Annotated in this window: 208 protein-coding genes, 4 tRNA genes and 1 other RNA gene (2 of these 213 only partly in view); 97 read left to right on the plus strand and 116 right to left on the minus strand. The window is 64.2% G+C overall.

The genetic code is table 11. From position 1 onward, the window contains the following. The 10 genes from J3454_RS12920 to J3454_RS12965 all read right to left on the minus strand — a co-directional run. Window positions 1-1726: the 5' portion of a potassium transporter Kup gene (locus tag J3454_RS12920; RefSeq protein WP_349514183.1), read on the minus strand. Its footprint begins 197 nt before the window's first position; only the first 1726 of its 1923 coding nucleotides appear in the window; its start codon is at window positions 1724-1726; the stop codon falls past the left edge of the window. A gap of 128 nt (window positions 1727-1854) precedes the next feature. After that, window positions 1855-2502 (minus strand): tetratricopeptide repeat protein, encoded by a 648-nt coding sequence (locus J3454_RS12925; RefSeq protein ID WP_349514184.1) that lies wholly within the window; start codon window positions 2500-2502, stop codon window positions 1855-1857. Next, a complete protein-coding gene (locus J3454_RS12930; protein WP_349514185.1) occupies window positions 2499-2915 on the minus strand; it encodes a cytochrome c-type biogenesis protein in 417 nt (138 codons plus the stop codon). The genes J3454_RS12925 and J3454_RS12930 overlap by 4 nt, the downstream gene beginning before the upstream one ends. An 8-nt stretch (window positions 2916-2923) precedes the next feature. Further along, entirely contained in the window at window positions 2924-3454 is a 531-nt protein-coding gene (locus tag J3454_RS12935) for a DsbE family thiol:disulfide interchange protein (RefSeq protein ID WP_349514186.1), read from the minus strand. 6 nt (window positions 3455-3460) lie between these two features. Beyond that, window positions 3461-5446, minus strand: coding sequence for a heme lyase CcmF/NrfE family subunit (locus J3454_RS12940; RefSeq protein WP_349514187.1), 1986 nt, complete (start codon window positions 5444-5446; stop codon window positions 3461-3463). 25 nt (window positions 5447-5471) lie between these two features. Then, window positions 5472-5936, minus strand: coding sequence for a cytochrome c maturation protein CcmE (ccmE, locus tag J3454_RS12945; protein WP_349514188.1), 465 nt, complete (start codon window positions 5934-5936; stop codon window positions 5472-5474). Between the two features lie 13 nt (window positions 5937-5949). Beyond that, a complete protein-coding gene (locus J3454_RS12950; RefSeq protein WP_349514189.1) occupies window positions 5950-6090 on the minus strand; it encodes a hypothetical protein in 141 nt (46 codons plus the stop codon). Next, the gene (gene ccmC / locus J3454_RS12955) at window positions 6090-6848 is read right to left on the minus strand and encodes a heme ABC transporter permease CcmC (protein WP_349514190.1); all 759 of its coding nucleotides are present in this window, start codon (window positions 6846-6848) and stop codon (window positions 6090-6092) included. Before ccmC ends, J3454_RS12950 begins: the two co-directional genes overlap by 1 nt. A gap of 102 nt (window positions 6849-6950) precedes the next feature. After that, window positions 6951-8018, minus strand: a complete 1068-nt coding sequence (locus J3454_RS12960) for a Leu/Phe/Val dehydrogenase (RefSeq protein ID WP_349514191.1) — start codon at window positions 8016-8018, stop codon at window positions 6951-6953. A gap of 48 nt (window positions 8019-8066) precedes the next feature. Next, window positions 8067-8143, minus strand: a tRNA-His gene (locus J3454_RS12965). Between the two features lie 230 nt (window positions 8144-8373). Here J3454_RS12965 and J3454_RS12970 point away from each other — a divergent pair. Together J3454_RS12970 and J3454_RS12975 are read left to right on the plus strand one after the other, a co-directional pair. Next, complete coding sequence (locus J3454_RS12970; protein ID WP_349514192.1) at window positions 8374-9009, plus strand: prolyl hydroxylase family protein; 636 nt, start codon at window positions 8374-8376, stop codon at window positions 9007-9009. Further along, the gene (locus J3454_RS12975; protein WP_349514193.1) at window positions 9009-9326 is read left to right on the plus strand and encodes a TraR/DksA family transcriptional regulator; all 318 of its coding nucleotides are present in this window, start codon (window positions 9009-9011) and stop codon (window positions 9324-9326) included. The genes J3454_RS12970 and J3454_RS12975 overlap by 1 nt, the downstream gene beginning before the upstream one ends. A gap of 87 nt (window positions 9327-9413) precedes the next feature. Here the strand turns inward: J3454_RS12975 and rpmE are convergent, their stop codons facing one another. From rpmE to pyrH, 10 genes are all read right to left on the minus strand, one after another. Next, complete coding sequence (rpmE, locus tag J3454_RS12980; RefSeq protein ID WP_296720093.1) at window positions 9414-9638, minus strand: 50S ribosomal protein L31; 225 nt, start codon at window positions 9636-9638, stop codon at window positions 9414-9416. A gap of 113 nt (window positions 9639-9751) precedes the next feature. Continuing rightward, the gene (gene fabZ / locus J3454_RS12985) at window positions 9752-10228 is read right to left on the minus strand and encodes a 3-hydroxyacyl-ACP dehydratase FabZ (RefSeq protein ID WP_349514194.1); all 477 of its coding nucleotides are present in this window, start codon (window positions 10226-10228) and stop codon (window positions 9752-9754) included. Between the two features lie 35 nt (window positions 10229-10263). Beyond that, window positions 10264-10944 carry an OmpH/Skp family outer membrane protein gene (locus tag J3454_RS12990; RefSeq protein ID WP_349514195.1) on the minus strand — a complete coding sequence of 227 codons (681 nt, stop codon included), beginning with the start codon at window positions 10942-10944 and terminating at the stop codon, window positions 10264-10266. After that, window positions 10944-13745: an outer membrane protein assembly factor BamA gene (gene bamA, locus J3454_RS12995; protein WP_502878598.1), complete on the minus strand. Its 2802-nt coding sequence runs from the start codon at window positions 13743-13745 to the stop codon at window positions 10944-10946. Before bamA ends, J3454_RS12990 begins: the two co-directional genes overlap by 1 nt. A 201-nt stretch (window positions 13746-13946) precedes the next feature. After that, window positions 13947-15044, minus strand: a complete 1098-nt coding sequence (rseP, locus tag J3454_RS13000) for an RIP metalloprotease RseP (protein ID WP_349514590.1) — start codon at window positions 15042-15044, stop codon at window positions 13947-13949. Between the two features lie 16 nt (window positions 15045-15060). Continuing rightward, window positions 15061-16224, minus strand: a complete 1164-nt coding sequence (gene dxr, locus J3454_RS13005; protein WP_349514196.1) for a 1-deoxy-D-xylulose-5-phosphate reductoisomerase — start codon at window positions 16222-16224, stop codon at window positions 15061-15063. 7 nt (window positions 16225-16231) lie between these two features. Further along, entirely contained in the window at window positions 16232-16999 is a 768-nt protein-coding gene (locus J3454_RS13010; RefSeq protein WP_349514197.1) for a phosphatidate cytidylyltransferase, read from the minus strand. Then, on the minus strand, window positions 16986-17627 hold the full coding sequence (gene uppS, locus J3454_RS13015) for a polyprenyl diphosphate synthase (protein ID WP_349514591.1): 642 nt from the start codon (window positions 17625-17627) through the stop codon (window positions 16986-16988). The genes J3454_RS13010 and uppS overlap by 14 nt, the downstream gene beginning before the upstream one ends. Before the next feature lie 66 nt (window positions 17628-17693). Continuing rightward, window positions 17694-18251 (minus strand): ribosome recycling factor, encoded by a 558-nt coding sequence (gene frr, locus J3454_RS13020; RefSeq protein WP_296720112.1) that lies wholly within the window; start codon window positions 18249-18251, stop codon window positions 17694-17696. 40 nt (window positions 18252-18291) lie between these two features. Beyond that, complete coding sequence (gene pyrH, locus J3454_RS13025; RefSeq protein WP_349514198.1) at window positions 18292-19011, minus strand: UMP kinase; 720 nt, start codon at window positions 19009-19011, stop codon at window positions 18292-18294. A gap of 108 nt (window positions 19012-19119) precedes the next feature. Here pyrH and J3454_RS13030 point away from each other — a divergent pair, with 108 nt between their 5' ends. After that, window positions 19120-19950, plus strand: a complete 831-nt coding sequence (locus J3454_RS13030) for a metallophosphoesterase (protein WP_349514199.1) — start codon at window positions 19120-19122, stop codon at window positions 19948-19950. 37 nt (window positions 19951-19987) lie between these two features. Here the strand turns inward: J3454_RS13030 and tsf are convergent, their stop codons facing one another. Together tsf and rpsB are read right to left on the minus strand one after the other, a co-directional pair. Further along, window positions 19988-20914, minus strand: a complete 927-nt coding sequence (tsf, locus tag J3454_RS13035) for a translation elongation factor Ts (RefSeq protein ID WP_349514200.1) — start codon at window positions 20912-20914, stop codon at window positions 19988-19990. 142 nt (window positions 20915-21056) lie between these two features. Further along, on the minus strand, window positions 21057-21854 hold the full coding sequence (rpsB, locus tag J3454_RS13040; protein ID WP_349514201.1) for a 30S ribosomal protein S2: 798 nt from the start codon (window positions 21852-21854) through the stop codon (window positions 21057-21059). Between the two features lie 294 nt (window positions 21855-22148). On the opposite strand from rpsB, the gene J3454_RS13045 reads away from it, so the two are divergent. Next, window positions 22149-22412: a hypothetical protein gene (locus J3454_RS13045; RefSeq protein ID WP_349514202.1), complete on the plus strand. Its 264-nt coding sequence runs from the start codon at window positions 22149-22151 to the stop codon at window positions 22410-22412. Here J3454_RS13045 and pssA read toward each other — a convergent pair. The 4 genes from pssA to J3454_RS13065 form a co-directional block, all read right to left on the minus strand. Beyond that, window positions 22348-23220, minus strand: a complete 873-nt coding sequence (gene pssA / locus J3454_RS13050; protein WP_349514203.1) for a CDP-diacylglycerol--serine O-phosphatidyltransferase — start codon at window positions 23218-23220, stop codon at window positions 22348-22350. The two genes, J3454_RS13045 and pssA, sit on opposite strands and share 65 nt — an antisense overlap. Before the next feature lie 46 nt (window positions 23221-23266). Next, window positions 23267-24019, minus strand: coding sequence for a phosphatidylserine decarboxylase (locus J3454_RS13055; protein WP_349514204.1), 753 nt, complete (start codon window positions 24017-24019; stop codon window positions 23267-23269). Window positions 24020-24066: 47 nt separating this feature from the next. Next, window positions 24067-25221, minus strand: a complete 1155-nt coding sequence (locus J3454_RS13060; RefSeq protein ID WP_349514205.1) for a beta-ketoacyl-ACP synthase III — start codon at window positions 25219-25221, stop codon at window positions 24067-24069. Window positions 25222-25304: 83 nt separating this feature from the next. After that, the gene (locus J3454_RS13065) at window positions 25305-26201 is read right to left on the minus strand and encodes a LysR family transcriptional regulator (RefSeq protein WP_349514206.1); all 897 of its coding nucleotides are present in this window, start codon (window positions 26199-26201) and stop codon (window positions 25305-25307) included. 105 nt (window positions 26202-26306) lie between these two features. Here J3454_RS13065 and J3454_RS13070 point away from each other — a divergent pair, with 105 nt between their 5' ends. Both J3454_RS13070 and J3454_RS13075 read left to right on the plus strand, forming a co-directional pair. After that, window positions 26307-27878 (plus strand): proton-conducting transporter transmembrane domain-containing protein, encoded by a 1572-nt coding sequence (locus tag J3454_RS13070; protein WP_349514207.1) that lies wholly within the window; start codon window positions 26307-26309, stop codon window positions 27876-27878. A gap of 39 nt (window positions 27879-27917) precedes the next feature. After that, window positions 27918-30293 (plus strand): YbcC family protein, encoded by a 2376-nt coding sequence (locus tag J3454_RS13075; RefSeq protein WP_349514208.1) that lies wholly within the window; start codon window positions 27918-27920, stop codon window positions 30291-30293. Window positions 30294-30432: 139 nt separating this feature from the next. On the opposite strand, the gene J3454_RS13080 is transcribed toward J3454_RS13075, so the two are convergent. Continuing rightward, window positions 30433-30518: transfer RNA gene (locus J3454_RS13080), tRNA-Tyr, on the minus strand. A gap of 168 nt (window positions 30519-30686) precedes the next feature. On the opposite strand from J3454_RS13080, the gene rlmB reads away from it, so the two are divergent. Together rlmB and J3454_RS13090 are read left to right on the plus strand one after the other, a co-directional pair. Next, a complete protein-coding gene (rlmB, locus tag J3454_RS13085) occupies window positions 30687-31478 on the plus strand; it encodes a 23S rRNA (guanosine(2251)-2'-O)-methyltransferase RlmB (RefSeq protein WP_349514209.1) in 792 nt (263 codons plus the stop codon). 44 nt (window positions 31479-31522) lie between these two features. Continuing rightward, a complete protein-coding gene (locus tag J3454_RS13090; RefSeq protein WP_349514210.1) occupies window positions 31523-32425 on the plus strand; it encodes a hypothetical protein in 903 nt (300 codons plus the stop codon). A 98-nt stretch (window positions 32426-32523) separates the two neighbouring features. On the opposite strand, the gene J3454_RS13095 is transcribed toward J3454_RS13090, so the two are convergent. Continuing rightward, a complete protein-coding gene (locus J3454_RS13095; RefSeq protein WP_349514211.1) occupies window positions 32524-32796 on the minus strand; it encodes an HU family DNA-binding protein in 273 nt (90 codons plus the stop codon). 240 nt (window positions 32797-33036) lie between these two features. Then, window positions 33037-35445: an endopeptidase La gene (gene lon, locus J3454_RS13100; protein WP_349514212.1), complete on the minus strand. Its 2409-nt coding sequence runs from the start codon at window positions 35443-35445 to the stop codon at window positions 33037-33039. A gap of 161 nt (window positions 35446-35606) precedes the next feature. Here lon and J3454_RS13105 point away from each other — a divergent pair, with 161 nt between their 5' ends. Continuing rightward, window positions 35607-36038 (plus strand): hypothetical protein, encoded by a 432-nt coding sequence (locus J3454_RS13105; protein ID WP_349514213.1) that lies wholly within the window; start codon window positions 35607-35609, stop codon window positions 36036-36038. A 113-nt stretch (window positions 36039-36151) separates the two neighbouring features. On the opposite strand, the gene J3454_RS13110 is transcribed toward J3454_RS13105, so the two are convergent. The 6 genes from J3454_RS13110 to J3454_RS13135 form a co-directional block, all read right to left on the minus strand. Further along, window positions 36152-36493: a YbaB/EbfC family nucleoid-associated protein gene (locus tag J3454_RS13110; RefSeq protein ID WP_349514214.1), complete on the minus strand. Its 342-nt coding sequence runs from the start codon at window positions 36491-36493 to the stop codon at window positions 36152-36154. Window positions 36494-36512: 19 nt separating this feature from the next. Then, the gene (locus J3454_RS13115) at window positions 36513-38342 is read right to left on the minus strand and encodes a DNA polymerase III subunit gamma/tau (RefSeq protein ID WP_349514215.1); all 1830 of its coding nucleotides are present in this window, start codon (window positions 38340-38342) and stop codon (window positions 36513-36515) included. 60 nt (window positions 38343-38402) lie between these two features. Continuing rightward, window positions 38403-38497, minus strand: an RNA gene (gene ffs / locus J3454_RS13120) — signal recognition particle sRNA small type. Between the two features lie 35 nt (window positions 38498-38532). After that, window positions 38533-38811: an ETC complex I subunit gene (locus tag J3454_RS13125; RefSeq protein WP_349514216.1), complete on the minus strand. Its 279-nt coding sequence runs from the start codon at window positions 38809-38811 to the stop codon at window positions 38533-38535. A 158-nt stretch (window positions 38812-38969) separates the two neighbouring features. Beyond that, entirely contained in the window at window positions 38970-41399 is a 2430-nt protein-coding gene (gene hrpB, locus J3454_RS13130) for an ATP-dependent helicase HrpB (protein ID WP_349514217.1), read from the minus strand. A 19-nt stretch (window positions 41400-41418) separates the two neighbouring features. Continuing rightward, the gene (locus J3454_RS13135; protein WP_349514218.1) at window positions 41419-42429 is read right to left on the minus strand and encodes a polyprenyl synthetase family protein; all 1011 of its coding nucleotides are present in this window, start codon (window positions 42427-42429) and stop codon (window positions 41419-41421) included. Window positions 42430-42496: 67 nt separating this feature from the next. Between J3454_RS13135 and J3454_RS13140 the strand changes: the two genes are divergently transcribed. Then, window positions 42497-42829 (plus strand): chorismate mutase, encoded by a 333-nt coding sequence (locus J3454_RS13140; RefSeq protein ID WP_349514219.1) that lies wholly within the window; start codon window positions 42497-42499, stop codon window positions 42827-42829. A gap of 7 nt (window positions 42830-42836) precedes the next feature. Next, window positions 42837-44195, plus strand: coding sequence for an ankyrin repeat domain-containing protein (locus tag J3454_RS13145; RefSeq protein WP_349514220.1), 1359 nt, complete (start codon window positions 42837-42839; stop codon window positions 44193-44195). Window positions 44196-44382: 187 nt separating this feature from the next. On the opposite strand, the gene J3454_RS13150 is transcribed toward J3454_RS13145, so the two are convergent. The 7 genes from J3454_RS13150 to J3454_RS13180 form a co-directional block, all read right to left on the minus strand. After that, a complete protein-coding gene (locus tag J3454_RS13150) occupies window positions 44383-44940 on the minus strand; it encodes a hypothetical protein (RefSeq protein ID WP_349514221.1) in 558 nt (185 codons plus the stop codon). Between the two features lie 123 nt (window positions 44941-45063). Continuing rightward, on the minus strand, window positions 45064-46083 hold the full coding sequence (locus J3454_RS13155) for a hypothetical protein (protein ID WP_349514222.1): 1020 nt from the start codon (window positions 46081-46083) through the stop codon (window positions 45064-45066). After that, the gene (locus J3454_RS13160; protein WP_349514223.1) at window positions 46080-46685 is read right to left on the minus strand and encodes a sigma-70 family RNA polymerase sigma factor; all 606 of its coding nucleotides are present in this window, start codon (window positions 46683-46685) and stop codon (window positions 46080-46082) included. Before J3454_RS13160 ends, J3454_RS13155 begins: the two co-directional genes overlap by 4 nt. Before the next feature lie 92 nt (window positions 46686-46777). Next, window positions 46778-48289 carry a sensor histidine kinase gene (locus J3454_RS13165; RefSeq protein WP_502878599.1) on the minus strand — a complete coding sequence of 504 codons (1512 nt, stop codon included), beginning with the start codon at window positions 48287-48289 and terminating at the stop codon, window positions 46778-46780. Then, a complete protein-coding gene (locus J3454_RS13170; protein ID WP_296720189.1) occupies window positions 48240-48917 on the minus strand; it encodes a response regulator transcription factor in 678 nt (225 codons plus the stop codon). The genes J3454_RS13165 and J3454_RS13170 overlap by 50 nt, the downstream gene beginning before the upstream one ends. A gap of 120 nt (window positions 48918-49037) precedes the next feature. Next, the gene (locus J3454_RS13175; protein ID WP_349514224.1) at window positions 49038-49352 is read right to left on the minus strand and encodes a PepSY domain-containing protein; all 315 of its coding nucleotides are present in this window, start codon (window positions 49350-49352) and stop codon (window positions 49038-49040) included. A 50-nt stretch (window positions 49353-49402) separates the two neighbouring features. Then, on the minus strand, window positions 49403-50149 hold the full coding sequence (locus J3454_RS13180) for an SIMPL domain-containing protein (protein WP_349514225.1): 747 nt from the start codon (window positions 50147-50149) through the stop codon (window positions 49403-49405). A gap of 99 nt (window positions 50150-50248) precedes the next feature. On the opposite strand from J3454_RS13180, the gene J3454_RS13185 reads away from it, so the two are divergent. Together J3454_RS13185 and J3454_RS13190 are read left to right on the plus strand one after the other, a co-directional pair. After that, window positions 50249-52072: an ABC-F family ATP-binding cassette domain-containing protein gene (locus J3454_RS13185; RefSeq protein ID WP_349514226.1), complete on the plus strand. Its 1824-nt coding sequence runs from the start codon at window positions 50249-50251 to the stop codon at window positions 52070-52072. After that, complete coding sequence (locus J3454_RS13190; RefSeq protein ID WP_349514227.1) at window positions 52069-52683, plus strand: uracil-DNA glycosylase family protein; 615 nt, start codon at window positions 52069-52071, stop codon at window positions 52681-52683. The genes J3454_RS13185 and J3454_RS13190 overlap by 4 nt, the downstream gene beginning before the upstream one ends. A 37-nt stretch (window positions 52684-52720) precedes the next feature. Here J3454_RS13190 and J3454_RS13195 read toward each other — a convergent pair whose 3' ends face one another. Then, window positions 52721-53227, minus strand: coding sequence for a DUF6456 domain-containing protein (locus J3454_RS13195; RefSeq protein WP_349514228.1), 507 nt, complete (start codon window positions 53225-53227; stop codon window positions 52721-52723). 94 nt (window positions 53228-53321) lie between these two features. Between J3454_RS13195 and J3454_RS13200 the strand changes: the two genes are divergently transcribed. Both J3454_RS13200 and J3454_RS13205 read left to right on the plus strand, forming a co-directional pair. Next, window positions 53322-53900, plus strand: a complete 579-nt coding sequence (locus J3454_RS13200) for a helix-turn-helix domain-containing protein (RefSeq protein WP_349514229.1) — start codon at window positions 53322-53324, stop codon at window positions 53898-53900. Window positions 53901-53926: 26 nt separating this feature from the next. Beyond that, entirely contained in the window at window positions 53927-55111 is a 1185-nt protein-coding gene (locus tag J3454_RS13205; RefSeq protein WP_349514230.1) for a glycosyltransferase, read from the plus strand. 10 nt (window positions 55112-55121) lie between these two features. Here J3454_RS13205 and secF read toward each other — a convergent pair whose 3' ends face one another. From secF to yajC, 3 genes are read right to left on the minus strand one after another with little or no spacing between them, the layout of a single operon-like run. Continuing rightward, on the minus strand, window positions 55122-56099 hold the full coding sequence (gene secF, locus J3454_RS13210) for a protein translocase subunit SecF (protein WP_349514231.1): 978 nt from the start codon (window positions 56097-56099) through the stop codon (window positions 55122-55124). A gap of 15 nt (window positions 56100-56114) precedes the next feature. Continuing rightward, on the minus strand, window positions 56115-57713 hold the full coding sequence (gene secD / locus J3454_RS13215) for a protein translocase subunit SecD (RefSeq protein WP_349514232.1): 1599 nt from the start codon (window positions 57711-57713) through the stop codon (window positions 56115-56117). A gap of 55 nt (window positions 57714-57768) precedes the next feature. Next, window positions 57769-58092 (minus strand): preprotein translocase subunit YajC, encoded by a 324-nt coding sequence (gene yajC / locus J3454_RS13220; protein WP_296720217.1) that lies wholly within the window; start codon window positions 58090-58092, stop codon window positions 57769-57771. Window positions 58093-58339: 247 nt separating this feature from the next. Here yajC and J3454_RS13225 point away from each other — a divergent pair. After that, window positions 58340-58416: transfer RNA gene (locus tag J3454_RS13225), tRNA-Pro, on the plus strand. A 123-nt stretch (window positions 58417-58539) separates the two neighbouring features. Next, entirely contained in the window at window positions 58540-58920 is a 381-nt protein-coding gene (locus J3454_RS13230; protein ID WP_349514233.1) for a VOC family protein, read from the plus strand. Here the strand turns inward: J3454_RS13230 and J3454_RS13235 are convergent. The 3 genes from J3454_RS13235 to J3454_RS13245 all read right to left on the minus strand — a co-directional run bounded on the left by J3454_RS13235 (window position 58917) and on the right by J3454_RS13245 (window position 60717). After that, entirely contained in the window at window positions 58917-59414 is a 498-nt protein-coding gene (locus J3454_RS13235; protein WP_349514234.1) for a sterol desaturase family protein, read from the minus strand. The genes J3454_RS13230 and J3454_RS13235 overlap by 4 nt on opposite strands. Continuing rightward, window positions 59411-60196: a fatty acid desaturase gene (locus tag J3454_RS13240; protein ID WP_349514235.1), complete on the minus strand. Its 786-nt coding sequence runs from the start codon at window positions 60194-60196 to the stop codon at window positions 59411-59413. Before J3454_RS13240 ends, J3454_RS13235 begins: the two co-directional genes overlap by 4 nt. Before the next feature lie 104 nt (window positions 60197-60300). Next, window positions 60301-60717, minus strand: coding sequence for an acyl-CoA thioesterase (locus tag J3454_RS13245; RefSeq protein WP_349514236.1), 417 nt, complete (start codon window positions 60715-60717; stop codon window positions 60301-60303). 127 nt (window positions 60718-60844) lie between these two features. On the opposite strand from J3454_RS13245, the gene leuC reads away from it, so the two are divergent. From leuC to J3454_RS13285, 8 genes are all read left to right on the plus strand, one after another. Continuing rightward, window positions 60845-62275, plus strand: a complete 1431-nt coding sequence (gene leuC / locus J3454_RS13250; protein WP_349514237.1) for a 3-isopropylmalate dehydratase large subunit — start codon at window positions 60845-60847, stop codon at window positions 62273-62275. A gap of 44 nt (window positions 62276-62319) precedes the next feature. Next, window positions 62320-62514: an isopropylmalate isomerase gene (locus tag J3454_RS13255; protein ID WP_349514238.1), complete on the plus strand. Its 195-nt coding sequence runs from the start codon at window positions 62320-62322 to the stop codon at window positions 62512-62514. Between the two features lie 11 nt (window positions 62515-62525). Beyond that, window positions 62526-63125, plus strand: coding sequence for a 3-isopropylmalate dehydratase small subunit (leuD, locus tag J3454_RS13260; RefSeq protein ID WP_296720246.1), 600 nt, complete (start codon window positions 62526-62528; stop codon window positions 63123-63125). 24 nt (window positions 63126-63149) lie between these two features. Beyond that, entirely contained in the window at window positions 63150-64148 is a 999-nt protein-coding gene (locus J3454_RS13265) for an NADPH:quinone oxidoreductase family protein (protein ID WP_349514239.1), read from the plus strand. 82 nt (window positions 64149-64230) lie between these two features. Next, window positions 64231-64554, plus strand: coding sequence for a DUF1476 domain-containing protein (locus J3454_RS13270; RefSeq protein ID WP_349514240.1), 324 nt, complete (start codon window positions 64231-64233; stop codon window positions 64552-64554). Between the two features lie 28 nt (window positions 64555-64582). Then, entirely contained in the window at window positions 64583-64816 is a 234-nt protein-coding gene (locus J3454_RS13275) for a BolA/IbaG family iron-sulfur metabolism protein (RefSeq protein ID WP_296720253.1), read from the plus strand. A gap of 40 nt (window positions 64817-64856) precedes the next feature. After that, window positions 64857-65186, plus strand: coding sequence for a Grx4 family monothiol glutaredoxin (grxD, locus tag J3454_RS13280; RefSeq protein ID WP_349514241.1), 330 nt, complete (start codon window positions 64857-64859; stop codon window positions 65184-65186). 515 nt (window positions 65187-65701) lie between these two features. Continuing rightward, on the plus strand, window positions 65702-66484 hold the full coding sequence (locus tag J3454_RS13285) for an NUDIX hydrolase (RefSeq protein WP_349514242.1): 783 nt from the start codon (window positions 65702-65704) through the stop codon (window positions 66482-66484). 75 nt (window positions 66485-66559) lie between these two features. Here the strand turns inward: J3454_RS13285 and J3454_RS13290 are convergent, their stop codons facing one another. From J3454_RS13290 to J3454_RS13305, 4 genes are read right to left on the minus strand one after another with little or no spacing between them, the layout of a single operon-like run. Next, window positions 66560-69082 (minus strand): TonB-dependent receptor, encoded by a 2523-nt coding sequence (locus J3454_RS13290; protein ID WP_349514243.1) that lies wholly within the window; start codon window positions 69080-69082, stop codon window positions 66560-66562. A 39-nt stretch (window positions 69083-69121) separates the two neighbouring features. Beyond that, on the minus strand, window positions 69122-69532 hold the full coding sequence (locus tag J3454_RS13295) for a nuclear transport factor 2 family protein (protein ID WP_349514244.1): 411 nt from the start codon (window positions 69530-69532) through the stop codon (window positions 69122-69124). Continuing rightward, window positions 69532-69978 carry a nuclear transport factor 2 family protein gene (locus J3454_RS13300; protein WP_349514245.1) on the minus strand — a complete coding sequence of 149 codons (447 nt, stop codon included), beginning with the start codon at window positions 69976-69978 and terminating at the stop codon, window positions 69532-69534. Before J3454_RS13300 ends, J3454_RS13295 begins: the two co-directional genes overlap by 1 nt. Beyond that, a complete protein-coding gene (locus J3454_RS13305; protein WP_349514246.1) occupies window positions 69978-70721 on the minus strand; it encodes an aspartate/glutamate racemase family protein in 744 nt (247 codons plus the stop codon). Before J3454_RS13305 ends, J3454_RS13300 begins: the two co-directional genes overlap by 1 nt. Before the next feature lie 195 nt (window positions 70722-70916). Between J3454_RS13305 and J3454_RS13310 the strand changes: the two genes are divergently transcribed. The 9 genes from J3454_RS13310 (at window position 70917) to J3454_RS13350 (ending at window position 81740) form a co-directional block, all read left to right on the plus strand. Next, entirely contained in the window at window positions 70917-71588 is a 672-nt protein-coding gene (locus J3454_RS13310) for a GntR family transcriptional regulator (protein ID WP_349514247.1), read from the plus strand. A 116-nt stretch (window positions 71589-71704) separates the two neighbouring features. Further along, complete coding sequence (locus tag J3454_RS13315; RefSeq protein ID WP_349514248.1) at window positions 71705-72613, plus strand: hydroxymethylglutaryl-CoA lyase; 909 nt, start codon at window positions 71705-71707, stop codon at window positions 72611-72613. Window positions 72614-72646: 33 nt separating this feature from the next. Continuing rightward, a complete protein-coding gene (locus J3454_RS13320; RefSeq protein ID WP_349514249.1) occupies window positions 72647-74704 on the plus strand; it encodes a hydantoinase/oxoprolinase family protein in 2058 nt (685 codons plus the stop codon). A gap of 4 nt (window positions 74705-74708) precedes the next feature. After that, complete coding sequence (locus J3454_RS13325) at window positions 74709-76595, plus strand: hydantoinase B/oxoprolinase family protein (RefSeq protein WP_349514250.1); 1887 nt, start codon at window positions 74709-74711, stop codon at window positions 76593-76595. Beyond that, entirely contained in the window at window positions 76592-77800 is a 1209-nt protein-coding gene (locus J3454_RS13330; protein ID WP_349514251.1) for a CaiB/BaiF CoA transferase family protein, read from the plus strand. The genes J3454_RS13325 and J3454_RS13330 overlap by 4 nt, the downstream gene beginning before the upstream one ends. After that, entirely contained in the window at window positions 77800-78429 is a 630-nt protein-coding gene (locus tag J3454_RS13335; protein ID WP_349514252.1) for an isochorismatase family protein, read from the plus strand. The genes J3454_RS13330 and J3454_RS13335 overlap by 1 nt, the downstream gene beginning before the upstream one ends. Before the next feature lie 112 nt (window positions 78430-78541). Next, window positions 78542-80083 carry a hypothetical protein gene (locus J3454_RS13340; protein WP_349514253.1) on the plus strand — a complete coding sequence of 514 codons (1542 nt, stop codon included), beginning with the start codon at window positions 78542-78544 and terminating at the stop codon, window positions 80081-80083. After that, window positions 80080-81279, plus strand: a complete 1200-nt coding sequence (locus J3454_RS13345; RefSeq protein ID WP_349514254.1) for a glycosyltransferase family 2 protein — start codon at window positions 80080-80082, stop codon at window positions 81277-81279. The genes J3454_RS13340 and J3454_RS13345 overlap by 4 nt, the downstream gene beginning before the upstream one ends. A gap of 38 nt (window positions 81280-81317) precedes the next feature. Then, window positions 81318-81740, plus strand: a complete 423-nt coding sequence (locus J3454_RS13350; RefSeq protein WP_349514255.1) for a GtrA family protein — start codon at window positions 81318-81320, stop codon at window positions 81738-81740. A 37-nt stretch (window positions 81741-81777) separates the two neighbouring features. On the opposite strand, the gene J3454_RS13355 is transcribed toward J3454_RS13350, so the two are convergent. The 4 genes from J3454_RS13355 to J3454_RS13370 all read right to left on the minus strand — a co-directional run bounded on the left by J3454_RS13355 (window position 81778) and on the right by J3454_RS13370 (window position 90233). Continuing rightward, complete coding sequence (locus tag J3454_RS13355) at window positions 81778-84258, minus strand: zinc-dependent metalloprotease (protein WP_349514256.1); 2481 nt, start codon at window positions 84256-84258, stop codon at window positions 81778-81780. Window positions 84259-84305: 47 nt separating this feature from the next. After that, entirely contained in the window at window positions 84306-86297 is a 1992-nt protein-coding gene (locus J3454_RS13360; RefSeq protein ID WP_349514257.1) for a S9 family peptidase, read from the minus strand. A gap of 108 nt (window positions 86298-86405) precedes the next feature. Beyond that, window positions 86406-88724 (minus strand): putative bifunctional diguanylate cyclase/phosphodiesterase, encoded by a 2319-nt coding sequence (locus tag J3454_RS13365; protein ID WP_349514258.1) that lies wholly within the window; start codon window positions 88722-88724, stop codon window positions 86406-86408. A 15-nt stretch (window positions 88725-88739) separates the two neighbouring features. Beyond that, the gene (locus J3454_RS13370; protein WP_349514259.1) at window positions 88740-90233 is read right to left on the minus strand and encodes a FecR domain-containing protein; all 1494 of its coding nucleotides are present in this window, start codon (window positions 90231-90233) and stop codon (window positions 88740-88742) included. A 126-nt stretch (window positions 90234-90359) separates the two neighbouring features. Here J3454_RS13370 and J3454_RS13375 point away from each other — a divergent pair, with 126 nt between their 5' ends. From J3454_RS13375 to J3454_RS13385, 3 genes are all read left to right on the plus strand, one after another. Then, window positions 90360-92006, plus strand: a complete 1647-nt coding sequence (locus J3454_RS13375; RefSeq protein ID WP_349514260.1) for a ShlB/FhaC/HecB family hemolysin secretion/activation protein — start codon at window positions 90360-90362, stop codon at window positions 92004-92006. Between the two features lie 92 nt (window positions 92007-92098). Next, a complete protein-coding gene (locus J3454_RS13380; RefSeq protein ID WP_349514261.1) occupies window positions 92099-94468 on the plus strand; it encodes a thiamine pyrophosphate-binding protein in 2370 nt (789 codons plus the stop codon). Window positions 94469-94692: 224 nt separating this feature from the next. Next, window positions 94693-95478, plus strand: a complete 786-nt coding sequence (locus tag J3454_RS13385) for a family 16 glycosylhydrolase (RefSeq protein WP_349514262.1) — start codon at window positions 94693-94695, stop codon at window positions 95476-95478. A 9-nt stretch (window positions 95479-95487) separates the two neighbouring features. Here J3454_RS13385 and J3454_RS13390 read toward each other — a convergent pair whose 3' ends face one another. Then, on the minus strand, window positions 95488-96030 hold the full coding sequence (locus J3454_RS13390; RefSeq protein WP_349514263.1) for a hypothetical protein: 543 nt from the start codon (window positions 96028-96030) through the stop codon (window positions 95488-95490). Window positions 96031-96113: 83 nt separating this feature from the next. Between J3454_RS13390 and J3454_RS13395 the strand changes: the two genes are divergently transcribed. Next, window positions 96114-97163: a winged helix-turn-helix domain-containing protein gene (locus tag J3454_RS13395; RefSeq protein WP_349514264.1), complete on the plus strand. Its 1050-nt coding sequence runs from the start codon at window positions 96114-96116 to the stop codon at window positions 97161-97163. 112 nt (window positions 97164-97275) lie between these two features. After that, window positions 97276-97770 carry a hypothetical protein gene (locus J3454_RS13400; protein ID WP_349514265.1) on the plus strand — a complete coding sequence of 165 codons (495 nt, stop codon included), beginning with the start codon at window positions 97276-97278 and terminating at the stop codon, window positions 97768-97770. Between the two features lie 69 nt (window positions 97771-97839). On the opposite strand, the gene J3454_RS13405 is transcribed toward J3454_RS13400, so the two are convergent. Beyond that, the gene (locus tag J3454_RS13405; RefSeq protein ID WP_349514266.1) at window positions 97840-98151 is read right to left on the minus strand and encodes a hypothetical protein; all 312 of its coding nucleotides are present in this window, start codon (window positions 98149-98151) and stop codon (window positions 97840-97842) included. Window positions 98152-98454: 303 nt separating this feature from the next. On the opposite strand from J3454_RS13405, the gene J3454_RS13410 reads away from it, so the two are divergent. The 3 genes from J3454_RS13410 (at window position 98455) to J3454_RS13420 (ending at window position 103846) form a co-directional block, all read left to right on the plus strand. Beyond that, entirely contained in the window at window positions 98455-100683 is a 2229-nt protein-coding gene (locus J3454_RS13410) for a TonB-dependent receptor (protein ID WP_349514267.1), read from the plus strand. Window positions 100684-101297: 614 nt separating this feature from the next. Beyond that, window positions 101298-102173, plus strand: a complete 876-nt coding sequence (locus J3454_RS13415) for an outer membrane protein (RefSeq protein WP_349514268.1) — start codon at window positions 101298-101300, stop codon at window positions 102171-102173. A 110-nt stretch (window positions 102174-102283) separates the two neighbouring features. After that, entirely contained in the window at window positions 102284-103846 is a 1563-nt protein-coding gene (locus J3454_RS13420; RefSeq protein WP_349514269.1) for a L,D-transpeptidase family protein, read from the plus strand. 53 nt (window positions 103847-103899) lie between these two features. Here the strand turns inward: J3454_RS13420 and J3454_RS13425 are convergent, their stop codons facing one another. Further along, a complete protein-coding gene (locus J3454_RS13425; RefSeq protein ID WP_349514593.1) occupies window positions 103900-104610 on the minus strand; it encodes an eCIS core domain-containing protein in 711 nt (236 codons plus the stop codon). A 110-nt stretch (window positions 104611-104720) separates the two neighbouring features. On the opposite strand from J3454_RS13425, the gene J3454_RS13430 reads away from it, so the two are divergent. The 5 genes from J3454_RS13430 to J3454_RS13450 all read left to right on the plus strand — a co-directional run bounded on the left by J3454_RS13430 (window position 104721) and on the right by J3454_RS13450 (window position 108894). Continuing rightward, window positions 104721-105149 carry an EF-hand domain-containing protein gene (locus J3454_RS13430; protein ID WP_349514270.1) on the plus strand — a complete coding sequence of 143 codons (429 nt, stop codon included), beginning with the start codon at window positions 104721-104723 and terminating at the stop codon, window positions 105147-105149. 184 nt (window positions 105150-105333) lie between these two features. Next, window positions 105334-106440 carry an AI-2E family transporter gene (locus J3454_RS13435; RefSeq protein WP_349514271.1) on the plus strand — a complete coding sequence of 369 codons (1107 nt, stop codon included), beginning with the start codon at window positions 105334-105336 and terminating at the stop codon, window positions 106438-106440. Between the two features lie 350 nt (window positions 106441-106790). Continuing rightward, window positions 106791-107768, plus strand: a complete 978-nt coding sequence (locus J3454_RS13440; protein ID WP_349514272.1) for a glycosyltransferase family 2 protein — start codon at window positions 106791-106793, stop codon at window positions 107766-107768. 1 nt (window position 107769) lies between these two features. Next, the gene (locus J3454_RS13445) at window positions 107770-108504 is read left to right on the plus strand and encodes a class I SAM-dependent methyltransferase (RefSeq protein WP_349514273.1); all 735 of its coding nucleotides are present in this window, start codon (window positions 107770-107772) and stop codon (window positions 108502-108504) included. Further along, the gene (locus tag J3454_RS13450; RefSeq protein ID WP_349514274.1) at window positions 108505-108894 is read left to right on the plus strand and encodes a GtrA family protein; all 390 of its coding nucleotides are present in this window, start codon (window positions 108505-108507) and stop codon (window positions 108892-108894) included. Window positions 108895-109014: 120 nt separating this feature from the next. Here J3454_RS13450 and J3454_RS13455 read toward each other — a convergent pair whose 3' ends face one another. The 3 genes from J3454_RS13455 to J3454_RS13465 form a co-directional block, all read right to left on the minus strand. Further along, window positions 109015-110196 (minus strand): glycosyltransferase family 87 protein, encoded by a 1182-nt coding sequence (locus J3454_RS13455; protein WP_349514275.1) that lies wholly within the window; start codon window positions 110194-110196, stop codon window positions 109015-109017. 74 nt (window positions 110197-110270) lie between these two features. Next, window positions 110271-111395, minus strand: coding sequence for a glycosyltransferase family 87 protein (locus J3454_RS13460; RefSeq protein ID WP_349514276.1), 1125 nt, complete (start codon window positions 111393-111395; stop codon window positions 110271-110273). A 243-nt stretch (window positions 111396-111638) separates the two neighbouring features. Beyond that, a tRNA-Arg gene (locus J3454_RS13465) sits at window positions 111639-111715 on the minus strand. Between the two features lie 61 nt (window positions 111716-111776). On the opposite strand from J3454_RS13465, the gene J3454_RS13470 reads away from it, so the two are divergent. Then, window positions 111777-112556 (plus strand): queuosine precursor transporter, encoded by a 780-nt coding sequence (locus tag J3454_RS13470; RefSeq protein WP_349514277.1) that lies wholly within the window; start codon window positions 111777-111779, stop codon window positions 112554-112556. On the opposite strand, the gene J3454_RS13475 is transcribed toward J3454_RS13470, so the two are convergent. The 11 genes from J3454_RS13475 to J3454_RS13525 form a co-directional block, all read right to left on the minus strand. Further along, the gene (locus J3454_RS13475) at window positions 112553-114097 is read right to left on the minus strand and encodes a Ppx/GppA phosphatase family protein (protein WP_349514278.1); all 1545 of its coding nucleotides are present in this window, start codon (window positions 114095-114097) and stop codon (window positions 112553-112555) included. The two genes, J3454_RS13470 and J3454_RS13475, sit on opposite strands and share 4 nt — an antisense overlap. Continuing rightward, window positions 114094-116313, minus strand: a complete 2220-nt coding sequence (locus J3454_RS13480; protein WP_349514279.1) for an RNA degradosome polyphosphate kinase — start codon at window positions 116311-116313, stop codon at window positions 114094-114096. Before J3454_RS13480 ends, J3454_RS13475 begins: the two co-directional genes overlap by 4 nt. A gap of 147 nt (window positions 116314-116460) precedes the next feature. After that, entirely contained in the window at window positions 116461-117489 is a 1029-nt protein-coding gene (gene virB11, locus J3454_RS13485) for a P-type DNA transfer ATPase VirB11 (RefSeq protein WP_349514280.1), read from the minus strand. Between the two features lie 8 nt (window positions 117490-117497). After that, window positions 117498-118628 carry a TrbI/VirB10 family protein gene (locus tag J3454_RS13490; protein WP_349514281.1) on the minus strand — a complete coding sequence of 377 codons (1131 nt, stop codon included), beginning with the start codon at window positions 118626-118628 and terminating at the stop codon, window positions 117498-117500. Between the two features lie 40 nt (window positions 118629-118668). Then, entirely contained in the window at window positions 118669-119496 is an 828-nt protein-coding gene (locus J3454_RS13495; RefSeq protein ID WP_349514282.1) for a TrbG/VirB9 family P-type conjugative transfer protein, read from the minus strand. Then, window positions 119493-120689: a TrbL/VirB6 family protein gene (locus J3454_RS13500; RefSeq protein WP_349514283.1), complete on the minus strand. Its 1197-nt coding sequence runs from the start codon at window positions 120687-120689 to the stop codon at window positions 119493-119495. The genes J3454_RS13495 and J3454_RS13500 overlap by 4 nt, the downstream gene beginning before the upstream one ends. After that, complete coding sequence (locus J3454_RS13505; protein ID WP_349514284.1) at window positions 120686-123130, minus strand: VirB4 family type IV secretion/conjugal transfer ATPase; 2445 nt, start codon at window positions 123128-123130, stop codon at window positions 120686-120688. The genes J3454_RS13500 and J3454_RS13505 overlap by 4 nt, the downstream gene beginning before the upstream one ends. Before the next feature lie 12 nt (window positions 123131-123142). After that, complete coding sequence (locus J3454_RS13510; RefSeq protein ID WP_349514285.1) at window positions 123143-123427, minus strand: VirB3 family type IV secretion system protein; 285 nt, start codon at window positions 123425-123427, stop codon at window positions 123143-123145. Then, complete coding sequence (locus J3454_RS13515) at window positions 123424-123723, minus strand: TrbC/VirB2 family type IV secretion system protein (protein WP_502878611.1); 300 nt, start codon at window positions 123721-123723, stop codon at window positions 123424-123426. The genes J3454_RS13510 and J3454_RS13515 overlap by 4 nt, the downstream gene beginning before the upstream one ends. 41 nt (window positions 123724-123764) lie before the next feature. Then, complete coding sequence (locus J3454_RS13520; protein ID WP_349514286.1) at window positions 123765-124397, minus strand: lytic transglycosylase domain-containing protein; 633 nt, start codon at window positions 124395-124397, stop codon at window positions 123765-123767. 180 nt (window positions 124398-124577) lie between these two features. Next, a complete protein-coding gene (locus tag J3454_RS13525) occupies window positions 124578-124991 on the minus strand; it encodes a tetratricopeptide repeat protein (RefSeq protein ID WP_349514287.1) in 414 nt (137 codons plus the stop codon). 320 nt (window positions 124992-125311) lie between these two features. Here J3454_RS13525 and J3454_RS13530 point away from each other — a divergent pair, with 320 nt between their 5' ends. Together J3454_RS13530 and J3454_RS13535 are read left to right on the plus strand one after the other, a co-directional pair. Next, window positions 125312-126880 (plus strand): beta-helix domain-containing protein, encoded by a 1569-nt coding sequence (locus J3454_RS13530; RefSeq protein ID WP_349514288.1) that lies wholly within the window; start codon window positions 125312-125314, stop codon window positions 126878-126880. Window positions 126881-126983: 103 nt separating this feature from the next. Next, the gene (locus tag J3454_RS13535) at window positions 126984-129719 is read left to right on the plus strand and encodes a TonB-dependent receptor domain-containing protein (RefSeq protein ID WP_349514289.1); all 2736 of its coding nucleotides are present in this window, start codon (window positions 126984-126986) and stop codon (window positions 129717-129719) included. Between the two features lie 155 nt (window positions 129720-129874). On the opposite strand, the gene J3454_RS13540 is transcribed toward J3454_RS13535, so the two are convergent. From J3454_RS13540 to J3454_RS13570, 7 genes are all read right to left on the minus strand, one after another. Next, window positions 129875-130549: a response regulator transcription factor gene (locus J3454_RS13540; RefSeq protein WP_349514290.1), complete on the minus strand. Its 675-nt coding sequence runs from the start codon at window positions 130547-130549 to the stop codon at window positions 129875-129877. 86 nt (window positions 130550-130635) lie between these two features. Next, window positions 130636-131388, minus strand: coding sequence for an SDR family NAD(P)-dependent oxidoreductase (locus J3454_RS13545; protein WP_349514291.1), 753 nt, complete (start codon window positions 131386-131388; stop codon window positions 130636-130638). A gap of 2 nt (window positions 131389-131390) precedes the next feature. Continuing rightward, window positions 131391-132533 (minus strand): acyl-CoA dehydrogenase family protein, encoded by a 1143-nt coding sequence (locus J3454_RS13550; protein ID WP_349514292.1) that lies wholly within the window; start codon window positions 132531-132533, stop codon window positions 131391-131393. A gap of 90 nt (window positions 132534-132623) precedes the next feature. Continuing rightward, on the minus strand, window positions 132624-133355 hold the full coding sequence (locus J3454_RS13555) for a class I SAM-dependent methyltransferase (protein ID WP_349514293.1): 732 nt from the start codon (window positions 133353-133355) through the stop codon (window positions 132624-132626). 20 nt (window positions 133356-133375) lie between these two features. Further along, window positions 133376-134191, minus strand: coding sequence for a ferredoxin--NADP reductase (locus tag J3454_RS13560; RefSeq protein WP_349514294.1), 816 nt, complete (start codon window positions 134189-134191; stop codon window positions 133376-133378). Window positions 134192-134336: 145 nt separating this feature from the next. Beyond that, a complete protein-coding gene (locus J3454_RS13565) occupies window positions 134337-135380 on the minus strand; it encodes a Fe(3+) ABC transporter substrate-binding protein (protein WP_349514295.1) in 1044 nt (347 codons plus the stop codon). A gap of 63 nt (window positions 135381-135443) precedes the next feature. Further along, window positions 135444-136454, minus strand: a complete 1011-nt coding sequence (locus J3454_RS13570) for an ABC transporter ATP-binding protein (protein ID WP_349514296.1) — start codon at window positions 136452-136454, stop codon at window positions 135444-135446. 35 nt (window positions 136455-136489) lie between these two features. On the opposite strand from J3454_RS13570, the gene J3454_RS13575 reads away from it, so the two are divergent. From J3454_RS13575 to J3454_RS13595, 5 genes are all read left to right on the plus strand, one after another. After that, complete coding sequence (locus tag J3454_RS13575; protein ID WP_349514297.1) at window positions 136490-138157, plus strand: ABC transporter permease; 1668 nt, start codon at window positions 136490-136492, stop codon at window positions 138155-138157. Window positions 138158-138247: 90 nt separating this feature from the next. Next, complete coding sequence (bchI, locus tag J3454_RS13580; protein WP_349514298.1) at window positions 138248-139249, plus strand: magnesium chelatase ATPase subunit I; 1002 nt, start codon at window positions 138248-138250, stop codon at window positions 139247-139249. Continuing rightward, window positions 139246-140979: a magnesium chelatase subunit D gene (locus J3454_RS13585; RefSeq protein ID WP_349514299.1), complete on the plus strand. Its 1734-nt coding sequence runs from the start codon at window positions 139246-139248 to the stop codon at window positions 140977-140979. Before bchI ends, J3454_RS13585 begins: the two co-directional genes overlap by 4 nt. Continuing rightward, window positions 140976-141863 (plus strand): alpha/beta fold hydrolase BchO, encoded by an 888-nt coding sequence (bchO, locus tag J3454_RS13590; protein WP_349514300.1) that lies wholly within the window; start codon window positions 140976-140978, stop codon window positions 141861-141863. The genes J3454_RS13585 and bchO overlap by 4 nt, the downstream gene beginning before the upstream one ends. A gap of 10 nt (window positions 141864-141873) precedes the next feature. Beyond that, a complete protein-coding gene (locus J3454_RS13595; protein ID WP_349514301.1) occupies window positions 141874-142041 on the plus strand; it encodes a hypothetical protein in 168 nt (55 codons plus the stop codon). Between the two features lie 397 nt (window positions 142042-142438). Here the strand turns inward: J3454_RS13595 and J3454_RS13600 are convergent, their stop codons facing one another. After that, a complete protein-coding gene (locus tag J3454_RS13600) occupies window positions 142439-144244 on the minus strand; it encodes a PAS domain S-box protein (protein WP_349514302.1) in 1806 nt (601 codons plus the stop codon). Window positions 144245-144922: 678 nt separating this feature from the next. On the opposite strand from J3454_RS13600, the gene J3454_RS13605 reads away from it, so the two are divergent. After that, complete coding sequence (locus J3454_RS13605; RefSeq protein WP_349514303.1) at window positions 144923-145594, plus strand: hypothetical protein; 672 nt, start codon at window positions 144923-144925, stop codon at window positions 145592-145594. 526 nt (window positions 145595-146120) lie between these two features. On the opposite strand, the gene J3454_RS13610 is transcribed toward J3454_RS13605, so the two are convergent. Both J3454_RS13610 and crtD read right to left on the minus strand, forming a co-directional pair. Beyond that, window positions 146121-147026 carry a carotenoid 1,2-hydratase family protein gene (locus J3454_RS13610; RefSeq protein WP_502878612.1) on the minus strand — a complete coding sequence of 302 codons (906 nt, stop codon included), beginning with the start codon at window positions 147024-147026 and terminating at the stop codon, window positions 146121-146123. Next, entirely contained in the window at window positions 146960-148522 is a 1563-nt protein-coding gene (crtD, locus tag J3454_RS13615; protein WP_349514305.1) for a 1-hydroxycarotenoid 3,4-desaturase CrtD, read from the minus strand. The genes J3454_RS13610 and crtD overlap by 67 nt, the downstream gene beginning before the upstream one ends. Before the next feature lie 112 nt (window positions 148523-148634). On the opposite strand from crtD, the gene J3454_RS13620 reads away from it, so the two are divergent. The 9 genes from J3454_RS13620 (at window position 148635) to pufM (ending at window position 157342) form a co-directional block, all read left to right on the plus strand. Continuing rightward, window positions 148635-149753, plus strand: coding sequence for a methyltransferase (locus J3454_RS13620; protein WP_349514306.1), 1119 nt, complete (start codon window positions 148635-148637; stop codon window positions 149751-149753). 124 nt (window positions 149754-149877) lie between these two features. Further along, window positions 149878-150825, plus strand: a complete 948-nt coding sequence (gene bchC, locus J3454_RS13625) for a chlorophyll synthesis pathway protein BchC (RefSeq protein ID WP_349514307.1) — start codon at window positions 149878-149880, stop codon at window positions 150823-150825. Between the two features lie 41 nt (window positions 150826-150866). Next, window positions 150867-151829, plus strand: a complete 963-nt coding sequence (locus J3454_RS13630) for a chlorophyllide a reductase iron protein subunit X (protein ID WP_349514308.1) — start codon at window positions 150867-150869, stop codon at window positions 151827-151829. A gap of 5 nt (window positions 151830-151834) precedes the next feature. Continuing rightward, on the plus strand, window positions 151835-153391 hold the full coding sequence (gene bchY / locus J3454_RS13635; protein ID WP_349514309.1) for a chlorophyllide a reductase subunit Y: 1557 nt from the start codon (window positions 151835-151837) through the stop codon (window positions 153389-153391). Beyond that, window positions 153388-154833 (plus strand): chlorophyllide a reductase subunit Z, encoded by a 1446-nt coding sequence (gene bchZ / locus J3454_RS13640; RefSeq protein WP_349514310.1) that lies wholly within the window; start codon window positions 153388-153390, stop codon window positions 154831-154833. The genes bchY and bchZ overlap by 4 nt, the downstream gene beginning before the upstream one ends. Before the next feature lie 168 nt (window positions 154834-155001). Then, entirely contained in the window at window positions 155002-155175 is a 174-nt protein-coding gene (gene pufB, locus J3454_RS13645) for a light-harvesting antenna LH1, beta subunit (protein ID WP_296717298.1), read from the plus strand. Window positions 155176-155238: 63 nt separating this feature from the next. Then, a complete protein-coding gene (gene pufA, locus J3454_RS13650) occupies window positions 155239-155433 on the plus strand; it encodes a light-harvesting antenna LH1, alpha subunit (RefSeq protein ID WP_349514311.1) in 195 nt (64 codons plus the stop codon). Between the two features lie 98 nt (window positions 155434-155531). After that, complete coding sequence (pufL, locus tag J3454_RS13655) at window positions 155532-156356, plus strand: photosynthetic reaction center subunit L (protein ID WP_349514312.1); 825 nt, start codon at window positions 155532-155534, stop codon at window positions 156354-156356. Window positions 156357-156370: 14 nt separating this feature from the next. Next, window positions 156371-157342 (plus strand): photosynthetic reaction center subunit M, encoded by a 972-nt coding sequence (gene pufM, locus J3454_RS13660; RefSeq protein WP_349514313.1) that lies wholly within the window; start codon window positions 156371-156373, stop codon window positions 157340-157342. A gap of 214 nt (window positions 157343-157556) precedes the next feature. On the opposite strand, the gene J3454_RS13665 is transcribed toward pufM, so the two are convergent. The 7 genes from J3454_RS13665 to J3454_RS13695 form a co-directional block, all read right to left on the minus strand. After that, complete coding sequence (locus J3454_RS13665; protein ID WP_349514314.1) at window positions 157557-157820, minus strand: hypothetical protein; 264 nt, start codon at window positions 157818-157820, stop codon at window positions 157557-157559. 7 nt (window positions 157821-157827) lie between these two features. After that, the gene (locus tag J3454_RS13670) at window positions 157828-158310 is read right to left on the minus strand and encodes a TspO/MBR family protein (RefSeq protein WP_349514315.1); all 483 of its coding nucleotides are present in this window, start codon (window positions 158308-158310) and stop codon (window positions 157828-157830) included. Between the two features lie 55 nt (window positions 158311-158365). After that, window positions 158366-159562, minus strand: coding sequence for a geranylgeranyl diphosphate reductase (locus tag J3454_RS13675; RefSeq protein ID WP_349514316.1), 1197 nt, complete (start codon window positions 159560-159562; stop codon window positions 158366-158368). Continuing rightward, window positions 159559-160920 carry a BCD family MFS transporter gene (locus tag J3454_RS13680; RefSeq protein ID WP_349514317.1) on the minus strand — a complete coding sequence of 454 codons (1362 nt, stop codon included), beginning with the start codon at window positions 160918-160920 and terminating at the stop codon, window positions 159559-159561. The genes J3454_RS13675 and J3454_RS13680 overlap by 4 nt, the downstream gene beginning before the upstream one ends. Then, window positions 160920-161846: a chlorophyll synthase ChlG gene (chlG, locus tag J3454_RS13685; RefSeq protein WP_349514318.1), complete on the minus strand. Its 927-nt coding sequence runs from the start codon at window positions 161844-161846 to the stop codon at window positions 160920-160922. The genes J3454_RS13680 and chlG overlap by 1 nt, the downstream gene beginning before the upstream one ends. Before the next feature lie 324 nt (window positions 161847-162170). Next, window positions 162171-163592, minus strand: a complete 1422-nt coding sequence (gene ppsR / locus J3454_RS13690; RefSeq protein ID WP_349514319.1) for a transcriptional regulator PpsR — start codon at window positions 163590-163592, stop codon at window positions 162171-162173. Between the two features lie 13 nt (window positions 163593-163605). Continuing rightward, window positions 163606-164520 carry a cobalamin B12-binding domain-containing protein gene (locus tag J3454_RS13695; protein WP_349514320.1) on the minus strand — a complete coding sequence of 305 codons (915 nt, stop codon included), beginning with the start codon at window positions 164518-164520 and terminating at the stop codon, window positions 163606-163608. 244 nt (window positions 164521-164764) lie between these two features. On the opposite strand from J3454_RS13695, the gene bchF reads away from it, so the two are divergent. The 14 genes from bchF to hemA all read left to right on the plus strand — a co-directional run bounded on the left by bchF (window position 164765) and on the right by hemA (window position 180481). Next, window positions 164765-165337 (plus strand): 2-vinyl bacteriochlorophyllide hydratase, encoded by a 573-nt coding sequence (gene bchF, locus J3454_RS13700; RefSeq protein ID WP_349514321.1) that lies wholly within the window; start codon window positions 164765-164767, stop codon window positions 165335-165337. Beyond that, on the plus strand, window positions 165334-166659 hold the full coding sequence (locus tag J3454_RS13705) for a ferredoxin:protochlorophyllide reductase (ATP-dependent) subunit N (RefSeq protein ID WP_349514322.1): 1326 nt from the start codon (window positions 165334-165336) through the stop codon (window positions 166657-166659). Before bchF ends, J3454_RS13705 begins: the two co-directional genes overlap by 4 nt. A 3-nt stretch (window positions 166660-166662) precedes the next feature. Continuing rightward, window positions 166663-168246, plus strand: a complete 1584-nt coding sequence (gene bchB / locus J3454_RS13710) for a ferredoxin:protochlorophyllide reductase (ATP-dependent) subunit B (protein ID WP_349514323.1) — start codon at window positions 166663-166665, stop codon at window positions 168244-168246. Further along, window positions 168236-171877 (plus strand): magnesium chelatase subunit H, encoded by a 3642-nt coding sequence (locus tag J3454_RS13715; RefSeq protein ID WP_349514324.1) that lies wholly within the window; start codon window positions 168236-168238, stop codon window positions 171875-171877. The genes bchB and J3454_RS13715 overlap by 11 nt, the downstream gene beginning before the upstream one ends. A 19-nt stretch (window positions 171878-171896) precedes the next feature. Further along, complete coding sequence (bchL, locus tag J3454_RS13720) at window positions 171897-172793, plus strand: ferredoxin:protochlorophyllide reductase (ATP-dependent) iron-sulfur ATP-binding protein (protein ID WP_349514325.1); 897 nt, start codon at window positions 171897-171899, stop codon at window positions 172791-172793. Next, window positions 172793-173497 (plus strand): magnesium protoporphyrin IX methyltransferase, encoded by a 705-nt coding sequence (bchM, locus tag J3454_RS13725; protein ID WP_349514326.1) that lies wholly within the window; start codon window positions 172793-172795, stop codon window positions 173495-173497. Before bchL ends, bchM begins: the two co-directional genes overlap by 1 nt. Then, window positions 173494-174933 (plus strand): BCD family MFS transporter, encoded by a 1440-nt coding sequence (locus J3454_RS13730; protein WP_349514327.1) that lies wholly within the window; start codon window positions 173494-173496, stop codon window positions 174931-174933. Before bchM ends, J3454_RS13730 begins: the two co-directional genes overlap by 4 nt. A gap of 73 nt (window positions 174934-175006) precedes the next feature. Continuing rightward, window positions 175007-175813, plus strand: coding sequence for a photosynthetic reaction center subunit H (gene puhA, locus J3454_RS13735; RefSeq protein ID WP_349514328.1), 807 nt, complete (start codon window positions 175007-175009; stop codon window positions 175811-175813). Further along, a complete protein-coding gene (gene puhB, locus J3454_RS13740) occupies window positions 175804-176565 on the plus strand; it encodes a photosynthetic complex putative assembly protein PuhB (protein ID WP_349514329.1) in 762 nt (253 codons plus the stop codon). The genes puhA and puhB overlap by 10 nt, the downstream gene beginning before the upstream one ends. Beyond that, window positions 176562-177047 (plus strand): photosynthetic complex assembly protein PuhC, encoded by a 486-nt coding sequence (puhC, locus tag J3454_RS13745; RefSeq protein ID WP_349514330.1) that lies wholly within the window; start codon window positions 176562-176564, stop codon window positions 177045-177047. Before puhB ends, puhC begins: the two co-directional genes overlap by 4 nt. Beyond that, window positions 177047-177355: an O2-dependent cyclase accessory protein gene (locus tag J3454_RS13750; RefSeq protein ID WP_349514331.1), complete on the plus strand. Its 309-nt coding sequence runs from the start codon at window positions 177047-177049 to the stop codon at window positions 177353-177355. The genes puhC and J3454_RS13750 overlap by 1 nt, the downstream gene beginning before the upstream one ends. Further along, window positions 177352-178425, plus strand: a complete 1074-nt coding sequence (gene acsF, locus J3454_RS13755; RefSeq protein WP_349514332.1) for a magnesium-protoporphyrin IX monomethyl ester (oxidative) cyclase — start codon at window positions 177352-177354, stop codon at window positions 178423-178425. The genes J3454_RS13750 and acsF overlap by 4 nt, the downstream gene beginning before the upstream one ends. Next, window positions 178419-179237, plus strand: a complete 819-nt coding sequence (puhE, locus tag J3454_RS13760) for a putative photosynthetic complex assembly protein PuhE (protein ID WP_349514333.1) — start codon at window positions 178419-178421, stop codon at window positions 179235-179237. The genes acsF and puhE overlap by 7 nt, the downstream gene beginning before the upstream one ends. Before the next feature lie 23 nt (window positions 179238-179260). Further along, window positions 179261-180481: a 5-aminolevulinate synthase gene (gene hemA, locus J3454_RS13765; RefSeq protein ID WP_349514595.1), complete on the plus strand. Its 1221-nt coding sequence runs from the start codon at window positions 179261-179263 to the stop codon at window positions 180479-180481. An 83-nt stretch (window positions 180482-180564) separates the two neighbouring features. On the opposite strand, the gene J3454_RS13770 is transcribed toward hemA, so the two are convergent. From J3454_RS13770 to J3454_RS13780, 3 genes are read right to left on the minus strand one after another with little or no spacing between them, the layout of a single operon-like run. Beyond that, complete coding sequence (locus J3454_RS13770) at window positions 180565-182652, minus strand: glycoside hydrolase family 97 protein (protein ID WP_349514334.1); 2088 nt, start codon at window positions 182650-182652, stop codon at window positions 180565-180567. Window positions 182653-182684: 32 nt separating this feature from the next. Next, window positions 182685-184046, minus strand: a complete 1362-nt coding sequence (locus J3454_RS13775; protein WP_349514335.1) for an alpha-amylase family glycosyl hydrolase — start codon at window positions 184044-184046, stop codon at window positions 182685-182687. Next, window positions 184046-185635 (minus strand): MFS transporter, encoded by a 1590-nt coding sequence (locus J3454_RS13780; protein WP_349514336.1) that lies wholly within the window; start codon window positions 185633-185635, stop codon window positions 184046-184048. The genes J3454_RS13775 and J3454_RS13780 overlap by 1 nt, the downstream gene beginning before the upstream one ends. 306 nt (window positions 185636-185941) lie before the next feature. Here J3454_RS13780 and J3454_RS13785 point away from each other — a divergent pair, with 306 nt between their 5' ends. From J3454_RS13785 to J3454_RS13800, 4 genes are read left to right on the plus strand one after another with little or no spacing between them, the layout of a single operon-like run. Continuing rightward, entirely contained in the window at window positions 185942-187789 is a 1848-nt protein-coding gene (locus J3454_RS13785) for an alpha-amylase family glycosyl hydrolase (protein WP_349514337.1), read from the plus strand. Then, a complete protein-coding gene (locus J3454_RS13790) occupies window positions 187764-189467 on the plus strand; it encodes an alpha-glucosidase (protein WP_502878600.1) in 1704 nt (567 codons plus the stop codon). The genes J3454_RS13785 and J3454_RS13790 overlap by 26 nt, the downstream gene beginning before the upstream one ends. Next, window positions 189464-190492, plus strand: coding sequence for a LacI family DNA-binding transcriptional regulator (locus tag J3454_RS13795; protein ID WP_349514339.1), 1029 nt, complete (start codon window positions 189464-189466; stop codon window positions 190490-190492). Before J3454_RS13790 ends, J3454_RS13795 begins: the two co-directional genes overlap by 4 nt. 3 nt (window positions 190493-190495) lie before the next feature. Beyond that, complete coding sequence (locus tag J3454_RS13800) at window positions 190496-192022, plus strand: tryptophan halogenase family protein (protein ID WP_349514340.1); 1527 nt, start codon at window positions 190496-190498, stop codon at window positions 192020-192022. Window positions 192023-192306: 284 nt separating this feature from the next. Here the strand turns inward: J3454_RS13800 and J3454_RS13805 are convergent, their stop codons facing one another. Next, window positions 192307-195087 (minus strand): TonB-dependent receptor, encoded by a 2781-nt coding sequence (locus tag J3454_RS13805; RefSeq protein WP_349514341.1) that lies wholly within the window; start codon window positions 195085-195087, stop codon window positions 192307-192309. Window positions 195088-195448: 361 nt separating this feature from the next. On the opposite strand from J3454_RS13805, the gene J3454_RS13810 reads away from it, so the two are divergent. Both J3454_RS13810 and J3454_RS13815 read left to right on the plus strand, forming a co-directional pair. Next, window positions 195449-196183, plus strand: coding sequence for a DUF6445 family protein (locus J3454_RS13810; protein WP_349514342.1), 735 nt, complete (start codon window positions 195449-195451; stop codon window positions 196181-196183). 39 nt (window positions 196184-196222) lie between these two features. After that, window positions 196223-197755 (plus strand): tryptophan halogenase family protein, encoded by a 1533-nt coding sequence (locus tag J3454_RS13815; protein ID WP_349514343.1) that lies wholly within the window; start codon window positions 196223-196225, stop codon window positions 197753-197755. Window positions 197756-197852: 97 nt separating this feature from the next. Here J3454_RS13815 and J3454_RS13820 read toward each other — a convergent pair whose 3' ends face one another. After that, complete coding sequence (locus tag J3454_RS13820; RefSeq protein WP_349514344.1) at window positions 197853-198353, minus strand: c-type cytochrome; 501 nt, start codon at window positions 198351-198353, stop codon at window positions 197853-197855. Between the two features lie 204 nt (window positions 198354-198557). On the opposite strand from J3454_RS13820, the gene J3454_RS13825 reads away from it, so the two are divergent. Beyond that, window positions 198558-199361, plus strand: coding sequence for a DUF1499 domain-containing protein (locus tag J3454_RS13825; protein WP_349514345.1), 804 nt, complete (start codon window positions 198558-198560; stop codon window positions 199359-199361). Window positions 199362-199365: 4 nt separating this feature from the next. Here the strand turns inward: J3454_RS13825 and J3454_RS13830 are convergent, their stop codons facing one another. From J3454_RS13830 to J3454_RS13850, 5 genes are read right to left on the minus strand one after another with little or no spacing between them, the layout of a single operon-like run. Further along, window positions 199366-199971, minus strand: a complete 606-nt coding sequence (locus J3454_RS13830; RefSeq protein ID WP_349514346.1) for a CDP-alcohol phosphatidyltransferase family protein — start codon at window positions 199969-199971, stop codon at window positions 199366-199368. A gap of 4 nt (window positions 199972-199975) precedes the next feature. Next, on the minus strand, window positions 199976-201253 hold the full coding sequence (locus J3454_RS13835; protein ID WP_349514347.1) for a NupC/NupG family nucleoside CNT transporter: 1278 nt from the start codon (window positions 201251-201253) through the stop codon (window positions 199976-199978). 21 nt (window positions 201254-201274) lie between these two features. Next, complete coding sequence (locus J3454_RS13840) at window positions 201275-201709, minus strand: hypothetical protein (RefSeq protein ID WP_349514348.1); 435 nt, start codon at window positions 201707-201709, stop codon at window positions 201275-201277. 15 nt (window positions 201710-201724) lie between these two features. Beyond that, the gene (locus tag J3454_RS13845) at window positions 201725-203863 is read right to left on the minus strand and encodes a dihydrolipoyl dehydrogenase family protein (protein ID WP_349514349.1); all 2139 of its coding nucleotides are present in this window, start codon (window positions 203861-203863) and stop codon (window positions 201725-201727) included. Between the two features lie 41 nt (window positions 203864-203904). After that, window positions 203905-205044 (minus strand): FAD-dependent oxidoreductase, encoded by a 1140-nt coding sequence (locus J3454_RS13850; protein WP_349514350.1) that lies wholly within the window; start codon window positions 205042-205044, stop codon window positions 203905-203907. A 315-nt stretch (window positions 205045-205359) separates the two neighbouring features. Between J3454_RS13850 and J3454_RS13855 the strand changes: the two genes are divergently transcribed. Genes J3454_RS13855 through J3454_RS13865 form a run of 3 tightly spaced genes read left to right on the plus strand, consistent with a single transcriptional unit; the run spans window position 205360 to window position 209659 of the window. Further along, on the plus strand, window positions 205360-207135 hold the full coding sequence (locus J3454_RS13855; RefSeq protein WP_349514351.1) for an ABC transporter transmembrane domain-containing protein: 1776 nt from the start codon (window positions 205360-205362) through the stop codon (window positions 207133-207135). After that, on the plus strand, window positions 207132-208163 hold the full coding sequence (locus tag J3454_RS13860) for an HlyD family secretion protein (protein ID WP_349514352.1): 1032 nt from the start codon (window positions 207132-207134) through the stop codon (window positions 208161-208163). The genes J3454_RS13855 and J3454_RS13860 overlap by 4 nt, the downstream gene beginning before the upstream one ends. Window positions 208164-208165: 2 nt before the next feature. Beyond that, window positions 208166-209659 carry a TolC family protein gene (locus tag J3454_RS13865; RefSeq protein WP_349514353.1) on the plus strand — a complete coding sequence of 498 codons (1494 nt, stop codon included), beginning with the start codon at window positions 208166-208168 and terminating at the stop codon, window positions 209657-209659. Here the strand turns inward: J3454_RS13865 and J3454_RS13870 are convergent. From J3454_RS13870 to rpsU, 11 genes are all read right to left on the minus strand, one after another. Further along, the gene (locus J3454_RS13870; RefSeq protein ID WP_349514354.1) at window positions 209628-210641 is read right to left on the minus strand and encodes a hypothetical protein; all 1014 of its coding nucleotides are present in this window, start codon (window positions 210639-210641) and stop codon (window positions 209628-209630) included. The two genes, J3454_RS13865 and J3454_RS13870, sit on opposite strands and share 32 nt — an antisense overlap. Continuing rightward, a complete protein-coding gene (locus tag J3454_RS13875; RefSeq protein WP_349514355.1) occupies window positions 210638-211228 on the minus strand; it encodes a hypothetical protein in 591 nt (196 codons plus the stop codon). Before J3454_RS13875 ends, J3454_RS13870 begins: the two co-directional genes overlap by 4 nt. Window positions 211229-211331: 103 nt before the next feature. Further along, on the minus strand, window positions 211332-211787 hold the full coding sequence (locus J3454_RS13880) for a tRNA (cytidine(34)-2'-O)-methyltransferase (protein ID WP_349514356.1): 456 nt from the start codon (window positions 211785-211787) through the stop codon (window positions 211332-211334). 8 nt (window positions 211788-211795) lie between these two features. Continuing rightward, window positions 211796-212206, minus strand: a complete 411-nt coding sequence (locus tag J3454_RS13885; protein ID WP_349514357.1) for a GFA family protein — start codon at window positions 212204-212206, stop codon at window positions 211796-211798. Continuing rightward, complete coding sequence (gene gatB, locus J3454_RS13890; protein WP_349514358.1) at window positions 212206-213702, minus strand: Asp-tRNA(Asn)/Glu-tRNA(Gln) amidotransferase subunit GatB; 1497 nt, start codon at window positions 213700-213702, stop codon at window positions 212206-212208. Before gatB ends, J3454_RS13885 begins: the two co-directional genes overlap by 1 nt. Further along, a complete protein-coding gene (locus J3454_RS13895) occupies window positions 213695-214078 on the minus strand; it encodes a hypothetical protein (RefSeq protein ID WP_349514359.1) in 384 nt (127 codons plus the stop codon). Before J3454_RS13895 ends, gatB begins: the two co-directional genes overlap by 8 nt. Continuing rightward, window positions 214075-214251: a glutamyl-tRNA amidotransferase gene (locus tag J3454_RS13900; RefSeq protein WP_349514360.1), complete on the minus strand. Its 177-nt coding sequence runs from the start codon at window positions 214249-214251 to the stop codon at window positions 214075-214077. The genes J3454_RS13895 and J3454_RS13900 overlap by 4 nt, the downstream gene beginning before the upstream one ends. After that, entirely contained in the window at window positions 214248-215729 is a 1482-nt protein-coding gene (gatA, locus tag J3454_RS13905; RefSeq protein ID WP_349514361.1) for an Asp-tRNA(Asn)/Glu-tRNA(Gln) amidotransferase subunit GatA, read from the minus strand. The genes J3454_RS13900 and gatA overlap by 4 nt, the downstream gene beginning before the upstream one ends. A gap of 1 nt (window position 215730) precedes the next feature. Beyond that, window positions 215731-216033: an Asp-tRNA(Asn)/Glu-tRNA(Gln) amidotransferase subunit GatC gene (gene gatC / locus J3454_RS13910; protein WP_349514362.1), complete on the minus strand. Its 303-nt coding sequence runs from the start codon at window positions 216031-216033 to the stop codon at window positions 215731-215733. A 12-nt stretch (window positions 216034-216045) separates the two neighbouring features. Further along, a complete protein-coding gene (locus tag J3454_RS13915; protein WP_349514363.1) occupies window positions 216046-216624 on the minus strand; it encodes an FKBP-type peptidyl-prolyl cis-trans isomerase in 579 nt (192 codons plus the stop codon). Window positions 216625-216763: 139 nt separating this feature from the next. Then, on the minus strand, window positions 216764-216970 hold the full coding sequence (gene rpsU, locus J3454_RS13920; RefSeq protein ID WP_017664771.1) for a 30S ribosomal protein S21: 207 nt from the start codon (window positions 216968-216970) through the stop codon (window positions 216764-216766). Window positions 216971-217211: 241 nt separating this feature from the next. Here rpsU and crcB point away from each other — a divergent pair, with 241 nt between their 5' ends. The 6 genes from crcB to J3454_RS13950 are packed head-to-tail and all read left to right on the plus strand — an operon-like array spanning window position 217212 to window position 221160. Further along, the gene (crcB, locus tag J3454_RS13925) at window positions 217212-217646 is read left to right on the plus strand and encodes a fluoride efflux transporter CrcB (protein WP_349514364.1); all 435 of its coding nucleotides are present in this window, start codon (window positions 217212-217214) and stop codon (window positions 217644-217646) included. Beyond that, the gene (locus J3454_RS13930) at window positions 217643-218926 is read left to right on the plus strand and encodes an RluA family pseudouridine synthase (RefSeq protein ID WP_349514365.1); all 1284 of its coding nucleotides are present in this window, start codon (window positions 217643-217645) and stop codon (window positions 218924-218926) included. Before crcB ends, J3454_RS13930 begins: the two co-directional genes overlap by 4 nt. Then, window positions 218926-219528, plus strand: coding sequence for an FMN-binding negative transcriptional regulator (locus tag J3454_RS13935; RefSeq protein ID WP_349514366.1), 603 nt, complete (start codon window positions 218926-218928; stop codon window positions 219526-219528). Before J3454_RS13930 ends, J3454_RS13935 begins: the two co-directional genes overlap by 1 nt. Then, entirely contained in the window at window positions 219525-220193 is a 669-nt protein-coding gene (locus J3454_RS13940) for an HAD-IA family hydrolase (protein WP_349514367.1), read from the plus strand. Before J3454_RS13935 ends, J3454_RS13940 begins: the two co-directional genes overlap by 4 nt. Further along, complete coding sequence (locus J3454_RS13945) at window positions 220190-220447, plus strand: hypothetical protein (protein ID WP_349514368.1); 258 nt, start codon at window positions 220190-220192, stop codon at window positions 220445-220447. Before J3454_RS13940 ends, J3454_RS13945 begins: the two co-directional genes overlap by 4 nt. Next, entirely contained in the window at window positions 220447-221160 is a 714-nt protein-coding gene (locus J3454_RS13950) for an ATP12 family chaperone protein (protein WP_502878613.1), read from the plus strand. Before J3454_RS13945 ends, J3454_RS13950 begins: the two co-directional genes overlap by 1 nt. Before the next feature lies 1 nt (window position 221161). Here J3454_RS13950 and J3454_RS13955 read toward each other — a convergent pair whose 3' ends face one another. Genes J3454_RS13955 through J3454_RS13970 form a run of 4 tightly spaced genes read right to left on the minus strand, consistent with a single transcriptional unit; the run spans window position 221162 to window position 224712 of the window. Then, window positions 221162-221761, minus strand: coding sequence for an ABC-type transport auxiliary lipoprotein family protein (locus J3454_RS13955; RefSeq protein ID WP_349514370.1), 600 nt, complete (start codon window positions 221759-221761; stop codon window positions 221162-221164). A gap of 14 nt (window positions 221762-221775) precedes the next feature. Beyond that, window positions 221776-222723, minus strand: a complete 948-nt coding sequence (locus J3454_RS13960) for an MlaD family protein (RefSeq protein ID WP_349514371.1) — start codon at window positions 222721-222723, stop codon at window positions 221776-221778. 42 nt (window positions 222724-222765) lie between these two features. After that, window positions 222766-223584: an ABC transporter ATP-binding protein gene (locus J3454_RS13965; RefSeq protein ID WP_349514372.1), complete on the minus strand. Its 819-nt coding sequence runs from the start codon at window positions 223582-223584 to the stop codon at window positions 222766-222768. Window positions 223585-223587: 3 nt separating this feature from the next. Further along, window positions 223588-224712 carry an ABC transporter permease gene (locus J3454_RS13970; protein ID WP_349514596.1) on the minus strand — a complete coding sequence of 375 codons (1125 nt, stop codon included), beginning with the start codon at window positions 224710-224712 and terminating at the stop codon, window positions 223588-223590. 95 nt (window positions 224713-224807) lie between these two features. On the opposite strand from J3454_RS13970, the gene J3454_RS13975 reads away from it, so the two are divergent. Continuing rightward, a complete protein-coding gene (locus J3454_RS13975) occupies window positions 224808-227702 on the plus strand; it encodes a valine--tRNA ligase (protein WP_349514373.1) in 2895 nt (964 codons plus the stop codon). 218 nt (window positions 227703-227920) lie between these two features. Then, window positions 227921-228396: the beginning of a PAS domain-containing protein gene (locus J3454_RS13980; RefSeq protein ID WP_349514374.1), read on the plus strand. The gene runs 1819 nt beyond the window's last position; only the first 476 of its 2295 coding nucleotides appear in the window; its start codon is at window positions 227921-227923; its stop codon lies beyond the right edge, outside the window.

Here is a 228396-nt window from a genome sequence, read left to right on the forward strand (position 1 = left end):
AGCGCTCCAGCTTTTTCAGGCCGAGCGGCACGTCGGTTTCCTCCATGAAACCATAATGCAGCACCGCACGGTAAAAGCCATCCCCCAGATCGGTCATCTCGCAGCGCGCTTCGGGGTCGACATACGGCACATCGGCGATGCTGATGGTGAGGATCACCACACGTTCGTGCAGCACCTTGTTGTGCTTGATGTTATGCAGCAGCGCGGATGGCACGCCAGCGGTGCTCGATGCCATGAAGATCGCGGTCCCTGGCACCCGTAGGGCGGAATTCTTGGCCGACTTGGCAAAGATCTCCAGCGGCAGCGCGCTTTCGCTCATGCGTTCGCGCATCAGCTTGCGCCCGCGCGCCCAAGTCGTCAGCAATGTGAACGCGACGAGGCCCACCACCAGCGGGAACCAGCCGCCATCAGGCACCTTGATGAGGTTGGCAGCGAAGTAGGCGCCGTCGACGATCAGGAACAGCACCACCACCGGCGCAGCATACCACCAGCGCCATTTCCACACGCCCACCAGCAGCACCGCCATCAGCAACGTATCGATCGTCACCGCGCCGGTCACGGCGATGCCATAGGCAGCGGCGAGGTTGGACGAATTCTGGAACGTCAGCACCAGCACGATCACCGCTATCATCAACGCCCAGTTGATGACCGGAATATAGATCTGTCCCCCTTCGGTCTCGGACGTGTGGCGGATGTTGAGACGCGGGATGTAACCCATCTGCACCGCTTGATGGGTGATCGAGAACGCGCCGGAAATCACCGCTTGGCTGGCGATGAAGGTCGCCACCGTCGCCAGCAACACCAGCGGCAAGCGCCATTCGTCCGACGCAAGGAAGAAGAACGGGTTCTGGATCGCCTGTGCTGCCTGTTCAGCCGGAAGGCCGATAATCATTGCGCCCTGCCCGAAATAGTTGAGCAGCAGGCACGGCATGACAAAGCCGAACCACGACAGCCGCATCGGCCCACGCCCGAAATGGCCCATGTCGGAATACAGCGCCTCCGACCCGGTCACCGCCAGCACCACGCTGCCCAAGGCAAGAAACGCCAGCCATCCATCGAGGACGAAAAAGTTGACTGCATACCACGGGTTGAGCGCCCACAGGACTTCCGGGGTCTGGATGATCTGCCACGTGCCGAGCGCGGCGAGGACGCAGAAATAGACGATCATCACCGGGGCAAACAGCGCGCCGACCTTGGCCGTGCCGCGCTTCTGAATCACGAACAGAAAGACGAGCAGAACCAGCGCGATGGGAATGACGAACCGTTCGAAGCGGTCATCGACAACCGTCAGCCCCTCGACCGCCGACAGCACCGAAATGGCCGGTGTGATCATACTGTCGCCATAGAATAGGCTGGTGGCAAATACGCCCAGCAGCACCGCGATCCAGGCGTGTTTCGACGTCGATATGCTGCGCGAAATCAGTGCGACAAGCGCCAGCGAACCGCCCTGCCCCTTGTTATCGGCGCGCATCAGGATGGTAACGTACTGGATCGAGACGACCAGCGTCATCGACCAGAAGATCAGGCTGACAACGCCGAGAACATGGGCATTGTCGAGCGCGAGCGGGTTTGCGCCTGCGAAGGTTTCACGGAAGGCGTAGAGCGGGCTCGTGCCGATGTCGCCGAAAACGATCCCAATTGCACCCACCGCCAATGCGGCTTTCGATGCGCTGTGGCTGTGCCCCGCCGACGGCGGCTGATGGGCGGGCGCTGCTGTCTCGTTCATATCAAGCGGATTTCCCGTATATCCCGGTACTGCCCATCAGGCCGAAACAACTCCGGCGGGGTAAGGCGGCGCGCCTAGCACTGTGTCTTCGCGCCTGCAACACGGCGCTGGGTGTGGCCATCAAACGGTCACTGACCCTGAAGCATGGGCGCACGCGCAATGAGATCATCAAGCCGGGCGACTTCCGCTTCCAACCCTTCGCGCCACGGGGCATCGGCGGGCGATCGTTCGACCAGACCCGCCCATACTGCGCGAGCACCGCGAATTTCCCCGCTTTGCAGGTAAGCGGAGCCCAAGAAGTAGTCTGCGCCCGGATGCCCGGGATCGATCATCCGCGCTCGGCCAAAGGCCTGAACCGCTGCCGGGGTCACGAAACCATCGGCATGGCCCACCAAAGCAAGGCCGAGCGCAAGCCATCCTTCAAGATGATCGGGGTTGGCCTCCAGCCCCTGCCGCAGCAGGCCTGCCGCATCGCCGAATCGCCCGCGCCGGGCGAAAGCATCCGAAGTGAGCAGGTAATCGGGCGGCGGCTGGGTGCGGTCGAACAAAGCGGCTCGCCCCTCAACCATCGCTTCCCCTTGATTGGAGGCCCGCTCAATTTGCGGCTTGGGCGCTGCAGGCTGACCGGGAGACCCCTGCCAAGCATAGCCGGCCAGACCGAACACCAGAACCGCGCCGAACAGCGCCAGCCCGTCGCGCGGCAGGCGCAGAATCAGCGCCGCGAACGCGAATGCCGCCATCGCCAGCGCGCCGACTGCAAGCCATCCGCCGATCATGCCGCATCCTCCGCAGCACCGCTGCGCTTACCCAACCGGCGCAGCAGCACCCCCGCCACCAGCAGGATCACCAGCACGGGGATCGCGAACAGCGGCCAGGTCGTGGCGCTGATCGTGGGGTTGTAGCTGACGTAGTCGCCATAGCGCGCCACCAGCCACGCCCGGATTTCCTGAGGACTTTCGCCCGCCAGAATGCGGCTGCGCACCTGATGGCGCATGTCGCCCGCCATTGGGGCATCGCTATCGGCAATCGACTGCGACTGGCACTTGAGACAGCGCAGCGTGAGCATCAGCTCACTCGCCTGAGCCTCGAGCGCCGGATCGTCGAGCTGGTTATAGGCAAAAGGGGCTGGCGGCATGGTGTCCTGTGCCGCCAGCGGGATCGCCAGCAGCGCCAGCACAGCTGCGATCATCGCTCGGTTCATTGCGCCTTCTCCAGCTCGGCCAGCAGAACAGCCACGTCGTCTTCGCGGATATCCCCGATATGCTGGTACCGGATCACGCCTGCAGCATCGATCACGAAGGTTTCGGGCACGCCGGACGATCCGATCGCCAGCTGCACTTCGGAAATCGCGTCGCTGCCGATGCGGGTATAGGGGTTGCCGTGCCGGGCGAGGAAATTGGCGACATCTTCTGGCCGGTCGCGGATTGCGATGCCGACGATTTCGACGCCCTGTTCCTGCAGCGCTTCAAGCTGCGGGGCTTCGGCGATGCAGGGCAGGCACCAGCTTGCCCAGATATTGAGAAGCCGCGGGCCGCCCCCGACGAAGTCACCCTTCGATGCGCCCGGCAGGTCCGAGAACGCGGGCTGGAGCGCGAAATCGGGCAGCGGTTCGCCGATCATCGTGCTTTCGACGAACTGGTCCTTCTCCTGCGTCAGCATATAGCCGGCCAGCCCCGCGAAGAAGGCGAACAGGGCGAGCGGCACCCACAGCCAGATTCGGTTCCGCATGGCCGATTACTCTGCCGGAACCGGCGCAGCAGCGTCGAGCGCCTCGATGTCGGCGCGGCGCGCGTCGCCCATGTCTGCGGCCTTGCGTCGCTTCACATCCACCCGCACCCGGCCCACAATTGCCAGCACGCCGCCGAATGCGATCAGCAACCCGCCATACCAGATGAAGGTGACGAACGGCTTCCACCATACGCGGATCTGCCAACGCCCGTCTTCGGCCTGATTGCCGATCACGGCGTAAAGCTGCCCGTCCCAGCGGGTCAGCAGCGCGCTTTCGCTGGTGGCCTGTGCGGGCGACCAGAAATTGCGCGCCTGCGGGCTAAGGATCACAGGTTCGGCCCCATCGCGGCTCACGGCAATGCGTGCTTCGATGGCGGTCCAGTTCGGCCCCGCGACCGGCGTCACGCTTTCGAGTTTGACGGCGAAATCGCCGACCTGCTCGGTGCCTCCGGGCGCGATGGCAGCGAGCCGTTCCTGCGTGAAGGCGCCTTCGCACGCCATGCCGAACAGCGACACCGCCACGCCGAAATGCGCCAGCACCATGCCATAGGTGGCCACTGGCACGCGGCTCAGCTTGCGCCCGCGCAAGGGCAGGAGCGCGCCGACCCCCAGAGCCAACGCAAGGCCGAGACCCAGCACCGGCAGGAAGGGATAATCGCCGAGGATCGTCACCAGTGAAATCACTGCGATCAGCACGGCGGCGACCAGCGCAACTTCGAACTGAATTCGCGCTGGCTTGTCTTCCTTCCAGCGCAGCAGCGGGCCAACCGCCATGACGAGGAACATCGGCACCGCAAAAATCGCGGAGGCCGGGTTGAAATAGGGCGGGCCGACCGAAACACGCACGTCGAACGCCTCAGTCAGCAGCGGATAGAGCGTTCCGAGCAAGACGATTGCGAGGATCGCCGAAAGCATCACATTGTTGAACACCAACGCGCCTTCGCGGCTGGTGGCGGAAAACCGCTTGCCTTCGGACACAGCGCCCGCGCGCAGGGCGAAGATGGTGAAGGCCCCGCCGATGTACAGCAACAGCAACGCAAGGATGAAGCTGCCGCGTTCCGGATCGACCGCGAAGGCATGAACGCTGGTCAGCACGCCCGAACGCACCAGGAACGTGCCGAGCATCGACATCGAAAATGCCAGCACGCCGAGCATGATCGTCCACGTCCGCAGCGCGTCGCGCGCGGCCAGCACGCTGACCGAATGCATCAGCGCGGTCGCAGCCAGCCACGGCATGAAGGAGGCGTTCTCGACCGGGTCCCAAAACCACCAGCCGCCCCAGCCAAGCTCGTAATAGGCCCAATAGGAACCGGCGGTAATGCCGAAGGTCAGCAGCACCCACGCGCCCAGCACCCACGGGCGCAGCACCCGCGCAAAAGATGGATTAACCTGATTGGTCAGCAGCGCGCCCATCGCAAGACTGAAGGCGACCGAAAGGCCTACATAACCCGCATAAAGCGTCGGCGGATGGATCGCGAGTCCAATGTCCTGCAGCAGCGGGTTCAGCCCGACACCTTCAACCGCCGGCACCGGCAGGCGTTCGAACGGGTTGGAGGACAACAGCAGGAAGGCATAGAAGCCCAGCCCCACAAACCCCTGCACCGCGAGCGTTGCGCCCATGGTGCGTTCGGGCAAGCGGCGCTCGAACGCGGCGAGCAGACCGCCGGACAGCGCCAGCACCCCCACCCACAGCAACATCGAGCCTTCGTGATTGCCCCATGTGCCGGTCAGCTTGTAAGTCATCGGCTTCATCGAATGCGAATTGGTTGCGACCAGCTTGATCGAAAGATCGGTTATAGCGAACGCCCACAGCAACATCATGAACGCCAGCACGGCAAGACCGGCCTGGATCACGGCGGCAGGCCGCGCATAAATCGCCAGCGGATTGGGCACACCTTCCGCGCCCTTCAACGCAAACGCGCCGGAGACCATCTGCAATGCCGCCAGCGCGGCAGCGAGCCACAGGGCGGCGAGTCCGATTTCGGCGATCATTGCTTGGCCCCTTGCGCGGATTGAATCACGGCTTCAAACCCATGGTGGTATCGGCGGCAACCTTTGCCGCCTGCGCACTGCCCATGCCTTCAAGTTCGCGGGGTACGTAGTTCTCGTCATGCTTGGCGAGCAGGTTGGTGGCCAGAAACACACCGTCCTTACCAAGGCTGCCTTCGGCGACCACGCCAGAACCTTCGACGAACAGATCGGGAAGGATCCCGGTGTAGCGCACCGGCACCGCATCATCGCTGTTGCCGGTGACCATGAAGTTGACCGTGATTCCGTCGGCTTCGGTAACGATCGAGCCGGGGCGCACCATTCCGCCCAGCCGCACCGCCTGTCCCACGTCAGGAGGCGTTGCGGCCATCTGCTCGGGAAGGTAGAAATAATTCGCCTGATTGCGTAAGGCCCATGTCGCCAGCAGGCCCGCCGCAACAATCGCCAGCACGGCGATCACCACGAGCACGAGACGTTGATGCTTGGCCTTCATTGCATTTCCTCGTTCAGCGCCGCCGCGTGGCATCGCGCCGCGCTTCGGCCCGGCGCATCGCGCGCCACGCCCAGATAGTGAGAGCCGCGAGCGCGGCAATCCCCACCCCAAAGGCGAGAGCCACGAAATCCCACTGGGCAAGTCCCTCACGCATCAGGCGCGCTCCATGTCCGCAGTGACTGCCACCGGCGCATCATCGTCCAGCGCCCGGCGTCGCAACCGCGCCTCGACCTGACTTTCGGCGATCAGCGCACGCATCCGCATCAGCACAATCGCACCGAACAACAGCGCAAGGCCCAGAAACGCAATCAGTAGCGGCCAGAGATAGACCGCATCAATCGCGCTTTTGCCCATCGTGATGCTGGGCGGCTGGTGCAGCGAGTTCCACCACACCACCGAACGGTTGATAATCGGCACGTTGATCGCCCCGACCAACCCGAAGATCGCCGCAATTTTCGACGATCCGCCCTCGCGGCTGGCGGCCTGCGTCAGCGCGATGTATCCCGCATAAAGGAACAGCAGCACCAGCATGCTGGTGAGCCTACCGTCCCATTCCCACCATGTCCCCCAGGTCGGGCGGCCCCAGATCGAGCCTGTGGCAAGGCAAATCGCGCAGAACACCATCCCCGGCACTGCAATCGCTCGCGCAGCGAGCGCAGCCAGTGGGTGCTTCCAGATCAGCAACATGGCGCTGGAAATCGCGATTCCGGCCCAGCCGCCCATCCCCAGCCAGGCGGCAGGAACATGAATGAACAGGATGCGCACCGTCTCGCCCATCAGCCGGTCGGGCGGAACCACGAACAGTCCCCACGCCGTCGCGCCGAGCGACAGCACCAGCCCGCTCCACAGGCACAGCGGCATGAGCCACTTCGCAAGGGCGAGGAATCGGGTGGGGTTGGCGTAAATGTGCATAAGCTTTTGCGTCCCGCGGGCTTGTAGCCTTACACCCGGCGGGGACAAGACTGCAATTCATGCAAGGGCCAAATCGTTCCCCCCCGCCGCGTTCCGCAAGTCTTATCCGCGTCCGATCAGTTCCTGCGCCATACGGTCGGCAACCACATCGGACGAATCCCCGCTGGCGTCGCTTTCTCGCCAGATCGCGTTGAGCCGGCCCGGAATCTGCGCAAGACGCTTCCTGACCTCATTGATATCGGCGGCTACGCCGTCGCGGCGGGCGAGGTACTCGGTGGCAACCGAGATGATTCCGCCCGCGTTGATCACATAGTCGGGTGCATAAAGAATGCCGCGGCCCGCCAGCAGCGCACCGTGTTCTGCCTTGGCGAGCTGATTGTTCGCTCCCCCTGCGACAATCGCGCAATCGAGCCGGGCGATACCGTCCTCGTCAAGGATCGCACCGAGAGCGTTGGGGCTGAACACATCACATCCAACCGACATGATCGCATCGGACGCAACCACATTCGCGCCCAGTTCGCCCGCCAGATCGGCCGCGCGTGTCGCGTGGATGTCCGCCAGAGTCAGCTTCGCGCCGTCCTTCGCCAGCAGCCGGGCAACTCCGCCACCGACGCTGCCGGTGCCCTGCACCGCCACATGCACACCCGCGAGGCTATCGCGACCCAGCTTGTGCTGCACCGCCGCCTTTATGCCGTGATAGATGCCCATCGCCGTGAAGGGGCCGGGATCGCCGCCCGCGCTGCCTTCACCCGCCACGGGCAGGCCCGAGACATATTTGGTACGCTGCGAGACAGCGACCATGTCAGCCTCGGTGATGCCAACATCCTCGGCAGTAATGTAACGGCCGCCCAATGCATCGACCGCATCGCCGAACGCGGCGAGTATCGCAGGCGTCTTGGCGGCATCGGCGCCGGCAAGGATTACCGCCTTGCCGCCGCCCATCGGCAGGCCAGCCATGGCGTTCTTGTAGCTCATCCCGCGCGACAGCCGCAGCGCATCGCGCATCGCTCCTGCAGGATCGGCATAATGCCAGAACCGCGTGCCGCCCGCCGCCGGGCCGAGATGAGTGGAATGGATCGCGATGATCGCCGTCAGGCCGCTCGCCCGGTGATGCACCAGCTGCACGCATTCGTGCGCGTCGAAATCGGGCTCGGCCCAGAAAGCGGTCATCAATCGTCCCCGTTTCCGGCGCGGGGAGACATGGCTGGGGAAGGATGATGGGGCGACCGAGGGGGCTCGAACCCCCGACCTCCGGTACCACAAACCGGCGCTCTAACCAACTGAGCTACGATCGCCACACGCCCCTGCCCGAAACAACCCATCCGGTCGCTGCCAAGCCCGCGCAAGGCGCGCGGTTTACGCATGGCACGCGCCCGGTCAAGTGCATCATGGGCGGGCCAGCGCCTCTTGCACAAAGGCCTGTGGATGGGAAGCGAAAACTGCTTTGTGGCGCGTCACGCGCAAGATTGTTACGCGCGCCGTGAAATGATTGCGAAGGCGGCGGGGAAAACTAATCTGCCGCTCCATGACTTTGACCAGCGAATCCATCGCCGCCCGACTCAGCACCCACGCCGGGCTGCAACGAATGCCCACGCCGAAGGCAGAATTGTTCCAGCAGCGCGGGTTCTGTGCGCCTGATCTTGCCGCCAAACTGGTCGCGATGATCGAACAGGATCGCCGCCCCTCGACCATCGCCGACGACAATGGCGATGCCTATTTCCGCACCAGCGAGACCTGCGACCTTGATGCCGACCTTGCGCCAGTCGCCCAAATTGAAGCGCTGCTGACGGCGCTGTGCGGCATCGATCCGGATTTCGGCGAACCGCTGCAGGGCCAGCGCTATGCGCAAGGTCAGGAGTTCAAGCCGCACACCGATTACTTCACGCCTGGCGGACGTGATTACCAGACGTTCTGCGCACTGTCGGGCAATCGCACATGGACTTTCATGATCTATCTCAATGAAGTCGCCGCGGGCGGTGCTACGCGCTTCAAGATGCTCGACAAGACCTTCCATCCCGAGGTGGGCAAGTTGCTGTGCTGGAACAATCGCCTGGCTGACGGCGGCGTCAATCCGGCCACGCTCCACCACGGGATGAAGGTGCGCAAGGGCGTCAAATACGTGATTACCAAGTGGTATCGCGAAAAACCATGGAGGGGCTGATGAACGATTATTCCGATATCGCGCAGGATTTGAAGGCGCGGCTCGCCGACATTGTCGAACGCACGCGGGGGATCGAGGACGACCTGCGCCACCCGCTCGACGATGACCTTGAGGAACAGGCGATCGACCTGGCCGACGACGAATCGCTTGAAGGCGTCGACACCGTGCTGCTCGCCGAAGCGCGGCAAATTCGCCTTGCTCTCGCCCGGATCGAGGCCGGCACCTACGGCTCCTGCGCCAACTGCGGCGAGCAAATTGCGCCAGAACGGCTCAAGGCCCGCCCGATCGCCACCCGCTGTATCAAGTGCGCGGCGTGAAGACTGGCTGACGGGAAACGAAAAAGGCGACCCCGTCAGGCCGCCCTCCTCGTTGCAGCCTTGCGGCTGCGCAGCTTGTGAGGTCGCTTACTTCTTGAGCGAGAGACCGCCGAAACGCTTGTTGAAAGCGGCCACGCGGCCACCTTCGGACACCTGCTGACGGCCGCCGGTCCAGGCGGGGTGGCTCAGCGGATCGATGTCGAGCGCGAGCACGTCGCCTTCCTTGCCCCAAGTCGACCGGGTCTGGAATTCGGTACCATCGGTCATCTTGACCGTGATCAGGTGGTATTCGGGGTGACCTTCGGCCTTCATGACGTATTCCTTTGCAGCGTGGCGCCGGTTCCGACCGGCACAGCTATGAATGGGAAGCGGGCGCCTTAGTGGGGAACGCGGACCAATGCAACCTTAGATAACGAGGTCCGCCTTCAGGCAGGAGGATCGGTCATCATCGCGGTGAACTCGACCTCACAAGTGGTCTTGCCCTCGACGCTGGCGACACCTTTGAACTTGTAGACCCGGCTACGCTTTTGCGTGAACTCCACGTGCAGGTCGAGCAGACAGCCTGGGGTCACCGGAGCGCGGAACTTGGCATTCTCGATACCCATAAAGATCACCAGCTTGCCCGTCCCGGCCAGCTCCATCGTCTCGATCCCGAGGATGCCAGCGGCCTGCGCCAGCGCCTCGATCTGGAGCACGCCGGGCATGATCGGAGCACCGGGGAAGTGGCCCTGAAAGAACTGCTCGTTCATGGTCACGGCCTTGACCGCGTGAATGCGCTCACCCAGCGTGATCGAACGCACGCGGTCGACCAGCAACAGCGGATAGCGATGCGGCAGGGCCTGCAGGATCTTGCCGATATTGTAATCGACCACATCCGGGGCCGTGCCACTCACTTCGCTCATCGTCTGGTCCTCGTCCGCGTCCGCTTTTACCGATTTCAGCGGCCTGCCGGCGCCTGCTGATTGCCCTGCTGCTGCTGCTGGCGCTGCTGGATCATCTGCGCCGTCATCAGACGCTGCTGGATGTCCTGATACAGCTGCACCGCTTCGCGGCTCGGCTGCCAGTTCGCCGGCGGCACAATGCCGACATTCGGAACCTTGGCATTCAGCGAATTGGTCACTTGCTGGGTAACATCGGCCTCAGGCGCGGCAAACAGCAGCGAGCTGGGGTCGACCACAAGATTGATCTGCTGCTGGGTGGTCACCTCTTGCAAGGCAGCACCATACTGCGCGATGATCTGCTCGACAGCATAGACCCGCGCGGCGTCGATCTGGTTGCTGAGCTGCTGGATTTCAGCCTCGAGCGTCTGCAGCTTAGTGAAATCGGGCGTATTCTGCTTTGCCGCGAGTTCGGCATCATCGACCTGCTTGTCAGCATTGGTATCGAAGGTCAGGAGCAGGGTCTGACGTTCCTGTGCCTTGGTGCGGCGCAGTTCGTTCTGCTGGGCATAGGTGGTGTTGACCTGCTCGTATGCGGTCTGGAACGCGGTGGTGCCGATCACTGTGCGCGAAATATCGACGGTGGCAATGCGGCCTTCGACCTGAGCCTGCGCCGGAAGCGCCGCCAGAGCGCACAGCGCGACACTGGCCGGGGCGAGAAGTCTGGAGAAGATAGTCATCAGAATTGGGTTCCTACGTTGAATGTGAAAGTTCGCTCGTCATCACCCTCAACCTTGCGGATGATCTGGGCGAAATCGATGCGGAAGGGGCCGAATGGCGAGTTCCAGTTGACCCCGATCCCGGCGGTGATGCGCGGGCTCGGCGAATTTCCTAGGAAGAATTCGCGCCGGTTGGTGTTCGGGAAGATCTGAGCCAGATTGGGGTCACCGTTGACATCGAACTCGGCCGTAGTCTGCACGGTCGTCGGCCGCCCCGTTTCGGGGTTCAGGATAGGCTGACCGTCAGGGCCGATCCCGGTGATGTAGAGCGGATTGCCGTTGGCATCGACAACAGGAATGCCTGCCGTATTGTCGAACAATAGCGGCGTTTCGACCCCCCAAAGCGCGCCGATATCGGCCCATATCGAGGGCCTGAGACCGAGTTCACGCGCCCCAGTGCCGAGCGGAATTTCCAGCTCTGCCCGGCCGAGGTAATAATTGCGCCCGCCGATCGCATCGTCGCGGGTCTGCTGCCGCGCCAAGTTGTAAGTCGGGTTGCCGTTCTCGTCGAGAATTGGGCGGTTGTTTTCGTCAAGCAGCGAAAAACGGGTCAGCACGCGCGGGCCGACGCCGCGAATGGCAAAGCCGCGGAATTGCGGTTCACCGAGGAAGAAGCGATCGGTCAGCAGGATGTCGTCGACTCCGGCACCGGGGCGTTCCTGCAGCGGGATGATCGTGCCGCCCTCGGCCAGGATCGAGAAGATGAAACCGCTATTGCCGACGTTCCAGAACTGCTGCCCGCGCCCGCGGAAGCGCACATAGCGGACATCGCCGCCGAGCCCCGCGAATTCGGCCGACAACGACACTGTCTTGCCGCGAGTCGGACGGATGCGCGAGTTCAACGAATTGTAGTTCAGGCTGAGCCCGAGGATCGAACTCAACCGCGTGCCTAACGCATCGCACAGGAAACGCCCCGCGCGCTGCGGGTCGCATTCGCGCACCCCGTCGCCGTCGATGTCCGAGAAGAACTGGTTCTCGTCGAGCGTCACGTCCTCGTAGTTGAGCGTATAGCTGCCGATCAGCGACATATACTCGGTCAGCGGCACGCCGGCACGCATCGAGAAGCCGGTTGTGGATTGCCGGAAGGTGGTGTTGCGATCGCGATTGGTGAAGTTGAAGCTGTTGAAGTCGCGGCGATAGATATCGACCCCGGCCGAAATGTTGCGATCGAACAGATAGGGTTCGGAAAAGCTCACCTGCGCTGAGCGCGAGAACTGCGAATAGTTGACGCTGAGCCCGACGGTCTGCCCACGCCCGCGGAAGTTGCGCTGACGGATGGAGCCGGCCAGAATGAACTGCTCGATCGAGGAGAACCCGGCCGAGAACTGCAATTCGCCGGTCGGGCGCTCCTCGACATTGGCTTCAAGGACGATCCTGTCGGGCGCGCTGCCTTCGACTTGCGTGACTTCAAAGTTTTCCTGGAAATAGCCCAGCGAATTGATGCGCGCGGTGGTGCGCAGCACGCCGAGCGAATTGAACGCATCGCCCTCAGCGAGACGAAACTCGCGGCGTATCACCTTGTCTTGCGTCAGCGTGTTGCCGTTGATGTCTACCCGCTCGACATAAACGCGCGGCGCCTCGCGCAGGATGAACGTGATGTTCATCGTGAGATCTTCGGGATTGCTCTTGAAGCGCGGCTGCACGTCAGCAAAAGCATAGCCGAAACGGCCCGCCAGTTCAGTCAATTGCTCGACCGTGTCTTCCACCGTCTTGGCATTGTACCAGTCGCCCGTCTGCATCGGCAGGTTGGCGCTCATGGCATCGCTATCGAAGTCGCGTAGCTGACTGTCGACCTTGACTTCGCCGAACTTGTAGCGCTCGCCCTCTTCCACCACGTAGGTGATGATGAAGTCCTGCTGGTCCGGGGTCAGTTCGGCAACGGCGGAAACCACGCGGAAATCGGCGAAGCCTTCGGTCAGGTAGAACTGGCGCAGCTTCTGCTGGTCGAAGGCGAGGCGATCGGGATCGTAGCTGGTGTTCGAACTGAAGAAACTGGTAAGCCGCGCCTGCTTGGTCACCATCTCGCCGCGCAGCTGCCCGTCGGAGAACTCCTCGTTGCCGAGAATGTTGATCTGACGAACCTTGGACTTCGGCCCTTCGCTGATCTCGAACACGATATCGACGCGGTTCTGCGGCAGTTGCACCATCTTGGGCTCTACTCGCGCAGCAAAGCGGCCCTGCCGCTTGTACAGCTCGATGATGCGGGCAACGTCCGCGCGGACCTTGGACCGGGTGAAGATCTGACGCGGCGACAGCTTGATTTCGGGCAGGATCTTGTCGTTCTTGAGCCGTTCGTTGCCTTCCAGCACGATGCGGTTGATCACCGGGTTCTCGGTCACGTTGATAACGACATTGCCGTTCTCGTTGCGGATCGAGAAATTCGCAAACAGTTCGGTCGCGCCGAGGTCCTTCAGCGCCTCGTCAGCGGCGGCCGAGGTATATTCCTGCCCTACCCTCAAGCGAATGTAGCTGAGAATGGTGGTCGGCTCGAGCCGTTCGGCACCGACCACGCTGATGGTGCGGATCGTGTTGCTCTGCGGCGCAACAGCAGGCGCGGACGCAGCTGGCTGCGCGGCTTCCTGGGCCGGCACCTGCGGCTGCGCCTGTGCAAAGGCTGCCCCCGGTATGCCGGCCAGAATCGAGCCGCAACACAGCATCACCGCCAACCGCCCGGTTCGGGACGGATCGGCAGAGAACTGGGTGCGGCGCTGGCCACTCTGGCTTGTGACGGGCCCGCAGCCCATCGCGCTCATTCGGTTCATGCAGCTAAAGTCCCGTTCAACCCGTGTGTCACTCGCCCCCGCGACTTCGGGCGCTTCTGTTGGATGCCGCACGCAGCAACCCAGCCCTCACCGGCCAAGCCTCTGCCCGATGTGCCCCGTGCAATCAAGCCGCGAGGCTGTGCATTGCGCACAGCGCCGCCGGCTTTCCACGGCAAACCGACCACCTGCATTCCTGCCGCGTCAGCTGCCGAACAGCGGGAGCGAGAAAAGGTCATTCACCGTCACCACCACCATCAGCGTCAGCACCAGCGCGATTCCGGTGCGGTAGGCCCATTCGGTCGCCCGCGGCCCCACCGGCTTCCGGCGGATAGCCTCGGCCGCGTAGAACATCAGGTGCCCGCCATCGAGCGCGGGGATTGGCAAGAAGTTGATGAATGCCAAATTAAGCGAGATCAGCGCGGCAAAATTGATGAAGGCCACCACCCCAAGGCTCATCTGTTCGCCCGAATATTTCGCGATCTTGAGCGGGCCGCCCAACTCCTTGAACGAACGGTCGCCGACCACGATCTGCTTGATGCCGGTGACCATCATGCCCATCATGTCCCAGCTCTGCTTCGCCGCCAGCGGCACCGCTTCGACCACGCTAACCTGTTCGAACACATAGCGGCCACCTGCCGCAGCCACACCGATCTGGCCGATAGCACTTTCATTGCCGAAGCTGTCGGTTTGCACCACGCGCGCGGTCGTGAGCGGATAATCGATACGCTCGCCGGCCCGTTCGACGGTAATCACCATGTCCTTGCCGGGGTGGAGGCCCACTGCAGTTCGCAGCTGGTCGAATTCCGCGATCGGCTCACCGTCGACGGCGATGATGGTGTCGCCGGCGCGAATCCCCGCGTCGCGGGCAACGCTCGCTTCGGCAAAGCCGCCGATCTGGCGCGAATCCTCGACCCCGTCGATGACCGGCTTGCCGAGTACAGCGTAAAACGCCGCGAAAATGGCAATCGCCACCAACAGGTTCGTTACCGGCCCTGCCGCCACGATCAACGCGCGTTTCCATAGCGCCGCGTGCTGGAAACTGCCTTCCTCGCGCGGGGCGTTAGCCTCGGGAACGCTGGCGGGGTTCATGTCGCCCTTGAACTGCACGTAGCCGCCAAGCGGCAGCGCTGAGAGCTTCCAGCGTGTGCCACGCTTGTCAGTGAAACCGGCGATTTCCTTGCCGAAGCCGACCGAGAATGCCTCGGCCTTCACGCCGAAGAAGCGCCCGACGAGCAGGTGGCCGAGTTCGTGCAGGGTGATGAGCGGGCCGAGCAACAGCAGAAAGCCAGCCACGTACATCCAGAACGGAGGGGATTCAAACAAGAGCGGAAGTCTCCACGATTTCGGCAGCGCGGGCACGCGCTTCCCGGTCCAGCGCCAGAACGTCTTCGAGCGTCTGCGGCGCAGCGGCGCTCATCCGATGGAGCGCCTCTTCCACCACTGCGGCAATGCGTGTGAACCTGATCTGACCGGAAAGGAACGCCGCGACCGCGACTTCGTTGGCAGCGTTGAGGATCGCAGGAGCGCCGCCGCCTGCGGCAATCGCCTCGCGCGCCAGCCGGGTCGCCGGGAACAGCGCCTCATTGGTCGGCTCGAACGTCAATTGGCCGATCGCCGCCAAATCGAGCGGCGCGAGAGGGGTTGCCATGCGCTGCGGCCAGGCAAGGCACGAGGCAATCGGCACGCGCATGTCAGATGGGCCGAGCTGCGCCAGCGTCGACCGGTCGCGGAATTCGACCATCGAATGGATCACGCTTTGCGGGTGGACGACAATCGCGAGCCGATCCAGCCCCACCGGGAACAGGTGATAGGCTTCGATATATTCGAGCCCCTTGTTCATCATCGTCGCCGAATCGACGCTGATCTTCGCGCCCATCGACCAGTTGGGATGGGCGACCGCCTCGGCCGGGGTGGCCGCCGCCAACCGCTCGGCGCTCCACGTGCGCAGCGGCCCGCCGCTCGCGGTCAGAGTGATGCGGGAGACATCCTCGATCCGGTTGCCGGCAAGGCACTGGAAGATGGCGTTATGTTCGCTGTCGGTCGGCAGCAGGGTCGCGCCGTGCTTCGACACCGCCTGCATCAGCACCTCGCCCGCCGAGACCAGCGCTTCCTTGTTGGCGAGCGCAATGGTGCCGCCGCGCTCGACCGCGGCCATCACCGGACCAAGCCCGGCGCAGCCGACGATGGCCGCCACGGTCATGTCCACCGGACGCGCTGCCGCCTCGCACAGCGCCTCGCGTCCGCCCGCCGCTTCGATGCCGCTGTTGCCCAAGGCTGCGCGCAATTCGGGCAGGCAGTTCGCATCGCCGACCACCGCCAGCTTCGCACCGAATTCGATCGCCAGCGCAGCGAGTTCGGCGGCGCTGCAATGCGCAGTCAAGGCTTCGACCTGCCATTGATCGGGGTTGCGGCGCACAAGATCGAGCGTGGATGCGCCGATCGATCCGGTGGCGCCGAGCAGTGTAAGCGAGCGGGTCATACTGTCACTATCCCAGCAAAGTGGGCACGACTGCAAACACAAACAGCACAAAGAACACCGCGAGGAACCCGTCGAGCCGGTCGAACAGCCCGCCATGTCCCGGAATCAGCGCACTCGAATCCTTCATCCCCGCCCGCCGCTTCATCCAGCTTTCAAAAAAATCTCCCGCCTGCGCGAGAACGGCAATCAGCCCGCCCGCTGCCAGCGCGAGCGCGACGCTGACGAGGTCGTAGCCGGGTGAGGCCGCTGCCGGGCCGAAATTGGCGAGTTCGTTGCCCAGCGCCACCAGTCCCGCCGCCAGCGCCCCGCCGCCCAACCCCGCCCAGGTTTTCGACGGACTGATGCGCGGTGCAATCTTGGGGCCGCCAATCGCACGCCCGGCGAAATAGGCTCCGGCATCGACCGCGATGATCGGCAGGATATAGCCGATCAGCACTTCGACCGGGGCGTATCCCACGCTCTGTCCATCGACCGGCAGGAAACCCGCACCATTGCGCAGCGCCATCATCGCGAGCGCCGCCCCGCCGATGTAGACTACGCCGCCGAAAAACCACAGTACCTCGGTAAGGTTGGATGCTCCGAACCGGCTCACCAACCGATTCCATTCCCACAGGATACCGCACGCCAGCAACGCGACAAATCCGGTCCAGAACCACCCCCCCAGCCACAGCGCCCCGCCTGCGATCACCAGCATGACAATCGCCGAGGCGAGCCGCACCGGCAAATCGGAAACGCCGGCGCGCGGATCACGCACGCGCACCTTACCGCCCGCCATAACGCCGCTCCCTTCGCGCGAAATCATCGAGCGCCTGCGTGAGGTGCGCGGGCTCGAAATCGGGCCACAACGTGTCCACGAACAACATTTCCGCGTAGGCCGATTGCCACAGCAGAAAGTTCGAGAGGCGTATTTCGCCGCTGGTGCGGATCAGCAAATCGAGCGGCGGCAGATCAGCCGTGTCGAGCTGCGCGGCAAGGCTCTCGATCGTCACTTCGCCCGCCGCGGCGGCCTTTGCTGCCGCGCGTGCGATTTCGTGTTGCCCGCCATAATTGAGCGCCACCGCCAGCGTCTGCTGCCCGTTGGCGGTCTGCGCCAGCGCATCTTCCAGCATCGCGACGATATCGGGCGCGAGCGACTGCCAGTCACCGATGATCTTGAGCTTCACGTTGTTGGCGACGAATTCGGGCAGGTCAGATTTGATGAACTTGCGCATCAAGTTCATCAGATCGTCGACCTCGTCTTCCGACCGCTTCCAGTTCTCGGACGAAAAGGCATAAAGCGTCAGGCATTCGAGCCCGGTCGGCTCCAGCGAACGCACCAGCCGCCGCACCGCCTCCACCCCACGCTGATGGCCGACCGCACGCGGCAACCCGCGCTTCTTGGCCCAGCGGCCATTGCCATCCATGATGATGGCGACATGTCTGGCGCGTAATTGGTCCAAGCCTGTTCCTACCGATCCGATCTGTCAGCCTTACTGGGTCAGGATTTCCTGTTCCTTCTTCGCCGCTGCCTCGTCGGTTTCGGCCACGTATTTGTCGGTCAGCTTCTGGACCTCGTCCTCGGACCGCTTGCGGTCGTCCTCGGAGATTTCCTTCTTCTTCTCGTCGGTCTTCAGGCTTTCCATCGCGTCGCGGCGCACGTTGCGGATCGCGATCTTGGCCTTTTCGGCATATTGCCCGGCAAGCTTGGCCAGTTCCTTGCGGCGTTCCTGCGTCAGATCGGGGATCGGCAGCCGCAATGTCTGGCCATCGATGATCGGGTTGAGGCCCAGATTGGCGTGGGCAATGCCTTTTTCCACCGGGGTCATGTTCGACTTGTCCCACACCTGCACGCTCAGCATGCGCGGTTCGGGAGCGGAAACGGTCGCCACCTGGTTGAGCGGCATCATCGCGCCATAAACCTCGACCACCACCGGATCGAGCAGCGTGGTGTTGGCGCGGCCGGTGCGCAGGCCTTGCAGATCGCTCTTGAGCGCATCGACCGCGCCCTTCATCCGGCGCTCGATATCGGCCTTGTCATATTGCGGCATGCTTCGGGCTTCCTTCTTCTTGTCTCAGCTGTCTTGCAAGTCAGTTGTCTTGAACAATGGTCTGCACGCCCTCGCCCGCCAGCACGCGTGCGAGGTTGCCTTTCTCGCGGATCGAGAAGACCACAATCGGGATCTGGTTATCGCGGCACAGCGCCACGGCAGAGGCGTCCATCACCCTCAGATTATCCGCCAGCACCCTGTCATAGGTGACGGCATCGAACCTGATGGCATTGGGATTATACTTCGGGTCGCTATCATAAACCCCATCGACGCTGGTGCCTTTCAGCAGCGCATCGCATTTCATTTCCGCCGCGCGCAGTGCTGCGCCGCTGTCGGTGGTAAAGTAAGGGGCGCCCACGCCGGCGGCGAAGATCACCACGCGGCCCTTTTCCAGATGGCGTTCGGCGCGGCGGCGGATCACCGGTTCGCACACCTTGTCCATTTCAATCGCGGATTGCACACGGGTCTGCACGCCGATCTGTTCGAGCGCGTTCTGCATCGCGAGCGCGTTCATTACCGTCGCCAACATGCCCATGTAATCGGCCTGCGCGCGGTCCATCCCCTGCGCTGCGCCCGCCATCCCGCGAAAAATGTTGCCGCCGCCGATCACCAGACAGATTTCGAGCCCGGTATCCTTGGCAGCCTTCACTTCCTTGGCGAGTTCGGCGACGAAGGCCGGGTCGATCCCGAACTGCTGTCCGCCCATCAGCACTTCGCCCGAAAGTTTGAGCAGCACGCGCTTGATTGTGGGGAGAGACATGTCAGGTTGGCTTTCTAGCGGATCTGGGCTGACGGAAACTGGCTTGCGGGGCCTTTATCGGGGTGGCGCGGTGCTGCCAAGAGGATAGCGGTGAGAATGGGGATGACAATGTTCCGCCGCGCCGGCCTGCTCGCGCTCGTGATGGCCATCGCCGTGGGGGCCAAGGCGTGGAACGACACGATGCGCGCGCCGGTGGTGGAGCGGCTGGTTGTGGAAAGCGATGCGCTACGCTCGGGCGCGCCGCCGTTCACGATTGCGCTGCTCGCCGATATCCACGTGGCCGGTCCGGATATGCCGCCATCGCGGCTCGCCGAAATCGCGGCGCAGGTCAACGCGCTCCAGCCCGATCTGATTGCCATCGCCGGAGACCTCGTCAGCGAAAAGCGAACAGCGACGCAGGTTTATACTGCTGCCGAAGTGGTCGCACCGCTCGGCCTATTGTCAGCGCCGCAGGGCGTTGTGGTGGTGCCCGGCAATCATGACCACTGGTTCGGTTGGGAGACACTGGCGGCAGAACTGGCGCGCTATCCGCAGATCAGAGTGCTGCGCAATCAGGCGGCGCAGCGCGGGCCGGTGGTGATCGGGGGGGTGGATGATGACTTCACTGGCAAGGCCGATCTGTCCGCCACGGTAACGGCGATGGCAGGGCAATCAGGCGTGCGCATCATGCTCACCCATAGTCCCGATATCTTCCCGCAGGTGCCGGTCGATGTCGAGCTGGTGCTGGCGGGGCACACTCATTGCGGGCAGATCGCCTGGCCATGGGGCGGCGCGCCTGCAACGATGTCGGAGTACGGAAATCTGTATGCCTGCGGGGTGACGCGTCAGCACGGCAAGACGCTGGTGACCAGCGCCGGGCTCGGCACCAGCCTGCTACCGGTGCGGATGTTCACGCACCCCGAAATCTGGCTGATAGAAATACGGCCGCCGCAGCGCTGAGCTGGGGCGGCCGTTTTCGTATTCAACTGCAGGAAAATCAGCCGGCGACTGCCGCTGCGACCTCCGCTGCGAAATCGGTTTCTTCCTTCTCGATGCCTTCGCCGAGCTGGAAGCGGGCATAGTCCTTGAGCACGATTGCCGTGCCCGCAGCCTTGCCGGCCTGCGCGACGAGATCGGCGATCACGGTCTTGTTGTCCATCACGAAGATCTGGCTGAGCAGCGCGTTTTCCTTGGCGAACTTCTTGACCGCGCCATCGACCATCTTGGCCTGCACGTCTTCGGGCTTGCCGGTTTCGGCGGCCTTTTCGGCAGCGATCTTGCGCTCGCGCTCGATCACTTCGGCATCGAGACCGTCGGCGTCGAGCGCCATCGGGAAGGCGGCAGCGGCGTGCATCGCAAGCTGCTTGCCCAGCGGTTCGAGCACATCTGCGACCGCTTCGCTTTCCAGACCGATCAGCACGCCGATCTTGCCGAGACCTTCGGCAGCGGCGGTGTGCATGTAGGACACGACCATGCCCTTATCGACCGCAACCGTCTTGATCCGGCGGATCTGCTGGTTTTCGCCGATGGTGGCGACATTGTCGGTCAGCTTGTCGGCAACAGTGCCGCCGCCGGGATAGGCTGCAGCCTTCAGCGCTTCGACATCGTCATTGCCGAGGTCGAGGGCGACTGCCGTGACATTGCGCACGAATTCCTGGAACTTGTCGTTCTTGGCGACGAAGTCGGTCTCAGAATTGACTTCGACCGCGACACCCTTGGTGCCCGATACGGCCACGCCGACCAGACCTTCGGCCGCGGTGCGGCTGGACTTCTTCTGAGCGGTCGCAAGGCCCTTGGCACGCAGCGCGTCAACCGCGGCTTCAATGTCGCCGCCCGCTTCGGTCAGCGCCTTCTTGGCGTCCATCATGCCAGCGCCGGTGCGCTCGCGCAGTTTCTTCACATCGGCGACGGAGAAATCGGCCATGGGAAATTCCTTTCATTCTGTTTCAAGGGCGCCCGGCCCTGCCGCTACCGTTACAGGAGGGCAATGCCGGGCGCGCTATAGAGGGATTGTGACGGGTGGTTGACGCGCGCGCCATAAAAGACGCGCGCTGCCACCCGCTGGATCAGGCGTCCGCAGCTTCGCTTGCGCTGGCTTCCGCAGCCGTTTCTTCGACAGCCGTAGCTTCGACCGGGGGCTCGTCCATCGCGCCGAAATCGCTCGACACGTCGGACTGGAACTTGCCTTTGCCCGCCAGCGCGGCATCGCCGATCGCCTGACAGTAGAGCCGCACCGCACGCGCCGCATCGTCATTGCCCGGAACCGGGAAGGCGATGTGCGACGGATCGACATTGGTATCGAGGATCCCGATCACCGGAATGCCGAGCACGGCGGCTTCCTTGATCGCGAGATCTTCCTTGTTGGCGTCGATCACGAACATCACGTCCGGAATGCCGCCCATGTCGCGGATGCCGCCCAGCGACATTTCCAGCTTTTCACGCTCACGGGTGAGCTGAAGGACTTCCTTCTTGGTGAGGCCGCTGGTGTCGCCCGAAAGCATTTCCTCAAGGCTCTTCAAGCGGCGGATCGAACCCGAAATCGTCTTCCAGTTGGTGAGCATCCCGCCCAGCCACCGGTGGTTGACGAAATGCTGGCCCGAAGCGCGCGCAGCTTCGGCGATCGGCTCCTGCGCCTGACGCTTCGTACCGACGAACAGCACCTTGCCGCCCGAACGCACAGTGGATTCGACGAAATCGAGCGCACGCGCGAACAGCGGCACGGTCTGCGACAGGTCGATGATGTGAACACCGTTGCGCGCACCGAAGATATACGGCTTCATGCGCGGGTTCCAGCGGTGGGTCTGGTGGCCGAAGTGCGCGCCGGCCTCGATCAATTGCTGCATCGTGACGACAGGTGCCGCCATAGGTAATTCCTTTCCGGTTGTTCCTCTGGAAGGCTGGAACCGCGTGTGCGGAGTGTCCCGCAAACGGCACCGGTATGTGCGCCTTCCATGTGAATTTGCTCCGGGGCAGGCCGCATGCCATTCCCGAAGCGAGCGCGCCCTTAGCCCCGTGGGACCACAAAATCCAGCCCCGATTCCGCTTGGCGCACAAAATTTCCGTCGTCCGCGCCGCGAATGCCGCTTGACAGGATGGAACAGGTAGGGAACAAGAGGCGTAGAACAAAGAACGAACGATTGATCGAGAAGGAACCGGCCATGCTTGCTCTTGCCATCAACCTGCTGTTTGCGATTGCCGCCGTGGCTGCGATGCTCAGCTTGGCGGACAGCGCCATGAAGGCGCGCCGGGCCTATGCCATGCTGATGCGCGAACGTGCGCTGATGGGCGCAGGCTTCATGATGCAGGTCGATCCGCGCGAAGTGCGGCTGCGGGCTGCAGCGCGCCATTCGGGCACGGCTATGATGCCACGTCGTTCCTCGATGCTGCGGTCGCAACCAGCTCTTGCGCGCGGCGCCGCTTGATCCGGCCGTATCTGACGAGGCCGTAAGGCATCAGCGCGAGGTAGACGATGCAGATCGTCGCCAGCGTCCACCACGGTTCCAGCAGCAAGGCGGCAAAGGCGACGGCGATGAACGCGATCAGCCACAGCCGGATCGCCTTGCGCGGGCGCAGCGAACCCCAACTCAGCGTTGCCATGTTGGAAATCATGAGCACTGCAATGATGGTCAGCCACAGCGCCATCACCACCGGATTGCGGAAGAACTCCAGCCCGGTCTCGTTCCACAGGTAGAACGGAGTGAACGCCAGCGCCGCCCCTACAGGGGCGGGTACGCCGGTTAGGAAACCGGCGGATTTGTGCGGCTGATCGTCGACATCGATCCGCGCGTTGAAGCGCGCCAGCCGCAGCGCGCAGCAAATTGCGAAGGCCAACGCAGCCAGCCAGCCGAAGCTTGGCCACGCATGCAACGACCACATGTACAGGATCAGCGCTGGCGCCACTCCGAACGAAAGCGAATCCGCAAGACTGTCCAGCTCTGCCCCGAACCGCGACTGGGCGTTGAGCAATCGCGCGACCCTGCCGTCGATCCCGTCGAGCACGCCCGCCAGCACCACCAGAATGACCGCAAACGACCATTCGCCTTCGGTCGCAAACCGGATCCCCGTCAGCCCCGAACACAGCGCCGCCGCAGTGACTGCATTGGGCAACATCGCCCGCAGCGAAAGCCCGCCGCCATCGCGCACTTCGGCCACGTCCTCGTCCTCGGCCGCCTTGGGGCCGAGTCGCGCTGGAAGGAACGATCCGCGCCGCAATTTCGGTGGGCGGCTCATGGTCGCGCCTGCCCGCGCTTCGCTTCGATGGTACGCGTCACCGCAATCACTGTGCAATTCCTTCAATCAATCCGCTATGGCCGACCTCCGCCAGCACAGTCTCACCCGCGATCACCGTCTGGCCAATCATCACCCGCGGATCGGTGCCGGCAGGAAGATAGACATCGACCCGGCTACCGAACCGGATAAGCCCCACGCGCTGCCCCTTGGCGACCATGTCGCCCGGCTTGACGAAAGGCACGATCCGCCGCGCTACCAATCCTGCGATTTGCGTGAAGCCGAGCTTCAGCCCGTCTCCGCGCTCGATCAGGATATGCTGACGCTCGTTTTCGTCGCTCGCCTTGTCGAGTTCGCCGTTCATGAACTTGCCCGGGATGTAGACCACCCGCCGCACCGTCCCGCCCATCGGCGCACGATTGATGTGGACATCGAACACCGTCATGAAGATCGAGACCCGCGTCACCGGCCCGCGCGCGAGCCCTGTATGCCCCGAGCCATCGTCGATCTGCAGTTCGAGCGGAGGCTCGACCTCGGCGATCAGCGTCACCAGCCCATCGGCGGGCGATATGATCGCGGCTTCGGCCTGCGGCACCACCCGTTCGGGATCGCGGAAGAACGCGAATACCCCGACCGACAGCAGCATCAGCGGCCAGCCGATTATCTCCCAATCGAGCGCCAGCAGGAAAAACAGACTGGTAGCCACCGCGATCAGGCCGAATTTTCGACCCTCCGGATGGATCGCGGGCCAGTTCCAGCCCGCATCGCCGCGGCCCTTGTTATCGAGGATTTCGCCTGCCATCGCACCGCTTGTAGGCAGAGCGGCGCGCAGCCGCAAGCAAGTCGGCCCTAACCTATTTTGCGCACAAATACCGTGCCCGCCGAATAGCCCGCACCGAAACTGCAGATGAGGCCGGTGTCGCCCTCCGCCAGATCGTCGCTGTGCTGATGGAAGGCGATGATCGACCCGGCGCTCGACGTGTTGCCATAGGTGTCGAGCACCGTCGGGCTTTCGTCCTCACTGGCCTCGTGACCCAGCACCTTGTGCGCGATCAGGCGGTTCATCCCTGCATTGGCCTGATGGAGCCACAACCGCCGCAAGGCCTGCGGGTCGATCCCCAACCGCATAGCTTCATCGAGGATCATCTGCGCCACCATCGGCACGACTTCCTTGAACACCTTGCGCCCTTCCTGAACGAACAGCTTGTCCGCCGACCCGGCCGTTTCCGGCGTCGCGCGGTTGAGGAAGCCGAAATTGTTGCGGATATTGTTGGAGAACACGGTTTTCAGCTTGGTGCCGAGGATGTCCCAATGCTGCGCTGGGGCGATGGCGGCGTCTTCCACCAGCACCGCAGTCGCCACGTCTCCGAAGATGAAGTGACTGTCGCGGTCGCGCCAGTTCAAATGGCCCGAGGTGATTTCAGGGCTGACCACCAGCACGCTTCTGGCGTTGCCTGACCGGATATAGTCGGCTGCGGTCTGGATGCCGAAGGTGGCGGAAGAGCACGCCACGTTCATGTCAAAGCCGAAGCCTTCGATCCCCAGCGCCTGCTGAATTTCGATCGCCATCGCCGGATAGGGGCGCTGCATGTTCGATGCGGCACACAGCACCGCATCGACGTCCTGCGGATCGCGGCCCGCGCGCTCCAGCGCCTTCCGCGAAGCCGCAACGCCGATTTCAGCCATGATCGACAATTCGTCATTACCCCGCTCGGGCAGGCGCGGACACATGGTCTCGGGATCGAGGATCGGCGCCTTGCTCATCACGTGGCGCGACTTGATCCCGCTCGCCTTCTCGATGAATTCGACCGAGGAATAGGGCAGCGGCTCGGCCTCGCCAGCGGCGATTGCTTCGGCATGCGCGGCGTTGTGGCGGTCGGCGAAGGCGTTGAAGCTCGCCACCAGTTCGGCGTTGCTGATCGATTCGGCGGGCGTGAACAGGCCGGTGGCCGAAATCACGGGGCGACCGGTCAGGGCGATGGGGCTGGGTTGCGATTCCTGCATGGATCTTTCTCGCATAGGGAGCGCGCGGCCTTACTGTTCGCCTCGGCTACCTGCAAGGCCTGCGCTGCGCAGGCAGCTGCGGATCACGCCTGGGCAGCCTCTGCCTCCGCGCTTTCGAGCACGTCGTCCAGCAGGGGATTGGGAAAGGTGCGGCGAATCGTCACGGCGCAGAATATCTCGGTGATATCTGGAAGCTGGTACAGCTCGTACAGCGCACCGGAGGCAAGTTCGTCCTGCACCACGATCGGCGGGATCACCGCCACGCCTGAATCGCTCCGCGCCAACAGGCGCAGCATCGCCATGTCGTCCGCCTCGGCAGCGATGCGCGGGACGATGCCCATGCGCTCGATCAGCGCATCGAAGCCCGCCCGCAGCGCGGTTTCCGGGGTCGGCAGGATCAGCGGCGCCGCCGCCAGCAGTTTCGGCAGGCCCTGCGCCGCCAGCGCCAGCCGCGAACGCCCGCCGACCAGGCTGACCGGTTGTTCCGCCAGCCGCCGCACCAGATAGGGGCTCGCCGCGTCGCGCGCGGGCACCATGTTGGTCAGCAGCACGTCGATCGTCATCGCTTCGAGCGCTCGCAGCAGGCTCGCCTGCGTGCCCGATCGCATCACCACCTCCACATCCTCTCGCCCGATCAGCGGCTGGACGAAGCCGAGCTGAAAGTTGCGCGACAATGTCGCCAGCGCGCCGATGCGCAGCACCTTGCGCCGTTGACCGACCGCGCGAAAGGTGGCGGTGAGCTGTTCGGCGGTGCGGAAAATCTCGTCGGCATGATCGAGCGCGATGCGCCCTGCCTCGGTCAGCACCAGATTGCGCCCGCGCCGTTCGAACAGGTCGTGACCGAGATCGGCCTCCAGCGCCTTGATCTGGGTGGAGACCGCGCTTTGCGAGATGTTGAGCGCCTTGGCCGCCGCAGTCAGCGTGCCTTCGCGCGCGGTGGCCCGGAACAGCCGCAGATGGTGAAGATTGAGGCTCGCCATAGTTCCAAATTTCCGAACGATAAGACAGAAAATATGTATTTTATTAAATTCTGTCCAGCTTTTATCCGTCCGGCATCCCGATCGCCCCTTCGCCGGAGTGCCGCCATGCAAATCGCCTTCGCATTGTCCTTCCTCGCCCCGCTGGCCTTGCTGCCTGCCATCCTTGTCGCACTGGCGCGGCCCGGCAAGCGGCCCGGCAGCCTGCCGCGCTGGGCCGAATTGTCGGCGGTGGCGGCATTCGCGCTGGCGCTCGCCGGGTTGGTGCAGACAGCCCTTGGCGCGGTGCCCGGTGTCGGCATCATGGAAGGCGCCGCACGATTGGCCTTCCGCGCCGATCTGGTCAGCACTGCGATGGCGACGCTGGTCGGCTTCATCGGCTGGATCGTGATGCGCTACAGCCGCACCTACATTGACGGCGAGGCACGCGAGGGCATGTTTCACGCGCTGATGTTGACGACACTCGCGGCGGTGCTGGCGTTCGTTCAGGCGGGCACCCTTTCTCTCGCCCTTCTTGCCGCAATCGTCGTGGGCATCGCCCTGAAGCGCCTGTTGCTGTTCTATCCCGAACGCGCTGAGGCACGCCGCGCCGCAACCAAGTTCGCGGTGGTGTGGCATGCCGGCGATGCGATGCTTGTGCTGGCTGCTGGGCTGTTGTTCGCGACCTTCGGCACGCTCGAATTTGCTGCGCTAGCTGCAGCGGCAGGGACGAACGGCCTCGGCATCGGAGGCACGCTTGCGGTGGCCGCAATCGTTGCCGCCGCCGCGCTGAAGACCGCGTCCTTCCCGCTGCACGGCTGGCTGACGGAAGTGATGGAGGCGCCCACCCCCGTCTCCGCGCTGCTCCATGCCGGGATCATCAATTCAGGCGGTGTGCTGCTGATCGCCAATGCCGAACTGGTCCAGTCGAGCCCGGGCGCAATGGCTGCGCTGGTCATGCTGGGCGGGCTCACGGCCGTTTTTGGCGCGGCAGTGATGCTCACCCAGAGCGCAATCAAGACGGCGCTGGCGTGGTCGACGATTTCGCAGATGGGTTTCATGCTGCTGCAATGCGGGCTGGGCCTGTGGACGCTGGCGCTGCTGCACATCATGGCCCACTCGCTCTACAAGGCGCATGCCTTCCTGTCCTCGGGCGGAGCGGTGACCGAGGTCGCGAATATCCGCCGCCCCGGCCCCGTTGCCGTGCCGAGCGTGGCGGCGGTGCTCAAGTCCTTCGGCCTCGCGATCCTGCTCTATGCCGCAATCGCCGGACTGTTCACTGCGGTCTTCGGCCCCAAGAGCCCGCAGGCGCTGGCGCTGGGAACGATCCTGATCTTCGGTGTGGCCTATCTGGTGGCGCAGGGGCTTGCCGACCGGGCACCGGTCGCGCTGACCAAGCGCACGGCCTTGGCCTCGCTGGCCACGGCGGTCGCATATTTTGCCTTCCACGTGTTGTCGCAAGCGATCTGGGGTCCGATCCTGCCCGCTGCGCCAGTTCCGGGCGATCTCGAATGGGCGCTGATCGTGCTGGGCGTGGTCAGCTTCGGGCTTGTCGCTTTTGCGCAGGCGCTGTTTCCGCTGTGGGCGCACCACCCCTCGACCGCGGGGCTACGCGTCCATCTTGCCAACGGGCTTTACCTCAACGCCCTGCTTGACCGCGCCATCGGCGGCTTCCGCACCACCCGCGCGCCGCGTTCCTGATCCTCCGCACACCGGCTTTTCACGGAGACCGCCATGTTCATGAAGCACTCGCAAATCACGCCCGTCCGGCTCTCGGCTGTCCTCGAAGCCGCCGAAGCCGCCGCGCGCGCCATACCCCCCGCCTTCCCGCTCGATGCGACCGTGGCGGTGAACCCGTTCCTCGGCCAGACGGGTGAGGATCTCGCCACCGCCGCCATGAGGCTTGGCCGGGTGGCGGGGGTTCGTGTGACCCGCACCGGGGCGGATTATGCCGCCGCGATCCGCGATGGGCGCATCGGAAAAGACGACCTTGCCGAAGCACTCGCCGCCGCGCCTTCACCTTTGAAGCCTCGCGGCACCGCAGCCCTGCACCATGAGGCCGAACGGCTGGGCGACGGGCCGGAGCCGGCGGCGCTCCCCACAGTGGCCGATCTCGCCGCGGAGGCGACCGGTATCGATTGGCCTGCGCTTATCGACAAGTGCATCGGCCTTTGGGCCGCCGGACAGTTCGATCGCGGACAGGCGCTGTGGTCGCCCGCACCGGGCAGCGGCGCTTTTGCTGCATGGCGCGCCTGGGCAATGCACGATCTCACGCCCGAAATCGCCGGGCTCAAGGGCTTCTGCGCCCACGTCGCCGCCGCACCCGACACCGCCGAACGCGCCGTCCTGTTTGCCGCCGAAGCGCTCGGGATCAGCGACGCAGGCGCTGAAACCGCTTTCCACCGCCTGTTCATGAGCATGGGCGGCTGGTCGCAGCACGCCCGCTGGCTGCTGTGGCAGGCCGAACTGGCGGGCGAAAGTGATCGCACCATGGTCGACCTGCTCGCAATCCGCCTGATCTGGGACGAGGCTCTGCTTGCCCATGCGCCCGAAATCGCCGACCGCTGGGCCGCGACTGTCGCTGCCCATGCCGAGCCGGTTGTGCCGGGCGCGGACGAGGTCGCGCTCGCCATCCTGCAGGACGCCGCCGATCGCGGGCACCAGCGCCGCCTCACCGCCGCGCTTGACGGGCAAGCCCCCGCCAGCGAACGCCCCTTCCTGCAGGCCGCGTTCTGTATCGACGTGCGGTCCGAGGTGTTCCGCCGCGCGCTCGAAAGCGTCGACAATTCCATCTCGACGCTCGGTTTTGCCGGGTTCTTCGGCCTGCCGCTCGCCCACCATGCCCATGGCTCGGACATCCGCGAAGCACGCCTGCCGGTGCTGCTCAATCCGGCGGTCGAGACCAGCAGCGCGGGCGACCCGGCGAAAGATAAGGCCACTCGCATAGCTGCCCGTAGCAAGCGGGCCTGGGGCAGGTTCCGGCAGGCGGCGGTGTCCTCCTTCGCCTTTGTCGAGGCGATGGGGCCGGTCTATGCGGTCAAACTGGTACGCTCGGCGCTCGGTTTTGCTGGCACGGCCAAGTCGGAGCCTGCCCCCGAAGTTCTTGGCGGCATGAGCGCCGAGGCCAAGGCCGATACCGGCGCGGCGGTACTGAAGGCGATGAGCCTGACCAGCGGGCACGGCGCGATCGTGCTGCTGCTCGGCCATGGCGGAAACGTAACCAATAACCCGCACGAAAGCGCCTATCACTGCGGTGCCTGCGGCGGCTACACCGGCGAGGTTTCCGCGCGGCTGCTGGCGATCCTGCTCAACGATCCCGAAACCCGCAGCGGGCTGGCCGAGCGCGGCGTGACGGTGCCGGAAGATACCCTGTTCGTCGCGGGTCTGCACGACACCACCACCGATGAGATCACCATCTACGAAGATGGCTTGCCCTCGGTACGCAGCGGCGATCTGACAAAGGTGCGCAGGCAGCTTTCGCAAGCGACCAGGGTCACCCGGGCCGAGCGGGCGGTGCGCCTGCCGGGTGCGCGCTGGAACACCATCGCTGCCCGCGCGACCAACTGGGCCGAAATCCGCCCCGAATGGGGTCTCGCGGGCTGCGCAGCCTTCATCGCCGCGCCGCGCGAGGCAACTGCGGGCCGTGATCTGGGCGGCCGCGCGTTCCTCCATTCTTATGATTGGCGCGCGGACGAAGGGTTCGCCACGCTCGAACTCATCATCACCGCGCCGGTAGTGGTGGCAAGTTGGATTTCGCTCCAGTATTTCGGGTCATCGGTCGCGCCCGCAATATTCGGTGGCGGCAACAAGCTGATCCACAACGTCGTCGGTGGGATCGGAGTGATCGAAGGCAATGGCGGACGCCTGCGTCCGGGCCTGCCGTGGCAGGCTGTGCACGACGGCGAGGCGCTCGCGCACGAACCGCTGCGCCTGTCCGTCATGATCGAGGCCCCGCGCGAGGAAGTCCTCAAGGTGCTGGAACGCCACCCCGGGGTGCGCGAATTGTTCGACAACGGGTGGCTGCACCTGTTCGTGCTGAAGCAAGGCAAGGTGGATGCGCGCTATCGTCCAGGACTGAACTGGGCCGATGCGACGCCGCAGACCTTGGCTGCCTGACGAGTTCGCCCGCCAGAACCGCCGCTCGCTCAAGGGTCGCAACCCGTCGATAATCGCGCGCGGGGTGAGCGGGCGGCGGATTTCTTGCCGTTCCCCTGCCATTCGCCGAAGTAACACGTGAAACCTTGTATCGGGAAAGTGGTGGACAGGGCTGGATTCGAACCAGCGTACGCTTGCGCGGGCAGATTTACAGTCTGCTGCCTTTAACCACTCGGCCACCTGTCCACACAGTCCCCTGTCTTTAAGGGGGGCATTCCCGAGCGCTGGTGCGCTACGAATTTGCGCAAGGCCGATGGGCCTCGCTGCCGAGAGGCGCCCCTTTGGCGAAGCGGTGCTTGCCTGTCAATGGCCCTGCTGGCAGGGGGCGCCCTTGAAGTTAGCCAAGGAGCAAAGATGGCCAAGGGTGAACGCAAGCGCGCATTGCGCGGACGCGCAGGGCGGATGAAGGGCGGGCGCGGTTCGGGCCAGGGCAGCACCGGACAGGTGCGCCTGTGGGGCCGCCATCCGGTGGAGGCCGCGCTGAAGAATCCGGAACGCCAGCACCGCAAGCTGTGGGCGACCCGCGAAGCGATCGACAACCTCGATGGCGAGTTGCCGCCCGGTTTCCCGGTCGAATATGCCGATGTCGCCGATCTCGGGCGGCTGGTCGCCAGGGATGCGCCGCATCAGGGGCTGGTGCTGGAATGTTCGGCGCTGGAGGATGTGTTCCTCGATGAAATCGCGCTGGGCGAAGCCGCGCGCCCGATCGTGGTGCTGGATCAGGTGACCGATCCGCACAATGTGGGCGCAATTTTGCGTTCGGCCGCGGCGTTCAACGCCGCTGCAATCGTGACGCAGGATCGCCACGCCCCGCCGGAAAGCGGCACCCTGGCGAAATCCGCCTCTGGCGCGCTCGAGACGGTGCCGTGGGTGCGGGTGGTGAACCTCGCCCGCGCGCTGGAGGAACTGGCCGAAGCCGGATATTGGCGCATCGGGCTGGCAGGGGAGGCCGAAGCGACGCTGGCCAATGTCATGCCGACCGGGCCGCTGGCAATCGTGCTGGGGGCTGAAGGCGAAGGCATGCGCCAGAACATCGCCGCACACTGCGACGCGCTGGCGCGGCTGCCGATATCCTCTGCTATCGAAAGTCTGAATGTTTCGAATGCGGCGGCAATTGCGCTATATGCTGCGGCGACCCGCAGCTGACGCGTGGGGCACGTCACGCATTCGGGGCCGGAAGGGGAACCGCCATGAATCAAGCAACCACATTTCGCCTGCACGCCGCGGCGCTGCTGACCGGCTTTGCGCTGCTGTTGACGGGCTGCTTCATGTCGCCCGGCAAGTTCACATCGCAACTGCAGCTGACCGGGCCGGACAGCTTCAGCTTCACCTATGATGGCGAGATTTTCTTCCTCGGCCTGTCCAAGCTCGCGCAGATGGGCGCGGGCGCGGAAGAATCGTTCACGGCGGAATGCCAGGATGATGACACCTTCGAAGCCCGCGACTGCACCCCTGCCGAAGAAGCCGAGCAGCGCGCCGCATGGGAGGCGGGCGCTGCCGAGCGCGCGGCCGAGCGGAAGAAAGAGGCCGAACAGATGGCGGCGGTGATGGGCGGGATCGATCCGTCCGACCCAGAGGCCGCCAAAGAACTGGTGCGGCTGCTGGAGCGTCAGCGCGGCTGGGAGCGGGTGGTCCACAAGGGTGACGGCCTGTTCGATGTTACCTACACGGTGACCGGCACGCTGAGCCATGATTTCCTGTTCCCGACCATTGAAGGCTTCCCGGCGACCAATCCTTTCGTCCAGATCATCCTGCGCGACGGCGGTCAGGTGCGGATCAACGCCCCGGGTTTCGCTGCCCAGAGCGGCGACAACCCGATGATGGGCGGCATGGGCGGGATGGGGTCGCTGGCCGGGCTCGCTGCGATGGGCGCTTCGGGCGACAGCGCAGACAGCGGCGCAGAAGTCGCGCAGCTTCCGGGGCTGCCGGTGATGGAAGGCACCTTCATCGTCCGCCTCGCGCCGGGAATGCGGATTCTCGCCAACAACACCGACGAAGGGCCAAGCGTGAATGCTGGGAGCAAGGTGCTGACATGGGCTATCTCGCCCCGCACCGCGCAGGCCCCGACCGCGCTTGTGGTAGCCGGCGGTTAGAAGCATTGCATAGCGCCGCAAAGAAAAACCCCGACAGCCCCTTGGAGCTGCGGGGTTTCTTGCCAGCGCTGACGCAGGAAGCGGCGCGTGTCAGGCGATCAGTTGACGGCGTCCTTCAGTCCCTTGCCCGCCTTGAACTTGGGCTGGTTGGATGCCTTGATCTTCATTTCCTCGCCGGTGCGCGGATTGCGACCGGTCGATTCCTTGCGCTTGCCGACTGAAAAGGTTCCGAAGCCCACCAGCCGCACTTCGTCGCCGCCCGACAAGGCCTTCGTGATTGTGTCAAACACGTTTTCGACCGCATTGGCAGCATCGCTTTTGGAAAGGCCCGTGGCATCGGCGACAGCACTGATCAGCTCGTTCTTGTTCATCTGGAAACCCCCTCGGCTCAAGATTCTATTATTTCCGGTGAATCGCCTCACCAAAAGTCCGAACTTGAGACTTTTTATGCAAGGCTGTCAAAGGCAAATCGCCCCCGCAGAATGCGTCCGTCTGGCGGTGGTGTTTCGCGGCTGGCCAAAACCAGCTGCACCATTCGTCGGACGCCCCTGATTTGCGGGATCGAAGGTGACCCTGCCGCGAATCGCGGCAAGAGCAGGCCTTCTAGCGATTTAATGCGCGGTTGGCACCTCTGAAGCGGAAGGATTCGCCGCCTGACCGGCACTGCCGGGCTGGCTGGCCAGATCGTCCGCTTCGGTCCATTCGATCGAAACAGTCGGTTCGACCAGTGCAATCGCCAGCACCTCGTCGACATGGCTGACCGGAATGATCTCCAGCCCTTCCTTGGCATTGGCGGGAATCTCGGCCAAGTCCTTGACGTTCTCCTCGGGGATCAGGACAGTCTTGATCCCGCCGCGCAGGGCCGCGAGCAGTTTTTCCTTCAATCCGCCGATCGCCAGCACCCGGCCGCGCAAAGTAACCTCACCCGTCATCGCCACATCGGGGCGCACCGCGATGCCCGTAAGCGTGGAGACGATCGATGTGACCATGCCGATACCCGCACTTGGCCCGTCCTTGGGGACCGCGCCTTCGGGCAGGTGGATATGCACATTCTTGCGCTGGAACAGGCTCGGCTTGATGCCATAGGCGGGGCTACGCGCCTTGACGAAGCTGAAGGCCGCCGCGACGCTTTCGTTCATGACCTGGCCGAGCTTGCCGGTGGTCTTGACCTCGCCCTTGCCCGGCGTGGTGACGCTTTCGATAGTCAGCAATTCGCCGCCCACAGACGTCCACGCCAGCCCCGTCACCGCGCCGACCTGCGCATCTTCCTCGCTCACGCCGTGCTTGAACTTGCGCACTCCGGAAAAGTCGCCGAGGTTTTCAGCCGTGATAGTGACGCTGTCGGTCTGCTTTTCGAGGATCTTGCGCAAGGACTTGCGGCACAGCTTGGCGATTTCCCGCTCCAGCGTGCGCACCCCGGCTTCGCGGGTGTAGTAGCGGATCAGATCGCGCAGGCCCTCCTCAGTCAGGGTGAACTCACCCTGCTTCAGGCCATGCGCCTTGATCTGCTTGTCGACCAGGTGACGCTGGGCGATGGCGACCTTCTCTTCCTCGGTATAGCCCTCCAGCCGGATGATCTCCATCCGGTCGAGCAACGGCTGCGGCAGGTTGAGGCTGTTCGCGGTGCACACGAACATGACGTCGGAAAGGTCGAGATCGAGCTCGAGATAGTGGTCCTGAAACTTGCTGTTCTGTTCGGGATCGAGCACTTCGAGCAGCGCCGAGGCCGGGTCGCCGCGGAAATCCTGACCGAGCTTGTCGATCTCATCGAGCAAGAACAGCGGGTTCGATTTCCCCGCCTTCTTGAGATTGGCGACGATCTTGCCCGGCATCGAGCCGATATAGGTGCGGCGGTGACCGCGGATCTCCGCCTCGTCACGCACGCCGCCCAGCGACTGGCGCACGAATTCACGGCCCGTCGCCTTGGCGATCGACTTGCCAAGGCTGGTCTTGCCCACACCCGGCGGGCCGACGAGACACAGGATCGGCCCCTTCAACTTGTTGGTGCGCGCCTGAACGCCAAGATATTCGACGATGCGGTCCTTGACCTTCTCCAGCGCGTAGTGATCGGCATCGAGGACGGCCTGTGCCTTGGCAATGTCCTTTTTCAGCTTCGACTTGCGGCCCCACGGGAGGCCGAGCAACACGTCGAGATAGTTGCGGATCACCGTGGCCTCGGCGCTCATCGGCTGCATGCCCTTGAGCTTTTTCAGCTCGGCATTGGCCTTGGCGCGGGCCTCCTTGGACAGCTTGGTCTTCTCGATCTTCTGGCTGAGTTCGGCAATTTCGTCGCCTTCCTCTCCGTCGCCGCCGCCCAACTCGCTCTGGATCGCCTTCAACTGTTCGTTGAGGTAATATTCGCGCTGGGTCTTTTCCATCTGGCGCTTCACGCGCCCGCGAATCCTGCGTTCGACCTGCAGCACCGACAATTCGCCTTCCATGAAGGCCATCACCAGTTCCAGCCGCTTCAGCGGGCTACCCTCTGTCAGCAACGCCTGCTTGTCCGATACCTTCGCACTTATCGCAGCGGCGATCGTGTCCGCCAGTTGCCCGGCATCGTCGACATCGGTAAGGTCGATCCCGGCATCATCGCCCAGCTTCTTGTTCAGTTTCACATATTCGCCGAACTGTTCGACCACCTGCCGCATCAGCGCCGTGACCTCGCTGCCCGAGACGGTCTCGGGAACCAGCAGCTCGACTTCGGCGACATAATGCGTGTCGAGGCTCTCCAGCGCCGCCAGCCGGGCGCGGGTTTTGCCTTCGACCAGCACGCGCACCGTGCCATCGGGCAGCTTCAGCAGCTGCAGCACCTGTGCGATCACGCCGACATCATACAGGTCATCGCCTTCTGGATCGTCGCAACCCGGATCGAGCTGCGCGATGAGGACGATGTCCTTGGAGGCTTCCATGGCCGCTTCGAGCGCCGCCACCGATTTGTCGCGCCCGACAAACAGCGGGACGACCATGCCGGGGAAAACGACGATGTCGCGCAAGGGGAGGAGAGGATAGGTCTCAGTCATGTTGTGTGTCCGCGGCCGCCGTTGGGGCGCGCCCTTCGCCAGGGAATATGGGTAGGGCGGCTACCGCCCGCAATGGCTTTTGCAGGAGAAGCTGTGGAACACGCTTTGCAGGGACTTAACCTTTATCCCTTATGCCCTTCAACGACCAGACGAGGACGGTGATGAAGACGATTGCTTGGTTGATAGCAGGTTTTGCCCTGCTGGGCGTGTCGAGCCTGTTGGAGAGCATAGGGGATACTGGTGCGTCGCCGGGCGAGCGCCTGCCGCTTTACGTCCCTGCGCTGCTTGCGTTGTTAGGCGCGCCAATCTGCTTTTTCCGAGGCATTCGCAGCGCGATTTCCGAGATCATCGGCGGCAATTCCGACAAGCCGAAGGCGGCGAAACCGGCTGCAACCGTAGCCAGGCCCGCGCAGCGCCTCGCAGATATTAATACGGCGGAAGCGGAAGACACCTTCGACGCGGATGCCGCGTTCGCCCGTTACATGGAAAAGCGCGCGGCGCAGCCTGCTGCAGAACCTGTCGCTCCGCGGGCGACGATGGCAGAGCGCCAGCCGCCTGCCGCGCGCCCTGTCTTTGGCCGCCGGGTCACCTGAGCCACTCGCGCCAAGATCTCACCCCAAGCCGGGAAGGTTGAACCCCGGCGTGTGGATGTAAGCGCCGCCGACGACCGCCGTACCTCCCGAAGCCAAGCGCTCGCAAACCGCCCCTATCCCAGGCCCGGCAGGTTGAACCCCGGCGGCAGGCCCATAGAGCCCTGCATTTCCTTCATCTGTTCGGCAGACACCCGGTCCGCCCGGTCGCGCGCGTCGTTGAACGCGGCCGCGACCAGATCCTCGAGCATCTGCTTGTCATCCGGCGTGATCAGGCTGTCGTCGATCGACACGCCGAGGATGCGGCCCTTGGCGCTGGCGCGCACCTTCACCAAACCACCGCCGGCCGTGCCCTCGACCTCGATCGAATCGAGCTTCACCTGCATTTCGTTCATCTGCTTCTGAATCGTCTCGGCGGCCTGCTGGGCTGCCTGCATCATTTCTTCCATCGATTTCATCTGGGGGTCTCCTTGAAAGTCAGTTCCACGGGGGGCGGACCGCGCGGGCGACATTGCCCTCGGTCCCGAGCAATTCGGCCTCGGGGAAGGCCGCAAACGCCGCTGCGACCAGCGGATCGGAACGGATGCGCGCATCCTCGGCCTGCGCCTCGGCATCGGCGGCTTCGCGCAAACTCGGCTGCGCGAGGCCGGTTCCGCGCTCGACCTGCCAGCGCTTGCCCGTCAGCTTGAATAATGCCTCGCGGATGTCGGGCGCAGGGTCATCGGGAAAACTGTCGGCCTGCTCGAACACCAGGCGATCCGTCCCGAGTTCGATCACCCGGACGCGGTCGCGCATGATCTGGGCGACCCGCAGCTGGCCCGCGGCATCGACCGCTTCGACCAGCGCCGCCCAATCGGGCGAGGGTGCAGTCGAAGGCACCGCAGCCGCAACCGGCGCGGGCGACGCGGCGCCCTCCCCTGCCGGAGCCGGAGCCGCTGCAGCAAACCCGCCCGCCGCCAATTCCTCGATCCGTTTTGCCAGCTTCCCCGGATCGGGCATTTGCACCGCGTGGAGAATGCGCAGCAAGGCCATCTGCAACGAGACCAGCGGATCGGGGCCGGAGCGCACTTCGTCATGGCCCTTGATCAGCAATTGCCACAAGCGGTGCAGCTCGCCCGCCCCAAGCCGCGCGGCGAAATCGGCCAGCGCCGCGCGTTCTTCCTCCGCCGGAGCATCGGGTTCGTTACCGGAAATCTGCGCCAGCGTGATCCGATGGGTCAGGTCCATCAATGCGCGCATCAGCGCCAGCGGTTCGACACCGAGCGAATATTGTTCATCGACCGCCGCCAACAGCGCCTTGGCGTCGCCTTCGAGCAGATGGCCGAGCACGCGGCGCTGCGCGCTCTTGTCGGCAAGGCCCAGCATGTCGCGCACCCGCGCGGCCGTCACCCGTCCCTCTCCGTCGAGATCGGCATGAGCGATCGCCTGATCGAGAATCGACAGGCCATCGCGCACCGATCCTTCGGCGGCAGCAGCGATGATCGCCAAGCCTTCCGCATCGGCTTCGACTCCTTCTAGGCGGCAGACCTTGGCGAAATGTTCCGCCAGCATTCCGGCGGGGATGCGGCGCAGGTCGAACCGCTGGGTGCGGCTCAACACCGTCACCGGCAGCTTGTCGACCTCGGTGGTAGCAAACAGGAACTTAACGTGCGGCGGCGGTTCCTCCAACGTCTTGAGCAGGCCGTTGAAGGCAGCCTTCGACAGCATGTGAACTTCGTCGATAATGTAGATCTTGAAGCGTGCCGAGACCGCGGCATAGCGCACCGCCTCGATGATCTCGCGGATATCGTCGATCCCGGTGTTGGACGCCGCGTCCATTTCAATTACGTCGATATGGCGGCCTTCGGCGATGGCGACGCAGGCCTCGCACTGCCCGCACGGGTCGATGGTCGGCCCGCCCTGCCCGTCCGGCCCGACGCAATTCAATGCCTTGGCGATCAGTCGCGCAGTCGACGTCTTGCCCACCCCGCGCACGCCGGTCATCAGGAAGGCATGCGCCAGCCGGTCGCGCGCGATGGCATTGGCAAGGGTGCGCACCATCGCGTCCTGCCCGATCAGTTCAGAGAAGGTCTGGGGGCGATATTTGCGCGCCAGCACGCGGTATGGCTGGCTGGCGGGTGCTGGCGCAGTCGCGGGTGCAGCCGCAGCAGGCGGCGCGGGTGTGGGCGCGGGTGTCGGTGCTGGCTGAGGCGCGACAGCGGGCGGCGGCGCAGGGTCGCCGAACAGCGCATTCTGCCCGGCGGCCTCCAGTTCAGCGGCGGTCGGGCCGGTATCGCCTTCGGGCAGTTCGGGATCGGAATCGCTCATGCCGACAAGCTAGGCGCTCGGCGCCCGTTTGTCATGCTGCGCATCACAGCGATATGCGTGGAAAAAGGAGCCGAGCGACCCGTCGCCATCCACCTGGGCTGCTGCCTTCCGGCCCTGACCCGGTGAGCAGACGCAAACGTCCACCCGACTCCCGAGCGTGCATATGGCGCGGCGCGAATGAAAAATCAACTCAGCGAAAATTATCCGCGTAAGCCTGCAGCTTCAGCCGCTTGGGCGGGGTCGCGTGGATGCGTGCGGCGATGCCGTATTTTTCGGCATAGGCCTTGGCCGCGTCTTTGGACGGAAACGTCAGGCGCACCTGCGACTGGGTGTCGCCGCTGCCGGTCCAGCCCATCAACGGATCGGCAAAACGGGCCTCGGACTGCTCGAATTCGAGCACCCATTCATCCGTATGGGCCTTGCCCGATTGCATCGCGTGCTTGGGCTGCTGGTAGATACGTGCGGACATTTTTTCTTGCGATCCTCGCTCATGCGACGTTCTTGTTGGCCTATCGCTTCGCTGCTTGAGGCCTGGCGGCCGCATCGCTGCGGGCGGGCGCTGAAAGCTCTTGGCGCCCTTGCGACCCGCTGTCGCGGGCCGAATTGCAGCTTTCAGATAGCGCAAAGTTATTCGCGGTTGAAGGCGTTTTTGGTCTTCATGCTCGGCTTTTCCAGCCACGGCGCGTCGGGCCAGCGGTGCTTGGGATAACGCCCCTTCATGTCCTTGACCACATCGCGCCAACTCCCGCGCCAGAAGCCGGGCAAATCGCGGGTCGACTGCACCGGACGCCCGCCGGGGCTGGTCAGTTTCAGCAGCAGCGGAGTGCTACCGATCATCGGCTGGCTGTCCAAACCGAACAGCGCCTGCACCCGCACCTCTACGCTCGGCGCATCATCTCCTGCGTAGTCGATGGCATGGCGCGTTTCGGCGGGCGAGGTGAAATGCGTCGGCGCAGCGCGGTCGAATGTCTGACGCTGGTTCCAGTCGAGCAGGCCCAGCGCAGCCTCGGCAAAGCGGTGTGGCGGCAGGTCGCAATCGCGCCTGCCTGTCAGCAGCGGGACGAGCCATTCCGACGCGCGGTCGCGCAGGGCTTCGGGCGCAAGGGCATCGACCCCGGCAAAGCGGGCGCGGGCAAGGAAGCCTGGCGGAAGCACTTCCCCCAACCGCTCCACAGCCTTCTCCACAAGGATATCCACAAACAGCGCGGGGTCGGGTGCAGGCTCCGGCACGCTGGCCAACACGATCGCGCCGAGCCGCCGTTCACGCCGCGCTTCGACCCAGTCTTTGGCCTTGTTCCAGCGGGTTGTGACGCGTTCCTGCAATTCCTGGGCAAACAATGCCGCGATGCGATCAGCCGCGATCTCGGCACCGGCGGTGATGCGCGCGCCCTTGGCCTGCCCTTGCGCATCGCCGATCACGATCCATTCGGCACGGGCCAGCGGTGAGGCGGGATCGAGCATATACCCGCGCCCGCCCGTACTCAGCCAGTGCTCGCCCGAGGGATCGCGCCGCCGGGCAACGAAATCGGGCCGGGCCAGCGCCAGCGCCTCAGCGGCGTCTGCGGCGGGACTTTGGCCGATGACCTCCGCAAGCTGGCCGCCCTGCCGCGCCCAACCTTGCGCAATTCGCTGCGCGGCGATGCTGCGCGGGGCACGATCGCCGCGCCAGCGCGCCAGTCGCTGCATCAGGTCTTCCCCGCGCCCGCCCAGCCCGCGTTCCTGCAGCAGCATCACCAGCCGCGCCGTATCCTCACCGCAGCCGGCGAACGCACCGTGCAGCACTGCGGCGGCCTGATCGGGCGCCATCGGCAATGCGGCGATCGCTTCGCCCAGCGGCGTGATCTTTCTGCCCGCATCGAGCGCGCCCAACGCCTCCAGCGCGGCCCGCGCCGCCGCAACCGAAGCTTCGGACGGCGGATCGAGCCACGGCAGAGTCGCCGGATCGGCTGTCCCCCACTTCGCCAGCCGCAGCAGCAACGGCGCAAGATCTGCCTGCACGATCTCGGGCGGGGCGAATTCGGGACGACCGGCATGGCCCGCCTCTTCCCACAACCGGTAGGCGACACCCGGTCCCTGCCGCGCCGCACGCCCGGCCCGCTGCGCTGCCGAAGCCTGGGAGGCGCGGCGGGTAACGAGGTGGGACGTCCCTGCCGCGCGGTCGAATTCGGCGAGGCGTGCAAGGCCAGAATCGACCACCACGCTGACCCCGTCGAGCGTCAGCGAGGTTTCGGCGATGGCAGTGGCGAGCACGATCCGGCGGCGCCCCTCGCCATCGCGGCGGATGGCGGCGCGCTGTGCCGCCGGTTCGATCTGGCCATGAAGCGCGTGGATCGGCACGTCCGGCAGGCGCGCGGCCAGCCGTTCGCGCACCCGCTCGATCTCGCGCACGCCGGGGAGGAAAGCGAGAATATCGCCCATCTCGTCGCGCCACGCCGTCATCACCGCGCCGGCCACCCGATCCTCGATACCCTGCGAACCGTCGCCGCCAAGCCACTTGATCCTTAAAGGAAAGCTGCGCCCTTCGCTCTCCACAACCGGCGCATCATCGCCCAGCAGCCGGGCGAACCGTGCGCCGTCGATCGTGGCCGACATGACCAGCACGCGCAGATCCTCGCGCAGCACAGCGCGGGTTTCGAGCGCCAGCGCCAGCCCCAGATCGCTGTCGAGGCTGCGTTCATGCGCTTCATCGAACAGCAGCGCGGAGACGCCGGGAAGCTCGGGATCGTCAACCAGCCGGTTCACCAGAATCGCCTCGGTCACCACCAGGATGCGGGTTCGCCCCGACACCTTGCTGTCGAGCCGCGTCATGTAGCCGACCGTTTCGCCGGGTTTCTCGCCCAGCATCTCGGCCATGCGCTCGGCTGCGGCCCGGGCGGCAACGCGGCGGGGGGATGTAAGAATGATCTGGCCGGTGCACCATGCTTCGGCCAGCAGGTCAGGCGCAACCGCGGTGGTCTTGCCTGCCCCTGGCGGCGCGACCAGCACGCCTGCGCCCTGTTCCGCAAGCGCGGCACGGATGTCCGGCAAAACTGCTTGAATGGGAAGGTCGGGGATCATGCCCCGCCCGCTACCGCGCTCAATGCCCGCGCGCGACCGCGAATTGCGCCGCTTCGGCCATGGCCGCACGCGCCTTGCCATCGGGAAAGATCGAGATCGCGTCGATGGACCGGTGCGCAAAGTGCCGCGCCCGTTCGCGCGTGTCTTCCAATGCGTTGTGTTTCTCGATCAGCGCAATGGCATGGGCAAGGTCTTCGTCCGTCGTGCGGTGCCCGATGATCGCGTCCTTCCAGAACTTGCGTTCTTCCTCGTTTCCGCGTGCATAGGCGAGGATTACCGGCAGGGTCATCTTGCCTTCGCGGAAATCGTCACCCCGCGCCTTGCCCATTTCGGCGGCGTCAGAATCGTAATCGATTGCGTCGTCGACCAACTGGAACGCCACCCCCAGATTGCGGCCATAGGCTTCGAGAGCGTGTTCCTGTTCTTCCGAACATTCCGCCACAACCGCGCTGATCTGGCTGGCGGCAGCAAACAGGGCAGCGGTTTTGGCGCCGATGATGTGGAGATATTGTTCTTCGCTGGTGTGGATCTGGCGCTGGGCGGACAACTGCGAAACCTCGCCTTCCGCAATCACCGCGCTGGCGCGCGACAGGATCGACAGGACGCGCAAACTGCCATCTTCGGTCATCAGTTCGAACGCGCGGCTGAACAGGAAATCGCCGACCAGCACCGTGGCCGGATTACCGAAGATGATATTGGCCGCCGCCTTGCCGCGCCTGAGTTCACTGCCGTCCACCACATCATCGTGCAGCAGGGTAGCGGTGTGAATGAATTCGACCGCCGCCGCGAGTTTGTAGTGGCGCGTGCCCTTGTAGCCGACCAGTTCGGCGCCAGCGAGTGTCAGCATCGGCCGCAGCCGCTTGCCTCCGCCTGAAATCAGGTGTCCGGCAAGGCGCGGGATCAGCGGGATCTCGCTCTGCATCCGGTCGAGGATCACGGTGTTGACGGAATTCATGCCGGCCGCGGTCAGCGACAGCATAGGATTGAGTGTCGGTGCCTTGCGCGGCATGGGAAGGATTTCGGCACTCATATTAGAGGGCATTAGGGTGGGCCAAGCGTGCTTGGCAAGCGCAGAATTGCTGCTAGTTTCACAGCCTATGCCGCAGCAAACGCAACCTTCGCCCGCGCAAAGCGCACAGCCCGCAGCGGCGCCCGATCCTGTTCTGGCGAGCTTTCGCAAGAGCATCGACAATATCGATGCCGCGCTGATCCATATCCTGGCCGAACGGTTCCGGATCACGCAGGCGGTGGGCGAATACAAGGCCAAGGCCACCCTCCCCCCTGCCGATCCAGACCGCGAAGCGCGGCAGATCGAACGGTTGCGCAAGCTTTCGGAAGAGGCAAACCTCGATCCGGAATTCTCGGAAAAGTTCCTGCGCTTCATCATCGAGGAAGTCATCCGCCACCACGAAAAGGCGCGCGGGGGTTAAAGGGGCAATGACATTGCTGACAGCGCTCAGGGGGCTGACCGTTGCTGCGGCGATGATGCTCGCCCACCCTGCGATGGCGCAGAACGCATTGACGTATGATCCACCGCCGTCGGTAACGATTGTCGAAGTTCCCGAGCCGACCCGCGCAGAGCGGCGCGCGGTCGAGGCCGCAGAGGCCGCTCACCTGAGGCTTGTCCAGCAGCGCGGCGTCTTTGGCGTGTTCCTGATGGAGCAGGACGCGCCCCGACGGGCGATCGCCTGCGGCAAGGTTGCCGATGCTCTCGCTCAGGGCGCTGCCGCCGCCGCCGATCCGCGCGAACGGGCCGGGCGATTGCCGCAGGCCTGGCGATTGAGCCAGCGCGTGGCCGCCGCCCGCGAGCAGGCCATGGCCACGCTGACCGAGGATCAAATCGCCATCTTCGAGTACAATTTCCACGAGGTCATGAACCTATCGAGCATGATCCCCGATCCCGAATATGCCAAGCTCGGGCTTGATCTCAGCGAAGGCGGGTTCCTTTATCAATTCGCTTCGATCCATGCGCTGCGCTGTCATCAGAGCCTCGATGAAAACGGCGTGCCCGATGATGCCAGCCAGCCGACGCCGGATTACATCGACCGGCACACCCGCTTCCGGTTTCGCGGCATGGACTACGCGGCCGCCTTTGCAGAAACCGAACTTGGCCCCTACGCCCAGTCGATCTGCCGCAATCAGGCCGTATTCGACTTCACCGGCGCGCCGCTGGAGCAGCGCGGCCACGAAGGCATGTCGCTGCTCGACTGGGCGACCGAATGCGAAGACCGCGCGGCCTTCGATGCGCTGATCGCAGCGGGGATGGATCTGGATGCCCCCGGGTTGTGGAAGAGCCCGCCGGTGGTGAACAGCGCCACCGAAAAGCGGCTGTGGTATCTCACGCGCTTGCTTGATGCGGGCGCAAGCCCCGATGCGGTGGGAGCAGGCCGGTCAGCATTGGAGAAAGCCACAAGCGATCTCGATGCAATCAATTTCGGCGGCGATACGCGGGCGGCCTTCAACCTGCTGCGCGCGCGCGGTGCCTCGCTGAACTTCCCCGATTTCCCCGGATCGATGTGGTGGCAATGGGGTCTGCACGACCGCAACGGCGGCTGGGCAACGATCCTGAAGCACTGGAACGAATTTGCCAGCGATCCGGTCGAAATGGCCAGTCTGGCGGAATCCGTGCTGGAAGGACATCTGAACTGGATGAACGCTCAGAAGGGTGAGGCGGCCAAGGTGAAGGCGCTGCTGATCGAGCAGCACGGTGTATGTTTCCCGGTCGGGCGAACCTACGACATGGCCAAGGACGAGCGCGGGTTCCGAATCCAGCCGGATTGTCCGACGCGGCGGTGACGCTGCAAATCGGCGACAAAAAAAGGAGCACGCCGCCAGGTCATGCGGGGCGTGCCCTGCCGAAGGAGCTGTGCCGCTCTACCGAGCCAGCACACCCTCGCCCGCTATGTGCGCTCCATCGGGGTGGCAGGGTCAGCGGGCCGCCGATCCTGCTGCGAGCGGCACAAGACGATCTTCAGCCGCTGCCTCAGCCGCGCGGACGCCGCGCAAGTTGTGGGCGGACAACATCATGCGCGCGGGTCTTGGTGACGCTGCGGCTCACCTGTCCTTCGCTGCGGGTGGTAGCGCGGCTGCGCGAGCCGAGCACGTCGCCGGCGGAGTTGGTGACGCTCTGACTGGCTGCGGAATTGCCTTGCCCGTCCCGGCTCCGCGCACCGGCCAACCCATAGGTTTCCCCGCCGCGCCCGGTGGCGGTTCCAGCGAAGGTCGAGCCGTTGCCGGTGCGGGTACGCTCCCCCGAAAGGCTGCGCGAATTGCCCTGCGGGCCGGTCTGCACGATATCGACGGTCGCACCGGTTTCGGTGCGTTGGCGCACGGCGCTGCTGCTGGCGGTGTTGCCGGTTTCGAGACTGGTCGCCTCGCGGGTGCGCGTTGCAGTGCCGGTATCGGGGTTCACCGTGGTGGTCTGTCTGGCGCTGACCTTGGGTCCATCATAGCTGCGCGTGCGGGTCTGTTCCTGCGCCGTGGCAGGCAAGGCAAGCGCCAGCGCCGTCAGCGAAGCGAGCATCAGGGGAGTCTTTCTCATCGCGAAGTTCCTCTTCCGTTCAATCGGTTGCGAGGCCCATCGGGCGCGTCGGGGTTTGCGTCCGGGGACATGCGAATAACGGCAGAAACAGCCCCACCCTTCGCGCCGGGGGCGGATTTTTGTTCAGGGCGGCGCCGCCGCGGCGGATGGATCACCGGGCGTGCCGGATCGGGACGCCGGCGATTCCGGTGCGGGCGGGGCTGCAGGAGGTTCGGAAGATTCAGAAGGTTGTGTTGCGGGGGTCGGCGTATCCGCCGCAGCCTCCCCAGCCCAGCGCTCGGCGCGGCGCTGGCGCCACGCCTCGATCAGTTCGCGGCGCTCCTCTGCGGGCAACTGCCGCAGCGCCTCGCGCCGCTGCTGGGGCGTCATTCGGCGCAGGCGCTGGAGCCTGCCTGTCCGTTCGAGCGCACGTGCATCGTCGCGCAGAGGCCGAACGATATCCTCCCGCGTCAGCGCTTCGCCGTTCTCGACGCGCTGGAGCAGTTCCTCGCGGCGGACCTGAAGCCTCTCGGCAACCAAACCCTCGCGCCGGGTGCGGGCATCATCGATCCGCTGCCGCACGCGCGCTTCTTCTTCCGGTGTGGGAAGCGGTAATCCAGCGGCACGGCGGCGTTCGATTTCGCTTTCGATGCGCGTGTCGATGATCTGGCGGCGTGCCTCGACCCGGCCCTGCCGCACCTCGTCGATCCGGCGGAAGGCCTCGCCCAATTCCTCGGGCGTGTCGATCCGGCCTTCGATCCTGACCGGAGCCAGCACGGCGGGCGCAGGGTCGGCGGGCGGCGGAACCACCGGCGCTACGGCAGCGACAGGAACGGTTTCCTTGCCGGTAAGGCTCGCCCACACCTTTTGGGGCGACGGCACGGCGGGCAGATCGAACCGGTCGAGCAGCCCGGTCGCCGCCGCCGCTGTGGCAAGCGCGCCGAAGCCGATCGCGCCAATCGCGATGCGCCGACCCAGCCGCCAACCACGCCCACCGCCGGAACGGCGCAATTCGGGTAAAGGAGAAGGCCGCGCTTCGGCAGCGGCCAGCACCCGGTCAGCGAACCCGGCGGAAAGTGATGGCACTGCGAAATCATCCAGCGCCCGCGCCAACGGGCTGCCGGGGACGATCGGCACACCGTCATCGTGGCCAGCGGCGCTCATTGCGCGTCTCCTAATGTCACGAAGGCCTGCCGCAGGCCCGCACGGGCGCGGTGCAGCAGGGATTCGAACGCCTTGATGTTCATGTCCATCGCTGCGGCAGCTTCGACATTGGGCAGTTCCTCGTAATAGGTCAGCACGATCGCGGCGCGCTGACGCTCGGGCAGCGCCATCACCAGGGCGCGCGTCGCACCGTCGCGCTCATCGGCTTCGATCTGCGCATCGGCGAGCGGTGTGTCGTCGGCACGTTCCGGCACGTCCTCGCCCGATACCCGCCGCGCCAGCCGCAGCCGGTCGATGGCGAGATTGGTCACCACGCGCTTGAGCCAACCGGAGAGGCGCAGACCAGCGCCAGCAGAAGTGCCCGCCGGGTGCCGCGAAGCCAGCCGCGGTGCATGGTCCCACAATCTCAGCATTGCTTCCTGCACAATATCCTCGGCTTCTTGGGGTTCGCCGGTCATGCGCCACGCAATGCGGTGGAGCGGCCCTGCATGACGCGCAATCGCCTCACGCAATGCCGCCGGGTCGCGCACGGCCATGCGCGCCACCAGCGCGGCATCATCGGCCGCTGAGGCAGGAGCCGCAGGCTCGCCGCTAGGGGTCATGTCTGCGCGCAAAGTGCCCCGGTTCCGGTTGCGTGTCGTCGATCACTCGGGGGCTTAACGGCGATGGGTGCAAAAACCCTTCGCACCGTCGATCATTCCGCCCGCGGCAGGCGCAATTCGACCAGCAGCCCGCCCAGGTCCTCACTTGTCCCCAGCTGGACGCTGCCGCCGTAGATTTCCGCGACATCGCGCACGATCGCCAGACCAAGGCCAGTGCCGGGCTTGCCGGTATCCAGCCGCGCGCCGCGATCGAAGATGCGGATGCGCTCGGCCTCCGGAATGCCGGCGCCGTCGTCCTCCACCCAGATCAGGCATTCGCCATCGCGCCCCTCGGCACCTTCGTCGTCGGGGTCGATGGTCACGAACACACTGCCCCCGCCATATTTGGCGGCGTTCTCGATCAGGTTCCCGAGCATCTCGTCGAGGTCCTGCCGCTCGATTGCGACCTCGGCGCTGCGGCTGCCGGCGATGTCGAGGCGGCCTTGCGGATAGAGTCTCTCGACCGCGCGGCGCACCGCTTCGGCGCTGGCCATCACATTGGTGCGGGCATGGCCCACCGCTCGGCGTCCGACTGCGCGGGCGCGAGCCAGATGGTGATCGACATGGCGCTGCATGGTCCGGGTCTCGCGCATCACGGCCTCGCCCAGATCGGGCGCGCGCGCGGTGGCGGCGTTGGTCAGCACGGTCAGCGGCGTCTTCAGCGCGTGGGCGAGATTGCCCGCATGGCGGCGCGCTTCCTCGGCCTGGCGTTCGGAATGATCGAGCAGGGCGTTCAACTCCTCCACCAGCGGCTGCACTTCGGTTGGCAGCGGATCGGTGATCCGGTTCGCGCCGGTGGTGCGCAGCTTCTGGATCGCGGCGCGCACCCGCCGCAGCGGGGAAAGGCCATAGCGAATCTGCAGCAGCGCCATGACCAGCAGGCCGAGGCCCAGCACCGCGAAGCTCCAGATCAGGATCAGCCGCACCCGACCGATCTGCGCGTCCATCTGCTCGGTCGCGCTGGCGACGGCAAAGGTCCAGCGCGTCTCGCTGCCGGGCAGGATCACGGTGCGCTCGGCAATCCGCAGCGGTTCGCCGGTGAACTGGGCGGAGTTGTAGAAATGCACCTCGCTGTCGAAATCCTCGCCGGTGGTCTTCACGCCCTGCAGGTTGAGCGTGCGATCCCACAGGCTGCGTGAGGCAATCGGCTCGAATTCGCCTCCGCTGATCTGCCAGTAAAGACCGCTGCCCGGTTCGAGGAACCGCTGGTCGCCCAGTGCGCGGTAAAACCACACCTCGCCAAACGGATCGATTTCTGCCGAGGCGATCATCGCGGTCAGGATATAGTCGAGCTGTTCGTCGAAATTGGATTCGACCTGACGCGTCAACGTGCGTTCCAGCGCAATGCCGCCGCCCAGCAGCAGGACCAAGATCCAGCCCGCCGCAATCAGCCCCATGCGCCGGGCAAGGCTGGCACGCGGTTGCGCCGCGGGCGCGGCGCTTACCGGCTCCGGCACGGCTGCGCCCCCACCCGCGGGCAAGGTGCTGCGCGCTTCGCCGCCCGCGCCCGGCGCGTCAGGCGCGGGGGGCTTCGGCGGGGTCGTCGAGGCTGTAACCGAGGCCACGGATGGTCGTTATAACGTCTGCGCCAAGCTTCTTGCGGATGCGGGTAACGAACACTTCGATGGTGTTCGAATCCCGGTCGAAATCCTGATCGTAGATATGCTCGATCAATTCGGTGCGGCTAACCACCTTGCCCTTGTGATGCATGAGGTAGGACAGCAACTTGTATTCCTGCGCGGTCAGCTTGACCGGCTCACCCGCCAGCGTGACCCGGCCGGAACGCGTGTCCAGCCGCACGTCGCCCGCCGTCAGCTCGGACGAGGTGTTGCCCGAAGCGCGGCGGATCAGCGCGCGCAGACGGGCGATCAGTTCCTCGGTCTGGAATGGTTTGGCGAGGTAATCGTCGGCGCCGGCATCAAGACCTGCAACCTTGTCCGACCAGCTGTCGCGTGCGGTCAGCACCAGCACCGGGAAGGTGCGCCCTTCGCGCCGCCACATGCCGAGCACGGTCAACCCGTCGATCTCCGGCAGGCCGAGATCGAGCACAACCGCGTCGTAATCTTCGGTCGAGCCCATGAAATGCCCGTCCTCGCCATCGGCGGAAAGATCAACGGCATAGCCGTGCTGCTCCAGCGTCGACTTGAGCTGCGCGCCCAGCGTGGGCTCATCCTCGACGATCAGAATTCGCATGTTCCACCATTTTCCTGCTGAATGAACGGCTGTTTGGTGCGCTTTTGCCGCGCCAGCGTCAAGCAAGCGGCATGCGAAGAACCGCCGCCTGTCCCCCGATGATGCCGGATTTGCCGCAGGTCAACGCGAACGTCCGATAACCTTGCCGGTGCGGGCATCGACATCGATGTAGGTCACACGCCCGTCACGAATGAACTTGAGGCGATAGGCCCGCGCGGTCGAATCGTACGCCGGGCCGAGATATTCGCTGCCCTGCATTTTCGGAAGGATGCGCCGCTCGATCTCACGCAAGGAAAGCTGGGTGCCCGCCTGCGCTTCGCGCCGCGCCTCGCCCTGATCGCCGCCCGATTTTTCCTGCGCGACGGCAGGCAGCGCCAGGATGCCCAGCGTAAGCGCAGCGATGATACCTGCAATCAAGGAACGAAGGCGTTTCATGGTGCCCCCATGCCTAGTCGGCGCGCATTGAACAAGGTGTGAATGGGCGCTCATTCGGCGGCGGGCGCCATGTCGTTGACCAGTTCGTAGGTAATCGACATGCTGATGCCCGATGACACCATGCCGGGCTGCACCGCTATCCGCGAGCCGGTCACCATGATCTTGTCTGCGCTCATCATTGCCTGCTCGGGCATCGGCGCGCGGTTCTGCATCGCCTCGCTGACCTTCAGCACCTTCACGCCGTCATAACCCAGCATCGCGGCATAGGCCTGCGCGCGCTCTGCCGCCCGTTCGATCGCCCGCTTGCGCGCAGCATCCTTGGCCGCTGCGTCATCCTCGATACTGAAGTTCGGGCCGGACAGGTCGGTTGCCCCCGCAGCCACCAACGCATCGAGCACCATGCCGGTAACCTCGATCTTGCGCAGGTTTACGCTGACCCGGTTCGAGACCTGATAGCCGCGGAAGATCTGGCGCTGTCCTTCGCGGTCGTAATCATAACGGGCGTTCAAACTGATACCGGTGGTCTGGATGTCCTTTTCGGCGACGCCCAGCGATTTGATCCGGGCGATCACCTTGTCCATCTCCGCAGAGTTCATCCGCAGCGCCTCGACCGCGGTCGGCGCCTCGCTGGTCACGCCCGCGCCGATAGTCGCCATGTCGGGCGCGACCGTGACGCTTTCGAAGATGTCGAGTTCGATCACCGGGCCGCTGGCGTCGATCTCGACATTGGCGGCGTAGGCATTTGCGGGCAGCGCAAGCGTACCGGCGGCAAGCATGGCAAGAGCGGGACGGATCATCGCAAGTTCCTCCAAAAGCCGCGCCTTTGAACCGGCACGGCTTTCGTAGCGCTGAACCGCCTTGGCACAAGGTTGCCAAGCCCCTACTTGGCGCATCCTATGGCTCAACCCCCTATCTTCTCGCTCGAAGGCATCGCGCTGCAACAAGGCGGGCGCTGGCTGTTCGGCGGCCCGACCCCGAACAGCGGCGCGGAGCCGGTCGATCTGCACGTGCTGCCGGGCGACCGGCTGGCGCTGATCGGGCGCAACGGAGCGGGGAAGACCACGCTGCTGCGGCTGATGATGGGACGGATCGATGCTGACCGCGGTCAGCGGCGAGTGAAGCCGGGCACGCGGATCGTGTTTCTGGAACAGGACCCCGATTTCGGCAGCGCGGAGACGCTGATGGACTTCGCGCTGGCGGGCGACGATGCGCCCGAGCCCCACGAAGTCGAAGCCATCGCCGGGCAGCTCGGCATCGACATGAGCCGCGAGGCTGCGACCGCCAGCGGCGGCGAACGGCGCCGGGCCGCGATTGCCCGCGCGCTGGCGCAAGACCCCGATCTGCTGCTGCTGGATGAGCCGACCAACCACCTCGACCTGTCCGCGATCGACTGGCTGGAGGACTGGCTCACCCGCTATCGCGGCGCGTTCATCACCATCAGCCACGACCGCACTTTCCTCACCCGTCTGACCCGCGCGACCCTGTGGCTCGACCGCGGGACGATGCGGCGCAAGGAGGTCGGGTTCGGCGGCTACGAGGCGTGGGAAGAACAGGTCTATGCCGAAGAGGCCCGCGCCGCCGAGCGGATGGATGCCAAGCTCAAGATCGAGGCGCACTGGCTCGAACGCGGCGTGACAGCGCGCCGCAAGCGCAACCAGGGGCGGCTGGAGAAGCTGCACCAAATGCGCGCGACGCGGGCGGCGATGATCTCGGGCGCCGGCGTTGCCAAGCTGAAGCTGTCGAGCGACGATGACTTCAAGTCGAAGTCGGTGATCGTCGCGGAAGGCATCTCCAAGACATACGGGGAGCGCGCGGTCATCAAGCCGTTCTCCCTGCGCATCCAGAACGGCGACCGCATCGGCATCGTGGGCGCGAATGGCGCGGGCAAGACCACGCTGCTGAAGCTGCTGACCCGCGAGATCGAACCCGACACCGGCACCGTCACCCATGCCCGCACGCTTTCTGGCGTGATGATCGACCAGCAGCGCAAGCTGCTCGAACCGGGCGCAACGGTGCGCCAGATCCTCGCCGAGGGCGGCGACTGGATCGATGTGCGGGGCGTGCGCAAGCACGTCATGGCCTACCTCAAGGACTTCCTGTTCGATCCCGGCTTGGTCGATACCAAAGTGGGCATCCTGTCGGGCGGTGAGCGTTCCCGCCTGTTGCTGGCCCGCGAGTTCGCCCGCACCGCCAACCTGCTGGTGCTGGACGAGCCGACCAATGATCTCGACCTCGAAACGCTTGACCTCTTGCAGGAGGTGATCGCCGATTTCGACGGTACCGTCCTGATCGTCAGCCACGACCGCGACTTTCTCGACCGCACGGTGACGCTGACGCTCGGCCTCGACGGGTCGGGCAAGGTCGATATCGTCGCGGGCGGCTATGCCGACTGGGAGGCCAAGCGCAAGGCACCCGTCGCCGCCCGTTCCGCCGCCCTTCCGCGCAAGGACGATGCCACCGCTCCGACCCCGTCCATGCCCGCCAAACCCGCCGCCAAGCTGACCTACAAGGACCAGCGCGACTACGACATCCTGCCCGCACGGATCGAGGAACTCGAAACCGCGATCGCCAAGGGCGAGGCGATCCTGGCCGATCCCGAACTCTACGCCAAGGATTCCCAGCGCTTCGCCGCCATCTCTGCCGGCATCGAAACCGCCCGCGCCGAGAAGGACGCCGCGGAGGAACGCTGGCTGATGCTGGCCGAACTGGTGGAAGGTTGAACGACAGCCGCGAAATCGCCGCCGCCGCCCTGCACCGGCGCATTGCCGCCTGCACGCTCTGCGCCGCGCACCTGCCGCTCGGCCCGCGCCCGGTCACGCAGTTTTCGCCCTCCAGCCGCCTGCTGATCATCGGTCAGGCGCCGGGCACGAAGGTCCATGCCAGCGGTGTGCCGTGGGACGATGACAGCGGCGACCGGCTGCGCGGCTGGCTCGGCATCGACCGCGAGGCCATGTATGATGAAGCCCGCGTGGCCATCGTCCCGATGGGCTTCTGCTATCCCGGCAAGTTGTCGGGCGGAGACGCGCCGCCGCGCAGGGAATGCGCACCGCAATGGCATGATGCGGTGCTGCGCCTGCTGCCCGAAGACCGGCTCACCCTGCTTGTCGGCGCCTATGCCCAAGCGCATTACCTGCCCGACACCCGCAGCATTTCGATGACCGAGCGGGTGCGCCGCTTCGGTGAATACGGCGCCATGATCGCTCTGCCCCACCCGGCATGGCGCGCCCGGCTGTGGATGGCGAAGCACCCGTGGTTCGAAGCCGAGATCCTGCCGCAGCTGCGCACGAAGGTCGCCGCGCTGTTCAGGTCCGGGGCTGTAGGAGACACATGAGACACTGTCCTGGAGTCGAAAACCTGCCCGCCCTGCATCACCCGATCCGGTAGAATTGCGCTACCCGGTCGAGCGCGATTTTCAGCACCAGCTTGCCGCTGCGTGCCGGCCAGCCGAGACCTTTCTCGGCCTCGGGTAGCGCTTCGCCCGCGCACACCACGCGCCACAGGATGTCCTCCAGCCCCTTGCCCGCCGCCGTGATAGCGCCGCCAAACCGCTGGCGCGCGGCGATCTGGCGTTCGGTCGGCGATAATCCGCGTTCCCCGGTGGTCTTCACCCGCACCGGATCCCAGCGCATGGTTACGCTGGCGGAAAGCTGCGCGCGTTCGTAATCGGCCCGCAGCGCCTCACCCGCGTCGAACAGGCGATCATCCAGATGCCCGCGCGCGTGCAGCCAGGCGAGCGGCGATTCGGCGAGGTTGACCGTGACCGTGCGGGCAGAACGCGCGCCGCCTTTCGCCGCCGCCTGCGCCGCCCCCTGTCCCGCCACGCCCCGGCGCGGGCCTTCGGGTGTGAGTTCGCGTTCGACCAATTGGCGCTTCATGCAGCATGCTCCCTTTTTTGATCCGCACGGCTTGCCAAAGCGGATCGTTTGTAGGAAAGGGGAAAACCATTCTGGTTAAATATAGGGCTTCCCGATGCACAACCGCATTCGCGATATCCGCAAGGCCAAAGGTCTGACGCTGGCCGATCTCGCCGAAGCCTGCACGCCGCCGACCACCGCGCAGACCATCGGGCGGCTGGAAACCGGCATGCGCCAACTTTCGCTGACGTGGATGACCCGCATCGCGGCAGCGCTGGGGGTCGAACCGGCCAGCCTGATGCGCGCCGAAACGGAAGCGCCTGCCCTGATCGTCGCAGAGCTTGCCGCATCTGGCGCGCAGGCGCTCGCCGCCCCGCGTGAGGCATTCCTGCCGAGCAAGCTTGCCGCCGATGATGGCGGCGCACCGATGGTGCTCGCCGTAAGCGAGAGCGTGGGCGAATACCGACCGGGCGACATGCTGTGGCTGCGCCCGCTCGATCCCGAACACTCCGCCAGCGCCATGAACCGCGATTGCCTTGTGCCGCGATCCGGCGGGCGGTTCGCCTTCGGGCGGCTGATCGACCGGCGCGGCACGCTGGTGGGGCTGCTGCCGCCGGGCGCAGGGCAGAAACAGATGGTGGTCGATAATCCGCCGTGGATTGCGGTAGCGACCATGCTGGTCAGAACGCTTTAACGCTCGCAGCGCTAGGATCGTCGCCGGTGAAACACGTCCTCGCCCTGTCCACGCTCTATCCCAACCCGGTCACTCCGCGGTTCGGGACATTCGTCGCGCGTTCGCTGGAGGCGCTGGCAAAGCGCGGGGATTGGCGGGTGACGGTGATCAACCCGCTCGGCCTGCCGCCGCTGGCGCTGGGCCGCTATCGCCCCCTGGCCGATCTGCCCGAATGCAGCGAAGAGGGCGGGATCGCCATCCATCGCCCGCGCTTCACGCTGATCCCGCGCATCGGTGCGCGCCGCAATGCCGGCGCCATTGCCCGCGCGGTGCTGCCGCTGGTGCAGCATATCCATGCGGCAAACCCCATCGACATGCTCGATGCGCAATTCTTCTTTCCCGATGGCCCGGCGGCTGCGACCATTGCCCGCGAAATGGGCCTGCCGCTGTCGATCAAGGCGCGCGGCAGCGATATCAGCTTCTGGGGGGAGCATGATTTTGCCCGCCGGCAGATGCTGGACGCTGCCAACGCCGCCACCGGGCTGCTGGCGGTCAGCCGCGATCTGGCCGGGCAGATGGCAGCGATGGGCATGGATGCAGCAAAGGTCACGGTGCATTACACCGGGCTTGACCGCGACCGGTTCCGCCCACTCGAACACACGCAATTGCGAAGCCAATTGAGCCGCGAACTGGGCTTTGCCCTGCCCGACAACGCGCCGATGCTCGCCTGCGTGGCCGCGCTGATCGAGCGCAAGGGTCAGGGCATCGCGATTGCCGCGCTGAAGGCCATTCCCGGTGCGCGGCTGGTGCTGGTGGGCAAGGGTGAGGACGAGGCCCGCCTGCGGACGCTGGCGGCAAGCGAGGGCGTGGCCGAGCGGGTGCACTTTGCCGGGTCGCTCGATCACGACCTGATGCCGCTGGTGCTGTCGGCGGCGGATGTGATGGTGCTGCCGACGGTGAGCGAAGGGTTGGCGAACGCCTGGGTCGAAGCGCTCGCCTGCGGAACGCCGGTGGTGACGACCGATGTCGGCGGCGCGCGCGAACTGATCGTGAATGACACCGCCGGGCGGCTGGTGGAGCGCAATCCGGCGGCGGTGGCAGCCGGGATCAACGCGGTCCTCAACGCCCCGCCCGCGCGCGAGGACGTCGCCGCGCTGACCGAACAATTCAGCTGGGAAGCCAACGCCGCCGCACTGGCGGATCATTACGAGCGGTTGGTCGAGGGACGCTGAACGCCCGCTCTCACGCCTCGCCGCGGGCGATCTTTTCCTGCCGGTCCAGCGCGCTTTCCTGCGGCACGAAACTGGTCGACGTCACCCCCATCCAGATCAGCAGCGGCCCCGCCATGTAGACGCTGGAATACGTGCCGATGAACAGGCCCGCAGTGATCGCCGCGACCATGCCGAACAGGCTGGCCGGGCCGAACAACAGCAGCGGGATCAACGCCACGAACAGCGTCAGCGAGGTCATGATGGTGCGCGCCAGTGTCTCGTTCACCGACAGGTCGAGCAGCTCAGGAAGCGGCATCTTGCGGAACTTCTTCAGGTTCTCGCGAATGCGGTCATACACCACGATGGTGTCGTTCAGCGAATAGCCGATGATCGCGAGGATCGCGGCGACGATCTGCAGCCCGAATTCCATCTGCGTCAACGCGAACAGGCCGAGCGTGACCGAGACATCGTGGAACAATGCGAACAGCGCGCCGACGCCGAACTGCCATTCGAACCGGACCCAGATATAGATCGACACCGCCACCATCGCCGCCAGCAGCGCAAGCACCGCCTGATCGCGGAACTCGCCTGCGACCTTGCCCGATACCGTGTCGTTCCCGTCCGTCCGCGCGCCGGGATATTCCTCGCCGATCGCCGCGATCACGCGGTTGCCGATCTCGGTCGCGGCACCGGGCGTATCCTCTGTGCCCTCGGGCAGCGGCACGCGGATCGAAACCGCATTCGGCCCGCCGAATTCCTGCACCACCGGCTCGCCATAACCGAGCCCGCCGACCAATTCGCGCAGCTGCGGTATCGGCGCAGCCTCGCGCTCCACAAAGGTCAGGCGCACTTCCTGCCCGCCCGCGAAATCGACGCCGAAATTGAGGCCGTTGACCAGCACCGCGGCCCAGCTCCCCGCGATCAGCACGATGCTGAGCACGAAGAACGGAATCCGCAGTTTCAGGAACTTGATGTTGGTATCGTCGGGGACGAGCTTCAGGAGTTTCATCGGTCTCGCGCTCCTTCAGATGGCGATATCATTGGGGCGCGCCTTGCGCAGCCACCCTGCAACCCACATGCGGGTCATGGTCACGCCGGTAAACACCGAAGTGAATAGGCCCACCACCAGCACGACCGCAAAGCCCTTGACCGGCCCGGAGCCGAAGGCGAACAGAGCGATCCCGGCGATGAAGTTGGTGAAGTTGGCGTCATAGATCGCGCGGCTGGCTTCCTTGTAGCCGGTCTCCACCGCCGCGATCACCTTGCGCCCGCGCCTGCGTTCTTCGCGGATACGTTCGTTGATCAGCACGTTGGCGTCCACCGCCGCGCCGATGGTGATGACGAACCCGGCGATCCCCGGCAGCGTCAGCGTCGCGCCGAAGACCGCCATGATGCCCAGCAGCATAGCCACGTTGAACACCAGCGCGATGGTGGAATAGACGCCGAAGCGGCCATAGCTCGCAACCATCAACGCCACCACCGCCAGGCTGCCGATCGCCATGGCGAGCAGTCCGCGCCGGATCGAATCCGCGCCCAGATCCGGCCCGACAGTGCGTTCCTCGACAATCGCAAGATCGACCGGCAGCGCGCCGGAATTGAGCGCGATCGCCAGTTCATTGGCGCTTTCGGCGGTAAAGCTGCCCGAAATCTGCGCCCGCCCGCCAAGGATCGGCTCGTTGATGTTGGGCGCCGAAAGGATCTCCCCGTCAAGGATGATGGCGAACGGCCTGCCGGTATTCTCGCGCGTCAGCTTGGCGAACTTGGCCGCGCCCTGCGCATCGAACACGATGTTGACGACATTCTGGTTGTTGGTCGGATCGACCCCGGCCTTGGCCTCGGTCAGACTGTCGCCGCGAATGCCGCCCAGCCGGCGCACCGCTTCGAACCGTCCGGCCGAAGGGGTATCGGCCGCATAAGGGAACACCTGGCTGCCCGGAGGCGCGACGCCCGCCTGCACATTTTCCGGCAGCGCGTTCAGATCGACCAGCTTGAATTCGAGCTGCGCGGTCTTGCCCAAGAGGCTTTTCAGCGCCTCGGGATCGTCGAGCCCCGGCACCTGCACCACGATGCGGGTGTCGCCCTGACGGATGATGGTCGGCTCACGCGTGCCGAGTTCGTCGATGCGGCGGCGCACCACTTCGGTTGCGCTTTCCATCGCGTCATTCAGCGCAGCGTCAATGCCCGCCGCGGTCGGCGTGAGCACGATGCGCTGCCCGTCGACCACGGAAAGATCCCATTCGCGGGTCAGGTTCGCGCCCTGCATGATCGGTTCAAGCAAGCCGCGCGCACGGTCGATATCGGCCGCGCTGTCGAGCATGAAGCTCATCCGGCCCTCGCCGGTCGAAACATCGCCGATGCGGATGCGCGGATTGGCATTGCGCATCAGTTGGCGGACGGATTCTTCCATGTTTTCCAGCCGCTGGGCGCGGATATCCTCGGCCTTGGCTTCCAGCAGCAGGTGCGAGCCGCCCGCCAGATCGAGCCCGAGATTGACCTGCGGGTTGGGCAGGTTCGACGGCCAGTCCACCCCCGCGACATTCGCAAGTGAAGGCAGCGACAGGATGGCCGCAGCCAGCGTGACGCCCCACAGCCAAATCTTTTTCCAAAGCGGGAATTCGAGCATTGCGTCAGGGTCTCACGCGAAGGGATCGGCCAGTTGCCAGCGGCGCTTGGCAGTTTCAGTCGTTTGCCGGGGTGCCGCCGGGCGGGATGATGTCACCGATGGTCGCCTTGACCGCCTTGACCCGGACATTGGTGCCCAGTTCCAGTTCGACGAAGGTATCGTCGACCTTGAGCACCTTGCCCACCAATCCGCCGGCGGTGACGACCTGATCGCCCTTCTTCATTCCGGCGACTTTCTGCTGATGTTCCTTCTGCCGCTTCATCTGCGGGCGGATGATCAGGAACCAGAAAATCAGGATCATGCCGACGATCGGCAGAAACCCTACCCACGAAGGCGGCCCAGCAGCAGCACCGGCGGCAGCGAGAAGATCGAATGTCATGCGATAAAATCCGTCAGGAACCCGTTGTCATCATGCAGAGCGCCGTCCAACCACCTCGAAAAAGCGGCAACACGGCCTGCGTCTGCGTTCAAGTGGGCGCGCCTAGCAGCAATGCAAGGGCGCGGCAATCATCGACCCGGTTGATGCTGGTGGAGACCGGTCCGCCCCCAGCGAACCCGAAAACAAAGACTCCCAAACCCGCTTGCCAGCCTGCGGACGGCACCCTATAGGCCCCGCTCCACTGGAACGGGACGTAGCGCAGCCTGGTAGCGCATCACACTGGGGGTGTGGGGGTCGGAGGTTCGAATCCTCTCGTCCCGACCAGTGGTTTTCCTCCTCAAGATAATCGTCGGGGCGGGTGCGTTTGGCGCATTCCGCTCGTCGGCGTAGACTGCGCGCACGGGGCACCCGGGTGTTCGAGTCGTCCCGCGGGAGAGGAGCGCAATCATGCTCGGCAATTCACCGCCCGTTTGTTTCGTGCTGGCCGCCGACATGGCCCGCGCGCGCGATTTCTATACCGATACGCTCGGCCTCACCCAAACCGGGGAGGACCCGTTTGCCGTGAGCTATGATCTGGCCGGCACGATGCTGCGCCTCACCAGGATCGAAGGGCACGAACCCGGTCCGCATACCGTGCTCGGCTGGCAGGTCGCCGATATTGCCGGGACCATGGAGGCGCTGGCAGCCAAGGGCGTGACCTTCGCGATCTACGATGGCTTCGGACAGGACGAACGCGGGGTGTGGACCGATCCCGGTTCCGGCACCCGGATCGCGTGGTTCCACGATTCCGAAGGCAACAACCTCAGCCTGACGCAGTTCGGCGGCTAGATCTGCGCGTCGCGCACCACCGCGACGCCCGCTTCCTTCTGGCGCTTCAGTTCCGCCTTCAGCTTGGCCGGATCGCGGGCGATGACGAAGCCGAAGCTGACCCCGCCTTCCTTGCCGATGGTCGCATGGTGCAGCTTGTGCGCCTGAACCAACCGCTTGGCATAGCCCTTGCGCGGCACCCACTTCCAGTAGCGTTGGTGGACCAATCCATCATGCACCAGCGTGTAGATCACGCCGTAGAGCGTGATCCCGACCGCGAACCACCACAGCCAGTCCCAATACAGCGAACCGTAGATGTACATCGCGGCGTTGATCGTGCCGAACACTACCGCGAACAGATCGTTCTTTTCCAAAACCTTGTCATGCGGCTCGTGGTGGTCACGGTGCCAGCCCCAGCCCCAGCCATGCATGATGTACTTGTGCGCGACCCACGCGAACAGCTCCATGCCGATCAGCGACGATAAAACGGTGAGGATGATTTCGAGCCAGCTCATGCGGGCACCTTTGCGATCGGTTCTGGCAGTTCAGTCTGACCCACCCCGGCCCGTTTCGCCGCTGGCAAGCCCCACCACGGCACATCGGGCCGGTGGTGGTGTTCGAGATGATAGCCGAAATGGAAGCAGGTGGCGAGGCTCGCCAGCGTGCCGAAATCATTGCTGCGGGCATTGTGCCGGTCGACGAAAGGCTGACCTTCGCGGTGGCAGTGCGGGCGATAGGTGCCGAAATAGAACAATTGCAGCGACGAGGCCAAGGCGGGCAAGCCATAGAGCATGACGATCTGCGCCATCGGAATATCCAGCGCCAGCCAGTAAATTCCGACCACGGTGTGCACGAACAGGATCGACCGCCAGCCGAAATAGCGGCCGAAGAAGGTGCCGTACCAGCGCTTGAAATCGCCCGGATTATGCTCGTCGAAATCGGGATCTCCGGCGCGGCCCGACAGCTTGTGATGGGCAAAGTGCGCATCGCGCAGCTGTTTCCAGGCAAACCCTGCATACAGCAACAGCAGCACCGCGCCGATCGCCCCGTTCAGCTTCGGCCTGCCCGGCACAAGGCTGCCGTGCATCGCATCATGGCAGACGATGAACACGCCGACCGAAAGCCAGCACTGCACCATCGCTACAGCCAGCGCGAACGGCCAGTTGGTCCACGAAAGTTCGAACACGAACATGCCCCAGGCGTGAATGCCCAGCCAGCTACCGGCAATGGCGATAGCGAGCGCCAACCCGATCCGGCCTTGTGCCGCACGCGCGGAAAGAACGAAGTGCGGTTCCATGTCAGAATGATACGCGCCGGCAGCCCATAAGGACGCCTATAGAACGCCTGTGCAAAGCTGCAATTGCGTTTGCGCAATGCGCGGTTGCGCCGCGCGCCAGCCGGTCACTCCCCTTGCGGGAAGAAGAACGCCCGCAGGTGATCGCCAATGCGCGCCGGGCGCAGGGTCTTGGCATCGATGCAGCACCACGAGGATTGCACTTCGGCCAACACGTCCTCGCCGCGCTTTATCAGTGTCGAATAAAATGCGCGCGCACCGTTGAAACGTTCCAGCACGGTTTGCGCAATGACGTCGTCTTCGAGAAAGGCGGGTTTGCGATAGGTAATTTCATGCTTCAGCGCGACCCATGCCTTGCTGGCGACATCTTCGGCCGGGGCAAGATCGTTCCAATGCGCCAGCACCGCGTCCTGCACCCAGTTGAGATAGCGCGCATTATTGACATGGCCCATGAAGTCGATGTCGGCCGGTTCGACTGTGATCGCGTGAACAAAAGGTGCGGAGGGAGATTCGATAGCTGACATATTTGTCAGTTATACCCCATGAAGGCTGCAAATCCATGACGAATTTGACGCCGGTCAAGCCTGCATCTTGCGCGAAGGGCGGCAGCGCGTCTAATCGCCCCATCGACAAGAAGGAAATCCATTGATCATGGCAAGCCGCCCGCGCACATTGTACGAGAAGATCTGGGACGCCCATGTCGTCGAGATGCGCGATGATGGCACGGCGCTGATCTATATCGACCGGCATCTGGTGCACGAAGTCACCAGTCCGCAGGCGTTCGAGGCGCTGCGGCTGGCCGGACGTCCGGTGCGGCGGCCCGAACTGACGCTGGCGGTGCCCGATCACAACCTGCCCACCACCCGGCGCGTGGATGGCGCAGGGCTACCGGTGCCGATCGCCGATCCCGAAAGCGCCGCCCAGCTCGCCGCGCTGGAAGACAACGCCCCCGCTTTCGGTATCCGCTACATCCCGGCGACTGCGGCGGAACAGGGTATCGTCCATGTCGTCGGCCCGGAGCAGGGCTTTTCGCTGCCCGGCACCACGATCGTCTGCGGAGATTCGCACACCGCCTGCCACGGCGGGCTGGGCGCTCTGGCCTTCGGGATCGGGACGAGCGAGGTCGAGCATGTTCTGGCGACGCAGACCTTGCTGCTCCAGCAATCGAAGTCGATGGAAGTGCGGGTGGAAGGCGATCTGGGGCCGGGCGTCACTGCCAAGGATCTGATCCTGCATATCATCGGCACCATCGGCGCGGCTGGCGGCTCCGGCTATGTGATTGAATATCGCGGGGCGGTGTTCCAAGCGATGAGCGTCGAGCAGCGGCTGACGGTCTGCAACATGAGCATCGAGGCGGGCGCACGTGCGGGCCTGATCGCCCCCGACGACACGACCTTCGCCTATCTCAAGGGCCGCCCGATGGCGCCGCAGGGTGCGGAATGGGATGCGGCGGTTGCCTACTGGCGCACGCTCCACAGCGATGACGGCGCAGTGTTCGCCAAATCCATCACCATCGACGCTGCCGATATCGAGCCGAGCGTCACCTGGGGCACCAGCCCCGAAGACGTGGTGCCGATTGGCGGGCGTGTGCCCGATCCGCAGGACTTCGCTGACGAGAGCAAGCGGGTCGCGGTCCAGAAAAGCCTCGATTACATGGGCCTCACCGCAGGCACGCCGATGACCGAGGTTCCCATCGAGAACGTCTTCATCGGCAGTTGCACCAACAGCCGGATCGAGGATTTGCGCGCTGCGGCGCAGGTGCTCAAGGGACGCCGCAAGGCCGACAATGTCCGCTGGGCGATTGTCGTGCCGGGATCGGGACTGGTCAAATATCAGGCCGAGGCCGAAGGGCTAGACAAGATCTTTACCGACGCCGGGTTCGAATGGCGCGAACCGGGTTGTTCGGCCTGCCTCGGCATGAACCCCGACAAGGTGCCGCCGGGCGAACGCTGCGCTTCGACATCGAACCGCAATTTCGTCGGCCGTCAGGGGCCGGGCGCACGCACGCACCTCCTCTCGCCCGCGATGGCGGCAGCCGCCGCAGTCGCGGGGCGACTCGCCGATGTGCGTGCGCTGTCCTGATCGCCGGACTTGAAACCGCTGCGCGTCAGGCGCATGGAACAGGCATGACTGATAAGAAAAAATCCGAGAGGAAGCCCACCGGCAACAAGGCTGCGTATGGCGCGGCGGCGATCGGTTCGGCAGCGGTGGCGGCAGCGCTGCTCTATGCCGGACGCAGGTTTGCCGCGAACAAGAAAAAGCCGAACGAGCCGACCCAGCCGGGGCCGATTCCCTCCGGCGAGCCGCCCCAGACCGACTGACGAGGATCGCGATGGAACCCCTCACCCGCGTCGAAGGCCGCGCCATTCCGCTCGGTCTCAAGAATGTCGATACCGACATCATCATCCCGGCCAAATGGCTCAAGACCATCAGCCGCGAAGGACTGGGCGCGGGCGCGTTCGAGGCACTGCGCGGCACGCCCGGCAATGTCTTCGAAGACCCCGCCTATGCGGGCGCGCCGGTGCTGATCGCGGGAGACAACTTCGGCTGCGGATCGAGCCGCGAACACGCTGCGTGGGCGCTGGACGACATGGGGATCCGGGTGGTGATCGCGCCCAGCTTTTCCGACATCTTTTCGGGCAATGCGGTCAAAAACGGCATCCTGCCGGTGGTGCTGCCGCAGGACGCGGTCGACCGGCTGCTGGAAGTGGCGCGCGCCGGAGAGCCGATCACCGTCGATCTCGAAACGCAGACCGTCACCACCACCTATCAGGATCGCTTCAGCTTCACGCTCGATCCGTTCCGCCGCGATTGCCTGTTGAACGGGCTCGACGAGGTCGGCCTGACCATGGCGCGCGGCGAAGCCATCGGCGGCTTCGAAGCCAGCCGCACCGCCGCCCAGCCGTGGTTGATGCGCGGCACTTCTGTCTGACTCATTCTCAGGGGAGAGAAACCTATGAAAGCCATCCGCACCCACGAAATCGGTGGGCCTGAAACGCTGTCGCTGGACGAGGTAGAAACCCCGACCCCTGGCAAGGGTGAAGTGCTGGTCGCGGTCAAGGCCTGCGCGATCAACTATCCCGACGGGCTGATCATCCGCGACATGTACCAGTTCAAGCCGCAGCGCCCCTTCTCGCCCGGCGGCGAGATTTCCGGCGTGATCGAAGCCGTGGGCGAAGGCGTGGAAGGTTATGCCGTCGGCGACCGGGTGATGGCCGGGATCGGCAATGGCGGGCTGGCTGAAAAGGTCGTGGTGCCTGCGGGCCGCATGTTCCCGGTGCCGGACGGCGTGCCGTTCGAAAAGGCCGCGTCGCTGCTGATGACCTATGGCACCACCATCCACGGGCTGAAGGATCGCGGCCATATCAAACCGGGCGATACCGTCTTGATCCTCGGCGCGGCGGGCGGCGTCGGCTTGTCGGCGGTGGAACTGGCCAAGGCGTTCGGCGCGCGCGTTGTTGCCGCTGTGTCGTCCGAAGCCAAGGGCGAAGTTGCACGCAAGGCCGGAGCCGACGACGTGGTGATCTACCCGCGCGAGGCGATGGACAAGGACGCGTCCAAGGCGCTCGCCGCCGCGTTCAAGGCTGCCTGCGGGCCGGACGGCGCGAACATCGTCTACGACATCGTCGGCGGGCAGTATTCCGAGCCTGCCTTGCGCGCCATCGCGTGGGAAGGCCGCTTCCTTGTGGTCGGCTTCCCCGCCGGGATCGCCAAGATGCCGCTCAATCTCACCTTGCTGAAAAGCTGCGACATCTGCGGCGTGTTCTGGGGCGCCTTCACCGCACGTGAGCCGGTCAAGTTCCGGGCGCAGGTGGATGAATTGTTCGACCTGATGAAGGCCGGCAAAATCGACCCGCTGGTCAGCGAAACCTTCCCCCTCGCCCGCGCCGGCGATGCCATCGCCAAGCTCGAAGCGCGCGAGGCGGTGGGCAAGCTGGTCGTGACGATGGAATAATGTCTCCTGCGCGCGGCTTCCCGCTTGAAGCCTCGCGCGCCCCGCCCTATTCGGATAGGCGATCGTTCCGGAAGGGAAACACATGACCGATTTCAAGGACCGCGAACGCGCGGAAGAAGCCAAGTTCGCGATGGACGGCGAAACTGCATTCCGCATAGCTGCGCGCCGCAACCGGCTGCTGGGCGAATGGGCAGCGGGGCTGATGAAGCTGACGCCCGAGGAGACCGACGCCTACAGCAAAGCGGTGGTGCAGGCCGATTTCGAGGAAGCGGGCGACGAGGACGTGATCCGCAAGCTGCTGGGCGATCTCACCGCAGCGGGAACCGATGTGACCGAGGCCGACATCCGCGCCAAGCTTGAAGAAATGACGATCGAGGCCCGCCGCCAACTGCTTGGCGGAGTATGACTCCCCCATCCGCGAAGGAGCCATCATCATGCCGATGAGTGCCGCCACGATAGAACAAGCCATCCTGGAAGCCCTGCCGGGCGCGACGGTGGAACTGACCGATCTGGCCGGCGATGACGACCACTGGGCCGCGACTGTCACCGCGCCGCAATTCGTCGGCAAAAGCCGGGTTGCGCAGCACAAGATGGTCTATGCCGCGTTCGGCGGACGCATGGGGGGAGAACTGCACGCCTTGCAAGTCACCACCAAACTTCCCACCTGAAACGCAACAATCACCCAATCACAGCATGGGGCTGCCCAACATGTCCGATACCAACACGCGCATTTCCGATCTCGTCACCAGCAATGATGTCGTATTGTTCATGAAGGGCACGCCGTTGTTCCCGCAGTGCGGCTTTTCGAGCCGCGCCGTGGCGATCCTCGATCATTGCGGCGTCGCCTATGAAAGCGTAGACGTGTTGCAGGACATGGAAATCCGGCAGGCGATCAAGAGCTATTCCGACTGGCCGACCATCCCCCAACTTTACGTCAAGGGCGAGTTCCTGGGCGGCAGCGATATCATGATGGAAATGTTCGAAGCTGGCGAACTGCAACAGCTGCTCGACGAAAGCGGCGTTACCAAGGCGGCTTAGTTTTTCCGCAGCCCCTCCGGGCTACGAAATTCTCGCTCATGCGACCTGAAGGTCGCATCGCTGCGGGCGCCCGGTCAGGCTTGCGGTCGCGGTGCGACCGTATCGAACGCCATATTTGATGTCATGAGCGGCTCGGCCCAAAGGCCAGCAAGGCCGACCGGCCGCCGCGCCTTATGGCGCGAAAGCCAAGCGGGCCGGACGGCCCGCGCCCGGCGCCTGAGCGCAAACAAAAAAACGCTCCGCAGGACCAGTGCGGAGCGCTTTTTCATTTCAGGGGAGGCGCTGCCCGATAAACCAGGAAGGGCGCGCCTCGAATAGAAGACCATTGGGACCACCACTCTTTATGCATGGTGCGTGCCAACTCAGGAAAACCCCGCAATTCCGCCATTTCCGGCTGATCGGGCGGTGGCAGCCGGATGGCAAGTGTAAAGATACCCGACACTCTTTGCGCAAAACCGGCAGGACCCCGCCAAACCGCTTGGCAAGTGCTTGCCGCCGCGCCATCCTTGTTCGCGATGAGCAATGAACCAGCAGCCCCGGCCATTCCCGCCGCCACCATCATCATCTTCCGCAACGCCCCCGAAGGCGGGCCGCCGCAAGTGCTGATGACGATCCGATCGAAGGGCATGGTGTTTGCAGGCGGCATGGCGGTGTTCCCGGGAGGGCGGGTCGATCCGGCGGATTTCGCACTGGGCGAAGCGGTGGCATCGAGCGGCGCGATGACGGCTGACGAAGCCGCGCACCAGATTGCGGCTGTGCGCGAAACGCTGGAGGAAACGGGCCTCGCGCTTGGCCTTGCGGGCGACATCGACGCCGCGCGCGCGGCCCAGGCGCGGGCGATGCTGGCGCAGGTTGGCGCGCTTGCGCCGGTGCTGGAAGCGTTCGGCTGGCAGCTCGACCTTGCCCAGATCACGCCGTTCGCACGGTGGTTTCCCAAGAATGAGAAGATCCCCCGAGTTTACGACACCCGCTTCTATCTCGCCAATCTGGGCACGGGCGCGGTGGACGTGTCGATCGACCATGCCGAGAACACGCACCTGTTCTGGACGACCGCGCAAGGCGCGCTCGACGCCGCGGAACGCGGCGAGATCAAGCTGATCTTCCCGACCCGCCGCAATCTCGAACGGCTCGCCCTGTTCGCCAGCTACGAAGAAGCGCGCGCGCAGGCCGAGGCGATCCCGGTACGCACGATCATGCCGCAGGTGGTGGAACAGGACGGGCAGACATGGCTCACGATCCTCACCGATGCGGGCTACCCCGTAACCGCGGAACTGCTGGAGAACGCGGCGCGGGGGTGAAGTTGAGTGAGGTGACACAAAAACGGCGGCGCGGGATTTTCTCCGTCGCCGCCGCGTCTGGCCTACCCGAGGGGCTCAGAACTTGTAGCCGAACTCCACCCCGAAGCGCTGCAAGCCGCCTGGCGAGATGAACGAACCGCCGAACTCGACGGCGGTGATCACTTCGTTCAGATACTTCTCGTCGAACAGGTTTTCGGCATAGGCGAACACCGACCAGCGATCGCCTTCCAGTCCGATCCGCATGTCGACCACGCCAAAGGCATCGCGCTGCGAGACCGAGTAATCGGCATCGCCTACGAACGCCGGCAGCGCCAGCGCCGAATCCGGCAGCAGGCCACTGAACAATGTCGGATTGGTATCGTCCTGCAGCGTGTGGAACCACGTCGGCCCGGTGATGCGGTAATCGGCGCGGGTGACGAAATCGAGGCTGCTGGACAGCGGTAGGTCAAGCTGGGTGCCAAGGTTGATGGTGTAATCGGCGGTATGCGGCGACTTGTTGCCCACCGTGACCGGGCGCGAGGCGTTGGCCTTGATCTCGCTGTCGGTAACGTTGGCGGAACCGAACACCGTCCAGCCATCGACAATCTCCGCCGTCAGGTTGAATTCGGCCCCGAAGATCTGCACCTCGTCGATATTCGAAACTACGCGCAGCAGGCCGAAGCCGCCGACGAAGAATTCGAAGAACTGCATGTCTTCGATGTTGGTGTAATAGCCCGCCAGATCGAAGGTGATACGGTTGTCGAGCGCACTGCCCTTGACCCCCAGCTCGAACGCGCTCGACACTTCCTTGCGGTACTGATCCTCGATCAGCACATTGGTGCCGATGAACTGGTTGAACGACTGGTCGACGATCGCGGCCGAACCCTGGTTGTTGAACCCGCCCGATTTGAAGCCGATGCCCCAGTTTGCGTACAGGTTGATATTGTCGGCGGCCTCGTAACGCAGCGAGACCTTGGGCTGAAACTGGCGGAAGGTCTGCGACTGATCGGGGATCGCCCCGAACGCCTGACCGGGGTTGATCGGACCGCCGGTGATCGGATCGGTCACGTTGGGCACAAGGCTGCTGACGCTGCGGTCCTCAATGTCGTAGCGCCCGGCAAGGCTGACCACAAACCGATCGGTCAGATTGGCATCGACTGCGGCGAACAGCGCGTAGACATCGGTCTTGAAGGCATCGTGGTAAAGCTGGGTCGTGGGATTGTTCGAACCCGGCGCGTTGTAGAGCTGGCGGGTCACGCCGAAGCCAAGATCTGCGCCCAGGCTGACGCCGACTTCGCGGTCGATATGCAGGTAATAGGCGCCAACCTGCCAGTTGATGTCCCCGTCGCCGTTCGAGGCGAGGCGGACTTCGGCGCTGATGTCGCTCTGTTCGCGGATCTGGTACTGGGTGCCGTCGCAGGTCGTGGGGCTATAGGCGCCGAAGGTCGAGCCATTGACCGGATCGAAAATGAACGGAACCGGGTTGTTGCCGATGAAGGTCGGCGCATTGAGCGGGAACCCCGTGAGTTCGGCGGTGGACGCAAAGCAGGCATTCGACGCCGCCACCGAATCCGGGGTCGCGCCGGGAAACGTGAAGCGCGCGAAGTCGGCCGAGGTGCTGTCAGCCGTCAGCGACTGGTCGACATCGGTGTAAAGCGCCCATGCGCTGAGCGTGAAGGCATCGAATTCGTGCTCGACCTTGGCCGAAGCCTCGAAGGTTGTCTGGTCGTTGGTTGGGCGGATATTCGAGTAATATCCGAACTCGTGTTCGTTCACGTCTTCGAAGAAGGCCGGATCGACACCGGCAAAATTGGGCAGGTGGAACGAGGTGTTGAAGTTGATCGATGCGCCTGTCAGATCGGAATAGCGCGCCTTCACGTCCAGTTCGGTGCGGGGGCCAAGATCGGCCACGAACCGCCCGTCCACGCCCCAAACTTCCTGATCGTCGATCGTCTTGGAATTGCCGAGGAAGCGGTTGCGGAAAAATCCGTCCGTGGTCTGGTAATTGCCCGACAGGACGAACCCTGCGCTTTCGCCCACCGGGACCGAAACGAATCCGGTCGCAAGGTAGGTGTTGTCCTCGGCGGCGCGCACCGTCATGCCGCCTTCCAGCACATCGCCGGGCTTCAGTGTCTGGATCACGATCGCGCCCGCCGCCGCGTTGCGGCCATACAGCGCGCCTTGCGGGCCCTTGAGGATTTCGACCTGCCGCAGCGTACCCTGGTTCTGGTTGAGCTGCGCGGTGTTGGTCTTGAGAATCCCGTCGACCACCAGCGCGACAGAGCTTTCCGCGTCGCGCGCGCCGTTGATGCCGCGGATGTTGATCTGGGTGTCGCCCGCGTCGGCGGTGCCGGTGACGATGGTCACACCCGGGGTCAGCTGGACGAAATCATCGGCCCGCAGCACCCCGGTCTTGGCGAGGGCTTCCGCGCCGAACACCGTGACGGACGCAGGCACGTCTTCAAGCGATTCCGACTGGCGGCGGGCGGTGACGATGATCGCGTTGTCATCCTCCTCGGCCTGAACGGCTGCGGCGGGGGCATCCTGAGCGATGGCGGGGGCGGACAGGGCAATCGCACCCAGAGCCGCGCCGGAGGCGAGAACGATACGGACATTCATGAAACGGCTCTCCTAAGGAAAATGAAAGGGCAGCGGGGATCAGGTGAGGACGTTGGCCCCGCTCATGTAGACGTAGACTTCCTGAAACTTCGGGCCTTCGGGGCCGAGGCGCAGACGCCAGAAATTGGTGTTTTCGAGCAAGGTGACCTTGCCTGACGCGTCATGCAGCTCGGCGGTGAAGCTGGCCGTGATGCGGCCGTTCTTCTCGTCCACCGTACAGGTGAAATCGCGGTGGATGATGGTTTCCCACGAGCTGAAGAAATCCTCGAACATTCGGCGGATCTCGGCCTTGCCGCTGTGGCGGGTGAAGGCGGTCTGCACGCAGAACAGGGCCGTGTCATGGAAGCACGAAAGCGCGCCTTCCATGTCCTTGGCATCGACGCGGGCGAAATACTTGTTGAGCGCGAAATCGACCAGTTCGGCGCGGGACAGGCTGGGTTCGTACTGCATCAGGCTTCCCCTTGCCGGAGCAGGTTGTCACCCGACATGTAGACATAGACGCGGTGAAACAATCGGTCCTTGAGATAGAAGCGGTTGCAGTTTTCATACCGCAGTTCGTCCCCGCCATTGGGGGTGATGAGCACAGTGAACTGGCTGCAGATCGCGTTGGTTCCGGGATCGGCGGTGTGGACGAAATTGCCGTGCCAGATGCTCTCAAAATCGGCGAACAGCTTGACGAACATCTTGCCGATCGCATCGCGGCCCTCGTGCACGGTGTTGCTGGTCACTTCGGTCAGCACCGCATCGGGCGTGAAGCAATCGAGCACCTTGTCGAGATGCTTGTTATCGACCCCGTCGAAATACCGTTTAGTCACGATATCGACATAGACGGGATATGGCAGCGGCGCCTGCCCTGCCCCGCCCTCGCTCCAGCTATCGGCGCTCGGTTCGCTCATCAGTACCAGCCCTTTCGGATATTGGCGTACATCGGCACTTCGGGTGCGGGGAACGCCTTCTTCGAGTGGGTCAGGCCCAGCTCGATCAGCGTTTCCAATTGCTTGTAGGCAACCTGTCCGGGATTGATCACCGGCACCGGCAGTTCGCTGGCGAGATAGGCCGCGGACTGATGCATCGTGGTGGAGCCCAGCACGATCACGTCGGCGCCGTCTTCCTCGATCGCGCGTGTCGCCTCGGCCTTCAGCTTGGCGAAGACGACTTCTTCCTTGCCTTCCAGCAATTCGGTGACATCAGGCCGCGTGTCGATCGAGCGGACCGAGGCGCAGCGGTGATCCCAGCCATGCTGGTTCAGCACCTTCTCGTAGAGCGGAAACCACTGCGGCCACATGGTGACGACGCTGAATTTCTTGCCCAGCATCATCGCCGCCGCAAAGCTGACCTCGCCCGGCCCAACGACGGGGATGTTCAGCACCGAACGCAGCGGCCACAGCCCGCTGTCGCTGACGGTGTCGATCAACACGCCGGCGTAACCTTCTTCCTCGGCGGTGACCCCGGCCTGAAACACCGTCCAGTCCATCAGCAGCGTATCGTGATAGGAATCGCCCAGCGCCGCACCCCAGCGCACCGCCTCGAACGTGGGCGCAAAGCCGGGCCGCACGAAATCGCTAGGAAGCTGCTGGGCGCGATTGGCTACCCCGGATTCATCCATCGCAATCGGCACGATAACCTTGATGCGCTGCACGGCATTCCCCTGTTGCCATTTCCGGAACCAGTATTGTATACAAAATGCCCACGTCAAGTGCTTTGCGAAATTGCGCGGCAGGTGAAGCGGGAAGTGTGTTTTCGTTGCCGCAGAGCTTGCGGCGCCTACTGGCTGACATAGAAGGCGCCGCATGAGAAAGCCTGCCCCACCTCCTTCCCGACAGGGCGCCCGCGTATGAGCCGCGCATCCGATCAGGCCTATATCCGGATTCGCGCGCATCTGCTGAGCGGGGCGGTGAGGCCGAAGGATCAGCTGACCGAAGATCAGCTGGCGCAGATCACCGGATTCAGCCGAACCCCCGTACGCGAGGCGGTGCGGCGGCTGGAGGACGAGCTGCTGCTGGTCCGCAGCGAATCGAAGCGGCTGTTCGTCGCCGATTGGAGCCGCGACGATATCGAGGAAATGTTCGCGCTCAGGCAGATGCTCGAATGTCACGCCGCCGAGCGCGCCGCGCGCCGCCTTTCCGGCGCCCAGGTCGCCGATCTGGAGGCGGTCAACCACGCGCTCAGGGAAGCGATCGAGCAGCCCGAGCCGGATGTGGCGCGCTTCCTGGAAGCCAATCGCCGGTTTCATGAAGCCATTATCGACGCCGCACATTCGCCGCGACTGGGCCAGATGCTTGGTCGGCTCGTCGAAGCTCCGGTGGTGTTGCGCACTGCCCGCAATTATTCGCTCGAAGACCTGCGCCAGTCCGCACGCGACCATGACGAATTGATCGCCGCCTTCGCCGCGCGCGATCCCGAATGGGCGCGTGCGGTGATGGGCAGTCACCTGCGCCGGGCATTCCACACATTCGCAAAAGCCGTCGGCCCCACGGTCGGGGACAGCGAAGTCAAGGCGATGTAGGATGCTGCTCGGGTGCGCGGGATCCGATACCCCCGGCCTGCCGTATCATCATTGCAATTGTATACAAATTGACTAATCCACTCTTCAACCTTGTTTCCAAAGCAGGCGATTCACCGATGGCGCCCCACAATATCGAACTGGTCGAAGTCGGCCCGCGCGACGGGTTGCAGAACGAACCCGATATCGTCGCGACCGACGTCAAACTGGCGATGATCGGTCGCATTATCGACTACGGTGCGCGGCGGCTGGAGGTGGCGAGCTTCGTTCACCCGCAGCGCGTGCCGCAGATGGCGGATGCCGAAAGTGTGATAGCCGCCCTGCCCGACCGCAAGGACTGCACCTATATCGGGCTCGTCCTCAACAAGCGCGGGGTCATGCGCGCTCTTGCGACCCGCGAAAACAATGCGCGGGGTGTCGATCAGGTGGGCTGCGTGATCGTGGCGAGCGATACTTTCGGTCAGAAGAACCAAGGGCAGACCATTGCTGAAGGGCTGGCCGAAACCCGCGCCATGATACGCTTCGCCCGTGCCGAAGGGCTGCGCGCCCAGGTCACCATCAGTGCCGCGTTCGGTTGCCCGTTCGAGGGCGAGGTCAAGCACGACACCGTGATCGCCATCGCCGAGGAACTGGCGATCGAGCAACCGGAGGAAATCGCGCTGGCCGATACCATCGGGGTCGGCACGCCTTCCGAAACGGGGGAATTGTTCGGCAGGCTCAGCGATTTGCTCGGCAGCCGGATACCCATGCGCGCCCATTTCCACAACACGCGGGGCACCGGCATCGCGAATGCCTGGGCGGCTTATCAAGCGGGCGTGCGGATATTCGATGCCTCGCTCGGCGGATTGGGCGGTTGCCCATTCGCGCCCCGCGCGACCGGCAATATCGCGACCGAAGATCTCATCTACATGATGGCGCGTTCGGACGTCGAAACAGGCATTGATCTCGACGCCGCGATTGCGGCGAACAAGTGGTTTGCGGGTGTGCTGGGGCGCGAATTGCCCTCGGCCGTCGCACGCGCGGCTTAAGCGGCGCATCGGCAACAGGGACAAGGAGCGGGCATGACTTACAGGCTGGGCGTTGATGTGGGCGGGACTTTCACCGACCTGTTGCTGTTCGACGAGCAAAGCGGCGCCTTCTGGCGGCACAAGACGCCGTCGACCCCGCACGACAGTTCCGAAGGCATCCTGACCGGCGTCAAGGCAATCACCGCCCAGGCCGGGATCTCCGCCAGCGAAATCGCCTTCTTCTTGCACGGCACCACCGTTGCCACCAATGCAGTGCTGGAGGGCAAGGGCGCGCGTGTCGGGCTTGTCACCACCCAAGGCTATCGCGATATCATGCAGATCGCGCGCTCGTTTGTCCCCGGCGGGCTGGCGGCATGGATCGTATGGCCCAAGCCGCAACCGCTAGCACGGCTCGAACACACGGTCGAAGTGCCGGGCCGAATGGATGCCCAAGGCCGCGAGGTCGCCCCGCTTGATGAAGACGCGGTGCGCGCGGCGCTGCGCAAGCTGAAGGGCGATGGGATCGAAGCGCTGACAGTAAGCCTGATGAACGCCTATCTGAACGGCGTGCACGAAGCCCGCATCGGCGCAATCGCCGCCGAGGAACTGCCCGGCATCCCCGTTTCGCTGTCCCACGAAGTCCTGCCGGAAATGCAGGAATACGAACGCACGCTGTCGACCGTCGCCAATGCCGCGGTGCGGCCAGTGGTGAGCAAATATGTCTCCAACCTGCGCACGAAGCTGGAGCAGGAAGGGCTGAAGGGCCGCCTCTCGCTGCTGCGCTCGGACGGCGGACTGATGTCGAGCCAGAAGGCCGAGGAACACCCGGTCAACATCCTGATGTCCGGTCCGGCTGGCGGCGTGACGGGCGCGCTGTGGGTGGCGAAGAATGCGGGGTTCGAGAATATCCTGACGCTGGATGTCGGCGGCACCTCGACCGATGTGGCACTGATCCAGGGACTGGAGCCGCGCCGGCAGCGCACCACCGAAGTTGGGCACCTGTCAGTGCGCGCCTCGGCGCTCGACGTGAAGACCGTGGGCGCAGGCGGCGGCTCGATCGCGCACGTGCCGCAGTTGACCGGCGCACTGCGCGTCGGCCCGGAAAGCGCGGGCGCGGTGCCAGGGCCGGTCGCCTACAACAAGGGCGGCACGCTGCCCACGGTGACCGATGCCAACGTGGTGCTCGGCTATCTGCCCGAAGACCTGCTTGGCGGCAGTTTCAAGCTGGACCGCGAAGGCGCGAAGGCGGCGGTGAAGACCATCGCCGATGCGCTGGGCGTGACGCTGATGGAAGCCGCTCGCGGGATCATCGATATCGTCAACGAGAATATGTTCGGCGCGCTGCGAATGATCTCGGTCCAGCAGGGTTACGACCCGCGCGAATTTGCGCTGATGGGGTTTGGTGGGGCTGGCCCGCTGCACGTGAATGCGGTTGCGCGGCTGATGGGCAGCTGGCCCGCAATCTCGCCCGTCTCGCCTGGCGTGCTGTGCGCTTTGGGCGACGCTACCACCCGGATGCGTACCGAGACCGCACGCAGCTTCTCGCGCCTCGCCAGGGACACCAGCATCGCCGATCTCGTCAGCGTGCTGGATGACATGGCCGAACAGACCCGCAGCGAACTGGTCAACGACGGCATCCCCGAAGACCAGATCACCTCGCTGTTCGAAATCGATGTGCGCTATGCGGGACAGGCCTTCGAAGTGCCGCTAACGATCACGCAAGCCGTGCTGGAGGAGGACGGGATCGAAGGCATCCTCGCCCGCTTCGATGAAGAACACCTGCGATTGTTCACCTTCAACATGGATACGCCCCACGAAATCGTGAACCTTCGCGCCGTGGCGCAGGGGCAGGCCCCCGCCTTGCCCGCTGCCACCTTGCCCAAGGGCGATGGCGATCCTTCTGCGGCGAAAATCCGCGATCACACCGTGTGGATCGACGGGGCCGAACGCGCTGCGGTGATCTACGACCGTGCCAAGCTACGGCAGGGCGACGTGATCGAAGGCCCTGCGATCATCACCGAAATGGATTCGACCACGCTGGTCGAACACGATTGCACCGCGCGCGTCGATGCCGTGGGCAACATTCTCATCACTCTGAAAGCGAAGGGGTAAGACCATGCCAGCCCGCATCATCGAGCCCAACTCCGCCTCCTTCAACAAGGTCGCCATCGACCCGGTGACGCTCGACATCATCGAGAACGCGCTGCGCAATGCCCGCATCGAAATGGACGCGACGCTGGTGCGCACTGCCATGTCGCCCGGCATCCGCGAACAGGGCGACGCCTTCCCGCTGATCGCCGACCCGGCCGGCAAGATGATCGTCGGCCAGTTCGGCAGTTTCATCGACGGTTTCCTGATCAGCTATGACGGCACGATCGAGGACGGGGACATGATCTTCCTGTCCGATCCCTATTCCTGCGCAGGGGCCATCAGCCACTCGAACGATTGGCTGGTAATGCTTCCGGTGTTCAAGGATGGCCGCCTGATCGCCTATACCGCGATGTTCGGCCACCAGAGCGACATCGGCGGCAGCGTGCCCGGCTCGATGCCGATTGGCGCGTCCTCGATCTTTGAGGAAGGTGTCCGCATTCCGCCGGTGAAGATCTGGAAGAAGGGCGAATACAACGAAGACCTGATGAAGCTGGTGATGCACCAGACCCGCAAGCCGGACTGGTGTCAGGCTGATCTCAACGCGCTGATCGCATCCTGCCGTGTCGCCGCGCGCCGGGTGGTGGAAATGGCTGACCGGTTTGGCGACGATGTCTATGTCTCGGCCACGCAGGAACTTCTGGCGCGCAACCACCGCGCGATGAAATCGCTGCTGGCAATGGCGGTGTCAGAAGAGCCGGTGAGCTTCGAAGATTACCTCTGCGACGACGGCAAGGGTTACGGCCCCTACAAGATCCGCTGCACCATGTGGCGTGATGGCGACAAGGTGATCCTCGATTTTCAGGGCACCGACCCGCAATCGGCTGCGTCGATCAATTTTTTCCTCAATGAAAACATGTTCAAGATGTTCTTCGGCATCTACATGATCATGGTCTTCGACCCGCAAATCCTGTTCAATGACGGGTTCTACGATCTGATCGAAGTGCGCATTCCGAAAGGCTCGCTGCTGAAGCCGCACTTTCCCGCCGCGCTGTCGGGGCGCACCCACGCGCTGGGGCGGATCTTCGACATTCTCGGCGGATTGCTGGGGCAGAAAACGCCGGAGTTTTTGAACGCTGCCGGGTTCTCCTCATCACCGCACCTGTTCTATTCGGGCTGGGATAGCCGCGAAGATGGCAGCCGCGACTGGTTCCAGTTGTTCCAGATCGGGTTCGGCGGCATTCCGGGCCGTCCGCTGGGTGATGGGCCGGACGGGCACTCGCTGTGGCCGGGCTTCACCAATGTCCCCAACGAATTTCTCGAACGCTACTTCCCCTTGCGGATCGAGCGTTACGCGACCGCGCCCGACAGCGGCGGCGCGGGGCTGCACCGGGGCGGCAACGGCATCCATATGACCTACCGCTTTCTGGCGGACGGCGAGATCGCGATCCATGACGACCGCTGGTTCGTGCCGCCGTGGGGCGTCAATGGCGGACATCCCGGAGCGCGCGCCAAAAAGGTGCTGGAGCGCGCCGACGGGTCGACCGAGATCGTCGGCAACAAGGTCGAAAGCGTGGCTGTGAAGGCGGGCGACCTGCTTCACTTCATCACCTGGGGTGGCGGCGGCTGGGGTGACCCGCTGGCGCGTGACCCGGCACTGGTGGGCCTCGAAATCCGGCAAGGTCTGGTCACTTCCGAAGGCGCGCGCGCATACGGCGTTGTGGCTGACAGCGAAGGCGTGGTGGACACCGCCGCCACCGAGGCCCTGCGCAACGAGATGACCGCATTGCGCGGTGAACTCCCGCTGTTCGACTACGGCCCCGACATCGACACCCTGCGGGCGAATTGCGAGGCGGAAACCGGACTCCCCGCGCCGATCCAGCCGGTCTGGAACTTGCGCGAGGCTGCGGAATGAACACCGTTGCCCACACTGCCAATCACAGCGCATTGGCGGGGATCAACGTCGTCGAAATGGGCCAGCTCCTCGCCGGCCCTTTCTGCGGGCAATTGCTCGGCGACATGGGCGCGGACGTCGTCAAGCTCGAGCCGCCGGGCGCTGGCGATCCCATGCGTAACTGGGGTCAGGGCGACGAGAAGGTGCAGTGGGAAGTGATCGCCCGCAACAAGCGTTCGGTCACCTGTAACCTGCGCGTGCCGGAGGGCCAGGCACTGGCAAAGCGCCTGATTGCCGAGGCAGACGTGCTGATCGAGAACTTCAAACCCGGCACGCTGGAACGCTGGGGCCTCAGTCCGGCGGAACTGCACGCGATCAATCCCGGCCTGATTATCGCCCGCATGTCGGGCTACGGACAGGACGGCCCCTATTCCGACCGCGCCGGCTTCGGCGGGATTGGTGAGGCGATGGGCGGCTGGCGCTATATCGTCGGCGAACCGGACCGTCCGCCCAGCCGCATGGGCATATCCATTGGCGACACGCTGTGCGCGACCTATGGCTGCATGGGCGTGCTCGCTGCATTGCACCACCGCGACAAGACCGGCGAAGGACAAGTGGTCGATTCCGCGCTCTACGAAGCGGTATTGCAGGTGATGGAGGGGCTGGTGCCCGAATATGATCGCAATGGGGTCATCCGGGAACGGTCAGGCTCGGTGCTGAAGGGGATTGCGCCGTCCAACGTCTATACGTGCAGTGACGGCAGCTACATGATTGGCGGCAATGGCGATGCGATCTTTGCGCGCCTGTGTCAGGCGATGGGCAGGCCCGAACTGGCGCAGGACGAACGCTATGCCACCCACATCGCCCGCGGGCACCATCAGGACGAACTGGACGCGCTGATCAACGACTGGACCGGCACGCTCACCGTGGACGAAGTCGACGCACTGATGACCGAATATTCGATTCCCGCTGGCCGGGTCTACCGCGCGCCCGATATGCTGGCCGATCCGCATTTTCAGGCGCGCGAGGCGATTATCGAGGTGGAGACGCACAGCCGCGGTCGGATCAAGATGCAGAACGCCTTTCCGCGCCTGTCGAAGACCCCGTCCGGCATCCGCCGCCCTGCGCCCGCCGCACCGGGGCAGGACAATGCGGAGGTGTACGGCGAAAGGCTCGGGCTGGATGCAGCGGAACTGGCGCGGCTGGCCGGTGCGGGGATCATCTGATGGCCGGTCCCTCGGCATCCGACAATTACGCCGGGGTGTTCGAAGGCAGGCTCCAGCCGGGCCAAAAGCCTGCCCTGCTGATCGTCGATGTTGTGGTGGCCTACCTGACGCAAAGTTCGCCGCTGTTCATGGCAACCGCAGCGGCCGCGAAGGACAGCAACCGCAGGCTGGCCGAAGCTGCACGCGCGGCGGGCGTGCCGGTGATCTTCACCAACGTCCGGTTCCGCGCCGACGGGGCTGATGGCGGCGTATTCTATCGCAAACTACCAGTGCTGAAGGTGTTCAACGAAGGATCGCCCCTCGGCGCCTTCCCCGATGACCTTGCGCCCCAGCCCGGCGATCAGGTCATCACCAAGCAATATCCTTCCGCCTTTTTCAACACTACGTTGGCAGCGATGCTGACCGCCAGCGGCATCGATACGCTGCTGATCACCGGCTATTCGACGTCGGGCTGCGTGCGGGCGAGCGGGCTGGATGCCATGCAATACGGGTTCGTGCCGCTGATCGTGCGCGATGCCTGCGCGGATCGCCACGAAGGCCCGCACGAAGCCAACCTGTTCGACCTGCAGGCCAAATACGCCGAAGTCATCAGCGAGGCCGAGGCGCTCGCGGTGATCGGGCGGCGCTGAATTGCGGATGTGCGGGCCAGTGCGCCGGACGAAATAATGCACCGGTTAACCTCGTTTAATGCCTTCAGGCGGCAAAGGAATCACTTAGCCCCTCAACCTGAGGGGATAGGTCTTGATCCGTGCAGCGAGCAATTGCCTGATTGGTGCGCTGGTTCTTTTGATCCCGGCGCTGCTGAACGGCTTTCCGCTGTTTTTCTACGATACGGCGCAGTATCTGGAATTGGGTCAGGCAGCGGCAAGCAAGGTCTGGTCGGGCGAGCCGGTTGGGGCAATGCCGGGGCCTTCCGTCGAGACAACGCCGCCTGCACTTGAAGCGCAGGCCAATGATGAAGCAGGCGCCCTGTCCTATGCGGGTGGACGCTCGATTTTCTACAGCATCTTCCTGCACCTTGCCGAAGGTATCGGCACGCTGTGGCTATCCGGCTTCCTGCAGGCGTTGATCGGATCGTTCCTGATCTGGCGTGTCGTCCGGGAACTCGGCACGCAGCACGAAACGCGCATATTCCTCGGTCTTGTCGCCGGGCTGACAGCGGCCAGCACCCTGCCCTATTTCGCGACCATGGCGATGCCGGACGTGTTTGCCGGCTATGCTGTCATCGGCGCGGCGTTGCTTGCCGTGTCGCGGCCCGGTGCTTGGCAGAAACTGCCGGTGTTTCTGATTACGATCTTTGCGATTCTCGCCCACGCGACAATCGCGCCGCTGGTCGCGGTTGCGATTGCACTGGGCTGGGCCGCGTTCATGCTGCTGGGCCGCAGCGCAAGATATGCCGCAGTGCGCCTGGTGCCCGCAGCAGGGACGCTGGCGCTCGCGCTGCTGGCCACCTTCGCTTACGGGCAGGCGGTCAAGCTGGTGATGGGGGAGGAGCCGCGCAGCCCGCCTTACCTGATGGCGCGGGTTCTGGCCGACGGGCCCGGTCGGATGCTGCTGCAGGACGCCTGCGCACCTCGCCCGGCCTTCGCTATTTGTGCCTTTCAGAGCCTGCCATTGAGCGATGCGAACGAGATCCTGTGGTCGGCGGACCCGGCAGTCGGGGTTTTTACCGTTTCCGGGGGTGCCACCCGCCGCGCTTTGAAGGACGAGGAGATGGCGTTCGTGACGCGCGCCGTCGCCTCCTACCCCGGAACGGCCTTCGCTGCGGCGCTCGGGAACTGGGGCGATCAGCTTGCGATGCTGCAACTCGAAAGCGATTTTGCGGCCATCCCTGAAATGTGGCGCACGACTGTCGGCCCGGTGATGGGCGACAACCCGTCGATCACGCAATCGCTTGCCTTCGCGCAGCGGTGGCCGTGGGGGCTGATCGATCTCGTCAATCGGCTCGCCCTGGTCGTGTCGCTTGCTTTCCTGGCGTTCCGTCTGACGCGGCATGACGTGCGGCAATCGGTTTCGCAGCTTCGATCCGGCAGCGTTGAGGCACAGCATCGCGTGGGTGCCGCGCTTCTGGCTGCATTCGCCATTGCTGTCGTTCTGATCATCGCCAATGCCGCGCTGACCGGAGCCCTTTCCGGCCCGAGCGCGCGATACCAGACCCGCCTTGTGTGGCTGGTGCCCGGTCTTGCGATTCTCACAGCGGCAAGACTGGGTCTGACTGCCCGTCGACCAGCCACTCAAGCCCTCCAGCCATCGGTTCCCCACCTTTCAGGAGCAGCACCATGAACGCTGTCACACCCTTCCCCGGACCGCAGCCGGACGAGCTCGAACTGACGATCGTGATGCCGTGCCTGAACGAGGCCGAGACAATCGAGGTCTGTGTCCGCAAGGCGGTGGATTTCCTTGAACGCAGCGCCATCAGAGGCGAAGTGCTGGTCGCCGATAATGGCAGCACCGACGGATCGCAGGAACTGGCAAAGCGCAGCGGTGCGCGCGTCGTCGCGGTGGAACAGAAGGGATATGGCGCCGCCCTCCTCGGAGGGATCGCAGCGGCCCGCGGCGAATACATCATCATGGGCGATGCCGACGACAGCTATGATTTTTCGGCGCTGCAGCCGTTCGTGGAGGAATTGCGCCGCGGCGCCGATCTGGTGATGGGCAACCGGTTCAAAGGCGGCATCGCACAAGGGGCCATGCCGCCGCTCCACCGCTTTCTCGGCAATCCGGTTCTGTCATGGCTGGGGCGGCGGTTCTTTTCGATCCCGGTCGGTGACTTCCACTGCGGGCTGCGCGGTTTCCGCCGCGATTCGATCGGACGTCTGCAATTGCAAAGTCCGGGGATGGAGTTCGCCAGCGAGATGGTGGTGAAGGCATCGCTCGGCCGGATGCGGATCAGCGAGGTTCCCACCACGCTGTCCTGCGACGGGCGGTCGCGTGCACCGCATCTCAGGACATGGCGTGACGGATGGCGCCACCTGCGCTTCCTGCTGCTGCACAGCCCGCGCTGGCTGTTCATGTATCCCGGGATGCTGATGTTCGTGCTGGGTTGTGCGCTGGTGGCAATGCTAGCCTTCGGCCCGCTGGAGGTGGCGTCGGACGTGGTCATCGACACCCACACTCTGGTTGCCGGCTGCTTCCTTATCATCGTCGGCGCGCAGCTTATCCTTTTCAGCATGCTCGCACGCCGATACGCCGCGGCCGAAGGGGTGCTGCCGGACCCGCTGACTTTCGGCCGAGTAATGCGCATTCTCGATCTCGAGCGACTGGTTCTGATCGGTTCGGGCTTCGCCGTCACCGGCCTGCTGGGCGCGGGTGTCGCCGTGTTCCTGTGGGCAGCGCGCGATTTCGGCCCGATCGTGCAGGATGATGTGATGCGCGTGCTCACCATATCGCTCACGCTGGTGGTGATCGGCATCCAGCTGGTCGCCAGCAGCTTCCTCAGTTCGCTATTCGAAATCCGCAACCGCAGTCGCCCGGCTTGATCGCTCTGCGCCTCGTCGCAGCCGCCAGGAGGGGCCGGTTGCCGCATTTCCTCGTGGTGGGCGGAACGGGGTTCGCGGTCGACGCCGCTCTCCTGTATCTGTTTGCCGGCTTCGGTCTGCATTTCCTTCTTGCCCGACTGCTGTCTTTCCTTGTCGCTGTCATGATCACCTTCTGGCTCAACAAGACGTGGACCTTCGCCGATGCGGAGGGATTGCTCTTACGCAGATCGGCGCTTTATCTCGCGGTGCAGCTTGCGGGCGGCGCGGTGAATCTCGGCGGGTTCTGGATCGTCGCAGCCGCTTTCGACCTTCGGGGGGGCTTGCTGATCGTACCGCTGATCGCCGGCTCTGCTGCGGCGATCGCGGTGACCTACAGCGGTTCGCGTTTCCTTGCATTTCGCCCGCTTGCCTCGCCGGGAAAGCCGCCGAAACCGACCGCTTCCCAGGGGCGCCGCGGATGACGCACGCAATGGCGGCGCGCACCCGCATCATCGGCGCTTACTCGTCGATGGCCAGCAGGCTGGACGGGTCCATCCAATCATCCTCGCCGATAGGGTCGCCCGGCGGCACGCTGACCAATCGCGGCAGGCTGGCTGCCAGCTGTTCGCGCTGGTCGGGATCGAGCAGTCGGCGCGACAGGCTGAGCGCCCATGCGCGATCGGCGCCACTGGCCTTACGCCGCGCCAATGCCTCGCCCACATCGCGGAGCTTCTGGTCGAGCGCGGCCGCGACTTCAGGGGTGGCCTCCGGGCGGCGCGCGATCTGCGCCATGGTGGCCAGCGTGCGGTAGGCGATGCGGCGGCCAAGATCGTCACTGGTCGATGCCAGCACGGTTTCGGTCAGCCGGTCGAGCAGTTCGCCAACCCCCAGCGCTTCGCGATCGCTTTGGCTCTGAACCACCAGTCGCGCCAACCTGCGCGGGGCAAGCAGCGTCTGGGCGGTCAGCTGGGCCGCCGCGTCCGCCGCAACCAACGGATCGAACACCGGGCCTCCCGCAGTGGCGAAGACTTCGGTCTCGTACTGGCGATCGGTGCTGCCGTTCGCCGCCGCCGAAAGTAGCGGCATCAGGGCTGGCGGCACGCGCAAAACCTCGGGCCGCAGCGTTGCCAGCGTTGCATCCAGCGCTGCGCGCTGCTTTGCAGGAGCAACGGGCTCAGCCGCCTCGCGCCCACCGCCGTTCACGGCATAGACGAAATCGGCCCCGCCGATCTGCTTGGCCGCAGCCACCAGCTGATAGCGGTGGAGCAGCCACAGTGGCACGAACCGGCGGCGCAGGTTCGACACCGGCTCGCCGGGACTGAGCGCATCGAGACCGAAGCTGGCAAGCGCCGCAGCGCGCACCTCCATCAGCCGGTTCAGTTCGGCCACCGGATCTGCGCCATCGTCCCACAGCCCGCCCCACGCATAGGCCGTATCGGCGGCGCGGGCGTTATCATCCTGCACATAGCGGAATTGTGCTGCCGCCTCGGCCGTTTCGCGCGCGTCCGCGTCGGCATAGAGCCAGCGCACCGTCGCCACGTCCCATGCACCGATCCCCTCGGCATAGGCGTCCGACAGGTCGGGCTTGCCATCCACCAGGCCGATGCGCGGCGGCGGATAGTCCATAACAGATGCGCGATCCTGCGTGCTGGCCGCGAAATTATGCGCAAAGCCGAGCGTATGGCCGACTTCGTGCGCGCCCAGCTGGGCCAGCCGGTCGAGCGCCACCTTGACCGGATCGTTCGGCCCGCCGCTGTTCAGTTCCCCCGCGCCGACCAGCGCCTGAAAGATCTGGATATCCTGCCGCGCGCGCAAGGAACCGAGCACGACCATCCCCTTGACGATCTCGCCGGTGCGCGGGTCGGCGATCTGCTGGCCATAAGCCCAGCCCCGCGTCGCCCGGTCGACCCAGTTGACCATATTATAGCGCACGTCGAGCGGATCGGCCCCTTCGGGCAGCATCTCCACCCGGAAAGCATTGACGAAACCGGCGGCATCGAAGGCATCGCCCCACCAGCCGATCCCTTCGAGCAATGCCGAACGGATCGGTTCGGGCGTGTTGCGGTCGAGATAGAAGATGATCGGCTTTTTCACCCGTGAACGCGGCGCGGCGGGATCGAGCTTCTCCAGCCGGAAACGGTTGGCCATGTCATACACCACCGGCGCGCCGAGCGGCGCGGAGAAGTCAACCGCCTGCGTGGCAAACCCGCCAAGCCGCGGATCGAAGCTGCGCGGCACGAAGCCGGGTTCGGGCAGCCGTACGAAACTGTGGTGAACCGTCAGCGTGACCTTGCCAGGTTCGGGCACGATATTCTCCACCTCGGCGCCGGGCTTTTCGGAGACATAGGTCTGGATTGCATCCACCTCCAGATTGTCGGGAAACAGGCGGACCGAGGCGGGATCGGCGAGGCTCAGCTTGTCTTCCAGCTTGAAGCCCTTGCCCGCAATCGACGATGCCGCGCCGATGCCGAACGGATCCTGATCCTGATTGAGCGATGCGGCGATGCCGAGCGTGTCGAGCGTCAGGAACGGCGCGATGTCGATCACCAGACGGCCATCGTCGAGCGTTTCGTCAATGTCGGTCATCCACACCGTCGAGATACCGAAATCGCTCGCCACTGCCTGCTGCTGCGCAGGCTCCCCGGCGCTGGCGCGGAAACGCGGATTTTCGAACTGCACCGCGATCTTTCCGCCGATCCGCCGGAAAGCAACCATCTGGGTGTTGCCCGTCCGCCCGCGGTCAAGCACCAGCGGCGCAGAGCCGAGTCCGGTCTTGAGCGCGGTGCTGTACAGCACCCGCAGCGCCACACCGTCATGTGCCGGGCGCGGCAGGGTCAGCAGGATGCGGCCCTTAGCAGCATCGGTGCGCACCGGCACCAATCCGGTCTCCCCGGCAGGCGCAGCAATCTCTTGCAGGGCGGCCTGCGCGCTCAACGGGGCGAGCGGCAGGGACAGGGCCAGCAACAGCGCCCCCAGACGTATGCGGCGCGTCATTTTCATCACTTCCCCCATGTTTGCCAGTTGGCCGCGTCAGCCGCTACCTACGCTTACTTCGCCTCGGCAAGTCCCAGCTGCTGTTCGATGAATTCGGCCTGCTGGCGGTAATAGAACAGCTGGTTCGACAGCTTGCGCCAGCCGTGGCCCTCATCGGGAATACGGATGAACGGCGCAGGCACGCCGTTGGCGCGCAGTGTCTTCACCATCACTTCGGTTTCATAGATGTCGATGCGCGGGTCCATCACGCCGTGCGAATAGAGCACCGGCACGGTGATCGCGTCGGCCTTGCGAATGGGCGAATTGACCCGGTAGAATTCGCGCCAGCGTTCCTCGGTGATGTCGCCGAATTCGATCCTGTCGGCGGCCTTCAGTGCGGGCGAAGCCACTTCGAGCCCGGTGATCCAGTCGGCCACCCCGAACAGCGAGACGCCGGCGGCAAACTCGCCGGGATATTCGGCGAGCACGGCGTTGACGGCATAGCCGCCGTAGGAGCCGCCCATCACCGCCGCGCGACCTCCGTCGATCAGGCCATCAGCAGCCAGTCCGGCCTTCAGGTCGACCAGGTCGCGAATCGAATCCAGCCGGTTCTCGCGGTCGTCGAGCTGCTCATAGGTGCGCCCGAGCCCGGTGGAGCCGCGCACATTGCTCTCGAACACCGCGACGCCGCGCGCGACGTGGTATTGCGCGACCGGATCAAAGGTCGCCTGCGACTGGCCCGAGGGTCCGCCGTGAACCGAGAACAGCACCGGCGGCGCGTCCTCGCCGGCCCCGGCGCCTTCGGGAAGATACAGGAGGCCCTGCAACTCGACTCCGTCGCGTGCGGTATAGCGCACGACCTGGGGGCGCACGAGCCGCGCGGGATCGAGCCCGGCGAGGTTGGCGGCAAAGACCTTCTGCGCTGTCCCTTCGATCGGGTCGGTCATCCACAATTCGCCCGGCGTCTGCCACCCGCTCACGCGGATCAGCAATTGCCCGTCAGCCTCGCAATCGAGCGAATAATTGCCCTCGGGCAGCTCGGGCATCGGGATCGGGCGTTTCTCGACCGTGTGCCAGCCGTGGAGGCTGTCGAATCCGTCGTTGTTCTGCGTCCAGTAGAGATAGGACCCGCCCTTGCCCGGGCCGCACAGGGTCAGGTTCTCGACATCGCTTTCGCTCTCGAAAACCCGCTCGAAGGTCCGGCTTGCGAGGCTATAGAAAGCCAGCGTGGCGTATTCGCGGTCGAGATTGGTCGAAAAGTAGAAGCCCTCGCCATTGGGCCACCATTCGAACCCGCCCATCGAATGATCGGCGCGTTCCTCAACCGGGGGCTTGGAGATAGTGGTCATCTCCTTGGTCGCGAGGTCGAGCAGGTAGAGATTGTCTGCCGCCGCGCCAACGCTCTCGGTGATCAGGACATATTTGCCATCGGGTGAGATCGAACTGGCATAAAGACCAAGCTCGCTCTCGACGATCAGTTCACTCGTCCCGTCCAGCGTACCGCGATAAATGTCGAACACGCCCGCTCCTCGCGCGGTCGAGGCGTAGATGAAGCTGCCGTCAGCCGCAAAATCGCCGAAGGTGCGGAAATCGCCGCGCGCTGCGGGCAGCACTTCGCTTTCCTGCGCGCCATCGGCGGTGATCGCGAAATAACCGGGCTGTTCGTTGCCGTCGCGGTCGGCGGAATAGAACAACCGGCTGCCGTCCGGCGTCCAGACCGGTGCACGAACACCAGTCTTGAACGTGACTTGCCGCGGCTGACCACCCTCGGCGGGCATTACCCACAATTCGGATTCGCCGGTGATGTCCCACGAAAAGGCGATCGTCTTGCCATCGGGCGACAGGTTCGCCGCGCCCGGTCCCGATGCCAGAAGATAGCGCGCGATATCCGCCGGGTAATCGCCAGCGCGGCCGATGGTGATGTCGCCTTTATCGGGTTCGATCGCCGCGATCGAAAGGTCGGCCCCCTTGGCACCCCCGAAGGTTTCCTCGCCGTCCTGGGCGAATGATGTCTGGGGCAACACTGCAATGGCAATGGCGCTGGCGAGTAAGGCAGTGCGGTTCACGTTTCACCTCGTCGGATGCGGCAGGAAGCGCGTAGCAATAGCGTTCCACGGAGTGGACGCAATGCGCTGAATACCTGCTGCCCCGTGAACCGGCGGTCACGCAGCGGATCAGGCTGCAATGGCTTCGGGATTTCCGATGATTTCAGCCAGCCTTTCAGCGCTGACGGGACGGCTGATAAGGTATCCTTGCGCATAATCGCATTGGATCGCCTTGAGGAAGGACAGGCAGCCTGCGTCCTCGATCCCTTCGGCCACCACCTTGAGCCCGAGTTCATGGGCCAGTTGCACGGTAGATCGCACCAGCATCGCATCGCCATGATCGCGATGCGCATTCTGGACGAACATCCGGTCGATCTTGAGCTCCGACAGCGGCAACAGCTTGAGATAGTTGAGCGTCGATTGCCCGGTGCCGTAATCGTCCATCGATATGCGGATGCCGCTGGCACAGAACCGTTCGAGCATCGCAATCGCCTTGTCGGTGTCCTCGAACTGGGCGGATTCGGTCACCTCGAAGGTCAGACGACGGGTGGGAACATCAGAACGGGAAACCAGCGACAGAACCCGGTTGGCGAAGCTATCGGACGTAAGCAAGGTCGCCGAAATATTGATCGCGACCCCAATCACCAGCCCTCGTTCGCACCACCTGCGCATATCCGCCACCGCCTGTGTCAGCACACCGATGGTAAGATCGTCGATCCGGCCCGCTTCCTCGATCAACGGGATGAAGCTGTCCGGCGGAAGGATGCCGCGCTGCGGGTGGTTCCAGCGCACCAGCGCCTCGACCGCGTCGATCTGGTCCGATCCGAGGTTGAGCTTGGGCTGGTAGACGACGGTTATATGCCCTTCGCGCAACGCATCGTCGAGTTCGCCGAGCAGCGAAAATTGCGTGGTCGCAGCCTCGCCTTCGCCTGCGGCATGCAGGCGCCACGGCTTGCCCGATCGCTTGGCGAGACTGGCGGCATGGGCTGCATTGGCAGCGGCTTCGGGGACATCGGCAGGCGCCACCCCGAAGGTCAGGGAGACGCCCAGCCTGCGCCCGACCACCTCGAATGGGCTGCGCATGACCGCCCTCAGCCCGGCCAGCAGCGGTTCGAGGTCCTCAAGCTCGAGCGGCAAGGACCAGACCAGTGTTCGGTCGTCGATCCGGTAGATCGTCGCCGCGCCGCCCGCCACCGAAAGACGCTCGACCAGCCGCCGCAGCAGATCGCCCAGGTTCTCCTCGCCCACGGCAAGCTTCAGCCCGTCGAAATCGTCGATCTGGGCAGCGACGAAGTGGCGTTCGTCGCTCTGGGCAAGACGGGTGTCGAGCGCAAGCCTGTTGGGCAGGCCGCTTTCGGGATCGATCCGCCGCCCACGCTCGGCATGGCGATGGGTCAGAAATGCCATCCGGAGCAAGGCGGCAAGCGCCAAAAGGACAATTCCCGGAGTGATTTCGAACCACCACCCGGCGTAGACCCGCGCTGCAAACCAGCCCAGCAGCAACACGGCCGTGGTCAGCACCAGCCGCGATGCCACCTTGCCGCGCCGGGGCGAAGATCCCACAAGCAGCGCCAGCAGTGCGGCGACCGCCAGCGGCACAGGCCATGAACCGTATACTGGCGTTCCCTGGGCCAGCGTTTCGGCCGCGAAGGCCTGCACGATGACGCCGTGGATCACCCCATGGCGCGGCACCGGATAACGATCCCCGAGTTCGATGGCCGTCGCGCCGATGATGACGTCCTTGCCCTTCAGTGCAGCCGGATCGAATTCGCCGCGCTCGATCGCGATGAAGCTGTGGCGCGGTATCGTGGCCGGATCGATGGCGAAATCGATGGGGAAGCTTTCCCCGACCCGCCCGGCGCTGCCGGTGGCAAAGGCAGCAATCGATGGGCGTGCCAGATCGCCGGTTGTGGTGCCAATTGGCATACGGCGCACAAAGCCGTCGGGATCGGGGGTGATCGAAACCGAGGCCAGATGCGCATGCTCGCGCAGGATTGCGATGGGCAGCGAATCCAGCTGTCGGCCTTCGCGAAAGCCCGCGTTCTGGGCGAAGGTCGGCAACGCAACCGGCGCATCGGCAGCCGCGATCGCCGCAGCGAAAGCGGCATCGCCGGCAGAGTTCGAGTTGCTTGAAAAATCGACGTCGAAACTGATCGAGCGGACACCTGCGTCATCGAGCCGGGCGACCAGTTGCGCATAGTGTTCGCGCGTCCACGGCCAGCGCCGGATCGCTGCCATGCTGGCGGCATCCATCTCGACGATGTGCACCTGCCCGCTGGCGGACCGTTCCGTCAGCGCAAAGCCGCGTTCCTCCAGCCAGTGATCGGCCGGCCTGAAGCCGCCTCCTGCAGCGGTCAAACCGACCATTATCGCGAGCGCGAAGGTTCCGGCGATCCGCAGCCAGAAGGAATCGACGAGCTTCGGTCGGAACGCGGGCCGCAACTTCACCAAGGGCCTGGATGCCTAGCGGATCTGGACACGGGAGCGGTACGCACCGGCGGGTTCGCGGTCCAGACGACTTTCGGTGTTGCCATATGCAGGATCGACCAGCCGGTCAGGGGCTGCGCGCGGATCGAGCCCGATGGCGTTGCGGTTGACACCGACTTCCAGGCCGCCGCCGATGGTGGGGGCACTCGTCGATCCCACAGCGATTCCTGTGTCGTCACCTTTGTCGCCGCGGTCATCATCGCCGTCGTCGCCGTCAAGATCATCGTCGCCATCGTCGCCGTCGTCACCATCGTCGCGGTCATCGTCACCGTCGTCGCCGTCGTCGCCGTCGTCGCCGCCATTGCCGTTGCCGTTGCCGTTGCCGTTGCCGTTGCCGTTGCCGTTGCCATCGCCAACGCCGCCATCACCGTTGCCGTCATCGCCATCGTTGTCGTTTTCGGCGCCGCCCTCGTCGTCGCCGCTGTCGTCACCGTTTCCGTCATCGCCGTTTTCGCCAGCGTTTCCATCGCCGTTGCCGTCTACGCCGCCGTTGCCGCCATCGTCCCCGCCGCCGGCACCGTCATCGCCGCTGTCGCCAGCGTTTCCGCCGCCAATGCCGTCACCGCTGCCATTGCCATTGCCATTGCCCGAGGGCGCGCATGCTCCCTGGAAGCACGCAGCACCATCCCCGGCAGCCCCGCCGGCTGAACTGAAAGGGGGTGCCGAGCCGCGGCCGGTATTGTCTGCGACGATCACAGCGGCAAGCGCGGTCACTTCGCCTGAAACAAAGCCGCTCGAATATCCCCTGAGGTCCCGCGGACTGCTGGCGATCGTTGTATCAATCCGGGCCGATCCGCGCTGCTGCGCAGCGGCAGGCTGAGAACCGGAGGTGCCCGCGCCCGACGTCGGCTTCGCCGCCCCGCCAACCGCCCGCGCCGGGGAGTCGATAACACGGCGGCCATCAGCCTCGATCACCAATCGCATCGAATCGGCCGCTGCCACCATCGCAACAGCACCCGGCAGCACCAATTCGCGTGCGCCTCCGTCGAGGGTGGATGCCTCGACGGCGCCTTCCGTCACCTGCAGGGTTGCCGCGTCCTCTCCGACCGCGATAATGAAGGTCGTGCCCTTCACCACCGCCGCGAGATAAGGTGTCTCCACGCCGAAATGCGGATCGGCCTTCTTGCCGATGTTGAACAGCGCGCTGCCGTAGTCCTGCAGCACCTGGATGATCGAGCGGCTGCGCGCGGCCTCGGGGATGCGAACTTGGGTGTTCTGCCGCAAGGTCACGAATTCGCTGCCCCGCACCAGCACTGCAGAAGCGCGCGCCTGTGTCCGTACCGTCGCGCCGGGCGCCAGCCCTTGCCCCGGCGTTGCCTTACGCGAGCCGCTGCTGTCGATAATCAGCACGCTGCCTTTGGTTTCGGTAATCGTCCACGCGCCGTTCTGGGCAAGCGCAGGCACGCCGCTGAACAGAAGCAGCAGCGCAGGCAGTACGATGCGCAAAAAATTGCGAATTACCTTTTCCATGAATGCCCGATACAACCGGCTCTGTTCCATAGGGATTTAGAGAATTGGTGAATAAAGGCTTAAATATGCCTTTGTTTAACCTTTGGAACTTATGGACTGCGGACGAGAAATTCGGAGCCGTAAGTCTTGAACTGGGTTAATGTTGCAACGTCAGGGTGTTTGCTGCTCGCCGGGTCTAGCCTGGCGGCGCAGGATGCACTCGACCGGACAGACCCCTTCCAGCAGGTCGAACGCGAGCGCCCCATGGCCCAGCCCGAGCAGCCGGTGCGGATCGAAACCCGGCCGGTCCTCGAAATGCCCGCAAGCACTCTCATGGGGGATGCCGTAGATGTGGGGGCTATCGTCATCGATGGTCTGGCAGCACTCGACCGGGCAGATTATGCAGCGGTGATCGAACCTTTCGCCGGCCGCCGGTTGACCCGCGCCGAATTGCGCGGCCTCACCGATGCCGTGGCCAACCATGCCCGCGAGCGCGGCTACATTCTGGCTACGGCATGGATTGCGGAGCAGACGCTGGTCGGCGGCGTGCTGCGCGTTACCGTCGATGAAGGTGGGCTGGACGACATTCGCATCGAAGGTTCCGACGATCCGGCGATCCGCAGCCAATTGCAGCGTCTGCTGATGAACCAACCGCTCACTCTCGCGGTGCTGCAGCGTGAAATCCTGCTGGCCGACGACCTTCCCGGCGTGCGGATCCGCAACACCCGGTTCGAACGGGACGGCGATCGCCGCATTCTGGTGGTCGATGCCCGGCGCGAGGACTTCGCCGGGTCGGTTCTGGTCGCCAGCGATGGGACAAGGCCCGTGGGTCCGGTACGGGCGCGGATCGACCTTGATGCGAATGGGTTGATCTCCCCTCGTGACCGCGTCGACCTGAGTTTTTCCGCCACACCGCTCGATCCGGACGAGTTGGCGTTCTTTAGCGCGCGTTACAGCATGGTGGTCAACGACAGCGGCACCAATCTGGGCGTTTTCGGTTCCTATTCCCGGACCGAGCCCGGCGCCTATCTCGCAGCGCGCGAACTGCAGGGCGAATCCTGGCGCGGCGGCTTGCGGATGCGCCATCCACTGCTGCGCGGTCAGCGCCGCAGCCTGTGGCTGGAGGCCAGCGCGGAGTTGCAGGATCTGCGACAAGACAGGCTGGACTCGCTCGCCCGGCACGACCGGATCGCTTTGGCGCGCATAGGTTTCTACGGCTTCGGGCCGCTGGCAGGCGGCACCTTGCAAGGCCGGGCGACAATCAGTCAGGGGCTGGACATCCTCGGCGCGACCGCGCTCGGCGATCCGTTGGCGTCGCGCAGCGATGCGCCGCCGGGCTTTACCACCCTGTCATGGTGGCTGAACTGGCGGCACAGTCTGGCGGCGCGCCTGAGCCTGTCGTTGGAAGCGAGCGGGCAGCTTTCGACCGATCCGTTGCTGATCGGCGAGAACTTCGCATTGGGCGGTAATGCCTTCCTGCGCGGCTATGATTTCGCCCAGCGCATCGGCGACCAGGGCATCGCCGGTGTGGGAGAACTGCGCTACGACTGGCGAGATGCACTCGGGGCGATCGAGCGCGTGCAGCTTTATGCCTTTGCCGATGGCGGCACTGTGACGAACCTCGCCGACGGGCGTGGCAGCGGCACGCTCGCGTCGAGCGGGGCGGGGTTGCGGGCAGACATCAACCGCACCCTCGATTTCGATCTCGAAGTCGCCGTGCCGCTGACCGAGCCGCGCTACGATACCGACGACAACTCGCCGCGCATCAACGTCAGGGTCAGCCAGTCCTTTTGAGCGTCGGCTGACCGACACCCGCGTTCGTTCCGGACCCTCTTTGCGACTCAGCCCTTGCCCTGTCCGTGCAGACTTCGTAATCGCCCAGCGCGATGAACGCCCCCTCCCCCGACCCGGCCAAAGATCCTGCCGTTCGGCAGGAACAGGTCGCACTCCTCACCCAGATCGAGCAGCGGCTACGCTGGCTGTCATCATGGACGATCCACAACGCCAACAACTTGCGCGACAAGCGCGACGGGCTGAAGGTGGGCGGACATCAGGCGTCCTGCGCCTCGATCACTGCGATCATGACCGCGCTCTATTTCCACGCGCTGCGCCCGCGCGACAAGGTGGCGGTGAAGCCCCATGCCGGGCCGGTGCTGCACGCGATCCATTACCTGCTGGACGAACAGACCCGCGAAAAGCTGGAGCGGTTCCGGGGTCTTGGCGGGGTGCAGTCCTATCCCAGTCGCACCAAGGACACGATCCCGGTCGATTTCTCCACCGGCTCGGTCGGGCTTGGCGTGGCGGTGACCGCATTCAGCTCGCTGGTGCAGGATTACCTGATTGCTCACGGCCAGCTGGCAGAGGCTGATGCGGGCCGGATGATCGCGCTGATGGGCGATGCCGAACTCGACGAAGGCAATATCTACGAATGCCTGATCGAGGGCTACAAGCACGATCTTCGCAACTGCTGGTGGATCGTCGACTACAACCGCCAGAGCCTCGATGCGACCACCGCCGACCGGATGTTCCGCCGTTTCGACGACATCTTCGAGACCTGCGGTTGGCGGGTGGTGACGCTGAAGCACGGCAGGCTCCAGCGCGAGGCGTTCAAGCAGCCAGGCGGCGCGGCGCTGGAAGACTGGATCGAGAACTGCCCCAATGCCGATTTCGCAGTGCTGACCTATCTCGGCGGAGCGGCGTGGCGTGAACGGCTGATGCGCGATCTGGGCGATGTGCCCAAAGTCCTGGATCTGCTCGCTGCCTACGACGATGCCGCGCTCGCCCGATTGATGACCAATCTCGGCGGGCATTGCATCGCAACGCTGATCGACGCTTTCGACGCTATCACAGACGATCAGCCGACGCTGTTCATCGCTTACACCGTCAAGGGCTACGGCCTGCCGCTGGCGGGTCACAAAGATAATCATTCGGGGATGATGAACACGTCCCAGATCGAGGGCTTGCGCGCCGAACTCGGCATTGCGCCAGGCGCGGAATGGGACAAGTGGGCCGGCCTTGGTGACAACCTGGCGGCCAGTCTCGAGGCTTTCGTTCGAGACAGCCCAATTGCCCGCAGGGGGGCCGAACAAGAGGCGCCCGCCGTCCCGCTTCCCGCGCGCCTCCCGGTGCCCGAAGGCGCGGTGCAATCGACACAGGCCGCGTTCGGGCGGGTGCTCTACGATCTCGCCAAGTCGGACGAACCACTGGCCGACCGGATCGTGACCACCGCGCCCGATGTCACCCAGACCACCAATCTCGGCGCCTTCGTCAACCAGCGCGGGCTGTTCCGGCGGCAGGAACTGGCCGACGTGTTCCAGACAGCGCGCATCGCTTCGGCGCAGAAATGGGCGGCACACGGCGCGGGCCAGCATATCGAACTGGGCATTGCCGAGCACAATTTCTTCCTGCTGCTCGCCTCACTGGGCCTTGCCGCACCGCATTTCGGCACGCGGCTGCTGCCGGTGGGGACAGTCTATGATCCCTTTATCGCGCGCGGATTGGATGCGCTCAATTACGGCTGCTATCAGGATGCGCGGTTCCTGCTGGTCGGCACGCCTTCCGGCATCACGCTGGCGGGCGAAGGCGGCGCGCACCAGTCGATTAACACCCCGCTGATCGGCATGGGCCAACCGGGGCTGGAGAGCTTCGAGCCCGCCTTTGCCGACGAAGTCGCGCTGCTGATGGCTTTTGCGTTCGACCATATGCAGGCCGACAGCGGCAGCTCGGTCTACCTGCGTCTCACCACCCGTCAGATCGAACAGCAGACCCGCGCCGATGGAGCATGGGAGGCAGATGCGCTCGCCGGGGCTTACTGGCTGCGCGAGCCTGCGCCCGGTGCAACGGCGGCCATTGCCTTTTGCGGTGCGGTCGCGCCCGAGGCGCTCGCCGCGTGGGAGGCATTGCAGGACGACCTGCCCGGCCTAGGCCTGCTAGCGGTGACCTCGCCCGACCGGCTCCACCGCGACTGGTCGGCGGCCCGCGCCGCACGTTGGCAGAAGCGGGCGGGGACCGGCAGCGCGCGGCAACACAGCCACATTGAAACCCTGCTCGGCCGGTTGGCGCCAGGCGCGGGCCTCGTCACCGTGATCGACGGTTCGCCTTCCGCGCTGTCATGGCTCGGCGGAGTGCGAGGACAGCGGGTCATTCCGCTCGGTACCGACCGCTTCGGCCAGACCGGCGACCTTCCCGATCTCTACGCCGCTTACCGGCTCGACACCAATGCCATCATCGACGCTATGGCCGAGCTGTTCCTGTAAATGGCCTGCCGCGCTCTGCACGCGGCACTGGTCAACACCCATCAGCGCCCGGACGACGCACAAGTCCGGTCGCAAGCGCCTTTAGCCCTGCACCGACCCCGGCTCGAACCGCGCAGACCCTTAACCTGCGCTATTTTGCCGCTCGTTCGCTCTGCCTAGAGAGCCCTTGCAGCGCTCAACCAAGCGCTCGCTTGCGGTCGGAGGCGGAGTTGACGGGCACACGGATGATCGGGCTTGCCTTGCTGACGGCGGCGGTCGCTATTCCATCGGCGTTCTTGCTGGGCGCCGCGCCCCCTCCTCCGGACCCCGGCCCCCGAATCGCGGGAGGCGAACCTTTCGTCGACACCCTGTCCGCGCTCGACGACAATTTGTGGGGGGTGTCCAACGGCTGGGCGAACGGCCCATACATGGTCAATGATTGGCAGGCGTCACAGGCCCGGTTTGGCGACGGCCTGACGCTGACGCTGGCGCCGGGAATTGTCGAAAAGCATCGCTACTCGTCAGGCGAAGTCCAGTCGCGGGTGAAATACGGACACGGGTACTTCGAAACAACCATGCGCGCCGCCCCCGGCAGCGGCATCATCACGGGATTTTTCACCTATACCGGTCCGCCATTCGGTGAACCCTGGAACGAAATCGACGTGGAAATCCTCGGCGCCAAGCCGCGCGAAGTGCTGCTCACCTATTTCTTCGGCGACGACAAGATCTCGACTGCCGTCCCGCTCAAATTCGATGCTACGGTCGAATACCACACTTATGGTTTCGATTGGCAGCCGGGCTTCATAGAATGGTATGTGGATGGCCGCCCGATCCACAAGGTCACCGGCGACAAGCTGCCGCTGCCCAATCGCGCCAAGAAATTGATGGTCCACCTGTGGGGAAGCGAAACGCTGAGCGAATGGTCCGGCAGGTTCGACAGCAAGGCGATGCCGACCGCTGCCGAATTCACCTGCATTGCCTATTCCCCGGGCGCTGCGCAAAGCATGCCGTGCACGGAATTGCGCAACTGAGTCCTCGACTCAACCCTTGCCCGCCGCCCTGCGAAACAGCCATGCCGAAAACAGCCAGCCTGCAGCCCAGATACCGGTGAACACCCAGGTGAAGTGACCAGCCATCTGCAGACCTATTCCGACCAGCACCTGCGCGCCGGCCGTGGCGGCCATCGCGACTGCCATTCCGCTGGCGCGAAACCGCGCCCCGATCGCCCCGAACAGGGCAAGCAGCGGGATGAGGTTGAACAGCAGATTGACCGGCTCGTCCTCCGAACCGACGATGCCAACGGCTGCATTGGCCCATAACAACAGCAGGCAAAGGCCCAGTGCCACCGCTGCACCAGCGCGATAGGCCATGCTTCCGCTAGCGCGGACAGCCATTTCGAAAGCGAGCCCCACGCCGCCCAGCATCACGCTGGCGAAGACGAAGTCCTCGGCTGTCCAGTTCACCTCTCCGGTGAATTGCATCGCCGCGGCAGGCAGCAGGATCAGGCCGACGATCGTCCCCCATCCGATCACCCGCCAGGCATTGAAAAAGCCGCTTTCATTCGATGTCGTATTCCGGTTCATGTGCTTGCCTCCGTGTCGTAAGGCGATCATCAGTATGCACGGCGGCGGTGAGCGGCATGAGAGAACGATGAGCATTTGCTGAAATGACCTATTCGAGCTTCCGGTTCGGCCCGTTTCAGCTTCGCACCGGCGATCGCACGCTGTGGCGCGGGGATACGCGGGTGGATCTCAATGCGCGCTATCTCGATGTCCTGATCCTGCTGATCGAAGCGCGCGGCGAGCTGGTGACGAAAGACCGATTCATGCAGGAGGTCTGGCGCGGCATTCCTGTCACCGACGAAGCGTTGACGCAGGCGATCCGCACATTGCGCAAGGCACTCGGCGACGAGGTAAGCGCGCCGCGTTTTGTCGAAACCGTTCCCAAATACGGCTACCGCTTCATCGCGCCAATCGACGCGGGATCGCCGCAGATGGTCGCTGCGGCACCAGCAGGTGCCAGCGGTTCGCGAAGCCAATTTGGCGCGACAGTCGCTGCAGGCTTGTCGGGCGCAGCGACCGCCGGATTGCTGATCGGCCTGATCTATGGACTGTGGGGAGCATCGGGCGGGGCCGCCGCAGGCACGAGCGGAAGCGGCATATCGCTTGTTCTGGTGGTGACGCTCGTCACCATCGCCGCTGCTGCGGCTGGCGGCCTCGGCATTGCGGCGGGCATCGCGGCATCGCGCTTCATCGATCCACAGCGGTGGTATTGGAGCACGGCGGGCGGGGCGCTGGGCGGGTTGATGTTCGGTGCATTCGCGCACCTGATTGGCAGCGATGCGTTTCTGCTGTTGTTCGGCCAAAGGCTGGACCGGTTTGCCGGTGCTTTGGAAGGCGCGGTCATCGGGGCGGCAATCGGTCTGGCGATTGCTGCGGGACGAGAGCGACGGGAAACGGCAGGGATCGCCGCCGCGCTCGGATTGCTGGGCGGTGCCGGGGTGGCATTGCTGGACGGCCAGATGATGGCGGGCAGCCTGCAGGAACTGCTTATCGCGTTCCCGGATTCCCGTATGCGGATCAGCGGCATCGGCATGCTGTTCGGCGAACGCGGCCTTGGCTCGATCGGGCTGACGCTGTCGGCGGCGCTGGAAGGCGCGACCTTCTGCGCTGCAGTGGCCTGGGGTCTTCGCAGTAGCCCCGCCCATCGCCGCTGAAGCGGCTCTCCGCACTGCGGCCATAGCTTTTTGTTGGGGGCACGCGCGGCGCTTTGCATGGCGCGCCCGGGAACCATCCATCTAGCTTTGGCCCCGTGTGAGAGGAGCAAACATGCGCGCTGCACTTCCGATCGAGCCCGTGCGCGGCATTGTGCTGCGTGAGACATTGATTTCCACGCTGCCCAACGCGGTGGTCTCCGCCGGGTTCGTGTGGCTTTTGTTCCGCGAGCAGGCGACGATCCCGCTCTGGGGCATGAACGGGCTTGCCTTCGATCTCGTGCCGACCACCTTCATGTTGACGCTGATGACCACGATCGCGCTCACCCTGGTTTTCCGAAAGCGTCGCCGCGACGGGGTGCTCCCGTCAGCGGGAGCTTCGCCAGCGCCGCTGGCCTTGCCGCACAACCCGTTGCTGCGTGGACTGGTGTTCGGTATCGGCCTGCTGCTGCTGTTCGTGCCTATCAGCGTGTTTGCACTGAGCGCGATCTGGCGAGGCGACTGGACTTATGCCGAAGTGCTTGCCTTCAAGATCGTCTATGGCGTTCTGGTGGGATGGGCAGCGACGCCGCTGGTCGTCTTGGCTGTCATGCGCGAAGGCAACCGGTAACTGCTCCGGCGCAAGCAGGGGAGCAGGATGGGCAACGGCCCGCGCTCCTGCCCCCCGCTTCGCGTGCGATCAGGCGAAGATCACTTCCCCACTGCTGTTATCGACCAGAATGTCGCAGTCGAGATATTCGACATCGGGCGAGTGGCCGGTCTTCGCCTTGATCATCTCGCTCGCGCGGGTGAAGAACGCCTCGGCAGATTCCCGGTCGGCCCACAGATAAATGCTGCGGCCCACCCCCGCCTCAGCATCGATGTGAATGGCCTTGCGGATCAGCGCCGGGGCAGCGGCCTGATAAATCGGCAAGGTCTTCTTGATTTCCTCAAGCGCCTGTTCGTGGGTCTCTCCCGGTGGGAGCCGGAAGCGAACGATAGTCGAGATCATGTGCATGAATCCTGTCTGGCCAATCAAGATGGTGATCGTGCGCGCCGCGCGGGGAGCCGGGAAGATCAATTACGCTGCACGGGTCATAACCTCGGCGACGTGGCGCCCCACAAGCGAAACCGGGAAACACCGATAGTCGGCCGGAACCCGTGAAGACTTTTTCATGTCGATGGGGAAATTAGTGATTGGCGCCGCGACCGGGGTTCGGGGACTTTGGGAAAACGCCGCGAGGCAGGAACCTGTCCTTGGGGGGAGCCGGGTGCCGCAATGCCTCCGGTGAATTCCTAAGAGGGGGAACACAGGATGCTTCGCAAATCAGTTTTCGTTACCGCCCTGATGGCCAGCACTGCCGCTGCGGCCCAGCAAGCACCGTCGCCAACCGAAGCGCATACCCCGCCCGCAGCCGCGCCGGGCAACGAAATCATCGTGACGGCACAAAAGCGCGAGCAGCGCCTGCTCGACGTACCGATATCGATCATCGCCAAGACCGGAACCGAACTGCAGAACGCCGGGATCACCGATTTCAACGACGTGGCGGCCCGCGTCCCCAACCTCGTAATCAACGATACGCCCGCCAACAAGCAGATCACCATCCGCGGCATCGGGACCACAGGCAACAGCTTTTCGTTCGAGCAATCGGTCGCCCTGTTCGTCGACGGTGTCTATGGCGGGCGCAATCGCCAGTACAACCAGCCGTTTCTCGACATCGAACGGCTCGAAGTGCTGCGCGGGCCGCAAGGAGCGCTGTTCGGGCGCAACACCTCTGCGGGTGCGATCGCCATCACTACCGCCCGCCCGACCCAGGAATTGTCGACGGAAGCTTTCGCAGAGTACGAGATTCGTACGCAAAGTACCAACGCCACGGCGATCGTGAACGGGGGCATTACCGACACGCTCTCGATCCGCATCGCCACCCGCTACGCCGACGATAACGGCTGGCTGCGGAACACCACGCTGGACCGCGATGAACCGCAGTCCGACCAGTTTCTGGGTCGCGTATCGATGCTCTATCAACCGCGCGACAACGTCGATATTTTCGGCAAGCTCGAATATTCGCGCGTCGATATCACCGGGTCGGCATTCGAATATGTGCCCGGCGGCGAGCGTCCGGATTACCGCAAGGATTCCGACGACGCCTTCTCGCCCGAGCGCGACAATGCCGATGCGCTGAACGGCGTGCTTCAGATCGACGTAGGGATCGGCGATCATACCCTGACCGCGATCACAGGCTATTCGGGTTACGACTTCGCCCAAGCGTTCAACATCCAGGCGCGGCGACCGACGCGGCTCGTTGCCGAAAATGCTGAAGAGTTCTCCCAGTGGTCGCAGGAAGTGCGCCTGCTGTCGCCGACGACCGGCAATTTCGACTACGTGATCGGCGGCTATTACGAATGGAGCCAGTCACTGGTCGATCGCGCCCAGATTTTCGACTTTCCTCCTCCGTTTTCTCCGCTTTCGCCAGATCAGATCGTCGAGCGCAGCTTCGATCAACAGACCGATGTTCTATCCGCTTTCGTCCAGGCGAACTGGCGCTTTGCGGAGCAATTTTCGCTCGGGGCAGGGCTGCGCTGGACCCGGATCAGCAAGAATGCCGAGGTCGAAGGCACCACCACCAGCTTCATCGTTCCGCCCGGCGCGCCCACTCCTCCGCCCGGCGCGTTGCCCAGAGTAACGCCCCTGCTTCTTGACGGAGAGTTCTCCGAAAGCTCCTTTGCGCCATCGGCATCGCTCAACTGGACCCCGGACCGCAACGTGACCGCCTATGTCCGCTATGCCCGTGGCGAGAAGGGCGGTGCGTTCTCCGAATTCCAGGCCGTGACCCCGGAAACCTTTTTCCTCTTGCCCGAATTTTCCGACCTGTTCGAAATCGGCGTGAAAGCCCAGTTCCCGGAGATCAGGGGCTTTCTCAATGTCATTGCCTACACCACCGATTACCGCGACCTGCAAAGATCGGCGCTGGATATCAACACCGCGGAATTCATCACCTCGAACGCCGCCGGTGCGCGCACGCGCGGCATCGAGGCCGAAGGCGGCTTCTCGCCCGCCGACGGGCTGACCGTGTCCGCTGCGATCGCTTATCTCGATGCGACCTACACCAGCTTTCCCAACGGGCCGTGTGCGGTCGACAATCCGGCGTTCAATACACCCGGCTGCGCGGAAGATCGCAGCGGCGACCGACTGGAAAACGCCCCCGAATGGACCGGCAATATCGCGGTCGATTACGACCAGCCGGTGAACGATACGCTGCGCGTGTTCGCCAACGCCACACTGAATTTCCAGTCGGACGTGAACTACCGCGAATTCGATGACCCGCGCGAGGTTCAGCAGGCCTTCTCCAAAACCGACATCAGGGCCGGTTTCGGCGATATCGACCGCGGCTGGGAACTGGCGCTGCTGGTTCGCAACCTGTTCGAAGAGCGCACGTCCTCTTTGATCTTCCCCACCTTTCCGGTGGGGCTTGGGCCGAATGATCGGGTCCACGTGCCGGACGCGCTGCGCAGCTTTACCATTCAGGCCAGAATTTCCTTCTGACCAGAGTAGCAGCTCACCCGATGAGCGGCGCGGGTCCGCCGAGCTGTGTGTAGCTCCGGCTCAGTCAGGGCGGTTCAGGGCCGGGAAAATTCCTTCGCGTAAACCACCGGCACATGCGTCGCGGCCAAGCCGAGAAGACGAACTGGATGCGCCCGCGCCAGCGCTGCCGACGCCTTGGGGTGCGGCACGCGCGGCGCGCGGCTCAACGCTCATCGCCGACAGCCCGAAGCTGATCGGCTGGCACAGCGCAGCCGCTGACCAAGCGTCTGTCCCGTGGCAGGAACTTTCCAGGGCAGGCACTTTCAAAGCTCCCAATGGCCCCAATGCCGGTTGATCCCCTGCGATTCCGGCGGCACCCGGACACCTGCGAGCCGGACAAATCCGCTGCAGTCCAAATACCCTAGTAACATAGGTGACCTTCATGATCGGCGGTGCGGCGCTCCGTGTCTGGTTCGGGGCGGCCTGCGCGAACACTATGTTATGTTTTAGCTTGATTGGAGCGCAGCGGGTCTTTTGCCGATGGGAGATACTTTCTGCCAAGCCCGATGCCTGCAAAGCAATGACTGCAGGTTTCGGATGCAATTTTATAGCGAAACACCAAAGGAGGTAGATGTATGCGCACCGCCATTATCGGATGGGCACTTGCATCCACGATGCTGGCCACGCCAGCACTTGCACAGGATACCGGACCCTACGCGGGTATCGAAGGGGGCGCGGTCTGGGCCGACGAGATCGACGACAGCATCGACATCTTCGACGATGAGGATACCGATGAAGATCTCATCGCGCTGGATACAGATACCGGATGGGAAGCCGGCGCGATTATCGGTTACGACTTTGGCCGCTTCCGTCTGGAAGGCGAAGGCGCCTACAAGCGGATCGGCGTCGACAGCATCAGCGCGCCCAATGGAGGGATCGATCTCGACCCGACCACGCCCGGCGTGATCGACACGGATCGCGAGTTGAATGGCGATCTGACCGTGACGAGCGCGATGGCTAATGCGCTTATCGATTTCGGTTCGCGCGACACCATCAACTTCTACGCCGGAGGCGGCGTGGGTTACAGCTGGGTCGATATCGATTCCGAGTTCGATCTGGAGGGCGACGCCAATCCCGAACAGCTTTTCACCGACGACAGTGACAGCGGCTTTTCCTGGCAGTTGATTGCCGGTGCGCGGCTTCCCGTGACGGAGCAGTTGGATCTGGGGGTGAAATACCGCTTTTTCAATGTGGAGAACCTCGGGCTGCGGGCCGCCGATGGCAGTGATTTCGATGCCGAGCTTCGGACCCATTCGGTTCTGGCGACGCTGACATACAACTTCGGGGCTGCGCCGCCGCCGCCGCCACCGCCGCCGCCGCCGCCGCCGCCGCCACCGCCGCCACCGCCGCCCCCGCCGCCTCCGCCGCCGCCGCCGCCGCCTCCCCCGCCGCCGCCACCGCCGCCGCCGCCGCCGCCGCCGATGCCCACGCCGATGGGTGAGCGCGGATAACATTCCTCGCGGCGAACCGAGAAGGGCAGTGCGGAAACCGCACTGCCCTTCGACGCGGCTGGGCAGCGCCGAAAGGGGCTGCGGGCCTTGGTAGATAGAAGGCACAAGAAATGACTTGGAACAAAGGCCTGTTGGCAGGGGTTGCGGCGGTTTCGATGCAGGTTGCAGCGCCTGTCCACGCGCAGATTACAGCACCTGCCGCCAACGCACCGACACAGACCGTCGATGCGGCAGTTGCGCACGCCATTCGAAGCGCGGCCGATGGCCCCTTGCGCGAATTCTACGCGGAACGCGGCTTCAGGCCGCTTTGGATCGCGAGGGGACAAGTAAGCGCCGCTGCGCACACCCTGCTCGGCCATATCGCGGGATCAGCAGCCGATGGCCTGAACCCGGACGACTATGATCCGGACGTTTTGCGCGACCTTATGACGGCCCCCTATGGCGGGTCCCCGGATGAACTGGCGCGCATTGAACTCAAGCTCTCCCACGCGTTTGCGCGACTGGTCAGCGACATGCGTCGTCCCCGCACGGACATGCATTATGCCGAACCCGAATTAACACCTGGGGCCATCCCGCCCGCTGACGTTTTGCGGCATGCTGCGCGGGCCGAATCTTTCGCCGACTACCTTACCGGGATGGAATGGATGCACCCGTTTTATACCGGATTGCGGGCGCAATTGCTCACCGCGCAGCAACAGCATCAGGTGCCGTCGATCACCGTGCCAGCCGGGCCGCTTCTGCGTCACGGCGACAGCGGCGAACGGGTCGCATTGTTGCGCCAGCGCCTCGGGCTTGCCGGCGACGGGCATTATGACGACGAACTTGCGCAGGCCGTGCGCTCGTTCCAGCATGTCAACGGCCTTGCTGCCGATGGTGTGGCCGGATCCCGCACCCTCGCCGCGCTGAACCGCGGTCTCGATGCCGCACCCCGGAATGCAGAACGGATCCTTGCAATGAATCTCGAACGGGCACGGCTGTTGCCCGATGCGCATACAAGGCACGTGATCGTGAATGCGGCGGCTGCCGAGCTCAGCTATTACGGACAAGGCAAGCGTCAAGGGGCGATGAAGGTCGTTGTCGGAACACCGGATACGCCCACGCCGATGATGGCGGGCATGATCCGCTACGCAACGCTCAATCCCTACTGGAACCTGCCGGCCGATCTCGCCGCCAGGATCATCGCGCCGCGCATGATCGAAGGCCATTCGCTGGCGGCCATGGGTTACGAAGTCCTGTCCGGCTGGACCCGCGAGGCCGAGGTGATCGATCCCGCCACCGTCGACTGGCGATCGGTTGCCGCGGGCAAGGAGCTCGCGCGGGTTCGCCAACTGCCGAGCGCACGCAATTCCATGGGGAGCGTGAAATACATCTTCCCTAACGAGATGGGCGTGTTCCTGCATGACACACCCAGCCGTTCCTTGTTCGACAAGCCAGCGCGGCAATTCAGCAATGGCTGCGTGCGGCTGGAGGACGCTGACCGGTTGGGCGAATGGCTGTTCGGACAGAGATTAACATCCGACACCAAAGAGCCGGAACAATACCGCCATGTGCCGGAGCCGGTTCCGGTCTACATCACCTATCTGACAGCAGCGCCGGTCGGCCGCAGTATCGCTTTCTTTCCCGATGTTTACGCCCGCGACACGGCGACCGGAACGCAGGTCGCCGTCAAGTGACCCGGTACTAGCATAGCACTCCGATCGGCCGCGTCCGGCACGGCTGTGCCCGATCAGCAGGCAACGTTCCGCGGAATCGGCTTCTGCCGCAGGCGGGTGTTCAGCGCATCGAGAATATGATTGGTTCTGTGCACCGCCGCGTTCTCCATCTCGGGCCAATGGCCAAGATAGGCGCGACTGAAGCTTTGGACCGTTCCCATCTGCCTGAATTGTTCGACATGGACCAGTTCATGCGCCCACAGCGAGATATTGCCCGCATCCGCCGGGGTCTGGAACACCACGAGATCATCGAAGGTCATCGCCCGATATCGCGGGAACAGAGCGCTGACGAAGGTGTCGAGGCTGATCCGGGGAGAAGAAACGGTCCAACGCACCTGATCCAGCGTCTCGGCAGCGAAGAAGGGGGCAAGCTGCCGCCGCATCTGGGGCGGAATGCGATTAGGGCCGCTGCGCAGCGCCGACGCACGCGAATGGCTGATCGATGCGCTGAGCAGCGGCGTAAGCGCTGCATTGGTGTTGCTGACGATCCATGATGGCGGCGCGGCGCAACGGTTCACGCCCGACGAACTGCAAGACCCGAGCAGTAGAACGCACAACCCCAAAGCCGCGCCTGCTGCGATCTGCCGAGGTTTGTGCGCGCGGACCCGGAACATTGTGCCAAACTCCCGAAAACAACAACTTCGCTCGCCTGCCAATACGGCGGTAGATTTTGTCAGGAATTTGGCGTGCCCCATTGGCCGAGCCGCAATTGCGGCGAACGACACCCCGCCCAACTAGGTTGGTAATCCGCCTTGTTACCGGATCGGGGTGATTATCAGACCATCCGATCGTCGCGCACGCCACGACGCGGCATACAAGACCAAGGAGAATATGGATGAAACGATTCCTCACACTTGCCGCAGCATCGTCCCTTGCGCTCATGGCCGCCTGCACGGAGGAGCCCGACGCGATCGAAACCGACACGCTCGGCGCCGATCAGACCGCCATCACCGACCCGGTCGGTACGGTAGGAACCTGGGACACCAATAATGACGGCATCTTCGACGAAGCCGAATACACGGCTTGGGGCGAGCGCGGCATTTCCGAATGGGACACTGATGCCGATGGCATGCTGAGCATGCAGGAATTCGACGCCGGATGGACCGAGGCCGGTTTCAACAACGGCAATGACGTGTTTCTCGCGTGGGACGATGACAATGACGGGTTCCTGACCGACGATGAATTCTTCGACGACGAGGAATGGGGCGAATGGGATGCCAACAACAGCGGCATGCTCGAAAACGACGAATTCGCCAATTACTGAGGCAACGGGGTGACCTGTCAAGGGTCACCCCCGGCCGCTGTCCCATTCCGGACGACAGGGCCAGACTCTTTCATTCGCAGTGTCCCCGCTTTCGGCTGAAAGGTGCCATAGGACATGGCCCCATGGCTGGCTCGGCCTATGCTCAACGTCCCGGCAAACAATCTGAGATTGGTTCAAACAGGCGATGAAAAGCAATCCGCCCGCTACCAACGCGGCACCCGCTGCCGAGGCATCCCCGCTACACCACCGGCTCCTGTTCGTGATCGCTGCCGCCGCACTGGTGTGGCTGCTGCGCGAAACCTATGCGGTGCTGATGCCGACCGCGGCGGCGCTGCTGCTGACGCTGGGCGTATGGCCGGTGGTGGCCGCGATCCGCGACCATGTGCCGCGTGCGCTCGGCTGGCTCGGCGCGGTGGTGGGAATGCTGCTTGTGCTCGGCTTCCTGATCCTGTTCTTTGCGGGCATCGGCTATGCGGCGCGCCGCATATATGGCTTGGCGCAGGATGTCGGGCCGCAGTTCCAATCTCGGCTCGGCAGCCTGCCGTTCGAACTGCCCGATATTTTTTCCGACGGACCCGATGCCGATACGACCGCGCTTGCCACCAGCGGCGATCTGGCATCCAGCGCGCTGACGGTGCTCAACATGACCGCCGGCACGCTGGGCGGCATTATCCTCATCCTGTTCCTGATGCTGCTGATGTTGACCGAAGCGGGCAACTGGAACGCCAAGATCCATTCGATTTCGAAGGGCCATCGCGATGCCCGGCGCTGGCTCGACATCGGGCTTTCGGTGGGCGGCAAGTTCCGCGCCTATTTTACCACACGCCTGCTGGTGGGGGTGCTGAGCGGGCTGCTCTACACCGGCTTCCTGCTGCTGTTCGGCGTGGAATACGCGATGCTGTGGGGGGTGTTGACCATTCTCCTCAGCTTCATCCCGACGGTCGGCTCGATCATTTCGGGTATCCTGCCGACCATCTATGTCTTCGTCACCCGCGATATCGGCACGGCGCTGATCGTTGGCGCAGGGTTGCTGGTGATCGAGCAGGTGATGGGCAATTTCATCGATCCCAAACTGATGGGCCGCAGACTCGCAATCTCGCCATTGGTGGTGCTGGTGGCGCTGGTGTTCTGGTCGCTGCTGTGGGGCGTGGCGGGCGCGTTGCTGGCGGTGCCGCTGACAGTGCTGGCCACTGTGGTGATGGCCCATTTCGACCGGTTCAAGCCAGCCGCCCTGCTGCTGACCGATTGCGATGATCTCGAAGGTCTCGAAGACTACCGTCAACCCGATTAGAGGCGCTGCCATGCATGCGCCACACAGCCGATGGCCGGGAGCGAACCGGTGCGGAAGCGGCAGCTGGCCCCAGAACTACGCCTTTCACGCAGGTGAGCCTTCAAAAGAGCGAGCCAGAACAAGCCGCCGATCATCAATTCCAATGCCAGCGGATCGTCTCGCACGACTGACGAAAGCACGAAATTAGGACCTTGTTTACCATAGCCCCCTATAACTTGCGCATCCGTAGCGAAGGAATTGGTGGTGCCGGGAATCGAATCTTACGCGATTGTTCGCAATGCCACACCCGCTGCCCGCTGCCCCTGCTGCCCCCGCTGCCATGATGATCGGCGCGCGGCATGATCGAGGGTTTGACATTCCCCCTTGAAACGCAAGGGATGGATCGGCCGAGCATATCGCTTGTCGTGCCGGTCTATAATGAAGAGGAATCCGTGGCGCATTTCGCCGCCGCGATCTCGAAGTCGACCGACGAAAGCTGGCCGGAAGGCGATATCTGCCCGCATTTCGAAATCGTCTTCGTGGATGACGGAAGCTGCGACGCGACGGCAGCGGTCATCCGGGCGATGTGCCGCGTGGATCGCCGTATCAAGCTCGTCTCTTTGTCGCGCAACTTCGGAAAGGAGGCGGCGCTGAGCGCGGGGCTAAAGGCGGCCACGGGCGATGCTGTTATTCCGATGGACGTCGATTTGCAGGACCCGCCGGAGCTGATCCGACCGATGGTGGACCTGTGGCTCGCCGGGGCGCAGATCGTCAACGCCAAACGTATCGACCGCAGCCAGGATTCGTTCTTCAAACGCGCCACCTCGCGATTGTTTTACAAGACGATCAACGCGATGGGCGATCACCCCATCGCGGCTGACGTGGGCGATTTCCGCCTGCTGGATCGGTCCGCCGTCGCCGTTCTGAATGAAATGACCGAACGGTGCCGCTTCAACAAGGGGCTGTTTTCGTGGATCGGATTTCGGACCGAGACCGTCGAATATGCGCGGCCCGCACGGCGGGCAGGCGCCACCAAGTGGAACATTTCCCGGCTTGTGGCGCTGGCGATTGACGGGATCACCGCCTCGACGACCTTTCCGCTGCGAGTATGGACGATTATCGGGGCGATCATATCGATCCTGGCGTTCGGATATGCAGCCTTCCTGATCGCGCACACGATTATCTCGGGGGTGGATACGCCCGGTTATGCCTCAATCATGGTCGCGGTGCTGTTCCTCGGCGGTCTGAATCTGTTCAGTCTCGGGCTAATGGGCGAATATATCGGCCGGATTGCCATTCAGGTGCGGGGCCGACCGCTTTACGTCGTAGCCGAAACGATCGGGTTCTGACGTGGAACTGGCCGCTTACCAATCGCTGCGCGATTCACAGGACCGGCACTGGTGGTTTGTCGGGCGCCGCCGAATCATCACGCGTCTGATCGAACGGTTTGTTCCGCTGCCGACCGGAGCCCGCGTGCTTGAAGCCGGTTGCGGCTATGGCGGCAATCTGGCGATGCTAAGCACGCTGGGGGACGTTCAGGCGTTCGAATTCGACGATGCTGCACGCGCGCACGCCGCTGAACTTTCGCGCCTGACCGTAGCCTACGGAAAGCTGCCGCACGATATCGGCTTTGCCAATGACAGCTTCGACCTGATCGCCATGCTCGACGTGCTGGAACACATCGACGACGATGTGGGCTCGCTCCGCGCACTCGGAGATCGGCTGGCCCCCGACGGCCGCCTGCTGCTGACGGTCCCGGCCGTGCCATGGCTGTGGTCTGACCACGACGTGCTTCACCAGCACAAGCGGCGCTACACGAAGGCCGTGTTGCTGAAACGGTTGCACGAGGCCGGGTTCGAACCTGTAAGAATCGGATATTTCAATGCGTTGCTATTCCCGCTGGCGTTGGCCCAGCGGTTGGTTTCGCGGTATTTGGGCGGGCGTGGCGCTGATCAAAATGCACCTGCCGAACCGCTAAACGCAGTGCTCACCGCGATCTTCGCATTCGAAGGCAAACTGCTGGGCCGGTTGAGCTTCCCGATCGGATTGTCGCTGTTCGCGGTCGTGCGTAGGCGACCCGCGTAAGTGGCTTTGCTGCGACAGGTCGCTTCGTTCGGGGCGGTGGGAATTTGCGCGACGCTGGTCCATGTCGCCTTGGCCTGGACGTTGATCGAACGCGTCATGCTGGACGGATTGCTTGCCAATGCCTGTGGTGCGGCAGCAGCCTTTTCGGTTTCATACCTCGGCAATGCCAGGATCACCTTCCGCAGCGGGCGCGGCCTGTCCGGTCGCCCCGTTCGGTATCTGGCGGTCACGCTGGTCAGCCTGGCCCTATCCAGCGCGATCCTTTCCCTTGTCGAGCACGCCGGGCTCCCGACTTACGCCTATGCGGTGATCGTGGTGTTGACCGTCCCGCCCACGACATTCCTGCTGGCGAAATTCTGGGCCTTCCGGCGACCGCGGCAGCAAGCCTGACAAAGCCGAAGCTTGCCACAGCGGTACCGGCGCATGGCTGACATCCCGGTCAGACCGTTTGCCCGCTCAGCAACAAACCCGGACTTTCCGGCGATACGATCTGGATGCAAGCCGCGCCCACTAGGCGGGGTTGGGCTTTCCTGTAGCGAAGAACCTGCGACCAGACGATCGTGAGCTGGAAAAGTAACACAGGACCAAAAGCGTAACCGGGAGAACCGGAGCAAGGTTCACAGGTCCGATGTTGAAAGCATTCTGGGCAATGATCACCGCCGGAAAGAGCCATAATGCTCCCACCACCGCCACAGGAGCCTGACGCTGCACAAGCAAGACGAGCGCCGGGATCAGGACCAAAGCATCATAAAGATAGACGTATGGGCTTGCGAGCATCGTGGCTGCTCCCAGAACGGCAGCCTTCGCGTTGAACTGTGCGTTGGAGCGCCATACCCATGACACGAGAGCCGCCGCGCAGGCTGCAGTGGCGCAGTGGACCGCGAATGCAACAGAATCGGATAATCCCGCTTTCCGAAGGGCTGCATAGACACTCACGAGCTTGTGCCAGCCAACAAGCCCTTCTTTTGCAATCTCGACATACAGCGGCATCTGGCGAAGCCAGGCGAAGGATGTCGCCGATCCGAAAACGATCACGCCCACCAGCAGCACGGCCGTTGCCGAAACGATCGATCCCCCGATGACCCGCCATTCCCGACCGGCCAACATGGCGAATGGCAGCATCAACGCCAGCTGAGGCTTGATAATCAAGCATCCAAGGACGAGGCCGGCTGCAAACTTTTTCTCTCGCTGGAGAAGAACCAGCCCACCAAGAAACAAAGCTGCAGTCACGAAGCCATTCTGACCGAGCGCCGCAATTGCGAAAACGGGTGGGAAGGAAACCATGAGCCACCGCGACTGAGGAGCAAACCGGCGCGCAACCAAGGCGTAAACCGCCAATGTCCCGAGCGACCACAGAGCCATCGCGATCGGGAAAGGAAATGCCGCGAAAGGAAGAACAAGCAGAAGGAACGCTGGCGCATAGGGAAACGGCAGCCCCGTGTCGGGTTCGAACGAGGCAGCCTGCAACTGGAGCGCGTGTAAAGTCTCGCTGTCGTATGCCAGTTCCGGCGTGCCGGCCAAGGCCAACTTCGCAGCCCCCCAGAAACTTATGAAATCCCGGCTGCTTGGATCGGCAAAGTTCCACGCGAACTCGGCGAATATCAGCAGAATTATCAATAGACTGAGCGTGTGGCCAACCAGCAGATAGGGGCGGAACAAATCCGCGTTGGCAGGACCTGGAGCAGCTTTCATGCTCGGAAGTGTAGACCAAAGATGGCTAATAAAGTCCTACGAAGGGCTTCGGCGAAGCCAACGAAATCCGGATATTACGCTGCTTCTGCGCGAGTCTGCATGGGCAAGTTGCCTCCGGTGCGCCACTGCGCAACGAGCCGGGAGACTGCCCAGGCATACACTGCAAGCAAACCCGCAAGGCTGACACTGACGAACAGGCTGGCTGCCCAGATGGCAGGCGTGATGACATCAGTGGGTTTCTGCATTCGCGAAGCAGCCACTGCCGGGGCCAGCGCGGCGAGTTCATAATTCATCGCGTAGGGACTGACCAGCAATGCGCCCCCTACCAGAGCCACCAGCCGGACCGAGATGTCGCGCGTACGGGCAAAGCTCAACCATGCGACCGGAATGGCAATGACCGCCGCGCCTGCGATGACGATATTCCCAGCGAAACCCGTGCGGACTGCCATCGCATACGGCGTAATGGCGTTTCGCAGCAGAGGCTCGAACTCGGTCACCAGTTCATTGAACAGCGGCAGCACCGAAAACCAGACAAGCCATGTATCGAATCCAAAGGCAGCCACCGAAACCGCTCCCATGGCGATGGCCGATACGCCCGCTGCTGCAAAGGCTCGCCAGTAACCGCCTCCAGCAAGTGCAACAGGAGCAAGCAGGAGCAGCGGAGGCTTGATCATCGCCGCGATGCCGAACAGCACACCCGCCCACCCCTCGTGCCGCTCGAGTTGCACAAGCCCGAACAAGATCAGCGCGGTGACAAGAAGGGTCGGTTGCCCCGCAGTGGCAGCAAGGACCACTGGCGGCGCAAACAGCAACAGGGCGATCTGCGCCCGCAGCGGACTTGAGGCGCGGCTGAACATTGCCAGCGACACCAGAATGAAGAACACAAACGATGCGGTGAACGGCAGGACCGCAAAAGCTGTGAAGACGAGAAGAGCGCTGGGCGGGTAGACGAAGGGCCGAATCGATTCCACCTCCACCAACGGCCTCTGGAGAAACGAGACGAGTTCGAAATCGTAGGCTTGGCCTGGGCTTGTCCATGACAATTGACCGGCGACCCATAGCGGCGCCCAGTCAGCTCCGGGTACAAAGACTTTGAAGATGACCGCGTCGAGCAGGACATAAAGAACGAGCAGGCCAATCACACTCATCGATGGCCGATGGGACAGAATGCGTGCCCCCAAGACAACGTGCACTGCCATTGAGCGGCCTTTCAGCCAACCCCTGCCGATTGCCGCCCTTATGCCTCGTTGCTGCCGATCCCCGTCCATCAGCGGCATTATCGTGAAAATCGGTTAAGTATTTCTGAAATACGCTCCGAAACGGCAACCGCCGGGCAGGTTCGCGCCTTCTGGAACTGGCCGCCTGCCGCCCCTACAGTTGCACAGGTTGTATACGGAACAGGCAGCGACACTCTGCCACCATTTCTCTCGGCTGTTCGGCAGTGGCGCGCCCGGCAGGACTCGAACCTGCTACCTCAAGATTAGAAGTCTCGCGCTCTATCCAGATGAGCTACGGGCGCGCAGCCGTTCGTCCAATAGCGCGCTTTGCGACGGATGGGAATCGCGCTAACCCGAGAAGCGATGGAAAACACCTCTCCCGCGCCCGCGCTCGCCGATCCCGCTGCGACATTCGATCGCGACCCTAGCGACGGCATTCAGGCCGCCAGCCGCGCGCCGACGGCGTTTCGCTATTACGACATCGTGATGGCGGGGTTTGTCGCCATCCTGCTGCTGTCGAACCTGATCGGCGCGGCCAAACTGTCGACGGTTGCGGGATACACCTTCGGGGCGGGGATCCTGTTCTTCCCGGTCAGCTATGTCATCGGCGACGTGCTGACCGAGGTCTATGGCTATGCCAAGGCGCGGCGGGTGATCTGGACAGGGTTCGGGGCGCTCACCTTCATGGCCTTCATGAGCTTTGTCGTGGTCGCCATGCCGCCCGCCGATAGCTGGACGGGGCAGGCCGCTTATGAAGAGGTGTTCGGCAGCACCTGGCGCATCGTCGTCGCCTCGATCACTGCGTTCTGGGCGGGCGAATTCGTCAATTCCTTCGTCATGGCCAAGATGAAAATTCTGACCAAGGGGCGCGCCCTGTGGAGCCGCACCATCGGTTCGACCTTCGTCGGGCAAGGCGTCGACAGCCTGATCTTCTACCCGATCGCGTTCCTCGGCATCTGGACGACGCAGGACGTGCTGACAGTGATCGTCACCAACTGGGCGCTGAAAGTGCTGTGGGAAGCCGCGCTGACACCGGTCACCTATGTGGTGGTCAACAAGCTGAAAGCGGCCGAGGGGGTCGATCTGTTCGACCTCGACACCGACTTTTCGCCCTTCGCCAGCAGCAAGGGCAACGCAGGCTAGTCGCGGCGCGCCATCAGCACGCAATCGGGCACGATCTCCACCCGCCATTCACACCCGAGCCTGCCTGCCAGCAGCTTCATGTCCTTTTCGGTCGGGATGCCGAACAGCGCTTCGTGGCTTTCTGCCAGCTTGAGCACCAGTGCGCCTTCTTCCACCACCAATTGACTGACTTCGAACGAACGGCGCGAACTTGCGCCCAGCCGCCGGGCGAGGCGCAGCGCCAATCCCCAGCGCGCCGCCTCTTCCAAGGCCTCCTCGCTCGCGAGAGCGCGTACGCGGCCGGGCAGATCGAGCTGGTTGCCATTGGCCGCAATCGCCGCCGCCATCATCGCCCGGCCCTCGCCACCCACGCCGACCCAGCGTTTGTGCAGCGCCCAGTCGATCGCCTGCGGCAGGCGCAGGTTCGGCTCGATCTGCATCGAGGCAAGCGCCAGCATGGTCGCCGCCAGTCGCAACCTCTCGCTGCCGTGCTCGCGCGCAGGCGCAGCGTCCAGCGTCCAGGCGGCCATCCGCATCGCCAGTGTCGCAGGCGCGCCGCGCTGGCTCGCGAACACGCCCACCCCCGCCAGCAGCGGATCTTGCGTCCGGCTATGTGCAGGCAGACGGTCGTAGAGCAGCCCTTCGCGCAGACCCCAAGATGAAAACACCACCTTGTCCGGGTTGAGCCGCGTCAGCAGCGCCCCCAGCAGCACAGCCGCATCGGGCAGCTTTTCCGCACGCATTGCCGAAATCCGGTCGCGTTCCTTCAGCGCATCGCTTTCGCTACCCGCCAGCGCCATCACCAGTTCCTGCGCGCTCGCTGCGTCCAGCTCGAAGCCGTGGGGGTCGCTCAATGCGTGATCGCGCGCCGCCATGGCATAGACTGCCATTGCCCGCCACGTGCCGCCAACCAGATAGAGCGCGCCGTTATCGGCGGGCGCAATCTCCGCCAAATCCCACCCGGCTTTGCGGATTGCCTTGTCGAGCGTCTTTGTCATCTCGGCCCGCCCGCCCTTGCGCAGATCGGGAAGGCGCAGCGTGCCCAACGGCAGGGTGCTGGCACCATCGGCCGTGCCGCTGGCCACCCGCACCAGTTCGAGGCTGCCCCCGCCCAGATCGGCCACGATCCCGCGCGCATCGGGAAACGCGCCGATCACCCCGTGGGCGCTGAGCAATGCTTCCTCCTCGCCCGAGATCACCCGCGGCTTGAGCCCGATGGCGCGCAGTTCCTCGACGAATTCCGGCCCGTTGACAGCATCGCGCACCGCCGCGGTCGCCACCGTCTCGACATCGCGGATACCGAGGTCTTCGAGCAACAGCGCGAACCGCCTGAGGCCGCGCAGGGCCAGCGCGATGGCCTCCTCCGCCAGCCTTCCGGTCACGGCGATCTCGCGTCCCAGCTTGGCAGTGACTTTTTCGTTCAGCAGCACCATCGGCGCGCGCATCGAACCGCCATAGACCACCAGTCGCACAGTGTTCGACCCAATGTCGATGATCGCGCGTTCGGGCGTATTACCGGCAAAGGCCCCGTCGCGGTCGTCCGGTCGTCTGCGATAACTCACGCCGACCGCCCCCGGCGCAAGCTGAGCTTGGGCACAGCCCCCGCCTCCAACGCGCCGCCGCGCCCCGAAAGCGATGGATTGGTCATGAAATAGCGATGACAGTTGAACGGCTTGCCATCGGTCGCCACGCGCGAATAGGACCCATCGGCATTGCACCACCAGCTTTGTTCACTGTCGAGCATATTGGCCAGCAGCACCTGTTGCAGCACCTGATCGTGCACCGTGCGGTTGAGGATCGGGATCAGCGCCTCGACGCGGCGATCGAGATTGCGGCCCATCAGATCGGCCGAGGATATAAACACCGCAGCATGGGCGCTGGGCATCGCATGGCCATTGGCGAAGGCGTAGATGCGGCTGTGTTCGAGAAACCGGCCGATGATCGATTTGACCCGGATGTTCTCGCTCAACCCGGCGACGCCGGGCCGCAGGCAGCAGATGCCGCGCACCATCAGTTCGATCATGACCCCGGCATTGCTGGCGGTATACAGCCGGTCGATCACGCCCTCATCGGTCAGCTGGTTGCACTTCATCCAGATTGCGGCAGGGCGGCCTGCTGCGGCATTGGCGATTTCGACATCGATCCGGCGATAAATTTCGGCGCGCAGATCGATCGGGGCGATATGAATGCGTTCCAGCGCGTGCGGCTCGACATAGCCAGTGACGAAATTGAACATCTTGGCCGCATCGCGCCCCAGCTTGGGATCGGCAGTGAAGAAGCTGAGGTCGGTATAAATCTTCGCGGTGACCGGATGATAGTTGCCGGTGCCGAAATGGCAGTAGGTGCGGAACGAGGTGCCTTCGCGCCGCACCACCATCGCCACCTTGGCGTGGGTCTTCCAGTCGGTGAAACCGTAGATCACCTGCACGCCCGCACGTTCCAGCTTGCTGGCCCATTTGAGGTTCTGTTCCTCGTCGAACCGGGCTTTCAGTTCGACCACGGCGGTCACCGATTTGCCTGCTTCGGCCGCTTCGATCAGCGCGCCGATCACCGCCGACTGCGACCCCGCACGGTACAGCGTCTGCTTGATCGCCACCACGTCCGGATCGGCAGCCGCCTGCCGGATGAAGTCGACCACCACCTCGAAACTTTCGTAGGGGTGGTGGATGATGATGTCCTTTTCGCGGATCGCGGAAAAGGCATCGCCGTCATGTTCGCGGATACGTTCCGGGAAGCGCGGGGAATAGGCGTCGAATTTCAGATCGGGGCGATCTTCGGACGCGATTTCGGCCAGCCCGTCGATTCCGATCATGCCGTCGGTCTTGATCACCGCGGCTTCATGCACGCCCAATTGTTCGAGCAGCACGGCCTCGGCTGCGGGATCAAAATCCTCTTCCAGTTCCAGCTGGATCACCTGCCCGCGCCGCCGCCGCTGGATCGCGCTGCGGAAAGTGCGCACGAGGTCTTCGGCTTCCTCCTCGATTTCGATGTCGCTGTCGCGCAGCACCCGGAACAACCCGTCGCCCTGAATGGTGAAGCCCGGGAACAGCGCCGAGGCATAGCGCTGGATCAGGCTGGCGATGGAAATGTACAGCGCACCGCCCGCAACCGCTCCGGCCCCCATTCCGGCCCCCGTCACCTCGTCCGGCACGCGCACGAATCGCGGCAGCGCGCTGGGGATCAGCACCATTTCGATCAGCTGTTCCTTGTCGCCATCACGCGTCAGCGTGAACAGCAGGCCCATGCCTTCGTTCTGGACGAACGGGAACGGGTGCGCCGGGTCCAGTGCCTGCGGGGTGATGATCGGCAGGATTTCGTTGAGGAAGAAACCCTTCAGCCACTTGTGAGCGGCGGGCTTGACCCGTTGTTCGTCGGCAATGTGAATATCCGCGCCAGCCAGCGCATCGCGCAAGGTGCGCCAGATATGCTGCTGGCGGGTGGACAATTCGGCCAGCATATCGCGGATCGCGGCGAGCTGCTGGGTCGGCGTCAGCCCGTCGATCGATGGCCGCGCTATATCGCGCTGCGCCTGCCCCACCAGACCGGCGACCCGGATCATCATGAATTCATCGAGGTTGCTGCCGGAAATCGACAGGAAGCGCAGCCGTTCGAGCAGCGGATAGGCCTCGTTCTGGGCTTCGGCCAGCACCCGCTGGTTGAACTGCAGCCAGGATAATTCGCGATTGAAATAGGCCGATTCGTCCGGGCCAAGCCGCGCGAAAACAGGCGCGCCTGCCGCCTCGCCGTTGTCTTCATCCTCGATCGGTAACGTGCTCATCGCTTCCCTGCTACGCCAGCCCGGCCCATTCGTCACGGCGTTCCGCGCCGCCCCAATGTTCGCTGGCAACCAAAGTGTAAATCACCGTGACGCGCCTGTCACATGGATGTCGTTTTTCTGGCCGCGCGTGCCCTCCGGTGGCGCGGATCAAACCAGCGAACGGCACTCCGCGATCTGGGTAATCCCGCGCTTGCCATTGGCATCGCGGCCCAGTTGCACGATCACGTCGATCACGGATGCGGCATAGGCAATGGTGTCCGACCGGGTGAGGCCGATGCCGGTCTGCATCACCATCAGCGAAAGCTGTTCAAGCGCGCCGCGCAAGCTGTTGGCATGGATGGTGGAGAAGCTGCCCGGATGGCCGGTGTTGATTGCGCGCAGAAAGCTGACGCTTTCCGCCCCGCGCAATTCGCCCAACACGATGCGATCAGGCCGCAGGCGCAGCGCGGCTTGCAGCAATTCGTTGGCGGTGACCTTCGCCTCGCCCAGCTCGCCCTTGATCGCGACCAGCCCGACGGCGTTTTCGCCCGGAAACTTCAGTTCGGGCGTATCTTCGACCATCACCACGCGTTCGCGGCGCGGAATCTCGCCCAGCATGGCGTTGAGGAACGTCGTCTTGCCGGTGCTGGTACCACCCGAGATCAGGATGGTGCGGCGATGGCGGATCGCCTCGCGCAGGTAGGCGATCGGCTGGAACTGCGGGTCGGGCAAGTCAATATGGCCCTCGCCCACCAGTGGTCCGGTGTCATAGGCGTCGAGCGGCAGATCCAGCCGGCGGTGGCGGCGGATCGCCATCACCCAGTGTTTGCGGCTGGCGGGCGGCCCGCAGAACTGCACACGCGCGCCATCCGGCAAGGTCGCGCCAAGCAGCGGGTGTTCGCGGTTGATCCCCTGATGGCTGACCCGCGCAACCTGTTCGGCCAGGCGCTGCACCAACCTGCCATCGATCTCGGGCGTCTCGATCCGCTGCATGCCGGGGCTGGCAGCATCCTCGATCCACACCTCGCCCGGCCGGTTGACCATGATTTCGGTCACGGTATCGCGGTCGAGCCAGCGGCGGAACGGGGCGAGATAGGCTTCGAGATAGACGCTGCGTTCGGCGGGCAGCACCGGGCTGGCGGGGGTGCCATCGCCTTCGCCCGCTTGCGCCGTCAGCCGGTGGATATCCGCGCTCATTATCGCGCTCAGCCGACCGTGCTGAAATCGAGGTCGCGCGCCGTGAACACCCGGATCGGCTCGCCCATGCGAACGCGGATGGTGGGGCTGATCTGGCCTTGCGATTGCACCGCCGAATTGGCCGCGCCCTGCGCGCCGCCTGCAACGATCACGCCGCCCACACCGCCGGTTGCCAGCGCGCCTAGTCCGCCGACCACCGACAGGAGCAGGCCCGAACCGAAGCGTTTGAAGAAGTGGCTGTTGACGTCGCCTTCAAGCCCCGTCGTCCCATCGAACCCGACCGCGGGTGAGGCGAGGTTGACCGAGACGCCGTCGGGCCGGATCAGGCGCGTCCAGATCACATAGGCGCGGCGCTGGCCTTGCTCCACACCCGCCTGATACTGCCCGATCAGGCGCGACGAACGCGGGACAAGCACGCGCTTGCCATCGAAGCTGCGCACGTCTTGGCTCACCACCGCGCGGACATAGCCCGGCACATCTGTGTTGATCGCGGTTTCGAGAATCGCGGGGATCAGCGTGCCCTCTGTCACCGTGGTCGAAGGATTGGTCATCGGACGCGCTTGCGCGGGCGCGCCGCCCACGCCGCCGATCCGGCTGGCGAAAGCTGAGGCGCTGCCGGTGCCGAGGTTGGCCCCGCTCGTCCCGGTCGCCTCAGCCGCGTCAGCGGGCGCCTCGGCCAGACGCGCGCTGTTGGCGGCGCGGCTCGCGTCGAACACCATGGTCGGGCTGGCATAGGGATTGGCGGCCGGCACGGCGACCTGCGCCGGCTGATTGGCATAGACCGGCGACGGCGCGGGGTCGGCCTGCGGCGTCACCGGCGCGGGGGCTGCGATCGGCGTCACCGGCGCGGGCGCGGCGGCAACCTGCGGCAGCGCGACATTCGGATTGCCGACGCCCTGCGGTTCGGGCAGGCGGGCGGAGTTCATCGCCCAGAACGTCACCGCGCCGATCCCGCCGATCAGCAGCACCCCGGCGGCAAGGCCCAGCCCATCGCCCTTGGTCTTGCGGTCGGTGACGGCGGGGAACGCCGCGCGGCTGGCCAGATCGATGATCTCGGCGGATTCCTGCTCGCGCGGGTCGGCGCTGTCGGCAGAGCCGTTATCGCCCTTCTTGGGCGGCAGACGCATGGCAAGGCGCATCAGTGGAACTCCCTGACAGGATGGAACAGGCGGCTGGGCATCATTTTGCCCCCTTCTTGCGCGGAGCCGACAGCCCGGCGCTGCGGGCCGAACGCGGCGCCGGGCCGGTGTTGGTGAGCGTGGCGGTGTCGCGGCCCGAACGCAGGATGAACTGCGGAGGCACGCCGTCGACGACCACGGTATCGCCGCGCACAGTGAAGTTGACCGGGCCTTCATCGCCGTCCTCGTTGGTGACGAGGATTGCGGGGATTGCGGTGCCAAGCGGCCACGTGAGGAACACCGCCTCGCCATCGTCATAGGCGCGCGACGGGATCAGTTCGGCGGTTCCGGCGCTGGCCCATGCGAAGTTCAGGCTGGCCGGATCGGCCACCGCATAGGGATCGCTGGCGGCGGCCATCTCCGCCGGGCTGGCAGCGAGCCGCGCGGCCTCGACCTCGGCCTCGGCCTCAGCAGCGGCGGCAAGGCGCGCTTCCTCGGCGGCCTTTTCCAGTTCGGGATAGCGGAACTGCAGCACGTAAAGCGGGGCGTTCTTCGGGCTGGCGACCAGATCGAACAGGTAGGTGCGCCGGTCGGTCACCACCGTCATGTTGGTGCGCGCAGACGTCTCCAGCGGTTTGACGAACAGGATGTCCTGCGCCTTGTTGGGCTGCACCTGCCATGCCGTGGAATCGCCGATCGCGACGTTCTCGATCACCTCGTCGGGGGCGAACTTGATGGTGGTCTGCACCAGCACCTTGCCATCGATCCGCACCACGGCGGCTTCATCGAAGACCAGCGTCCTGAGGCGCGGATCGTCTGCCATTGCAGGCGCGGCAAGCGCGAGTGCGGCGGCGGACAGGGTTAGCCGAATAATGCCGGCGCGGGTCATTGGTATTTCTCCGAAGGGGTGGCCGCAGCGGGTTTGGGCGCAGCGCTTCCGGCAGAGCGGAAGCGGTTGCCGATGCCGCGGGTGCGTGACGTTGCGGGGTTGAGCGGGCTGACCTGCCCGCCCCCGCCGCTGGTCGCATAGACGCGGGTTTCACGTGAAACATTGGCGGGGCCAGTATCATTGGCGGCATAGGCGGGCGCAGCGGAGCCGACATCGACCCTGCGCGCGGCCATGCCTGCGCTGGCCGGGGCGACATTCATATTGCGCGGCGCGGTGGACGTGACCGCCGTAGCCACGGGAGCCGCGCGCGCGCTGTCGCTGCCGCGCCCGTGATCCTTGTCCGGCACCAGACCGAACACCTGCCAGCCGCTCACCATCGTGCCCGCGACCTTCAACGCCATGAACATCAGCGCCATGTGTACCGCGCCGACAAGGAAGAACGCCATCGCCGCCTGCTGATCGATCTGCCCCGGCACCGCCACCAGCGCAGCCAGGATCGGCACAGCGAGTTCCAGCATGATCGACCCGCCCAGCACCGCGAACAGCGGCGCCAGTGCCATCATCGTCAGCCCCTTGAGCCAGCCGGTGAACAGCCCGCGCGTGCCTTCGAACAGCGCCAGCACCACGAAGATCGGCCCCAGCGCCAGCAGCAGCGCCAGCGCAATCCGCGCCGCCACCAGCAGGCCGACCGTGCCGAGCAGCAGCAGCATCGCCCCCAGCCACATCATGCCCGGCGGCGAAAAGGCGTTGATATCGGTCGTCGGCCCGCTCGCCTGCTGGATCGCGAGAAACACCACGTCGAGCTTTTGCGCGAACACGGCTGTGGCGGATTCGCCACTGATGCCGGTAAGGATGCCCGCGACCTGATCCGGCCCGCCGATGAAAATGTTGTAGAAGATTGTCGAGAAGGCCACGAAACTCGTGGCGAAACCCATCACCAGACCCAGCGTGATCACCTTGGGCAGCAGTGCGCGCACGCCCAGGTTTGACCGGCCCAGCATCAGCGAGATGGCGAAGAAGCCGACATAGAGCACCAGCATCAGCGTCAACGCGAAGGTCAACTGGCCCTCGGTGCCGAACAGGCGGTTGAAGGCCTGTTCGGACATGCCGCTGGCGATGCAATCCACCGCTGACAGCGCGGCGGAAACGCCGGTGCCCATCGACTGAGCGGCAAGATCGCACGCGGTGCTCATTCCGCTGCCTGCCAGATGGGCGAACCGTCTTCGTCCAATGCGCCATCGGGCCATTCGCGTCCGGTCAGCGCCGGATACCACGCGCTCGGCTCGTCGCCGACCGCCTCGCGCAGCAGATCGAGGCGGCGCACCGCGCTTTCGCGGCCCGATAGGATCGTCAGCACTTCGGGCGCGCCCGACAGGTCCAAACGCACCACCACGCTCGCATCCGGCTGGCGCACGAGGAAGCAGCGCGAATGCGCGGGCAGGCTGCGGATCAGCGCGAATTCGTGATCGGTCAGGCCGAACCCGTCGCAGTAATCCTCCGACCGCGCGCGGCTGTTGGGCATGAACACCATTGTCGCGGTTTGCTCGACCAATGCGGTGGAAATGCGGCTGTCGAGCGCATCGCGGGCGGACTGTGTCGCAAACCCGACCAATGCATTGCGCTTCCGCAGCGTCTTGAGCCAATCGCGGATGCGCGCGGCGAACACCTCGTCATCCAGCGCCTTCCAGCCTTCATCGATCAGGATCATGGTCGGCTGCCCATCCAGCCGCTCGTCGATGCGGTGGAACAGGTACATCATCGTCGGCGTGCGCAGGCGCGGGTTTTCGAGCAGCGCGGTCATGTCGAAGCCGAGCACGCGTTCCGACAGGTCGAGCCGGTCGCGTTCATTATCGAACAGCCAAGCATGTTCGCCGCCGTCCCCGCTGGCGCTTCCGATCCATGCGCTGAGGCGATCCGCCAGATCGCCCGGTTCGGGACGACGGGCACCGGCCAGCAATTCCTTGAAATGCCGCAGCCGGCGCAGGGAAGGATCATTGGCATAGGTCGCGTCGACAGCGCCGCTGACCAGCGCGAATTCCTCCGGCCCCTCGGCCTTCAACAACACGCTCAGCCAATCGCGCAGGAAGGCGCGGTTGGCGGGGGTATCGGGCAGCGACAGCGGGTTGAACCCGGTCGGCTCGCCCGGAGCAATGCGATCATACCGCCCGCCGATCCCGCGAATGAACAGCTCCGCGCCGCGATCCTTGTCGAACAGAATGGTGCGCGGCTTGAACTTCTGCGCCTGTGCGGCGAGGAAGTTCATCACCACGGTCTTGCCCGAACCGCTCGGACCGATGACCGAGAAATTGCCCAGATCGCCGTGGTGGAAATTGAAGAAGAACGGCGTGGCGCTGGTTGTCTCCAGCAGTGTCACCGCATCGCCCCAATGGTTTCCGCTCGCCTGCCCCAGCGCAAACCCGTGGAAGCTGCCAAAGCCTGCCATATTGGCCGAGGAAATCAGCGCGCGGCGCACGATATATTCCTCGTTCCCCGGGAATTGCGCCCAGAACGCCGGTTCGAGATTCGTATCCTCTCGCACTGCAATCGCGCCGGTATCAGCGAGCGCGGCGGCGCAGGACGCCATCGCGTCATCGAGCCTGCCCAGACTGCGCTCGCGCACCAGCACGGTAAGGTGATGATCGCCGAAGCCAACCGCGCCGTTGCCCAGCGCATCACGCGCCGCCATCATTTCGCCACGCTCGGCCGCGGCTTCCTCGTCCACCGAGCGCGAACGCCGCAATGCCAAGTCGATCCGCTCCTTCGCCGTGGTGCGTTCGTTGGGGGCGTAGCTCTCGGACACGACCATTTCGAACGGCAAGCGTAGCAGATTGTCGAGCAGGCCGGGCGATGTCGCTTCGGGGTAATCCTTCAGCCCGAGGATCGCGGCAAAATCCGGCTCAGCCGATCCGCGCAGTTCCATTGCATCGAGCCCGAAGCTGGCGCGGCGATAGGGCAGCATATGGCCGATATCGGTTTCCGGCGACGGGCGGCGCACCGGACGCATCTCGCCATTATACAGCGCCGAGAGCAGTTCGAGCATTTCGGAGTTCGTGCCGCCGCGCTCGGAGCCGGGCGCCTGATAATCGCCCAGCACCGCCGCGCCGTAATTCTGCAAGCTGGCGACCAGCCCGGTGATCGCGGCCTTGAGGCTGCGGATGTCCTTTGGATCGGCTTCGAGTTCCTCTTGGCCCCGCCGCGAGAACAGCTTGCTCATCCGCTCGGGCAGGCCCGTCTTGCCGCGTGCGGGGCGGCGGATCAGAGTGACGAACTGGTCGTTGATGAACAGCGACCCGCCTGCGAGCCGCTGCTTCCAGCGCGCATCGATGTGGCGCGACAGGGCATCGGGGAACTCCGCGTCCAGTTCGACTTCCACCCGGCGGCGGATGACGTGGTGATACATCACGAACCGCGCATCGAGCGTGGAGCGCAGCATCACCTCACGCGTGGCGGCGTGGGCGTTGAGCGCATCGCTGTCTTCGGTTTCGAACAGCAAACCGGGCACCTGAATGGCGCTCATGACGCTGCCATCGCGCAGCAGCACGGTGTTCTCGTCCACCAGCCGCGCATACGGCAGCCGGTCGCCGACGCGGGCTTCCTTGGCGCTCCAGGCGGCGGCTCCGATCCATTTCACCATGACGAGGTGTCCTCAGGGCGCATAGGAATTGCATCCCCAGCGCTTGAAATTGGGCACGCGCGGGCATTTCGAAACCTTGGTGATCCACAGGTCGAAAATACGCGGTTCGCGCAGCGAAGCGAAATAGCCGATCACGTGCATCACGATCGGCACCGGAATGATCCAGAAGCTGTCGAGGATAAGGAAGGCAATCGTGGTCACCATCAGGTTGATGATGAAGAAATTCATCGTCACGCCTGCGAACATCTGCGGGCGGGTGAGCGCACGGTGCACCGGTTGGCGGACGAGGTCGGTCATATTCCGCTGATGCTCGCTACGAGCCTCGGCGCGCCGAAGATAATGAAAACCCCGACAATCACGGTCCCGCCATAGCGCCAATTCATTCGACCGGTCAGCATCATAAAGCCGACTCCGGCGACGGCCATCACTGCAAGACTGGTCGCCACCGGGCCGAGCAGAATATTCTGCATCCACAGGAGCGCGTTTGTGATCGGATCATCGCCTTGCGCATTCTGCGCCGACGCGGCGGCAGGAGTGAGCGCCAGCATCAGCAGCGCGGCAATACGAACAGGAAGGCGGAACATCGAATTCATGAAGGGTCTCATCATCCTTGGATCGGGTTGGCGCGGCAGGATCACTGGCCCGGCACGCGCGAATGGCTGGCGAGGCGGCCGATGATGGCCGCCACGTATTGTTTGGTCTCGCGAATATTGGGAATGCCGCCTGCCCGCTCGACGCGGCCCGGCCCGGCATTGTAGGCGGCCAGCGCCATTTCCAGATCGCCGTCGAACCGGTCGAGCTGTTCGCGCAGGTAACGCGCTCCGCCTTCGAGATTCTGGAACGGATCGTTCGAGTCGACCCCGAGATAGCGCGCCGTCCCCGGCATCAGTTGCGCAAGCCCGCGCGCGCCCACTGGCGAAACGGCATCCTCACGCCAGCGGCTTTCCTGCCACACCACCGCTTCGAGCAGGCTGGGCGACAGGTCGAACCGGGCGGAAAGCTCGGCGATCTTGGCGGTGTAGCGCGCCGGCACTCCGGCGGCATGGCGGGCCGGATCGACAATCGCGAATTCGGGAACGGACACCCCTTCGACCAGTAACGGCGCTGCCTGACCGCCTGCCTCAGGTGCTACCGAAGCGCCCGCCATTGGCCCAGTGACCCAGCGCGCACCATCGGCGCCGAGTTCGAGCACGTCGGCGCGCGCCGCAACTGCGACGCACAGCAAGGTGGCAGCAATGGTGACGCGGCACGCCGCGGCGAGAATCATGCGAGTTCCCTCCAGAATGTCCCCCTTTGTCTATCCTAAATGACAGGCAGGTGACAGTCTCGCGCGTGCAGGGGTTTCTACCCCTCACCCGCAGCTGGCGGCGGGCAGCAAAACGGGCGGGCCGCACCTCTGGCAGCCCGCCCGCAGCGGCTGGGTTGGCGGGCCTGTGGCCGCCGCCTGTTACTTGTTGTTATAAGTCAGTTGTTCGCCGCGCGCAGGCTCGGCCCGGAAATCGCCGCGCTCCAGCATCCTGATCGCTTTTCGAGCCAGCCGGCGCGAATCCGTAGCTGTGCCGTCGGCGGTATCGAGTTCGACGACCTCGTGGCAGGTCAGCGCCGCCTCGAATGCGGCGCGCGCCTTGGCATCGTCGCCCTTGTGGGCATAGGCGATGCCAAGATTGATCAGCACGGCCGGATCATGCGGATCGGCCGCACTGGCGCGCTGAAGCACGGCCAGCGCCTCATCCTCGCGTCCGGCTGCAAGCGTCTGCGCGGCAAGATCGCCGCCGGATGTGGCGGACTGAAGCTGCGCCTCGGGTGCATCGGCAAGCGGCGTGGCGACAAACAAGGCGATCGCGAAAGCGGTGACGGACATGGGCTGGGCTCCTCTTCCAGTTCTGGGAGCATAGTGACTCAGCTTTCGCGGGAATGCAACAAAACCGTAATAATGTCTTTTTCCTGTAATTTACTGCCTCAGACCATTGTATTTCCGTGTTTTCCCTCTGTAGCATTCGTCAATCACGCACACGCCAATCTAGTCATATTTGTCTTTCTTCAGTCATAATGACGTAAATGCCTCCGGACTGTCATGCTGCAAGAATTCTGTCACGCAGCCCCCCTAGCGAAGCGACGCGCATTCGAATCTCGGTATTCGCGCTTTTGTCTGATTCTCGGTTTTTGAGGGGACCGCTCGCTGTGAAAAACATTCAACGCACTCTCGTCCTGGGTTGCAGCCTGGTCGCTCTGGCTGGCTGCGGCGCGGACGAAATCGTCTCGCCCGGCACCAGCGGCGACATCATCATCAACAACCCGGCACCGACGCCTACGCCCACGCCCACGCCGACCCCGACTCAGTCGCTGGTCACGCCGGCGGCCGGTTGTCCGACCATCAACACTCCGGGCGGCCTGACCGACGCCGGCACAACCACCGCCACGCCGACCGGTACTTACCGGATCTGCCGCCTGCCGACGACGTTCACCGCCAACGATACCCTGCCGTTCATTTCGGGCCTGCTTTACGAAATCCAGGGCCGCGTGAACGTGGGCGTCGACGAAGGCTTCAACAGCACCGGCACCGAAGTGACGCTGACGGTTGAGCCGGGCGTAATTCTCTACGGCGCAGGCGAAAGCTTCTTCGTCGTCAACCGCGGCAACGCCATTCAGGCCAACGGCACCGCCGATCGCCCGATCGTCTGGACCAGCCGCGACAACGTTCTCGGCCTGTCCTTCGACACCAGTCAGGCCCAGTGGGGCGGCGTTGTGCTGCTCGGCCGTGCGCCGGTTTCGGACTGCCAGGATCTGGTCTTCAACACCGTCGCAAACCCCAATGCCAACCCGCAGTGCGAACAGCAGCTGGAAGGCACCACGGTCGCGACCCCGTTCGGCGGCACCGATGACGCCGATTCGTCGGGCTCGTTCACCTTTAACCAGATCCGCTACTCGGGCTTCGAACTGCAGCAGTCCAACGAACTGCAGTCGCTGACCACCGGCGGCACCGGCTCGGGCACCACCATCAACAACCTGTTCTCGTTCAACAGCTCGGATGACGGTGTCGAGTTCTTCGGTGGCTCGGTCAACATGCGCAATCTCGCCGTGATCGGCGCTTCGGACGACTCGCTCGATGTCGACACCGGCGCGCAGGCCAATCTCGAAAATGTTCTGGTGGTGCAGCGCGCCAATACCGGGGACAGCGTGATCGAACTCGATTCGCCGGACGATCCAGGCGACGGCACCCCCGGCAATGCGATCCCGCAGACCCGTCTGCAGGTGAACAACTTCACGTTCGTCCAGCGTTCGAGTTCTTCGGCGCAGGTCGTTCGTGCCCGCGGCGGCGCGGCGCTCGGCCTGACCAACGGCGTCATCGACATCGACAGCGATGCCGATAACTGCATCCGCATCGATGAAGTCATCACGCTCAATGCCTTGATCGGCGTGGATTCGGTGGTTTGCGATGGCGGCACCCGCCCGGTACGCGGAAGTGACGGCGTGACCGATGCTCAGGTTCAGGCAGTTGTCGATGCCGGCACCAACAACAACCTGGCCTTCACCATCACACTGAGCAATCTGGTGGTGAACGGTGCGAACGAGAACGGCGTGACCGCGTTCGATGCGACCGGTCGTTCGAGCTTCTTCACGGACCTCGGCTACATCGGTGCAGTCGAAAGCGATCTGGCGACGAATTTCGGGAACTGGACCTGCAACTCGTCGATCCAGAACTTCAACAGCGCCACGGGTGCCTGCACCTCGCTGCCGGTCTACAACTGATCGCGCCTTTCGGATTGAGGGAGGCGCCGCGACTTGCGTGCGCCTCCCTGTTCCTTTTCCAGCCCGCCCGCCACGGGCAGGGTACAAATTCAAAGGCCTATTCATGAGGGGGTCTAACATCATGTCGACCGGCACGCGCCTGGCAGGGCTGCTGCTCATCACCACATCGCTCACGTTCCCTTCGGTCCTGCAAGCGCAGGCGGCCGAGGCAACACAGCCGGCCGAGGACCAGCTGACCGAGGATGTCGATGGCGTTGATCCCGAAGAAGAGATGCAGCAGCCGGAAATCTCGGTGCCGGGCGGCGGGATCATCGTAACAGGGCGGCGCAACCGCGACCCCGAGCGTAATTCGACCCAGGTGCTCAATGTTCTTACCGAAGAGGATATTGCGCGGACCGGGGAAAGCGACATCGCCGGAGCACTCGGGCGGGTTTCCGGGCTTTCGGTGGTGGGCGACGGGCGCGTGTTCGTGCGCGGCTTGGGCGATCGCTATTCGCTCGCGCTGCTCAACGGTCTGCCCCTCCCCAGCCCTGAGCCGCTAAGCCGGGTCGTGCCGCTCGATATCTTCCCCACCAACGTTATCGCTTCCAGCCTCGTGCAGAAAACCTATTCGGCCAATTATCCGGGCGAATTCGGTGGCGGCGTGATCAATCTCACCACCAAGGCGATCCCGACCGAGGATTTTCTTACGATCAGCATCAGCGGCGGCGGGGATACCGAAACCACCTTCGAGAACGGTCTCACCTATTTCGGTTCTGATTGGGACTCGCTCGGCTTCGACAACGGCAACCGCGATGTTCCGTCGAACCTGCAAACCCTGTTCAACAGCGGCCTGCGCGCAAACGAGGCCGATCCGGCCTTGCAGGAAGCCATCGCCGGCCAGCTCATGCCGCTCAACCTGGTGACGCTGCAGAAAGACAATTCGCTGCGTCCCAACTTCTCCGGCTCGATTGCCGGGGGCGCCTCCTTCGAACTGGGCGACGGCACCTATCTCGGCCTGATCGCCACCGCGTCGATCAGCAATGAACTGCGCAACCGCAGCGTCATCAGCCAGCAGGGCAGCGGGGATCTGTCGCAGCTGTTCTTCGACAGCACCACCTTCATCACCGACGAGAACACGCTGGTGAACGGGCTGATCGGCATCGGTCTCGACTTCGACGAACACACCATCCGCTGGACCAACCTCTATATCCGCGACACGCTCAAGACCGCGCGGCTCGAAGAGGCGTTCGATCCGTTCCCCGGCGCCACCGGTTTCGACTTCATCAACCAGCAGACTGCCTGGTACGAACGCCAACTGATGGACACGCAGCTGGTGGGCGAGTTCGATTTCGGCGCCTTCGATCTCGATCTGCGCGGCGGTTACGCCCGCACCGACCGCGAGGCCCCATTCGACACCACCGTCAGCTATACCCGCACCAACTTGCCGGGCAGCCCTTTCGGCGAAAGTTACGTCGCCTATTTCAACCAGCTTTCGGACGCCGGGATCACGACAGTCTCGTTCGACGATCTCAAGGAAGAGAACTATTCCGCCGGGATCGACCTGTCCTATGAACTGACGGATGCGATCTCCGTCACCGGCGGTTATGCGTTTACGGAAACCACGCGCCGCTCGCTCAGCCGCGAGTTCCGCCCCTTCATCCAGCCCGACACGAGTAACCCCGATCTGGGATCGCTCGATGAACTTGCAGCAATCGCGCTGGGCCTGCGCCGTCCGGGCGACATCATCAATGCCGCAACCCTCGCCGGGTTCGATGTCGAGCTGACGGAAGGCGCGCCGATCCCGATCGTCGATGCCGAGCTTACGGTACATGCCGGCTACGGACTGGTGCGTTGGCTTCCGCTCGACACGCTGACGATCGAGGCAGGTGTGCGCTACGAAGATGGTGTGCAGACCACCACGCCCGATCCGACGATCGGCGTTGCTCCCGGCACCATTCTGAATGCCACCAACATCGAAAACGATTACTTCCTGCCCAGCGCCACCATCACGTGGGAAGCGATCGACAACCTGCAGCTGCGGCTGTCGGCTTCGCAGACGATCGGCCGCCCGCAGTTCCGCGAATTGGTCGAGCAGGTCTACTTCGATCCGGAATCGAACCGCCGCTTCCGCGGCAATCCGTTCCTGCAGGACAGCGAACTGATCAACCTTGAAGGCCGCGCCGAATATTATCTCGGCGGGCGCAACAAGGTCAGCCTGGCGGGCTTCTACAAGGAAATCGACAACCCGATCGAAAACTACCTGATCAACGCTTCTGGCCAAATCCTCACCAGCTTCGCCAACGCTCCGTCGGCCGAACTTTACGGTGCGGAACTCGATCTGGCATACGGCATCGACCTGTATGATTTCGGCGGCAGCTTCTTCGAAACCAAGCAGATTCTGGTCCTCGCCAACTACACCTACACCCAATCGAGCATTTCCGTGGCTGATGGCGACATCGCTCCGGTTCCGGGCAATCCCAACCAGAACGCTGCTAACCTTTTCGATCAAGGGGCGCCGCTGGTGGGCCAGTCCGACCACGTCGCGAACCTTTCGCTGGGTCTGGAAGATACCGAGAAGGTGCAGCAGTTCACCTTCCTCATCAACTATGCGAGCGAGCGAGTGACGCTGCGCGGCGGGTTGTTGCCCGACGTGGTGGAGGATCCCGGCCTGACAGTCGATTTCGTGGCGCGGTCGGAACTCAAGCTGGGCGGAATGCCGCTGGAACTGAGCTTCGAAGTGCGCAACATCTTCGGGCGCGACAATTTCGAGTTCCAGGAACTCAACGGCAACCGGATCGAAATCAACACCTTCGACGTCGGCACCGCCGTCAGCTTCGGGCTCAAGGCGAATTTTTGAGTGATGGCGCGGCCCTTCCGGGCCGCGCCTTCCTCGCTCATGCGGCCTGAAGGCCGCGTCGCTGCGGGCGCGCAGTCGCGCTTACGGACCCTATAATCCCGTTCTCGCGCAATCATCTAGAGTTGTCGGTCAGAGGGTTATACCACCCCCCACCCTCAATTCAGATCGAAGACGTAGCCCATTGATCTCACAGTACGCAGCGGATTGCCGCCGCCTGCGCTTTTGAGGGCGCGGCGCAGACGCCCGATCCACACGTCCACGGTCCGTTCGTCGATCGGGGGCTCGCGCTTGCCCAACCCGCCGATCAGATCCTCGCGCGTCAGCACCTGGTTGGGGTTTTCGGCGAAGAACCGCAGCAGCCGGAATTCGTTAGGCCGCAGCGTGATCGGCTCGCCGTTCCAGCGCGCCTGAAGCGCGGCCATGTCGATGCACAGCGCGCCCGCTTCGAACCGGCTGGTGGCGTGGCGCTCGACTCCGCGCGATTGCAGTGCGAGCACCCGGTCGAGCACCGCAGTGCGCGTCAGCGGGCCGACCACGTAATCATCCGCCCCGGCCCGCAAGGCGCGGCGGCGATCCTCGGGGTCGTTTTCCTCCAGCACCATCGTCACATGGGCATCGGCGGTGCGGGGATCGGCGCGCAGGCGGCGGCACATTTCCAACCCCGCCAGATCGTCCATCACCCAGTCGACAAACGCCCACATCGGCCCCTCGACCAAGCGCCGCGGGCCTTCCGCCCCGAGCCGGTCGAACGTGAATCGCCGCTGATCGTGGACGAAATCATCCAGGCTTTCGCCAAGCTCGCTGGTCAGGAAGATATTGACGACGTCCATGCGTGCCCCGCGCTGTTGTCATAAGCGGAGTTGGCGCAGGTGTGTGACGCGTTCGTGACGGGATTGCAGCAATAAGTAGCGGCCGCTCAGGACAGGGTCAGCCCCCCGTCCACCACCAGCGTCTGCCCGGTGATATAGGCGGATAGCGGCGATGCGAGGAACAGCGCCGCGCCGGCCATGTCCTCGGGCGTGCCGAGGCGGCGCAGCGGGATCGCCTTGAGGCTGGCTTCGCGCCGTTCGGGGTGGTCGGTGGTCACGGATGTGAGCTTGGTCGGCACCAATCCCGGCGCGATGCCGTTGACCCGGATGCCGTCGCGCGCCCACGCCTCGCCGAGCGTCTTGGTGAGGCTCGCCGCGCCCGCCTTCGATGCCGCATAGGCGGGCGTGCCGAGGGTCGACTTGAAGGCGGCAACGCTGGAGACGATGATGATCGCGCCCTTGCTTGCGGCCAATGCGGCGTGGAAGGCGCGGGCGGCGTCCATCACCGAATTGAGGTTGATGTCGACCACCGCATCCCAGCCCTCGCGGGTGAACTCCTGTTTTCCATATCGGACAGTGCCCTGGCACAGCACCAGCACATCGACTCCGCCGAAGTCCGCCGCCAGTCGTCCGGCCGCATCGCGGTCGGTCAGGTCAAGTTGGCGGTAATCCAGCCCGGTGAAATCCGCGTCCTCAGCCTCAAGGTAATCGCCGGAATCGGGCCGCGTTCCGGTGACAGTGACAGCCGCTCCCCGCCCCCGGAAGCCGTGCGCGATGCCGTTGCCGATCCCGCTCGATCCGCCGATGACGAGGATGCGTTTGCCGCCAAAGTCGAGCGGATTGTCGAGGGGCTCGGTCATGCTCAAATACTCCGCGAGATCACTTCCTTCATGATCTCGTTGGTGCCGCCGAAAATCCGCGTCACGCGCGCATCGCGCCACAGGCGGGCGATGGCATATTCGTTCATGTAGCCCGCCCCGCCGTGGAGTTGCAGCGACGCGTCGCACATTTCCCATTGCAGATCGGTGTGCCACAGCTTGGCGGCGCTCGCCTCGGCGGTGGTGAGTTCGCCCGCCAGATGCTTGCGGATCGCCCAGTCCAAATGCGCCCAGCCGACTTGCAGCTTGGCCTTGAGGTCCGCCAGCGCGAACTTGGTGTTCTGGAATTCGAACACCGTCTTGCCGAAGGCCTTGCGGTCCTTGGTGAATGTCACCGCCTCGTCGAATGCCCGCTGCGCCGCTGCCTGCGCGCCGACCGCAATGCCTAGGCGTTCCTGCGGCAGCTCCTCCATCAGATGGACAAACCCCATCCCTTCCGCGCCGAGGATATTGGTCATCGGCACGCGGCAGTCGTTGAAGAACAGTTCGGAGGTGTCGGCGGCGTGTTGCCCGATCTTGTCGAGATTGCGCCCGCGTTCGAAACCGGGCGTTTCGGCGTCGACCAGCACCAGCGAAATGCCCTTGGAGCCAAGCTCGGGATCGGTCTTGGCGACCACGATCACGCAGTCGGCGTTCTGGCCGTTGGTGATGTAAGTTTTCGAGCCGTTGATGACGAGGTGGTTGCCGTCCTTCTTGGCGGTGGTGCGGATGCCCTGAAGGTCGGAGCCTGCGCCGGGCTCGGTCATGGCGATGGCGGTGATGATGTCGCCACTGACCATGCCGGGGAGGTACTTGGCGCGCTGTTCGGGGTTGCCGAGGCGCTCGAAATAATTGGCGGTGATGTCGTTCTGGAGGGTGAAGCCGGCGGACGATCCGAGATAGGACAGTTCCTCGGTCAGCACGCAGTTGAAGCCGAAATCGAGGCCGAGGCCGCCATTTTCCTCCTTCACCGTCATGCACAGCATCCCGGCGTCGCCCATCTTTTTCCACACATCGCGCGGGACGATGCCGTTCGCTTCGTGCTCGTCCATGTGCGGGGTCAGGGCTTCCGCAAAGACCTTGCGCACGGTGTCGCGGAAGGCCTCGTGGTCTTCATTATAGGCGGTGCGATAGGATGTTGCGAGCATGGCGGTTCTCTCCGGAAAAACGGTTTTGATTTGCCACGATAGAAGCCCGCGCGCCCGCAAGGGTCAAGCGCGAAAGTGGGGGTGGGATCGTCAGCCCGCCGGTTGGGCCGTCACAAACGCCATGTTGCCCTCGCGCCGCGCATCGACCGGCGTCGCGAGGCCCGAACCGGACGCGTTCAGCCGCCTGGTGAGTTGCGCAAAACTCCGCGGCACGGCCACTTCGCCCGCCCTGTGCAGCAAGGCGAGGTATCGTGCTCCCAGCCAGCGATCATCGACGAGGCTGCTCAGAAAGATCGCGCCCTCTGGCGCAGTCACCCGCGCCAGCTCTGCGGTCACGGTTTCGAAATCTGCAAACAGGTGCAGCATTCCGGGATTGAGAACAGCACCGAAAGCCTGTTTGCGAAACGGCAAATTGTTGAGGTCGGCCTGAAGGAACCAGAGATGATCCGCCACACCGCCCGTCAAGGCGCGGATGCGGTCGCGGCCCGCAGCGAGCATATCGAGCGAGAGATCGACGAGCACCGTGAGCCGTCCCGATCCGGCATGAACCGCAGCGGTGGAAACCAGCGTGCCGCATCCAGCATCCAGCAGCGGGCCCGATCCGTGCCGTGCCGCAGCCCGTGCGAAAGCGGCATAGGAAGTGGGCGACGTGCCCCACGCAAGCGCATTGTAGAGCCTGTTCCCAATCAGCGCATCATAGGCCCTAGCGCGGCCATCATAGCGTTGGCCGACCTCGCCGGGGGCAAGCACGGACCAGATGTGATCGTCAACCGGCCTTGCTGCGGCGCTTTCGATCAGCAGGGAGGCAAGGGCAGGCGGCATCGGGATAGAGGGGTTTGGGCTTACCCCACAAACGCCCGCTCAATAACAAACTGCCCCGGCTTGTTGTTCGCGCCCTCTTCAAAGCCGCGCGCTTCCAGATCAGCCGCGTGATCCTTGATCATCGCCATCGATCCACACAGCATCACGCGGTCCTCGTCGGGCACGAAACGCTGCGGGCCATTGGACTGTTCGAACAGCCGCCCGTCGTCGATCAGCGCCTGAATGCGGCCCTGCGTGCGGAACGGTTCGCGGGTAACCGTCGGCACGTAGATCATCTTGGCGCGGTCTTCGTCTTCGAGCAGCGGGTCGCCTTCGAGCTTGCTTTCCAGCAGCTCGCGATAGGCCAACTCGTTCACGTTGCGCACCGAGTGGACGACGATCACTTCCTCGAACATCTGGTAAACCTCGGGATCGCGCACCAGGCTCATGAACGGCGCCAGCCCAGTGCCGGTCGACAGCATGAACAACCGCTTGCCCGGCAGCAGCGCGTCGGTCACCAGCGTGCCGGTCGGCTTCTTGCCGAGGTAGATCGGATCGCCGACATTGATGTACTGAAGGCGCGACGTCAGCGGGCCGTCCTGCACCTTGATCGAGAGGAACTCCAGTTCCTCGTCATAACTGGGCGAGGCGACCGAATAGGCGCGCAGCAGCGGCTTGCCGTTGTCGCCGGGCAGGCCGATCATCACGAATTCGCCCGACCGGAAACGAAAGCTCGGCGGACGGGTGATCTTGAAGCTGAACAGCCCTTCACACCAGTGGTGGACATAGGTGATCGTCTCGACAGAGAGCGCCGCGCTTTCGGTGAACTGGTCGCGGTCGATGATGGGCTGGTTCAAAACGGGCCTCGAATACAGGTCAGCGCCGCAAGGACACGCGGCTGGAATGGGGGCGCAGATGGACGACAAGTGCGCGCCCTTCAAGACAGTTTAGCGATAAGCCCTGAAAGCGGGCCTTGATGCGCCTCAATTCCGTTGGCGCAAATCAGTTCCAGCCAGCACGATCGAAGATCCGCACCGCCTCGGCCTGATTGCGCCCGATTTCTGCGGCGTTGATCGTATCGGGCTTGAAGTTGCCCAACTGCTCGACCGCCGAATTGGCCTTCAGACCTTGCGCTGCCGGATATTCGTTATTGCCGTCGGCGAAGTAGCGCTGGGCGCTTTCCGAGGTGAGATATTCAAGGAACTTCACTGCATTTTCGCGATTGGGGGCGTTCTTGACCACGCCTGCGCCGCTGACATTGACGTGGGTTCCCACCCCGTCCTGATCGGGGAAGATCACGCCGATATTGTCGAAGATCGCCTGCTGGTCGGCATCGCCCCCGGCATAGCGTGCGAGGTAATAGGTGTTGACCACCGAGATGCGGCACTGGCCCGCAGCCACCGCTTCGATCTGCGAGGTGTCGTTGCCCTGCGGCGGCTGCGCGAAATTGGCGACCACGCCCTTGGCCCACTCCTCGGCCTCCGCCGCGCCATTATGCGCGATGATGCTGGAGAGCAGCGAGATGTTGTAGATGTTGGACGAGGAACGGATGCAGATATCGCCCCGGAACTTCGGATCGGCGAGATCGGCGTAGGTTTCCAGCCCCTCGGGCTTTCCGGCGGCCTTGTTGTAGATGATGATCCGCGCGCGGGTCGAAAGGCCGGTCCACAGCCCGTCGGGATGGCGCAGGTTGGCAGGGATGCGTTCGGCCAGCACGGCGGAATCGACCGGGCCGAACACGCCCGCTTCCTCGGCCCGCCACAACCGCCCGGCATCGACAGTGATGAGGATATCGGCCGGGCTGAATTCGCCTTCGGACTCGATCCGCTCAATCAGTGCGTCGGCATCGGCCTCGATCCGGTTGACCTTGATCCCGGTCGCTTGCGTGAAGTCCTCGTACAGCGCCAGGTCGGTATCGTAGTGGCGCGAGGAATAGAGGTTGACCACGCCTGCATCGGCCGGAGCGTCATCCACCGGAGCTTCGGAGCAGCCGACGAGAACGCCAAGACTGGCGCAGGCAATCAGGCCGAGGATCAGTTTCTTCATGCTTGGAGCTTTCTCGCTTAAAGTTGCGAATGACTTGCAATATTATTTGGCGCGGCGCAAGCCCTAACTCCGCGTGAACACCCTGAGGTTGCCGGCACGCGGAGTGACCCGGTACCGCTTCGCGGGATCGACCGGTGCGGTTGTCTCGGCGGTGATCTCCGCTCCGTCTGCAGTCATCAGCACCACTCGCACGCCCTTGCCCTGAAGGTGGCAATCGCGCACCCGCAAGCCATCGGCATCCGGCACCAGTTCAAGCGCATCGGCGTGCACCAGCAGATCGAATGCCGCGCCATCGGGCGGCGCGCCGTCCATCGGCCAGAGCCCGAACGGAGTGACAAGCCCGCCCTCCCCGCGCATCCCCGGCACCACCTGCGCGCCGCCGAACATCGCGCCGACCGCCGCGCTGGCGGGCGCATCGTGCAGTTCCTGGGGGCTGGCGAACTGGACGATCCGCCCCGCCTCCATCACCGCGATCCGGTCTGCTATGTCGAGCGCCTCTGCCGGGTCATGCGTGACCAGCACCGTGGTCGCGCCCCGCTCGCGCAACAGGATGCGGCAATCGCGGCGCAGGCGGCGGCGCAGCACGATATCGACGCTGGCGAAGGGTTCGTCCATCAGCAACACCTGCGGCCCCGGTGCCATCGCGCGGGCCAGCGCGGCGCGCTGTTGCTGACCGCCCGACAACTCGTGCGGATAGCGTGCGCCCAGCCCCGCCAGCCCGACCTGCGCCAGCCAGCCCTCGGCCTCGCTGCGGCGCTGTTTCGGCAGGCCGAACGCAATATTGGCTGCGATGGTCATGTGCGGAAACAGCGCGCCATCCTGAAACACCAGCCCCACGGGCCGCGCTTCGGGCGGCGGGCTGCGGCGGGCATCGGCCAGCGGCTCGCCCGCAATCAGGATGCTGCCCTGCTGCACCCGCAGCAATCCCGCCGCCAATCCGAGCAGAGTTGACTTCCCGCAACCCGACGCGCCAAGCAGGCACGTGATCTCTCCCGTCGGCGCGGTGAAACTGATGTCCTCCAGCGCTCTGACCTGACCATAAGCATGGGCAATATGACGAAATTCGAGGCTCAACGATTGATCCCGCCCATGATCCTTGGGAGTTGCCGGTGAGCCGCCTTAGGCAATTTGCACCGGCAGAGGCAAGCACGCCCGCAGCGTCGGGAGCCTGGTGGAGTGTCGCCGCGCTGGCGATTGCCGCGCTGGCGGGCCTGCCGATCGCTGCGATCCTTGTGGGCGCGACCAGCGGCGGGTTCGACGCGATTGAACATCTCGCGCGCACGGTGCTGGGCGGATATGTGCTCAACACCGGTCTGCTGATGCTGCTGGCGGGCACATTTGCCGCCGTGGTCGGCACCGGCTGCGCGTGGCTGGTGGCGGCGAGCGAGTTTCCGGGTCGCCGCGTGCTCGGCTGGGCGCTGGTGCTGCCGCTGGCGGTGCCGGCCTATATCGCGGCCTATATCTATGCCGATATGCTGGACTTTGCCGGCCCGGTGCAGAGCGCGCTGCGCCAAGCTGTTGGCTGGGGGCCGCGCGATTATGCCTTCCCCGATATCCGTTCCTTGGGCGGCGGCGCGCTGGTGCTGGGGCTGGTGCTGTATCCTTACGTCTACCTGCTCGCCCGCACTGCTTTTGCCACGCAGAGCGTCACCCAGTTCCGCGCCGCCCGCAGCCTTGGCGCGGCCCCGGCGCGCGCGTTCCGGCAGGTCGCCCTGCCCGCTGCACGCCCCGCCATTGCGGGCGGTCTGGCGTTGGTGCTGATGGAGGTGCTGGCCGATTTCGGCGTGGCCGAATATTTCGCCATCCCCACATTCTCCACCGGCATTTTCCGCAGCTGGCTGGCGATGGGGGACAAGCCCGCGGCGCTCAAGCTGGCGGCGGTGATGCTGGTGTTCGTGGTGGCGCTGGTCGCGCTCGAAGCTGCCACCCGGCAGGGCCGCAGCGACAGCCGTGACGGGCTGGCGGGGCGCAGTGCCAGCGAGCCGCTGGTGGCGCTATCGCCGCTGGGTAAGGCGCTGGCCTGCATCGCCTGCCTCCTGCCTGTGCTGCTCGGCTTCGTGATCCCGGCGGGGTATCTGGCGATGATGGCGATGAGCGATGTCGCGCAGGGTGCGGCGGGCGATCTCGCCACTTACGCAGCGGGCAGCCTGCGTCTGGGGCTGGCGGCCAGCGGCGTGTGCCTTGTCGCCGCATTGCTGCTGGCCTTTGCCCGCGCACGATCGACCTCGCGGGTCACGGCGGGCGCGATCCGGCTGGGCACGCTCGGCTATGCACTGCCCGGCGCGCTGCTGGCGGTCGGCCTGCTCGCCCCGCTCGGCGCGCTTGACCAGAGCCTGACGCGCTTCGCCCGCGATGCGCTGGGCTGGAGCGGAGGGCTGCTGCTGACCGGCACCAGCGCGGTGCTGGTCTATGCGCTCTCGGTACGGTTCCTGACGGTGGCCTATAACAGCGTCAGCGGCGGGATGGCACGCATTCCCCCGGCGCTCGATTCGGCGGCGCGCAGCCTTGGCGCCGGACCGCGGCGGGTGTTGGCGCGGATCTATGCCCCGCTGCTCGCCCCCAGCCTGCTGGGCGCAGCCGCGCTGGTGTTCATCGATGCGGTGCGTGAACTTCCCGCCACGCTGATCCTGCGCCCGTTCAATCTCGAAACGCTGGCCACCCGCACCTATCGCCTTGCCAGTGACGAAAGGCTGGTCGAAGCGGCGATCCCGGCGCTGATCCTGCTGGCGGCGGGGATGCTGCCGGTGCTGCTGCTCAACCGGCTGACGAAGCGCTGAAGGCTCCCTCACAACTGTAAACGTGGATTGACGCCTCCCCTGTCCATCTAACCCTTGTCCCGCTGCGTTCGGGCGCTAGAACCGGCCAATATGGCACGTTTTCCTTTTTCCGCGATCGTCGGTCAGGACGAGATGAAGCAGGCGCTGCTGATTGCAGCGGTCGATCCCAGCATCGGGGGCGTTATGGTGTTCGGCGACCGAGGGACGGGCAAATCCACCGCTGCGCGCGCGCTCGCCGGGCTGCTGCCGCCGATCATGGCGGCGGATGGCTGCCCCTATGGCGCTTCCAAAGAGGATCAGGCGCGCTACCCGGACGTGTGCGGCACCGGCAAGCTGGTGAAGCGCGCCGTTCCCTTCGTCGACATGCCGCTGGGCGCTACCGAGGACCGCGTGATCGGCAGCCTTGATCTGGAACGCGCGCTGCGATCGGGCGAAAAGGCGTTCGAACCCGGCCTGCTGGCCAAGGCGCACCGGGGCTTCCTGTATATCGACGAGATCAACCTGCTCGAGGATCATCTCGTCGACCTGCTGCTGGATGTCGCCGCCTCGGGCGAAAACGTGGTTGAGCGCGAAGGCCTGTCCGTGCGCCACCCGGCCAAATTCGTGCTGATCGGCAGCGGCAACCCCGAAGAAGGCGAATTGCGCCCGCAATTGCTCGACCGCTTCGGGCTTTCGGTGGAAGTGCGCAGCCCCAAGGACATCGAGGTTCGGATTGCGATCATGCGGCTGGTCGCGGAGAACGAGCGCGATCCCGACGGCTTCGCCGCGCGCTGGGCGGGTGAGGACGAGAAGATCCTCAAGAAGGTCGCGCGCGGCAAGGCCCGCCTGACCAAGCTGGAAACCGGCGAGGATGTGCTGCGCGATGCCGCCGAATTGTGCATGGCGGTGGGCGCGGATGGCTTGCGCGGGGAACTCACCCTGATGCGCGCCGCCCGCGCGCTGGCGGCGCTCGACGGGGCGAAGTCCGTCACCCGCAAGCATCTGATCGCGATTGCCCCGTCGGCCTTGCGCCACCGGCTGCGGCGCGATGTGCTGGACGAAACCGGATCGACCGTGCGCATCACCCGCGCGATCGGCGAATTGTTCGGATGAACGCAGCCGAAGTCGCCGATCCGCAGGCCGACCTGCAAGCCGATTGGCAAGCCGATCCGTTGGGGGACGCGGTGCGCGCCGCCAGCCTGTTCGTGCTCGCGCCGAAGCTGTTCGGCGGGATGGTGCTGCGCGGGAGCAGTCCTGCACGCGATGCGCTGGTGGCGGCGCTGGGCGAAGCGATGGCGCTCAGGCGGATGCCCGGCCATGTCGATGACGAGCGATTGCTGGGCGGGATCGATCTGGCCTCCAGCCTCTCCGCCGGCAAGCCGGTGCGCCAGCGCGGGCTGATTGAGGAAGCATCGGGCGGCGCGCTGATCGCCGGGATGGCCGAACGGCTGGACAGCACCATCGCCGGGCGGCTGGCACAGGCGCTCGATGAAGGCGGCGCGGCGCTGGTGCTGCTCGACGATGCGGCCGAGCAGGATGAAGGCCCGCCTGCCAGCCTGATGGAACGCCTCTCCTTCGTCTGCGATCTATCGGCCTCGCGGCGCTGGCAGGGGGTGGAACTGGCCCCGGCGGCACGCCCCCTCGCCGCTGTCGCGCCGCTGGATGATGACGCCATGACAGCGCTCGCCGCGACCGCAGCGATGCTGGGGGTGGACAGCTTGCGCGCGCTGATCTTTGCGGGCGAAGCGGCGCGGGGGCTGGCGGCGCTGGCCGGGCGTGAGAGCGCGAACGACGCCGATCTGTCGGGAGCGGTGCGGCTGGTGCTGGCCCCGCGCGCCACCCGCCTGCCGCCGCAGGATGCTGAACAACCGCCTGAAGAGCAGCAGGAACCCCCGCCCCCGCCCCCGGACGGCGAGCAGGATAAAGCCGAGGATTCCGACCGGCAGCAGCAGGAGCCGGACCTGTCCGAAATCCTCGTCGAGGCGGCCAAGGCGGCGATCCCGGCCGATCTGCTTGCGAGCCTTGCGCAGGGCAAAGCACCGCGCCGCTCATCCAGCAGCGGCACCGGGCAGAAACGCAAGGCGGCAACGCGCGGCAAGCCACTGGGCGCCCGCCCCGGAATGCCGCGCGGCGGTGCCAAGCTGGCGCTGATCGACAGCCTGCGCGCTGCCGTGCCGTGGCAGCAGGTGCGCCGCAAGGAGCACGGCGCCGATCCCGACTCCCCTATCCTTATGCGCAAGGAAGACCTGCGCATCCGCCGGTTCGAGGAGCGCGCTGCCCGCGTCACGATCTTCGCGGTCGATGCCAGCGGATCGGCAGCGGCGGCGCGGCTGGCCGAGGCCAAGGGCGCGGTCGAACTGATGCTGGCGCAGGCCTATGTCACCCGTTCCGAAGTCGCGCTGGTCGCCTTTCGCGGTGAGCAGGCCGAATTGCTGCTGCCTCCCACCCGCTCGCTCACCCGCGCCCGGCGGGCGCTGTCCGAACTGCCGGGTGGCGGCGGTACGCCGCTGGCGCTGGGCCTCAACGCCGCGCGCGAAGTGGCCGAAGCGGTAATCGCACGCGGACGCAGCGCAAGCCTCGTCATCCTGACCGATGGCCGCGCCAATATCGCTGCCGATGGCTCCCCCGGCCGGCCGCAGGCCAAGGCCGATGCAGAAAGCGCGGCGAAAGCGATTTACGCGCGCGGGATCGATACGCTGGTGGTGGATATCTCCGCGCGGCCCGGCCCTGAAGGCGCTGCACTGGCGCAGGCGCTGGGCGGACGCTTTCTCGCGCTGCCGCGCGCCGATGCGCGGATGCTGCAGGCCGCGATCAACGCCGTGCAACCGGCGCTGGCGGCATGAGCACGCTCGACTGGAACCGCGAAGGGCTGATCTGGCCGCACCGCGACGCTAGCCAATTCATCGAAGCAGGCCGTGCGCGCTGGCATGTGCAGCGGATGGGACCGGATAGTGGGCGAACAGGAGCGCCGCTGCTGCTGCTCCACGGCACCGGCGCTTCGGTCCATTCATGGCGCGGGCTGATGCCGCTGCTGGCGCAAAGCCACGATGTGATCGCCATCGACCTGCCGCGCCATGCCTTCACCACCGGCCACAATGCCTACGCGATGAGCCTGCCTGCAATGGCGGGCGAGATTGCCGGACTGCTGAAGGTGCTGGCGGTCGAACCCGCCGCGATCATCGGCCATTCGGCAGGCGCGGCGATTGCGCTGCAACTGGCGCTCGACCACGGCTATGCCGGGCCGATCGTGGGCCTCAACTCCGCGCTGCGACCCTTCCCCGGTCCGTTCGCGCAGATCTTCCCGGCGGTGGCGAAAGCGCTGTTCATCAACCCGCTGGTGCCGCGGTTCTTCGCCGGAAGCATCGACCTTGTCGGCGGGGCCAAGAAGTTCCTGTGGCGGTCCACCCATTCGCACATCGATGCCGAGGGCCTCGCCTGTTATCGCACGCTGCTGAAGCATCCCGGCCATGCTGGCGGCGCGCTCGCCATGATGGCGAACTGGGACTTGCCCGGCCTGCGGACGCGGATGGGCAGCGTCGCCAATCCGGTGCTGCTGGTTCATTCCGACAAGGATCCGGCCATCCCGCTCGCCTGGACGCAGGAGGCGCGCGGCTGGCTGCCGCAGGCGCAGCTTGAAGTGCAGCACGGCCTCGGCCATCTTGCCCACGAGGAAGCGCCCGCGCAGGCCGCCGGGCTGATCGCGGCATTCCTCGCGCGGCAGGGATAGGAGAGGCACCATGAACAGCGGCAATTTCGGCTGGATCGAACTGGTGTTCTTCTATGGCATCGCGATCGGGATTGGCGTTTGGCAATGGGTCAAGATGGACCGCATGCTGAAGAAAACCCGCGCCGAACGTGCGGCAAAAGAGGCGGCGGAGAACGGGGGCGGGCCGCCTGCTGAATAGATTCGACTGCGTAGGCGGATGGTCCGCGTTTTGGCCTCGCCGAACAAAAGTTGCCGATCTGGAATCGACCCGTTTGCGGTCATCCGCGGGTCCGGGGCTCAAACCCGAGAGCCGCATGACGGCTTTCGGCGGAAGCAGACGTTATCGCTGACGATCGGGAACGCTCGAGTTTGGGTCGAGAGCATCAGATGCTGGCTGCCTCATTGGACGGCTGCTTTCCGCCCGTCCCAAGCCATTTCGCAAGCGACCGCAAAGCCGCCGTAGCTAAATAGACTTTTCGCACGAGTGCGGAGGTAACTTCGGCTCCGACGAAAGCTGTTCTGTTTGCCATGCAACGAGTGCCGGATCATTCTGGCTTTTGTGCAGACAAAGCGGTCAGGCTTCGTCCTCTTTGAGCTTAGGGCCTGCCAACAGCGCTCTGATCTTTCGAGATTGGGATCCAGATGGTGCAGTCTACTCCATCTTTTTTGAACTCGTAGGCGGTGCGGGCACCAAGTTGGTAGGGCAAGGCCTTCTCAATTAGGGCACGCCCCTGTCCTGACCCTTTGGCAAGTTCACCGCTGGACATTTGGACTCCAGTTTCAGTCCAGGCAATTTGCAGCCACAGCTCGTCATCCTCGTGACCTAGTTCAAGTGCCCAGTTGATGGCCAGCGCCGCACCGTCTTGCCCAAGCGCGCCATACTTGAGGGCGTTGGTGGTGAGTTCGTGCAATGCCATGGCAAGTGTCTGCACGGCTGATGATCTCAGACGCACGCCGCACGGGCCAGACAAACTCACCTTCCCGGCAGTTTCGTTGCCCTGCAGCGCAGTCAGCTCCATCTTGAGCAGTTCATCAAAAGCTACGCGGTCGTCGGATTCAAGGCGGGACAGCAAGCCCTGCACCCGCGCCAAGGCATCAAGCCGGGTGCGATACTTCGACCGAAATTCTGCATAATCGCTGCTGCTTCGCGCCGTCATCTCGCACATCGATCCGATTACACCGATGAGATTGCGGGTGCGATGCTGGAGTTCTCCCACCAACACTGCTTGACGATTCTGTAGTTCGCGCAGGTCATGAACGTCGGTGCAGGTTCCGAGCCATTCGAGGATTTCGCCTCCTCCATCGAGTAGCGGCTGCGCGCGGAATTTGAACCAGCGATATTCGCCAGTATCGCGATGGCGAATGCGGCACTCGAATTCGATTTGCATCTTTTCTGACGCCGACGATTGGGCCTGCTTCGCGGCGGCGCGATCTTCGGGATGTAATGCTTCGAGCCAGCCATCGCCGAAGCTCGCTTCCCCTGAAACGCCTGTGAGCGTTCCCCATTGGTAGCTCGCCCAGGTCCAGCCGCCGTGAGGGGCTGCCCGCCAAACGAGTTGCGGAATGCCATCAATAAGGGTGTGCAACCGGTTTTCGCTCTCACGCAGCGCTGCCTCGACCGCTTTGCTCTCGCTAATGTCGGTAATGACAGTAACAAAGCCGGACACTTCGCCTTCCAGGGCGCGGGTTGGCACTGTTGCGATCCGCGTCCAGACCTCCCCGCCATCTTCGTCGGTGAAAATCATTTCCTGTCCTGGAAGGACGCTTTCTCCGCGTAGTGCCCTGGAGCCAGGGAACTCGTCCGGCTGCAGCGGGCGTCCATCTTCATGCCAGCCACGCCAGCGGGTAACTCGCTCGGGGTCGCGCGAGGGTATAGTATAGGTTGGAAAAAGGCTGAGGTATTGCTCGTTGGCAACAAGTGCCTGACCGTTGCAATCTACAGCGGCAATCGCGGCCGGCACGCTATTAAAAGTGGCGAGCAGGCGTTGCTCAATGAGCCTCAGACGCTGAAAGGTCGAACGCAGAAACAGAGCCACTGCGAAGATAGACGCATTAGTGAAAACGAAAATTTCGAAATTGACCAGCCCCGCCCCGGACAGACCGAATATCCCCCTAGGAGGCAGCCAGAACACGGCGACAGCGATCATTGAAATCGCCAGAGAAAGTAAGCCCGGGCCAATCCCCCCAAACAGCGAGCAGACAAGCACGACTGGGAAAAAGAGGGCAAAGGGAACCACACCCTCACCAAATATTTCGAGCAGGCCTCTGAGTGCGATCGCGGCTGATGTCAGTAAAGCGGCCCATCCGTATGTTGCCCAAGAGGGAGATCGTGTCAGGAGCCTGTTAGCGGCTTGATTGCCGATCAAGGATGAAAATGGCGGCGCCGAATGTTCAATACGCAACCTCAGCCCCCTCGTTATAGGCTATGGGATACTCTCCGCCGCCCCAACTGAATAACTTGGATTCGTATTCTGCATCAAGGTGTCGAAGCGAGAAGTGTAAAATTGACATCGGCAGCATGAGTTCCGAACTCGGCGTATTTTGCGGCCCGCATCGTCGAGCGCACGAGTATATGGTGACCTATCGGACTGGCACCGAGGACAATGTTTGAATTCTCGGGACAGTCACCAGCCTATCCTGGGCACGGAGCCTTCGGAGCAAAGCGTTCATGCATGATCTTACTTGCGGCAATCGGTCGATAATCAACCCAGCCCAGTTTTAGTCGTTTTGCCACGGAAAAGCAGGTATTTAAAAGCAGAAGGGCAGGTCAGCCACTTGGCCCCCGTCAAGGGCATTGAGAGAGCGATAGGTAACTGGAATAAATGCCAATCACCCCGGTTCTGCTGAACGACGCGTTGCGGGTCGGCAGCAGCCTCTGCGCCGCCCAAGCCGCAACGGGCCGCTTTTCGACATTTCGTCCTCCCAATACCCGACATGCAGAAAGCGACCCCGTTCCGGTCGTTTCGTCAGGCCTATGTTTGTGCCTTAAGGATGCGGCAAGGGCAAAGCTTTAATCGTGAAGCAGTTTTGGATCGGATCGGCTGCGATATCGAACGCCGAGAAAAATCGGAGGCAATATCATGATGGGCGAAGTCTATATTGTCCATAATTGGCGGGGTGGAAACGTCGGTGTCAAAACGGGAAGTCGCACGATGTACTTTAACCATGAATGGGGCCCGCCCCAATTTGAGGTACCGACACCTCCCGACGAAGTGTTCGAAGCCATTCATAAGGTCAATAAAGGCGCCCCTTTAGCACGAGCCGAACTCCCTGAAGCCGCTGCTATTTGGAACGAAAAGGCGTTCACGCGGCAAGGTGATCTGACGGCTATCGGCGGGTTTTACGCGGTTCGGGGCAGTATGGCAGAAGTCCTGCAACAGTATGACCTTGGTGAGGGAGGTCTGATCCCGGTTCCGCTGTTTAAGGATGATCTGATAACACCGTGGCCAGAGCCGGTATGGTGGGTCAATTTCGGTGCGAATAAAGAGAGTTTTTTGCCCGAGGAAAGCAAAGGCGTCCGGTTCCTGATGGAGCATCGTGACGGATATAAAGTATGGACGTTCAATGGCTCTACAGAAGATGACATGATCACCGTTTCTCCAAACGCACTTGAAGGGAGCGATCTCTGGGTCGAAAGGGGTCTTCTGAGGGAGATCTTTATATCTGGCGACTTGGTGCGCGCCTTGGTTGAAGCTAAAATCAAACCCAAACTGCGCTTTAGCCGCGTAGGCATTGCAGGGGACGATCAATGAGCGCCGGACTCCTGAGCGTCTGACCGGATCGTTTGTCGACTTGCGATTGATCGAGCGCTGACGAAAGCCGCCGTTCGCCTTTCCACCCACTTCCAGTCACTCGCGCGCGCCAACTCAAATCCTGAAAGCCGCCGTCAGCAAACGACCGCGTAACGGACGCCACCCGTCGTTCCCGTGCTTGCCCGACCCGGCGCAGGCGGGGGGCACGGGGCTTGGCTAAACCCGGCGCGGGATAGACGGAGGGTAGCCGCGCCCCGGATCAAGGCCGGCGCAACGATGGCAAAGATAGCGGATGGCCGCTCCGGCCTGCATTCCACCTCTCACCTCGCCTTCCAAAAGCGGTCGCCTCCCCTCACCCGGCCTCGCGCTTTCCTACTCGCGCAAAAGTCGGCAGCACTGTGCGCATGGCCTGCCCCCCCTCCCCCTCCGCTGCCGTCCGACAAGGCCGCAAGGTGCGGGAGGTTTTCGGTTCCTGGACAGTGTCTCATGTGTCTCCTACAGGCGCGCCGCAGCGGCGGGAAACGCCCTAGCCCTTGCGGCGCGGCATCCGGTAGGGCAGCATGAACTGCACCAGCGGTGAGGAGAAGCGCCGCATATCGAGGCTTTCCTGCACCGCCACCACCTCCTCGCCCGCGAACCGCGAGGCGAGTTCGGAGCGGGCGTAGAAAGGGGTGTCCTCCCACGTGCGGCGCACTTCGGCCACCCCGATGTCGGACCGGGTACGGCGTTCCACGCGCCACTTGCTGCGCGGCAGGCGGGCGATCGGCGGCAGGTCGACCGGTTCGGGCACGCCGTCCTTGTCGAACCGCAGTGCGCTGGCGAACAGCGAACCATCGCCGCGCTCGCCCTCGTAGCACACCAGCGCACCTTCCTTGAGATGCGCGCGCGACCAGTGCCAGGTGTTGAAGCCTGCCTCCAAGGGCTCGGCCCCGCGGTTGTGATCGAGATAGCCCTTGCCGCTCCACGATATGCCGGGCGACGTCATCTCCACCTCGATCCGGGCGCGCGGGGCGAGGCAGTGCCAGATGTGGCTTTCCTGCCCGTCGAGCGCGAAGGCGGTGCGGTTGAGTGCCTCCGGGAACACGCGCACGGTGCCGATCACCGGGCGCTGCCACGGCACGAACAGGCGGGTGTCGCCTTCGACGATGTCGATGGTGAGCGCGTCGCCGTCCCAGCGCATCGCACTCGGTCCGATCACGAGGTTGCTGGGGTCCTGCTCGACCGCGCCCGATGCGCGCTCGGTCATGGTCCAGCGCGCCTGCGGGCCGTAAAGCGCGACGTTGAGCGCACAATGGTTGAGCGGTTCGCCCCGCCCGCTGCGCTTGTAATAGGGCGAGAACACGCTGCCCAGAAACGCGATAATCGTCAGCCCGTGCTGCCCGTCGTCGCTGATCGCGTCGACATACCACCAGGAGTAGCCGCCCGCAGGGATGTCCTCGTCGAAGCGAGGTCCCGTCCGATCACCCGCGCGGCCAGCTGCCCGGACAAGGCTGCCATGGGCACCCCAGCCGCCGGATGGGTCGCCCCGCCCGTGCAGTACAGACCGGGCAGCTTCGTTGTCGGCCCCTGCCGCTGGAAAGAGGCCGCCCAGCCGTGCGACGCTCTGCCATAAAGGGCGCCGCCCGTGGCCGGGAACAGGTGCTCCCAATCCTGCGGGGTCATGAGCTGGTGCGGCAACGGCTCTTCCAATGTCAGACCGCAGCGCCGCAGCGTGGCCATCATGGCTTGGGTGCATCGCTCTCTCTCCTCGGGTGAATAGGCGTGGGTGTCGCCATTGGCAGGCGCGTTGACGATGATCTGGAGGCGCTCGCGGCCTTCCGGCTTCGCGGCGTGTTCGCTCGCGCCGCGATCCATGGCGCAGACATAGACGGTGGGATCGGACGGCGGGTTTCCGGCGGCGATCTCTCGGAACTCGCGGGCGTAATCGGGCGAGAAGAACACGTTGTGGTGGTTGAGATCGAACTCTTCGGTGCGGGTATGGGCATACCACACCAGCGCCGAAAGCGAGCGTTTGGCAGGCGGGATCGCGGGCACGGCGCGCGTGGCCGCCGCTCCCAGCCGTCCGGCGGCAAGCGCTCCCGGATCGCCGTTGCAGATGACGATGTCGGCGGAAATGACCTCGCCCGAAACCAATCGCACCCCGCTGGCGCGGCCATTGGCGGTGAGCACTTCGGCGACCGGCGCGTTCGTCCGCACCCGGGCGCCCTGCTGCGCGGCAACGGACGCTATAGCTGTGGCCAGCGCGTGAATGCCGCCCTCGATCAGCCACACCCCGCGCGCCTCGACATCGGCGATCAGCATCAGTGTGGCAGGGGCGGCAAAGGGCGACGATCCGCAATAGGTGGCGTAGCGGCCGAACAGCTGTCGCAGGCGCTGGTCCTTGAAATGGCTGCCGAGCGCATCCCACATCCGGTCAAACGGGCGCATCGCGAGCATATCGCCCAGCTTCCACGGCCGGATCCGCCACATCATCGGCAGCGGGGTGCTGGCCTTGTCGCCGCGCAGGAAGGGGTCTTCGAGCACGTCGAAGATGCGCGCCGCCTCGGCGGTGAAGCTCCGATATCCGCGCGCAGCCTCTGCCCCGGAAAACTCGGCCACGGCAGCCGCACTGCGTTCGGGATCGGCATGGAGATCGAGGGTGCCGCTGTCGTCCCACGCGTGGCGGGCGATCACCTCGGCGCGGGCGATGGTGACGTGATCCTCAAGCCGAGTTCCGCACGCCGCGAACACTTCGTCGAACACGGCGCGATAGGTGAACACGGTCGGTCCGCCATCGATCTCGGCGCCGTCGACAGCGACCCGCCGCGCCTTGCCGCCGACCCAGCCCTCTTTTTCGAACACGGTGACATCGCAGCCGCGCGCAGCCAGCAGCGCCGCGCTGACCAGCCCGCCAATTCCGGCTCCGATCACGACGACTCGCGCGCTCACCTGTCCTCCCTGCCCGATTTCCTGACAATATCATTGACCTTGTCACCGCATCTGTCCAATTGTTTAGACATATGGCCCCTGAATTTCCCCGCTCGTGACCGATTGGACTGCCATGCGCACGAGCATCCGGACGGGCTGGATCGCGCGCCGCAACGCAGTATTCGCCAACCCGCGCTTTCAACACTGGGCCGCGCGCCTGCCGCTGATCCGCCGGAGTGCGCGCAGTCGCGCCAATGGCGCATTCGATCTGCTTGCCGGATTCGCCTATTCGCAGGTGCTGCGCGCGGCGGTGGAAGGCGGATTGCTCGACATCCTCAAGGACGGCCCGATCGGTGCTGCAGAAATCGGCCGCCGCATGGACCTGAGCGAGGATGCCGCCCTCACGCTGCTGCGTGCCGCGCGGTCGCTTATGCTGGCGGAGGAAGCCGGGCCGGACCGATGGATGCTGGGCGAACAGGGGGCCGTGTTCGCGTCCAATCCGGGGGTGCAGGCGATGATTCGCCATCACCGTCTGCTGTATGCCGACCTCGCCGATCCGCTTGCCTTGCTGCGCCGCGACCGGCGCGAGCCGACCGATCTGTCACGCTTCTGGACCTATGCCGGGGCGCTCCACGGCGGGGCCGAACGCGGGGAGCAAACGTCTGAATATTCGCAACTCATGGCCGCCTCCCAGCATTTCGTCGCGGACGAGGTACTGGCTTCGGTGTCGTTCAAAGGCGTGCGGCGGCTGCTCGATGTCGGCGGCGGGCATGGGGCGTTCCTGACTCACATCGGCGCGGCCTGGCCGCACTTGGAACTCGGACTGTTCGATCTGCCCGAAGTTGTGGAAACCGGACAGACCGTGCTCGCCGACACCTTCGGATCCGCGCGGGTTGCGGGCCATCCAGGCAATTTCTTCAAGGATTCCATACCCCAAGACTATGACATGGTGTCGCTGATCCGGATCTTGCACGATCACGACGACGCCCCCGTGCTCGCGCTGCTCGGCAATATCCGCGCCAGCATGGCCCCCGGCGCCCGCCTGCTGATTGCCGAACCAATGGCCCGCATTCCGGGCGCGGAGCCGATGGGGGAGGCATTTTTCGGGCTTTATCTATGGGCCATGGGCTCGGGTCGCCCCCGCAGCCCGGCGGAAATCATCGCCATGCTGACCAATGCCGGCTTCGCCCGCGCTCGATCCGTCGCAACTGCGCAACCGGTTAACGCAAGCGTGATCATCGCGACGGCCTGAGGGAAACTTGTCCAAACAAATTGACAGTGAATGGCGTAAAGCGTAGCAAACAGTGTGGAGAACGCTTCAACTCGCATTTCGAGTCGACGTTCGAGGCCCGAAAATACGGGTGGAGAGTGAACCGATGAACACGCTGGCTGTCATACTCGAAGCTCCGGAGCGCCTGGCGCTGCGGTCGCTGGGTATGAAGCCGATCGAGGCGGCAGATGTCGTCGTCGATATCGCGTGGAGCGGGATCAGCGCCGGTACCGAAAAGCTGCTGTGGACGGGGCGCATGCCGCCCTTCCCCGGCCTCGGCTATCCGCTGGTTCCCGGTTACGAATCGGTCGGAAGGATCGTCGATGCCGGGCCGGAAGCGCGCGGGCGAATCGGTGATTGGGTCTTCGTTCCCGGCGCCAATTGCTACACCGATGCGCGCGGGCTGTTCGGCGGCACTGCTCGCCGCGTGATCGTGCCTTCGGCGCGGGCACTGCCGATCCCCGAACATCTGGGCGATGCAGGCGTGCTGTGCGCGCTGGCCGCCACCGCATTCCACGCGATCAAAGGCGGGCTCGATAGCCGTGACACGCTGCCCGATCTCATCATCGGCCACGGGGTGCTCGGCCGCTTGCTCTCCCGGCTGACGCTGGCGCTGGGCGGCAAACCGCCGACCGTGTGGGAAACCAACCCCGCCCGGCGCGATGGTGCGACTGGCTATGCCGTGATCGACCCGTCGCAGGACGAGCGCAGCGATTATCATTCTATCTACGATGCCAGCGGCGATGCAAACCTCATCGATACGCTAGTGATGCGGCTCTCCAAAGGCGGCGAGATCGTGCTTGCGGGGTTCTATTCGGAACGCGTCAGCTTCGCCTTTCCCGCCGCTTTCATGAAGGAAGCGCATTTCCGCATCGCGGCCGAATGGCAGCCCGGCGATCTCGCCGAAACGCGGGTGCTGATCGAAAACGGGCGGCTCGACCTTGCGGGGCTGGTCACGAACCGCCGCCCGGCGACCGAAGCCAGCGAGGCCTATCCGCAGGCCTTCACCGACCCTGATTGCCTGAAAATGGTTCTCGATTGGAGCAATTGCTGATGTCAATACTCGAAACCCGAACCCTGGAAGATCAAGCCGCCATGCTTCGCGATGAAGCCGGGCAGGAACCCGATCCGGTTCACACCGGCGAAGTGACCAAGGAAACGCAGGTCATCGCGATCTACGGCAAGGGCGGTTCGGGCAAGAGCTTCGCGCTGTCCAACCTCAGCTACATGATGGCCCAGCAGGGCAAGCGCGTGCTGCTGATCGGTTGCGATCCCAAGTCCGACACCACCAGCCTGCTGTTCGGCGGCAAGAGCTGCCCGACGATCATCGAAACATCGTCGAAAAAGAAACTGGCTGGTGAGGAAGTGCGGATCGAGGACGTCTGCTTCCAGCGTGACGGCGTGTTCGCGATGGAACTGGGCGGGCCAGAAGTCGGACGCGGTTGCGGTGGTCGTGGGATCATCCACGGTTTCGAACTGCTGGAAAAGCTGGGCTTCCACGATTGGGGCTTCGATTACGTGCTGCTCGATTTCCTGGGCGACGTGGTGTGCGGCGGGTTCGGCCTGCCGATCGCCCGCGACATGTGCCAGAAGGTGATCGTGGTCGGATCGAACGATCTGCAATCGCTCTATGTCGCCAACAATGTCTGCCAGGCGGTCGAATATTTCCGCAAGATGGGCGGCAATGTCGGCGTGGCGGGCATGATCATCAACAAGGATGACGGCACTGGCGAAGCGCACGCTTTCGCTGAAGCGGTTGGCATTCCGGTACTCACCGCGATCCCGGCGAATGAAGATATCCGCCGCAAGAGCGCGAATTACCAGATCATCGGCATCCCTGGCGGCGAATGGGCCAGCTTGTTCGAGGAGCTGGCGATCAACGTTGCCGAAGCGCCCCCGATGCGCCCGACCCCATTAACGCAGGACGGCCTGCTCGGCCTTTTCAGCGCGGACGTCACCGGAGGTAATGTCCAACTAGTTCCGGCGACGCAGGCGGACATGCGCGGCGGCGTATTCGAAACCCGCGAAAGCCTTGAAGTGATTTACGACGAGGCATGAGCGCGATGGACGATCTCACCCCCCAAGACGCGACACGCGCCCCGGACCGGATCGATCTTTCCGCTGTCTCCACCGCTGCGCCTGAAGCGGGCGGCTGCGCCAGCAAGGACACCATGCGTGAAGCCGCGCGGGCCGCGGGCAAGAGCGACGTTCTCGATCGCTATGCCGCAGATTACCCGGTCGATCCGCAAGCAGGCCCGCACGATCAGCCACAATCGATGTGCCCGGCCTTCGGCTCCTTGCGCGTCGGCCTCAGGATGCGACGCACCGCGACCGTGCTGTCGGGCTCTGCCTGCTGCGTTTATGGCCTCACCTTCACCTCGCATTTCTACGGTGCGCGGCGGACGGTCGGTTACGTACCCTTCTCCAGCGAAACGCTGGTCACCGGCAAGCTGTTCGAAGATATCAAGGAAGCGGTCGAAGGCCTCGCCGATCCTGAACTTTACGATGCGATCATCGTCACCAACCTGTGCGTGCCCACCGCCAGCGGCGTGCCGCTGCGGCTGCTGAGCGACCAGATCAACGGCGTGCGCATCATCGGTATCGATGTGCCGGGCTTCGGTATTCCGACCCATGCAGAGGCCAAGGATGTGCTGGCCGGGGCGATGCTGCAATATGCGCGCAACGAAGTGAAGGCAGGGCCGGTTGCCGCCCCGCGCGAACGCACGGACAAGCCCACGGTCACGCTGCTGGGCGAAATGTTCCCGGCGGATCCGGTTGTGATCGGGCAGATGCTTGCGCCACTCGGCCTTGCTGCTGGCCCGGTCGTCCCGACCCGCGAATGGCGTGAACTTTACGCTGCACTCGATTGCGCCGTGGTTGCCGCGATCCATCCGTTCTACACCGCCAGCATCCGCGAATTCGAAGCCGCGGGGCGCCCGGTCATCGGCTCGGCCCCGGTCGGCGCGGATGGCACCGCGGCCTGGCTGCAATCGCTCGGCGACACGCTCGGCCTGCCGCAAGCGCAGGTCGACGCGGTCAAGAACACCATGATCGCCGCCTGCCGCGGCGCGCTCGATAAAATGCCGATCAAGGGTCGTATCACGGTTTCAGGCTATGAAGGCTCGGAACTGCTGGTCGCCCGCCTGCTGGTCGAAAGCGGCGCGGAAGTGCCCTATGTCGGCTCTGCCTGCCCAAAGACCCGCTGGTCGGACCCCGACCGCGAATGGCTCGAAGCGCGCGGCGTGAAGGTGCAGTTCCGCTCCAGCCTTGAGCAGGATATTGCCGCGGTCGAGGAATACCGCCCCGATCTCGCCATCGGTACCACCCCTGTGGTGCAATATGCCAAATCGCGCGCGATCCCTTCGCTTTATTTCACCAACCTGATCTCGGCCCGGCCGCTGATGGGCCCGGCGGGCGCAGGCAGCCTCGCCACAGTGATCAACGCGGCGATGGCCAACAAAGCCCGCTTCGATGCGATGCGCGACTTCTTCGAAGGCGTCGGCACGCAGCACGCCGCGGGCGTGTGGGAAGAACTCCCCGTAGACCGGCCCAAGTTCCGCAAGAAATACGCCGCCCTGAACGAGGCCGCGCGCAAGGCAGCGGAGGCGATCGGATCATGAGCCTCGTCCTCGATCATGATAGGGCCGGCGGCTACTGGGGCGCCACCTACGTCTTCACTGCAGTGAAGGGGTTGCAGGTCATCATCGATGGCCCGGTGGGCTGCGAAAACCTGCCAGTGACATCGGTGCTGCATTACACCGACGCCCTGCCCCCGCACGAACTGCCGATCGTGGTGACGGGTCTCGGCGAGGAAGAACTCGGCAAGACCGGCACCGAAGGCGCGATGAAGCGCGCGTGGCAAGCATTGGATACCGAGCTGCCGGCAGTGGTTGTCACCGGCTCGATCGCCGAAATGATCGGCGGCGGCGTGACGCCCGAAGGCACCAACATCAAACGCTTCCTGCCGCGCACCATCGATGAAGATCAGTGGCAATCGGCTGACCGCGCGCTGACGTGGCTGTGGACCGAATTCGGCCCCAAGAAGATGCCCGCCAAGCGCGAACGCAAGGACGGCGAGAAGCCCCGCGTCAACATCATCGGCCCGGCCTATGGCATGTTCAACATGCCTTCCGACCTCGCGGAAATCCGCCGGTTGGTCGAAGGCATCGGTGCCGAAGTCGGCATGGTCTTCCCGCTGGGCAGCCACTTGGCGGACATCCGCGATCTGGCGACATCGGATGCCAATGTCTGCATGTACCGGGAATATGGCCGCAACCTGTGCGAAACGCTGGAACGGCCCTATTTCCAGGCACCCGTCGGCTTGACGCAGACCACCAAGTTCCTGCGCGCACTGGCGGCCGAACTGGGCCTCGACCCCGAACCGTTCATCGAGCGCGAAAAGCACACCACGATCAAGCCGTTGTGGGATTTGTGGCGTTCCGTCACGCAGGATTTCTTCGGCACGGCGAGCTTCGGCATTGTCGCCAATGAAACCTATGCGCGCGGCATCCGCCAGTTCCTCGAAGACGACATGGGCCTGCCCTGCAACTTCGCGTTTTCGCGCTGCGCCGGGGTGAAGCCGGTGAACGAGGAAGTACGCGCCGCGATCTACGCCAACCCGCCGCTGGTGATGTTCGGCAGCTATAACGAACGCATGTACATGGCCGAATGCGGCGCGCGCGGGATGTATATCCCGGCAAGCTTCCCCGGCGCGGCGATCCGCCGCCACACGGGCACGCCCTTCATGGGCTATGGCGGCGCGACCTATCTGGTGCAGGAAGTGTGCAATGCGCTGTTCGATGCGCTGTTCCACATCCTGCCGCTCGGCACCGAGCTGGACAAGGTCGACAAGACCCCGGCACGCAGCCTGGCTGAATTGACCTGGGACAATGACGCCAAGGCACGGCTCGATAGTCTGGTCGAAGCCCAGCCGGTGCTGATCCGCATTTCTGCAGCCAAACGCCTGCGCGATTCGGCCGAACGCACCGCCCGCCAGCGCGGGGAAGCCATTGTTACGGCAGACTGCCTCGAAGAGGCGCTGCTGGAAGGAGCAGGCGCATGAACCGCATGCACCGCTCCGCTCTGAATTCGCTTGTGCGGCCTTATGCCGCAACAGCGCATGCCAATGCCCCCCTAAAGGGGGCTCTCCAATCCACGTGGGGGATCACGCGGGGATGCCGACGGGAGCTTTCGGGCTCTCAATCAAACCCAACTGAACGGAGACATACTTATGGCTGATCCGACTCCCGGAGAACGCGTCGGGACTTACCTGACGCCCGAAGAGGCACAGGAAATCCACAAGGGCTTCATGGGGACTTTCGTCCTCTATGTGGTGATCGCACTGGTCGCTCATGCCCTGATGTGGGCTTACAAGCCTTGGATTGGCGCTGGCTTCGGCCAGTGATCGGCTGACCCCGGCTGATGCCGGGCAGCCGCGCTAATCGTATATTTTGAAAGGAATTTTCCCATGTGGAGAATCTGGTTCTATTTTGACATCCGCCGCACTCTCGTGGCCCTTCATGTGGGTCTCGCGGTGCTGGCTTTCTCGATCCACTTCATCCTGCTGAGCACGGATCGTTACAACTGGCTCGAACGCGCCCCTGGCGTGGCCGCGCCGGTACAGGCCGCTATCGAACTGTCGGAAGCTCCGGCGGCGGGATAACCGACCTCGAAATGTGAGGGGGCAGGTTCGCCTGCCTGCCTCCTAACACTTGTCGAACAACCTACAGCACCCGCCCTTGCGGCGGGGAGGATGGACCTATGGCGCTCCTTAGTTTCGAGCGGAAATACCGCGTACGCGGTGGTACATTGATCGGCGGCGACCTTTTCGATTTCTGGGTCGGGCCGTTTTATGTCGGATTCTTTGGAGTGACGACGGCAATCAGTGCCTTGCTTGGCACAGCGCTGATATTCGCCGCAGCCGCCCAGGGTCCGACACTCAACCCCTGGCTAATCTCGATCAATCCACCGCCGATCGACGCCGGGCTCGCCTTTGCTCCCTTGAGCGAGGGCGGATATTGGCAAGTCATCACCGCCTGTGCGGTGGTCGCCTTCAGTTCGTGGGTGCTCCGCCAAGCGGAAATCTCGCGCAAGCTGGGCATGAGCTATCACGTCCCGATCGCCTTCAGCGTCGCCGTGTTCGCCTATGTCACGCTCAACGTCATCCGTCCGATGTGGATGGGCGCGTGGGGCAACGGCTTTCCCTACGGGATCTGGACCCACCTCGATTGGGTCTCGAACGTGGGCTACGCCTTCGGCAACTTCCACTACAATCCCGTGCACATGCTCGCGATCACGTTCTTCTTCACGAACTGTCTCGCGCTCGCACTGCATGGCGGCCTGGTGCTTTCGGCGGTCAACCCGACCGGCGGAACCGACGTGAAGACGCCGGAATATGAAGACACCTATTTCCGTGACTTCATCGGCTATTCTGTCGGCACGCTCGGCATCCACCGGGTGGGGCTCTTCCTCGCGCTTAACGCGGGGTTCTGGAGCGCCATCTGCATCGTCATTTCCGGCACTCTGTATGTCGGCAGCTGGATCGAATTCTGGGATTTCTGGAAGAAGATCCCGATCTGGTCGTAAGGAGCACCTGAACCATGGCGACATATCAAAACATCTTCACCCAGGTGCAGGTCAAGGGGCCGCCGGAAATGGGCGTCCCCATGCCGGCCGGCGAAGACATCCGCATTCCCTACACCGGCTACAACTACTGGCTCGGCAAGATCGGGCAGGCCCAGTTCGGCCCGATCTATCTCGGCACGCTCGGAGTCATCAGCCTTGTCTTCGGCACCCTCGGATTCCTGATCATCGGGTTCAATTTCTGGGATCAGGCTGGGTGGAGCCCGCAAGTCTTCATGCGCGAGTTCTTCTGGCTATCGCTCAATCCTCCGGGTCCGGAATACGGGTTCAGCCCGTTCGTTCCGCTCAAGGAAGGCGGCTGGTGGATCTGGGCCGGCTTCTGCCTGACGGTCGGTATCCTGGCATGGTGGGCGCGGACCTATCGCCGGGCTCAGGCGCTGGGCATGGGGATGCACATTCCCTGGGCTTTCGCATCGGCGATCTGGCTCTACCTCGTGCTCGGCTTTATCCGGCCGATGCTGCTGGGCCAGTGGTCGGAAGCCGTACCTTTCGGCATCTTCAGCCACCTCGACTGGACCAACAATTTCTCGCTGATCTACGGCAACCTGTTCTACAATCCGTTCCACGCGCTCTCGATTGTCTTCCTTTACGGGTCGGCAGTGTTGTTCGCAATGCACGGGGCGACGATCCTTGCACTCGGCCGCTATGGCGGTGAGCGCGAGATCGAGCAGATCACCGATCGCGGGACCGCCGCCGAACGCGGCGCGCTGTTCTGGCGCTGGACGATGGGCTTCAATGCCACATTCGAATCCATCCACCGCTGGGCCTGGTGGTTCGCAGTGCTGACCACACTGACCGGCGGGATCGGCATCCTGCTGACCGGCACCGTAGTCGATAACTGGTACCTGTGGGCGCAGGAGCATTACTATGCTCCGGAAACGTCCAACTACGATCCGAGCGACGCAATCGCGGGCTCAACCGGGCAGTAAGGGCGCGCCGGGCTTTGCGGCCCGGCTGCTCCACCATCGGCACCAATATGCCCCGGCTTGGCCTTATGGCCGGGCCGGGTTTTCTTTGTGCAGGGTGATATTCTGCTGGCCGGAAGTTAGCCGCCCCCAAGGTAATGATGATACCGAGGGAAGCCGGATGCGCAGCCATTGGAATGCCAGCGCAGGCCGAGCGGCGTACTGATCGGGGCGATTGTTAGGACTTGGAAGGCGCGGCAAGGCGCGCCGACAAATCCATCAGATGCAGCGGCAGTGACGCCGCCAGCGGCAGCGCGATCCACCACCATTCGGCGCCGGTCAGCGCCGCCCGTAGTCCCAGCACGATTAGCGCCGCCGGGCCGAGCAGCGCGGTAATTGCGCGCCAGTACCATCCGCGCCGCAGCCGCAGCCACAGCGCCTCTGCCGTCAGTACCGCAAGGATGAGGTCCGCCGCGTGGCCGCTGGCGAAGAAATCCGCCATCACCGCGTCAGCCGAACGGGGCGTTGAGTTCCACCACCGCCCAGTTGAGCGCACCCGCAAACGTCACCCATGCCAGATAGGGCACCAGCAGCGCGGCGGCAGCGCGGGAAAAGCGGCCGCAATAGACGATCAGCACCGCGATCGAGAGCCACAGCAGGGTCAGTTCGAGGAAGGCCCAATCCGGGCGCTGCATGCGAAAGAAGATCAGGCTCCAGGTGATGTTGAGAAAGCCGTTGAGCGCGAACAGCATGATTACCCATTCAGATTTCGCCGCGGTGGGCGCGGCCCGCCAGGCGGTGATCCCCGAGATCGTGATCAGCGCATAGATCAGCGTCCATCCCATCGGGAACATCACGTCGGGCGGGTTCCAGCCGGGCTTGTCGAGGGCCTGATACCACGGCCCGAGATCGGTGATCGTCGCCCCCAGCGCCGCCACGCACAGCGCCGCTCCGGTAGCGACGGTGACGGGCATGATCATCATTCTGTTCATGGCACAGGCTTAAGGGTCACAGTTACAACCTGCAATGGCCGACATGGCGACCGCCCTAATGTGTCGCCGCCCTCAGGCCCAGCAGGTGAGCCGTGTCCTTCAGGAATATCTTGACGTGGGCCATGGGTTTGGCGCGCACCAGCTTCTTGTGCATGTAGGCCTGCCAGGTCAGTTCCTGCACGTCCTTGTCATCGCACATGGTCACGAAACGCTCGCGCCGCTTGTCGGACGAATACCAGAAATACTGCATCATCCCGAGCACCCAGAACACCGTACCGTGTTCCTTCATGAACTTCTTGCGCGCGGTCCTGAGCTGCTTGGCCTCGCCGGTCTTGAGGAAGGCGCTGGCCGCCTCGCCCACGAGCCGTCCGCCGACCATCGCGTAATAGATGCCTTCGCCCGATGCCGGAGCGACAATGCCCGCAGCATCGCCGGCCACGATTACGTCGGCGCCGTTGTCCCAGCGCTTAAGCGGCTTCAGCGGGATCGGCGCACCTTCGCGGCGAACCGTTTCGCAGCGCGCCAGGCCAAGATCGTCGCGCATCGTGGCAATCGCACCGCGCAAGGAAAACCCCTTGTTGGCGCTGCCCACCCCGATGCTCGCGGTATCGCCATGCGGGAACACCCAGGCGTAGAAATCGGGCGATAGGCGGCCCTGATAGAACACATCGCAGCGCGAGGCATCGAAGTTTTCCGTGTTCTTTTCGGGCGACTTGATGATCTCGTGATAGGCGAACACGCACGGGACGCGCTCGGCACCGGGCAGGCACTGCTTGGCCACGGCTGACCGTGCGCCGTCCGCGCCGATCACGACGCGGGCGCGCACGCCCTCGATCGGGCCGCCGCGGGTGCGGCGGAAGGTGACGATCGGATGCGCCTCGTCATCACGCTCGACTTTCTCGAAGGTGGCGGTGAGGCGTTCCGCGCCGGAATGGCGGGCGCGTTCACGCAAAGCTTCGTCGAATTCGTCGCGGTCGACCATGCCGACATAGCCGATCTCGCCCACCGGCATGTCGACCGCGCGGCCCGAGGGCGCAATCATCCGGGCCGAGCGCGCCTTGGCGACCAGCAGGCTTTGCGGAATGTCGAAATCGGCGAGCAACCGCGGCGGGATTGCGCCGCCGCAAGGCTTGATCCGCCCGCCGCGCTCGATCAGCAGCACCGAATGACCCGCCAGCGCAAGATCGGTCGCCGCCGTCGCACCCGAAGGCCCACCGCCGATGATGACCGCGTCATAAATAGTCTGGTTCATGCGAAGACCTCCCTTGAATGCGTTTTTGCGTCGGCGCGCAGCGCTGCCGCTCCAGTCGCTCTCACCGCCAGCACGGCGGCGAGCAGAAATGCTGCGGCTTCGATGCCGAACACCAGCTGGAATGCCGCGCCGTCATCGCCCAGCACCTTGCGCGCCAGATCGACACCGACCGCGCCGGTCAGGCCGCCCAATCCAAAAGCGATGGCCTGCGAAGCGCCCCAGACGCCCATGCGGACGCCTTCACGGGTGTTTTCGCCCGCCCCCGCCAGCCCCATCATCGCGCCAATCGCGGCCACCGCGAAGACGCCATTGCCCAGCCCCAGCACAAAAACATTTATACCCAGCGGCCACGGTGGACCATTGATTGCGGCCAACCCCAACGCGCCCAGCGCAAGCGCGGAGGCGACACAGCCGCCCACCACCCAGATACGCAAACCGTCGGGCCGCCGCCCTGAAAACGCGCTGCCGCCGATTCCGGTAATGATCATTCCGAGCAGAATGCCGCCCTGATGCTGCCCGCCCAATTGCGTCGATTCGCCCGGCGCGAGGCCGAACACGAGACCGGCGAAGGGTTCGAGGATGAGATCCTGCATCGAGAATGCAATCATCGAGACGAAGATGAAGATGGTGAAGCGCCGCGCCGCAGGCTCGTGCCAGATTTCGGATAACGCCGCGCGGAAATCGGGCGCGGCGCTATCCTTGGCCGCGTTGCCGAACCGGCCAGCCTGCCGCTCCAACCGGAAAGTCGCCAGCACCGTCAGCGTCACCATCGCCAGCGCCAGCCCGCTTGCGACAACCAGCAGCCGTTCAAACGAGAACGGCTCGATCAGCGCGCCCACGGTGATTGCCGACGCGACGATGCCTGCAACCATCATGATCCAAGTCACTGCCGCCGCCGCCGCGCGCCGCTGCGGCGCAACGCCCGATGCCAACAGCGCCAGGGCCGAGGTTCCGCCTGCACCTACGCCTGCACCGATCAGCGTATAGGCCAGCACCGCCAGCGCAAATCCAGGCACGAAAGACGTCGCGAGCAGTATCGTCGCCTGAGTCGCCAGCAATCCGCCTGCGGCCAGCACCGCTACCCCACCGATAATCCAGCGCGTGCGATTCTTGCCCTTGTCAGAGGCATGGCCCCATAACGGACGACCCAACTGCACCGCATAGTGCCACGCCACCAGTCCGGCGGGAATCGCCGCGAGCAGCCCCAACTCGACCACCATCACCCGGTTCAGCACTGTTGTCGCCAGCATCACCAGCGCGCCCACGGAAGCTTGTACCAGCCCGATGCGGATGATCGCGATCCAGCCGAACCCGGCACTGCTCACCTCTGTCGAGGACGAGGCGAGCGGGGCGTGCATCAGATGTAGCCCCCTAAGCCCAGCGCCGCCGCCAGCATGCCCAGCACATATAGCGTCACGCCCACGCCATTATACCAAGGCGCGTATTTGGCAGGGTCGCGGATCAGGCGCGGCATGGCGGCGATCTGCGCGGCCAGCACCCCGGCAACGATCAGGGCCGAAAGCGTGAAGCCCCACAGCGCCAGCAATGCGATCACCACGATCTGCGCCACCGCCATGGTGATGCAGGCGGTGCGCGCCGCGACCTCCACGCCCATCACCACCGGCAAGGACGTGAGGCCGGTCTGCCGGTCGCCCTCCACCGCTTTGAAATCATTGAGAACCATGATCCCATGCGCGCCGAGCGAATACATGAACAATATGACGACCACCTCGACCGAGGGCATCGCGCCGAGCATCACGGCAGCGCCGGTGAACCAGCTCAACCCTTCATAGGTCAGCCCGCACACCAGCGGGCCCAGCCAGCCGTTGGCCTTGAACCGGAAAGGCGGCGCGGAATAAGCCCAGGCAAAAGCCAAGCCGACCAGCGCGGCGACGAACACGATCGGGCCGAGCAGCCAGCCCACTGCGGCAGAGATCAGTGTTGCGATAATGGCAATATACAGCCCCCAGCGTCCCGGAATCCGGCCCGAAGGGATCGGCCGATCGGGTTCGTTGATGGCGTCGACATGGCGATCAAACCAGTCATTGACCGCCTGACTGGTGCCGCAAACCAGCGGCCCGGCGAGCATTACGCCCCCGGCCACGAACCACCAGCGCCCTTCCAGCCCCGCGCCGGACGAGACCGCGCCGCACATGAAAGCCCACATCGGCGGGAACCAGGTGATCGGTTTGAGCAGGCGAAGCACGTCGCGCGGCTTCGGCCGGAGCCTTCCATGGGCCGCCGGAACGGACACGGAGTGAGTCGCTGGTGCCGATTGTTCCATGATGTGAGGCTATGCCTGACAAGCTAAGGCGTCAAATTGTTTTGACACTATCTGTCCGCCGGACACCGGAATTTTTTTGATTTTGCCGTCCCGAGCCGCTCCTGGTGTCCAATTCGGGACAGAAAGCCAGCTTGACAGTAGGCAATCAGCGGGTGTTCGCAAAGCTATCTGCAGGTGGCCAAAACGGGTGCCATCAAGCCGATTTGAAGGTGATTTAATGCATTTTCGGCGCATTTTTGCGCGATTTGGGTGCGGTTTTGCAGGCCCATGCGCAGCCCTGTCTCGGGCGCGGTATTATCCAACAAGCCCGGCTGCGCAGCGCGATCAGTCGTTGTCGCCGGCCAGATTGCCGAGGCCGTAACGGTGCAGTTTGGAATAGAGGCTCTGGCGCGAAAGGCCGAGGATTTCTGCCGCCGACGCACGGTTGTCCGAGGTATAGGACAGCGCTGCCTCGATACACAAACGCTCGATCAGATCGGTACTTTCGCGCACGATATCCTTCAGGCTCATGCGCCCGACCAGTTCGGTGAGTTGTTCGACCGATCGTGGCATTTCCTGCGAATTTGGCGGCAGATCGCGCAACCGGCGCCCGATCGGGCGGATCACGAAGGCATAATAGGGATCATCGCCGCCGGTTCTTACGGCCGACAATTCAATCGGTTCGCCCTCGATATCATGACCGACCCTGAGAACGGTGCTGACATTGCGCGCCGCGCCGTGCTGGTCGATCTGACCCTCGATCAGATCGAGGTCGATCCCTGGCCGTCCGATCGATTCGGACAGGTGCCGCCCGCGCAATTGGTCGACACTGGCGGCTTGCAACAGCTCGACGAACGCGGCGTTGGCGGTGACGATTTCTAGGTTGCTGTCCGCCACCACGAAAGCATCGGGCATCAGGTCGACCAGTTCCAGCACGGGAGAATTGACGCTTGCCCCCCGCTCGCTGGCGGGCACCAGCCGCACCAGCAAAAACTGCCCGCGATCCTGTGTGAATCCGGTGACAGAGACCATCACATCCTGAGCGCCGCGGGCAAGGCGGATCTGCGCCGGGCTGACCGTGTCGGACACCAGCGCGGCCCCGACAAGCGATTGTAAAGCCTCATGCGAAGCCTTGTCGATCATGGTGGGAAGCTTCTTGCCCGGCAGGCTTCCGGAGCGGGCCCCGGCCATGATATGCGCGGCCGGATTGGCTTCACGGATGCGCAGCGTCGCCGCCTCGATGATCAGCACCGCCTCGGTCGAACGTTCGAACAGCATGCGGTAGCGCGCTTCGAGCTGGCGCATCCTGAGATAGTCCCGCTCAAGCGATTGCTGCACCTGCAACAGCCGCTGCTGGAGCTTGCCCGCATCGCGCAGATCCCGCCCGAAGGCGATCCGGTGCGCGCCGCCATCGACGCTGAGAACGGCATAGCGGATCGGCACTTCGCCGTCGCGCGAAGGGTGGTTGACCTGGCGCCAGTGCTGCACTTCGCCCTTGCGAGCAGCGGCCAGCATCTCCATGATTTTGGGGCGACTTTCGTCGGTTACCGTTTCGATCCAGTTGGTGCCGACCCAGCCAGCAAAGCCGGGGAATTCTCGCGGATCGAAAGCAGCATCGAGGATCGTGCCGGTATCGTCGAGCACGAGCGTAACATCACCGGCCATCATCGCCAGCTTCATCGCCGCATCGGCATCCAGAGACTGGAACAGTTCAGCTGCTCTCCCAAAGGGATGCTTGCCTTCAATGCTATGTTTTCGGGTGAGCATGGGTGAGCGGGGCCTATCGCAGGTTCTGGCTGCAGAGCGGGGCTACCTTCACCAGATGCTCGGCCATTTCGAGCGCGGCGAGCGCGTCCGTGCCCGTGCCATCCGCTCCGACTTCTGCCACCATATCAGGGTTCTCGTTGATCGTTCGCCCGCCCACCAGCACGACAACGCGGGGGTTCGCCGAAGCGTTGCGGACCGCCTTGACCAGGCTTGCGAGCGCGGCGCTAGGACAGTCGCGCGCAAGCGTCAATCCTACCACATCGAAAGGCCTGTGAGCGATCCGGTCGAGCAATTCGCGGCGTTCGGGCTTGACCAGCGCCTCGCTCTGCCAGCCGGCCCGCGCGAAGACTTCCTCGATCATCAAGGTGCCGAAATTGTGGTGATCTCCAGGCATCGGTGAGAACAGCGCACTGCGCGGGACTTCGAGCGACGGCAGGTCGGCGGGCGAGCGTGCGGCGATCTCGCGCATTACTTCCTGCAGCCGCCAGAGCCCCATCGTCACGTCGATGAAATCGCACTCGTCGCTTTCCCACATCTCGCCCAGTTTGCGCGCCGCAGGAGCGAGCAGATCAAGGCAGACGATCTCCACGCTGGCACCTTCGGCGATGAAGCCGTCGACTTCTTCGAGCAGGCTGGCGGCTTCGAGCCGCAGCGGGAGCATCGCAAACCGCGAGGCATCTTCCGGGTCGATCGGCCGGCCGTTTTTCGCATCCGAGCGCGAAGTGCCTGAATTATGTGCCATCAGCAGGCGCGGGATGATCTCGCTCTCAATGATCGTGTTGACACTGTCATGGGATTGCTGGGGGTCATGAGGCTCCCGAGCAGCCGCCGTTCCGCGCTTTCGCACCAGCTCTAGCGGCGCGGCAATGACGCCGCGCAGAACCGCCGAACCGGCGCCAAATATGGCGGAAGGCTTCGAATCACCCATTGCCAGACCCTCCCAGGTCATGCGGAACACCTTCCGCCGGAGGTAACGAGCCCGCTCAAACAACGCGCCCATGGCCCTGATCCCGAAAAGCCAGCGACTCCTATCTACGCTTTTTTGGGTACAGGCGCAAACCACGTTACTGCCCTGCTCAAAATCGTCAACAAAACTAAACGTCCAATCTAGTTGACACTTGAACTCGAACGGGCTTAATCTCCGAGTCACACAGCAAGGGCTAACGCTAAAAATGACTCGGACGGATCAGACATCCCCGGTCGACCACCAGACCCCGCCAACGGGTGCTGGCCGTGACAAGGAGAGGAGCCGGGCGCTCTACACCGCTGAAGAGCGGGTCCGGCGCGACGACTCGGTCTGGACGATCGTTCAGGGTGTGCTCGCCCCAGTTCAGTTTCTGGTGTTTCTGGTCAGCCTCGGGCTTGTGCTGCGCACGCTCCTGACCGGTGAAGGCGCATTCGCCGCCGATGTCTCGATCGTGGTCAAGACGCTGGTGCTCTACACCATCATGATCACCGGCTCGATCTGGGAGAAGGTCGTGTTCGGCAAATGGCTGTTCGCCCCATCCTTCTTCTGGGAAGACGTGTTCTCGATGCTCGTGCTGGCACTGCACACCCTTTATCTGGTGATGCTGTTCGGTAGCCACGGTACGCTTGAACAACGCATGCTGGTCGCATTGGCCGCCTACGGCGCTTACATCATCAACGCCGGCCAGTTCCTGTGGAAGCTGCGCATGGCGCGGTTGGAAGGCGCCAAATCCGCCGATCCCATCCGTGACACCTCAAGCAAGGCGGTGGCCGCATGAGCCCGCTCGCCACCCTTGACGGCTGCGCCTCCGAACTCGCCCATGACGACGCGCCCGGCAGCGCTGTGGCCGATAGCGGCCAGCGCCCGATCCTGCGTGAACGCGGTCAGCGCGAAGTCTTCTGCGGTCTTACCGGCATTATCTGGCTGCACCGCAAAATGCAGGACGCCTTCTTCCTCGTGGTCGGCTCGCGCACTTGTGCGCACCTGCTGCAATCGGCGGCGGGCGTGATGATCTTCGCCGAGCCGCGTTTCGCCACCGCGATCATGGAAGAACGCGATCTGGCCGGCATGGTCGATGCGCAGGACGAGCTAGACCGGGTGGTGAACCGCCTGCTCGAGCGCCGCTCGGATATCCGCACACTGTTCCTGGTCGGCTCGTGCCCCTCGGAAGTGATCAAGCTCGATCTCGCCAAGGCCGCCGAGCGCCTCGGCGCGGTGCATATGCCGCGCGTGCGCATTCTCAACTATTCGGGCAGCGGGATCGAAACCACCTTCACACAGGGCGAAGACGCCTGCCTGTCCGCGCTGGTACCCGTGATGCCGGCGAGCGTGCCTGACGCGGCCAAGCAGTTGCTGATCGTCGGCAGTCTACCGGACATCGTCGAAGACCAGTTTACGCGCATTTTCGCTCAGCTCGGCATCGACAAGGTCGGCGTGCTGCCCGCGCGCAACGCCCGTGACCTGCCGAGCATCGGCCCCAACACCCGCTACCTGCTGGCCCAGCCGTTCCTCGGCGAGACCGCGATGGCACTGGAAGGCCGCGGGGCGAAGCGCCTCGATGCATTATTCCCGTTTGGCGCGGAAGGCACCACCAGCTGGCTGCGTGCCGCCGCGCAGGAATTCGGTGTGGAAGCGGCGCTATTCGACAAGGTCGTCGCACCGGGTCGCGAACGCGCCCGGATCGCTTTGTCGAAACTGCGCCCGCAACTGGAAGGCAAGCGCATCAGCTTCCTGCCGGACTCGCAGCTCGAAGTGCCGCTCGCACGATTCCTGCAGGAAGAACTCGGCATGGAACTGGTCGAGGTCGGCACGCCTTATCTGCACCGCGCGCATCTGGCGCGGGAGCTCGATCTGATCGGCCATGACGTCCGCATCAGCGAAGGCCAGCATGTCGAGCGGCAGCTTGACCGCGTGCGCGCCGACCGGCCCGACATCACAGTTTGCGGGCTTGGCCTTGCCAATCCGCTCGAGGGCGAAGGCCTGACTACCAAGTGGGCGATCGAGCTCGTCTTCTCGCCGATCCACGGCTTCGACCAGGCCGCGGATCTTGCCGAACTCTTTGCCCGGCCGCTGCGGCGCCGCGACATGCTGGAGATCTAGGCGATGCAACTGGCAGTCTGGACATATGAAGGCCCCCCGCACGTTGGTGCGATGCGCGTGGCGACCGCGATGGAGAAGCTGCACTACGTGCTGCACGCGCCGCAGGGCGATACCTATGCCGACCTGCTGTTCACGATGATCGAACGGCGCGGCAAGCGCCCGCCGGTCACCTACACCACCTTCGAAGCGCGCGATCTGGGCAAGGATACCGCGCAGATCTTTCAGGATGCCGCACGCGAAGCTGTCGCCCGGTTCAAGCCGCAGGCGATCATCGTCGGCGCGTCCTGCACTGCAGAGCTTATACAAGATGATCCGGCAGGGCTGTCCGAGGCGATGGGCCTGCCCTGCCCGGTCATACCGCTCGAGCTGCCCAGCTATCAGCGCAAGGAAAACTGGGGCGCAGCCGAAACGTTCTACCAGATCGTCCGCAACCTTGCCGACAAGTCGGTTGTGCGTGAGCCGCGCGGCCAAGGCGAGAACGCCCGTCCGGCCCGCGCCAACATCCTCGGCCCGACAGCGCTCGGCTTCCGCCACCGCGATGATCTGGTCGAGATTCGCAAAATTCTCGATACCCTCGGCGTCGAGGTCAACCTTGTCGCGCCGCTGGGCGCCACACCGGAGGACATCACCCGGATCGGCCATGCCGATTTCAACATCGTCCTCTACCCCGAAATCGCAGATGAGGCCGCCCGCTGGCTCGAAAAGACTTTCGATCAGCCCGCAGTGCGGACCATCCCTATCGGCGTGGGAGCAACCCGCTCCTTCATCGCCGACGTCGCCGAGTTGGCAGGTGCAGATCCCACGCCTGCCCTCGGCGACACCTCTTCCCGCATGCCCTGGTGGAGCCGGTCGGTCGATTCGACCTATCTCACCTCCAAGCGCGTGTTCATCTTCGGCGACGCGACCCATGCGGTCGCCGCCGCCCGGATCGCGCGTGAGGAACTGGGCTTCGAAGTCTGCGGCCTCGGCTGCTACAGCCGTGAATTCGCCCGCGAAGTCCGCGCCGAAGCCGCGCGCTGCGGGGTCGAGCCGCTGATCACCGACGATCACCTCGCGGTCGAAGACGCCATCGCTGCCGCTGCGCCCGAACTGGTGCTGGGCACGCAGATGGAACGCCACATAGCCAAGCGGCTCGGCATCCCTTGCGCGGTCATCTCCGCGCCGGTGCACGTGCAGGATTTCCCCGCCCGCCACTCGCCCCAAATGGGGTTCGAAGGCGCCAACGTGATCTTCGACACCTGGGTGCACCCGCTGGTGATGGGGCTGGAAGAACACCTGCTCACCATGTTCCGCGAGGATTTCGAATTTTCCGACGAAGCGGGCGCTTCGCATCATGCGGCGCACTCCCCGCGCAAGGCTTCGGTGCAGACGGATGTCGAAGCACCCGTTGCGGATATCGCGGTGGCGACAGTCACGGATATCAGCGCAACCGGCTGGACGGCCGAGGCCGAACGCGAACTCAAGAAGATTCCATTTTTCGTGCGTGGCAAGGCGCGGCGCAACACCGAAGCCTTCGCCGCTGCCGATGGCCGCACCGCCATCGACCTTGAAACCCTGTACGACGCAAAGGCGCATTATGCACGGTAGCGTCCCTTCGGCTTCGTCGCTCAATCCGCGCGCCCCCGTTCGGGTGGTGATCGTTACGCTCGACAACCACCTGAAGGGTGCGGTCGACCGGGCGGATGCGATGCTGGCGCCTGAAGGGATCGAACTCAGCCTGCACGCCGCATCGGAATGGGGCAGCGAACCGGGCGAACTGGAAAACGTCAAAGCCGCGATTGCCGAAGCCGACATCGTGATCGCCACGATGCTGTTCCTCGACGATCACATTCGCGCAATCCTGCCCACGCTTGAAGCGCGGCGTGAGGAATGCGACGCGATGGTGTGCCTGATGAGCGCAGGCGAAGTCGTGAAGCTGACCCGCATGGGCGGCTACCGGATGGACGCGCCGGCCAAAGGCCCGCTGGCGCTGCTCAAGAAGCTGCGCGGCAACGCGGGCAAGAACGGCAAGCCCAATTCGGGCGCGGGGCAGATGAAGATGCTGCGCCGCCTGCCCAAGATCCTCAAGTTCATTCCCGGCACCGCGCAAGACGTGCGCGCCTACTTCCTCACGCTGCAATATTGGCTCGCCGGTTCGGACGAGAACGTGGTTGCCATGGTCCGCGCGCTGATCGATCGCTATGCTGCGGGTGAGCGGATGTATCGCCGCGGCATCACCAAGGCCGAAGCGCCGATCGATTATCCCGAAACCGGGGTCTATCACCCGCGCACCCAGCAACGCATTTCCGAAAGCCTGCGCCTGCTTCCGCGCGAGGAAGGCCGTGAAGGCACCGTCGGCCTGATCCTGCTGCGATCCTACCTGCTGGGCCGCGACAGCGCGCATTATGATGGCGCGATTGCCGCATTCGAAGCTGCTGGCCTAAAGGTCGTGCCGGTATTCGCAAGCGGGCTGGATGCACGTCCGGCGATCGAGCAGTTCTTCATCGGCCCCGATGGTCGCCCGACGGTGGACGCGGTGGTCAACCTCACGGGCTTCTCGCTCGTCGGCGGCCCCGCCTACAGCGATGCGGCTGCAGCGCGCGAAATTCTGGGCAAGCTCGACCTTCCCTACCTCGCTGCCCACGCCATCGAATTCCAGACCATCGAGGAATGGGCGCACCGTGCGCAAGGCCTGCTGCCGCTCGAATCGACCATGATGGTCGCCCTGCCCGAACTCGACGGATCGACTGTGCCGCACGTGTTCGGCGGGCGCGCAGGCAACACCGGCCCGTGCTGCACCGGTTGCGACCGCAACTGCCCGCGTCCGGCCTCGGAAAAAGCCAAACCGATGCAGGCCTGCCCGGAACGTGCCGAAGCTTTGGCCGCGCGGACCGTTCGGCTGGTGCAGCTGCGCAAGGCCGAACGCAGCGCACGCAAGCTCGCCATCGTGGTGTTCAACTTCCCCCCCAATTCAGGCGCGACCGCCACCGCCGCCTTCATGGCAGTGCACGAATCGCTCTACGCCACGCTCCAACGGCTCGCGGGCGAGGGTTACGACGTCGAGGTGCCAGAAAGCCTCGATGGGATGCGCGAAATCCTGCTGAAGGGTAATACCGAACGCTACGGCACAGATGCCAATGTCGCGCACCGCGTTCCTGCCGACGAACACGTTCGGCGGGAAACGTATCTGGCCGAGATTGAGGCCGCATGGGGCCCGGCACCGGGCAAGCAGCTGGCCGATGGCGGCCATATCCTCATTCAGGGCGCGCATTTCGGCAATATCTTCGTCGGCGTGCAGCCGGGCTTCGGCTACGAAGGCGATCCGATGCGGCTGCTGTTCGAAGGCGGCTTTGCCCCCACCCACGCCTTCAGCGCGTTCTATCGCTGGCTGCGCGAGGATTACGCCGCGCACGCCATCCTGCATTTCGGCACCCATGGCGCGCTGGAATTCATGCCGGGCAAACAGGCTGGTATGTCGGGCAAGTGCTGGCCGGATCGGCTGATCGGCGACACGCCCAATTTCTACCTCTACGCCGCCAACAACCCGTCCGAAGGAATGCTGGCCAAGCGCCGTTCGGGCGCGACTCTGATCAGCTACCTCACACCGCCGCTGGCGCAGGCCGGGCTCTACAAGGGCCTGACCGAGTTGAAGGCGAGCGTCGAACGCTGGCGCGCGACGATCGACGATGCCGATCACGCCGACGAGCGCGCGGATCTCGCCCAGCTGATCGCCGACCAGTGCGATGCGCTGGACATTGCCTATGACGATATCGGCGAACTGCCTGCGCGTCTTTATGAAATGGAAGAGGCGCTAATTCCGCACGGGCTGCACATTCTCGGCAGCAATCCGCAAGGGCAGGCGCGTGAGGATATGCTGGATGCGATGTGCGAAGCGGGCAGCCTTGATGGGGCGACGCCCGACCGTGCTATGCTGGGGGCCAAGCTCGATTCCTCCGACGAACTCGGCGCCCTGATCCACGCGCTCGATGGCGGTTACACCCAGCCCGCCCCCGGCGGCGATGTGGTGGTGAACCCCGATGTGCTGCCCACCGGGCGCAATATTCACGGGTTCGATCCATTCCTGATGCCATCGGCCTATGCCTGCCGCTTGGGCAGCGAACAGGCCGAACAGCTGATTGCACGCCACGTTAATGGCGGCCAGCCTTTCCCCGAAAGCATCGCGATGGTGCTGTGGGGCACCGACAACATGAAGTCCGAAGGCGTGCAGATTGCCCAGGCGATGACGCTGATGGGTGCCCGCCCCCGGCGCGATAGCTATGGACGGTTGTGCGGGGCCGAGCTGATCCCGCTGGAGCAACTTGGTCGTCCACGGATCGACGTGGTGATGACGCTTTCGGGCATTTTCCGCGATCTTCTGCCGATGCAGACCCGGATGCTGGCGCAGGCCGCCTTATTGGCGAGCCAGGCGGACGAGACGCCGGAAGCCAACTTCGTGCGCAAGCATACGCTGGCGCAGATGGTGCAGCATGATTGCGATCTGGAAACCGCGGCGCTGCGGGTGTTCTCCAATGCCGAAGGTGCCTACGGGGCCAACGTCAACCAAATGATCGCGGGCGGCGTGTGGGCCGATCCCGATGAACTCGCCAACGCGTTCGAGATCAACAAGGGCTTTGCCTACGGGGTCTCGGGCAAGCCGGTGCAGCAGCGCGAAATCTTGCACTCCGCGCTCGGCACGGTCGATTTCACCTACCAGAACCTCGAAAGCGTTGAACTGGGCATCAATGATGTCGACCAGTATGTCGATGGCCTCGGCGGCGTGACCCGCTCGGTTGCGCGGGCCAAGGGCGCCGAAACGCCGGTCTACATCCTCGATGCCACCCGCGGCGCCACCAAGGTGCGCACGCTGGCCGAACAGATCGACCTTGAAACCCGCACCCGCACGCTCAACCCCAAATGGTTCGAAGGCCTGCTGGAACATGGCTACGAAGGCGTCCGCCAGATCGAAGGCCATGTGACCAGCACGCTCGGCTGGTCGGCCACCACCGGGCAGGTTGCGCCGTGGGTGTACCAGAAGATTTCCGAGACCTTCGTGCTCGACGAGACAATGCGGCGGCGCTTGTCGGAGCTCAATCCCAAGGCCTCGGCCGGGGTGGCCAATCGCCTCCTCGAAGCCTGCGACCGCCACCTGTGGGAGCCGGACGAAGCCACGCTCGCCGCCTTGCGCGAAGCCAACGACGAGCTCGAGGACCGCCTTGAAGGCGTGTTCGCGGGCGAATGAAAACGAGGGATCGTAAACTATGAACCTGCACAGCCCCCAATCCAGCTTCAGCAAGCCCGACGGCGAAGGATCGGTTCAAGTCCAGCTCGACCCGGCCGACAAGATCAAGGGTGCGAAGGTGTTTGCCGTTTACGGAAAGGGCGGGATCGGCAAGTCGACCACCTCCTCCAACCTTTCGGCCGCCTTCTCGAAGCTTGGTCACAAGGTGCTGCAGATCGGCTGCGATCCCAAGCATGACAGCACCTTCACCCTGACCAAGAAACTGATGCCGACCGTCATCGACGTGCTGGAAACGGTTGAATTCCACGCCGAGGAACTGCGGCCAGAAGACTACATGTTCGAAGGCTATAACGGCGTCATGTGCGTCGAGGCCGGCGGACCGCCCGCTGGCACGGGCTGCGGCGGCTATGTGGTCGGGCAGACGGTCAAGCTGCTGAAGCAACACCACCTGCTCGAAGAAACCGATGTCGTGATCTTCGACGTGCTGGGCGATGTGGTGTGCGGCGGGTTTGCCGCGCCGCTGCAGCACGCCGAACGCGCGCTGGTGGTGGCGGCCAATGATTTCGACTCCATCTTCGCCATGAACCGCATCGTCGCGGCGATTGCGGCCAAATCCAAGAACTACGACGTGCGGCTCGCCGGGGTGGTGGCCAACCGCAGCAAAGACACGGACGAGATCGACCGGTTCTGCGACAAGGTCGGCATGCCGCGCCTTGCGCATTTCCGCGATGTCGATGCGATCCGCCGCTCGCGCCTGAAAAAGTGCACCTTGTTCGAGATGGGCGAAGATCCCGAAGTGGTCGCCGCGCAGGACGAATACCTGCGGCTGGCAGCGATGCTGTGGGCCGGGGTCGATCCTTCCAAAGCGCAGCCGATGAAGGACCGCGATATCTTCGATTTTCTGGGGTTCGAATAATGGCGACGCGGCTTCCTTCAGGGTATGACGACCGGCGCGAGGCGCTGGCGACTTATTTTGACAGCACTGCGCGTCAGGCGTGGATCGATCTCACCTCGGACACCAAGGTCAGCGGCATCCGCGCAACGGTGCGGGCCGGACGTGATGCGATGCGCGCGACGCTGCTTTCCTGGCTGCCCGATGACCTGCGCCGCACCAAGGTTCTGGACGCAGGCTGCGGCACCGGGGCACTGGCGGTTGCGGCGGCGTGCCGCGGCGCTGATGTAACCGGGATCGACGTGGCCGGCGGCCTTGTCGAAGTCGCGCGGGAGCGCGCACCCTCGTTCCTCGGCCATGGCCGCATCCGGTGGCGCGCAGGCGATATGCTCGATCCCGAACTCGGCACCTTTGAACACGTGGTCGCGATGGATTCGCTGATCCATTATCAGCCTGAAGACCTGGTCGATGCGCTCGGCGAACTGGCCCAGCGCACCAACCGCTCGATCCTGTTCACCTTCGCCCCGCGCACGCGGCTGCTGGCGACGATGCATCAGGTCGGCAAGATCTTCCCAAAGTCCGATCGTTCCCCCGCTATAGTACCGACCGCAGAAAGCGATCTGCGCGAACGCCTCGGCAACCTGCCGGGCTGGAGCATCGGGCGTACCGAGCGCATCTCCAGCGGTTTCTACAAGTCGCAGGCGCTGGAACTGGTGAGGCACGGATGAAGCGTTCGGCCCGCCCTCAGGCACCGCATTGGACGGAGGTGGCATTCCGCCTTTTGCCGTTTGCGGATGCCGCGAGTGCGGACCTGCCGCTGGGGCAATTGCTGCGCCTGTCGCTGTTTCAGGTGACGGTGGGCATGGCGACGGTGCTGCTGAACGGCACGTTGAACCGGGTGATGGTGGTCGAACTCGGCACACCGACATGGCTGGTTGCGCTGCTGATCGCGGTACCGCTGCTGGTTGCGCCGTTCCGCGCGCTGATCGGGCATAAGTCCGATACCCACCGTTCGGTGCTTGGCTGGCGGCGGGTGCCCTATATCTGGTTCGGCACGCTGATGCAGTTCGGCGGGCTTGCGATCATGCCCTTCGCGCTGCTGCTGCTGGGCACGGTGGACCGCTTCGAAATCGGCCTTGTCGCGGCGATCGCGGCCTTCCTGCTGACAGGAACAGGCTTTCACGTCACGCAGACCGCCGGCCTGGCGCTGGCGACCGATCTGGCGCCGGAAAGCAAGCGCCCGCGTGCGGTGGCGCTGCTATACGTAATGCTGCTGGTGGGAATGATGTTCGCCGCCTTCGTCATTGGCGGCGTGCTGATGGATTACAGTGCGACCAAGCTGGTGCAGGTGATTCAGGGCTGCGCGGTGCTGACCATCATTCTCAACGTCATTGCCCTGTGGAAGCAGGAGGCGCGCAACGTCAAAGTGACTGCGCCTGACCGCGCAACCCCGGTGTTCTCGGACCTGTGGCAAGCCTTCGTGCGCGATGGGCGCAATGCGCGGCTGCTGACCGCAATCGGGATCGGTGCGATGGCTTTCGCGATGCAGGATGCGCTGCTCGAACCCTATGGCGGCGAAATTCTCGGCCTGTCGGTCGGCGCGACCACCGGGCTGACCGGTGCCTGGGCGCTCGGTTCGCTGGTAGGCTTCACGCTGTCGGGCCGCTGCCTTGCACGCGGATGGGATCCGCTGCGCCTCTCGGGCGCCGGTATCGTGATCGGGATCAACGCCTTTCTGCTCGTGCTGTTTGCCGGGCCGTTCGCGTCGCCGGCAATGCTATATTGCGGCGCGCTGGGGATCGGGCTCGGGCTCGGGCTGTTTTCGGTCGGCACGCTGATCGAGGCGATGACCATTGCCAAAGGCGAGACGGCGGGTCTTGCGCTGGGTGCGTGGGGCGCGGTTCAGGCGACCTGTGCGGGGATCGGCATCGCAATCGGCGGGCTGCTCCGCGATCTCGTCGCAGCGCTGGTGCAAAGCGGCGATGCCCCGGCCACCATGGCCACCCGCGCCAGCGGCTATGCCACGGTTTACATGCTTGAGATTGCTCTGCTGCTGGCAGGCCTTGCCGCGATCGGGCCGCTGGTCGGCTCGCGGCGCAACCCGCCCGTTGACGAGGCCGGCCCGCATGGCCAGCCCTTCGGCCTGAGGGAGTTTCCGACATGATTACCCAAGTCTGCCCACATTTGATCCTGTCCGGCGCCGCCTCAGCCGACCTAATTCATGAGAGGAACGTGAAATGAACCACGCCTATATCGTCGGCACATTCGATGTCGCCGAACTCGCTTTTCTGCTGTTCTTCGTCTTCTTCCTAGCGCTGGTATTCTACCTTAACCGGGAAAGCCGCCGCGAGGGCTATCCGCTCGAAGAAGAGGAAAACGGGAGAATCCTTCCCATCAGCCTGTTCGACGGCGACAAGAAGGCGTTTCAGCTGCCGCACGGTCGCGGCACCTACATCCCCGAAGATGTTCCCCGGGACGATCTGACGGTGGCAGGCGTACAGGGCTTCCGCGCTGCGGGCGCACCCTACGTGCCATCGGGCAATGCAATGAAGGACGGCATGGGGCCGGCTGCATGGGCCAATCGTGCAAAGTATCCCGACCTGACCTTCGATGGCCGCCCGCGCATCGTGCCGATCGCGCAAAGCCACGATCTGGTGATCGCCGACAATGATCCCAAGCTGATTGGTTGGCCGGTGATGTCGGCCGACAAGAAGACAGTCGGCACAGTCACCGACATCTGGGTCGATCAGGCGGAACACATGATCCGCTATCTCGAAATCGAGACCACCACCGGCAAGAAGGTGCTCGCGCCGATGATGGTTGCCTCGGTTCACGGCAACAGCCTGCTGGCCGCGCTGCTGCCCACCACCAGTGACGAGGCCGAATTTGTCGAGATCGATGCGATCACCGCTGCGCAGTTCGAGGACGTCCCCGCGCTGGAAACTCCGGGCATCATCACTCGCTACGAGGAAGACCGCATCCAGGCCTATTTCGGCGGCGGTTACATGTATGCGACACCGGAAAGGGCTGAACCATGGCTCTGACAACCACCGACACCCGGGCAGCGACGGCCATGCCGCTGCCCGGCGGGATCGATCACGCCGAACTCGAGAACGACGGCCCGACCGCGCACGGCGATCGGCTCGGCACGCCCGCGCCGGATGAAACGGTGCTGTGGAAAGGCCGTCCCGGTCTCGGCATGCTGGCCCGTACCGCCTTCCACACCCGCACGCTGGGGCTGTACATGGGCGCACTGATCGTGGTTGCGCTCGTCAGCGGCAGGAACGATGCGGCGATGGTCGCTGCGGTACTGGGCGTGGCGCTGATCGCCTTGCTCTACCTCCTCGCCTGGCTGAGCGCGCGCAGCACGCTCTATATCCTCACCGATGTCCGCCTGATCATGCGGATCGGCATGGCGATCGAGACGCGGATCAATATCCCGCTCAAGCAGGTCAAGGCCGCCCATCTGCGTCCGCGCGGTGGTGACTACGGCGACATCGCGCTGGAAATCGGCGGCGATCGGCTGCTCGGGCATATCCTGCTGTGGCCGCATGTCCGCCCGTGGCAGTTCACGCAGCCGCAGCCTATGCTGCGTGCGGTGCCCGATGCGGCGCGGCTTGCACAGATGATCGCCGATGTCCGCGCGCAATATGGTGCAATCGACATGAATTTGAGCGAGATCAAGGAAGCGCCTGTCTCCGCAGGCCATCACGCCCCGGTCGCCGCGCCGGTTGCAGCCCGCACGCCGGTCGGCAATCGCCTGAGCGACAAGGGATTAGAAGGAGCGCCGGCATGATCGTTCGTGAATACGAGAAGGACGAGATCACGGTCCAGAAGGTGCCGTTGATGCTGATGGGCGGGATCGTGGTGATCACGCTGGCGCTGACGGCGTCGGTGCAGCTCGGCTTTTTCGAACGCAGCTCGATTCCCGCACAGGCGCGTGCCGAATCCGGCATCCAGCCGGTGGCGGCGCGCACCCTGCGCTTCTTCGACGAACCGGACGGCACCGTGCGCGCCGAAGACGGCGCCACCGCCGAAGTGCTCAGCCGGTTTTCCCCCGGCGAAGGCGGCTTCATCCGTGCCAGCGTCCGCAGCCTCGTCCATCGCCGCCGCATCCGCGGTGAAGGCCCTGGGGTTCCATTCGAACTGACCGAATGGGAAAACGGCGCCCTGACGCTCAGCGACCCGGTCACCGGCAGCAGCGTCGAAGTGTCGTCCTTTGGGCCGGACAACCGCAGGGTTTTCGCCGACATGCTCCCACAGAAGGACGCCCGGTAATGGTTGCCTTGTTCCTTGGCCAGAGCGCGCGCTCGTTCGACGTCGGTTGCACGATCACGGTCGAACAGAGCCCCGATCATTTCCACGCCCATGTCGAGCTTGACGGGGACGTGGCAATCAATCCAGGCGACAAGGTCAGGGTGCATGGCTCGCCGATCCAGATCAAGTTCGGCGAAAAAGTCGTTGTCCAGCGTGCCGCCACAGTCACCCGGGCCACCGCGCTTGAGCGGGGACTGACGCGGCTGGCAGCCTATTTCGACCTCAAGGAACTTTACGAAGTCAGCTTCACCCCGGGGAGGGTACGATGAACGCGCATACCAAGATCGACGCAACGCTCACCCGCGAGCATGCGATGGAGATCGCGCAGCAAAGCACGATGCTGAGCCCGCGCTTCTACACCACCGATTACGATGCGCTCGACGCGATCGACGTTTCCGGCGTGCGTGCGGAGTGGGACCAGCTGATCAGTGACATGGTCGGCGATCCCAACAAGAAGCACTTCAAGCAGGACGATACCTTCCACGGCGTGATCGAAGGGCTTGAGCCGGAACTGCGCGCCGAATTCGTCGATTTCCTCGTCAGCTCGCTGACCTCGGAATTTTCCGGCTGCGTGCTTTATGCCGAGATTGCGAAGCGCACCAAGAACCCCGATGTGAAGCAGCTGTTCAAGCTGCTCGCCCGCGATGAAAGCCGCCATGCCGGATTTATTAACGAAACGCTCAAGGATTCGGGCATCGGCATCGATCTGGGCTTCCTGACGCGGACCAAGAAATACACCTTCTTCAAGCCGAAATTCATCTTCTACGCGGTCTATCTGTCGGAGAAGATCGGCTACGCCCGCTACATCACCATCTTCCGGCACCTGCAGGCCAACCCGCAGAACCGTTTCCACCCGATCTTCCGCTGGTTCGAAGACTGGTGCAACGACGAGTTCCGTCACGGTGAAGCCTTTGCCATGCTGCTGCGCGCCGATCCCAAGCTGCTGACCGGCATGAACAAGCTGTGGGTGCGGTTCTTCCTCGTTTCGGTCTATGCCACGATGTTCGTGCGCGATCATGCGCGGCCTGTGTTCCACAAGGCGCTGGGCGTCGATCCGACCGAGTATGATTACAAGGTGTTTGCGATCACCAACCAGATCAGCCGTCAGGTTTTCCCGGTCGAACTCGACATCGACAGCCCCGGCTTCCGCGCCGCGATGAACGCGCTGCTGCGCGCTTCGCGCCGGATCGAGGAAGGCAAGGAACGCGGCGGCATCACCGGGCTTGCAATGCGGGCTTCGGGAATGGCTGGCGCCGCTTTCAACTTCGCCCGGCTCTATCTGCACCCGACCAAGTCGAACGCGCTGCCCGGTGCGATCAGGCTGCAGCCCGCGTGGTAAGCTGGAGCGGTCATATTGTACCGTTCATCGTGACGGTCGCGATCTGGTTCATCGCCACCGGGCTGATCGCCTGGGCGGATAATCGTGAACGCGCCACCTTCTCGCGCAGTCTAGTGATCGGCAGTGTGGCGGGTATTGCCGGATTGGTGGTCATCCTTGTCGCGTCGCTCTCGGCCGAGGTGTGGGCAGTCTACCTCGCCTTTGTCGGCGCACTGATGGTGTGGGGCTGGCATGAGCTGAGCTTCCTCACCGGTGCCGCCGCCGGGCCGCGCCGGGGCCCGAGCGATCCGTCGCTCACCGGCATCGCGCGCTTCCGTCAGGCCGCTGGCACGGTGATGCATCACGAGGTGGCGCTGGCGTTGACTGCACTGCTGCTGATCTCGCTGTCGTGGAACGTGCCCAACCAGATCGGCGCGACCGTGTTCGTGCTGATGTTCGGGATGCGGTTGATTTCCAAGATCAACCTGTTCGTGGGCGTACCTAACACGACATCGGAAATGCTGCCCGAACATCTCGCCTATCTGAAGACGTATTTCGGCCGCAACCGCATGACTGTGCTGCTGGCGCTGTCGGTCGCAGGCCTTGTGGCGATGAGCGCGTGGTTCGCCACGCTCGCGCTCGCCGCGCCGGTCGGCAGTGCACAGATGGTGGGGGGTAGCCTGCTGTTCACCCTCAGCCTGCTGGGCGTGCTAGAACATCTCTTCCTTGCCCTTCCCTTCCGTGACGGAATGCTGTGGGGCTGGGCAATACCCAAGCGTGCGGGGCCGCAGCGGAAGGCTGCCGGCTCGCAGGAACGGAACGTAACGACATGACCATGACTAACGAGGGATACCCGATGGATTTCGAAGCCTTCTTCGCCGGCGAGCTGGAAACTGTGCGCGCCGATGGCCGGTACCGGGTGTTCACCGATATCAAGCGCCATCGCGGCCGCTTCCCGCACGCCACGCGCTTCATTGATGAGGAAACGCAGGCCGTCACCGTGTGGTGCTCGAACGACTACCTCGGCATGGGGCAGCACCCGGCGGTGCTCGAAGCCATGCATGATTGCCTCGACGAATGCGGCGCGGGCGCAGGCGGCACGCGCAATATTTCGGGCACCAACCACCACCACGTGCTGCTCGAACGCGAACTCGCCGACTTGCACGACAAGGAAAGCGCGCTGCTGTTCACCAGCGGATATGTCTCGAACTGGGCGGGCCTCGGCACGCTGGCGTCGAAGATTCCGGGCTGCGTTGTGTTCTCCGACGCGTTGAACCACGCCTCCATGATCGAAGGCATCCGCTATTCGCGCGCGCCCTACAAGATCTGGCGCCACAATGACGTCGCGCATCTCGACGAGATGCTGTCGCAATTCGGCCCCGAAGTGCCCAAGCTTGTCGCGTTCGAAAGCGTCTATTCGATGGACGGTGATATCGCCCCCATCGCGGACATTCTCGACGTGTGCGAAAAGCATGGCGCAATGAGCTATATCGACGAAGTCCACGCGGTCGGCCTGTATGGCCCGCGCGGCGGCGGTATTGCCGAACGCGAAGGGTTGATGGACCGCATCACCGTGATCGAAGGCACGCTGGGCAAGGCGTTCGGCGTGATGGGCGGCTATATCGCGGCCAGCAGCAACCTGGTCGATTTCGTGCGCAGCTTTGCCAGCGGGTTCATCTTTTCGACCGCGCTGCCGCCGGCAGTTGCAGCGGGCGCTGCGGCCAGCATCCGCCACCTCAAGGTGAGCAGCGCAGAACGCGAACTGCAGCAGAAGCGCGTCGCGCAGGTGCGCCGGTCGCTCGACATCATGGGCATCCCGCACCTGGACAATCCCAGCCACATCATCCCGGTAATGGTTGGCGATGCCAAGAAGTGCAAGATGATCAGCGACTGGCTGATGGACAATCACGGCATCTATGTGCAGCCGATCAACTATCCGACGGTGCCGGTGGGCACCGAACGGCTGCGGATCACGCCGTCGCCGGTGCACACCGATGGCGATATCGACCGGCTGATCAGGGCGCTCAGCGAAATCTGGTCGCAGTGCGAGCTTGCACGGATGGCAACCGCCGCCTAACCGGGCGCGGCAAACAGTTTTCCCTTGGACGGGAAGAAACAGGGGGCGGGTATCAGGCGATGCCCGCCCTTTCTGCTTTGCTGCTACCTGCCGAACGGAATGAAGCGCACCGCCACCCCGCCCGATGCAGCGAGCCGCACGGCGAAGGTATCGCCGCCGGTCACGACCGTCTCCTCGATCACCATCGCATAGGGATTGGTGTCCCAATGCGCATCCGGCCCGTCGCGGTAGATCTGGGCGCGGTATTGCTTGCCCTGTTCGAGGAAGCTGAGCGGTAGCGACAGATCACGCGGACTTTCATCGGTGACCGCACCCAGGAACCATTCCTTAGATGTACGCCCCTGCCGCGCGAAGGCGACATACTCGCCCACCTCGCCGGCGAGCGCGATGCTCTGCTCCCAATCGGCCTCGACATCCTTGATGAACTGGAAGGCTTCAGGGCGCGCTTTGTAATTCTCGGGCAGGTCGGCGGCCATCTGCAGCGGCGAATAGAGCACGACATACAGCGCCAACTGCTTCGCCAGCGTTGTCTGCGGGCGGTTCGACGGATCGCCGCGCGGGACATCGGCGCGCACCGGGGGGCGCTCGTTGGGCTTCAGGTCAAAGATGCCCGGCGTGAAGTCCATCGGCCCAGCCAGCATCCGCGTGAAGGCCAGCATCGGCACGTGGCTTGGCGGGTTGGGCGGCGTACCCCAGGCGTTGAACTCCATTCCGCGCCCGCCTTCGCGGGTCATCCAGTTGGGGTAGGTGCGGCGCAGGCCGGTGTCCTTGACCGGTTCATGCGCATTGATCGATATCTGCCGCTTGGCAGCCTCCTTCACCACCCGCAGGTGATGATCGACCATGAACTGGCTGTCGTGCCATTCGTAGCGGCGAGGCCCCTTGTCATCCACCCGCACCACATCGCCCGCATCTGCGACATAGCCGGTTTTTACCTGCCGCACGCCGACCGATTTGTAGAGGTCGAAGGCGGCCTCCAGCTGGCTTTCGTAATTGGCGATATTGGCCGAGGTTTCGTGATGCCCGATCAGCCGCACCCCCTTGGATTGCGCATAACGCCCCAGTTCGGCGAGGTCGAAATCGGGCATCGGCTCGGTGAAACGGAACAGGTCGCCATTGTTGAACCAGTCCCCGTCCCAGCCGATGTTCCAGCCTTCCACCAGCACGCCTTTGAACCCATGCTCGGCGGCGAAATCGATGTAGCGTTTGGTCTCTGCGGTAGTCGCGCCGTGGATCGGGCCGCTGCCCCAGGTGCGATCATTGATGTGCATCGCCCACCAAATGCCGACATATTTGCCCGGCTCCACCCACGACACATCGCCCAGTTGGTTCGGTTCGTTGAGATTGAGGATGATGTCGGAATTGATCAAGCCGACAGCTTCGCGCGCCACCTGGATGGTGCGCCACGGGCTTTGGAACGGGGCCTTGGTCTTGACCTTCGGCCCACCCGACCAATTGCGCAGCCGTGCCTCGAATGTGCCCGGCCGCAGCGCGCCGAGCGACATCGACGAATAATCGACCAAGGCCGCTTCGTGGATCGAAAAGTGGATGCCGCTGTCCTTGCGGAAGGTCGCAGGCGTGTGCGCATCGTCGACCTGCCCCGCCGCGCCGGTGCGGGTGACGTATTCGTAGCGGTTGAATTCGTCTGACGGCGTGTACCAGATGGTGGTTTTCTCGCCGACGCTGAACTGGGTGCGTTCGTCGACGATCGCGATGTCGCCTTGCAGTGCGGCCTGTTCGGGAAGCTCGTAGCGAAAGCCGATCCCGGTGTCGAAGGCGCGGAAGCGTACCGTCATCTGCCGCGTCGGGCCCCGATCCGCGCCGAAGGTAACGGCGAGTTCATTGTGCTTGTCGCGCACCAACCGGCGCTCGCCCCACGGCTGTTCCCAGGTGCTATCCTTGCTTGTTCGGGTCGCGCCCGCGATGGCGAGGCCGCGTTCGAAGCCGGGGTGTTCGGCAAAGATCATGCCGAGCTTCGACGGGGCGATGACTTCCTCGCCTTCGAAGCGGACCGCATAGGTCGCCTGCCCGTTATCGTCGCTGACCGTGACGGTGATCTTGCCGTCGGGCGAGGTCACTTCCAGCGTCTCTGCGGAAAGCGGCGCAGCGCCTCCCAAGGCCGCCCATGCCACGACCGCCGCGGCGATCATCGGGGTCCAATGCTTCGTCATGTGTCCTCTCCCGCGCCCGCCAAAGCGGCGCATTACTTGCTCTCTTTGAAAATCCGGTAGCCCCACGGCGCGAGCGCCAAGGTCTCGCCGCCGCCGAAGCCCGCCGCTGCACCGGTCAGCGCGTCGGTGTAGCGGCCGTGGTGGCGCGCCTGCCGGAAAGTCACTTGCTGGGGCCGGGGCGACAGGTTGAAGACCGCGAACACCCGCTCGCCTGCCTGCCCCCGTGTAAAGGCATAGACATCCTGCGTGGCATCGGTCGGCACCTCCACCATTTCCGCGCCAAAGCGCCCGTTGTGGAGCGCAGGGGTCTCGGTCTTGAGGGCAATCAGCTTGCGCAACAGCACATCATGCCGGCCCTCGCGCCAGACGATCGGATCACGCTCGAAGAATTTGAGCATCCGGTCGTTGTCGGCTTCCTGCCCGTTATAGACCAGCGGCACCCCGCTCCCCACAAAGGACAGCGCAATCGCCGCCTCGTAGGCGGGGCCGTAGATGTCGGCCGCCACCCCGTCCCACGAATTCTGGTCGTGGTTTTCGGTATAGACCATGCGCATCGCGGCGTGCGGCCATGTTTCGGACTGCCCGGCGTAGTAACCCCGGATCGCCCCTGCCCCGCTGCCGTCCTTGACCAGCCGCTGCATCGCCTCCTTCCAGCCCCAGCCATAGGTCGCATCGAAAGCGCGGGCGTGTAGATCGCGCTGCTCCCACTCGGCGAGCATGAAGACGGGCTTCACTGCTTCGATCTCGGCCCGCGCCGTCTCCCAGAAATCGAGCGGGACATATCCCGCCACATCGGCCCGATAGCCGTCGACCCCAAATTCGCGCACCCAGTAGACCAGGCTTTCCGTCATATACCGGCGCAAGCCAGGCTGGCTGTAATCGAAGTCCGCCACGTCCGACCAGTCGGTGCCGGCGGGTGACATCAACGCGCCTTCGGGCGTGCGCGTGTACCATTCGGGATGGCTCGCGGTCAGCGGATTGTCATAGGCCGAATGGTTCGCGACCCAATCGAGGATCACCCTCAGCCCCAGCCGGTGCGCTTCGGCGACGAAGGCGCGAAACTCCGCCTCAGTGCCCAGTTCCGGATTGACGGCGCGGTAGTCGCGCACCGCGTAGGGACTGCCCAGCGTGCCCTTGCGGTTAACCTCCCCGATGGGATGGATCGGCATCAGCCAGATGATGTCCACGCCCATCGCGGCAAGGCGCGGCAGGTGTTCCTGCGCGGCGGCAAAGGTGCCCTCCGGCGTGAACTGGCGGGTGTTGAGCTGATAGAGCACCGAATCGCGCGTCCATTCGGCATTCGTCACTTCGACCAGCGGGCGCGGGATGTAGTCCGGCTCGGCGAGCACAGGCGAGGCCAGCATCGCCGCCAGCAGCGCGAGCCCGAACCGCATCACGCCTCTCCCGCGCGCAGCAACGGCGCTTCGGCAGGCAGATCGCCATCGGCCACGAACAAGGTGGCGATCGCAGCCAGCACGAAACTCGCCGCCGCGATCACCATCGCATAGATCGGCTCGCCGCCGAACAGGTTGGTGACAAGGAAGCCCAGAATCGTCGCTGCCAGCAGCTGCGGCACGACGATGAAGATATTGAACACCCCCATGTAGATGCCCATTTTTTCCGGTGGAACACAGCCGGCCAGGATCGCATAGGGGAGTGACACGATCGAGGCCCAGGCAATGCCGATGCCGATCATCGCTACCCACAACAGCGCCGGATCCCGTATCAACAGCATCGCCGCAAAGCCGGCCGCGCCCAGCATCAGGTTGATCGCGTGCAAGCGGATGCGATCGATCCGCGCAGCGATGACAATGAAGCCCAACGCTGCCGCCGCCGCCAGACCGTTCCTGACCGAGCCGAGCAAGGCCCACCAATCGGCTGCGTCCTGATAGCCTTGCGTGGCCGGATCGGGCGCAGCGAAGTGGTATTCAGCCACTGCGGGCGTGCCGTAAATCCACATCGCGAACATCGCGAACCAGCTGAAGAACTGCACCACCGCCAGCTGGCGCATGGTCTTGGGCATGGCAAAAAGATCGCTCACCACTTCCATGAAGCCGCTGTGGTTGCGCCCCTCGGCCCGCAATGCGCTCGCGACCAGCTGGATAACGCCGAACCCGGCGAGCAAGGCGGCCAGCACGTAAAGCTCCTGTGCGACCTCGATTGCGCCGAGAAAAGCCGGACGCGCCGCGCTCCGGGCGAGCGCGACGAAGACGGCGAAGGCCATCCCGGCGATGATCCATACAAGCCCGCCCTTACGGAACTGCGCAGCGCTGCGCAGCGCTGCGGTGGAGGTCTTGCGCGCCATGCCGAGTGCGTCGCGCCGCGCGGCCTCAAAGCCTGCCAGTTCATCCGGCGAATACTCGCGCGTGGTGAACACCGTCCACGCCACCGCCGCCAGCAGCGCCGCCCCGCCGATGTAGAATGCCCACTGCACCGTCTGCGGAATCTCGCCCGCTGGCGCGACATTGCTGAGGCCGAACCAGTTGGTCATCACCCACGGCAGCGCGCCCGCCACCACCGCGCCCACTCCGATGAAAAAGCTCTGCATCGCGTAGCCCATCGTGCGTTGCCGGTCGGGCAGATTGTCGCCGACAAAGGCGCGGAACGGCTCCATTGTGACATTGAGCGAGGCGTCCATGATCCACAGCATCCCCGCCGCGACCCACAACACCGGCGAATTGGGCATCACGAACAGCGCGAGGCTGGCCAGCATCGCGCCGACGAGGAAATAGGGCCGCCTCCGACCAAACCTGCCCCACGTTTTATCGGAAAGATGGCCGATGATCGGCTGCACGATCAGCCCGGTCATCGGGGCGGCAATCCACAGGATCGCCAGCTCGTCCACCTCGGCGCCGAGCGTCTGGAAAATCCGGCTGACATTGCCGTTCTGCAGGTCGAAACCGATCTGGATGCCCAGAAAGCCGAAGCTCATGTTCCAGATTTGCGCCGGGCTTAGGCCCGGCTTGTGGCCTGCTGGCGTCATGATCGCACTTTCCTCTCCCCCGCGCCCCGGTGTTGCGGGGATGACGCGGCTCCGTCGGGGCTGTAACATCGCGGCTCTTGCGGTCGATGGCGTACGCCCCCTGGCGCGCCAGTCTGGACAGCTTGCAAATTTTTGCAAGAAACTTTGCAATCTTCTCCGGAAAAATTCTCTTCCGGATCAGTGAAATTGCAGATTTTCACTATTTATCATTATGTTGGTTTAATGTAACTCGCTCATCACTCCCCTTTACAAAGATTTGCAAAAAGACTGGCATGATGCCAGAACGCGCGCGGAGGGAGTTGGGTCATGATGCGAATCTTCGTGAGCGTTATCGCTGCGCTGTGCGCCAGCACCGCGTTGGCGGACGAGAAATCCTCGGCGTTGCCGCCTCTGGCCGACCGCACGCCTGAGGATGAAATCATCTATTTCGTTCTGCCCGACCGGTTCGAAAACGGCGACCGAGCCAACGATCGCGGCGGGATCGACGGCACGCGGCTCGACCACGGCTTCGACCCCGCCCACAAGGGCTTCTATCAGGGCGGCGATCTGAAGGGCCTGATGCAGCGGCTCGACTACATTCAGGGCCTCGGCGCGACTGCGATCTGGCTCGCGCCGGTATTCAGGAACAAGCCGGTGCAAGGCCCTCCGGGCCGCGAGAGTTCGGGCTATCACGGTTACTGGATCACCGATTTCCTTGACGTCGATCCGCATTTCGGCACGCGCGCGGAGTTCAAGGCGCTGGTCGATGCCGCCCACGCACGCGGGATGAAGGTCTATATGGACATCATCACCAACCACACCGCCGACGTGATCAAATACGCCGAATGTTCCGGCCCCGATGCGCCGAAGGAATTGCGCGACAACGCCGCCTGCCCTTACCGCAGCGAAGGGGAATACCCCTACACCACGCGCGGCACGGCGAACGGCGCACCGATCAATCAGGGCTTCCTCGGCACCGATCCCAAGCATCTGACGGCGGAGAACTTCGCGCATCTGACCGACCCCGACTGGGCCTATACCACCTATGTTCCCGATGCCGAGAAGGCGATCAAGAACCCGGCTTGGCTGAACGATCCGATCTACTACACCAATCGCGGCGACAGTTTCTGGGAAGGCGAAAGCCGCACCACCGGGGATTTCTCCGGCCTTGACGATGTGATGACCACCAACCCGCGCGTAGTGGCGGGGTTCATCGACATCTACAAACGGTGGATCAGCGATTTCAGGGTCGACGGCTTCCGTATCGACACAGCCAAGCATGTGAACCCTGAATTCTGGCAGGTCTTCGCGCCTGCGATCCTCGATCATGCCCGCGCGGAAGGCATCCCGCATTTCCACATGTTCGGCGAAGCCTATGAATTCGAACCGGCGCATCTTGCCAAGTTCACCACGCAGGCAGGCCTTCCGGCAGTGCTCGATTTCGCCTTTCAGGGGCGCGTGCGCGATGTGGTGGCAGGCGGAAAGCCGGCGACCGCGTTGTCCTACCTGTTCGAAACCGATGCGGTCTATGCCGAGGGTTTCGAAACGGCAAAGCAGCTTCCGACCTTCCTCGGCAATCACGACATGGGCCGGTTCGCGATGTTCGTGAAGCAGGCCAATCCCGACATTTCCAACGCCGAACTGGTCAGCCGCATAGAACTGGGCCATGCGTTGATGATGTTCTCGCGCGGGGTGCCGACGATCTATTACGGCGATGAACAGGGCTTCGTCTCGGACGGTAACGATCAGGACGCGCGCGAGACGATGTTTCCTTCGGCCACAGCAGTTTACACCGACAACGACCTCGCCGGAACGCAGGCCAGCGTGGCGGACAGCAATTTCGATCCCGCCCATCCGATCTACCGCGCAATTGCCGCGATGGCGGCGGTGCGCACGGCTGAACCGGCGCTGCGGCACGGACAACAGCTCACCCGCCACGCCGATCATGACGGCGGCGCGTTGGTGCTCTCCCGGTTCGATCCTGAAGACCGCGGTGAAATCGTGATCGCCTTCAACGCCGGAAACGCCCCGCGCACGCTCGCCTTCCCGGTCGATGGCCGGGCGACACACTGGGAGTCGCTTTCGGGCAATTGTCCGGCTAACAGCCCGGCGGTCGGCGCCTATCACCTTACCATCCCAGCCACCGGCTATGTCGTCTGCAAGGCGGAGTACTGATCCCGTGAATGCCTCGTCTCTCGGCGCTGCACCTGCCGCCGAAACTGCCGCTGCGCTCGCATGGTGGCGCGGTGCCGTGATCTACCAGATCTATCCGCGCAGCTTTCGCGACACCAATGGCGACGGGATCGGCGATCTGGCCGGAATCGTCGCAGGGCTGGACTATATCGCCGGGCTGGGCGTCGACGGGATCTGGATTTCGCCGTTCTTCACCTCGCCGATGCGCGACTTCGGCTATGACGTGGCCGATTATTGCGGGATCGACCCGACCTTCGGCACCTTCGCCGATTTCGACCGGATCATTGAAAAGGCGCACGGGCTGGGCCTGAAGGTGATCATCGATCAGGTCTATTCGCACACCTCGGACGAACACGATTGGTTTCGCGAAAGCCGGAGCGACCGCACCAATCCCAAGGCCGACTGGTACGTCTGGGCCGATCCAAAGCCTGACGGATCGCCCCCGTCGAACTGGCAATCGGTGTTCGGCGGTTCCGCTTGGCAGTGGGACGGGCCGCGCAAGCAATATTACCTGCACAATTTCCTCACCAGTCAGCCCGATCTTAACGTGCATAACCGCGACGTGCAGGACGCGCTGCTGGACGTCGCCCGCTTCTGGCTGGGGCGCGGGGTCGACGGGTTCCGGCTGGATGCGCTGAATTTTTCGATGCATGATCCCGAATTGCGCGACAATCCGCCCTCCGGCCTGCCACTGGAACTGGTAACGCGCCCGTTCGACATGCAGGCAAAGCATTACAACCAGTCGCACCCCGATATCGTCGCTTTCCTCGAGCGGATCAGGCAGACGATCGACGAATTTCCGGGCCGATTCACCGTCGCCGAAGTCGGCGGGCCGGAGCCGCTGGCGGAAATGAAGGCATTTACTCAAGGCGGCAAGAGGCTGGATTCGGCATATAATTTCGATTTCCTCTACGCGCCGCAACTCACCGCCCCGCTGGTCCGCGCCAGTCTTGCCCAGTGGAGCGGTGAGTCGGGGGAAGGTTGGCCTTCGTGGGCGTTTTCCAATCACGACGCGCCCCGCGCCATCACCCGCTGGGTGCAAGACGGCGACCACGCCCGCGCCGCGCGGCTCAATCTGTTGCTGCTGCTGGCGTTGCGCGGCAACCCAATCATCTATCAGGGCGAAGAGCTGGGCCTGCCGCAGGGCAAGGTCGCGTTCGAGGATCTGCTCGACCCCGAAGCTATTACCAACTGGCCGCACACGCTGGGGCGCGACGGAGCGCGCACCCCGATGCCGTGGCAGGCAAGCGCACCGCAGGCGGGTTTTTCCAGTGCCAACCGCACCTGGCTGAAACTCGACCCCGCCCATGCCGCTTTCGCCATCGACCGGCAGGCCGAAGATCTGCAATCGAGTCTGCATTACACCCGCAAGCTGCTGGCGCTGCGACGGCAGCTGCCCGCGCTGGTGAGCGGCGACATCACTCTGCTCGACACGCCCGATACCATGGTCGCCTTCGTGCGCCGGATCGCGGAGGATGCCGTGCTGTGCGCCTTCAACCTGGGTAATGAGGCGCAGAGCTGGGCGCCGCCGGAGGAATTCGCCGCAGCGCAACTGCTGGCGAACGAAAGCACCATCGGCAACTGGGCGAGACCGCCCATGGTGCTGGCGCCGTGTTCGGGTTACTGGGTTGCAAACAACCCGGAGCCCGCCTGCCAATGAACGCAACCCGGCCTGCCTCACGGCGCAGCGCCACGCTGGAGGACATCGCCCGCGAAGCCGGAGTGTCGGTTTCGACCGTCAGCCGTGCGCTCAATGACAGTCCCTCGGTCAAGCGGCGGACGAAGCAGCAGATCTGGCAGATCGCGCGGGCGCATGACTATGAATTCCGCGCGTCGATGCCCGCCGGGCCGAGCGGTGCGGATGCGACGATCGCTGTGGTCGTCCCCGCCCCGCAGGCGCGCGAAAGCCGGGTGGCGGACCCGTTCTTCCTCGAACTGCTGGCTGGGATCGCCGAAGCTGCACGCGAACGCAACGCCGACCTGCTGATCAGCCATCTGACCCCGCGCGCTGGCGAGGATCTGGATTACGCGATGAGCACCAGCCACGCCACCGGCGTGATCTTCATTGGGCAAAGCTCGCTGCACCACGCGTTCAACGCGCTGGCGCTGCGCGACAATCGCTTCGTGGTGTGGGGCGCGGAGTTTCCCGATGCGCAATATTGCGCCATCGGGTCGGACAATGTCGCGGGCGGGCGGCGCGCGACCTCGCACCTCGTCCGCCTTGGCCGCCGCCGCATCCTGTTCCTCGGTGATACCGAAGCGCCCGAGGCCGAGCAGCGCAGCCGCGGTTATCGTCAGGCGCTCGCACAAGCGGGGATCGCCGTCGACGACAGCCTGATCGTTCCGGCCCATTTCGAGGTTCATTCCGCCGAGGCTGCGACCCGCAGCGCGATCGCACGCGGGCTGACATTCGACGCTGTGTTTGCCGCGAGCGACCTCATCGCGATCGGCGCGATCCGTGCGCTCACCCGCTCCGGACTCAATGTGCCCGCCGATGTTTCGGTGGTGGGGTATGACAACATCCCGGCAGCGCGGCTCGTCACTCCGCAGCTGACCACCATCGATCAGGACGCGAACCTGGCCGGACGGATGCTGGTCTCCAAGCTGATCGACCGCGGCGATGGCCCGGCGATTTCCGAACGACTCGAAACCAGCCTGCTGATCCGCGAAAGCTGCGGCGGATAGCGGATGACCGCCGATGCCATCCCTGCCCCGCTCACCAGCATCGTCATCGTCGGTGGCGGCAGTGCGGGCTGGATGACAGCGGCCGCGCTGGCCGATGTCGTGGGCCGCGATTGCGCCATCACGCTGATCGAAAGCGAAGCCATTGGCACTGTCGGGGTGGGCGAAGCGACCATCCCGCCGATCCGCAACTTCAATCGCCGCCTCGGCATCGACGAGGCAACCTTCGTGCGCGAGACGCAGGGCTCGTTCAAGCTCGGGATCGAGTTCGTCGACTGGGGCAAGCGCGACCACAGCTACTTCCACCCCTTCGGCCAGTACGGCGCCGAATTCGATTCCGTGCCGTTCTATCATCACTGGATGCGCGAACATCTGGCGGGGCGCGCCGACGGCCCGATCGACGATTTCTCGATGTGCTGGGCCATGGCCAAGGCCGGCAAGTTCACGCTCCCTTCCCCTGACCGGCGGCTGATCCAGTCGACGTTCGATTACGCCTATCATTTCGACGCCGGGCTCTACGCCGCTTTCCTCAGGCGCTTTGCCGAAGCGCGCGGCGTGGTGCGCAAGGAAGGCCGCGTGGTCGATGTTGCCGTGCGCGGCGCGGATGGTTTCATCGAGCATGTCACGCTGGAGAGCGGGGAGACGGTGAGCGGTGAGTTCTTCATCGATTGCAGCGGCTTCAGAGGCCTGCTGATCGAGGAGGCGCTGGAGGCGGGCTACGACAACTGGCAGCACTGGCTGCCGTGTGACCGCGCGGTGGCAGTGCCCTGTGAGAAGGGCGAATTCACGCCCTACACCCGCTCCACCGCCAAGGCGGCTGGCTGGCAGTGGCGCATCCCGCTCCAGCACCGCACCGGCAACGGTTACGTCCATTGCAGCGACTTCATTTCGGAGGATGAGGCCAGCGCCGAATTGCTCGCCACCCTCGATGGCAAGCCTTTGGCCGATCCGCGCAGTTTGCGCTTTGTCACCGGCAAGCGGCGCGAGTTCTGGAAGCGCAATTGCGTGGCCATCGGGCTTTCGGCGGGGTTCATGGAGCCGCTGGAATCGACCAGCCTGCACCTCATCCAGTACGGCATCCTGCGGCTAATCGCGCTGCTGCCCGACAATGCGATGTCGCCGCTGCTGAGGCGTGAATACAACGCCCAGACCGCGAGCGAATACGAGCGGATCCGCGACTTCCTGATCCTGCATTACAAGGCCAGCGTGCGGGACGATTCCGAGCTTTGGCGGTACTGCGCCGCGATGCCGATCCCCGACAGCCTGCAATACAAGATCGACCATTTCCGCGAGCACGGGATGCTGGTTTCGGACGAGCGCGAGCTGTTCGCCAATCCCAGCTGGATCGCGGTCTATCTCGGCCAAGGCATCGTGCCCGCCCGTCCGCCCGCGCTCGCCGCAATGCGCGGAGGCGTGCCGGTGGGCGAGCGCCTCATGCAAATCCGCAGCGCGATGGACGAGGCGGTCGCCGCGATGCCGAACCACAGCGAATTCATCGCCCGCCACTGCGCCGCACCGCCAATCACCGCCTGACTGCGGCGCGTGTAGGAGACACATGAGACACTGTCCAAGGAGCGAAAATCTTCACCCGCCGGCTGCGTCAGCGATTGGCGGGAAAGACATCTGCAGCAAGACTCGTGATGATGCTGCCACCCGCAACGCCAGTAGGAAAGCGGACGGGGCGGCGTTAGCCACCTCGCGCCGATGTCTCGACTAGCCTGACGCGGAAAGCCCAGACGCAGAAAGGGCCCGCCATTGCTGGCGAGCCCGTCCTGACACCCTAGAGCGACCCGGGGGCTACGTTGCCATAGTTCGGATCAGAAGTTCTTGCGGATCGTGAAGTTGAACGTCCGCCCATAGATTTCGTGGCGGCTCGGGAAGGTGCCGACCACGTCGCCGCCAGCCCCCAGCAAGTCGTTCTGAGTCACGAAAGGTTCGTTGGTCAGGTTGAACGCCTCGAACAGGATGCCGACGCCGTTGAGCGCGCTGCCCGGCTTGTCGAAGGTGTAGCCGATCTGCGCATCGATAATGGTCTCGCCCTGCGCATCCGCCCCGTCGAGCCCGCCGGAGAAGTTCTGTACTTCCGACAGGAACGGACCGCGATAACGTGCGGCCAGCTTGGCGCGGAAGCCGTATTTTTCATAGAAGATGTCGCCCGACCAGGTCACATCCGAATATCCAGGGATCCGGATCGGGTTGAGCCCCGGCTGTTCGATCTCGGCATCGGCATAGGTCACGCTGGCGAACCCGCCGAACCCGTCGAGCGCATTCGAGACATCGCCAAAATCGACCCGCAGCGTGCCTTCGATCCCGGTGATCGATCCATCCGCAAAGTTCACCGGGCCGCCGAACACGCCCGTCGCCAGTTCGGGCGCGGTGTCGAGGATCGATCGGAACCCGGCATTCTCGATCTGCTGGGTCAGGTCGATCGTCTCGCTGAGATCGAGCACCCAGTCGGACAGATCCTTGTGGAACGCCGCGACGATGATTGCCGAACCGGGCGAGAAGTACTTTTCGAACGAGATGTCGAAGGAGGTCGACCGGTAAGGCTGCAGCGTCGGGTTGCCGCCGCCAAGATTGAAGCACACCAGCGTGGGCGGGTTGAAGCCGATCACCGTATCGGGGATCTGGTCGCCATCGGTATCCGCACAGCTCAGCGAGTTGACGGTAATATTCTGGTTCGCCGCCAGCTGATCGAGCCGCGCGCGGGTGATGGTCTTGGCCGCCGCGAGACGGATGAAGGTATCCTCCATGATCTCAAAGCTGAGGTTCATGCTCGGCAACCAGTTGTCGTAGGTCGCGGTCACATCATTGGTGAACCCGCCGCTGATCGTGCCGACCGATGATTGTTCGGTGTCGGCATAGCGCAGGCCGAAATTGCCGCGCACCGGAACCGATCCAAGATCACCGTTGATATTGGCCTGAATGTAGAAGTTGTGGATCTTCTCCTCGACCACCCATTCGGTGTCGTCGGTCGCCCGCTCCAGCAGATAGGCGCCGCTGTTAAGCAAGGCTGCGGGGTCATAGGCGATGATATCCTGCCCGATGCCCTTGGAGTTGGACGACCCGATGATCAGGTCGGCCGGGATCGTCAGCGAGCTGTCCACAAAAGCGGCGCCGGCGCGCAGGAAGGTGCCGTTATTGTCGAAGTCCTTGTTGCGATCGGTGTAAAGCCATCCGACCACGATGCTGTCGATCATGCCGCCGTCGAACTCCCAAAAGGCTTCGGCGCGCAGTTGATGGAGTTCGTCGTTGATTTCCGGCTCGCGCAGGAAGCCGACCTGGCCCCAGCCGCCCGGATCGGTCAGCAGCACGTTGGCCGGATCGGTGTAATCGATCAGCCCGTCGATGGAATATTCGCCGCTTTCGGGGAAGGTGAAGGTCAGCGTGTCCTGCGCGCCCGAACGAGCGCGGCCCGTACCGGCGTAGGATTCGAAATCGACATCGTCACGGTCGAGCGTCGAGTACCCGTAATCGAGCACGAAGCCGAGATTGTCGTTCGCACGCCATTCGAGGTTGCCGCCGATCGCGAAGATCGAGGATTCGGCGCCTTCGGTGTCGGTGCGCAAAATCGGCACCACCGCCGAATAGGTCGCGGTGTCCGCGAACGGGCCGTTGCCGGTGGCGCCATCGAAGGTCGCGCCGCTCCACGATGCAATCGGGGTTTCGGTGCCTCGGAAAATGCCGGAATCGCTGGTGTCTGTGTAAAAGCTGTCGATCGTCAGCGCAAAATTGTCGGTCGGCTCGAACTGCAGGGTCCCGGCGATCGAGGTGCGCTCGAAGCTCCGGCTCTGTACGCCCTGACGCGGATTGTCGCTGGGATAGATCACGCCGTCTGCCGTGCGCGAAACCTGATCGTTGCGGGTCTTCAACTCGCGCTGGATGATGTGGGTCGGAATGGATTGAGCCGTGACGCCCAGCGACCAGCCCAGTGTGCCGCTGGCGTTCTGATCGATGTAGCTGGCGAAGAAGCGATAGCCGTCATCAGCGAAATCGGGGTTCAACGATCCCTGATCGTTGATCGTGTAGGTCGCCTGTGCGGTGATCTGGCGTTCCTTGTAATCGAGCGGCTTGATGGTCCGCAGGTCGACCGCGCCGGCAATGCCGATGGCGGCCAACTGCGCATCGCCGGTCTTGTAGACCACGCCCGAGCCGATCAGTTCGGACGGGAACTGGTCGAATTCAATGCCGCGGTTGTTGCCCGCGGAAACCACTTCGCGGCCGTTCAGCAGCGCAAGCGAGAAGTCGGGGCCGAGACCGCGGATCGAAATCTGCTGCGAGCGACCGCGCACGCGCTGGGCGGTAACGCCGGGCAGACGCGCCAGCGTATCGGCGATCGAAAGGTCGGGCAGCAGGCCAATATCTTCAGACGAGATCACTTCGACAATCGAGGTCGCATTGCGCTTGGCATCGAGCGAGGACTGGATCGAGCTGCGGATGCCGGTAACGACAATCGCGTTTTCTTCATCATCGGCGGTGGTGACAGGCGGTTCTTCGGCGTCCTGTGCCAGCACCGGTGCACCGGTCGCGGCCAGCGCCAGAAAGGTCGCAGCCCCGCAAAGCAGGCGCGCGCTCACATTGATCCCGTTGGTCTTCATCTGAAATCCCCTCCAGCAAGCGACATCATGCGTGCGCTTTTGCAGGTTTTTTCATAGCGCAGTCTGGGGCTGAGGTAAATTGCCAATCGCGCAGGCACGCTCGGGTCTGTTGCTTGCAATATTTTTGTTTTCTTTCTGATGTTTAGTTATGAGCAAGCGTTCCGATAGCTGAACAGATGGAAAAGGTTTCGACAGCTTGTTGCCCTATTGTCACAGTCTCCCCGGCGCATTCGGCAGCGCCGCAAGACCGCTCCTCAATCCGCGCCGGCCCTGGTGCGCAGCAATCCGCCATAAGCATTCCGGTTCAATGGCTTGGCCTTACCACTTGGCCCCGGCCCTCGCATTTGTTAGGCTCCCGGCTATGGCGATTGCCCCCTCATCCCGACCAAAATCGGCGCTGCCCGGATGGGCCATTTCCCCTGAGGCGGCGAAGGTTTCACACTTTTCTTCGGCAAATCATATTCTTGTCACTGCCGAAAGCCTGCTCGACACACCCGATCACGCCATTGACCAGTCTATTTTGCAAGATTTTGCACGAATCACGCCGCAATATCCCGGCGTGCGCGCGCCACTGGGTCGGCAGGTTTGCGCCAGTTGGCTTGCGGCGCTCTCGCCGCTGCTCGATCAATGGTTCGAATCCGGCAGCACGCGCTGGGAGATGCAGGGGTGGTATTCGCTCGTCACCACGCCGCCCGCCGACCTCGCTCCGATGCAGCGCTTGCCGCATGTCGACGGCACCGATCCGCGCCAGATCGCGATGATGCTCTATCTTCACCGCACCGGGCACGGCGGGACCGCGTTCTTTCGCCACCGCTCGACCGGGCTGGAGGCGCTAACCACTGCGGAGTTTGCGCGATACCGCGAGGCGTTGCAGCGCGATGTTGCGCGCACCGGCCTGCCGCCTGCGGCCTACCCCACCGACGGCGCACCGCATTTCGAACGCACGCATGCCGTTCCCGGACATTTCAACAGCGCCGTATTCTATCGCGGCAACATCCTGCATAGCGGGGTGATCGATAATGCCGCGCCGCTTTCCTCCGATCCGCGCGAAGGACGGCTGACGATCAACGCCTTCTTCCGCCCGGCGGCGGATTGAAGCGGCCCAAGGGCAGAGCAGAGCAAGAGGGGCAGAGCTATGGCAGAGGGCAAGTTGCAGAAACTGGTGATCGTGGGCGGCGGAACCGCGGGCTGGATCACCGCGGCAGCCTTCGCCCGCCTGCTGGGCCGGAGCCTGACCATCGAACTGGTCGAATCCGAAGCGATCGGCACTGTCGGCGTGGGCGAGGCGACGATCCCGCAGATCATCCGCCTCAACACCATCCTCGGCATCGACGAGCATGAGTTCCTGAAGGCGACCTCGGGCACCTTCAAGCTCGGGATCGAATTCGTCGATTGGGGCAAGCGCGGTAGTCGTTATCTCCACACCTTCGGCGATACCGGCATGAACCTCGGCAATGTCGCGTTCCATCACTACTGGCGGCGCAGTTGCATGGACGAGGCGCAGCCCGATGCGCGCGGGCTGTGGCAGTGGTCCTTGCATCAGGTGGCAGCGGATCAGGCGCGGTTCGGGAAACTCGATCGGGTGGGCAACACAGCGATGACCGGGCTGGCCTATGCCTACCACTTCGATGCCAGCCGTTATGCCCTGTTCCTGCGTGCCTATGCTGAGGGCCGCGGAGTGACGCGCACCGAAGGCATCGTCGAGAGCGTCGAACGCGATGGAGAGAACGGCGACATCGCCGCCATCACGCTGGCCGGAGGTAAGCGCGTGGCGGGCGATTTCTTCATCGACTGCACCGGCTTTCGTGCGCTGCTGCTGGGGCAGGAACTGGGCGTCGGCTACGAGGACTGGTCGCGGTGGCTACCGTGCGACCGGGCGCTGGCGGTGCCGAGCGAGCGCCTGCCGACACTGTTCCCCTATACCCGCGCCACCGCGAAAGACGCAGGCTGGCAATGGCGCATCCCGCTGCAGCATCGCACCGGCAACGGGCATGTCTATTCCAGCGGGTTCACCACGGACGAGGCGGCGGCCGAAACGCTGATGGCAGGGCTGGACACCAGACCGCTGGGCGATCCGCGCCCGATCCGTTTCACCACCGGCAGGCGGCAGGCGTTCTGGTCGCACAATTGCGCCGCGATCGGCCTTGCCAGCGGGTTTCTGGAACCGCTCGAATCGACCAGCATCCACCTTATCCAGTCGCATGTCAGCCGGTTGATCCAGCTGTTCCCACGCTCTCCCGATGCCGGCGCAATGCGCGACGAGTATAACCGCCGGTGCCGCGCCGAGTTCGAGCAGATCCGCGACTTCCTGATCCTCCACTATCACCGCACCGACCGCGACGACACCGATTTCTGGCGCTATTGCAAGCACATGAACGTGCCCGACAGCCTCTCGCACAAGCTGGAACTGTTCGCTGCCGCAGGCCGCATCGGGCGTGATGCGGATGATCTGTTCCGCGATGCCAGTTGGGTGCAGGTGATGCTGGGACAAGGCATAATGCCCGCCGATTACGATCCGATGGCCGACCAGATCGGCGATGCGCAGCTCGGCGAATTTCTCGCCAATCTGCGCACCATCGTCGAACGCGCCGTAGCAGGCCTGCCGAGCCACGAGGATTATCTGAGGCAGCATTGCATGGCCGCAGACCCGGCGACAGCCGCCGCCTGATCAACGCTGCGCAAAGGCAAGAAAAAGGGCGATGTGGCTACCCACACCGCCCGTTTTTCCTGATCAGCAGCGCCGCAGCGCTGACGACACCAAAATCTTAGCTGCTCTGGCTTTCGAGATAGGCCACCAGATTGGCGCGATCCTGCGCATCCTTGATGCCCGGGAAGGCCATCTTGGTGCCGGGCATGAAGCCCTTGGGATCTTCGAGATATTCGAACAGCACATCGGTCGTCCAGACCACGCCGCTGTTCTGGTTGGCTTCCGAATAGCTGTAGCCTTCGACCGAACCCGACGGGCGGCCGACGATGTTGTGCAGCGACGGGCCGACGCGGTTCACGCCTTCTTCGAGCACGTGGCACGAACGGCACAGGGCGAACACCTTTTCGCCTGCAGCGGCGTCAGTGGTCATGCTGGCAAACTCCATCGTCGCACCAGCGGCAGCGGCATCGGGTGCCGCAGCTTCGGGTGCCATCGGTTCTTCGACCACCGGAGCAGCCGCAGTTTCTTCAGCCGCCGGGGCATTGTTGCCGCCGCCGCAAGCCGAAAGAGTCATCAGGCCCGCCAGCGCGGCCGCACCCATCAGGAAATTACGCTTCATAGTCGATTGTCCTCTGAACAACTTAGTCCTCCCGCAACTGCGGGGGGCATAACCCAGTTTTTCCGGCATGAAAAGCAGGACTTCCACAAGCTCAATCGCTTTTGCCCCCGCTGCCGTATTTTCCCAACGCGCGAAGGCCAAAGGGTTTCCCGCGACTCATGAACGGATATTTGCCTTGTTGCACAGGCACGCTAAACAGCAGGCATGAAAAACCTGCCCTGGCACACAAAACTCGTCCTCGCCCTGCTGGCGTTCCTTCCGCTGTATTTCGCGATTGCCGCGTTCGGCACCAAGATCGGCCTGTGGGGCTGGCCGACGGGGCTGATGGCGCTGACATTCGGTGGCGGCGTAATCCTGCTGGGGATCGTGGCAGTGGCTGCGCTGATATCGTTGATCCTGGGGGTGATCGCCAAGCCGCGCCGCAATGTTGTGCTGGGGGCAGCGATCATCGGCCTGTTGATACCCGGTGCGGTGTTCGTGATGTTCACTGCCGCGCGCGGAACGGCCGCTGACAATCCGATCCACGATGTCGCCACCGACACAGCCGATCCGCCCGCATTCTCGGCCGAGACGCTGGCCGCGCGGGCCGAGGCCGAAGCCAACCCGCTGAGCGATTATCAGACTCCGCTGGGCGAACTGGCGCTTTACGAAGGCGTGGAGCCCGAATTGGCGATCAAATCGCACGCGCAGATCATCACCGATCGCTACGCCAACCTTGCCCCCCTACCGCTGGCAGGCGCCAGCCGCGCCGATGCGGTGGCAGCCGTGGCGGCAGCGATGGGCAATATGGGCTTCAACGACATCCGCACCGATGCCGCCTCCGGCACAGTCGAAGGCGTGGCCGAAACGTTCTGGTTCGGGTTCAAGGATGACGTGGTCGCCCGGATCGGCGAGAACGAGATCGACTTCCGCTCGGTCAGCCGGGTCGGGCGCAGCGATCTGGGAGCGAATGCGGAACGGATTGCTGAATTGCGTCAAAGGGTCGCGGGCCAGATCGGCCAGCGCTGACGCGTCAGTCGCGGAAGGTGGCAGCCGCCATCGCGCTGCGCTGAAACACCGTCAGCAGGCATAGCGCGGCATAGCCATAGGCGAGCCAAGCGAACCACGCCGGGAACAGGCACATGGAGATGAACACCGCGATAGTTTCGGTGCCTTCAGCCAGCCCGGTGGAATAGAAGAAACTCTTGCGCCCATGCGCCTCGGTCGTATCGCCGCGCTTGGCCGCGATCGCCGCATAGGCGAGGAAGCTTACCCCCGTCAGCACGAAACTGGCCACCAGCACCAATGCAGGCAGCGTATTGTCGAGGCTGAGAACGCCGAAGCCGAGCGGGATCGACACGTAAAACGCAAAGTCGGCGACAATGTCGAAATAGCCGCCCAGATCGGACGGCCCGCGCACCCGTGCCACGGCGCCGTCCAAACCATCCGCCAGCCGGTTGGCGCAGATCAGCGCCAGCCCCCAGCCGATATGGCCCAACGCAATGGCCGCCGCCCCGCCAAGCCCAAGCGCAAGACCGGCAAAGGTCAGCCCGTTGGCCGTCACGCCAAACCCGGCCAGCACCCGCCCCGCCCTGTTCAGCGGCGGATCGATCAGCGGGCGGAGTTTGGCGTCCAGCATCAGGTCACACGCCCCAGCTTACCAGCCCGATCCACGCGCCTGTCATTGCGCTCGCCAGATTGCCCGCGAGCCAGCTTTTCATCCCCAATCCCGCGGCCTCCGCCCGGCGTTCGGGGCAGAGCGTGCCGATGGTCGATACCAGCAATCCGACGCTGGCAAGGTTCGCCACCCCGCACAATGCATAGGTAACGATCAGCAGGCTCCTTGGTCCCAATGTGCCTGCAGGCAGCGCGGCGAGTTCGAGATAGGCGACATACTCGTTGAGGATGGCCTTGGTGCCCATCAATCCGCCCGCCGCCTGAGCATCGCTCCACGGTACGCCCAGCAGCCACATGAAGGGAGAGAACAACCAACCGAATACGCGCTTGAGGCTCACCGCTTCACCTTCGATGAGGGGCAGCAAGGCCAGAACCTGATCGGCTAGCGCCACCAGCGCGAACACCACGATGATAACGGCAATGACCGCAAGGAACAGCGCCATGCCGTCCATCGTGCCTTTGACGATCGCATCGATGCTGGATTCGTATTTGAGGCCGGGTTCATCCTTCTCCACCGCCGTCTGCGCATCCTCCGCCATTCCCGGCACCATCAGCCGCGCGATCAGCAGCGCGGCGGGTAGCGAGATCAGCGAGGCGGAGATCATGTGGCCGACCGCATCGGGCACGGTTGCGCGCAAGGTGGTGGCGTAAAGGATCAGGATCGCGCCGCTGATGGTCGCCATCGCCAGCACCATCACCTGAAACAGTTCGGCGCGGGTCATCGGCAAGAAATAGGCGCGCACCACCAGCGGGCTTTCGACTACGCCGAGGAACATGTTCGCCCCGCCCGAAAGACCGACGACGCCGCTCACCCCCAAGCTGCGGCGTAGCAGGAACGACAAGCCGTTCACCAGCCAGCGCAGCACGCCCCAATGCCACAACAGCGCGGCGAGCGCGGAAAACACGATCACCAGCGGCAAAATCTGGAATGCGATGATCAGCGGCGGCTGCGCGCCTTCTTTCAGCGCAAACGGCAGCGGCGCTCCGCCCAGATAGCCGAACATGTAGGACGAACCCTTGAGCGTTGCCTGTTCGACCGCGCTGACCGCGCTGTCGGCCAGCCCGACGATCTCCCACACAAACGGCACCCGCACGATCAGCAGCGCGAGCAGCCCTTGCAGCGCCAGCGCGCCCAGCATCCAGCGCCAGCCGGGGTGGCTGCGGCGATCCTCGCTGAAAGCCCATGCGATGACCAGCAGCACCGCGAGCCCGAGCACGCCTCTCAACTGGTCGAACAGTTCCAAATGCGCCCCCGATTGCCGTCGTTAAAAGCGCTTCTTGCCGATCAGCCGGTCGAGCGCCAGCGTATCCTGCCTGCGAAACGCAATCAGCGCCAGCGCCGCACCCGCCACGGTCAGTGACGGGAAGAACAGCAGGTTCGCCTGCTCCTGACTGTCGAACAGGTACAGGCCGAAGGGATCGAGAAAATGCCGCCAGATCGGCAGCGCTCCGCCCACCAGAATGATTGCCGAACCGATCAGCGCATATTTGCGCAGCAGGCCGAGCACCACCAGCACGCCGATCGCCACTTCAACCGCCGCGAAGGCGAGTTGCAAGGTATTGTCCGCGCCGACGCCGCCGTAATATTTGTTGGCAAGGCCGCTCCCCATGCCTTCGTTCAGCAGCCGCGCCCCGCCCCACAGGACAAGAAGCATTCCGGTGCCGATCCGCATGATGAGCAGAGCAAATTTGGCAAGCATTGCGTGTTCTCCTGATTAACCCCGCCGCCATGCGTGGTAGCGTTCGACCCACTTCAGCACCCCTTCGGGCTTGTGCGCCTTCTTCCAGTTGCCTGCGGCGAACTTGTTGGCTTCGGCCATGGTGGGGTAGGAATGAATCGTGCCGAGGATCTTGTTGAGCCCGATCCCGTACTTCATCGCCAGCACATATTCGGCCAGCAATTCGCCCGCGTGCGCGCCGACGATGGTGGCACCCAGCACTGTGTCCTTGCCGGGCGGGGTGAGGACTTTGACGAAGCCGCGCGTCTCGCTTTCGGCAATGGCACGGTCGAGATCGTCGAGGTCGTAGCGAGTGACTTCCACCGCAATGCCCTGCTCCGCCGCTTCGCTTTCGTTGAGACCGACACGCGCGACTTCGGGTTCGAGGAAGGTGACGGCGGGGATCACGCGGTAGTCAGCCTTGAACTTGCGGAACTGCCCGAACAGCGCGTTGACGCTGGCGTACCAGGCCTGATGGCTGGCAGTGTGGGTGAACTGGTATGGCCCGGCCACGTCGCCCGCCGCGAAGATGTTCGGGAATTTGGTGGCAAGGAATTCGTCGGTGTTGACGGTTTTCGCCGTGTCCACGCCAATTGCTTCCAGTCCGAACCCGGTGAGCCGCGCCTTGCGCCCGACTGCGACAATCAACGCATCGTACGGCACTGCCACCTCCGCGCCGTCAGCCTCCGCGATCAGGGTGCGACCTTCGATGCGCACGGCGGCATGACCGGTCAGCACGTTCACGCCCGACTCTTCCAGCACCGCACGGGCGAGCAAGGAGACATCGTCATCCTCGCGCCCCAATACCCGGTCGCTGCGCTCGATCTGCGTGACCTGCGAACCCAGCCGCGCCAGCGCCTGCGACAATTCGCACCCGATCGGCCCGCCGCCCAGCACCGCGATCCGCTGCGGCGCTTCGTCCATTGTTGCAAAGGCGTTCCACAGGGTTTCGCTGGTGAGATAGCCGCTGGCTTCGATCCCCGGAATATCCGGCACCACTGGCGCTGCGCCCGAAGCGATGACAATGCTGCGCGTCGTCAGCCGCTGCGTGCCGCCATCATTGCGCGCGATCTCGACCGTCCACGGGTCGATGATCGTCGCATAGCCCTTCACCACATCGACGCCGAGATCGGTGTAGCGCTCGACGGAATCGTGCGGCTCGATGGTCTTGATGGCATCCAGCACCCGCGCCATAACCCGCTTGAACGGCACTGTGGGCGTCGTGGCTTCCAGCCCGTATCTGTTCGCCCCGCGCATCATTGCTGCGACCTTGGCGCTCTTGATCAGTGCCTTCGACGGCACGCAGCCGGTGTTGAGGCAATCGCCGCCCATGTCCCGGGCTTCGACCAGCGTCACGCTCGCCTTCACCTGCGCGGCGATATAAGCTGAGACAAGGCCCGCAGAGCCTGCGCCGACAACGACGAGATTACGGTCGAACGACTTGGGCCGCGTGAACCCGGCATAGACCTTGCGGCGCTTGATGATGCCGATCACCAGCTTGGCCAGCCACGGCGCAATGCCGAGCAGGGCGAAGCTCGCCAGCACGCCCGGCGATACGATGCCGGAAAGGCTGTCGATCCGCGCCAGCTGCGTCCCGGCATTCACATAGACGGCGGTGCCCAGCAACATGCCCACTTGGCTCACCCAGACATAGGTCCAGATCCGGATGCGGGTCAGGCCCATCACCAGATTGACCACGAAGAACGGGAACGCGGGAATCATCCGCAGGCTGAACAGGTAGAACGCCCCGTCGCGCTCCAGCCCGGCGTTGATCGCCTTCAACCGCTCGCCAAACCGCGCCTCGATGGTGTCGCGCAGCACATAGCGTGACGACAGGAACGCCAGCGTCGCCCCGGCGGTCGAAGCGAAGGAGACAAGGATCGTGCCCGTAACCAGCCCGAACAAGGCTCCCGCTGCCAGCGTCATGATCGCCGCGCCCGGAAGCGATGCCGCGGTGACCGCGACATAGACCGCAAAAAAGCCGGCAAGCACCGCGACCGGATTCCGATCGTAGAACGCTTCCCACTGGGCGACGAGATCCTTCACCCCGCTCAGCGTGAGGTATTGGCCCAGATCGAACACGAAATAGGCAGCCACGATCGCAGCCAATGCGGCAAGGATAATGATTTTCTTCAAGGGAACTCCTTGCCCTGTTTTCGCCCGAAGCGCGCCGGAGGTTACGCAGTTCCCGCGAGCGCGGCGTATTTTGCGATCCAGCGCTTGTCGATCCAGTGCTTCAGCCGCAGCACCCAGCGCCCCTGTGCAGCCAGCGGGCCATAGCTGGCAATAGCCTGCCCGTCGCCGGTATTCATCAGATACAGGCTGTTCCAACGCGGTTGGTAGGCAGCGCGCGGCGGCTCACCCGCCAGCAACCTGCGCAGATTGGCCGTTAGCACCGGCCCGGCGAAAACTGCGTGGACTCCTGAATGGGCCAACGGGCGGTCGGCGCGGGCCGCCACGTCCCCAGCGGCAAGGATATGCGGGTGGGAAACCGAACGCTGGTGCGCGTCGACCAGCGCGAAGCCTGCATCACCCACCGCCAGCCCGCTTGTCCGCACCCACTCCGGCGCAGCGCTGCCGATGGCGGCGACAATGAGATCCGCCGGTTCGAGCGACTGCCGCCCTGCCATGATCGCGCCGGCTTCGAAATGCGCGGCGGCAGGGTGCACCACGATGCCTTGCCGCGCCAAGCCCCTGCCCACGCGCCCGCGTGCCGCCGTCGAAAAGCCGGGGAGCAAGCCCCCCTCGCCTGTCACCAGAGTCACTTCGGGCCGCGCTTCGGCCCATGCGAGGTTTCGCAGCCCGAACGCCAGTTCCACCCCGCCCGCGCCGCCGCCGGCCACCACCACCCGGCGCGGCGCGGCGCGCTCGGCGATGCGAGCCACAAAAATATCGATCGGGCGGATGTCGATCAGGCGCGGGTCATTGCCCAGCAGCGCAGCTGCGCGGCCTTCGCCGCCGGTATCCAGCGAAGCGTAATCGAACGCGATCGTCTCGCCAGTATCGGTGCGCACCAGCCGCGCCTGCGGGTCGATGGCGACACAGCGCCCCTGCACGAGCGCGGCGCCCGCGCGCTGCGCCAGCGCCGCAAGATCGACCAACCCTTCATCGCGTCCGTGCTGCCCCGCCAGCCAGCCCGGCACCATCCCCGAATAGCGCAAGGAGGGATGCGGCGTGAGCAGCAGCGTGCGGGCACCGGGGGGCGGCCCGCATCGGATCCAGTCGGCCAGCACCGCCACATGGGCATGACCACCGCCGACCAGCAGCACGATGCGCTGCCTTTCGCCATCCGACAGTGATTGCACCGTTTTTTTCATTGCTTGCCCATGCCCGAAACCGCACGGTTCATCTAGCGGCAAGGTTGAGAGGCTAACGCGGCCAGAAAATGAAAATGCCTCTCATTAGCTTCCTGTAGGTTTGTATATTCATGAATTTGCATAAACGGCAACCGCCGGAACCGCCTGCACGCTGGTGGATTGAAGCTGTGCCGCAAAAAGTGTTGCGCGGCATGCATCTGGTCGTGACAAGCCGGGGAGCGCGCCTAAAGGTCGCGCTTCATGGCTGCGGATACCCGCGCCTGTCCTGCTACATGATGCATCGCGTGAACACATTTATTGGACAGAAAGGCTGCCATGGCGGTTGAAGCCCCATCTTACGGCTCGCAGATCTCGCTGACCAAGTTCTTCCGGATCTTTGCCGAGATCATGAAGCCCGAGAGCAGTTTCTATTGGCTCGCGGTAGTTTACGGCATCGGCATCAGCCTGCTGTCGCTGGCGACGCCGATATCCGTGCAGATGCTGATCAACACGGTTGCCAACACCGCCATGCCCGCGCCGCTGGTGATGCTGTCGGTAACGCTGTTCGTGCTGCTGCTGTTCTCCTCGATGCTCTATGCCTTGCGCATTCACCTGATGGAGCTGTTTGCACGCCGCTTCTACGCACGCATGGTCAGCGAGATTTCGCTGATCGCGATCTACGCGCAGAACCCGTTCTTCACCGACACCACCCGCGGCGCGCTGTTCAACCGCTATTTCGATGTGATGGTGATCATGTCGCGCACGCCGATCCTGGTCATCGACGGATTTTCGATCCTGCTCGGCATTACGGTCGGCTTCGTGCTGGTGTCACTTTACCACCCGCTATTCCTGATCTTCACGCTGGTTATGATCGCGCTGATCTGGATCGTCTGGCTGGTGTGGGGCTCCCGTGCCATCCGCGCTGCGATTGACATGAGCCATGCCAAGCACGGCACCGCAATGTGGCTGCAGGAGATCGGCGAATCCAACGGCTTCTTCAAATCTCAGCAGCGGGTCGATTACGCAATCGCCGAAACCGACCGGAAGACCCACAATTACCTCAACGCGCGCCGCCGCTACTTCCGCCAGCATTTCTCGCAGACGCTGTCGTTCCTGCTGATGTATGCATCGGCCAGTGCGGTGCTGCTGGGGCTGGGCGGCTGGCTGGTGATCCAGTTCGAATTGACGCTGGGCCAGCTGGTGGCCGCCGAACTGGTGCTGTCAGCTGCGTTCTTCGGCGTGGCGCAGCTGGGCACTTACCTCAACTATTTCTACGAACTGTGCGCTGCGGGAGAAGAAGTCTCGTTGTTCTTCAATGTTGAGCAGGAACAACCTGGCGGGGCCGACCCGCTTAGCGGGGACGATCACACGCTGGTGTTCCGGCAAGTGCGTGGCAAGGCCCGTCACGAGGACGCCGAACTCGGCTTCACGATTCCCAGCGGCGCAATCGTGATGGCCGCGACCAGTCAGCACGGGTTGCAGCGATTGTTCACCAACGTCCTCAAACTTTATGAGCTGCCAGCTACAGGCTACGTCACGCTCGGCGGGACAGAGCTGAAAGAGATCGAGGCACATCACCTGCGGATGAGCATCTATGTGCTCGACCGGCCCAGCTTCGTGCCGATGACTATCCGCCAATATCTCGGCCTGTCATGCGCGGCGGGCGAAAGCTGGCGAATGCTCGACGCGCTGGAAGCGGTCGGTGTGGCGGAGGCGGTTGCCGGACTGGAGCACGGCCTCGATACCAAGATCGCGGCGACCGGTTATCCGCTCTCGACGATCGAACTGCTCAAACTCAAGCTGGCGAGCGCCATCCTCGCCCGTCCGCGCGTTCTCGTGCTCACCCGACTGTTCGATCTGATCGAGGAAGAACACCTCACCCACGCACTCGATGCCATTCGCGCAGGCGCATACACGACGGTGGTCTATTTCTCGGCGCGTGACGCCGCGCTCGGGTGCGACACCTTCCTCCACATGGAGGCTGATCGCCAGACCTGGTTCGACAATTTCACCGACTTTACCAAAGCACGCCGCGACAGCCGCGTCGCCCGCGCCGATGTCGAACGCCTGCAAGCTCAGGTCGCCGCGCCCGGCAGCGGAGGTCGGCCATGAACTCGTCGCAACGCACGCCGCACCGCTTCACGGCGCTGGAAACCGTCAAGGTGCCGCGCGTGATGCGCGCTACCTTCTACATGCTGCTGGTCGCCTTTCTGGCCGGCCTAGCGTTCCTGATCTACGCTCCGTGGCTGCAGACTGCGACCGGACGCGGGGCTGTCAACACGCTCAACCCGAACGAGCGCAAGCAGGACATCAACGCGCTGGTGCCGGGCCGGATCGAAGAATGGTACGTGCGCGATGGCAGCGCGGTGGAAAAGGGCGACCCGATCGTGCGGATCGCCGATATCGATCCGCAGCTGATCGAGCGTCTGCAGGCCGAACGCCAGCAGGTCGACTTGCAGTTGCAGGCCGCGCAAAGCGCGCTGGCGACTGCGCGGCTTGATGAACGCCGATCGCGCGAATTGTTCGAAGCCGGGCTCGCCGCACGGCGCGACTACGAACAGGCGCAGATTCGCATCGCCGAAATGGAAGGCCGGGTCGCCGCCGCACAGGCCGCTCTCAATCGCGCCGATGTCAGCCTGTCGCGCCAGTCGGTGCAGATCGTGCGCGCCCCGCGCGACGGCTTCATCCAGAGCCTCAACGCCGGAGACGCCGCAACCTACATAAACGCCGGGGACGTGCTGGCGACCTTCGTGCCCGACGGTGCCGAACGCGTGGTCGAGGTGTTCATCGACGGGCGCGACGTCGCGCTGGTGAAGCGCGGGGATAGGGCGCGGATCATGTTCGAAGGCTGGCCCGCGGTGCAGTTTTCCGGCTGGCCATCGGTCGCGGTCGGCACCTTCGGCGGGATCGTGGTCGCGGTTGACCAGTCGGCCCAGCCCAGCGGACGCTTCCGCGTGCTGATCGCCGAGGACAAGTCCGACGCCCATGCCTGGCCGGAAGAACGCTTCGTGCGGTTCGGGGCCAAGGCGCAGGCCTGGGTGCTGCTGGAAACCGTGCCGGTCGGCTACGAAATCTGGCGTCAGCTCAACAATTTCCCGCCCGAACTGCCGCCGGGCGAAGACACCGCGCAGACCCGGTGACAATGGCGCGTGCCCTGACCTTGACCCGCTGGCGATGGCTGGCCTGCAGCGCGGCGCTGATGGTCCTGTCGCTGTCGCCCGCCTCCGCGCTGGCGCAGGACATCGCACCGGTGGGCGATCCGCTCGAAGTAGCGCTCACCACCGGGCCGCTGCTGCCGGGCGAGGTGCTGCGATCATCCGCCCTCACCTTCCCCTCGATCCTCGAAGCGTTCGAGCGCGAGGCTGCCGCACGCAGCGACCAGCTTTCGGCTGACGGCGCGTTCGATCTGATGCTGAAGGGCGAATATTATGACCGGCTTTCGGGCTTCTATTCGGGCGGGTTCGGCAAGGTCGAAGCGCGCCAGCCCCTGCGGCCTTTCGGTGCAGAGGTGTTCGGTTCGTACCGCGCGTCCGACGGCGACTTCCCGATTTACGAGAACTACAATTTCACCAATCGACTGGGCGAAGCCAAGGTCGGCGCCCTGTTTTCGCTGCTGCGCAACCGCGACATCGATGCACGCCGCTTCGCGATCGAGGATACCCGGCTGGCGGCCAGTCAGGCGCGGCTCGATGTGCTGCTGGTGCAATTGAACGTCCAGCACGAGGCCCTGCGCGCCTATTGGCGCTGGGTCGCGGCGGGCGAGGAAATCCGCGTGTTCGAAGAATTGCTCGAAATCGCCGAGGCGCGGCAGGTGGGCCTCAGCCGCGAGGTGCGCGAAGGTGCCCGCCCGCGCATCGCGCTGACCGAAAACGAACAGAACCTGCTGCGTCGCCGCACGCTGCTGGAGGAAGCCAAGCGCAATTTCCTCACCGCGGCAAACTCGCTCGGGTTCTACCTGCGCGATGCGAACGGGCAGATGTATGTCCCGACCCGCGAACAGCTGCCCGATACCGACACGATCGCAGCCATGGCGGAGATGGAAGCGCTGGTTGCCGCCCCGCTCAGTGCCGTGATCCGCAGCCGCCCGGAATTGCAGACCTTCAGGTTGGCGCTGGAGCGGGCGACTAACCGGGTGGCATTGCGGCGCAACGATCTGCTGCCCCGCCTTGATGCCAGCGTGGAACTGTCGCGCGATTTCGGCGCAATCGGGCCGGGCGGGCCGAGCTTCGATTCAACCGATACGGTGGTTGGCCTGACCTTCACCGTACCGCTGCAGCGGCGCGAGGCGCGCGGACGGCTGCAGCGTGCCGAGGCTGAACTGCGCGAGACCGAACTGCGCCAGCGCCGCATCGCCGACCAGATTACCACCGAAGTGGACAACATTCTCGCCAACCTCGGCGCCGCGCAGAAGCTGGCAGAACTGGCTGATGCGGAGGTCACGCAGGCGACCACCATGGTGCAGGCTGAACGCACCCGTTTCCGGCTGGGCGCGGGCGACTTCTTCCTCGTCAACCTGCGCGAGGAAAGCGCCGCCGACGCACAGGTCCGCGCGATCCGCGCCGAATTGGCCGGGCGGCTGGCCGAAGCCAGCTACAACGCGGCGACTATGAACCTGGACGCGCTGGGGCTGGAATAGCGCCGGGTTCGGCCGCGCTCGCAGGCTCGGGTGTAGCTGGGGCTGCGGCTTCGGCCTCGTCGGCAGCCACCTGAACCGCAGCGGCCGCCATTTCCACCTCGACCCGCGCCCTTGCCTTTGCCTCGGCCAGTCCGACCAGATCGATCGGCACATCGCGATCATAGGCCAGAACTTCCGGCACCGGCGGGATACGGCCCACCAGCGCGCGGATCAGGTTGTTGCGCTTGCCCGTTGCCCGCAGATCGGCCTTGGCATGCGGATATTGCGACAGCGATTGCGGCACGCTCCAATCGGTCGGCCGGGCCGGACGGTCTGGCAGCAATTCACGCTCGAAGGTCGATTGCTCCAGCGCCGCACGATCCGCCCAGCCGAGGCTGAGAAAATCGCCGAGCGAGGTGATCTGCCCCGCCTTGGCCTCGAACTTGACCGAGCCCATGCAGAAACACGTCCCGATCACCGGTACGCCCGGAATATAAACGACCGGGCCGAAATAACTGTACTCGCCCGGTTCGACCTCGATCAGATAGCTGAAGCTCTTGTCGCCCTCATCAGTCTTGTCGAATATGTATTGCGGGCCATAATTCACGATCATGCGCAGATCGATCGAGGCGATGGCGAAATTGGCCTCGGTCGGCTCCTCGGGCCGGTCGCCCCGCGCGCGGCCCGATTGCTGCGAGACCTCCCAGCGCTTCAGCTCTTTGGGGTAATCCTCCTGCTCGTCAGCCAGTTCCTCGCGCCATTTGGCTTCGTAATTCGCAATTTCATCGGCATTGGGCGTCTTGATAAACATGCCGTTGGCCCGGTTCTGCGGGCTGTTGATGTAGATATAGGCCTTGGCCGGATCGATGGTCTGCTTGCCCGAAACGAGTTTCTTCAACTCGATTGCCTCGTATTCGGCAACGTCAGGCTTGATCTTCTCGGCAGCGGCGGGCGCGGCCATGAGCGCCAGCGCGCCCGCGACGAGTGACAGGATGCGCTTCATGGTTCGAGCACCTCGAATTGCGGTTTGGGGCCTGATGCGACGCGCGCCTGCTTCATCAGCGCAGCCTCGCGATCCTTGGCGTTCTCGCGGCTCAGCCCTTCCTCGAAATGGAACGCCTGCCACAGGTCCTTTTCCAGCCCATAGCGGTCGTATCCCTTGTAGAACATGCAGTTGCGCAGATTGACCCGCTTGATACGGCGGCGCTCGGCGCTGCCGAAAATGGCATCGGCCATCAGACCGCCGATCGCTCCGCCGATTGCACCCGCCGCGCCGTATTGCATGATCGCGTTCTGCATGATCGCGTCATTTCCGCCCATGTAGAAGTCGATCCCGCTGGCGAGCGAATCGCATTCGGTGATATCGGCGTAGGCGCGATCAAAATCGGTGCCATCGCGGTGGAAGAAGAAATACTTGTCAAAATCCGCCGCAATCGTCGGATCGGGCGTGTAGGCGAGATTGGGCATCGCGACCGCCTCGACCTCGGCGGCTATGAAGATCCGCATTTCCGGCTCGCTCTTGATGGCCTGCGCATGAGCGACCGCGGCAAGCGGCAACAGCGCAAGGCCCGTCCATCGGACCATTCCCATAATTTCAGATTCCCTGTTTCGACCCCGGAACGCGAATTCGCACAAGTTCCAAAAACCGGCAAGCAGGACAATATCGGCGGAGTCGAATTTTCCGGTGGGAAACCTAGAGCTTGCCCCGCAGCGCCTGATACGCCGCCGCCGACACCGTGTTGGCGAGGTTCAGAGAACGGATCACGTCCGACCGCATCGGAAGGTGGAACAATCGGTCTTCGTGACGCGCGATGATCGGTTTGGGGATGCCCTTGGTCTCCTGCCCGAACACCAGCATGGCGTCGTCCGGATAGTCCGGCTCGTAGAAACTGCGGCTGCCGAATTCCTCGAACAGGAACAGCTGATCGGGCCGGGGCACGCGGGCTGCGAGGAAGGCATCCCAACTGGCATATTCAGTGAGGTTCACATGCGGCCAGTAATCGAGGCCGGAACGCTTCACCCGCTTGTCCGAGATGTCGAAGCCGAGCGGATGGATAAGGATCAGCTCCATTCCCAGCGCCACACAGGTACGCCCCACCGCGCCGGTGTTGCCGGGGATTTCAGGTTGGATCAGGATAATGGCGGTCATTGGACTGCCTAGCCGTCAGGGCCAAGTATCCGACTTTCGCGTGTATAGCCGAACGCACCTTCGCCCGACCACGCCATTCCATCAGGGTAACGCAATTCGACACCCACCAGATCAGCCTGGTCGGAAAGTGCCATGTTGACGCCCATCATCGTGTCGCCGAATGTGCTCGCCGCTCGCTCGGTCAGCCGGAAATGCGTAGTCGAACCGCACTTGGGGCAAAAGTGAACGTCGACAGCCGGTTCGGGCTTGTCATGGCGGCGATAGCTCGATGTCTGACCGTCGATCGCCGCCTCGGAAGGGTCGAAGTAACCCCACCGCGCGCCCGACTTGCGGCACAGGTCGCAATTGCAGGCGTGGAGGAACTCCGGCTTTTTCACGGTCGTGACCCGCACGCCGCCGCAGAAGCAGTCGAGCGTCATTAGCCCAGCTTGTCCTTCAACAACTGGTTCACCACGCCCGGATTGGCCTTGCCCTGCATCGCTTTCATGGTCTGGCCGACGAAGAAGCCAAACAACGCTTCCTTGCCGCCGCGGTACTGTTCGACCTTGTCGGCATTGGCGGCGATGATTGCGTCTACGGCGGCTTCGATCGCGCCAGTGTCGCTGACCTGCTTCAGCCCCTCGGCATCCGCAACCTCTGCCGGATCGCGGCCCGTCTTGAGGACGATCTCGAAGATTTCCTTGGCCTGACCGCCGCTGATTTCGCCCTTGTCCTGCATTGCAAGGATGCTCGCCTGCGCGGTCGCGGTGGCGTTGGCGGGGTCGCCTTCGTCGCCGATGGCCTTCATCACGCCGGGCGCGACTGAAAGCGACCAGTTGGCGACCTGCGTGGCAACCGCTGCTTCGCCCTTGCCAATCGCCTTGGCGGTTTCCGCCAGCAGCGTTTCGAAGCGGGCGAAGGTCTCGACCTCGGCGGTCAATTCGCGCGCGTTGTAGGGGGTGAGGCCCAGCACATCGGTGTAACGGGTGCGCTTGGCATCGGGCAGTTCCGGCAAGCTGGCGCGGCATTCGGCGAGGAAATCCTCCTCCAGCACCAGCGGCAGCAGATCGGGATCGGGGAAGTAGCGATAGTCGTGCGCGTCTTCCTTGCTGCGCATGGTCCGCGTGGTGCCGGTGCCGGGATCGAACAGTCGGGTTTCCTGCACGATTGTGCCGCCTGCCTCCAGCACATCGACCTGGCGCATCGCCTCATGCTCGATCGTCTGCATGACGAAGCGCACTGAGTTGACGTTCTTGGTCTCGGTACGCGTGCCGAACTCCTCACCCGGACGGCGGACCGACACGTTCACGTCGGCGCGCATCGAGCCTTCTTCCATGTTGCCATCGCAAGAGCCGACATAGCGCAAAATCGCGCGCAGCTTGCGCACGTAAGCCCCGGCCTCGGCGGGCGAGCGCATGTCGGGCTTGGACACGATTTCCATCAACGCCACACCGCAGCGGTTCAAATCGACGTAACTCATGGTCGGATGCTGATCATGCATCAGCTTGCCCGCGTCCTGCTCGATATGGATGCGCTCGATCCCGATGATCTTGTCTTCGGGAATGCCGGCCTTCTCGTCCGCTTCGATCAGCAGATGCCCCTCGCCCACGATCGGGTGGTAAAGCTGGCTGATCTGGTAGCCCTGCGGCAAGTCGGCGTAGAAGTAGTTCTTGCGGTCGAACCGGCTCCACGCGTTGATCTGCGCTTCGATTGCCATGCCGGTACGCACTGCCTGCCGAATGCACTCGCGGTTCGGCACCGGCAGCATCCCCGGCATCGCGGCGTCGACGAGAGAGACCTGCGAGTTCGGCTCGGCCCCGAAGGCAGTCGATGCGCCGGAGAACAGCTTGGAATGGGTGCTGACCTGCGCGTGGACTTCAAGGCCGATCACGACCTCCCATTCGCCGGTGGCACCCTGGATGCGGTAGTTAGTCATTATCTAGCCCCAATAAATACTCTTCGGTCGCCTTCAGTTCATTCCGAGCGATTTCGTCGAATCTACCGTCGCCGGTGACAGTCACTGTCTCAAGATACAAGATACTCATATCCTTGTACTCAGGATACTTCTTCAGCTCCCGCAGGTATGCAGCCAACGCTGGACCGGGGAGATTTTCCTTTCCCGAAGTCAGCATCTCGTTCATTTTGGTGCTGAGTTCGACATATTCGTGCACGAAGGATTGTCGCTTGTCTTGCTTGGCGGCACGCCTGCGGTTCTGCTCGTAGTTGATACCGGCTAAAGCTGTCATCAGCCAAAAGGGGATCACCATCCCGAAAAGGATCAGTCCAAGAGTAGTCCATTCGAATGTCGTCATGGACAATCCTCGCGGCTGGCATTCGCCTCGTCCTCGATCACCTTGCCATCCGGTCCAAACCGCGCTTCGCCGTGATCGACGTTCTTTCTCACCCAGTTCGCGGCCATGAAGGTCAGCGGCACCGCGAGGGCGATGCCGATCCCGGCAAGCCACAGCGCGGTGTCGGCGATCACCACCACTTCTCCGGCGCAGCCTTGAAGCCCGCACGTTGCTGGATCGCCAAGCCCGCATTCAGCACGCCCTGTTCGTCGAACGGGCGGCCCACCAGTTGCAGGCCGAGCGGCAGGCCGTGTTCGTTCAGCATCGCAGGCACGCTCATCGCCGGGAGGCCCGCCAACGAGGCAGGCACGGCGAACACATCGTTCAGATACATCGCCAGCGGATCATCGACATTCTCGCCCAAGGGGAACGAGGCCGTTGGCGTGGTGGGCGCGAGGATCACATCACATTCCGCAAACGCACGCTCGAAATCGCGGGCGACCAGTGCGCGCACCTTCTGCGCCTGCGTGTAATAGGCATCGTAGAAACCGGCCGACAGCACATAGGTGCCGATCAGGATGCGCCGTTTGACCTCATCGCCGAAGCCGGCAGCGCGGGTGGCGGCGTACATATCCTGCAAGCCGCTGCCATCGGGCAGATCGCGCAACCCGTACCGCACCCCGTCATAGCGGGCGAGATTGCTCGACGCTTCTGCGGGCGCGACGATGTAGTATGCGGGCAGTGCATATTTGGTGTGCGGCAGCGACACGTCGACGATTTCCGCGCCTGCGTCCTTCAGCCACGCCTTGCCCTGCTCCCACGAATCGAGGATCGCCTGATCAGTGCCCTCCATCCGGTATTCGCGCGGGATGCCGACTTTCTTGCCGCGCAGGTCGCTGTTCAGCGCCGCTTCCCAATCGGGCACGTCCATCTGGAGGCTGGTCGAATCCTTGGGATCGAACCCGGCCATCGCGCCGAGCATAATCGCGCAATCCTCAACCGAGCGCGCCATCGGCCCGGCCTGATCGAGGCTGGAGGCGAAGGCGACCACGCCCCAGCGCGAGCAGCGGCCATAGGTCGGCTTGATCCCGCAGATGCCAGTGAAGGCCGCGGGCTGGCGGATCGATCCGCCTGTGTCGGTGCCGGTCGCGGCAGGCGCAATGCGCGCGGCCACCGCGCTGGACGAGCCGCCCGACGATCCGCCCGGGCTCATCGCGGCATTGCTGCCCGCCTTCTTCCACGGCGATGAGACATTGCCGAAATAGCTGGTCTCGTTGGACGATCCCATCGCGAACTGATCGAGGTTGAGCTTGCCCAGCATTCCCGCGCCCGCGTCCCACAGCTTCTGGCTGACGGTCGATTCGTAGCGGGGGCTGAAGCCTTCGAGGATGTGGCTGGCCGCAGTGGTCTGCACACCGTTGGTGGCGAACAGGTCTTTCATCCCGATCGGCACACCCGCCATTGCGCCTAGTTGCTCGCCAGCGGCGCGCGCGGCATCGACGGTGTCGGCCGCGGCCAGCGCATGGTCGGGAGTGGTGACGATGAAGGCGTTGAGCGCCGCAGCTTCTGCCACAGCAGCGTTGAAGCTTTCGGCCACTTCGCGTGCGGTGAAGTCCCCGGCGCGCACGCCGTCGCGGATGTCTTTTACGCCGAGTTGGGTCAGGTCAGTCATGCTATTCGATCACCTTGGGAACGCCGAAAAACCCGTGTTCCGCCGCCGGAGCATTGGCCAGCACATCCTCGCGCCGCCCGCCGCCGGTCAGCGGATCGGGATCCACCACGTCGTCGCGCAGGCGCAAGGTGTTGGGGATCACCGCCGCCATCGGCTCGATCCCGGTCACGTCGACTTCGCCCAACTGCTCCACCCATTGCAGGATGCCGTTCAGTTCGGGCACCATCCGTTCCAACTCGGCATCATCCATGCTGATCCGCGCCAGACTGGCGATTTTGGCGACGGTTGCCTTGTCCACCGACATGCTCAGCGCCCCTTACTGACCTGGTACAGGCACAGGCGCACCACCGGGACCGCCCTGGCCCATCTGCGCCTGCATCGTTTGCTGCAGGATGCCGAGATTGCGTTCGAACGTCTGCTGGCTCATCACGTCCACCACCTCGATCTCGAATTCCAGATCGGCGTTGGGCGGGATCGGCGCGCCCGGAGGCGGTTCGGCCCCGTAGGCTTTGTCGGCGGGGATGAAGAGCGTGTACTTGCCGCCCTTCTGCATCTGCTGGAGCCCTTCGAAGAAGCCGGGGATGGTCGCCCCTTCTTCGATCGGGAAGGGCGTGCCTTCGGGAAACAGCCCCTGCACCGGCAGCGGAATGTCGCGCGATTCATCGAACACAGTGCCATCGGAAGCAAGCGTGCCCTTGTACTTGATGAACAACACGTCGCCCTGTTCGGGCAGCGGGCCGGTGCCGGCGGTGATGGTGTCGACATTCAGCCCGCGCGGAACCGCGGCCCAGGCCAGCCCCGCCCCTATGGCGATAGCGAGGATGACGCCGATCCACAGCTTGGTCAGCGAGCCCTTTGCGACGGGCCGGATCGGAACGCGGGTAATCTCGGTCATGGTGTTGTCCTGCGTGACGGCACGCTTTCGAGCCGTGTGAGACGACAAAAGGGCGCGGTGTTAAGCCGCGCCCTGATGGCTGATCGGAAGAGGGGATTCAAGCGGCTTTCCGCGAGGAAACACACGCCCGCAGACGGGATTACTTGCTCCCGTCACGCTCCATCCGCTTGCGCTCCATCTTGCGGGCGCGGCGAACGGCTGCGGCCTTTTCACGGGCGCGCTTTTCGCTTGGCTTTTCGTAGTGGCGACGCAGCTTCATTTCGCGATAAACGCCTTCACGCTGCAGCTTCTTCTTGAGCGCGCGCAGGGCCTGATCGACATTGTTATCGCGAACCATGATTTGCATAAACGACGACTACCTCAATTTTTCCAAACGCCAGAGCCCGCCCGAATCATGCGGGGATACGCGGTGAATTGCCTGTGAAACACCAATAATAGAGGGACGATTCCCACCAGGGACCGCCCACCAAACCCGGCCCCGATAGTCCAACACCGCCTGAAACGCAACCCGTCAGCGTCACGCCATCGCCCGACCGTGCGCCGCACCGCCTAGGCAGAGCGCCCCTGCCCCGCTAAGAGCCTTGGCGATGACCACATCCCCCATGCCTTTGGCACTCTCTCCGCTTGCCGCTTCGGCGCTGGTCGCCGGTGGCGGCGCGCTGGGCGCGCTTGCCCGGTATCAGACTGGACGCCTGCTGTCCTACCTGCTGGGCCAGCGCACCGCCGAAGGCTTCCCGTGGGCGACGCTGAGCGTGAATATCGTCGGCAGCCTTTTGATGGGGGCGCTGCTCGGCTGGCTCGCGCGCGGCACGGCTTCGGCCGAGACTGCCGAGACCATGCGGCTGGCAATCGGAGTCGGCCTACTCGGCGGGTTCACCACCTTCAGCGCCTTCAGCGCCGAACTGGTGACGATGCTTTACCGCGGTCAGATGATCGAGGCGCTGGGATACGGCGCGGTATCGCTGGGCGCCGGGATGGCGGCGATCTTCATCGGTCTGATTGCAGCGCAGGGCGTGTCATGAGCGAAGGCAAGAACACCAGCGCACCCGCCGACAACGTCCGGCAATTCACAGTTTCCGAGGATGACGACGGCATCCGGCTTGACCGCTGGTTCAAACGCAACCTGCCGCAGATCGGCTTTGCCACGGTGTCGCGCTGGGCGCGCACCGGGCAGATCCGGGTCGATGGCAAGCGCGCCAAGCCCGAGGATCGCCTAGCCGAAGGGCAACAGCTGCGCGTGCCGCCCGGCGGCGAGGAGCCGCCCGCCCCCGGCCCGCGCAAAGCCACGCCGCGCACCCGCACACTCAGCCCCGAACAGATCGCCGAAGCCAAGGCGATGGTGATTCGCGAAACCCCGTCCGCCATCGTGCTCAACAAGCCGCCGGGCCTCGCCACGCAGGGCGGCAGCAAGACCACCAAGCATGTCGACGGGCTGCTCGATGCCTTCGTGGAGGGCGAGAAGACGCCCCGCCCGCGGCTCGTCCACCGGCTCGACAAGGACACCTCGGGCGTGCTGCTGATCGCGCGCACGCCGGGCAGCGCCGCCAGCTTTTCCAAGCGTTTCGCCAGCCGATCGGCGCGGAAAGTCTATTGGGCGCTGGTGGTCGGCAACCCCGCCCTGTCCGAAGGCGTGATCGACGCTGCTCTGGCCAAACAGCCCGGCACCGGCGGCGAGAAGATGCATATCGACGAGGAAAACGGCGCGGCGGCCAAGACCCGTTACCGCGTGGTCGACCATGCCGGGGAGCGTGCCGCGTGGGTGGAACTCGAACCGCTCACCGGGCGCACGCATCAGTTGCGCGTGCACATGGCGGCAATCGGCCACCCGATTGTGGGCGACGGCAAATATGGCGGGCCGGAATCCTTTCTGACCGGCGCGGTCAGCCGCAAGATGCACCTTCACGCCCGCCGACTGATCATTTCCGAGCCGAAGTCGGGAGAAGGAACAGGCGGCAAGCTCGACGTCACCGCCGATCTGCCGCATCATTTCGCCGCCAGCATGGAAGTGCTGGGCTTCGATCCCGGCCTGTCCGATGCCTCCCCCTTGCGCGAAGAGGCACCGGAACGGTCGGCGGAAGAAAAGAAGCAGGCGGCCCGCCGCCACTTCAAACAGGCGCGGAAAGAAACCCGCGCGCCCCGCCGTGCTCGCGGCGCAGCATCCGAGAAAGGCAAGAAGGCGCCGGGCAAACCTGCCGGAAAGCCCGCGCCCAAGGCCTCCAAACCCGCGCCCAAATCGGGCAAGCCAGCCGCAAACAGGGCGCGGCCCGCCCCCAAACCGGCTCCAAAACGCCGGGGTCGCTGATGCATCCCGATCCCCAGTTCCGTAGCGTTGACCATGCCACCTGCGAAACGCTGATCGCCGAGGTCGGGTTCGGTACGATCTTCGCTGCCACGCCCGAAGGCCTGCGGGCGGCCCGTACGCCGCTGCTGTCGGCGGGCAACGGGGTGGTGCAATTCCACCTTTCCGCCCGCAACGCCCTGACCCGGCACCTCGCCGGCGGGGCGGATGCGCTGATCGTGGTCAATGGCCCCGATGGCTATGTCTCGCCGCGCTGGTATGCCAACCGCGACACCGTGCCGACGTGGAACTACGTGTCGCTGGAATGCGAAGGCCCGGTGACGCGGATGGCGGATGAGGGCCTGGAGGCATTCCTCCAAACTGCCATCGCCAAGCACGAGGCCCGGCTGGGCGGCGAACCGTGGCGGGCGGAGGAAAGCTCCGGCAAAACCTGGGCCGGGTTGTTCAAGGGCATCGTCGGTTTCGACATGGCGGTGCGCGACTGGCGTCCCACCTTCAAGCTTTCACAGAACAAGCCGCCCGAAGACCGCGCCCGGATTGCCGAAGGGCTTGCTACCGCAGGCGTTCCCGCGCTCGCCCATCTGGTGCGGGGCGCGGGGGAATGAGTGCGGTGCGCCTTGCCGTGTTCGATTGCGACGGCACGCTGGTCGACGGGCAGGCCGATGTCTGCTGGGCGATGGACCGCGCCTTCGCCCGAGCCGGGCTGTCCGCGCCCGATATGCAGGCGGTGCGTCGGATCGTCGGCTTGAGCCTGCCGGTCGCGGTGCGCAGCCTCGCCCCCAACCTGCCCGAGGATCAGGCCCGCGCGGTGACCGAGTTCTACCGCTCCAGCTTTCGGGCACGGCGAGAGGAAGGTCTGCTGGACGAACCACTGTATGATGGCATCGCCGAATTGCTCGGCAGTCTGCGCGATGCGGGCTGGAGCCTTGCGGTGGCCACCGGAAAATCCGATCGTGGGCTGGCGGCGTGCCTTGCCTGCCATGGCATCGCCGACATGTTCGTCTCGCTCCAGACCGCCGACCGTCATCCGTCCAAACCGCACCCCGCGATGCTGGAGGCCGCGCTGTACGAAGCCGGGGCCGCCCCGCGCGAGGCGGTGATGATCGGCGATACAAGCTTCGACATGCTGATGGCCCGCAGCGCCGGGGTACGCGCGGTCGGTGTTGCATGGGGATACCACGCGCCCGCCGAATTGCTGGCGAGCGGCGCGATCAGCGTGGCTGAAACCTCCGCTGCGCTGGGCAAGGCGCTGGAGGAGACGCTGGGATGAGCCGCTCTGCCCGCGACGCTGCCGAAACGCAGGCCCGCCGCCGCTATATCATCATGAACGCCGCACGCATCGGCGGGCTCGGCCTGCTGCTGCTGGGCGTGGCGATCACCCGCAATGTACTGCCGGTGCAACTGCCGTGGACGCTGGGCGCGGTGCTGGCGGTGCTAGGCCTGCTCGAATTTTTCTTCCTGCCGGCGATCATCGCCAAGCGCTGGAAGGCCGGGGACCGCGCCAAGGGCGATCAGCACTCATGATCCGGCGGTTCTACAAGGAAGTGACGCTTGCCGAGGTGCCGGTGGCCGAAACGCTCTGGTATCAGGTGATGCTCGATGGCCGCGCTGTGAAGACCGTCGGCGGGCGGGCGCAAATGGTGCCATCGCAGGGTCTGGGCGAGGCACTGGCGGCGGAATGGCGGCGGCAGGGCGAAACCATAGATCCCGCCAGCCTGCCGTTTCGCGACATGACCGATTACGCGATCGATGTGGTCGCGTCCGATCCGGCCAGGGTGATCGACAATCTCGTCGCCTATGCTGAAACCGATACGCTGTGTTACCGCGCCGATCCCGACGCGCCGCTGTTTACACGTCAGCAAGAGGTGTGGGAGCCATTGCTGACCCGGTTCGAAAGCGAGCACGGCATCGCGCTGGTGCGGGTCAGCGGTATTCTGCATCGGCCCCAACCAGCGCCGGCACTGGCGGTGCTTCGCGCGCGGCTGGAACCACTCGATCCGTTCGCGCTTGCCGGGTTGGAGGCGATGACGACCCTCGCCGCGTCGCTGGTGATCGCGCTCGCCGCGTTCGACGCTGCCGGCGAAGGCGAGCCGCTGGCGCTGTGGCAGGCGGTGTGTCTCGAGGAAGAATGGCAGGCCGATCTGTGGGGCCGCGACTGGGAGGCCGAGGAACGCCGTGCCAAGCGCGAGGCCGATTTCCTGCGCGCCTGCGGCTTCGCGCGGCTGGCGCGGGGCTGATCTAGCTCCCAGCCACCCACGTGGCGACTTCGCCCGCGACTGTATTCGCCGCCCGGTTGATCGCTGCACCGACTGCGCGGCCCTCTGCCGGGACGCCGGTTTCGCGCGCTTCGAAGCGGCGGGTGGTGGTATCGCCGTCGCCTGCGATCCGAATGGCATCGAACCGCACGACAACCGCCGAATCCTGCGCGACATAGCCCATGTCGATCAGGTTGCCGCGCAAGGTCATCGTCGCCAGCGCCACGGTTTCATCGCTGTCCATCACCAGCGCATTGCCGCGTGCGCGGATAGCTTCGCCCAGCAGGCCGCGGAACAGGCGGGCCGGTTTTTCGACCCAGAACGCTTCTTGCAGATAGGCCAGTTCGGTGTCGGAGACAGCCACCGGCACGCGCAGCACGTCGAGCTTGGCCGCAGCTTCGATCGGCATCACCGCCACCACCGGACGGTTCGGCCCGGCAGCGGCACCTGCACCCACCGGCGCGCGCGTTTCGGGGCTCAATGTCAGCAGACTTTCGGGCGGTTCGCCGCCAAGGCTGATGCAACCGGGCAGCGCCAATGCCAGCGGCAGAGCGATCAGGGCGGGCCATTTGCGGAAGGTCATGCGATCGATTGTCCTCATGGCTTATAGTCCGGCAACGACTTGCCCCCGACCAAGGCGCCCGCGCCTTCGCTTTCCAGCTTTTCGGTGACTGCGCGCAAGGCGCGGCTGGTGGCGCGCAGATCCTGCAAGGTCGCTTCGGCATTGGGCAGCGTGCTGGTGCGCAGCTGACGAGCCGCTGGGCGGGTGTCTTCCAGCGTGGCGGCCAATGCGGCGAGCGCATCATTGGCCGACGATAGCGTCCCGCGCAGTTCCTCGGCCAGCGGCGATCCTTCCGTTCGGACCAGTTCATCGGTGGTCAGCGTCAGCTTTTCAACGGCGTCCAGCGTCTCGTTGAATTCGGTCAGCGTCGTTTCGAACTGTTCCAGATTAGCGACCAGAGCCGGCGTAGCATCGGCCAGCCCGCCGGTCAGGCGGTTGGTGTTGCGAATGATGCCCGAAATCTCCTGCTGGTTCTCCGGCCCCAGCAACGTGTTCAGCTGTTCGGTCAGCGTCGCCAGCCGCTCCAGCAGCAGCGGCGCATTGGCGACAATCGCGCCGAACCCGCCGCGTCCGGGCGGAATCACCGGTGCGCCTTCGGGACACGCAGTGGTTTCGCAGGTGATCGGCGGCGCATTCTTGCGCGCGCCGTCGAGCAGGATGGTAGAAACCCCGGTGAAGCTCGCTTCGATAGTGGCCTGCGTGCCGACCAGCATCGGCACATCGTCCCTGACCTTGATGCGCACCCGCACGAATGCCGGGTCGTCCTTGGCCAGCGCGATTTCGGTCACCTGACCGACCGGCACCCCGGCAAAGCTGACCTGGCTGCCGGTGGCAAGGCCGGATACCGACTGGCCGTAGAAGATATCGAATTCGTCCTGCTTGCCTTCGCCCAGCCGCGCGATCCAGACGATGAAGGCGGCCAGCCCTGCCAGCAACACCAGCGTGACCGCACCGACCCAGAGATGATTGGCTCTCGTTTCCATGCCGCTTCCTATGAACGCCGCGAGGCCGGTGTGTCCAACATTCTATCCATCCACAGCCCCCGAGCCGCGCTCGTGCGAGGCCTGCGCAGCACGCCCGCGCGGGCCGTTGAAATATTCCTCGATCCACGGATGGCCGGTGGCGATCAGTTCGGGAATGGTGCCGACGGCAATGATCTTCTTGTCGGCAATCACCGCGACCCGGTCGCAGATTTCGTAAAGCGTATCCAGATCATGGGTTATCAGAAACACGGTCAGGCCCAGCGTTTCCTTCAATTCGCGGGTCAGCCGGTCGAACTTGGCCGCGCCGATCGGGTCCAATCCGGCAGTGGGTTCATCGAGAAACAGCAGTTCGGGATCGAGCGACAAGGCGCGTGCGAGCCCGGCGCGCTTCTTCATCCCGCCCGAAAGTTCGGACGGGAATTTCGCCACCGCGCTTTCGGGCAGACCGGACAGGATCACCTTGTAGCGTGCAACCTCGGCCCGCAGCCTTGTATCGAGTTCGGGATAAAACTTCTTGAGCGGCACTTCGACATTTTCACCCACCGTCAGAGTCGAGAACAGCGCTCCGCCCTGGAACAGCACGCCCCAGCGGCTGCGCACGCCGTGGATATTGTCGGGATCGCTGTCCCTGATGGCCTCGCCCAGCACCTCGATACGGCCTTCGCTGGGCCGCTGGAGGCCGATGATCGACCGCATGAGAACCGATTTTCCACTGCCCGAACCGCCGACCACGCCGAGGATCTCGCCGCGCCTGACAGTGAGGTCGAGCCCTTCGTGAACGCTGAAATCGCCGAACCGGTTGGCCAGCCCCTCGACCACGATTGCGGGCTCCGCATTGTGAGCGCGATGATTATCCACCATCGCCTACCCCCACCCGATTTCGGTGAAGAACACGGCGAAGAACGCATCGATCACGATGACCGCAAAAATGGCCGAAACCACCGCCATGGTTGTGCGCCGCCCGACCTCTTCCGAATTGCCGCGCACCTGCAGGCCATTATAACACCCCGCCAACCCGACGATCAGGCCGAATACCGGCGCCTTGATCAATCCGACCCACAGATCATATTCGGGCACCACGTCGTGGATCCGTTCGAGGAACGTCCAGAACGGGATGCCGAGCGTAAGGTCGCCCACCACCGCCCCGCCGATAATCGCCATGACCGAGGCGTAGAAGCCCAGCAGCACCATCATGAAGGTCGCCGCGAGGATGCGCGGGATCACGAGCACTTCGATCGGCGAAATGCCGATGGTGCGCATCGCGTCGATTTCCTCGGTCAGCTTCATCGTGCCGAGCTGCGCGGCAAAGGCGCTGCCGGATCGGCCCGCCACCATGATCGCGGTCATCAGAACGCCCAGTTCGCGCAAAGTGATGCGTCCGACCAGGTTCACGGTCAACGATTCCGCACCGAACTGCTGGAGCTGGACCGAGCCCTGCTGCGCGATCACGATACCGATCAGAAAGCTCATCAACCCGATGATCGGTAGCGCGGAGACGCCGACCAGTTCCATCTGGTGGACCAGCGCGCGTCCCGGAAACCGCGAAGGATGTCGTACAAGGCTCGCCCCGCCGATCAGGATCTGCCCGAAGAAACCGACAACGCCATACAGGCCGGAACGGGCGGCGAAGACTTTCTCGCCCATTTCCGCCGGAACGCGTTTCCACACGGGCAGTCGCGGCGGGCGGATGTCGCTGCCCGCGTCGATCCCGCGCACTGCGCCGAGCAGGCGTTCGGCCGCTTCGCTGGCTCCGGTTATTTCCGCGCCATGTTCGCGCGCCAGCCGGCATACGACCCAGGCGCCAACCGTGTCCATTTCGTCCACCTGCGTCAGATCGATGGCGGCAATCGGGCCGGAAACGCCCCGCAGCGCGCGCTCGAACGGAGCGATGGCGGCCAGCGTCAGCGCACCGGAAAGCACCAGGCGAGGCCCCTGCGCCTCCCCGTGCTGGCCACTGTCTTCCAGCGAATATTGCGCCGCATTCTGCATCGGGATGAGGCTATGGGGAGATTTTCCGCCGCCGACAAGGCTGTCGCGGCGAACTGCGGTGCCTTGTATCATTGCATCGCAACATAGGTGCTGGCATGGCGCAGACCATCATGAGCGACACTCTGCCAACCACTTTCGACCCCGCTGAAATCGAAGCGCGCTGGTATGCGCACTGGGAGACCAACGGCTGTTTCCGACCTGCGCGGCCCGAAGCCGATGCCTTCACCATCGTCAACCCGCCGCCGAACGTCACCGGCAGCCTGCATATCGGCCATGCGCTCGACAACACCTTGCAGGACGTGGTGGTCCGCTATGAACGACTGCGCGGCAAGGATGCGCTGTGGGTGGTCGGCACCGATCACGCGGGCATTGCGACGCAGATGGTGGTCGAACGCCAGCTTGAGGCCAGCCAAGACAAGCGCACCAACTATTCGCGCGAGGATTTCGTGGCGAAGGTGTGGGAGTGGAAGGCCGAAAGCGGCGGCACCATCACCAACCAGCTGCGGCGGCTCGGATGCTCGATGGACTGGAGCCGAGAGCAGTTCACCATGGACCCGCACTTCACCAAGGCGGTGATCAAGACCTTCGTCGATCTGTATAATGACGGGCTGATCTATCGCGACAAGCGGCTGGTGAACTGGGACCCCAAGCTGAAGACCGCGATTTCCGATCTCGAAGTCGAGAGCCGCGAAGTTCGGGGCCATATGTGGCACTTCAAGTACCCGCTCGCCGGCGGTGCGACCTACACCTATGTCGAGCGTGATGCCGATGGCGCCGTGGTGCTGGAGGAGGAGCGCAACTATATTTCCATTGCCACCACCAGGCCCGAAACCATGCTGGGCGACGGCGCGGTGGCAGTGCATCCCGACGATGCGCGCTATGCCCCCATCATTGGTATGATGTGCGAGATTCCGGTAGGCCCGAAACAACACCGCCGCCTGATCCCGATCATTACCGACGAATACCCCGATCCAGCTTTCGGTTCGGGCGCGGTCAAGATCACCGGTGCGCATGACGAGAACGACTACGGCGTGGCGCAGCGCAACGGCATCCCGATGTACCGGCTGATGGACGAAGTCGCCGCCATGCGCAGCGACGGCGGCCCCTATGCCGAAACCGCGGCGCGCGCCCGCGAAATCGCTGCAGGAGCGGCGTTCTCGGCTAAGGAAGTCGATACGCTCAACCTCGTGCCCGACGAATATCGCGGGCTCGACCGCTACGAAGCGCGCAAGCGGGTGGTCGCCGATATCGCTGCCGAAGGCCTGATGCTGCGGGTCGAAGACAAGACCATCATGCAACCCTTCGGCGACCGCGGCGGCGTGGTGATCGAACCAATGTTGACCGACCAGTGGTATGTGAACGCGGCAGAGTTGGCCAAGAAGCCTATTGATGCGGTCAAATCCGGCGAAATCGGCATTGTGCCCAAGACCTGGGAAAAGACCTTCTTCAACTGGATGAACGACATCCAGCCGTGGTGCGTCAGCCGCCAATTGTGGTGGGGCCACCGCATCCCGGCTTGGTTCGATGCAGACGGCAAGATTCACGTCGCCGCCACTGCCGAGGAAGCGCAGGCGCAGGCGGGTGAAGGCGTCACACTGACGCAGGACGAGGACGTGCTCGACACGTGGTTCTCCTCCGCCCTGTGGCCCTTTGCCACGCTCGGCTGGCCGGAAGGCGACGCGCCGCTGGTCAACAAGCACTACCCAAACAGCCTCCTCATCTCAGGCTTCGACATCCTGTTCTTCTGGGACGCGCGGATGATGATGATGGGCTATTACAACATGGGCCAAAAGCCCTGGGACACGCTCTACCTCCACGGCCTTGTGCGCGCGGCGGACGGGGCGAAGATGTCGAAGTCCAAAGGCAATGTGGTCGATCCGCTCGGCCTGATCGACCAGTACGGCGCGGATGCGCTGCGGTTCTTCATGGCGGCGATGGAAAGCCAGGGCCGTGACATCAAGATGGATGAACGCCGCGTCGAGGGATACCGCAACTTCGCGACCAAGCTGTGGAACGCGGCGCGGTTCTGCCAGTCGAACGGCATCGGTGCGTCGGCCACGATCAAGGCGCCCCCTGCGCGCCTCGCCGCCAACCAGTGGATCATCGGCGAGGTCGCGGCCTGCGTGACCGAAATCGAGCGCGCCATGGCCGACCTGCGGTTCGACGCGGCGGCCAATGCGATCTACCAGTTCACGTGGAGCAAGTTCTGCGACTGGTATCTGGAATTGGTGAAGCCCGTTCTTTCCCCCCTCCCGCCAGCGGGAGGGGCCGGGGGTGGGCCCGAGACAGGCGAGGATGGTGGCCCCGCGCCCACCCCTGACCCCTCCCGCGAGCGGGAGGGGGACTGGAGCCCCCAGTCAGAAACCCGCGAAGTCGCCGGATGGGCGCTCGACCAGATTCTCGTCATGCTGCACCCCTTCATGCCCTTCATTACCGAAGAATTGTGGCACAAGCTGGGTGAGCGGCCCTATGAGTTGATCCTCGCAAAATGGCCCGCGCCCGAAGCGGAAGTTTCGAAAGACGCGACCGACGCGATCGACTGGGTGATCGATCTGACCACCAACACCCGCAGCGCCAAGAACGAACTCGGCATTCCGCCGGGGGCCAAGCTGGCGGCGTTCCTTGCCGCGCCGTCCGATGTGGCAACGCGCACCATAGAACGCAGCAGCGCCGCGATCGAACGCCTTGCCCGCCTGACCCCGGTGACCATCGGCGAATCGCCCGCTGGCCCGGCGATGCAGGTGACCGCAGGGAGCGACGTGTTCGTGATCCCGCTTGAAGGCATCATCGACATAGCAGCCGAAAAGGCGCGGCTGGAAAAGGCGCTGGCAGCTTCGGAAAGGGAAGCCAAGTCGCTTGGCGGACGCCTCTCCAACCCCGCCTTTGCTGAAAAAGCCAAGCCCGAAGCGGTCGAGAAAGCCCGCGCTGATCTCGCCCATCATCAAGGCGAGGTCGAACGGCTGACGGCAGCACTGGCACGGCTGGGTTAGGCATCGTTCGGACGGTGGTGGCGGGCCCATTTCCATCAAGCGGCGTTAAACCCGGCCGGGTTCAGGCGCTCACATGAATTCCGGTCGCCTTACCGATAACCTGCACTTTGTGCACGATGACGCGCGAACAAGGTGCATTTGTTGGCTTCTCTGGTATTGTCGGCGGATAACCGCGCAAATTCGGTAAAGGCATGACGGGTGACCGGAAAGAGTTTCTGATGCGCCAGCGGGCGCTCGCCGACTTCGGTGATTTCGTGCTCGAGCACGATGATCTGGACGCGATCCTCACCGAAGGCTGCCGCCTGATTTCCAAGGCCCTCGGCACCGATCTTGCCAAGGTGATCGAAATTGAAGCCGAGACGGGCACCGGTCTGGTGCGCGCCGGCATCGGCTGGAACGAGGGGATCGTCGGGAAGGAGCGTGTCTCGCTGGCGGAGCAATCATCGGAAGCGTTTGCCGTGAAAACTGCAAAACCGGTGATCTGCAACGACATTTCCGACGAGACCCGCTTCCATTTCCCCAAGTTCCTGCGTGCGCACGGGGTCGTCGCGCTGATCAACGTGCCGATCTTCCTGCCCGGCCGCACACCATGGGGCATATTGCAGGTGGATGCGCGCCGCCCACGCGACTTCGACGGCGATGACATCGATTTTCTGAAAACCTACGCAATGACGCTGGGCCCGGTCATCGACCG

This window comes from Erythrobacter sp. NFXS35 (genome assembly GCF_040148725.1).
GTDB lineage: Bacteria > Pseudomonadota > Alphaproteobacteria > Sphingomonadales > Sphingomonadaceae > Erythrobacter.

What these genes read in the sequence shown, in the direction of transcription:
- J3454_RS12925 (WP_349514184.1), bottom strand. Translation starts at nt 2,502, where the DNA reads ATGATCGGCGGATGGCTTGCAGTCGGCGCGCTGGCGATGGCGGCATTC.
- J3454_RS12930 (WP_349514185.1), bottom strand. Translation starts at nt 2,915, where the DNA reads ATGATCGCAGCTGTGCTGGCGCTGCTGGCGATCCCGCTGGCGGCACAG.
- J3454_RS12935 (WP_349514186.1), bottom strand. Translation starts at nt 3,454, where the DNA reads ATGCGGAACCGAATCTGGCTGTGGGTGCCGCTCGCCCTGTTCGCCTTC.
- J3454_RS12940 (WP_349514187.1), bottom strand. Translation starts at nt 5,446, where the DNA reads ATGATCGCCGAAATCGGACTCGCCGCCCTGTGGCTCGCTGCCGCGCTG.
- ccmE (WP_349514188.1), bottom strand. Translation starts at nt 5,936, where the DNA reads ATGAAGGCCAAGCATCAACGTCTCGTGCTCGTGGTGATCGCCGTGCTG.
- J3454_RS12950 (WP_349514189.1), bottom strand. Translation starts at nt 6,090, where the DNA reads ATGCGTGAGGGACTTGCCCAGTGGGATTTCGTGGCTCTCGCCTTTGGG.
- ccmC (WP_349514190.1), bottom strand. Translation starts at nt 6,848, where the DNA reads ATGCACATTTACGCCAACCCCACCCGATTCCTCGCCCTTGCGAAGTGG.
- J3454_RS12960 (WP_349514191.1), bottom strand. Translation starts at nt 8,018, where the DNA reads ATGACCGCTTTCTGGGCCGAGCCCGATTTCGACGCGCACGAATGCGTG.
- J3454_RS12970 (WP_349514192.1), top strand. Translation starts at nt 8,374, where the DNA reads ATGACTTTGACCAGCGAATCCATCGCCGCCCGACTCAGCACCCACGCC.
- J3454_RS12975 (WP_349514193.1), top strand. Translation starts at nt 9,009, where the DNA reads ATGAACGATTATTCCGATATCGCGCAGGATTTGAAGGCGCGGCTCGCC.
- rpmE (WP_296720093.1), bottom strand. Translation starts at nt 9,638, where the DNA reads ATGAAGGCCGAAGGTCACCCCGAATACCACCTGATCACGGTCAAGATG.
- fabZ (WP_349514194.1), bottom strand. Translation starts at nt 10,228, where the DNA reads ATGAGCGAAGTGAGTGGCACGGCCCCGGATGTGGTCGATTACAATATC.
- J3454_RS12990 (WP_349514195.1), bottom strand. Translation starts at nt 10,944, where the DNA reads ATGACTATCTTCTCCAGACTTCTCGCCCCGGCCAGTGTCGCGCTGTGC.
- bamA (WP_502878598.1), bottom strand. Translation starts at nt 13,745, where the DNA reads ATGAACCGAATGAGCGCGATGGGCTGCGGGCCCGTCACAAGCCAGAGT.
- rseP (WP_349514590.1), bottom strand. Translation starts at nt 15,044, where the DNA reads ATGTACGTGGCTGGCTTTCTGCTGTTGCTCGGCCCGCTCATCACCCTG.
- dxr (WP_349514196.1), bottom strand. Translation starts at nt 16,224, where the DNA reads ATGACCCGCTCGCTTACACTGCTCGGCGCCACCGGATCGATCGGCGCA.
- J3454_RS13010 (WP_349514197.1), bottom strand. Translation starts at nt 16,999, where the DNA reads ATGGCGGGCGGTAAGGTGCGCGTGCGTGATCCGCGCGCCGGCGTTTCC.
- uppS (WP_349514591.1), bottom strand. Translation starts at nt 17,627, where the DNA reads ATGGATGGCAATGGCCGCTGGGCCAAGAAGCGCGGGTTGCCGCGTGCG.
- frr (WP_296720112.1), bottom strand. Translation starts at nt 18,251, where the DNA reads ATGCCGCAATATGACAAGGCCGATATCGAGCGCCGGATGAAGGGCGCG.
- pyrH (WP_349514198.1), bottom strand. Translation starts at nt 19,011, where the DNA reads ATGTCTCTCCCCACAATCAAGCGCGTGCTGCTCAAACTTTCGGGCGAA.
- J3454_RS13030 (WP_349514199.1), top strand. Translation starts at nt 19,120, where the DNA reads ATGTTCCGCCGCGCCGGCCTGCTCGCGCTCGTGATGGCCATCGCCGTG.
- tsf (WP_349514200.1), bottom strand. Translation starts at nt 20,914, where the DNA reads ATGGCCGATTTCTCCGTCGCCGATGTGAAGAAACTGCGCGAGCGCACC.
- rpsB (WP_349514201.1), bottom strand. Translation starts at nt 21,854, where the DNA reads ATGGCGGCACCTGTCGTCACGATGCAGCAATTGATCGAGGCCGGCGCG.
- J3454_RS13045 (WP_349514202.1), top strand. Translation starts at nt 22,149, where the DNA reads ATGCTTGCTCTTGCCATCAACCTGCTGTTTGCGATTGCCGCCGTGGCT.
- pssA (WP_349514203.1), bottom strand. Translation starts at nt 23,220, where the DNA reads ATGAGCCGCCCACCGAAATTGCGGCGCGGATCGTTCCTTCCAGCGCGA.
- J3454_RS13055 (WP_349514204.1), bottom strand. Translation starts at nt 24,019, where the DNA reads ATGGCAGGCGAAATCCTCGATAACAAGGGCCGCGGCGATGCGGGCTGG.
- J3454_RS13060 (WP_349514205.1), bottom strand. Translation starts at nt 25,221, where the DNA reads ATGCAGGAATCGCAACCCAGCCCCATCGCCCTGACCGGTCGCCCCGTG.
- J3454_RS13065 (WP_349514206.1), bottom strand. Translation starts at nt 26,201, where the DNA reads ATGGCGAGCCTCAATCTTCACCATCTGCGGCTGTTCCGGGCCACCGCG.
- J3454_RS13070 (WP_349514207.1), top strand. Translation starts at nt 26,307, where the DNA reads ATGCAAATCGCCTTCGCATTGTCCTTCCTCGCCCCGCTGGCCTTGCTG.
- J3454_RS13075 (WP_349514208.1), top strand. Translation starts at nt 27,918, where the DNA reads ATGAAGCACTCGCAAATCACGCCCGTCCGGCTCTCGGCTGTCCTCGAA.
- rlmB (WP_349514209.1), top strand. Translation starts at nt 30,687, where the DNA reads ATGGCCAAGGGTGAACGCAAGCGCGCATTGCGCGGACGCGCAGGGCGG.
- J3454_RS13090 (WP_349514210.1), top strand. Translation starts at nt 31,523, where the DNA reads ATGAATCAAGCAACCACATTTCGCCTGCACGCCGCGGCGCTGCTGACC.
- J3454_RS13095 (WP_349514211.1), bottom strand. Translation starts at nt 32,796, where the DNA reads ATGAACAAGAACGAGCTGATCAGTGCTGTCGCCGATGCCACGGGCCTT.
- lon (WP_349514212.1), bottom strand. Translation starts at nt 35,445, where the DNA reads ATGACTGAGACCTATCCTCTCCTCCCCTTGCGCGACATCGTCGTTTTC.
- J3454_RS13105 (WP_349514213.1), top strand. Translation starts at nt 35,607, where the DNA reads ATGAAGACGATTGCTTGGTTGATAGCAGGTTTTGCCCTGCTGGGCGTG.
- J3454_RS13110 (WP_349514214.1), bottom strand. Translation starts at nt 36,493, where the DNA reads ATGAAATCGATGGAAGAAATGATGCAGGCAGCCCAGCAGGCCGCCGAG.
- J3454_RS13115 (WP_349514215.1), bottom strand. Translation starts at nt 38,342, where the DNA reads ATGAGCGATTCCGATCCCGAACTGCCCGAAGGCGATACCGGCCCGACC.
- J3454_RS13125 (WP_349514216.1), bottom strand. Translation starts at nt 38,811, where the DNA reads ATGTCCGCACGTATCTACCAGCAGCCCAAGCACGCGATGCAATCGGGC.
- hrpB (WP_349514217.1), bottom strand. Translation starts at nt 41,399, where the DNA reads ATGATCCCCGACCTTCCCATTCAAGCAGTTTTGCCGGACATCCGTGCC.
- J3454_RS13135 (WP_349514218.1), bottom strand. Translation starts at nt 42,429, where the DNA reads ATGAGTGCCGAAATCCTTCCCATGCCGCGCAAGGCACCGACACTCAAT.
- J3454_RS13140 (WP_349514219.1), top strand. Translation starts at nt 42,497, where the DNA reads ATGCCGCAGCAAACGCAACCTTCGCCCGCGCAAAGCGCACAGCCCGCA.
- J3454_RS13145 (WP_349514220.1), top strand. Translation starts at nt 42,837, where the DNA reads ATGACATTGCTGACAGCGCTCAGGGGGCTGACCGTTGCTGCGGCGATG.
- J3454_RS13150 (WP_349514221.1), bottom strand. Translation starts at nt 44,940, where the DNA reads ATGAGAAAGACTCCCCTGATGCTCGCTTCGCTGACGGCGCTGGCGCTT.
- J3454_RS13155 (WP_349514222.1), bottom strand. Translation starts at nt 46,083, where the DNA reads ATGAGCGCCGCTGGCCACGATGACGGTGTGCCGATCGTCCCCGGCAGC.
- J3454_RS13160 (WP_349514223.1), bottom strand. Translation starts at nt 46,685, where the DNA reads ATGACCCCTAGCGGCGAGCCTGCGGCTCCTGCCTCAGCGGCCGATGAT.
- J3454_RS13170 (WP_296720189.1), bottom strand. Translation starts at nt 48,917, where the DNA reads ATGCGAATTCTGATCGTCGAGGATGAGCCCACGCTGGGCGCGCAGCTC.
- J3454_RS13175 (WP_349514224.1), bottom strand. Translation starts at nt 49,352, where the DNA reads ATGAAACGCCTTCGTTCCTTGATTGCAGGTATCATCGCTGCGCTTACG.
- J3454_RS13180 (WP_349514225.1), bottom strand. Translation starts at nt 50,149, where the DNA reads ATGATCCGTCCCGCTCTTGCCATGCTTGCCGCCGGTACGCTTGCGCTG.
- J3454_RS13185 (WP_349514226.1), top strand. Translation starts at nt 50,249, where the DNA reads ATGGCTCAACCCCCTATCTTCTCGCTCGAAGGCATCGCGCTGCAACAA.
- J3454_RS13195 (WP_349514228.1), bottom strand. Translation starts at nt 53,227, where the DNA reads ATGAAGCGCCAATTGGTCGAACGCGAACTCACACCCGAAGGCCCGCGC.
- J3454_RS13200 (WP_349514229.1), top strand. Translation starts at nt 53,322, where the DNA reads ATGCACAACCGCATTCGCGATATCCGCAAGGCCAAAGGTCTGACGCTG.
- secF (WP_349514231.1), bottom strand. Translation starts at nt 56,099, where the DNA reads ATGAAACTCCTGAAGCTCGTCCCCGACGATACCAACATCAAGTTCCTG.
- secD (WP_349514232.1), bottom strand. Translation starts at nt 57,713, where the DNA reads ATGCTCGAATTCCCGCTTTGGAAAAAGATTTGGCTGTGGGGCGTCACG.
- yajC (WP_296720217.1), bottom strand. Translation starts at nt 58,092, where the DNA reads ATGACATTCGATCTTCTCGCTGCCGCCGGTGCTGCTGCTGGGCCGCCT.
- J3454_RS13230 (WP_349514233.1), top strand. Translation starts at nt 58,540, where the DNA reads ATGCTCGGCAATTCACCGCCCGTTTGTTTCGTGCTGGCCGCCGACATG.
- J3454_RS13235 (WP_349514234.1), bottom strand. Translation starts at nt 59,414, where the DNA reads ATGAGCTGGCTCGAAATCATCCTCACCGTTTTATCGTCGCTGATCGGC.
- J3454_RS13240 (WP_349514235.1), bottom strand. Translation starts at nt 60,196, where the DNA reads ATGGAACCGCACTTCGTTCTTTCCGCGCGTGCGGCACAAGGCCGGATC.
- J3454_RS13245 (WP_349514236.1), bottom strand. Translation starts at nt 60,717, where the DNA reads ATGTCAGCTATCGAATCTCCCTCCGCACCTTTTGTTCACGCGATCACA.
- leuC (WP_349514237.1), top strand. Translation starts at nt 60,845, where the DNA reads ATGGCAAGCCGCCCGCGCACATTGTACGAGAAGATCTGGGACGCCCAT.
- J3454_RS13255 (WP_349514238.1), top strand. Translation starts at nt 62,320, where the DNA reads ATGACTGATAAGAAAAAATCCGAGAGGAAGCCCACCGGCAACAAGGCT.
- leuD (WP_296720246.1), top strand. Translation starts at nt 62,526, where the DNA reads ATGGAACCCCTCACCCGCGTCGAAGGCCGCGCCATTCCGCTCGGTCTC.
- J3454_RS13265 (WP_349514239.1), top strand. Translation starts at nt 63,150, where the DNA reads ATGAAAGCCATCCGCACCCACGAAATCGGTGGGCCTGAAACGCTGTCG.
- J3454_RS13270 (WP_349514240.1), top strand. Translation starts at nt 64,231, where the DNA reads ATGACCGATTTCAAGGACCGCGAACGCGCGGAAGAAGCCAAGTTCGCG.
- J3454_RS13275 (WP_296720253.1), top strand. Translation starts at nt 64,583, where the DNA reads ATGCCGATGAGTGCCGCCACGATAGAACAAGCCATCCTGGAAGCCCTG.
- grxD (WP_349514241.1), top strand. Translation starts at nt 64,857, where the DNA reads ATGTCCGATACCAACACGCGCATTTCCGATCTCGTCACCAGCAATGAT.
- J3454_RS13285 (WP_349514242.1), top strand. Translation starts at nt 65,702, where the DNA reads ATGAGCAATGAACCAGCAGCCCCGGCCATTCCCGCCGCCACCATCATC.
- J3454_RS13290 (WP_349514243.1), bottom strand. Translation starts at nt 69,082, where the DNA reads ATGAATGTCCGTATCGTTCTCGCCTCCGGCGCGGCTCTGGGTGCGATT.
- J3454_RS13295 (WP_349514244.1), bottom strand. Translation starts at nt 69,532, where the DNA reads ATGCAGTACGAACCCAGCCTGTCCCGCGCCGAACTGGTCGATTTCGCG.
- J3454_RS13300 (WP_349514245.1), bottom strand. Translation starts at nt 69,978, where the DNA reads ATGAGCGAACCGAGCGCCGATAGCTGGAGCGAGGGCGGGGCAGGGCAG.
- J3454_RS13310 (WP_349514247.1), top strand. Translation starts at nt 70,917, where the DNA reads ATGAGCCGCGCATCCGATCAGGCCTATATCCGGATTCGCGCGCATCTG.
- J3454_RS13315 (WP_349514248.1), top strand. Translation starts at nt 71,705, where the DNA reads ATGGCGCCCCACAATATCGAACTGGTCGAAGTCGGCCCGCGCGACGGG.
- J3454_RS13320 (WP_349514249.1), top strand. Translation starts at nt 72,647, where the DNA reads ATGACTTACAGGCTGGGCGTTGATGTGGGCGGGACTTTCACCGACCTG.
- J3454_RS13325 (WP_349514250.1), top strand. Translation starts at nt 74,709, where the DNA reads ATGCCAGCCCGCATCATCGAGCCCAACTCCGCCTCCTTCAACAAGGTC.
- J3454_RS13330 (WP_349514251.1), top strand. Translation starts at nt 76,592, where the DNA reads ATGAACACCGTTGCCCACACTGCCAATCACAGCGCATTGGCGGGGATC.
- J3454_RS13335 (WP_349514252.1), top strand. Translation starts at nt 77,800, where the DNA reads ATGGCCGGTCCCTCGGCATCCGACAATTACGCCGGGGTGTTCGAAGGC.
- J3454_RS13345 (WP_349514254.1), top strand. Translation starts at nt 80,080, where the DNA reads ATGAACGCTGTCACACCCTTCCCCGGACCGCAGCCGGACGAGCTCGAA.
- J3454_RS13355 (WP_349514256.1), bottom strand. Translation starts at nt 84,258, where the DNA reads ATGAAAATGACGCGCCGCATACGTCTGGGGGCGCTGTTGCTGGCCCTG.
- J3454_RS13370 (WP_349514259.1), bottom strand. Translation starts at nt 90,233, where the DNA reads ATGGAAAAGGTAATTCGCAATTTTTTGCGCATCGTACTGCCTGCGCTG.
- J3454_RS13380 (WP_349514261.1), top strand. Translation starts at nt 92,099, where the DNA reads ATGAACGCCCCCTCCCCCGACCCGGCCAAAGATCCTGCCGTTCGGCAG.
- J3454_RS13385 (WP_349514262.1), top strand. Translation starts at nt 94,693, where the DNA reads ATGATCGGGCTTGCCTTGCTGACGGCGGCGGTCGCTATTCCATCGGCG.
- J3454_RS13390 (WP_349514263.1), bottom strand. Translation starts at nt 96,030, where the DNA reads ATGAACCGGAATACGACATCGAATGAAAGCGGCTTTTTCAATGCCTGG.
- J3454_RS13395 (WP_349514264.1), top strand. Translation starts at nt 96,114, where the DNA reads ATGACCTATTCGAGCTTCCGGTTCGGCCCGTTTCAGCTTCGCACCGGC.
- J3454_RS13400 (WP_349514265.1), top strand. Translation starts at nt 97,276, where the DNA reads ATGCGCGCTGCACTTCCGATCGAGCCCGTGCGCGGCATTGTGCTGCGT.
- J3454_RS13405 (WP_349514266.1), bottom strand. Translation starts at nt 98,151, where the DNA reads ATGATCTCGACTATCGTTCGCTTCCGGCTCCCACCGGGAGAGACCCAC.
- J3454_RS13410 (WP_349514267.1), top strand. Translation starts at nt 98,455, where the DNA reads ATGCTTCGCAAATCAGTTTTCGTTACCGCCCTGATGGCCAGCACTGCC.
- J3454_RS13415 (WP_349514268.1), top strand. Translation starts at nt 101,298, where the DNA reads ATGCGCACCGCCATTATCGGATGGGCACTTGCATCCACGATGCTGGCC.
- J3454_RS13420 (WP_349514269.1), top strand. Translation starts at nt 102,284, where the DNA reads ATGACTTGGAACAAAGGCCTGTTGGCAGGGGTTGCGGCGGTTTCGATG.
- J3454_RS13430 (WP_349514270.1), top strand. Translation starts at nt 104,721, where the DNA reads ATGAAACGATTCCTCACACTTGCCGCAGCATCGTCCCTTGCGCTCATG.
- J3454_RS13435 (WP_349514271.1), top strand. Translation starts at nt 105,334, where the DNA reads ATGAAAAGCAATCCGCCCGCTACCAACGCGGCACCCGCTGCCGAGGCA.
- J3454_RS13455 (WP_349514275.1), bottom strand. Translation starts at nt 110,196, where the DNA reads ATGAAAGCTGCTCCAGGTCCTGCCAACGCGGATTTGTTCCGCCCCTAT.
- J3454_RS13460 (WP_349514276.1), bottom strand. Translation starts at nt 111,395, where the DNA reads ATGGCAGTGCACGTTGTCTTGGGGGCACGCATTCTGTCCCATCGGCCA.
- J3454_RS13470 (WP_349514277.1), top strand. Translation starts at nt 111,777, where the DNA reads ATGGAAAACACCTCTCCCGCGCCCGCGCTCGCCGATCCCGCTGCGACA.
- J3454_RS13480 (WP_349514279.1), bottom strand. Translation starts at nt 116,313, where the DNA reads ATGAGCACGTTACCGATCGAGGATGAAGACAACGGCGAGGCGGCAGGC.
- virB11 (WP_349514280.1), bottom strand. Translation starts at nt 117,489, where the DNA reads ATGAGCGCGGATATCCACCGGCTGACGGCGCAAGCGGGCGAAGGCGAT.
- J3454_RS13490 (WP_349514281.1), bottom strand. Translation starts at nt 118,628, where the DNA reads ATGCGCCTTGCCATGCGTCTGCCGCCCAAGAAGGGCGATAACGGCTCT.
- J3454_RS13495 (WP_349514282.1), bottom strand. Translation starts at nt 119,496, where the DNA reads ATGACCCGCGCCGGCATTATTCGGCTAACCCTGTCCGCCGCCGCACTC.
- J3454_RS13500 (WP_349514283.1), bottom strand. Translation starts at nt 120,689, where the DNA reads ATGAGCACCGCGTGCGATCTTGCCGCTCAGTCGATGGGCACCGGCGTT.
- J3454_RS13505 (WP_349514284.1), bottom strand. Translation starts at nt 123,130, where the DNA reads ATGGTGAAATGGATCGGAGCCGCCGCCTGGAGCGCCAAGGAAGCCCGC.
- J3454_RS13510 (WP_349514285.1), bottom strand. Translation starts at nt 123,427, where the DNA reads ATGACCGACCTCGTCCGCCAACCGGTGCACCGTGCGCTCACCCGCCCG.
- J3454_RS13515 (WP_502878611.1), bottom strand. Translation starts at nt 123,723, where the DNA reads ATGAATTCGATGTTCCGCCTTCCTGTTCGTATTGCCGCGCTGCTGATG.
- J3454_RS13520 (WP_349514286.1), bottom strand. Translation starts at nt 124,397, where the DNA reads ATGATTCTCGCCGCGGCGTGCCGCGTCACCATTGCTGCCACCTTGCTG.
- J3454_RS13525 (WP_349514287.1), bottom strand. Translation starts at nt 124,991, where the DNA reads ATGTCCGTCACCGCTTTCGCGATCGCCTTGTTTGTCGCCACGCCGCTT.
- J3454_RS13535 (WP_349514289.1), top strand. Translation starts at nt 126,984, where the DNA reads ATGAGGGGGTCTAACATCATGTCGACCGGCACGCGCCTGGCAGGGCTG.
- J3454_RS13540 (WP_349514290.1), bottom strand. Translation starts at nt 130,549, where the DNA reads ATGGACGTCGTCAATATCTTCCTGACCAGCGAGCTTGGCGAAAGCCTG.
- J3454_RS13545 (WP_349514291.1), bottom strand. Translation starts at nt 131,388, where the DNA reads ATGACCGAGCCCCTCGACAATCCGCTCGACTTTGGCGGCAAACGCATC.
- J3454_RS13550 (WP_349514292.1), bottom strand. Translation starts at nt 132,533, where the DNA reads ATGCTCGCAACATCCTATCGCACCGCCTATAATGAAGACCACGAGGCC.
- J3454_RS13555 (WP_349514293.1), bottom strand. Translation starts at nt 133,355, where the DNA reads ATGCCGCCTGCCCTTGCCTCCCTGCTGATCGAAAGCGCCGCAGCAAGG.
- J3454_RS13565 (WP_349514295.1), bottom strand. Translation starts at nt 135,380, where the DNA reads ATGAAGAAACTGATCCTCGGCCTGATTGCCTGCGCCAGTCTTGGCGTT.
- bchI (WP_349514298.1), top strand. Translation starts at nt 138,248, where the DNA reads ATGGCACGTTTTCCTTTTTCCGCGATCGTCGGTCAGGACGAGATGAAG.
- J3454_RS13585 (WP_349514299.1), top strand. Translation starts at nt 139,246, where the DNA reads ATGAACGCAGCCGAAGTCGCCGATCCGCAGGCCGACCTGCAAGCCGAT.
- bchO (WP_349514300.1), top strand. Translation starts at nt 140,976, where the DNA reads ATGAGCACGCTCGACTGGAACCGCGAAGGGCTGATCTGGCCGCACCGC.
- J3454_RS13595 (WP_349514301.1), top strand. Translation starts at nt 141,874, where the DNA reads ATGAACAGCGGCAATTTCGGCTGGATCGAACTGGTGTTCTTCTATGGC.
- J3454_RS13605 (WP_349514303.1), top strand. Translation starts at nt 144,923, where the DNA reads ATGATGGGCGAAGTCTATATTGTCCATAATTGGCGGGGTGGAAACGTC.
- J3454_RS13620 (WP_349514306.1), top strand. Translation starts at nt 148,635, where the DNA reads ATGCGCACGAGCATCCGGACGGGCTGGATCGCGCGCCGCAACGCAGTA.
- bchC (WP_349514307.1), top strand. Translation starts at nt 149,878, where the DNA reads ATGAACACGCTGGCTGTCATACTCGAAGCTCCGGAGCGCCTGGCGCTG.
- J3454_RS13630 (WP_349514308.1), top strand. Translation starts at nt 150,867, where the DNA reads ATGCTTCGCGATGAAGCCGGGCAGGAACCCGATCCGGTTCACACCGGC.
- bchY (WP_349514309.1), top strand. Translation starts at nt 151,835, where the DNA reads ATGGACGATCTCACCCCCCAAGACGCGACACGCGCCCCGGACCGGATC.
- bchZ (WP_349514310.1), top strand. Translation starts at nt 153,388, where the DNA reads ATGAGCCTCGTCCTCGATCATGATAGGGCCGGCGGCTACTGGGGCGCC.
- pufB (WP_296717298.1), top strand. Translation starts at nt 155,002, where the DNA reads ATGGCTGATCCGACTCCCGGAGAACGCGTCGGGACTTACCTGACGCCC.
- pufA (WP_349514311.1), top strand. Translation starts at nt 155,239, where the DNA reads ATGTGGAGAATCTGGTTCTATTTTGACATCCGCCGCACTCTCGTGGCC.
- pufL (WP_349514312.1), top strand. Translation starts at nt 155,532, where the DNA reads ATGGCGCTCCTTAGTTTCGAGCGGAAATACCGCGTACGCGGTGGTACA.
- pufM (WP_349514313.1), top strand. Translation starts at nt 156,371, where the DNA reads ATGGCGACATATCAAAACATCTTCACCCAGGTGCAGGTCAAGGGGCCG.
- J3454_RS13665 (WP_349514314.1), bottom strand. Translation starts at nt 157,820, where the DNA reads ATGGCGGATTTCTTCGCCAGCGGCCACGCGGCGGACCTCATCCTTGCG.
- J3454_RS13670 (WP_349514315.1), bottom strand. Translation starts at nt 158,310, where the DNA reads ATGAACAGAATGATGATCATGCCCGTCACCGTCGCTACCGGAGCGGCG.
- J3454_RS13675 (WP_349514316.1), bottom strand. Translation starts at nt 159,562, where the DNA reads ATGAACCAGACTATTTATGACGCGGTCATCATCGGCGGTGGGCCTTCG.
- J3454_RS13680 (WP_349514317.1), bottom strand. Translation starts at nt 160,920, where the DNA reads ATGCACGCCCCGCTCGCCTCGTCCTCGACAGAGGTGAGCAGTGCCGGG.
- chlG (WP_349514318.1), bottom strand. Translation starts at nt 161,846, where the DNA reads ATGGAACAATCGGCACCAGCGACTCACTCCGTGTCCGTTCCGGCGGCC.
- ppsR (WP_349514319.1), bottom strand. Translation starts at nt 163,592, where the DNA reads ATGCTCACCCGAAAACATAGCATTGAAGGCAAGCATCCCTTTGGGAGA.
- J3454_RS13695 (WP_349514320.1), bottom strand. Translation starts at nt 164,520, where the DNA reads ATGGGTGATTCGAAGCCTTCCGCCATATTTGGCGCCGGTTCGGCGGTT.
- bchF (WP_349514321.1), top strand. Translation starts at nt 164,765, where the DNA reads ATGACTCGGACGGATCAGACATCCCCGGTCGACCACCAGACCCCGCCA.
- J3454_RS13705 (WP_349514322.1), top strand. Translation starts at nt 165,334, where the DNA reads ATGAGCCCGCTCGCCACCCTTGACGGCTGCGCCTCCGAACTCGCCCAT.
- bchB (WP_349514323.1), top strand. Translation starts at nt 166,663, where the DNA reads ATGCAACTGGCAGTCTGGACATATGAAGGCCCCCCGCACGTTGGTGCG.
- J3454_RS13715 (WP_349514324.1), top strand. Translation starts at nt 168,236, where the DNA reads ATGCACGGTAGCGTCCCTTCGGCTTCGTCGCTCAATCCGCGCGCCCCC.
- bchL (WP_349514325.1), top strand. Translation starts at nt 171,897, where the DNA reads ATGAACCTGCACAGCCCCCAATCCAGCTTCAGCAAGCCCGACGGCGAA.
- bchM (WP_349514326.1), top strand. Translation starts at nt 172,793, where the DNA reads ATGGCGACGCGGCTTCCTTCAGGGTATGACGACCGGCGCGAGGCGCTG.
- J3454_RS13730 (WP_349514327.1), top strand. Translation starts at nt 173,494, where the DNA reads ATGAAGCGTTCGGCCCGCCCTCAGGCACCGCATTGGACGGAGGTGGCA.
- puhA (WP_349514328.1), top strand. Translation starts at nt 175,007, where the DNA reads ATGAACCACGCCTATATCGTCGGCACATTCGATGTCGCCGAACTCGCT.
- puhB (WP_349514329.1), top strand. Translation starts at nt 175,804, where the DNA reads ATGGCTCTGACAACCACCGACACCCGGGCAGCGACGGCCATGCCGCTG.
- puhC (WP_349514330.1), top strand. Translation starts at nt 176,562, where the DNA reads ATGATCGTTCGTGAATACGAGAAGGACGAGATCACGGTCCAGAAGGTG.
- J3454_RS13750 (WP_349514331.1), top strand. Translation starts at nt 177,047, where the DNA reads ATGGTTGCCTTGTTCCTTGGCCAGAGCGCGCGCTCGTTCGACGTCGGT.
- acsF (WP_349514332.1), top strand. Translation starts at nt 177,352, where the DNA reads ATGAACGCGCATACCAAGATCGACGCAACGCTCACCCGCGAGCATGCG.
- hemA (WP_349514595.1), top strand. Translation starts at nt 179,261, where the DNA reads ATGGATTTCGAAGCCTTCTTCGCCGGCGAGCTGGAAACTGTGCGCGCC.
- J3454_RS13770 (WP_349514334.1), bottom strand. Translation starts at nt 182,652, where the DNA reads ATGACGAAGCATTGGACCCCGATGATCGCCGCGGCGGTCGTGGCATGG.
- J3454_RS13775 (WP_349514335.1), bottom strand. Translation starts at nt 184,046, where the DNA reads ATGCGGTTCGGGCTCGCGCTGCTGGCGGCGATGCTGGCCTCGCCTGTG.
- J3454_RS13780 (WP_349514336.1), bottom strand. Translation starts at nt 185,635, where the DNA reads ATGACGCCAGCAGGCCACAAGCCGGGCCTAAGCCCGGCGCAAATCTGG.
- J3454_RS13785 (WP_349514337.1), top strand. Translation starts at nt 185,942, where the DNA reads ATGATGCGAATCTTCGTGAGCGTTATCGCTGCGCTGTGCGCCAGCACC.
- J3454_RS13790 (WP_502878600.1), top strand. Translation starts at nt 187,764, where the DNA reads ATGTCGTCTGCAAGGCGGAGTACTGATCCCGTGAATGCCTCGTCTCTC.
- J3454_RS13795 (WP_349514339.1), top strand. Translation starts at nt 189,464, where the DNA reads ATGAACGCAACCCGGCCTGCCTCACGGCGCAGCGCCACGCTGGAGGAC.
- J3454_RS13800 (WP_349514340.1), top strand. Translation starts at nt 190,496, where the DNA reads ATGACCGCCGATGCCATCCCTGCCCCGCTCACCAGCATCGTCATCGTC.
- J3454_RS13805 (WP_349514341.1), bottom strand. Translation starts at nt 195,087, where the DNA reads ATGAAGACCAACGGGATCAATGTGAGCGCGCGCCTGCTTTGCGGGGCT.
- J3454_RS13810 (WP_349514342.1), top strand. Translation starts at nt 195,449, where the DNA reads ATGGCGATTGCCCCCTCATCCCGACCAAAATCGGCGCTGCCCGGATGG.
- J3454_RS13815 (WP_349514343.1), top strand. Translation starts at nt 196,223, where the DNA reads ATGGCAGAGGGCAAGTTGCAGAAACTGGTGATCGTGGGCGGCGGAACC.
- J3454_RS13820 (WP_349514344.1), bottom strand. Translation starts at nt 198,353, where the DNA reads ATGAAGCGTAATTTCCTGATGGGTGCGGCCGCGCTGGCGGGCCTGATG.
- J3454_RS13825 (WP_349514345.1), top strand. Translation starts at nt 198,558, where the DNA reads ATGAAAAACCTGCCCTGGCACACAAAACTCGTCCTCGCCCTGCTGGCG.
- J3454_RS13830 (WP_349514346.1), bottom strand. Translation starts at nt 199,971, where the DNA reads ATGCTGGACGCCAAACTCCGCCCGCTGATCGATCCGCCGCTGAACAGG.
- J3454_RS13840 (WP_349514348.1), bottom strand. Translation starts at nt 201,709, where the DNA reads ATGCTTGCCAAATTTGCTCTGCTCATCATGCGGATCGGCACCGGAATG.
- J3454_RS13850 (WP_349514350.1), bottom strand. Translation starts at nt 205,044, where the DNA reads ATGAAAAAAACGGTGCAATCACTGTCGGATGGCGAAAGGCAGCGCATC.
- J3454_RS13855 (WP_349514351.1), top strand. Translation starts at nt 205,360, where the DNA reads ATGGCGGTTGAAGCCCCATCTTACGGCTCGCAGATCTCGCTGACCAAG.
- J3454_RS13860 (WP_349514352.1), top strand. Translation starts at nt 207,132, where the DNA reads ATGAACTCGTCGCAACGCACGCCGCACCGCTTCACGGCGCTGGAAACC.
- J3454_RS13865 (WP_349514353.1), top strand. Translation starts at nt 208,166, where the DNA reads ATGGCGCGTGCCCTGACCTTGACCCGCTGGCGATGGCTGGCCTGCAGC.
- J3454_RS13870 (WP_349514354.1), bottom strand. Translation starts at nt 210,641, where the DNA reads ATGAAGCGCATCCTGTCACTCGTCGCGGGCGCGCTGGCGCTCATGGCC.
- J3454_RS13875 (WP_349514355.1), bottom strand. Translation starts at nt 211,228, where the DNA reads ATGGGAATGGTCCGATGGACGGGCCTTGCGCTGTTGCCGCTTGCCGCG.
- J3454_RS13880 (WP_349514356.1), bottom strand. Translation starts at nt 211,787, where the DNA reads ATGACCGCCATTATCCTGATCCAACCTGAAATCCCCGGCAACACCGGC.
- J3454_RS13885 (WP_349514357.1), bottom strand. Translation starts at nt 212,206, where the DNA reads ATGACGCTCGACTGCTTCTGCGGCGGCGTGCGGGTCACGACCGTGAAA.
- gatB (WP_349514358.1), bottom strand. Translation starts at nt 213,702, where the DNA reads ATGACTAACTACCGCATCCAGGGTGCCACCGGCGAATGGGAGGTCGTG.
- J3454_RS13895 (WP_349514359.1), bottom strand. Translation starts at nt 214,078, where the DNA reads ATGACGACATTCGAATGGACTACTCTTGGACTGATCCTTTTCGGGATG.
- gatA (WP_349514361.1), bottom strand. Translation starts at nt 215,729, where the DNA reads ATGACTGACCTGACCCAACTCGGCGTAAAAGACATCCGCGACGGCGTG.
- gatC (WP_349514362.1), bottom strand. Translation starts at nt 216,033, where the DNA reads ATGTCGGTGGACAAGGCAACCGTCGCCAAAATCGCCAGTCTGGCGCGG.
- J3454_RS13915 (WP_349514363.1), bottom strand. Translation starts at nt 216,624, where the DNA reads ATGACCGAGATTACCCGCGTTCCGATCCGGCCCGTCGCAAAGGGCTCG.
- rpsU (WP_017664771.1), bottom strand. Translation starts at nt 216,970, where the DNA reads ATGCAAATCATGGTTCGCGATAACAATGTCGATCAGGCCCTGCGCGCG.
- crcB (WP_349514364.1), top strand. Translation starts at nt 217,212, where the DNA reads ATGACCACATCCCCCATGCCTTTGGCACTCTCTCCGCTTGCCGCTTCG.
- J3454_RS13930 (WP_349514365.1), top strand. Translation starts at nt 217,643, where the DNA reads ATGAGCGAAGGCAAGAACACCAGCGCACCCGCCGACAACGTCCGGCAA.
- J3454_RS13935 (WP_349514366.1), top strand. Translation starts at nt 218,926, where the DNA reads ATGCATCCCGATCCCCAGTTCCGTAGCGTTGACCATGCCACCTGCGAA.
- J3454_RS13940 (WP_349514367.1), top strand. Translation starts at nt 219,525, where the DNA reads ATGAGTGCGGTGCGCCTTGCCGTGTTCGATTGCGACGGCACGCTGGTC.
- J3454_RS13945 (WP_349514368.1), top strand. Translation starts at nt 220,190, where the DNA reads ATGAGCCGCTCTGCCCGCGACGCTGCCGAAACGCAGGCCCGCCGCCGC.
- J3454_RS13955 (WP_349514370.1), bottom strand. Translation starts at nt 221,761, where the DNA reads ATGACCTTCCGCAAATGGCCCGCCCTGATCGCTCTGCCGCTGGCATTG.
- J3454_RS13960 (WP_349514371.1), bottom strand. Translation starts at nt 222,723, where the DNA reads ATGGAAACGAGAGCCAATCATCTCTGGGTCGGTGCGGTCACGCTGGTG.
- J3454_RS13965 (WP_349514372.1), bottom strand. Translation starts at nt 223,584, where the DNA reads ATGGTGGATAATCATCGCGCTCACAATGCGGAGCCCGCAATCGTGGTC.
- J3454_RS13970 (WP_349514596.1), bottom strand. Translation starts at nt 224,712, where the DNA reads ATGCAGAATGCGGCGCAATATTCGCTGGAAGACAGTGGCCAGCACGGG.
- J3454_RS13975 (WP_349514373.1), top strand. Translation starts at nt 224,808, where the DNA reads ATGGCGCAGACCATCATGAGCGACACTCTGCCAACCACTTTCGACCCC.